Origin of the sequence: Parabacteroides caecihominis (genome assembly GCF_023656785.1) — a bacterium.
Taxonomy (GTDB): domain Bacteria; phylum Bacteroidota; class Bacteroidia; order Bacteroidales; family Tannerellaceae; genus Parabacteroides; species Parabacteroides segnis.
The window spans coordinates 1-230,686 of record NZ_JAMOKS010000009.1; the positions used below are offsets into that span (position 1 = coordinate 1).

At 43.7% G+C, this 230,686-nt stretch carries 193 protein-coding genes, 3 tRNA genes, 3 pseudogenes and 1 riboswitch (1 of these 200 cut by a window edge); of the genes and pseudogenes, 113 read left to right on the forward strand and 86 right to left on the reverse strand.

Going from position 1 to position 230,686, the window contains the following annotated elements:
* Positions 1 to 115 precede the first annotated feature (115 nt).
* From NBH14_RS28915 to NBH14_RS08980, 3 genes and pseudogenes are all read right to left on the reverse strand, one after another.
* Positions 116 to 202, reverse strand: a pseudogene (locus tag NBH14_RS28915) (DUF3876 domain-containing protein); the annotation flags it as partial.
* Positions 189 to 503: a helix-turn-helix domain-containing protein gene (locus NBH14_RS08975; protein ID WP_036610024.1), complete on the reverse strand. Its 315-nt coding sequence runs from the start codon at positions 501 to 503 to the stop codon at positions 189 to 191. The pseudogene NBH14_RS28915 and the gene NBH14_RS08975, both read right to left, overlap by 14 nt.
* Positions 504 to 637: 134 nt before the next feature.
* Positions 638 to 1,576, reverse strand: coding sequence for an AraC family transcriptional regulator (locus NBH14_RS08980; RefSeq protein WP_186961687.1), 939 nt, complete (start codon positions 1,574 to 1,576; stop codon positions 638 to 640).
* A gap of 93 nt (positions 1,577 to 1,669) precedes the next feature.
* Between NBH14_RS08980 and NBH14_RS08985 the strand changes: the two genes are divergently transcribed.
* The 12 genes and pseudogenes from NBH14_RS08985 to NBH14_RS28925 all read left to right on the forward strand — a co-directional run bounded on the left by NBH14_RS08985 (position 1,670) and on the right by NBH14_RS28925 (position 11,285).
* Complete coding sequence (locus NBH14_RS08985; protein WP_186961688.1) at positions 1,670 to 2,701, forward strand: EFR1 family ferrodoxin; 1,032 nt, start codon at positions 1,670 to 1,672, stop codon at positions 2,699 to 2,701.
* Between the two features lie 38 nt (positions 2,702 to 2,739).
* The gene (locus tag NBH14_RS08990) at positions 2,740 to 2,967 is read left to right on the forward strand and encodes a hypothetical protein (protein ID WP_186961689.1); all 228 of its coding nucleotides are present in this window, start codon (positions 2,740 to 2,742) and stop codon (positions 2,965 to 2,967) included.
* A gap of 4 nt (positions 2,968 to 2,971) precedes the next feature.
* Positions 2,972 to 3,355 carry an RteC domain-containing protein gene (locus tag NBH14_RS08995; protein ID WP_186961690.1) on the forward strand — a complete coding sequence of 128 codons (384 nt, stop codon included), beginning with the start codon at positions 2,972 to 2,974 and terminating at the stop codon, positions 3,353 to 3,355.
* 129 nt (positions 3,356 to 3,484) lie between these two features.
* A complete protein-coding gene (locus NBH14_RS09000; RefSeq protein WP_186961691.1) occupies positions 3,485 to 3,835 on the forward strand; it encodes a helix-turn-helix domain-containing protein in 351 nt (116 codons plus the stop codon).
* 255 nt (positions 3,836 to 4,090) lie between these two features.
* Entirely contained in the window at positions 4,091 to 4,675 is a 585-nt protein-coding gene (locus NBH14_RS09005) for a BfmA/BtgA family mobilization protein (protein WP_186961692.1), read from the forward strand.
* 4 nt (positions 4,676 to 4,679) lie between these two features.
* A pseudogene (locus tag NBH14_RS09010) lies at positions 4,680 to 5,644 on the forward strand (DUF5712 family protein).
* 122 nt (positions 5,645 to 5,766) lie between these two features.
* Positions 5,767 to 7,548: a KAP family P-loop NTPase fold protein gene (locus NBH14_RS09015; RefSeq protein ID WP_057326142.1), complete on the forward strand. Its 1,782-nt coding sequence runs from the start codon at positions 5,767 to 5,769 to the stop codon at positions 7,546 to 7,548.
* A complete protein-coding gene (locus NBH14_RS09020; RefSeq protein WP_186961693.1) occupies positions 7,548 to 8,282 on the forward strand; it encodes a Qat anti-phage system associated protein QatB in 735 nt (244 codons plus the stop codon). Before NBH14_RS09015 ends, NBH14_RS09020 begins: the two co-directional genes overlap by 1 nt.
* Positions 8,272 to 9,603 (forward strand): Qat anti-phage system QueC-like protein QatC, encoded by a 1,332-nt coding sequence (gene qatC / locus NBH14_RS09025; protein WP_186961694.1) that lies wholly within the window; start codon positions 8,272 to 8,274, stop codon positions 9,601 to 9,603. Before NBH14_RS09020 ends, qatC begins: the two co-directional genes overlap by 11 nt.
* Complete coding sequence (locus tag NBH14_RS09030; RefSeq protein WP_186961695.1) at positions 9,600 to 10,310, forward strand: TatD family hydrolase; 711 nt, start codon at positions 9,600 to 9,602, stop codon at positions 10,308 to 10,310. The genes qatC and NBH14_RS09030 overlap by 4 nt, the downstream gene beginning before the upstream one ends.
* A gap of 287 nt (positions 10,311 to 10,597) precedes the next feature.
* On the forward strand, positions 10,598 to 10,936 hold the full coding sequence (locus tag NBH14_RS28920) for an ISAon1 family transposase N-terminal region protein (protein WP_369981315.1): 339 nt from the start codon (positions 10,598 to 10,600) through the stop codon (positions 10,934 to 10,936).
* A 190-nt stretch (positions 10,937 to 11,126) separates the two neighbouring features.
* The gene (locus NBH14_RS28925; protein WP_436277995.1) at positions 11,127 to 11,285 is read left to right on the forward strand and encodes a hypothetical protein; all 159 of its coding nucleotides are present in this window, start codon (positions 11,127 to 11,129) and stop codon (positions 11,283 to 11,285) included.
* Positions 11,286 to 11,551: 266 nt separating this feature from the next.
* Here NBH14_RS28925 and NBH14_RS09040 read toward each other — a convergent pair whose 3' ends face one another.
* Entirely contained in the window at positions 11,552 to 12,304 is a 753-nt protein-coding gene (locus NBH14_RS09040; protein WP_186961696.1) for a carbon-nitrogen hydrolase family protein, read from the reverse strand.
* Between the two features lie 9 nt (positions 12,305 to 12,313).
* Positions 12,314 to 13,267 (reverse strand): bifunctional helix-turn-helix transcriptional regulator/GNAT family N-acetyltransferase, encoded by a 954-nt coding sequence (locus NBH14_RS09045; RefSeq protein WP_186961697.1) that lies wholly within the window; start codon positions 13,265 to 13,267, stop codon positions 12,314 to 12,316.
* A 264-nt stretch (positions 13,268 to 13,531) separates the two neighbouring features.
* Between NBH14_RS09045 and NBH14_RS09050 the strand changes: the two genes are divergently transcribed.
* The gene (locus tag NBH14_RS09050; RefSeq protein WP_186961698.1) at positions 13,532 to 13,750 is read left to right on the forward strand and encodes a hypothetical protein; all 219 of its coding nucleotides are present in this window, start codon (positions 13,532 to 13,534) and stop codon (positions 13,748 to 13,750) included.
* Positions 13,751 to 13,765: 15 nt separating this feature from the next.
* Here the strand turns inward: NBH14_RS09050 and NBH14_RS09055 are convergent, their stop codons facing one another.
* Complete coding sequence (locus tag NBH14_RS09055; RefSeq protein WP_186961699.1) at positions 13,766 to 14,386, reverse strand: CatB-related O-acetyltransferase; 621 nt, start codon at positions 14,384 to 14,386, stop codon at positions 13,766 to 13,768.
* Positions 14,383 to 15,540 (reverse strand): 6-bladed beta-propeller, encoded by a 1,158-nt coding sequence (locus NBH14_RS09060; RefSeq protein ID WP_186961700.1) that lies wholly within the window; start codon positions 15,538 to 15,540, stop codon positions 14,383 to 14,385. The genes NBH14_RS09055 and NBH14_RS09060 overlap by 4 nt, the downstream gene beginning before the upstream one ends.
* Before the next feature lie 396 nt (positions 15,541 to 15,936).
* Here NBH14_RS09060 and NBH14_RS09065 point away from each other — a divergent pair, with 396 nt between their 5' ends.
* Positions 15,937 to 16,743, forward strand: a complete 807-nt coding sequence (locus tag NBH14_RS09065; protein ID WP_250817329.1) for a helix-turn-helix domain-containing protein — start codon at positions 15,937 to 15,939, stop codon at positions 16,741 to 16,743.
* Between the two features lie 10 nt (positions 16,744 to 16,753).
* Positions 16,754 to 17,608 (forward strand): AraC family transcriptional regulator, encoded by an 855-nt coding sequence (locus NBH14_RS09070; RefSeq protein WP_186961702.1) that lies wholly within the window; start codon positions 16,754 to 16,756, stop codon positions 17,606 to 17,608.
* A 38-nt stretch (positions 17,609 to 17,646) separates the two neighbouring features.
* On the opposite strand, the gene NBH14_RS09075 is transcribed toward NBH14_RS09070, so the two are convergent.
* The 5 genes from NBH14_RS09075 to NBH14_RS09095 form a co-directional block, all read right to left on the reverse strand.
* Positions 17,647 to 18,702 (reverse strand): Gfo/Idh/MocA family oxidoreductase, encoded by a 1,056-nt coding sequence (locus NBH14_RS09075; RefSeq protein ID WP_186961703.1) that lies wholly within the window; start codon positions 18,700 to 18,702, stop codon positions 17,647 to 17,649.
* A gap of 34 nt (positions 18,703 to 18,736) precedes the next feature.
* Complete coding sequence (locus NBH14_RS09080) at positions 18,737 to 19,933, reverse strand: DUF4272 domain-containing protein (RefSeq protein ID WP_186961704.1); 1,197 nt, start codon at positions 19,931 to 19,933, stop codon at positions 18,737 to 18,739.
* Between the two features lie 65 nt (positions 19,934 to 19,998).
* Positions 19,999 to 21,090: a peptide-methionine (R)-S-oxide reductase MsrB gene (gene msrB / locus NBH14_RS09085; RefSeq protein ID WP_186961705.1), complete on the reverse strand. Its 1,092-nt coding sequence runs from the start codon at positions 21,088 to 21,090 to the stop codon at positions 19,999 to 20,001.
* Between the two features lie 86 nt (positions 21,091 to 21,176).
* Entirely contained in the window at positions 21,177 to 21,611 is a 435-nt protein-coding gene (locus tag NBH14_RS09090; RefSeq protein WP_186961706.1) for a DUF4405 domain-containing protein, read from the reverse strand.
* Between the two features lie 70 nt (positions 21,612 to 21,681).
* Entirely contained in the window at positions 21,682 to 22,524 is an 843-nt protein-coding gene (locus NBH14_RS09095) for a helix-turn-helix domain-containing protein (RefSeq protein ID WP_186961707.1), read from the reverse strand.
* Positions 22,525 to 22,707: 183 nt separating this feature from the next.
* On the opposite strand from NBH14_RS09095, the gene NBH14_RS09100 reads away from it, so the two are divergent.
* The 13 genes and pseudogenes from NBH14_RS09100 (at position 22,708) to NBH14_RS09160 (ending at position 36,441) form a co-directional block, all read left to right on the forward strand.
* Positions 22,708 to 23,766, forward strand: coding sequence for a DUF362 domain-containing protein (locus tag NBH14_RS09100; protein WP_186961708.1), 1,059 nt, complete (start codon positions 22,708 to 22,710; stop codon positions 23,764 to 23,766).
* Positions 23,767 to 23,903: 137 nt separating this feature from the next.
* Complete coding sequence (cysQ, locus tag NBH14_RS09105; protein ID WP_250817331.1) at positions 23,904 to 24,728, forward strand: 3'(2'),5'-bisphosphate nucleotidase CysQ; 825 nt, start codon at positions 23,904 to 23,906, stop codon at positions 24,726 to 24,728.
* Positions 24,729 to 24,834: 106 nt separating this feature from the next.
* The gene (locus NBH14_RS09110; RefSeq protein ID WP_250817333.1) at positions 24,835 to 26,388 is read left to right on the forward strand and encodes an SLC13 family permease; all 1,554 of its coding nucleotides are present in this window, start codon (positions 24,835 to 24,837) and stop codon (positions 26,386 to 26,388) included.
* Positions 26,389 to 26,411: 23 nt separating this feature from the next.
* Entirely contained in the window at positions 26,412 to 27,020 is a 609-nt protein-coding gene (gene cysC / locus NBH14_RS09115; RefSeq protein WP_007656948.1) for an adenylyl-sulfate kinase, read from the forward strand.
* Between the two features lie 361 nt (positions 27,021 to 27,381).
* Positions 27,382 to 28,290 (forward strand): sulfate adenylyltransferase subunit CysD, encoded by a 909-nt coding sequence (gene cysD, locus NBH14_RS09120; protein ID WP_007656947.1) that lies wholly within the window; start codon positions 27,382 to 27,384, stop codon positions 28,288 to 28,290.
* 35 nt (positions 28,291 to 28,325) lie between these two features.
* Positions 28,326 to 29,789 (forward strand): sulfate adenylyltransferase subunit CysN, encoded by a 1,464-nt coding sequence (gene cysN / locus NBH14_RS09125; RefSeq protein ID WP_250817335.1) that lies wholly within the window; start codon positions 28,326 to 28,328, stop codon positions 29,787 to 29,789.
* Positions 29,790 to 29,794: 5 nt separating this feature from the next.
* Positions 29,795 to 30,898 carry a cholesterol-responsive sulfotransferase gene (locus tag NBH14_RS09130; RefSeq protein ID WP_186961709.1) on the forward strand — a complete coding sequence of 368 codons (1,104 nt, stop codon included), beginning with the start codon at positions 29,795 to 29,797 and terminating at the stop codon, positions 30,896 to 30,898.
* Positions 30,899 to 30,925: 27 nt separating this feature from the next.
* Positions 30,926 to 31,885 (forward strand): PCMD domain-containing protein, encoded by a 960-nt coding sequence (locus NBH14_RS09135; protein WP_250817336.1) that lies wholly within the window; start codon positions 30,926 to 30,928, stop codon positions 31,883 to 31,885.
* A gap of 12 nt (positions 31,886 to 31,897) precedes the next feature.
* A complete protein-coding gene (gene ligA / locus NBH14_RS09140) occupies positions 31,898 to 33,895 on the forward strand; it encodes an NAD-dependent DNA ligase LigA (RefSeq protein WP_284705598.1) in 1,998 nt (665 codons plus the stop codon).
* Complete coding sequence (locus NBH14_RS09145) at positions 33,892 to 34,413, forward strand: DUF6913 domain-containing protein (RefSeq protein ID WP_128133589.1); 522 nt, start codon at positions 33,892 to 33,894, stop codon at positions 34,411 to 34,413. The genes ligA and NBH14_RS09145 overlap by 4 nt, the downstream gene beginning before the upstream one ends.
* A gap of 53 nt (positions 34,414 to 34,466) precedes the next feature.
* On the forward strand, positions 34,467 to 35,360 hold the full coding sequence (gene dapA / locus NBH14_RS09150) for a 4-hydroxy-tetrahydrodipicolinate synthase (protein ID WP_007656941.1): 894 nt from the start codon (positions 34,467 to 34,469) through the stop codon (positions 35,358 to 35,360).
* A gap of 314 nt (positions 35,361 to 35,674) precedes the next feature.
* Positions 35,675 to 35,839 (forward strand): annotated as a pseudogene (locus tag NBH14_RS09155) (Arm DNA-binding domain-containing protein); the annotation flags it as partial.
* Positions 35,840 to 35,910: 71 nt separating this feature from the next.
* Positions 35,911 to 36,441 (forward strand): GNAT family N-acetyltransferase, encoded by a 531-nt coding sequence (locus tag NBH14_RS09160; protein ID WP_250817338.1) that lies wholly within the window; start codon positions 35,911 to 35,913, stop codon positions 36,439 to 36,441.
* A 357-nt stretch (positions 36,442 to 36,798) separates the two neighbouring features.
* On the opposite strand, the gene NBH14_RS09165 is transcribed toward NBH14_RS09160, so the two are convergent.
* Complete coding sequence (locus NBH14_RS09165; protein ID WP_250817340.1) at positions 36,799 to 38,463, reverse strand: AMP-binding protein; 1,665 nt, start codon at positions 38,461 to 38,463, stop codon at positions 36,799 to 36,801.
* Between the two features lie 358 nt (positions 38,464 to 38,821).
* Here NBH14_RS09165 and hypD point away from each other — a divergent pair, with 358 nt between their 5' ends.
* Both hypD and NBH14_RS09175 read left to right on the forward strand, forming a co-directional pair.
* A complete protein-coding gene (gene hypD, locus NBH14_RS09170) occupies positions 38,822 to 41,182 on the forward strand; it encodes a trans-4-hydroxy-L-proline dehydratase (RefSeq protein WP_250817383.1) in 2,361 nt (786 codons plus the stop codon).
* 26 nt (positions 41,183 to 41,208) lie between these two features.
* Positions 41,209 to 42,117, forward strand: a complete 909-nt coding sequence (locus tag NBH14_RS09175) for a glycyl-radical enzyme activating protein (RefSeq protein WP_250817342.1) — start codon at positions 41,209 to 41,211, stop codon at positions 42,115 to 42,117.
* 15 nt (positions 42,118 to 42,132) lie between these two features.
* On the opposite strand, the gene NBH14_RS09180 is transcribed toward NBH14_RS09175, so the two are convergent.
* Complete coding sequence (locus tag NBH14_RS09180; RefSeq protein ID WP_250817344.1) at positions 42,133 to 43,011, reverse strand: helix-turn-helix domain-containing protein; 879 nt, start codon at positions 43,009 to 43,011, stop codon at positions 42,133 to 42,135.
* A gap of 153 nt (positions 43,012 to 43,164) precedes the next feature.
* Between NBH14_RS09180 and NBH14_RS09185 the strand changes: the two genes are divergently transcribed.
* From NBH14_RS09185 to NBH14_RS09195, 3 genes are read left to right on the forward strand one after another with little or no spacing between them, the layout of a single operon-like run.
* Complete coding sequence (locus tag NBH14_RS09185; RefSeq protein ID WP_250817347.1) at positions 43,165 to 44,187, forward strand: efflux RND transporter periplasmic adaptor subunit; 1,023 nt, start codon at positions 43,165 to 43,167, stop codon at positions 44,185 to 44,187.
* Complete coding sequence (locus tag NBH14_RS09190; protein WP_250817349.1) at positions 44,184 to 47,276, forward strand: efflux RND transporter permease subunit; 3,093 nt, start codon at positions 44,184 to 44,186, stop codon at positions 47,274 to 47,276. The genes NBH14_RS09185 and NBH14_RS09190 overlap by 4 nt, the downstream gene beginning before the upstream one ends.
* A gap of 20 nt (positions 47,277 to 47,296) precedes the next feature.
* Entirely contained in the window at positions 47,297 to 48,589 is a 1,293-nt protein-coding gene (locus tag NBH14_RS09195; RefSeq protein ID WP_250817351.1) for a TolC family protein, read from the forward strand.
* A 129-nt stretch (positions 48,590 to 48,718) separates the two neighbouring features.
* On the opposite strand, the gene NBH14_RS09200 is transcribed toward NBH14_RS09195, so the two are convergent.
* On the reverse strand, positions 48,719 to 49,171 hold the full coding sequence (locus NBH14_RS09200; RefSeq protein WP_250817353.1) for a NanQ anomerase/TabA/YiaL family protein: 453 nt from the start codon (positions 49,169 to 49,171) through the stop codon (positions 48,719 to 48,721).
* Between the two features lie 205 nt (positions 49,172 to 49,376).
* Here NBH14_RS09200 and NBH14_RS09205 point away from each other — a divergent pair, with 205 nt between their 5' ends.
* Genes NBH14_RS09205 through trhA form a run of 3 tightly spaced genes read left to right on the forward strand, consistent with a single transcriptional unit; the run spans position 49,377 to position 52,479 of the window.
* Positions 49,377 to 51,587: a heavy metal translocating P-type ATPase gene (locus NBH14_RS09205; RefSeq protein WP_250817355.1), complete on the forward strand. Its 2,211-nt coding sequence runs from the start codon at positions 49,377 to 49,379 to the stop codon at positions 51,585 to 51,587.
* 19 nt (positions 51,588 to 51,606) lie between these two features.
* Positions 51,607 to 51,813, forward strand: coding sequence for a heavy-metal-associated domain-containing protein (locus NBH14_RS09210; protein ID WP_250817356.1), 207 nt, complete (start codon positions 51,607 to 51,609; stop codon positions 51,811 to 51,813).
* Between the two features lie 6 nt (positions 51,814 to 51,819).
* Entirely contained in the window at positions 51,820 to 52,479 is a 660-nt protein-coding gene (gene trhA / locus NBH14_RS09215) for a PAQR family membrane homeostasis protein TrhA (RefSeq protein ID WP_250817358.1), read from the forward strand.
* A 75-nt stretch (positions 52,480 to 52,554) separates the two neighbouring features.
* Here the strand turns inward: trhA and NBH14_RS09220 are convergent, their stop codons facing one another.
* From NBH14_RS09220 to NBH14_RS09240, 5 genes are all read right to left on the reverse strand, one after another.
* Positions 52,555 to 53,874, reverse strand: coding sequence for a TldD/PmbA family protein (locus NBH14_RS09220; RefSeq protein WP_250817360.1), 1,320 nt, complete (start codon positions 53,872 to 53,874; stop codon positions 52,555 to 52,557).
* Between the two features lies 1 nt (position 53,875).
* The gene (locus tag NBH14_RS09225; protein WP_007656925.1) at positions 53,876 to 55,408 is read right to left on the reverse strand and encodes a TldD/PmbA family protein; all 1,533 of its coding nucleotides are present in this window, start codon (positions 55,406 to 55,408) and stop codon (positions 53,876 to 53,878) included.
* Between the two features lie 6 nt (positions 55,409 to 55,414).
* The gene (locus NBH14_RS09230) at positions 55,415 to 56,656 is read right to left on the reverse strand and encodes an anaerobic sulfatase-maturation protein (RefSeq protein WP_186959372.1); all 1,242 of its coding nucleotides are present in this window, start codon (positions 56,654 to 56,656) and stop codon (positions 55,415 to 55,417) included.
* 200 nt (positions 56,657 to 56,856) lie between these two features.
* Positions 56,857 to 57,870: an N-acetylmuramoyl-L-alanine amidase family protein gene (locus tag NBH14_RS09235; protein ID WP_186959371.1), complete on the reverse strand. Its 1,014-nt coding sequence runs from the start codon at positions 57,868 to 57,870 to the stop codon at positions 56,857 to 56,859.
* Between the two features lie 54 nt (positions 57,871 to 57,924).
* Positions 57,925 to 58,749 carry an exodeoxyribonuclease X C-terminal domain-containing protein gene (locus NBH14_RS09240; RefSeq protein WP_186959370.1) on the reverse strand — a complete coding sequence of 275 codons (825 nt, stop codon included), beginning with the start codon at positions 58,747 to 58,749 and terminating at the stop codon, positions 57,925 to 57,927.
* Between the two features lie 194 nt (positions 58,750 to 58,943).
* On the opposite strand from NBH14_RS09240, the gene sucC reads away from it, so the two are divergent.
* The 6 genes from sucC to NBH14_RS09270 are packed head-to-tail and all read left to right on the forward strand — an operon-like array spanning position 58,944 to position 66,969.
* Positions 58,944 to 60,083, forward strand: a complete 1,140-nt coding sequence (gene sucC / locus NBH14_RS09245; RefSeq protein ID WP_186959369.1) for an ADP-forming succinate--CoA ligase subunit beta — start codon at positions 58,944 to 58,946, stop codon at positions 60,081 to 60,083.
* Positions 60,084 to 60,096: 13 nt separating this feature from the next.
* Positions 60,097 to 60,960 carry a succinate--CoA ligase subunit alpha gene (gene sucD / locus NBH14_RS09250; RefSeq protein ID WP_186959368.1) on the forward strand — a complete coding sequence of 288 codons (864 nt, stop codon included), beginning with the start codon at positions 60,097 to 60,099 and terminating at the stop codon, positions 60,958 to 60,960.
* Between the two features lie 40 nt (positions 60,961 to 61,000).
* Positions 61,001 to 62,449: an SGNH/GDSL hydrolase family protein gene (locus NBH14_RS09255; RefSeq protein WP_186959367.1), complete on the forward strand. Its 1,449-nt coding sequence runs from the start codon at positions 61,001 to 61,003 to the stop codon at positions 62,447 to 62,449.
* Positions 62,421 to 63,812: a GDSL-type esterase/lipase family protein gene (locus tag NBH14_RS09260; protein WP_186959366.1), complete on the forward strand. Its 1,392-nt coding sequence runs from the start codon at positions 62,421 to 62,423 to the stop codon at positions 63,810 to 63,812. Before NBH14_RS09255 ends, NBH14_RS09260 begins: the two co-directional genes overlap by 29 nt.
* Positions 63,802 to 65,331, forward strand: a complete 1,530-nt coding sequence (locus NBH14_RS09265; protein ID WP_186959365.1) for an MBOAT family O-acyltransferase — start codon at positions 63,802 to 63,804, stop codon at positions 65,329 to 65,331. Before NBH14_RS09260 ends, NBH14_RS09265 begins: the two co-directional genes overlap by 11 nt.
* Positions 65,332 to 65,352: 21 nt before the next feature.
* A complete protein-coding gene (locus tag NBH14_RS09270; RefSeq protein ID WP_186959364.1) occupies positions 65,353 to 66,969 on the forward strand; it encodes an energy transducer TonB in 1,617 nt (538 codons plus the stop codon).
* 2 nt (positions 66,970 to 66,971) lie between these two features.
* Here NBH14_RS09270 and NBH14_RS09275 read toward each other — a convergent pair whose 3' ends face one another.
* The 4 genes from NBH14_RS09275 to NBH14_RS09290 all read right to left on the reverse strand — a co-directional run bounded on the left by NBH14_RS09275 (position 66,972) and on the right by NBH14_RS09290 (position 70,267).
* Entirely contained in the window at positions 66,972 to 67,508 is a 537-nt protein-coding gene (locus NBH14_RS09275; protein ID WP_186959363.1) for a GNAT family N-acetyltransferase, read from the reverse strand.
* Positions 67,501 to 67,665: a hypothetical protein gene (locus NBH14_RS09280; protein WP_186959362.1), complete on the reverse strand. Its 165-nt coding sequence runs from the start codon at positions 67,663 to 67,665 to the stop codon at positions 67,501 to 67,503. The genes NBH14_RS09275 and NBH14_RS09280 overlap by 8 nt, the downstream gene beginning before the upstream one ends.
* Positions 67,666 to 67,753: 88 nt before the next feature.
* On the reverse strand, positions 67,754 to 69,034 hold the full coding sequence (locus NBH14_RS09285) for a mechanosensitive ion channel family protein (RefSeq protein WP_186959361.1): 1,281 nt from the start codon (positions 69,032 to 69,034) through the stop codon (positions 67,754 to 67,756).
* A gap of 63 nt (positions 69,035 to 69,097) precedes the next feature.
* The gene (locus NBH14_RS09290; protein WP_186959360.1) at positions 69,098 to 70,267 is read right to left on the reverse strand and encodes a mechanosensitive ion channel family protein; all 1,170 of its coding nucleotides are present in this window, start codon (positions 70,265 to 70,267) and stop codon (positions 69,098 to 69,100) included.
* A gap of 158 nt (positions 70,268 to 70,425) precedes the next feature.
* On the opposite strand from NBH14_RS09290, the gene NBH14_RS09295 reads away from it, so the two are divergent.
* The 8 genes from NBH14_RS09295 (at position 70,426) to NBH14_RS09330 (ending at position 81,516) form a co-directional block, all read left to right on the forward strand.
* Positions 70,426 to 73,290: a M16 family metallopeptidase gene (locus NBH14_RS09295; protein WP_186959386.1), complete on the forward strand. Its 2,865-nt coding sequence runs from the start codon at positions 70,426 to 70,428 to the stop codon at positions 73,288 to 73,290.
* Positions 73,290 to 73,745 carry a DUF4268 domain-containing protein gene (locus NBH14_RS09300; RefSeq protein ID WP_007656906.1) on the forward strand — a complete coding sequence of 152 codons (456 nt, stop codon included), beginning with the start codon at positions 73,290 to 73,292 and terminating at the stop codon, positions 73,743 to 73,745. The genes NBH14_RS09295 and NBH14_RS09300 overlap by 1 nt, the downstream gene beginning before the upstream one ends.
* A gap of 4 nt (positions 73,746 to 73,749) precedes the next feature.
* Positions 73,750 to 76,305, forward strand: a complete 2,556-nt coding sequence (locus tag NBH14_RS09305) for a M1 family metallopeptidase (RefSeq protein ID WP_186959359.1) — start codon at positions 73,750 to 73,752, stop codon at positions 76,303 to 76,305.
* Positions 76,306 to 76,581: 276 nt separating this feature from the next.
* Complete coding sequence (hisG, locus tag NBH14_RS09310; RefSeq protein ID WP_007656904.1) at positions 76,582 to 77,433, forward strand: ATP phosphoribosyltransferase; 852 nt, start codon at positions 76,582 to 76,584, stop codon at positions 77,431 to 77,433.
* 240 nt (positions 77,434 to 77,673) lie between these two features.
* Positions 77,674 to 78,954, forward strand: coding sequence for a histidinol dehydrogenase (gene hisD / locus NBH14_RS09315; protein WP_186959358.1), 1,281 nt, complete (start codon positions 77,674 to 77,676; stop codon positions 78,952 to 78,954).
* On the forward strand, positions 78,951 to 79,982 hold the full coding sequence (gene hisC, locus NBH14_RS09320) for a histidinol-phosphate transaminase (protein WP_186959357.1): 1,032 nt from the start codon (positions 78,951 to 78,953) through the stop codon (positions 79,980 to 79,982). The genes hisD and hisC overlap by 4 nt, the downstream gene beginning before the upstream one ends.
* A gap of 2 nt (positions 79,983 to 79,984) precedes the next feature.
* A complete protein-coding gene (hisB, locus tag NBH14_RS09325) occupies positions 79,985 to 81,112 on the forward strand; it encodes a bifunctional histidinol-phosphatase/imidazoleglycerol-phosphate dehydratase HisB (RefSeq protein WP_186959356.1) in 1,128 nt (375 codons plus the stop codon).
* Positions 81,109 to 81,516: a lipocalin-like domain-containing protein gene (locus tag NBH14_RS09330; protein WP_250817363.1), complete on the forward strand. Its 408-nt coding sequence runs from the start codon at positions 81,109 to 81,111 to the stop codon at positions 81,514 to 81,516. The genes hisB and NBH14_RS09330 overlap by 4 nt, the downstream gene beginning before the upstream one ends.
* 78 nt (positions 81,517 to 81,594) lie before the next feature.
* Here the strand turns inward: NBH14_RS09330 and ybaK are convergent, their stop codons facing one another.
* Both ybaK and NBH14_RS09340 read right to left on the reverse strand, forming a co-directional pair.
* Positions 81,595 to 82,083 carry a Cys-tRNA(Pro) deacylase gene (gene ybaK / locus NBH14_RS09335; protein ID WP_186959355.1) on the reverse strand — a complete coding sequence of 163 codons (489 nt, stop codon included), beginning with the start codon at positions 82,081 to 82,083 and terminating at the stop codon, positions 81,595 to 81,597.
* Position 82,084: 1 nt separating this feature from the next.
* The gene (locus NBH14_RS09340) at positions 82,085 to 84,211 is read right to left on the reverse strand and encodes a Tex family protein (RefSeq protein WP_186959354.1); all 2,127 of its coding nucleotides are present in this window, start codon (positions 84,209 to 84,211) and stop codon (positions 82,085 to 82,087) included.
* A 137-nt stretch (positions 84,212 to 84,348) separates the two neighbouring features.
* Between NBH14_RS09340 and NBH14_RS09345 the strand changes: the two genes are divergently transcribed.
* Positions 84,349 to 85,857, forward strand: a complete 1,509-nt coding sequence (locus NBH14_RS09345; protein WP_186959353.1) for a PAS domain-containing sensor histidine kinase — start codon at positions 84,349 to 84,351, stop codon at positions 85,855 to 85,857.
* On the opposite strand, the gene NBH14_RS09350 is transcribed toward NBH14_RS09345, so the two are convergent.
* The 6 genes from NBH14_RS09350 to NBH14_RS09370 all read right to left on the reverse strand — a co-directional run bounded on the left by NBH14_RS09350 (position 85,850) and on the right by NBH14_RS09370 (position 91,915).
* Positions 85,850 to 87,229, reverse strand: coding sequence for an ATP-binding cassette domain-containing protein (locus NBH14_RS09350; RefSeq protein WP_186959352.1), 1,380 nt, complete (start codon positions 87,227 to 87,229; stop codon positions 85,850 to 85,852). The two genes, NBH14_RS09345 and NBH14_RS09350, sit on opposite strands and share 8 nt — an antisense overlap.
* Positions 87,226 to 88,143: a substrate-binding domain-containing protein gene (locus tag NBH14_RS09355; RefSeq protein WP_186959351.1), complete on the reverse strand. Its 918-nt coding sequence runs from the start codon at positions 88,141 to 88,143 to the stop codon at positions 87,226 to 87,228. The genes NBH14_RS09350 and NBH14_RS09355 overlap by 4 nt, the downstream gene beginning before the upstream one ends.
* A 259-nt stretch (positions 88,144 to 88,402) precedes the next feature.
* On the reverse strand, positions 88,403 to 89,962 hold the full coding sequence (locus NBH14_RS09360; RefSeq protein ID WP_186959350.1) for a sodium:solute symporter family protein: 1,560 nt from the start codon (positions 89,960 to 89,962) through the stop codon (positions 88,403 to 88,405).
* Positions 89,959 to 90,099, reverse strand: a complete 141-nt coding sequence (locus tag NBH14_RS28785) for a symporter small accessory protein (protein WP_199676250.1) — start codon at positions 90,097 to 90,099, stop codon at positions 89,959 to 89,961. Before NBH14_RS28785 ends, NBH14_RS09360 begins: the two co-directional genes overlap by 4 nt.
* A gap of 57 nt (positions 90,100 to 90,156) precedes the next feature.
* Positions 90,157 to 90,582, reverse strand: a complete 426-nt coding sequence (locus NBH14_RS09365; RefSeq protein ID WP_007656879.1) for an ACT domain-containing protein — start codon at positions 90,580 to 90,582, stop codon at positions 90,157 to 90,159.
* Between the two features lie 31 nt (positions 90,583 to 90,613).
* Positions 90,614 to 91,915 (reverse strand): phenylacetate--CoA ligase family protein, encoded by a 1,302-nt coding sequence (locus NBH14_RS09370; RefSeq protein WP_128133560.1) that lies wholly within the window; start codon positions 91,913 to 91,915, stop codon positions 90,614 to 90,616.
* 197 nt (positions 91,916 to 92,112) lie between these two features.
* On the opposite strand from NBH14_RS09370, the gene NBH14_RS09375 reads away from it, so the two are divergent.
* Together NBH14_RS09375 and NBH14_RS09380 are read left to right on the forward strand one after the other, a co-directional pair.
* Positions 92,113 to 93,753, forward strand: coding sequence for an ATP-binding protein (locus NBH14_RS09375; protein ID WP_186959349.1), 1,641 nt, complete (start codon positions 92,113 to 92,115; stop codon positions 93,751 to 93,753).
* A 6-nt stretch (positions 93,754 to 93,759) separates the two neighbouring features.
* Positions 93,760 to 94,311, forward strand: coding sequence for a DJ-1 family glyoxalase III (locus NBH14_RS09380; protein ID WP_186959348.1), 552 nt, complete (start codon positions 93,760 to 93,762; stop codon positions 94,309 to 94,311).
* Positions 94,312 to 95,067: 756 nt separating this feature from the next.
* Here NBH14_RS09380 and NBH14_RS09385 read toward each other — a convergent pair.
* Entirely contained in the window at positions 95,068 to 96,033 is a 966-nt protein-coding gene (locus NBH14_RS09385; protein WP_186959347.1) for a transcriptional regulator, read from the reverse strand.
* Positions 96,034 to 96,594: 561 nt separating this feature from the next.
* On the opposite strand from NBH14_RS09385, the gene guaD reads away from it, so the two are divergent.
* Positions 96,595 to 97,935, forward strand: coding sequence for a guanine deaminase (gene guaD, locus NBH14_RS09390; RefSeq protein WP_186959346.1), 1,341 nt, complete (start codon positions 96,595 to 96,597; stop codon positions 97,933 to 97,935).
* On the opposite strand, the gene NBH14_RS09395 is transcribed toward guaD, so the two are convergent.
* Both NBH14_RS09395 and NBH14_RS09400 read right to left on the reverse strand, forming a co-directional pair.
* Entirely contained in the window at positions 97,900 to 98,874 is a 975-nt protein-coding gene (locus NBH14_RS09395; RefSeq protein ID WP_250817365.1) for a 4Fe-4S binding protein, read from the reverse strand. The two genes, guaD and NBH14_RS09395, sit on opposite strands and share 36 nt — an antisense overlap.
* Entirely contained in the window at positions 98,867 to 99,094 is a 228-nt protein-coding gene (locus NBH14_RS09400) for a putative signal transducing protein (protein ID WP_128135392.1), read from the reverse strand. Before NBH14_RS09400 ends, NBH14_RS09395 begins: the two co-directional genes overlap by 8 nt.
* 272 nt (positions 99,095 to 99,366) lie before the next feature.
* On the opposite strand from NBH14_RS09400, the gene NBH14_RS09405 reads away from it, so the two are divergent.
* The 3 genes from NBH14_RS09405 (at position 99,367) to NBH14_RS09415 (ending at position 102,983) form a co-directional block, all read left to right on the forward strand.
* Entirely contained in the window at positions 99,367 to 99,726 is a 360-nt protein-coding gene (locus NBH14_RS09405; RefSeq protein WP_186959344.1) for a hypothetical protein, read from the forward strand.
* Positions 99,727 to 99,843: 117 nt separating this feature from the next.
* Positions 99,844 to 102,156: an ABC transporter permease gene (locus NBH14_RS09410; protein ID WP_186959343.1), complete on the forward strand. Its 2,313-nt coding sequence runs from the start codon at positions 99,844 to 99,846 to the stop codon at positions 102,154 to 102,156.
* A gap of 86 nt (positions 102,157 to 102,242) precedes the next feature.
* Entirely contained in the window at positions 102,243 to 102,983 is a 741-nt protein-coding gene (locus tag NBH14_RS09415) for a DUF5131 family protein (RefSeq protein ID WP_186959342.1), read from the forward strand.
* Positions 102,984 to 102,999: 16 nt separating this feature from the next.
* Here NBH14_RS09415 and NBH14_RS09420 read toward each other — a convergent pair whose 3' ends face one another.
* A complete protein-coding gene (locus NBH14_RS09420; RefSeq protein ID WP_186959384.1) occupies positions 103,000 to 104,268 on the reverse strand; it encodes a type IX secretion system plug protein in 1,269 nt (422 codons plus the stop codon).
* Between the two features lie 132 nt (positions 104,269 to 104,400).
* On the opposite strand from NBH14_RS09420, the gene NBH14_RS09425 reads away from it, so the two are divergent.
* The 7 genes from NBH14_RS09425 (at position 104,401) to NBH14_RS09455 (ending at position 110,821) form a co-directional block, all read left to right on the forward strand.
* Positions 104,401 to 105,750 carry a Na(+)-translocating NADH-quinone reductase subunit A gene (locus tag NBH14_RS09425; RefSeq protein ID WP_186959341.1) on the forward strand — a complete coding sequence of 450 codons (1,350 nt, stop codon included), beginning with the start codon at positions 104,401 to 104,403 and terminating at the stop codon, positions 105,748 to 105,750.
* A 22-nt stretch (positions 105,751 to 105,772) separates the two neighbouring features.
* Positions 105,773 to 106,981: an NADH:ubiquinone reductase (Na(+)-transporting) subunit B gene (locus NBH14_RS09430; RefSeq protein ID WP_186959340.1), complete on the forward strand. Its 1,209-nt coding sequence runs from the start codon at positions 105,773 to 105,775 to the stop codon at positions 106,979 to 106,981.
* 8 nt (positions 106,982 to 106,989) lie between these two features.
* Positions 106,990 to 107,787, forward strand: coding sequence for an NADH:ubiquinone reductase (Na(+)-transporting) subunit C (gene nqrC, locus NBH14_RS09435; RefSeq protein ID WP_186959339.1), 798 nt, complete (start codon positions 106,990 to 106,992; stop codon positions 107,785 to 107,787).
* 4 nt (positions 107,788 to 107,791) lie between these two features.
* A complete protein-coding gene (locus NBH14_RS09440) occupies positions 107,792 to 108,421 on the forward strand; it encodes an NADH:ubiquinone reductase (Na(+)-transporting) subunit D (protein ID WP_186959338.1) in 630 nt (209 codons plus the stop codon).
* A gap of 25 nt (positions 108,422 to 108,446) precedes the next feature.
* Complete coding sequence (nqrE, locus tag NBH14_RS09445) at positions 108,447 to 109,064, forward strand: NADH:ubiquinone reductase (Na(+)-transporting) subunit E (protein ID WP_028729401.1); 618 nt, start codon at positions 108,447 to 108,449, stop codon at positions 109,062 to 109,064.
* Positions 109,065 to 109,091: 27 nt separating this feature from the next.
* Positions 109,092 to 110,381, forward strand: a complete 1,290-nt coding sequence (gene nqrF, locus NBH14_RS09450; RefSeq protein WP_369982017.1) for an NADH:ubiquinone reductase (Na(+)-transporting) subunit F — start codon at positions 109,092 to 109,094, stop codon at positions 110,379 to 110,381.
* A 257-nt stretch (positions 110,382 to 110,638) separates the two neighbouring features.
* Positions 110,639 to 110,821 carry a hypothetical protein gene (locus tag NBH14_RS09455; RefSeq protein ID WP_007656839.1) on the forward strand — a complete coding sequence of 61 codons (183 nt, stop codon included), beginning with the start codon at positions 110,639 to 110,641 and terminating at the stop codon, positions 110,819 to 110,821.
* Between the two features lie 491 nt (positions 110,822 to 111,312).
* Here the strand turns inward: NBH14_RS09455 and NBH14_RS09460 are convergent, their stop codons facing one another.
* Positions 111,313 to 111,765, reverse strand: a complete 453-nt coding sequence (locus NBH14_RS09460) for a type I restriction enzyme HsdR N-terminal domain-containing protein (protein WP_048315716.1) — start codon at positions 111,763 to 111,765, stop codon at positions 111,313 to 111,315.
* 58 nt (positions 111,766 to 111,823) lie between these two features.
* Between NBH14_RS09460 and NBH14_RS09465 the strand changes: the two genes are divergently transcribed.
* The 6 genes from NBH14_RS09465 to NBH14_RS09490 all read left to right on the forward strand — a co-directional run bounded on the left by NBH14_RS09465 (position 111,824) and on the right by NBH14_RS09490 (position 119,312).
* Entirely contained in the window at positions 111,824 to 112,600 is a 777-nt protein-coding gene (locus NBH14_RS09465) for an AMP nucleosidase (RefSeq protein WP_186959337.1), read from the forward strand.
* Between the two features lie 16 nt (positions 112,601 to 112,616).
* A complete protein-coding gene (holA, locus tag NBH14_RS09470) occupies positions 112,617 to 113,639 on the forward strand; it encodes a DNA polymerase III subunit delta (RefSeq protein WP_128135385.1) in 1,023 nt (340 codons plus the stop codon).
* Between the two features lie 891 nt (positions 113,640 to 114,530).
* On the forward strand, positions 114,531 to 114,980 hold the full coding sequence (locus NBH14_RS09475) for a helix-turn-helix domain-containing protein (protein ID WP_007656833.1): 450 nt from the start codon (positions 114,531 to 114,533) through the stop codon (positions 114,978 to 114,980).
* Between the two features lie 63 nt (positions 114,981 to 115,043).
* Positions 115,044 to 115,826, forward strand: coding sequence for a dihydroorotate dehydrogenase electron transfer subunit (locus NBH14_RS09480; RefSeq protein WP_186959336.1), 783 nt, complete (start codon positions 115,044 to 115,046; stop codon positions 115,824 to 115,826).
* On the forward strand, positions 115,814 to 116,725 hold the full coding sequence (locus NBH14_RS09485; RefSeq protein WP_128133366.1) for a dihydroorotate dehydrogenase: 912 nt from the start codon (positions 115,814 to 115,816) through the stop codon (positions 116,723 to 116,725). The genes NBH14_RS09480 and NBH14_RS09485 overlap by 13 nt, the downstream gene beginning before the upstream one ends.
* Positions 116,726 to 117,155: 430 nt before the next feature.
* Entirely contained in the window at positions 117,156 to 119,312 is a 2,157-nt protein-coding gene (locus tag NBH14_RS09490) for an alpha-galactosidase (protein ID WP_128133365.1), read from the forward strand.
* Between the two features lie 83 nt (positions 119,313 to 119,395).
* On the opposite strand, the gene NBH14_RS09495 is transcribed toward NBH14_RS09490, so the two are convergent.
* The gene (locus tag NBH14_RS09495) at positions 119,396 to 120,577 is read right to left on the reverse strand and encodes an MFS transporter (RefSeq protein WP_010803088.1); all 1,182 of its coding nucleotides are present in this window, start codon (positions 120,575 to 120,577) and stop codon (positions 119,396 to 119,398) included.
* A 137-nt stretch (positions 120,578 to 120,714) separates the two neighbouring features.
* Between NBH14_RS09495 and NBH14_RS09500 the strand changes: the two genes are divergently transcribed.
* A complete protein-coding gene (locus NBH14_RS09500) occupies positions 120,715 to 121,419 on the forward strand; it encodes an MgtC/SapB family protein (RefSeq protein WP_007656826.1) in 705 nt (234 codons plus the stop codon).
* Between the two features lie 4 nt (positions 121,420 to 121,423).
* Here NBH14_RS09500 and NBH14_RS09505 read toward each other — a convergent pair whose 3' ends face one another.
* From NBH14_RS09505 to serB, 3 genes are read right to left on the reverse strand one after another with little or no spacing between them, the layout of a single operon-like run.
* Positions 121,424 to 121,897 carry a C-GCAxxG-C-C family protein gene (locus NBH14_RS09505; RefSeq protein ID WP_186959335.1) on the reverse strand — a complete coding sequence of 158 codons (474 nt, stop codon included), beginning with the start codon at positions 121,895 to 121,897 and terminating at the stop codon, positions 121,424 to 121,426.
* Between the two features lie 16 nt (positions 121,898 to 121,913).
* On the reverse strand, positions 121,914 to 122,216 hold the full coding sequence (locus NBH14_RS09510; RefSeq protein WP_007656822.1) for a Dabb family protein: 303 nt from the start codon (positions 122,214 to 122,216) through the stop codon (positions 121,914 to 121,916).
* Between the two features lie 15 nt (positions 122,217 to 122,231).
* Positions 122,232 to 123,458 (reverse strand): phosphoserine phosphatase SerB, encoded by a 1,227-nt coding sequence (gene serB, locus NBH14_RS09515; protein WP_044246285.1) that lies wholly within the window; start codon positions 123,456 to 123,458, stop codon positions 122,232 to 122,234.
* A gap of 155 nt (positions 123,459 to 123,613) precedes the next feature.
* On the opposite strand from serB, the gene NBH14_RS09520 reads away from it, so the two are divergent.
* Both NBH14_RS09520 and NBH14_RS09525 read left to right on the forward strand, forming a co-directional pair.
* On the forward strand, positions 123,614 to 124,138 hold the full coding sequence (locus NBH14_RS09520; RefSeq protein ID WP_128133364.1) for a hypothetical protein: 525 nt from the start codon (positions 123,614 to 123,616) through the stop codon (positions 124,136 to 124,138).
* A 417-nt stretch (positions 124,139 to 124,555) separates the two neighbouring features.
* A complete protein-coding gene (locus tag NBH14_RS09525) occupies positions 124,556 to 125,056 on the forward strand; it encodes a thioredoxin domain-containing protein (protein WP_007656814.1) in 501 nt (166 codons plus the stop codon).
* A gap of 61 nt (positions 125,057 to 125,117) precedes the next feature.
* Here the strand turns inward: NBH14_RS09525 and NBH14_RS09530 are convergent, their stop codons facing one another.
* Positions 125,118 to 126,416, reverse strand: a complete 1,299-nt coding sequence (locus tag NBH14_RS09530; protein ID WP_128133363.1) for a DUF4934 domain-containing protein — start codon at positions 126,414 to 126,416, stop codon at positions 125,118 to 125,120.
* A gap of 190 nt (positions 126,417 to 126,606) precedes the next feature.
* On the opposite strand from NBH14_RS09530, the gene NBH14_RS09535 reads away from it, so the two are divergent.
* Positions 126,607 to 128,910: a family 20 glycosylhydrolase gene (locus tag NBH14_RS09535; protein WP_128133362.1), complete on the forward strand. Its 2,304-nt coding sequence runs from the start codon at positions 126,607 to 126,609 to the stop codon at positions 128,908 to 128,910.
* Between the two features lie 86 nt (positions 128,911 to 128,996).
* Here the strand turns inward: NBH14_RS09535 and NBH14_RS09540 are convergent, their stop codons facing one another.
* Positions 128,997 to 130,370 carry an aminopeptidase P family protein gene (locus tag NBH14_RS09540; protein WP_129698764.1) on the reverse strand — a complete coding sequence of 458 codons (1,374 nt, stop codon included), beginning with the start codon at positions 130,368 to 130,370 and terminating at the stop codon, positions 128,997 to 128,999.
* Between the two features lie 196 nt (positions 130,371 to 130,566).
* Here NBH14_RS09540 and NBH14_RS09545 point away from each other — a divergent pair, with 196 nt between their 5' ends.
* The 6 genes from NBH14_RS09545 to NBH14_RS09570 all read left to right on the forward strand — a co-directional run bounded on the left by NBH14_RS09545 (position 130,567) and on the right by NBH14_RS09570 (position 134,474).
* On the forward strand, positions 130,567 to 130,911 hold the full coding sequence (locus NBH14_RS09545; RefSeq protein WP_007656807.1) for a hypothetical protein: 345 nt from the start codon (positions 130,567 to 130,569) through the stop codon (positions 130,909 to 130,911).
* A gap of 14 nt (positions 130,912 to 130,925) precedes the next feature.
* Positions 130,926 to 131,348: an ATP-binding protein gene (locus NBH14_RS09550; protein WP_007656804.1), complete on the forward strand. Its 423-nt coding sequence runs from the start codon at positions 130,926 to 130,928 to the stop codon at positions 131,346 to 131,348.
* A 6-nt stretch (positions 131,349 to 131,354) separates the two neighbouring features.
* A complete protein-coding gene (locus NBH14_RS09555; RefSeq protein ID WP_048315698.1) occupies positions 131,355 to 132,734 on the forward strand; it encodes a [Fe-Fe] hydrogenase large subunit C-terminal domain-containing protein in 1,380 nt (459 codons plus the stop codon).
* The gene (locus tag NBH14_RS09560) at positions 132,721 to 133,059 is read left to right on the forward strand and encodes a DRTGG domain-containing protein (protein WP_007656800.1); all 339 of its coding nucleotides are present in this window, start codon (positions 132,721 to 132,723) and stop codon (positions 133,057 to 133,059) included. The genes NBH14_RS09555 and NBH14_RS09560 overlap by 14 nt, the downstream gene beginning before the upstream one ends.
* Positions 133,056 to 133,799, forward strand: coding sequence for a PHP domain-containing protein (locus NBH14_RS09565; RefSeq protein WP_128133360.1), 744 nt, complete (start codon positions 133,056 to 133,058; stop codon positions 133,797 to 133,799). The genes NBH14_RS09560 and NBH14_RS09565 overlap by 4 nt, the downstream gene beginning before the upstream one ends.
* A 150-nt stretch (positions 133,800 to 133,949) precedes the next feature.
* Entirely contained in the window at positions 133,950 to 134,474 is a 525-nt protein-coding gene (locus NBH14_RS09570) for a sensor histidine kinase (protein ID WP_128133359.1), read from the forward strand.
* A 1-nt stretch (position 134,475) separates the two neighbouring features.
* Here NBH14_RS09570 and NBH14_RS09575 read toward each other — a convergent pair whose 3' ends face one another.
* Positions 134,476 to 135,870, reverse strand: a complete 1,395-nt coding sequence (locus NBH14_RS09575) for an MltF family protein (protein WP_186959334.1) — start codon at positions 135,868 to 135,870, stop codon at positions 134,476 to 134,478.
* An 11-nt stretch (positions 135,871 to 135,881) separates the two neighbouring features.
* Entirely contained in the window at positions 135,882 to 137,297 is a 1,416-nt protein-coding gene (rlmD, locus tag NBH14_RS09580) for a 23S rRNA (uracil(1939)-C(5))-methyltransferase RlmD (RefSeq protein ID WP_128133358.1), read from the reverse strand.
* Positions 137,298 to 137,490: 193 nt separating this feature from the next.
* Between rlmD and ppdK the strand changes: the two genes are divergently transcribed.
* The 16 genes from ppdK to NBH14_RS09660 all read left to right on the forward strand — a co-directional run bounded on the left by ppdK (position 137,491) and on the right by NBH14_RS09660 (position 155,364).
* The gene (gene ppdK, locus NBH14_RS09585; protein ID WP_186959333.1) at positions 137,491 to 140,211 is read left to right on the forward strand and encodes a pyruvate, phosphate dikinase; all 2,721 of its coding nucleotides are present in this window, start codon (positions 137,491 to 137,493) and stop codon (positions 140,209 to 140,211) included.
* A gap of 167 nt (positions 140,212 to 140,378) precedes the next feature.
* Complete coding sequence (locus tag NBH14_RS09590; RefSeq protein ID WP_128133357.1) at positions 140,379 to 140,603, forward strand: hypothetical protein; 225 nt, start codon at positions 140,379 to 140,381, stop codon at positions 140,601 to 140,603.
* A gap of 157 nt (positions 140,604 to 140,760) precedes the next feature.
* Entirely contained in the window at positions 140,761 to 141,717 is a 957-nt protein-coding gene (locus NBH14_RS09595) for a fimbrillin family protein (protein WP_128133356.1), read from the forward strand.
* A 215-nt stretch (positions 141,718 to 141,932) separates the two neighbouring features.
* Positions 141,933 to 142,331: a LytTR family transcriptional regulator DNA-binding domain-containing protein gene (locus NBH14_RS09600; protein ID WP_186959332.1), complete on the forward strand. Its 399-nt coding sequence runs from the start codon at positions 141,933 to 141,935 to the stop codon at positions 142,329 to 142,331.
* Positions 142,321 to 142,974: an FHA domain-containing protein gene (locus tag NBH14_RS09605; RefSeq protein ID WP_007656786.1), complete on the forward strand. Its 654-nt coding sequence runs from the start codon at positions 142,321 to 142,323 to the stop codon at positions 142,972 to 142,974. The genes NBH14_RS09600 and NBH14_RS09605 overlap by 11 nt, the downstream gene beginning before the upstream one ends.
* A 137-nt stretch (positions 142,975 to 143,111) precedes the next feature.
* Positions 143,112 to 143,354: a hypothetical protein gene (locus NBH14_RS09610; protein WP_007656785.1), complete on the forward strand. Its 243-nt coding sequence runs from the start codon at positions 143,112 to 143,114 to the stop codon at positions 143,352 to 143,354.
* A complete protein-coding gene (locus NBH14_RS09615) occupies positions 143,351 to 143,866 on the forward strand; it encodes an FHA domain-containing protein (protein ID WP_010803097.1) in 516 nt (171 codons plus the stop codon). The genes NBH14_RS09610 and NBH14_RS09615 overlap by 4 nt, the downstream gene beginning before the upstream one ends.
* A 14-nt stretch (positions 143,867 to 143,880) precedes the next feature.
* Positions 143,881 to 144,684 carry a PP2C family protein-serine/threonine phosphatase gene (locus tag NBH14_RS09620; protein WP_186959331.1) on the forward strand — a complete coding sequence of 268 codons (804 nt, stop codon included), beginning with the start codon at positions 143,881 to 143,883 and terminating at the stop codon, positions 144,682 to 144,684.
* Positions 144,685 to 144,728: 44 nt separating this feature from the next.
* Complete coding sequence (locus tag NBH14_RS09625; protein WP_186959330.1) at positions 144,729 to 146,636, forward strand: serine/threonine protein kinase; 1,908 nt, start codon at positions 144,729 to 144,731, stop codon at positions 146,634 to 146,636.
* 8 nt (positions 146,637 to 146,644) lie between these two features.
* Complete coding sequence (locus tag NBH14_RS09630; RefSeq protein WP_186959329.1) at positions 146,645 to 147,589, forward strand: hypothetical protein; 945 nt, start codon at positions 146,645 to 146,647, stop codon at positions 147,587 to 147,589.
* 11 nt (positions 147,590 to 147,600) lie between these two features.
* Positions 147,601 to 149,829, forward strand: coding sequence for a Kelch repeat-containing protein (locus NBH14_RS09635; protein WP_186959328.1), 2,229 nt, complete (start codon positions 147,601 to 147,603; stop codon positions 149,827 to 149,829).
* A 7-nt stretch (positions 149,830 to 149,836) separates the two neighbouring features.
* Positions 149,837 to 150,724 (forward strand): serine O-acetyltransferase, encoded by an 888-nt coding sequence (locus tag NBH14_RS09640; RefSeq protein ID WP_010803101.1) that lies wholly within the window; start codon positions 149,837 to 149,839, stop codon positions 150,722 to 150,724.
* Positions 150,725 to 150,825: 101 nt separating this feature from the next.
* Positions 150,826 to 151,224: a (2Fe-2S) ferredoxin domain-containing protein gene (locus NBH14_RS09645; RefSeq protein ID WP_007656771.1), complete on the forward strand. Its 399-nt coding sequence runs from the start codon at positions 150,826 to 150,828 to the stop codon at positions 151,222 to 151,224.
* Positions 151,225 to 151,248: 24 nt separating this feature from the next.
* Positions 151,249 to 153,042 (forward strand): NADH-ubiquinone oxidoreductase-F iron-sulfur binding region domain-containing protein, encoded by a 1,794-nt coding sequence (locus NBH14_RS09650; RefSeq protein WP_186959327.1) that lies wholly within the window; start codon positions 151,249 to 151,251, stop codon positions 153,040 to 153,042.
* A 39-nt stretch (positions 153,043 to 153,081) separates the two neighbouring features.
* Positions 153,082 to 154,872, forward strand: coding sequence for an NADH-dependent [FeFe] hydrogenase, group A6 (locus NBH14_RS09655; RefSeq protein ID WP_186959326.1), 1,791 nt, complete (start codon positions 153,082 to 153,084; stop codon positions 154,870 to 154,872).
* A gap of 3 nt (positions 154,873 to 154,875) precedes the next feature.
* The gene (locus NBH14_RS09660) at positions 154,876 to 155,364 is read left to right on the forward strand and encodes an NADH-quinone oxidoreductase subunit NuoE family protein (RefSeq protein WP_007656762.1); all 489 of its coding nucleotides are present in this window, start codon (positions 154,876 to 154,878) and stop codon (positions 155,362 to 155,364) included.
* A gap of 496 nt (positions 155,365 to 155,860) precedes the next feature.
* Here the strand turns inward: NBH14_RS09660 and NBH14_RS09665 are convergent, their stop codons facing one another.
* The gene (locus NBH14_RS09665; protein WP_186959325.1) at positions 155,861 to 156,856 is read right to left on the reverse strand and encodes a TPM domain-containing protein; all 996 of its coding nucleotides are present in this window, start codon (positions 156,854 to 156,856) and stop codon (positions 155,861 to 155,863) included.
* 21 nt (positions 156,857 to 156,877) lie between these two features.
* Positions 156,878 to 157,477, reverse strand: coding sequence for a LemA family protein (locus NBH14_RS09670; RefSeq protein ID WP_007656758.1), 600 nt, complete (start codon positions 157,475 to 157,477; stop codon positions 156,878 to 156,880).
* Positions 157,478 to 157,728: 251 nt separating this feature from the next.
* Between NBH14_RS09670 and NBH14_RS09675 the strand changes: the two genes are divergently transcribed.
* The 8 genes from NBH14_RS09675 (at position 157,729) to NBH14_RS09710 (ending at position 167,395) form a co-directional block, all read left to right on the forward strand.
* Complete coding sequence (locus tag NBH14_RS09675) at positions 157,729 to 159,102, forward strand: cytochrome c peroxidase (protein WP_186959324.1); 1,374 nt, start codon at positions 157,729 to 157,731, stop codon at positions 159,100 to 159,102.
* A 23-nt stretch (positions 159,103 to 159,125) separates the two neighbouring features.
* The gene (locus tag NBH14_RS09680; RefSeq protein WP_186959382.1) at positions 159,126 to 159,590 is read left to right on the forward strand and encodes a septal ring lytic transglycosylase RlpA family protein; all 465 of its coding nucleotides are present in this window, start codon (positions 159,126 to 159,128) and stop codon (positions 159,588 to 159,590) included.
* 105 nt (positions 159,591 to 159,695) lie between these two features.
* Positions 159,696 to 160,964 carry a TolC family protein gene (locus NBH14_RS09685; RefSeq protein WP_186959323.1) on the forward strand — a complete coding sequence of 423 codons (1,269 nt, stop codon included), beginning with the start codon at positions 159,696 to 159,698 and terminating at the stop codon, positions 160,962 to 160,964.
* A 39-nt stretch (positions 160,965 to 161,003) separates the two neighbouring features.
* A complete protein-coding gene (locus tag NBH14_RS09690; protein ID WP_250817372.1) occupies positions 161,004 to 162,089 on the forward strand; it encodes an efflux RND transporter periplasmic adaptor subunit in 1,086 nt (361 codons plus the stop codon).
* A 10-nt stretch (positions 162,090 to 162,099) separates the two neighbouring features.
* Entirely contained in the window at positions 162,100 to 165,225 is a 3,126-nt protein-coding gene (locus NBH14_RS09695) for an efflux RND transporter permease subunit (protein ID WP_186959321.1), read from the forward strand.
* A gap of 41 nt (positions 165,226 to 165,266) precedes the next feature.
* Complete coding sequence (locus tag NBH14_RS09700; protein ID WP_186959320.1) at positions 165,267 to 165,944, forward strand: response regulator transcription factor; 678 nt, start codon at positions 165,267 to 165,269, stop codon at positions 165,942 to 165,944.
* Positions 165,941 to 167,119, forward strand: a complete 1,179-nt coding sequence (locus NBH14_RS09705) for a sensor histidine kinase (protein ID WP_186959319.1) — start codon at positions 165,941 to 165,943, stop codon at positions 167,117 to 167,119. Before NBH14_RS09700 ends, NBH14_RS09705 begins: the two co-directional genes overlap by 4 nt.
* Positions 167,120 to 167,200: 81 nt before the next feature.
* Positions 167,201 to 167,395, forward strand: coding sequence for a DUF6722 family protein (locus tag NBH14_RS09710; RefSeq protein WP_186959318.1), 195 nt, complete (start codon positions 167,201 to 167,203; stop codon positions 167,393 to 167,395).
* A gap of 126 nt (positions 167,396 to 167,521) precedes the next feature.
* Here NBH14_RS09710 and NBH14_RS09715 read toward each other — a convergent pair whose 3' ends face one another.
* Positions 167,522 to 169,444 (reverse strand): transglycosylase domain-containing protein, encoded by a 1,923-nt coding sequence (locus NBH14_RS09715; protein WP_186959317.1) that lies wholly within the window; start codon positions 169,442 to 169,444, stop codon positions 167,522 to 167,524.
* An 87-nt stretch (positions 169,445 to 169,531) separates the two neighbouring features.
* Between NBH14_RS09715 and NBH14_RS09720 the strand changes: the two genes are divergently transcribed.
* Both NBH14_RS09720 and NBH14_RS09725 read left to right on the forward strand, forming a co-directional pair.
* Positions 169,532 to 170,530, forward strand: a complete 999-nt coding sequence (locus tag NBH14_RS09720; protein ID WP_186959316.1) for a 2-hydroxyacid dehydrogenase — start codon at positions 169,532 to 169,534, stop codon at positions 170,528 to 170,530.
* Positions 170,531 to 170,618: 88 nt separating this feature from the next.
* Positions 170,619 to 171,473 carry a patatin-like phospholipase family protein gene (locus NBH14_RS09725; protein WP_186959315.1) on the forward strand — a complete coding sequence of 285 codons (855 nt, stop codon included), beginning with the start codon at positions 170,619 to 170,621 and terminating at the stop codon, positions 171,471 to 171,473.
* A gap of 5 nt (positions 171,474 to 171,478) precedes the next feature.
* On the opposite strand, the gene thiC is transcribed toward NBH14_RS09725, so the two are convergent.
* Genes thiC through thiD form a run of 4 tightly spaced genes read right to left on the reverse strand, consistent with a single transcriptional unit; the run spans position 171,479 to position 175,339 of the window.
* Positions 171,479 to 173,182 carry a phosphomethylpyrimidine synthase ThiC gene (gene thiC, locus NBH14_RS09730; RefSeq protein WP_186959314.1) on the reverse strand — a complete coding sequence of 568 codons (1,704 nt, stop codon included), beginning with the start codon at positions 173,180 to 173,182 and terminating at the stop codon, positions 171,479 to 171,481.
* A 10-nt stretch (positions 173,183 to 173,192) separates the two neighbouring features.
* Positions 173,193 to 173,897, reverse strand: a complete 705-nt coding sequence (locus tag NBH14_RS09735; RefSeq protein WP_186959313.1) for a thiamine phosphate synthase — start codon at positions 173,895 to 173,897, stop codon at positions 173,193 to 173,195.
* Positions 173,888 to 174,484, reverse strand: a complete 597-nt coding sequence (locus NBH14_RS09740; protein WP_186959312.1) for a thiamine phosphate synthase — start codon at positions 174,482 to 174,484, stop codon at positions 173,888 to 173,890. The genes NBH14_RS09735 and NBH14_RS09740 overlap by 10 nt, the downstream gene beginning before the upstream one ends.
* A gap of 9 nt (positions 174,485 to 174,493) precedes the next feature.
* A complete protein-coding gene (gene thiD, locus NBH14_RS09745) occupies positions 174,494 to 175,339 on the reverse strand; it encodes a bifunctional hydroxymethylpyrimidine kinase/phosphomethylpyrimidine kinase (RefSeq protein WP_186959311.1) in 846 nt (281 codons plus the stop codon).
* Between the two features lie 20 nt (positions 175,340 to 175,359).
* Positions 175,360 to 175,457: riboswitch (TPP riboswitch) on the reverse strand.
* Between the two features lie 169 nt (positions 175,458 to 175,626).
* On the opposite strand from thiD, the gene NBH14_RS09750 reads away from it, so the two are divergent.
* Together NBH14_RS09750 and NBH14_RS09755 are read left to right on the forward strand one after the other, a co-directional pair.
* A complete protein-coding gene (locus NBH14_RS09750) occupies positions 175,627 to 176,175 on the forward strand; it encodes an AAA family ATPase (RefSeq protein ID WP_128133337.1) in 549 nt (182 codons plus the stop codon).
* Between the two features lie 125 nt (positions 176,176 to 176,300).
* Positions 176,301 to 178,853, forward strand: coding sequence for a DUF5686 family protein (locus NBH14_RS09755; RefSeq protein WP_186959310.1), 2,553 nt, complete (start codon positions 176,301 to 176,303; stop codon positions 178,851 to 178,853).
* A gap of 254 nt (positions 178,854 to 179,107) precedes the next feature.
* On the opposite strand, the gene NBH14_RS09760 is transcribed toward NBH14_RS09755, so the two are convergent.
* Both NBH14_RS09760 and NBH14_RS09765 read right to left on the reverse strand, forming a co-directional pair.
* Positions 179,108 to 180,343 carry a BamA/TamA family outer membrane protein gene (locus NBH14_RS09760; RefSeq protein WP_186959309.1) on the reverse strand — a complete coding sequence of 412 codons (1,236 nt, stop codon included), beginning with the start codon at positions 180,341 to 180,343 and terminating at the stop codon, positions 179,108 to 179,110.
* An 82-nt stretch (positions 180,344 to 180,425) separates the two neighbouring features.
* Positions 180,426 to 182,084 carry a PAS domain-containing sensor histidine kinase gene (locus NBH14_RS09765; RefSeq protein ID WP_186959308.1) on the reverse strand — a complete coding sequence of 553 codons (1,659 nt, stop codon included), beginning with the start codon at positions 182,082 to 182,084 and terminating at the stop codon, positions 180,426 to 180,428.
* Positions 182,085 to 182,283: 199 nt separating this feature from the next.
* Here NBH14_RS09765 and NBH14_RS09770 point away from each other — a divergent pair, with 199 nt between their 5' ends.
* The 4 genes from NBH14_RS09770 (at position 182,284) to NBH14_RS09785 (ending at position 184,967) form a co-directional block, all read left to right on the forward strand.
* Positions 182,284 to 184,596 carry a patatin-like phospholipase family protein gene (locus NBH14_RS09770; protein ID WP_007656726.1) on the forward strand — a complete coding sequence of 771 codons (2,313 nt, stop codon included), beginning with the start codon at positions 182,284 to 182,286 and terminating at the stop codon, positions 184,594 to 184,596.
* 76 nt (positions 184,597 to 184,672) lie between these two features.
* Positions 184,673 to 184,749: transfer RNA gene (locus NBH14_RS09775), tRNA-Arg, on the forward strand.
* 33 nt (positions 184,750 to 184,782) lie between these two features.
* A tRNA-Arg gene (locus tag NBH14_RS09780) sits at positions 184,783 to 184,859 on the forward strand.
* 34 nt (positions 184,860 to 184,893) lie between these two features.
* Positions 184,894 to 184,967 (forward strand) — tRNA-Arg (locus NBH14_RS09785).
* A 63-nt stretch (positions 184,968 to 185,030) separates the two neighbouring features.
* Here the strand turns inward: NBH14_RS09785 and NBH14_RS09790 are convergent.
* The 32 genes from NBH14_RS09790 to NBH14_RS09945 form a co-directional block, all read right to left on the reverse strand.
* A complete protein-coding gene (locus tag NBH14_RS09790) occupies positions 185,031 to 186,317 on the reverse strand; it encodes an ATP-binding protein (protein WP_186959307.1) in 1,287 nt (428 codons plus the stop codon).
* A gap of 9 nt (positions 186,318 to 186,326) precedes the next feature.
* On the reverse strand, positions 186,327 to 186,926 hold the full coding sequence (locus NBH14_RS09795; protein ID WP_186959306.1) for an eCIS core domain-containing protein: 600 nt from the start codon (positions 186,924 to 186,926) through the stop codon (positions 186,327 to 186,329).
* A 28-nt stretch (positions 186,927 to 186,954) separates the two neighbouring features.
* Entirely contained in the window at positions 186,955 to 191,115 is a 4,161-nt protein-coding gene (locus tag NBH14_RS09800; protein ID WP_186959305.1) for a contractile injection system tape measure protein, read from the reverse strand.
* Positions 191,102 to 193,345 (reverse strand): hypothetical protein, encoded by a 2,244-nt coding sequence (locus NBH14_RS09805; RefSeq protein ID WP_186959304.1) that lies wholly within the window; start codon positions 193,343 to 193,345, stop codon positions 191,102 to 191,104. Before NBH14_RS09805 ends, NBH14_RS09800 begins: the two co-directional genes overlap by 14 nt.
* Before the next feature lie 30 nt (positions 193,346 to 193,375).
* Complete coding sequence (locus NBH14_RS09810; RefSeq protein ID WP_186959303.1) at positions 193,376 to 194,062, reverse strand: hypothetical protein; 687 nt, start codon at positions 194,060 to 194,062, stop codon at positions 193,376 to 193,378.
* Between the two features lie 5 nt (positions 194,063 to 194,067).
* A complete protein-coding gene (locus NBH14_RS09815; RefSeq protein WP_222622094.1) occupies positions 194,068 to 197,253 on the reverse strand; it encodes a baseplate J/gp47 family protein in 3,186 nt (1,061 codons plus the stop codon).
* A 133-nt stretch (positions 197,254 to 197,386) separates the two neighbouring features.
* The gene (locus NBH14_RS09820) at positions 197,387 to 197,806 is read right to left on the reverse strand and encodes a gp25 family contractile injection system sheath assembly initiator (protein WP_186959302.1); all 420 of its coding nucleotides are present in this window, start codon (positions 197,804 to 197,806) and stop codon (positions 197,387 to 197,389) included.
* A 6-nt stretch (positions 197,807 to 197,812) separates the two neighbouring features.
* A complete protein-coding gene (locus NBH14_RS09825) occupies positions 197,813 to 198,115 on the reverse strand; it encodes a PAAR domain-containing contractile injection system baseplate protein (RefSeq protein ID WP_186959301.1) in 303 nt (100 codons plus the stop codon).
* A gap of 18 nt (positions 198,116 to 198,133) precedes the next feature.
* On the reverse strand, positions 198,134 to 199,909 hold the full coding sequence (vgrG, locus tag NBH14_RS09830) for a type VI secretion system tip protein VgrG (RefSeq protein WP_186959300.1): 1,776 nt from the start codon (positions 199,907 to 199,909) through the stop codon (positions 198,134 to 198,136).
* A 4-nt stretch (positions 199,910 to 199,913) separates the two neighbouring features.
* Positions 199,914 to 200,576: a LysM peptidoglycan-binding domain-containing protein gene (locus tag NBH14_RS09835; RefSeq protein ID WP_186959299.1), complete on the reverse strand. Its 663-nt coding sequence runs from the start codon at positions 200,574 to 200,576 to the stop codon at positions 199,914 to 199,916.
* 34 nt (positions 200,577 to 200,610) lie between these two features.
* Positions 200,611 to 200,790, reverse strand: coding sequence for a hypothetical protein (locus NBH14_RS09840; RefSeq protein WP_186959298.1), 180 nt, complete (start codon positions 200,788 to 200,790; stop codon positions 200,611 to 200,613).
* A gap of 11 nt (positions 200,791 to 200,801) precedes the next feature.
* Positions 200,802 to 201,269, reverse strand: a complete 468-nt coding sequence (locus tag NBH14_RS09845) for a phage tail protein (protein WP_186959297.1) — start codon at positions 201,267 to 201,269, stop codon at positions 200,802 to 200,804.
* A 1-nt stretch (position 201,270) separates the two neighbouring features.
* Positions 201,271 to 201,732, reverse strand: a complete 462-nt coding sequence (locus NBH14_RS09850) for a phage tail protein (protein ID WP_186959296.1) — start codon at positions 201,730 to 201,732, stop codon at positions 201,271 to 201,273.
* 58 nt (positions 201,733 to 201,790) lie between these two features.
* Entirely contained in the window at positions 201,791 to 203,362 is a 1,572-nt protein-coding gene (locus tag NBH14_RS09855; protein WP_186959295.1) for a contractile injection system sheath protein, read from the reverse strand.
* Positions 203,363 to 203,394: 32 nt separating this feature from the next.
* Positions 203,395 to 205,170, reverse strand: a complete 1,776-nt coding sequence (locus NBH14_RS09860; RefSeq protein ID WP_186959294.1) for a contractile injection system sheath protein — start codon at positions 205,168 to 205,170, stop codon at positions 203,395 to 203,397.
* A gap of 41 nt (positions 205,171 to 205,211) precedes the next feature.
* Positions 205,212 to 206,105, reverse strand: a complete 894-nt coding sequence (locus NBH14_RS09865; protein WP_186959293.1) for a hypothetical protein — start codon at positions 206,103 to 206,105, stop codon at positions 205,212 to 205,214.
* Positions 206,106 to 206,117: 12 nt separating this feature from the next.
* The gene (locus tag NBH14_RS09870) at positions 206,118 to 206,648 is read right to left on the reverse strand and encodes a contractile injection system cap protein (RefSeq protein WP_186959292.1); all 531 of its coding nucleotides are present in this window, start codon (positions 206,646 to 206,648) and stop codon (positions 206,118 to 206,120) included.
* 175 nt (positions 206,649 to 206,823) lie between these two features.
* Positions 206,824 to 207,114 (reverse strand): HU family DNA-binding protein, encoded by a 291-nt coding sequence (locus tag NBH14_RS09875; protein ID WP_186959291.1) that lies wholly within the window; start codon positions 207,112 to 207,114, stop codon positions 206,824 to 206,826.
* 85 nt (positions 207,115 to 207,199) lie between these two features.
* On the reverse strand, positions 207,200 to 209,497 hold the full coding sequence (locus NBH14_RS09880) for a hypothetical protein (protein ID WP_186959290.1): 2,298 nt from the start codon (positions 209,495 to 209,497) through the stop codon (positions 207,200 to 207,202).
* Positions 209,498 to 209,510: 13 nt separating this feature from the next.
* Positions 209,511 to 212,372, reverse strand: coding sequence for a hypothetical protein (locus NBH14_RS09885; RefSeq protein WP_186959289.1), 2,862 nt, complete (start codon positions 212,370 to 212,372; stop codon positions 209,511 to 209,513).
* A gap of 128 nt (positions 212,373 to 212,500) precedes the next feature.
* Positions 212,501 to 213,250: a DUF4469 domain-containing protein gene (locus NBH14_RS09890; protein WP_186959288.1), complete on the reverse strand. Its 750-nt coding sequence runs from the start codon at positions 213,248 to 213,250 to the stop codon at positions 212,501 to 212,503.
* Positions 213,251 to 213,487: 237 nt separating this feature from the next.
* Positions 213,488 to 214,309, reverse strand: a complete 822-nt coding sequence (locus NBH14_RS09895) for a RhuM family protein (RefSeq protein ID WP_186959287.1) — start codon at positions 214,307 to 214,309, stop codon at positions 213,488 to 213,490.
* A 175-nt stretch (positions 214,310 to 214,484) separates the two neighbouring features.
* The gene (locus NBH14_RS09900) at positions 214,485 to 217,268 is read right to left on the reverse strand and encodes a fibrobacter succinogenes major paralogous domain-containing protein (protein ID WP_186959286.1); all 2,784 of its coding nucleotides are present in this window, start codon (positions 217,266 to 217,268) and stop codon (positions 214,485 to 214,487) included.
* 48 nt (positions 217,269 to 217,316) lie between these two features.
* Entirely contained in the window at positions 217,317 to 218,246 is a 930-nt protein-coding gene (locus NBH14_RS09905) for a FimB/Mfa2 family fimbrial subunit (RefSeq protein WP_222622095.1), read from the reverse strand.
* An 86-nt stretch (positions 218,247 to 218,332) separates the two neighbouring features.
* Positions 218,333 to 219,940, reverse strand: coding sequence for a DUF3868 domain-containing protein (locus tag NBH14_RS09910; RefSeq protein WP_186959284.1), 1,608 nt, complete (start codon positions 219,938 to 219,940; stop codon positions 218,333 to 218,335).
* An 11-nt stretch (positions 219,941 to 219,951) separates the two neighbouring features.
* The gene (locus tag NBH14_RS09915) at positions 219,952 to 220,488 is read right to left on the reverse strand and encodes a DUF3575 domain-containing protein (protein WP_186959381.1); all 537 of its coding nucleotides are present in this window, start codon (positions 220,486 to 220,488) and stop codon (positions 219,952 to 219,954) included.
* Between the two features lie 620 nt (positions 220,489 to 221,108).
* On the reverse strand, positions 221,109 to 222,350 hold the full coding sequence (locus tag NBH14_RS09920; protein WP_186959283.1) for a tyrosine-type recombinase/integrase: 1,242 nt from the start codon (positions 222,348 to 222,350) through the stop codon (positions 221,109 to 221,111).
* 39 nt (positions 222,351 to 222,389) lie between these two features.
* Positions 222,390 to 224,261 carry a helix-turn-helix domain-containing protein gene (locus tag NBH14_RS09925; protein WP_250817377.1) on the reverse strand — a complete coding sequence of 624 codons (1,872 nt, stop codon included), beginning with the start codon at positions 224,259 to 224,261 and terminating at the stop codon, positions 222,390 to 222,392.
* Between the two features lie 8 nt (positions 224,262 to 224,269).
* Positions 224,270 to 224,494 (reverse strand): 4Fe-4S dicluster domain-containing protein, encoded by a 225-nt coding sequence (locus tag NBH14_RS09930; RefSeq protein WP_186959282.1) that lies wholly within the window; start codon positions 224,492 to 224,494, stop codon positions 224,270 to 224,272.
* A gap of 44 nt (positions 224,495 to 224,538) precedes the next feature.
* Positions 224,539 to 226,080 carry a DUF6850 family outer membrane beta-barrel protein gene (locus tag NBH14_RS09935; protein WP_186959281.1) on the reverse strand — a complete coding sequence of 514 codons (1,542 nt, stop codon included), beginning with the start codon at positions 226,078 to 226,080 and terminating at the stop codon, positions 224,539 to 224,541.
* A gap of 4 nt (positions 226,081 to 226,084) precedes the next feature.
* Positions 226,085 to 227,257, reverse strand: coding sequence for a DUF4876 domain-containing protein (locus tag NBH14_RS09940; RefSeq protein WP_186959280.1), 1,173 nt, complete (start codon positions 227,255 to 227,257; stop codon positions 226,085 to 226,087).
* A 28-nt stretch (positions 227,258 to 227,285) separates the two neighbouring features.
* Positions 227,286 to 229,910: a TonB-dependent receptor plug domain-containing protein gene (locus tag NBH14_RS09945; protein WP_186959279.1), complete on the reverse strand. Its 2,625-nt coding sequence runs from the start codon at positions 229,908 to 229,910 to the stop codon at positions 227,286 to 227,288.
* Between the two features lie 152 nt (positions 229,911 to 230,062).
* Here NBH14_RS09945 and NBH14_RS09950 point away from each other — a divergent pair, with 152 nt between their 5' ends.
* Positions 230,063 to 230,686, forward strand: the 5' portion of a protein-coding gene (locus NBH14_RS09950; RefSeq protein ID WP_186959278.1) for a helix-turn-helix transcriptional regulator. Its footprint extends 495 nt past the window's final position; the window shows 624 of its 1,119 coding nt (coding positions 1-624); its start codon is at positions 230,063 to 230,065; its stop codon lies off the right edge, out of view.

The following is a 230,686-nucleotide window of genomic DNA, read 5'->3' on the forward strand; positions in this document are numbered from 1 at the left end:
TTAAATTATTGTAATTTTACGCTCGTCGGGACGGGTGGTCTCGCCCCTTGGCGATGGCCGTTCCCCGACCGATGAGTTTTATAGAGAAAAATAATGCGTGACACAGTTTATTTTACACTACCTGATTCAGATTAACGCTTTCCCATGTGCCGACAATGGAAAACAGGTTGAAGGACAGGTAATCTTCTTTAGTTCTTCTCATAAGGCATAATTTGTTTGGGTGATTGATTTTGTGTTTCACTGTCTGCAATAATTCTTTCAATATCGGAAGATTTATAATAAATCTTGCTACCGATTTGAGAATAAGCCAGTCGCCCGCTACTCCGGTAATATTGTAGCGTTCGCTTGCTAAAGCCTAACAACAGGCACACTTCCTGACTATCCAGCCAGTTCTCTACTTTCTGAGTATGAGTGCTGCACAAACTTTCTATCCGTTTGGCAAACTCGGTGAACCGTTCGCAGACATACGAAAAGGTTCTTTTTTCAATGGTTACTACTTCCATACTTTCATTTTTAAATGGTTTATAAAACGTGTTGATTTAACTTTCACCAGCAAATGAAAGAAGAATCAAGAGACGTTTTTTAAACTGTCTGGAAGTGGTATATACCGTCTACTTTTGGCTATAACTTTATTAAGTCATTCTATTGGAAGACACATAAAGACTTTATAAGGCTGAGAAAATAAGTTATTATCTTTTGCTTCGTACATTTCATAAATAGAAGCATCCCGTAATTTATAGCATTTTTCTATAACGGTTAGATACATTGTGTTCCATGCTTTATCATATTCAGTATCAAACAAATCAAAAGAACCTACCAAATATTTTCCTTCAGGAATAGTCCGCTTCCCTATTTTTCCTTTTGGTTTAATATTATTAGGTATAGTTATACATACACTTTGACGATTTTTCTCAAACTTTGTTACGGTGGGATCATCATGATAAATGGTAAAGAATCTAGTAGAATGACTGTCAAATAATTGATTCTGATTAGCCCAATCAAATAAAGTTGTATAAGTATTTCCTATTTCGTAGAAATCACCTATATAAGGCAAATAGGCTACTTCAAATTTAGGCATCCTTTTTATGCAGATATATGGATTTTTGATAAAAGTAATATTCCCTAATGCGAAAGAATCAATTTGTTTGTTATTTATCGAAGTATCAGTTCTTTCAACTAATTCCCCTAAAGAATTAAAGAATTGTCTATTACTAGAAAAAACAGCCTTTTTTTGTTTACGGAATTCATGGGCTGTCATGCCAAAGCACTTTCTAAATGCACGACTAAAGGATGTTTGATTGGAAAAACCGCATCTATAGGCTATTTCTACAATTGGAATCTTTTTATCTTCTAGAAGTAACCTTGCAGCCTTTTCTGTCCGCAATCTTAAAATGAAATCAGCAGGAGTTTCTCCTTGTAAAGCCGTGAAGATTCTATGAAAATGAAATGGAGAAAAATTCGCATGACAAGATATAACGTCAAGATTCAACGTCTTATCTAAGTTTTCCTCTATATAGAGAATTACAGAGTTGACTCTTGATAAATAGTCTTCTGTACTTTTTTCCAAATTACTCATACATTTATAATATTGCTATAAAGTTAGCAAGAAATGTAAAATGCAGCAATAGAGAGATGCCTATATTTACATATTAATAAGACTGTAGGCAATATGAAGAAAATTGAGAAAGTAATAATATTCTATTTTTCAGGGACAGGAAATACCCGAATGATAGCTTCATGGTTCTCAAAGTGTGCTTTGGAAAACAATACATATTGCCAGATTTTTGATATTGCTTCAAAAAATGATCTGTATTTGAAAGAAATAGATTCTGAATCTCTGATTATTATCATATCTCCTATACATGGATTCAACTATCCGAAAATTACATTAGATTTTATTCGTAGTTTTCAAAAAGGGAATAATCAAGTAGTACTGATGAACACTAGAGCAGGAATGAAAATAGGCAATATGATTACTCCGGGATTAACGGGTATCGCGTTCTTTCTATCCTCATTCATCCTAAAGAAAAAGGGATATAACATCATCGGACAAATACCTTTTGATATGCCATCCAATTGGCTATCAATACACCCTGCACCCCGTAAAGAAGCTATCAGGTTTATTTATGAAAAGAATTACCATCGCATACAAAGTCATTTCGGAAAATTATATTTGGGAAAAACAGACTTTGCTTCTAACAGAGATATAATTCAGGATTTATTAATATCTCCCATTGCTTTGGCATACTATGTCGTTGGCAGATTCTTTTTGGCAAAATCCTATTATGCATCAAGTAAATGCAATAATTGTAGTCTTTGTATCAGGCAATGCCCCGTCCAAGCAATCAGAATGATTAACGCCCGTCCATTTTGGAGTTTGAAGTGTGAAAGTTGCATGAAGTGTATGAATTACTGTCCTTTACAAGCAATAGAAACAACACATGGTTTATGGCTCGTTATTATCGTTTTGACATCAACCGTATGTACATTTCTATTCCACGACTTGTTACCAAATGTATATTGGATAATCAGATTTTTGGTTTCCAATATAATATTATTCACTCTTTTATTGGTTTTATATCGTATACAGCATTGGGCATTAAGAAATAAGTTCATAGCGAAAGTGATTTCACTAACTTCTCTGACACATTATAAATTCTGGGGAAGATATAAAGCAAATCAAAATCATACTGTACAGTAAAGTTCTATTCAATATTAACAAATAAAACTCAACTGTTTATGAATGATTTATTACAAATGAGGATATTCGGACTTTTGACCGAAACCTCACAGGAAATTACTAACGAAGAAATGCAAAATGCCTATGGTGAATTTATTAAACAGACTAGAGCCGTGAGTAATGGAAATGATTATTCTTCTATTTATCGGATTCTTACAGCTACCCATATTGAGTTAGCTTCACTGGAAACATCTTCTCTTTACGGGCAGGGGGAAAAATGCGCTTAAAAAGATGTTCTTGCAAAAAACGTTAGCAATTATCAATGCTGAATTAAACCTGTTAGACCTAAGAATCAAACATCCTGAACCATTTCAACAACAGAAAGAGAGAACGTCTATTTCTCCGCTTTACCTTACAACTGAAACCTATCTTGTAGAAATAATGGAGATAGTAAGCGGATTATTCCTATCTAAAAGAATAGTTACCCATACTGGAGCAGAATCGCCACTTACAGAAATCGGAAGAGCATTTGAACATCTCTTTAATATCAAACTGGGCGATATTCATAAGAAGCATGAAAGCGTTATTAGCCGTAAACCATCCAAAGTAACCGGATTTTTAGATACGCTTCGTAAAGCTATTACCGAAGAAAGTAAGAATAAAGGTTATCTGTAAATCAGTCATTTACCAACTATTCTTAGGGGTGTAGTATATCTACTCCCCTAACTTATTTGCATCCGTTTGCCGAACTTTGCTTCATCAATCGGTTGAAAACAATAATGTTTAACTAAAAAATGAAGCAAAATGTATGTAGATAATGAAAACTTCGATAAGTGGATGGAGAAGCTATCGAAGAAACTCAACGAAATAGGTCAGAACCTGCAATCATTAATCAATACCGATAAAGTGTTGGATGAAAACGACCGACTGTTAGACAATCAGGATTTAGCTTTCCTGCTGAAAGTATCTTTCCGAACCTTACAACGATATCGGGCGAGTGGCAAACTTCCTTATTTTACGATAAGCCATAAAACCTATTATCGTGCGGCTGACATTCGGGCATTTGTTCAAGAAAATGCCGATAGCAAGACCTACGAACGGTTCAAAAAGGAAAATCAGCTTGATAAGCAAACCTCGGCAAAACATGGTGGGTAATGTTGCCACCTGATGAAGTGCTATCACTCCCCATTTAGCAGAAACCGCCTAGCCCTATGGCTTGACTCGTTTCGCTAAATGGAGCAAGAGGGAACTGGACAAGTCCTGTTCTTCCCTCTTGCCCTGCGGGGCAAAGCCTTCGGCTTTAGCGTGTTACAAAAACACGCTGTAATGACACCTGTAATAAGCATTTCCTTTTCAATGCTTATTATCAAGCATTTATCTATTCATATTTCTATAAAAAAAGTAATTACCATGCCAAATAGCAGTCGAAAAACGATATTCACTACCATTTCCATAGACAAGGAAACGGCAGCTTTGGTAGAGAAGATATGCAAACGCTATTCACTGAAAAAGAGTGAAGTTGTAAAACTGGCGTTCGGGTATATCGATAAGGCACATATCAGCCCATCCGAAGCACCTGAATCCGTAAAATCGGAACTGGCGAAAATAAATAAGAGACAGGATGATATTATCCGCTTCATTCGTCACTATGAGGAAGAACAGCTGAATCCCATGATACGAGCAACAAATTCTATTGCTTTGCGTTTCGATGCTATCGGCAAAACTTTAGAAACTCTAATTCTCTCTCAACTGGAAGCCAGCCAAGAGAGACACACAGCCATATTGAAAAAGTTAAGTGAACAGTTCTGTAATCATGCCGATGTAATAAACAACCAATCCAAACAGATAAATGCACTATACCAGATACACCAACGGGATTATAAAAAGCTACTTCAACTGATACAACTCTATTCGGAACTTTCTGCTTGTGGTGTGATGGATAGCAAAAGAAAAGAGAACCTGAAAGCTGAAATCAGCAATCAGATAAACACATAAAGCTATGCACATTGATTTTGCTCCACCATCGAACGGAACGTATAATAATGCAGGAAGTAGCCGACAGTTAGCCAATTATTTAGAGCATGAGGACTTGGAACGGATGGAGAAAGGTATTTATACCGAAGGCTTTTTCAATCTGACAGATGATAACATCTATAAATCAAAGGTCATAAAAGATATAGATTCTAATATCGGACAACTATTAAAAACGGATGCTAAGTTTTATGCTATTCATGTCAGCCCATTGGAAAAAGAACTCCAAGCAATGGGTAATACAGAGCGGGAACAAGTAGATGCAATGAAACGCTACATCCGTGAGGTGTTTATTCCTGAATATGCCAAGAACTTCAATAAAGAATTGTCCGCTTTGGATATAAAGTTCTATGGTAAGATTCATTTTAACCGTAGTCGTTCTAATAACGAACTGAATATGCATTGTCATTTGATTGTGAGCCGGAAAGACCAAGCAAATAAAAAGAAGCTATCTCCACTTACCAATCACAAGAACACCAAGAACGGAGTAATTAAAGGTGGCTTCAATCGTGTGAATTTATTCCAACAAGTAGAACAGGGTTTTGATAGACTGTTTAGCTACAACCGCAAAAAATAGAATCGTTTGATTACCACAACACTATGAAGAACGGTTCTATCTCCGAACAGCTTAAACTGCAAGAGCAAGAACTTCAATCCAATGAAAGAAAAATAGGAATCAATCAAAAAAACTTGCTTCTTACCACTCTTGAAACTTTGGAAGCTAGAAATCAAACTCTCAATACAGATACTTATATTACTACCAACCAAAAGATAAACAATTCCGACAAACAATCATTCCATCAAGCTAACAGTCAATTGTTTAACTCGTCAATATCCTTTTTTTCTACCCAAAGTAATTTATTATCATCTTCTAGCATATCAGAAGAGGAAAAAGCAAAATATAAAAAGAGAAGAAAATATAAGCGAAGATGATGAAATCAATCAAAATTACTTTTATTCAAAAAAAACACTCCTATAGAGCTTATAAGTTAATCTTATTTTATAAATTTGTAAAAGTGAGAGTAAACTAAGGTAAATATAGAAAATCTACGACTATGTGGCAAGATAATATTTCAAAGAACGATATGCTTGGATTCGATTTACATGCTCGAATCATAATTGCCCTTTTACAAGAGCAAAAAATGTTACCACTAACTTTGGGCGTTTTTGGAGACTGGGGAAGTGGAAAATCCAGCATTCTTGAAAAAATATATGAAGAATTAAAAACAAAGTCTTTCCAAGACAAAGGAATCTTTACAATTCAGTTTAACGGATGGACTTTTGAAGGCTATGATGACGCAAAAGCCGCCTTAATGGAAGCAATAGTAAAAAAGATAGAAGACGAATTTAAAACTATTGAGGAAGTAAAATCTGTTGCTAAAAGACTATACAAGTCAATAAACTGGATGCGTGTAGCAAAGGTAACAGTTCCTATAGCTACTGCCTATTTTACAGGTGGAGCTTCTATCATTCCTCAGATAATATCTAATTTAAAAGAATTTAAAGATACTCCTCAAAAAATAATAGACTTACTTTGTAGTGATAAAGCTGAGGATAAAATAAAGGAATTTATAAAAGAGAACCCAGACACTCCTAGTCAAGAAAGTCAATCTATACGCGAATTCAGAAAAGATATGACGGAATTATTAGCCAAATCAAATATAAAAGAATTAGTCGTTATAATTGATGATTTAGATCGTTGTCTGCCAGAAAGAATTATAGATAATTTAGAAGCTATAAAATTATTCTTAAACGTTGATAATACAGCATTCATAATAGGAGCTGATCCTAGAATAGTAGAAAGTGCAATAACACATCGATACAAAGATAAGTTTCCACTAAACCCCAGTATGTCAGATGGAGAAGATGCTATGGATAAAAAAATTGTTAGAGATTATTTAGAAAAGCTGATACAAGTCCCTTACAATCTTCCTAAATTATCTGATACAGAAGTAAATACTTATATTACTTTACTTTTCTGCGAGAATGCATTTTCGCATGAAGAATTTGAATCAGTTTACCTTGATTTTTTGAATTTTAAAGAAAAAAAGAGATACTCTGCTTATGATATTAAAATAATCAAAAGTCGATTAGGTGAGGAAATTATAAAAAAGTTAGATGATGATTGCTTGCTAATCTGCCAATTATCAGGTCTAATTGCAACTTGTTTAAAAGGAAATCCAAGACAAATAAAGCGTTTTCTAAACATGTATATGTTAAGAAAAAAAATTAAAGATGCTGCACAAATGAAAGATATAAATGAAACTGTGCTAGCTAAACTAATGATATTGGAATATAAATCTCCATCACTATTTGGAGAAATATATCAGGACTTAAATCCTAAAACTGGTAAATCTTCAAAAATCAAGAAATATGAAAAAGCAGAAACTAAAGATTTGCCGCAAAATTGGAAGGACGAGTCTACAATACAATGGTTACAGTCAAGTCCCAAATTAGCAGAATTTAATTTATTGGATTATTTTTGGTTATCAAGAGATAAACTAAGTTCTTTATCTTCCTTGTATATGACCGATCCTGAAATTAGAAGTTTGTTTATTGAACTATCAGCTCCAGATCTTCCAGAACCTGTCATAAAAAAGATAGTGGATGAAAAACTCAGAATTTTAGATAAAGAGAAACAACTTTCCTTTTACACACTTCTATCGAATAAAATAATAGAAGATCCTAGTAAAAGAGGGTTGTATCATTTATTTGAATATACAATAGATCTTGAAACCTGTAAATCATCCTATCAAACAACAATATCAACATGTGGATCAAAAGTTCCACCTGCAGCAAAAAAAGCATATGAACGTCTTTTAAATCCTAAAAAATAATGGGAACATCAACTAGTTACAAAGGCTTGAAAGGAACTCCCGGATGGAGAGAATTAAGTACTACTGTTACATCTTCGTGTGGAAGCAGTAAAGATAATGCAGCTCAAAGAGCTTTCTGTAAACATGCGAGCTTTGTCAGAGAGAATAGAAGGGGAAATCATGGAGGGGGAAGTGGAGTAGGACATGCAGGAACTAAAGCTGCCAAGAAACTACAATCTACATTTTCTTCAATTCGCCAAACAGGGCTAAGTCAATCATTAGCCTCATGGGGGATGCTTCTGAATGAACATTCTCAGCCCAAAGATGTCATTAACTTTCTACTTGAACATGTATGTGGTAGTGCTTCTTCTTTAGATGAAGTTGCTGCAAAACAAGCTGAAAAAATGTTATTAGAAGAAATTTGTCTTGATGCAGAGTCAATCCAAGATCTACAAGACAAGTTTCAAGAAACACTTCAACAGTATTCAGATATTCAGTTGCTTGTAAGATATTTCACATATTATCTCTTCACGCATTTAAGTCAAAGGTTCTATGAAAGTTTGGTGAGAAAAAAGGGGAAAGACAATGCCGGAAGACTATTTCAAGATATAAAAGATTATATTAAAGAATGTGTCATAGATGTTTCTGCTCAACATGATTTACAAAGAATTAATTGGAATAATGCTGAGGGGCTTGATATAGAAGAACGTATATTTAATGAAACTTTAAATGCATTTGCAGATTATGAGAATTAATATAGAAAACATTGAATCATACAATGGTAAAATCCAATTTCGACTTTCAGCAATAAATGAAAATCGTTCTTTTAATGGTCTTTTAACAATTGCATTGAAAGATTTATATGCATACGCAGGTACTGTTGAAGGAGAAGCATTCGATTTACTCTTACTCGCATCAACAGTTTACGGAATTGACATACTAGTAAAAAGAGAATATATTGCTTCTGATAAATGGAGTAGAGATTTAGAGTTTACGCTTCCTGTAGCAGATCCAGACAAATGGGGAAATGTACATGATAAAGTAAATCAACTATTACATTTTCTAACAGCAGACTATTGGAATATTGATTTTGTAAAACGAGAGCAAGAACTTAATATACCGATCTATGAAATAAAAAATATATCCGTAGATTCTTATAAAAAAGTATGCTTATTTTCTGGTGGTATGGATTCTTTGATTGGAGCTATTGATTTGCTACATGATAATAAAGATAAAATTTTATTTATATCTCATTATGACAGTATTTTTAAAGGAGCAAAAGCTGACCAAGACAAAATTATTCCTATTTTAAAAGAAAATTTCCCTAAATCATTTGATCATATACAGACCCGAATAGATATTAAAGGAAGTTCTAGAGAAACTACATTAAGAAGTCGTTCTTTTATGTTTTTAAGTCAGGCTATATATGCAGCTAGTAATCTTGCCCCTAATATAGAAATTATACTACCAGAAAATGGAACAATAGCACTAAACCATCCTTTAACAGCATCTAGATACAGCACTTGTAGTACTCGTACGGCTCATCCTTATGTCATAAAAGAATTGAATGAGATAGCTCAAATATTAGGTTTACCTAATAATATAATGAATCCATATGAGTTTAAAACAAAAGGTGAGATGGTGGAAGAGTGCGTAGATAAAGAATTATTTAAAATAACATTTCCTTTATCTTGTTCATGCGCAAAAAGGGGGACAAGAAAGGATATTCGTGAAAATCCTCATGCTATTAACTGTGGAATATGTATGCCTTGTATATATAGAAGAGCAGCTTTACATAAAATAGGGCTAGATACTGAAGATATAGGTACAAACGCTTTAAATCCAAATGACTTAATAAGGGATTTAATGCATATACCTGATATGCCTGCATTCTTGGACTTTTTAGCACATGATCTTTCAAAAAAAGAAATAGAAGCTAATCTGCTTTGCAATGGTTCACTTCCTTTGGATGAACTTTCAAATTATGCAGATGTTGTAGTTAGAGTAAGAGAAGAGCTAAAACAATGGATTGAAGATAAAGGAAATGAAGAAATAAAACATAGAATTCATATATGATTATTGATACCCATTGCCATTTTGATATGATGAAATCCCCTGAATCATATATTCAAGAAATAGAGAATAAAGGGGACATAGTTATTGGTATGACCAATATGCCAAGTCATTTTAAGATGGGAGTTCCTTTTGTTAAAAAATACAAGCATGTTAGACTTGCTTTAGGATTACACCCTTTATTAGCAAGTGAACAAGATAATGAGTTGGAGCTTTTTAAGCGACTATTACCACAAACATCATATATAGGAGAAGTTGGGCTTGACTTTTCTAGAGATGGTTATTCAATAAAAGAAAAGCAGATTAAAAATTTTGAATTTGTTCTTCAATGTATAGTTAATAAAAATAAGTTACTCAGTATCCATTCCAAAAGAGCAGAAGAGACTGTTTTAGAATTATTGAAAAAATATCATATCTCAAATGCAATATTTCATTGGTACAGTGGAAATCTATCTACGCTAAACAAAATATTAGAATGTAATTATTACTTTTCCTTAAATGAAGCTATGATCGAAAGTAGTAATGGTAAAAAGCTAATATCATATATGCCATTGAATAGAATCTTAACAGAAACAGACGCTCCATTCAATAAAAAATGTAATATTAATAACGTAATTGCTTATTTGGCAAAAGAACACAATCTAAGTATAGTGGAAATTGAAAGTACAATTAAAACAAACTTCTATTCATTAATCAATAATGTACAATAAAATAAAATCATTATCTTTGCCCTCAGTATTCTCCATGAGCAAACTACCGCAAAAGCACGTAGCAAATTAGTGGGATAATTCATGGGATATGCTTGAAGCTAAAAATATAAAGTTTTAAATATCAGCGTGGTAACTCCGTTAGGAGAATCCCAGGCGGATCACGATTGTGAAAAGTAAACCGCTGTAAACGAGATGTTTATGGCGGTTTTTTATTTGCCTACTGGCAGAAATACTGGATCATACCGAAATCCTGAGGGAAAAGATTAAAATATTCTTGTCTTCGCTTTATATTTCCGGATGGAAGGTTTGATTATTTTGAATTATGTGATTTTAAAGAAGAATCTGATAAGGTTGAATTTTATTTTGAAGAGAAGAATATTGTTCCGGTAGAATATTCTACAGAAAAACTGGAAAGTAAAGGTTTCTATGAGCAAGTGAGAATGCATGATTATCCCATGCGTGGTCGTACTTGTTTATTATATATAAGAAAGCGTCGTTGGTTCAATCACAATACGGGTAAATATGTCAGTCGCAATTGGAAGTTAGTGGCAGAAGGCACGCAAATATCGGTTGAGTTTGCGTCTTTTTTAAAAGCATTGGATCGACTCTCGTGCAATAAGCATTAGTTCGTTGGCCGATCATTATGGAATGGAGGCCAAGCAACTTGAATCATAATACAAGAACCATCTGAGTGATTTTAGAAAATGGGGGCAACTTGCTCATGCTCAGGATTGGATTCTATTTGAGAAAAATATAGGACCCTATGTTGGCCTGGATGAAACCTCCCTCTCTACCGGTGAACTCTATACCATCCTAATCAACAAGGAGGCAAAAGGGGAGAAGGGAACAATAATAGCTATGATCAAAGGGACGTCAGCAGAGAAAGTCTCAAAGGTCCTTCTCAAACTCTCGCGCCGTCGTCGTTTTCAAGTTCGGGAAATTACTCTGGATATGGACCCAATATGGCTCAGATAGCGCGTATCTGTTTTCCTGCCCCCAAGCAGGTGATTGATCGTTTCTTCTTATTTAGACTAGCTAATATTTATGCATAATCTTTTCCCTCAGGATTTTGGTATGATCTGAGGAAATAATGGGTAGGTATAAAAAAACGAAATGGTCTGCTTTCACAAGCGGGCCATCTCTTATTAACCAAAACCTTAACTATGAAAAAATTTACGTTTTTCACCAGCAAATGTACAATTTATTTTTTAATAACCTTGAGGAAATATTATTATTTTTCCTCAAGGTTGCATTTTTAACATTTCTCCTCGTTGCATGTCGATAGACTTGGTCTGAGTATCATAAATCAACAGACCTTCTGTTTTGCTGTCGAGCTGGGCAATCAAGTTGCCGTCCGTATCCCATACGGATGATTTGCCGGCACATTCGTAGCCTCCTGATGTCCCGATATAATTCGACATGAAGGTGACCATCTTGTATCCGGAGGCTGTCCGGGAAAGTTTTTCGATGTCGGCATCAACACCATTGACAGAGTTCAGAACGCTTGCAATATAGATGTTGGCGTTCATTTTATGTGCATAATCCACGTGTTCGCTATTGGATAACTCGTAGCAGATGGCGGGAGCAATAATGTCTGTTTTGCCAAAAGGAATCACACATGGGGTAGTACCTGGTGTGAATATCCTTTTTTCAGTAGGATATAAATATTGTTTTGAATAGGTGATTCTTTCCTGGTTGGGTTGGAAAATGATCATACTGATACATATTTCATGATTGCTGATGGTGGGGAGCCCTACGCCAATGATGAGATTGTTCCTGTCGCTTATTTCCTGCAAGGGAGTCAATCGCTCATCGTATGGATGAGTTGCCAGTTCCCTTGCTAACTCCGGTTCGTAGCCGGTCAGAGACAGTTCCGGAAACATAATCAGGTCCGGTCGTTTTGCCAATGCTGCCGTTATGAACTTCAGGTGTTTGTCCAGATTCTTTTGAATATCACCTTTTATAGGTTCAATTTGTGCAATACAGATTCTCATATAATTTCTTTATTTGATTGTTAATTCCATTTGTATATTTCCTCTTTGGTAGGCATGGTGATAATTGCTGAGTTCTTTGAAACCCAGTTTGCGGTATAGATGAATAGCTGGTTTCAGCAGTGTGTTGCTTTCCAGGAAAATCTTTTTACAACTGAGTTCCACAGCCTTATTTATGGCTGTTTCGCATAGGAGGATTCCGAGACCTTTACCCTGAACTTTGGGACTGACGGCGAGTTTGGCTAATTCGTAATCGTAAACAGGATCATCCATTTTGTATAAAGCGCATGTGCCGACCGGTTCGTCTTTGTACAGGGCAATAAAGATATAGCCGCCTTTGTCCAGAATATATTCCTGCGGATGGTCGAGTGCATGATAGTCGGCCTCTTCCATTTCCCAATGGGTGGTTATCCATTCTTCATTGAGTGCACGAAAGGCGGCCTGGTGACAAGGTTCATAAGGTATGATTTTGATATCTTTGCTTTCTCTGGCTTTTTTCTCTTCTTTTACCCGTTGCAGCAGAGATTTCTCTTCTAGCAGATTCTCCCATTCCTCGATTGCTTTCCATAAGTCGTTCTCGGTCTGTCGGGTGATTTGTTCGATGGCTGCTGCCACATCCACACATTGTTCAGCAAATGAATCCGACATCTTTTTCCCTTTGGAGGACAACATGACTACGTTTCGTCTTCCATCAGACTTGTCCTTTGTCTCTTTCACCAATCCCTTGGCTACCATTTCTTTGATGATATTGCTCACAGAAGGGTGGGAGTGACCGATTTCTTTTGCAATGGAGGTGATTGTCCATGCTTCTCCATGGGATAGAACGAAAAATACGGGAAACCATTTCGGCTTGAGGTCTACCCCGAACATTTCATAGATTGAAGCCGCATCCATTGTGATTTTATCGGTCAGCATCCGTAGCCGACTGCCGATAGCCATCTTCCCTGTCTGATTAAAAAATTCCATATCTGTAGAGTTTATGTTATTGAATACGTAATTGATTACGCAAATGTAAGAGCTTTTAGGAATATGACCAAATATTTCCAGGATAGGATGAATGTTTGAAATGCCTGTCCATGGAATAGGACTGTAGCGCCATAAGTTTTTCTCCGGCTTTGTTTGTAGTTTATTTTCCTTGTTTCGTCATCTGAAATGACGTGATTCGTCGAATAAGTCTTTTCCGAGTTGCAATAGAGCCTACTTTTGCATTCCAATTTATTATTAATGTGTATGAAAAAGTATATTTTGATTTTCCGGACATCCGTAAGAAATAAACAAGATATAAAGCGTATCGAAGCGCTTTTCGTCCAATTCCCCCAAATCGACAAATGGCATGTGGACTTGGAGAATTGGGAGAAGGTATTGAGGATAGAATGCCGGGAAATGATTCCGGCTACCATCTTAAACGCATTACAGACTATCCATATTTATGCGAAGGAGCTGGAATAGCATCTGTCGCATAACTTATAGGTCTGACAACGAGCCGCAGTTTTTCCCCATGATATAAGGTAAAGAACGGCGTATCTTTTCGGTGGGCCAGTCCCACCATTGTAATTCCTGTAACCGGGCGATTGTTTCTTCGTCGAAGCGTTTGCGTATTTCCCTGGCCGGCGTTCCGCCTACGATGGTATAAGGAGGGACGTCTTTGGTGACGACTGCCCGTGCTGCTATGACGGCCCCGTCTCCGATATGTACACCTGCCATGATTACAGCCTCATAGCCTATCCATACATCGTTGCCGACGACGATGTCGCCTTTGTTGTCCCAGGCAGAGGCGACGTCTTTTTTATCCAGGTCCCACTCTTCGAAGAATAGGGGAAATGTATAATTAGACAGGGAATCTAATGTATGGTTGGCACTGTTGAAAAGGAATTTCGCTCCACAGGCGATGGAACAAAACTTGCCGATTATCAGTCGGTCTTTATTGATAGGATAATGATATAAAACGTTGTTCTTCTCGAACTGGGTCGGATCGTTGACAAAATCGTTGTATATCGTATAGTCGCCGACAAGGATATTGGGGTTTGTAATGACTGTGTTCAGATAGATAGTCTGAAAGTCGTTTGTACGTGGATATGTTTTCATTTCTTTTGTTTTACAAGCATAATTACCGGATTGTCTTCTTCATCCAACCTCGAGGCTATTTCTTTCAATTTGCCCTCTTTCAGTTGGTCTTTCTTGTAAATCTCAACGAGAGGGGAGGCATTTAGACTGGCGACGTTTTCGATTTCGCGATTAATTGATTTCGCAGTCATAGCCACGGTTCTTTTTTCTGCATAGTCATTATTGTATACGGCAACTTGATACAGGCTTTTTTCTTTCTTGTCGTACACCAGTTCATCCGTATAGAATCCGTTACCCTTTTCAAAGTTAAATACATTTTTAACGGTTTCCATAAAATAATAACGGTCGGTATGAATACCCATATAAAGAAAAACTTCGGGCTGCATGTTATGCGCAGAGGGAGTTCTTACGATAAAGGGGGTTAATGTTCCATCCGGTGCATAGTTATACAATGTGTCGGCTGATGCGTCCATGAGTGTCCATTGACCGTGGCTCAGGCGTATTTGGTAAGAATAACTTGCCACAAAGTTACTCCCATCGGTCACTATCGGTGCGTTAATCGTTTTAAAAGGGATAAAAATCTCCCGGGTGATGCTTCCATCCTGTTTGGATAGAATAACATGGTATGCTTTGCTTCTTTCCTTTCCTTTATTATGATAATCTGACATATCATAGCAAATCAAATTATTTTTGTCGTAATCGAAAACAGATGAAACTTCCCAGCCCAGGTTCAGACACCGTTTGAATTTTCCGTAAAGGTCGTACACCAGGATTTTATTGCCCGGCGACTTTACGAATATTTCGCCATTGCTTTCATCAAGAATAATCTCGTTAATCCTTGTATATTCTTCCGCTCCTGGCCCTTGCCGGTTTATCTTTCTTACTCCTTTGCCTGTTTTTCTGTCAAAAATAAAAATATCCCCGTCGTTATTCCTGTTTGTCACCAGTAAACATTTTTTTCCTACATCTTTTACCAGACCTTGTGTAAGAAACTCGTCGGTGGTTTCCAACGCAATATATTCCACATCCATAAAATCCTGAAGAATCAGTTCCTTTTTAGGATAGCTTTTCGATACGTCGACGGTGATTAAATCATCGGTTGACTGTTTGTTTTCTCCACACCCTGCCAATACCACCAACAGAATGATTGCTAGAATTGTATTCGTTTGTTTCATTGCAACGATCTTTATGTGACAAACATACATAAAATAATCGTCGCATTGTATGCGAACCGAATAAAAATCAAGATAACTCTCTATAACGATTCTTTTTTGTTTAGGATAAAAAGAATGAAAAGAGCTAATGTTTTTTTATTTAGAGGTAGGTGTAAATCGATTTAGACCTACCTCTAAATGAAAATAGACCTACCTCTAAATTTATTTACACCTACCTCTAACAAAAGAATCATTGGATATATGATCAAAAGACTTTTAGGCGATACTGATAAAAGATTTAGTTTGCAGAATATGTCTTATTTTTTTAACTAAAGATAAAATCACCCAACATAATAAACTAAAAGACACCTTTTTATGTTTACCCGGAAATTAAATTACAGACAAAAAGACATGATGATGAAAGCAGAAAGAATCTTACCTGTTGATTTGTATAATTCCGTATCAACGCCGGAACTGAAGCTCGAAAGTTCGCTGAGAATCCTATATGTAAAAGAGGGTGAAGACTATAAATTGCTGCCTCTGGACTCGGGTACCCTGGTCGTAATCTGTACCGGAGGAACTTTTACCTGTAAAGCCTTGCACCATACATACGATGTATCGGCCGGACAACTTTTGCTCGCTGCCAGTGACGACGTGACGGCGGTCGAAGCCTTTCTCAGCACCCGGTTTTCCGGAATAATTGTTTATGTGTCCGAAGAGCTGTTGATTAACCGCCAGCGCCTCGTGTACCGCGATATTCCTTCCGACGAAATCGAGGAGACAAAAATCTATCTGCGCCTTGTCGAATCGCAAATAGAACAGATGAAAGAGATGCGTGCGAAGGTGGTCGAATCTCTCCTGAGAGCTCTGATTATAAATTTACAACAGGGAAAAGCGGTGTCTGACACACCGAAAACAGAAAATTCACTCTTTTTCCAACAATTTGCGACATTAATTAGTAGATATCACCATTCTCCTGCGTACTTTTACGCAGAGAAATTAGGAATCACTTCGCAAGAGTTGAATATCCGGTGTAAGCAAGGAGCCGGTATTTCTGCGGCCGAGTGGATTAGTGAGTTCGTATTGCTGGAAGCAAAAGACCTGTTATCGAAAACCCGTCTGCGTCCTTCGCAGATTGCAACGATGCTGGGATTTGCCAACCACGACACTTTCTCACGTTGGTTCCGCAGGCATACGGGGGAGATTCCGACGGAATGGAGATAACACTAAGCATATGAATACGATAGATTTATTATTTGAGAACACAAAGATTAAAGGAAAAGTCATTTTATCAGACTCCTTACATGAAAACAAGGCTTTGCTGAAGGATAAAACCTTGTATAAGTTTATATGGGTTTTGTCCGGCCAACTGGAACTGGATGTCGACCACCAACCGGTCGTATTGAAAGAAGGCCAGTTGCTCACCTTGTCCCATCTGCACCATGTGGACTTTGTCCGGGTGGACGGTGAGTATCTGTCTTTGTTGTTCAACAGTAATTTTTATTGTATTTACGGCAACGACCATGAGGTTTCGTGCAACGGGTTGCTGTTTCACGGTTCCTCGCATGTCGTTATCTTTGATTTGTCCGGTGAGGAGCGGCGGAAAATCGCGACGCTGACCGGGATTATGCGTGAAGAATTTGAAAGCCGCGACCATTTGCAGGATGAAATGCTCCGCGTGCTGTTGAAACGCTTTATTATATTATGTACGCGTATCGCAGAAAACAGGCAGGGCGTAAGGAAGGAAAACGGGATGCAGTTTGAGACGATTCGCAAGTTCTATGTCCTGGTCGATACCCATTTCAAAGAAAAGAAACAGGTGCAGGAATATGCCGATATGCTGAATAAGTCGCCCAAGACGCTGGCTAACTTGCTGTCTACCTACCAACAACCTTCGGCCATCCGCGTAATCCACAACCGGGTGCAAGCAGAGGCGGAGCGCCTGCTGCTCTATTCATCCAAAAGCTCCAAAGAGATTGCCCTGATGCTGGGTTTTGAAGACCAGGCCACCTTCAGCCGCTTTTTCAAAAATACCACCGGATTGAGTACAACTGAGTACCGGAAGAAGAATAAAATCATCAAAGAATAGCGCAACATTTGTTTCTCCCGTTTGCTTATCGGATTGGGTTATAAGTTCTGAACTGATTTTGTCCGGCTGCTTTCCCAGGCCGCTTCAATCAGGCGGATAACGTCTACCACTTCGCGGGCATCGCTTTCTAAAGCGGCTCCGTTACGGATATGCTGGTAAATGTTTTCGTAGAAAGCTCCGTAATTGCCCGGGAGGCTCGGATATCGTTCGCGTACATTTATAGTATTCTTTTCGGTATGCAGGAGACCCCAGATGGAGGAATCCTCTTCGCCCCAATGAGGGGAGTCGGGCATCAAGCCGTTTGTCAGGTCCTCTTCCTGGCGGTCGAGGCCGTATTTGACGAAAGAGCCTTCCGTGCCATGCAAGGTGAAACGCGGCTCACGCTCGCACATCAGGTAGCTGGCTTTCAGGGTGATTCTTACCTCAGGGGCCTTGGAGGGTTTCAGGAGATGGATGATGAAATAATCGTCTACCACTCCGTTATCGCGCAAGGTGGCGATGTCGGCAAAGATGGCCTGCGGCATGCCGAACAATTGCACGGCCTGGTCTATCACATGTGCTCCCAGATTGTAAGTCATGCCTCCTCCGGCTTCGCCTGTTTCTTTCCAGGTGCCTTGCTTAATGAAATTGCGGAAACGGGGGAAGGTCGATTCGAACTCGACCAGGCGTCCGAGCAGGTTTTTAGCGAGTATTTCCTTAACGGTCAGGAAATCGCTGTCCCAGCGGCGGTTCTGATAAACACTCAATGTCAATCCTTTTCCGGCGGCGAGGGCGACCAGTTCATTGGCTTCTTCTACCGTTTGGGTGAAAGGTTTTTCTACAATGACATGTTTTCCGGCTTCAAGTGCGCGACGGGCATATTCATAATGGGAACTGTCGGGAGTGTTGACTACGACCAGTTCCAGGCCGTCCACTTTCAGTAATTCGTCGAAGCTGCGGACGATGCGGGCTTGCGGATACCGTTCGTGGGCCAGGTTTTTGCTTCGTTCGGTGATAGCCGTCAGTTCGAAATGCGGATTCGTGCTGATAAACGGGGCATGAAATACCTGTCCTGACATTCCGTAGGCGGCTAATCCTGTTTTAATTTTATTCATAACATATAGGAGTTTGATTGATAGAGCAGCCGAATTATGTATTCGGCTGTATGTGATCCCAATCGGCACCGTTATTCGCTCCGATAATCCAGTTAAAAGCATAGTGGCGTTCTATCACGATTCCGCCGTCGATTCCGGTCGGAGCTTTTTGCCCATGAAGGCGTGCATCCACACAGGCCCAGTCGTAACGCAATGTAAGGTCTGCTTCATCCAGTATTTCCTTTTCCGGACGCGAATAGCCTTTGGACAATAAGTCCTGCAATCCTTTATGTTGCCAGAAAATAGCAGCCAGGACGGGCACATCGACAATCTCGGACGGATGGGAGAGGTCGTCGACAACACCTGCCGCCCAAAGCAGCACGGCGCAGCATTCATAACGCCATACGAACTGGATACAGGTTTGCCGTTCGGGTTTGGGGTCATTGATATAGGCTGTTTCTTTTGTCGTAAGGTAAGATTTGACGCCATACAAATCGTTCATCTTGTTGAAATAGAAGAGGGCTTTTTCGCGGTCCGCATCTTCCGAGAGGATGACTTCCGAATAGACGGCAACGGCAAACAAGGCGGCTGCCCGTTCCACCATTTCTTCACGGCTTCTCATCTGCACTTCGCTTTCCAGGACTTCACAGGGCAGTTGCTCCATATAAGGAATGTTTCTTGCTTTGAGCAGGGCGTTTGAGCGCAGGCGTCTTTTCATATCGGCAAGTGATTCTTGGGGGCGGTTTCCGTCCAGCAGGTCGGCATTGGCAACCGGGATAAATTCTGTCAACTGGCTTTCGCCTTTGATAGAGAATAGCAATTTGCCTTCCTGGGTATATATCTGCATGCTGGGATAGAGCAGGAAGCCGTTTACATCGTTCGCAATGGCGAAAAGGCCGTTGATGATATAGCTGGTGCGGTCTTCATTGTCGTCAATGTCGAAAGTGATGCCAGTCACGCAGTTGAATACGCGGATTTGCTGTAAAACGTTCTCCTTCAGTTCGACCAGCGGAGTTTCTGCTGAAGAAAAATAGTTTGCCATCCCGGCTGTATGGGAGGCGATAAAATCAGGCTTGTCCTGCCGGTGATTGATATTGAAGGAGATCGTTGAATCGTCTGCAAGGGTCAGGAGGATATTTCCGTTTTCCGGTGTGAACTCTTTTGTCATTTCTTTAAAATGCTCCCGGATGGCTGTTACGATGCGGCCGGGGTCGCCAATGACTGTGTATAGCGTGATATTCGCTTTTTCCATATTTACTTGATTTTATTCTTTTGCGAATATACTGTATTATTTAATTATTAATGATATAATTCGTTTTATTTCTTTTCGAGCAGTGGTATATAATCGGCATATCCTTCCTCTTTCATCTTTGCCTTTGGGATAAATTTCAGGGAGGCACTGTTGATACAATAACGTAGTCCTCCTTTGGCGATGGGGCCGTCATTGAACACATGTCCCAGGTGTGCGTCTCCTGTTTTGCTGCGTACCTCCGTCCGGTTCATGCCATAAGATTTGTCTGTTTTTTCCATAATCAAACTTTTATCTATCGGCTTTGAAAAGCTGGGCCAGCCACAGCCGGAGTCGAATTTATCCGTTGAGATGAATAATGGCTCGCCGGTTGTAATATCTACGTAGATGCCTTCCCGTTTTTCGTTCCAGTATTCATTCTTGAATGCCCGTTCCGTTGCATTCTGTTGTGTTACTGCATATTGTTCTGTGGTGAGTTTAGAACGCAGTGTTGCATCATCCGACTTTTCGAATTTCTTTTCCGGGGAAACCATATCGTTTGTTTTTCCTATATTAGCCTTCCGTGCAAAGTCAAACAAATCCGGATTTATATGGCAATAGCCATTAGGGTGTTTGTCCAAATAATCCTGGTGATAGTTTTCTGCCTGATAGAAATTAATTAATGGCTTAACTTCAACCACTACCGGTTTTGAATAGTTTTTCGCTAAAGCATTTACTGTTTCATTAATAATCGGGAGATCGGCCTTATCCGTATAATAAATCCCCGTACGGTATTGTGAACCCCGGTCATTGCCTTGCCGGTTAAGACTTGTCGGGTCTATGGTTTTGAAGAAAAGTTCTATTAGCAGTTTCAAATCGGCTTGTTGCGGATTATAACTGACTTTTACTGTTTCGGCAAATCCGGTGTTATCGTTACATATTTGTTCGTAGGTGGGATTTTTAATGGTTGTTTTCCCATTTGCATAGCCTACCTGAGTATTTGTTACGCCATTGATTTGTTTCATGAAATGTTCTGTTCCCCAGAAGCATCCGCCGGCAAAATAGATATCACTTTGAGTATTCATGTTCGTTTTTTTTGAAAGTTGATCATTCCTTGTAGTTTGTGCCATTGCTATCACGCTTGTCAATAACAATGCGGCAGTTAATATAAAACTCTTCATATCTGATATTTGTTTATAGTTAATATATAGATGAATTTATTTCTTTTGTTAGTTTAGTCTGCCATAACACAAAATACTGGCACCAATCAGGAAACTTTTTTCTTGATAATTAGAAAGCGCCATCGTTTCACGATATGCAGAACTCCTAAAACTCCAGCCATAAGACCTGCTTTATAATGTAATAGCCCGGTTGAAGAATTAGCACCTTCTATACATAATAACAATATTCCTGTTATAATAACAAGGATAAAAGTGAAAGATAATAATAAGACGACCTTATTTTTACCTTTGATGCCTTTTGTTTTTAATCCCTTGTACCATCCCCAATGGTGTTTGACATGCATAATCCCGAATACGGTAAATAGCAAGCTGATAATAACGTGGAATACCGCCCAGTTGTGCCAGATGTCATGATTGCTGCCATGACTTGCAATATGCAGCATGATGCCTGTATATGAAGTAAGAAGAAAGAGAGGCACTAATACTAAATCCGTAAGATAAATAATTCTTTTTCTGTTCATCGTTTTTTTTGATACAAAATAACGACTTATAGAAAAGCGGGAGAATAGACAACGCGAGGTAAAGATTGTACTATTCAAGGTATTTTTTTCTGTAGGAAGTAGGATTCATCCCGGTTATTTTCGTGAACAAGCGGGAGAAATAGGCATAATCGTCAAATCCCAGGTCAAGAGCTATCTCCTGTATATTCAAAGTGGTATGGACTAACATTCGTTTTGCCCTCAATATGAGTTCGTTTTGAATGTATTTGCTAGTGCTTTCTCCTGTTATGTTTTTGATAACCTCGTTCAAATAGACAGAAGAAATGTGCAATAAGGACGCATAGTGGGATGGAGATTTATTTATAGGATGCTCTTTTGCCAAAAGCTCTTTGAATGCTAAAGTAATTTCAATATGCCTTCTGTTTTTAGGTTGTTGCCGGATGGTATTTCGTACAGCTTCCGTAATTATTCCTATGGAAGCACATGCTAGATTTTGTATGATGCGCTTTGAATCCTCATTTTCCGGATTACCTATCCTGCGGGCAATGATATTGAAAATTTGCTTTAATTCAGATTGTTGCATGTCGTTTACCTGAAAAGGAACGGGAGATAATGCGTATTCGGCGATGATATGCTTATCCGATGGGTCTACAAATACACTATCTACAAAAAGGAGAAATGCTTCTATGTCGCTTGATTTTACAACATGATGAATTTGTCCCGGCTGGATGCACATCATTTTGCCTCCTGATAACAGATACTCTTTAAAGTCGATATTGATACGGCAGTTTCCGCTATCCACCATACCAAATATATAGTAATCATCCCGATGGGCATGCACAATAGTTTCCTGGGAAAGAGCAGGGGATATTTCTTTCAGGAATATCCCGAAATCGGATTGTTGGGCTGCTTTATGTGTCGGTATAACAGGCATTTTATAAATATTTTTGACAAAGCTAATAAAAAAAGACAAATTCTCTTTGTTTCCAGTTCATCTGCTTTGTTTGATTTGAACTTGATCGAAAAACTGTAATCCGGGTATATTTATCCGTAATGTGTATACAATATAATAGGTTACATCCGAATATATTTGTAACAGAATAAAAATGTATAGATTATGGGTGAAAAAAAGAAGGTATCACAGATTACAAGGCGTGGTTTTATTAAAGCATCGGTAGCAGCCGGAAGTGTTTTATTGGCATCCAATTTGGTTCCGTTAGCTGCATGTTCCACCAATAACGGGCAGGGAGAAGAACCCGGAGAAAATGGAGGAACAACAAATAATCCGTCAGGTGAAGCAGCGGCAGTTTATATGTTAACAGATATTTCTCCGGCTAGTTTGCTGCGGATCTATGAAGCACTCGGGCGTTCAGCCTCAGGTAAAGTTGCCGTGAAACTGAGTACGGGAGAACCCGGCGGGCATAATTTCCTGCAACCGGCACTTATCAGCGATCTGGTGCGGAAAGTAAACGGTACTATCATTGAATGTAATACAGCTTATGCCGGCGGACGTTTCAATACGGAAGCCCATCTGAAAGCAGCGGCAGATCATGGTTTTACAGCTATTGCAGATGTCGATATCATGGATTCGGAAGGGGAGATCAGTCTGCCGGTGAAAGGGGGAAAGCATCTTACAGAGGATATTGTAGGTTCCCATTATACCAATTATGACTTTACGGTTGTTCTATCCCATTTCAAAGGACATGCCATGGGCGGTTTCGGCGGAGCGATAAAGAATATATCTATCGGTATTGCTTCGGCTTCCGGAAAAGCGTGGATACACTCAGCCGGTAAAACCAGGAATGCGGGAGAGATGTGGGGACAATTGCCTGAACAGGATATTTTTCTGGAATCGATGGCTGAAGCGGCTAAAGCGGTAGTAGATCATTGTGGTGATAAAATACTTTATATCAGTGTGATGAATAATTTATCGGTGGATTGCGATTGCGATTCGCATCCGGAAGATCCTCAAATGGCAGATATCGGTATCCTGGCCTCACTGGATCCGGTAGCGTTGGATAAAGCCTGTGTGGACATGGTGTATAGTTCACTTGACGAAGGACGCAGTCACTTGATCGAACGGATGGAGTCGCGCCACGGCATTCATACACTTGAACATGCAGAAGCAATCGGTATCGGTAGTCAGAAGTATAATTTAATCAGACTGGATGCATAAAAAGGAGTTTTGCATCAGGTCAAAAAGACGCCATTTATGTCTTAATAGGTAAGACCGCTTGAAATAAATCACTTCAGCTGCGTTTTGTTCGAAAAAAATAGTATATTTGTATATTCACAACCTAATAGATATGAGTGATGATGAACTATTCGAACTATCTTTACATTGCTATCCGGGCAGCGATAGATGCCGGTAAAGCTATCATGGATATTTATACAGATCCTGCATCTGATTTTGAAATTGAACGCAAAGCTGATAATTCTCCGCTGACGAAAGCAGACAAAGCTGCTCATAAGCTGATAATGAATGTCCTTTCCGTAACCCCATATCCGATATTGAGCGAGGAAGGGAAGGATATTCCGCATGCTGAACGGGCTGCCTGGGAAACTTTCTGGCTGGTTGATCCGCTGGACGGAACCAAGGAGTTTATTAAAAAGAACGGTGAATTTACTGTAAATATCGCTTTGATTCAAAAGGGAGTCCCTGTATTGGGAGTTATTTATGTGCCGGTGCGGAAAGAACTCTATTTCTCGGCCGACTCTGTAGGAGCTTATAAGTTGATTGCAGATTGTGACCTGCAACCTTCTATGGAAGAGATTATGCAAAAGGCTACGCGACTGCCTGTATCTATGGGGCATCAGGGTATTGTCGTTGTCGCTTCCCGTTCGCATCAGAGTCCGGAGACGACCGATTTTATAGAGAATCTGCGGAAACAAGGACAGCCTGTTACCTTGATCAGTAGTGGTAGTAGCCTGAAAATCTGTCTGGTGGCAGAAGGAAGTGCGGATATTTATCCCCGTTTTGCACCGACAATGGAATGGGACACTGCTGCCGGTCATGCTATCGCAAGAGGGTCCGGATGTGACGTATTCCACATAGATGGCCGAACTCCGTTGAAATACAATAAGAAGGATTTGCATAACCCTTGGTTTATCGTCAAACCTCTTTCTTCCATTTGCTGATTATTTTGGTCAAAAGGATTAAAATAGGGTTTTTGCGTACGAATAACGTTAATTTTCTTATTACATTTGCACCTTATCTGAGAAATTTAGACAGATTAGGAACGCGATGAACTTCGAAATATTATTTGTATTGCTAGCCCTGGCCGGAATGGTTGCGGCATTGATATGGGATAGGATGCGACCAGGAATGGTATTACTGACTGTTGTAGTATTATTCCTGGTCGTAGGAATATTGTCTCCAAAAGAAATGTTGGAGGGATTCAGTAACAAAGGTATGATAACCGTCGGCATGCTCTTTCTGGTGAGTGAAGGAATCCGGCAGAGCGGGGCGCTCGGGCAAGTTATCAAGAAACTGCTTCCGGAAGGAAAAACTACCGTTTTAAAGGCCCAGGTCCGGATGTTACCTCCCATTGCATTTATTTCAGCCTTTCTTAATAATACTCCGGTAGTAGTTATTTTTGCCCCGATCATCAAACGGTGGGCTGAGTCGGTTAAACTTCCGGCTACCAAATTTCTTATACCACTTTCTTACGTAACCATCCTGGGCGGTATTTGTACGCTGATCGGAACCTCCACCAACCTGGTTGTTCATGGTATGGTTATTGAAGCCGGCTACGAGGGGTTCACTATGTTTGAACTCGGAAAGGTCGGCATTTTTATTGCCATAGCCGGTATCCTGTATCTGTTTGCATTCTCCAATAAGCTATTGCCCGATTCCCGTCAGGATAATTATGTGGATGAAGGGGAAGAAGAGAGTCCGGGAAACCTGCATCGGGTGGAAGCTGTGTTGGGTTCCCGTTTTCCCGGTATCAATAAGACTTTGGGAGAGTTTAATTTTGCCCGCCATTACGGTGCTATCGTAAAGGAAGTGAAAAGTGGGGGAGAACGTTTCACCCATGATCTGGACAAGGTTACTTTGCATGAAGGTGATACTTTGGTGCTTTGGGCCGATGATTCGTTTATTCCGACTTGGGGAGAATCGAGTGTCTTCCTGATGCTTGCCAATGGTAATGAAAATACTGAACCGGTATCGAAAAAGAAACGTTGGCTGGCACTGGGGTTACTTATCTTTATGATTGTAGGGGCTACAGTCGGCGAATTGCCGGCCGTGAAAGAAGCCATTCCGGGGATGCGTCTGGATATGTTCTTTTTCGTTTGCATCACTACTATTATTATGGCTTGGACGAAGATATTTCCACCGAAGAAATATACCAAATATATATCCTGGGATATTCTGATTACAATCGCTTGTGCGTTTGCTATCAGTAAGGCGATGGAAAATTCAGGCTTTGCAGCCTTGGTAGCCAGCTATATTATCAGTATGGCCGACAATCTCGGACCGTATGCTCTGCTTGCCATCATTTTTATCATAACAAATATTTTTACCGAACTGATAACGAACAATGCGGCGGCGGCCTTGAGTTTTCCGATAGCGTTGTCGGTCGCTACACAGTTGGGAGTAAACCCGACGCCATTCTTTGTGGTGATTTGTATGGCGGCGTCGGCCAGTTTCAGTTCTCCGATCGGTTATCAGACAAATCTGATCGTACAAGGTATCGGTAGTTATAAGTTTACGGATTTTGTCCGTGTGGGATTGCCGTTGAACCTGATTACGTTTTTGATTTCCGTGTTCGTGATACCGATGATCTGGGAATTTTAATATAAAAGGCAATAAGAAATAAAATGAATAATACACAGCCGAATAATATATATCCTATTTTCGACCGTATGTTGGGAAGAGAGGATAAAGAGGCGCTTTTGAAACAACGTAGTGTGATGGTTTGGTTTACCGGGCTGAGTGGTTCCGGTAAAAGTACGATTGCCATTGCTTTGGAGCGTGAGTTGCATAAGCGCGGTTTGTTATGCCGTATTCTGGATGGCGACAATATCCGTAGCGGTATCAATAACAATTTGGGATTTTCTGCGGAAGACCGGGTGGAGAATATCCGTCGTATCGCGGAAGTAAGCAAACTATTTATTGACACCGGTGTTATAACTATAGCGGCTTTTATCAGTCCGAACAATGAGTTAAGGGAGATGGCTTCTACGATTATCGGAAAAGATAATTTCCTGGAAATCTATGTGAATACGCCGATCGAAGAATGTGAGCGACGCGACGTAAAAGGATTGTATGCAAAAGCCCGCAAGGGAGAGATCAAAGATTTTACAGGCGTTTCGGCCCCGTTCGAAGCACCGGAGCATCCGGCTTTGTCGTTGGATACCTCGGTGTTGAGCCTCGAAGAGTCGGTAAATAAATTATTGGAATTGATATTACCTAAAGTGAAAGTATAGAAATAATGAGTCAATGTGGTAATATGCCAATGTGCCAATTTAGAAAGATTTGAGCTATCTACGGTGTATTTTAAACGAGGCTCGCCTCGTGCCGCAGGCTCTCTTTTGCCGTTGGTTTCAACCAACGGTTCTAAATACAGGAGGCAAAGCCTCTTCCTTTGTGGGATTTATCCCCTTTCATAATACCTGGAAAAGGGGGTGAAACCCACAGAGGAATCCGGTAAAACCGGAATGTTTATCTATCCGTCAGTTGAAACTGACGGCAAAAGAGAGCCTGCGGCATGGGGCAAAGCCCCATTAAAGAGACACAAATAGTTCAATATGATAAACATTGAAACAATAAATATAACAAATATAAACTATGTCAGATTACAAATTAAGCCATCTACAGGAGCTGGAAGCGGAATCTATCCATATCATACGGGAGGTTGCTGCTGAATTTGAAAATCCTGTGATGCTTTATTCTATCGGTAAAGACTCATCGGTGATGGTCCGGTTGGCTGAAAAAGCCTTTGCTCCGGGAAAAGTGCCGTTCCCTTTGATGCATATTGATTCCAAATGGAAGTTTAAGGAAATGGTTCAGTTCCGTGATGAATATGCAAAGAAGTTCGGATGGAACCTGATCGTTGAATCAAATATGGAAGCATTCCATGCCGGTGTAGGACCTTTTACGCATGGTAGCAAGGTTCATACCGACCTGATGAAAACACAGGCATTGTTGCATGCCCTCGACAAATACAAGTTTGATGCCGCTTTCGGTGGCGCCCGCCGTGACGAGGAAAAGAGTCGTGCCAAAGAACGTATTTATTCGTTCCGCGACAAGTTCCATCAATGGGACCCGAAGAACCAGCGTCCGGAATTATGGGACATTTACAATGCCCGTGTCCATAAAGGAGAAAGTATCCGTGTCTTTCCGTTATCCAACTGGACTGAACTGGATATCTGGCAGTATATCCGCCTGGAGAATATTCCAATCGTTCCTTTATACTATGCCAAGGAACGCCCTATCGTTGAACTCGACGGTAATCTGATCATGGCTGACGACGACCGTTTGCCGGAACAGTATCGCGACCAGATCAAAATGCGTATGGTCCGTTTCCGTACACTCGGATGCTGGCCTTTGACCGGAGCGGTAGACAGCGATGCCGATACAATCGAAAAGATCGTGGAAGAGATGATGACAACCACCAAGAGCGAACGCACCACTCGTGTGATCGACTTTGACCAGGATGCCAGCATGGAACAGAAGAAACGGGAAGGTTATTTTTAATTTTCAATTCTCCATTTTCAATTTTGAATTAAATTATGGCAACATTAAATATAAAAGAATTCCTGGACAGGGACGAACAGAAAGATTTGCTTCGTTTCCTGACGGCAGGTTCGGTAGATGACGGTAAATCGACCTTAATCGGACGTCTGTTGTTCGACAGTAAAAAGATATATGAAGACCAGCTGGATGCCCTTGAACGTGACAGTAAACGTATGGGAAATGCCGGCGACCATATCGATTATGCCTTATTGCTTGACGGCTTGAAGGCCGAACGTGAACAAGGTATTACGATAGACGTGGCTTATCGTTACTTCAGTACGAACAACCGTAAATTTATCATCGCCGATACTCCGGGACACGAACAATATACCCGTAACATGATAACCGGCGGTTCGACTGCCAACCTGGCTATTATCCTGGTGGATGCCCGTACCGGTGTAATTACACAGACCCGCCGCCACACTTATCTGGTTTCTTTGTTGGGTATCAAACATGTGGTACTGGCTGTGAATAAAATGGACCTGGTCGACTTCGACAAACAAATATTCGATAAGATTGTCGCTGATTATAAGGCGTTCGTGAAATCCTTGAATATTCCGGATATCACTTATATCCCGCTTTCGGCTTTGGATGGTGATAATGTGGTGGATAAGAGCGACCGCACTCCCTGGTATGAGGGGCCGTCTCTGTTAGATTTCCTGGAAACAGTGCCAATCGATCAGGATCGTAATTTCGAAGATTTTCGTTATCCGGTACAATATGTATTGCGTCCGAACCTGGACTTCCGCGGCTTCTGCGGTAAGGTATCCAGCGGTATCATCCGTAAAGGAGATACAGTGATGGCTTTGCCTTCACGCAAAACATCGAAAGTGAAAAGTATCGTTACTTATGATGGCGAATTGGATTATGCTTTCCCTCCCCAATGCGTTACCATTACCCTGGAAGACGAAATCGACGTTTCCCGTGGCGAAATGCTGGTACATCCGGATAATCTGCCGATGGAAGACCGTAACTTCGAATCGATGTTGGTCTGGATGGATGAAGAACCGATGGATATGTCCAAACAGTTCTATATCAAGCATACGACTAACCTGACACGTGCCCGTGTGGACAGTATCCGTTATAAGGTGAATGTCAATACAATGGAGCAGTTGTCGGTAGAGAACGGACAGTTGACAGCCGATAGCCTGCCGATGAAACTGAATGAGATCGCCCGTGTTGTCTTTACGACCGGAAAAGAACTGTTTTTTGACCCTTATCAGAAGAATAAACAGACGGGAGCCTTTATCCTGATCGATCCGATTACCAACAACACGTCGGCTGTCGGAATGATTATCGACCGGGTGGATGCCAAAGATATGGTGACAGAGGATGCTCTGGCTGTATTGAACCTGCCGGAACTCAGAATAGGCGAAGAACATTATGAGGCGATTCGTACGGTATGTGAAGAATTAGGACGCCAGGGCGTTCCTGTGAAATGTATAACTGAAAAACAATAAAATTTATGGGGTTGATGGAATTCGATAAGCTACCAATCAATACATTGGTGGGAGCGGACTGGAAAACGTTTAAGGCTGTGACAGCCGATAAAACGATCGACAAAGGTTTTCGAAACAAGTATTATCTGACAAAATCGGTATGCCGCCTGCTTAGTTTACTGCAACCTTTAGAAGATGCCCGTTATCGTAAAATAGCGGATAAGCCGTTGGAGATGGACCCGGTGTTCATACTGGGCCATTGGCGTAGCGGTACGACATTCGTACACAATGTATTTTCGTGCGACAAGCATTTCGGATACAACACCACGTATCAGACGGTATTCCCGAATTTGATGCTTTGGGGACAACCTTTCTTTAAGAAGAATATGTCATTCCTGATGCCCGACAAACGTCCGACCGACAACATGGAACTGAAGGTCGACCTTCCGCAGGAAGAAGAGTTTGCTTTGGCAAACATGATGCCGTATACTTATTATAATTTTTGGTTTTTCCCGAAACACATGCTGGAATATTGCGATCGGTATCTGTTGTTCGACAATACGACCGAGCACGAATTGAAAGTGTTTAAGGAAACCTTCCTGAAGCTTGTTAAGATATCGCTTTGGAATACACATGGCTCACAATTCCTGAGTAAGAACCCGCCGCATACCGGACGTGTGAAAACGTTGTTGGAAATGTTTCCGAATGCCAAATTCATTTATTTGAAGCGTAATCCTTATACCGTATTTGAGAGTACACGCAGTTTCTTTACAAATACGATACAACCGCTTCGTTTGCAAGATATCACTAATGAACAGATTGAAAGCAATCTTATTGAAGTATATCGCCGCTTGTTCTACAAGTTTGAAGAGCAGAAAGGGCTTATTCCTGAAGGGAACCTGGTAGAAGTGAAATTCGAAGATTTCGAACAGGATGCTTTTGCGATGACCGAAGATATTTATCGCAAATTAAACCTGCCGGGATTTGAATCGTCTAAAGCCGAGATAGAGAAATATCTGGGAAAGAAGAAGGGATATAAAAAGAACCAGTACAAATACGACGACCGTACAGTACAGATCGTTGAAGAGAACTGGGGAATGGCTCTCAAGGAGTGGGGATATTCTTTATGATATTCTTTCAACTTTTAAGCAAAGCTTATGAATTATATAAAGAATATATTGTTATTTTTGTTTGCGGGCAGTCAGTTATCGACTATCGCCGGACAGGAGAAGGTTGTGCCTTTTGCGTTTGGGGATATGGATCAATGGGTTGTCCGTGAAATCCAGGAGTCTGGAATTATAGGTGGAAATAAGAAGCATCTGTATGAGGTGGGACCGACGGATACGATTGTCGGCAATACAGCTTATCACAACCGGGGAGGTTCGCCGTGGGCGAATTCCAATGTGATGGCGAAAGTGGCCGGAGTAGTGAAGACGAATACATCTGTATTTCCGGAAAAGAGAGGAGATGGCTGGTGTGCCCGCCTGGAAACCCGTATGGAAAGTGTAAAGGTTTTTGGCCTGGTCGACATCGAAGTGGTTGCGGCCGGTTCTGTTTTCCTGGGTTCGGTTCATGAACCGATCAAGGGGACAAAGAATCCCCAGGCTATGCTGAACAGCGGTGTTCCTTTTACAAAGAAACCGACGGCAATCCGTTTCGATTATAAGGTAAAGGCAGCACCTGAAAAAGACCGTATCCGCAGTACAGGATTCAGCCGTAAGTCGAAAGTGGCCGGGCAGGATTCTATCGCAGCGATTTTGTTTTTGCAGAAACGCTGGGAAGATAAGGAAGGTAATATATATGCTAAAAGGGTAGGAACGATGGTTCAACGTTATGTCTCATCGACAGATGGTTGGGTGAACGACGCTACTTATCCGATTATGTATGGCAATATATCCGACCATGCGGATTACAAACCATATATGTGCATACAGGTTGAGGAACGTTATGCAACGAACAGCCAGGGCGAGAGCGTCCCGGTAAAGGAGATCGGCTGGGCAGAGGAAGGAGACGAACCTACACACATGGTTTTACAGTTTACTTCCAGCCATGGAGGCGCCTATATCGGTTCTCCCGGCAATACGTTCTGGATTGATAATGTAAAACTGGTATATTAATTTTCAATTATAATGGTGGAGGCAAAGATAAAAGCACTGCGTGATGAGTTGGAACAGCATAATTATAATTATTATGTACTTTCCACACCGACGATATCAGACCGTGAGTTTGATGAGAAGATGAAAGAATTACAGGCATTGGAGGAAGCTCATCCCGAATTTGCCGATCCGCATTCACCGACGCAGCGGGTGGGAAGCGACTTGTCGAAGGAATTTGAACAGGTAGTTCACCAGTATCCGATGCTTTCTTTGGGAAATACCTATTCCGAAGAAGAAATACGTGATTTCTATGAGCGGACGGAACGTGCTTTGAACGAGCCTTTCGAGATTGTTGCCGAGTTGAAATATGACGGGACTTCCATCTCGTTGATTTATGAGAACGGACGCCTGGTCCGTGCCGTGACCCGTGGCGACGGAACCCGTGGCGATGATGTGACGGCTAATGTAAAGACAATCCGTTCTGTCCCGTTGAAGCTACGGGGTGATAACTATCCGGAAAACTTTGAGATACGGGGTGAAATACTATTGCCCTGGGCAGAATTCGACCGTCTGAACAAGGAACGTGAAGAGCAGGAAGAACCGCTTTTTGCCAATCCTCGTAATGCTGCTTCAGGCACGTTGAAACAACAGAATCCGTCTGTTGTGGCTTCACGTAAGCTGGATGCTTATTTTTATTATTTACTGGGTGAAGGCCTTCCTGCCGACGCTCATTACGAAAATCTACAGATTGCTCGTACCTGGGGATTTAAAATACCTGATGTCATCCGTAAATGCGACAGCTTGCAGGATATTTTCGACTATATCGCTTATTGGGATGTGGAACGGAAGAACTTGCCGGTGGCTACTGATGGCATTGTATTGAAAGTAAATTCACTGCGCCAGCAGAAGAATCTGGGATTCACCGCCAAGAGTCCCCGTTGGGCTATTGCTTATAAATTTCAGGCAGAGCGGGCGGTAACACGTCTCAACTCAGTCTCTTTCCAGGTAGGGCGCACAGGGGCAGTTACTCCGGTTGCCAACCTGGAACCGGTATTGCTGGCTGGGACGACCGTCAAGCGTGCCTCTCTGCATAACGCAGATATTATTGAAGGGTTGGATTTGCATCTGGGAGATAATGTATATGTAGAAAAAGGCGGAGAAATCATTCCTAAGATTGTTGGTGTCGATGTCGACTCCCGTTCGATGTTGTTGGGTGCGAAGGTTACTTTTATCAAGACTTGCCCTGAATGCGGTACGCTTTTGTATCGCCCGGAAGGGGAGGCGGCCCATTATTGTCCGAATGAAGCTGGTTGTCCACCGCAGATAAAAGGCCGTATCGAACATTTCGTTACCCGCCGCGCCATGAATATAAATATCGGTCCGGAAACGGTAGAAGACTTGTATGAAGCCGGTCTGGTAAAAAACGTTGCCGATCTGTATACCTTGGAGATGCCAGATTTGTTGCGTCTGGAACGTTGGGCGGAGAAAAGCGCCCGTAACCTGATGGCGAGCCTTGAAGAGTCCAAACAGGTACCGTTTGAACGGGTGTTGTTTGGGTTGGGTATCCGTTATGTCGGCGAGACTGTGGCAAAACGCCTGGCGTCTGCATTCCATTCGATGCAACAATTACAGGAGGCTTCCTTGGAGACATTGACGGAAGTGGATGAGATTGGCGAACGTATTGCCCGTAGTGTTGTAGACTATTTTGCCGACGAAAACAACCGTATCCTCGTAGCCCGCCTGCAAGAATACGGATTGCAAATGACGGTAGCCGAAGAAGTGCTGGCAAACCGTTCCGATAAACTGAAAGGATTGACAATCGTGATTAGCGGTACATTTACCCAACATTCACGTGACGAATATAAAGCCATGATCGAACAGCATGGCGGAAAGAACAGTGGTTCCGTCTCCGGCAAAACAGATTACATCCTTGCCGGAGAAAACATGGGTCCGGCCAAACTTGAAAAAGCAGCAAAGCTGGGAGTGAAGATTATAAATGAAACTGAATTCTTAAACATGTTGGCAGAATGAGACTGACGAACCATTTTATCCATAAGAAAGTAAAGGCATTGGCTAGGCAGTCCGGAAAGCGTCAGAGTAACTTCTGCACCCTGAAAGACGCCCGCCATATCCTGGTGTTGTTTAATGCCGAAGACCGTGATGTCGTTGAGCCTTGCCTCAAAACATTACGTACGTTGAATAAGAATGTCAATGTTTGCGTCTATGTGTCCGGCGAAACGTTGCCAGAGATGAATCCGTCGTATATGGTTGTCCATGCCAAGACCGATCTGGATATGTGGTATATGCCAACGGATGAAATCCAAAAGAAGTTTTGTTCATGTAATGCAGATATACTAATCGACCTTACCCAAGGTAATAATTATGTCATGCAATATTTGTTGTTGAAACATCCCGGAACCTTAAAAGTCGGAGCAAAAAACAGTGAACTGGATTTATATGATCTCACGATTTCAATGACAGAAAACGCTGATATAAAGCATTTATTCGAACATATCTTATTTTATTTGCAGACAATCCGTTCCAAATGATATAATTTCGTTATTTTTGCAGTGCTAAATAACAAAAAAGGAATATTTTCCCCATGGCAGACATAAATTTAAAAGGAATGGGTGTGGCGTTGATCACTCCCTTTAAGGACGACGAAAGTGTGGACTATGATGCGTTGAGCAAACTGGTAGACTACCAGGTGCAGAACGGAACCGATTATTTGGTAGTGTTAGGAACTACTGCGGAAACACCAACCCTCACTGAAGAAGAAAAAAAGAAAATTATCAGCCTCGTTGTAACTAAGGTTAACGGCCGTATTCCTATCGTTTTAGGTGTTGGCGGTAACTGCACCCGCACGATTGTTGAGAAATTAAAGAACGATAATTTTGATGGTATCGACGCTATCCTGTCTGTCGTACCTTATTATAATAAACCTTCCCAGGAAGGAATCTATCAGCATTACAAAGCTATTGCCGGAGCCACCAAACTTCCTATCGTATTATATAATGTACCGGGAAGAACAGGTGTAAATATGACTGCTGCTACAACACTCCGTATTGCACGTGAGTTTAAGAATGTAGTTGCTGTGAAAGAGGCTTCCGGTAATATCACCCAGATGGATGACATCATTAAGAATAAACCGGCGAATTTTAATGTTATTTCCGGTGATGACGGTATCACCTTCCCATTGATTACATTAGGTGCGATCGGTGTTATTTCTGTTATCGGTAATGCTTTCCCCCGTGAATTTAGCCGGATGGTTCGTTTGGCGTTGGCCGGCGATTACGATCATGCCCGCACTATCCATCATCGTTTCACCGAATTATTCGAATTACTGTTTGTAGACGGTAATCCTGCCGGAGCGAAGAGTATGCTGAATGCAATGGGCTTCATTGAAAACAAACTGCGTTTGCCATTAGTGCCGACACGTATCACGACCTTCGAGAAGATACGTGACGTACTCCGTGAATTGAGCATTAAATGTTGATGCACCCCGTGCTTGTCATGTTTGAATTTTGGACGATTATTTCCTAAAATAAACATGTAACGAAGTAGTATAAAGTGGTGAAGCGTAGCGAACAGACTGAGAAAGCGTTCGTTACGCTATATTTTTCTATTGGCAAAAAGCCAAAGAAAGTCGTAATATAGACAAACGGAGCAAAAGTTCAGTTACCACATCATTACTCGTATGATGATGAAAATTTCTTGCTAAACTGTTCTTTTTTCAGCGTTTGGCATCATTTATCTTATCTATCGGTAACTCCAATGAACTAATTTTGTAACCCCAAAAAGGAGTGAGTTATGAGAAGTACATTCAAGGTCTTATCCTATGTGAAGAAAGGCAGCGAGAAGCCCAACGGCAATCTGCCTTTAATGTGTCGCCTTACGGTGGACGGAGAGATTAAACAGTTCAGTAGCAAGATGGATGTTCCTTTGTGCCTGTGGGATGTGAAGAACAACCGTGCGTAACTAACTGATAAAACGGTACTTTTTTGTAACTTTACAAATGAAATAATAGAATAAATGATAATAGTTTTATGAAGCGTATAATTTTAGAAACCAATAGATTGCAATTGCGGGAAATGACCATTTCGGATATGAAGGCATTATCCTCAATATTGCAAGATGAAAATGTGATGTATGCTTATAATGGAGCTTTCAACGATGAAGAAACTATAGTATGGATGCAAAAGCAACTTCAACGATATAAAGATTTTGGCTTTGGTTTGTGGGGCGTATTTCTTAAAGATACCGATGAAATGATAGGACAATGTGGTATTACGATGCAGGAATACAAGACAACACAAGTTCCAGAAATCGGTTACTTGTTTGCATATAAGCATTGGCATAACGGTTATGCAATTGAAGCCGCAACAGCTTGTCGTGAGTATGGATTTAATATGTTGCATTTTAATGCATTATATTCCATTATCCGAGATACGAATATTGCATCCCAAAATGTTGCGCTTCGCAATGGCATGAGTTTAATTGATATTATTGTCACACATTATCGTGGAGTAGATATGCCTCACATGGTTTTTTGCGTAAGAAAAGATGATATAAAATAAAAACAATTGTTTTTTCTTTTATATGATAGATTCGAATTTGTAAAAAAATGTATACAAAAAATCAGTGTAAAACAACTTCCGGCAAAACATATGACTTTTGTCTTCAAAGCATATATGTTTTGTCATCAAAAGATAGGTCTTAACATTTCGAAACACCTATGCTTTGTCAGCGGATAACTACCCGTCGGCAAACGGATAACTACCCGTCAGTAAACAGATAACTATCGGTGGGCAAACGAATGCCTACTTGTCGAAATTTGAATTCAATATAATCACCTTTCAGCCAAGTCCAATCTTTTTCAAGGCGGACATGTGGCTGAAACCTGAAAGGTGAAGTTTGGGAATACCTCCGGAGAATCAGTTTTCTTCTGCCGGCTGGTATAAATACCGTTTGATGCTGCGCTTCGGTGTCTTTTCGAACTCTTCCTGATACAATTTGAAGCAGGTTACTTTGCTGTAGCCCGGCATCTCTGTATTGAGTTGGTCGATGTTTTGTTGCATTAACTTTTCTATTTCGGAATGTTGGATGCCTGCTTTGTCAACCAGTTCCCAATCCGGATAGATCAGGGCTACCAGTTTGCCGCCTTGCGAGATTATCAACGATTCGGAAACATAAAGCATGTTGTTCAGGCGGTCTTCTATTTCTTCCGGATAGATATTCTGTCCGCTTGGTCCCAGAATCATGGATTTGCTGCGTCCGCGGATATAAAGGAAACCGTCGGAATCTATTGTTCCCAGGTCGCCGGTACGCATCCAGCCGTCGGGCATCATGACCGCTTTGGTCGCTTCCGGATTCTTGTAATATCCCAACATGACGTTCATGCCACGGACCAGGATTTCGCCTACTTCGTTAACCGGGTCGGCAGAGTCGATACGTGCTTCCATACGGTCGACAATGCGGCCGACAGAACCTTGTCTGAACGTATCCCATTGTTCGTATGCCACCAACGGACCACATTCCGTCATTCCATAACCGACGGTATACCGGAACTTGATGGAGCGGAGAAATTCTTCCACCTCTTTGTTCAGGGCGGCGCCACCGATTACCACTTCGCCGAATTTACCTCCGAAAGAATCGTTCAACTTCTTTGCGATGGTGTCGAGTACTTTCTGGTCGAGGTAGGGGACTTTCAGCAGTAATTTGATGAGCGGCTTTTCCAGTTCCGGGAATATCTTGTTCTTGACGATTTTTTCGATGATAAGAGGTACGGCGAGTATCAATGCCGGTTTCACACGGGCAAATGCTTCGGCGATAATCTTCGGGCTCGGTGTGCGGGTAAGGAAATGCACATGGCATCCTTTGTTCACACAATTCAGAATCTCGAAAGCCAAGCCATACATATGTGCCATCGGCAACATGCAGACCACATTGTCTCCCGGATGGATAAACGGCAGGTTGTCGTAAGCAAACTGCGTATTGCTCCATAAGCTGCGGAAAGGAATCATAACCCCTTTGGAGAAGCTGGTCGTTCCCGAAGTATAGTTCAATACAGCCAGTTCTTCCGGTTGTTCGACATGATATTTAACATCGGCAGCCGTGAAGGAGCGGGGATATTTCTTTCCGAAATACTCGTTAATCCTGTCACGCACTACCCGTACTTCCTTATTCTTGCTCTTGATGATGGAGAAATTGTCCAGCATCATGAACAGTTTGACATCGGGCATCATCTGCTCGTTCATATTCTCCCAGTTGTTGGCTCCGGCCAGTACAGCCTTTGCCCCCGAATGGTTTACGATATGATGGATATTGTCCGGCTTAAACTCGTGGAGGATGGGGACGGCAACCGCACCATACGCCAGTATGCCGAAAAAGCAGATGGCCCAGTTAGACGAATTTCGTCCGACCAAAGCTACTTTGTCTCCTTTCTTTATTCCTGCATGTTCGAGTATTATATGAAATTTTTCGATACGCCGGGCCACATCTTTATAATGGTACGTGTGTCCATTATAATCTGAGAAAGCAGGCAGGTCCCAATGTTCCTTGATGCTGTTCTCTATAAGTCCTAAAAAACGATTTTCCATGAAGATATATTTATATGAATAACCATGAAAACAAAACGAATGTTGCAAATATAGTAAAAAATACAGACGCTATTATTTTGTTTATTCATGAAAAGTATTTATGTTTGCGGTGTTCGTATAACACTTTGTATATTATATGATTATAAAAGGTTACAGAAAACTCTTCAATTGTTTGATGTTCTATCTTTAAACAATACATTCTTTCCCGGACAGAACCGTCTGTGGCACGGTTTACTATTTTCTTATTCTTAGTTATTTCTTAAAAAATACTGTGTTCAATATGAGTACAACAACAGCTCAGCGTGCACCCCGCAGTGCATCCAATTTTGCTCCGGCGGCGGAAGCAAATGGGTATGGTATGAACGACCGTATCAAACGGTTACGCCGGCTTTCTTTTGAGGCTGAACCTTCCCTGTCTATCGAACGGGCGCTTATCGAAACCCGTTTCTACAAGGAGAATTACGGGAAATATCCTGTTCCGATTCTGAGAGCTTTGAACTTTCTTGAGATATGCAAACAAAAGACTATCTATATAGGTAAAGATGAACTGATTGTGGGGGAGCGTGGTCCGGCACCGAAAGCCGTTCCTACTTTTCCCGAACTGACCTGCCATAGTGTGGAAGACCTGCATGTGCTGAATACCCGTGAATTGCAACGTTATACCATCAGCCAGGAAGATATAGATACTTATGAACGCGAAGTAATCCCATACTGGAAAGGCCGTACACAGCGTGAACGTATTTTCAGCCATGTCCCGAAAGAATGGAAAGAGGCCTATGAAGTCGGTATGTTTACCGAATTTATGGAACAGCGTGCTCCGGGACATACGGCTCTTGACGGAAAAGTCTACCGTTACGGTTTGCTGGACCTGAAAGAACGGATTGCCGGCGAACTGGCAAACCTCGATTTCATGAATGACCCTGAAGCGACGGATAAGCAGGAGGAACTTACCGCCATGTCTATCTCCTGCGATGCCGCCATTCTCTTTGCCGAACGTCATGCCGACCTGGCGGACGAAATGTCGATGGCGGAGAAAGACCCGGTGCGGGCTGCCGAACTTCGTAAGATAGCTGAAGTTTGCCGTTGGGTTCCGGCCCATGCTCCCCGTACGTATTGGGAAGCTATCCAGATGTATTGGTTTGTCCATTTGGGAACTATTACCGAACTGAACGGCTGGGATGCCATGAACCCGGGACATTTCGACCAGCATCTGGCTCCTTTCTATGAAAAGGAAATAGCTGCGGGGACCTTAACCCGTGATGAAGCTAAAGAGTTGATGTCTTGCTTCTTTATCAAAGTAAATAACCATACGGCACCGCCGAAGGTCGGTATTACCGCCAAGGAAAGCGGAACCTACAACGACTTTACCAACCTGAATATCGGAGGAGTGAAAGCCGACGGCAGCGACGGGGTAAGCGAAGTTTCCTATATCATGCTTGAAACGATTGAGGAACTGCATATCCTGCAACCGGGAAGTGCCATTCATATCAGTGCCCGTACGCCGGAACGGTTCCTGCGGGCCGGATGCAAGGTGATTCGCCAGGGGCACGGTTATCCTTCGGTGTTCAATCCGGACGTGTATATCCAGGAACTGATGCGACAGGGGAAATCCCTGCATGATGCCCGGGAAGGAGGTTGCAGCGGTTGTATCGAGGTGGGTGCTTTCGGGAAGGAGGCTTATGTGCTGACTGGTTATCTGAATGTCCCGAAGATACTGGAAGTAACCCTTCACAATGGTGTCGACCCGGTATCCGGCCGTAAAGTAGGACTGGAAACCGGTAATCCGTGTGACTTTGCCGGCTATGATGATTTATACGCCGCCTTTATGAAACAAGTGCATTATTTTGTGGATATGAAGGTACGTGTAAGCAATTATATCGACCGAATGTTTGCCAAATATGCACCGGCCACATTCCTTTCCTTGTTTATCGACGATTGTATTGCCAAAGGACGCGATTATTACAACTGCGGACCGCGTTATAACACCACTTATATACAATGTACGGGGCTGGGTACAATAACCGATAGCCTCTCCTCTTTGAAGAAACATGTCTTTGAAGACAAACGCTTTTCGATGGATGAAATGCTGAAAGCAATGGCTGACAATTTTGCCGGAGCGGAAGTCATGCGCCAGACAATCCTGAACCGCACGCCTTTCTTCGGTAATGATGACGAATATGCCGATGCCATTGCCGTCAAAGTATTCGATGATTTGTATGATGCTATTGAAGGCAAACCGAATACGAAAGGGGAGTGTTTTCACCTGAATATGCTGTCGACTACCTGTCATGTTTATTTCGGTAAGGTGATGGGAGCGACCCCGAACGGCCGTCTGGCAGAAAAGGCTATCTCCGACGGGACTTCTCCTTCACATGGTGCCGATACGCACGGACCGTCTGCCGTTATCAAGTCATTGGGCAAACTGGACCAGGTGAAGAGTGGCGGAACATTGCTGAACCAGCGTTTCCTTCCGAGCCTGTTGAAGCGGGAGGAAGATATTTCGAAACTGGCCTCCCTGATTCGCAGTTACTTTGCTTTGGGCGGACATCATATCCAGTTTAATATTGTGGATACGGAAACGCTGTATGCCGCCCAGAAATGTCCGGAAGATTACCGTGACTTGTTGGTTCGTGTAGCCGGTTACAGTGATTATTTCAATGATATGAATGCAGACTTGCAGGCTGATGTGATTGCCCGTACGGAGCAGGAAAACTTTTAATTAGTTGTCACTTGTCAACTGAAAAAATGGGTTTAATATTCGATATTAAGCGTTATGCAATAAACGACGGGCCGGGCATCCGGACGACTGTCTTTATGAAAGGGTGTCCGTTGTCGTGTGTTTGGTGTCATAATCCGGAGGGGGTATCCAGCCGGAAACAGAAACTCTATACAAAGAAGAAATGTATTGGATGCCGGACGTGTGTGGAGAATTGTCCGCAAAAGGCGCTGGCTTTGACATCCGAAGGGATTGTCACCGACAATGCTCTCTGTCATTTGTGCGGCAAATGTGCGGAGGTCTGTCCGGCTCTGGCAATGGAGATATCCGGAACCGAATATTCTGTAGATTACCTGATGAAGGAGATTGAAAAGGAAACGGTATTCATGGACCGGTCGGAGGGAGGCGTAACCTTTTGCGGAGGGGAGCCGTTGTTGCATCCGGATATGTTGCTGGAATTACTTCGTCGTTGTGGTGACCTGGGTATCCATCGTGCCGTCGATACGACATTGTTTGCCGGAGAGGAGATTGTCAGGGAGGTGATGCAACATTCCGAGCTTTTTCTGGTAGACCTGAAGCATATGGATACAGTTAAACATAAACTTTACTGCGGAGTGCCTAATGAGTTAATATTGTCTAACTTACGCATGGTGGCGGAAGCCGGTCATGCGTTTCATATCCGTATCCCTCTGATAGAAGGTGTGAATGCGGATGAAGAAAATATAACCCGTTCGGCCGCATTTCTTTCTTCCTTACCCTGGAAGCATCGGACAGTGAATCTGCTCCTTTATCATGATATTGGTAAGAACAAACATGAAAAGTTGGGGACGGTATATAACCCGGCCCATTATTCGATGGCGACGCCGTCGGAAGAAACGGTGGAGCGTTGTAAGGCTATTTTCAGTGCGTATGATATAAATGTAATAATCGGGGGATAAAGGTAATGTTATCCCCTATCGTTTTCTGTATTCTTTGGGAGATATTCCTGTGTGATGCTTAAAATACTTTCCGAAGAAAGACTGGTTGGCAAAGTTTAAGCTATCGGCTATTTCCTGTATGCTCATCTGGCTTGACTTCAATAACGTTTTTGCTTCCAGAATCACATATTCGTCAATCCAGTTTCCGGCAGGCTGCCCGCTGACTTCTTTGGATATGAGTGAAAGGTATTTGGCTGTGACACACAGTTTATCGGCATAAAAGGCAACACTCCTTTCCTGCTTGTAGTTTTCCAGAACCGTCTGCATAAACAATCCGAACAACTCTTCTTTGCGGGACCTTTTGCCTTCATCGATTGGCTGGTGTTTGCGGAAGATATTGCAGACATCGTAGAATAATGACAGTAACAGGCTTTGAATAACTTCTTTCCGGTACACGTGCTCTTTCATCTTAACCCTTTTCCATAACATGGGATGATATTCGGAAAGATAATCCAACTCTTCCTCAGTCAGGATAGTGCATGGATGGTCCCTGACGTAGAAGAAAGCTGATAAAAGATTCTTCATTCCCGGGATTGTATCGTCGATGAACTGTTTGGATACTCCCAGAAAAATACCGGCAAAGTCATCACTGCGTTCGTAATGCTGTACTATCTGGTCCGGCAGGAGAACTACCAGGTTATTAGGAACGATTGTATATTCTTTCAGATTGATGCTGATTCGTACGGAACCTTTCTGGCAAATGGCAAAAACGGCGGCATCTGCAATACGGCTGGGATAATCGAACAGTGGAATTTCATTCAAATCGTCGAAAATAACGAAATCGTCATCAAAGAAGTCTATTTTGGATGAATGTTCGACCTTTGAGATATCTATTATGGGAACTGTTTGGTTCATCTTTTCTTTATTTATATGCAAATATAGGAAAAGAATGCATACGAATGCGAAAAATAGAACAATTCTACGGCTCAACTGACCTTTTATAAAATAAGGATTCTCATCACTTTTGCATCGTTTATTTCTCTTTAATATACTAATAAATAGATAGGTATGAAGATTGTAGAATGTGCGGGCATTTCTTTGTTTATAATTCTGTTGATGAGCTGTTCCGGCCAAAAGGATAAGCCGACGGAAGAGAAGGTAATACCTGTGAAAGTGGTTGAAATAATGGGCAGCAGCCTTGTTGATGGTCAAAATTATGTTGGAACGGTGGAGGAAATGTCTGCCTCTTCCCTAAGTTTCCAGGTTATGGGGAATGTGCAGGAAATTCTTGTCCGTGAAGGGCAGAAAGTTCATAAAGGGCAGCTTCTGGCTTTGCTGAATCGTGCGACTCTTCAGGATACGTATGACGCATCCCGTGCTTCCCTGGTGCAGGCACAGGATGCTTATGACCGTATGAAAACATTGTATGAAAACAAAAGTCTCCCGGAAATCAAATGGGTGGAAGTGCAGAGTAAGCTGCAACAGGCACAGTCGATGGAAAGCATCGCCCGGAAGAATCTGGAAGATGCCAGCCTGTATGCTCCTTTTGATGGTGTAATCGGAAAAAGAAATGTGGAGGCAGGCGAGAATGTGCAGCCCGGTAAACCGGTTTTCACCTTATTGGATGTAGGGACAGTGAATATTAAGATTGCCGTACCGGAAAAAGAAATACCGTTCATCGACCACCGGAAAGCGGCTATAACCGTTGCTGCTTTGGGAGGCCGGTTGTTTGAAGGCATGGTTACGGAGAAAGGCATTACCGCTAATCCGGTATCCCATACCTATGAAGCCAGGATAAAGCTGGATAACAGGGATGGAGCGTTATTGCCGGGAATGGTTTGCCGGGTGAGGGTGGAAAATAAGGATAGGGTTACTACTATCTCGTTGCCTAATAATGTGATACAATTATCGCACACCGGTGAACGGTATGTCTGGTGCCTGCGTGACGGAAAGGCCAAAGCGGTAACGGTTCGTATCGGAAAGTTGACCGACAATGGCGTACAGATAACGGACGGACTGAGCGAAGGTGACCTTGTCATAACAGACGGTTATCAGAAGGTAAGTGAGGATATGAAAGTGAAAGCCTTATGAAAAGACAGCAGGGAATTATAGAATGGGCCATGCATTATTACCAGATCACCTTATTGGTGCTGACCGTCTTGGTCGGTCTGGGAATTTATGGCCTGGTAAATATGCCGAAACAGGAGTTTCCGGAATTTACCATCCGCCAGGGTGTTGTCGTGGGCGTTTATCCCGGGGCGACTTCTGCCGAGGTGGAGGAACAACTGGCAAAGCCTTTGGAACGCTATCTTTATACTTTTAAGGAGATAAAGAAGAAGAAAACATATTCCATGTCGCGTGACGGAATGGTGTATATCATGGTGGAGCTGAACGATGAAGTGAATAATAAGGACGAAGTCTGGTCTAAGATTAAGCTGGGTTTGCAGAACTTCAAATCGCAATTGCCTTCGGGTGTCCTGGCTGTCATTGCGAACGACGACTTCGGTGATACCTCCGCTTTGTTGATTACGCTTGAATCGGAAGATAAAACATACCGTGAACTGGAGGATTATCTGGAATCACTGGAAGACCGCCTCCGTCGTATTGAGTCTGTTTCAAATCTGCGCCGTTACGGCATACAAAAGGAGCAAATCAGTGTCTATCTCGACAGGGATAAACTGACGGCTTACAAGTTGGATACCCGAATGTTGATGACAACACTTTTCACACAAGGATTTACCACATCGGGAGGCTCGTTGAAAAGTGAAGACCTCGATATTCCAATCCATTTCTCTAACACCTATGCTTCTGAAAAAGAGATAGCCGACCAGATTATCCTGGCGGATGGTGACGGGAATATAATCCGTCTGAAAGACATAGCACGCATTGTCCGTGAATATCCCGAGCCTGACAGTTATATAATGAATAACGGAAAGAAGGCTATCATCCTTTCCATGGAGATGCGGGAAGGCAATAATATTGTACAGTACGGGAAGGAAGTGGATAAGGTGCTGGCAGCTTTCCAGGAAGAGCTTCCGGAAAGCGTGTCCATTCAGCGGATTGCGGACCAACCCAAGGTGGTGGATGATTCAGTGAGTTCGTTTGTGCGTGACCTCTTTGTCTCCATTGTGGTCGTTATTCTGGTGATGATGCTGCTTTTTCCTTTCAAATCGGCTATTGTTGCGGCTACTTCCATTCCGATCAGTATTTTTATATCTATCGGGATTATGTATGCTGTGGGCATCCCGTTGAATACGGTTACATTGGCTGCTTTAATTGTTGTTCTGGGGATGATTGTGGATAATTCCATCATTGTTATAGATGCTTATCTGGAACGGCTGGATAACGGAATGTCCCGCTGGCATGCCGCAGTATCGAGTGCCAAGAACTATTTCTCTTCCATCTTTCTGGCAACGCTCAGCCTTTGTATTATTTTCTATCCGTTGCTGTTTACGATGACGGGGCAGATGCTGGACTTTCTGAACTGGTTTCCCTGGACGATAACGATTTCATTGATGACCTCGTTGGCTATTGCCATGATATTTATTCCCATGCTGGAACACACCCTTATCAAAAAGGGATTGAAAAACGGGCAGAAGACGGACGGAAAGAAACGTTTCAACTTGTTGGATACGGTACAGGCTGTCTATGAAAAGGTACTTGAATGGACTTTTCGCTATCCCAAAACAACGTTGTTTATCGGGGTTCTATCCGTGTTGCTGGCTGTGGTGATTATGATGCGTATCCCGCAACGAATGATGCCGGAAGCAGACCGTGACCAGTTTGCTATAGAGATTTATTTGCCGCAAGGTTCGTCATTGGATAAAACGGCAGCCGTTTGCGACAGCGTATATGCTTTATTGAAAGATGACGAACGGGTTTTGTCGGCTACCGCATTTGTGGGAATGGCTTCCCCGCGTTTCCAGGCAACTTATGCTCCGAATATGGGTGGAAAGAATTATGCGCAGTTTATTGTAAATACAACATCCGTAGAGGCAACAACCGACCTGTTGGATGAATATGCCAATGCTTATGCCGATTATTATCCGGATGCTTTCATCAAGTTCAAGCAGTTGGATTATCAGACTGTGAGTTTCCCGATAGAAGTTCGCTTTATGGGAGATGATATAACAGCCTTGAAGCAGGTGGCTGATACATTGATGACATCATTGCAGGATATGGATGGCCTGGTTTGGGTTCATACGAATTTTGAGGAGATGCTACCCGAAGTTCGTGTAACGCTTGACCCTGTGGAGTCGTCCCGCCTGGGAATTTCGAAAGCGATGGCGGCGGCCGATATGGTTATCCGTTATAACGGTATGTCGGTCGGCTCTGTCTGGGAAGGCGATTATCCGTTGGCTATCTGCCTGAAATCGGATAAGGGAGAGGATGCATACGATTCGTTTGGTGGGATAGGGGATGCTTATTTGCCGACGGCTGTTCCGGGTGTCAGTGTTCCGCTTCGCCAGGTGTCTGAAATACAGGGAGGATGGAATGAAGGGCAGATTGTTCGCCGTAACGGAGTGCGTACGTTGAGTGTGATTACTCAGGTTAAACGCGGCTTTAATGAAACGAATATGCAGAAGAAGGTAGAAAAGGTGATGAACAACCGGGTGATACCCAATCTTCCGGAGGGCGTATCTTTTGAATACGGAGGTGTAAAAGAGTCTGACGAGGAAATTATTACTCCGATAATAGAGGGGCTTTCGATTGCCGTCATTATTGTCTTCCTGTTCTTGCTGATAAACTATAAGAAAATCGGATTGGCTGTTGCTGCCCTTACTTCTATTTTACTGTGCCTGTTCGGTGCTGCTTTCGGTCTCTGGGTGTCCGGGATGGAGTTCAGTATCACTTGTGTGTTGGGTATAATCAGTTTGATAGGTATTGTGGTACGTAATGCGATTATGATATTCGACCATGCCCAGGATTTACGTATCAATCATCATATCTCTGTCAAAGAGGCTGCTATGGATGCCGGTAAACGTCGTATGTTACCGATTTTCCTGACGTCGGCAACAACTGCGGTGGGGGTTGTCCCGATGATTATCAGTAACAGTGCCTTATGGACTCCGATGGGAGTCGTGATTTGTTCGGGAACAGTATTTGCCATGATATTGGCCGTTATTGTTATTCCGGTATTTTACTGGATGATATTCGGCGGGAATAAAAAGGTCGTATAACTAAATTAAGAGTAAAGAATATGTCTGGAAAAAAGATAATATATGTTTTAGGCAATCTCCTTTGTCTTTTGCTGGTACCGGCTTTATCTGTCGAAGCCCAGCGTAGTTTGACACTGGAGGAATGCAGCCAACTGGCATTGGAGAATAATGCCCGGATGAAGAATGCCCGTTTAGATGTAAAAGGTGCGGAAGAGGTGCGTAAAGAGGCTTTCACGAAATATTTTCCATCTATAAGTGCGACGGGAGGCGCTTTTACCTCAGACAATGGAATGGCAGAGTTGGCGCTGGTCCCCGGTCTGTTAGAAATGACAATGGCAAAGAACGGTATTATGGGAGGAGTGACAGCAGTCCAGCCGGTTTTTGCAGGAGGACAGATACTTAATAATAACAAACTGGCTGCCCTGGCGGTGGAAGTGAGCCGTTATCAGATGAAACAATCGGAGAATGAAGTATTGCTGACTGTCGAACAGTATTACTGGCAGCACGTTTCTTTGCAGGAAAAGAGAAAAACGGTTTCCTTACTGGAAACATTAATCGACAACTTGTATAAGGATGTGGAGGCTTCCGTTCGTGCCGGCGTGGCAAACAGGAATGAATTGTTACAGGTTCAACTAAAAAAGAATAGTATAGCCAGTGACCGGCTGAAAGTGGATAATAATTTGCGTCTGTCAAAAATGTTGTTGTCTCAGTATATCGGAATGCCGGAAGATGATTTTACCGTTCAGGCAACTTTACAGGAGCCTCTGCCTTCGCCGGAGACTTACCGGATAGACCTGATGAGTGCCTTGCCGACGACTGTTGCCTATAAACTGCTTGATAAAAATGTGGAAGCCAGCCGTCTGCAATATAAATTGAAAGTCGGTCAGAACCTGCCGTCGGTAGGAATAGGTGCCGGCTATATGTATCATAATATTTTGGATACCGATCATTCTTTCGGGATGATTTTTGCCACGGTTTCTGTCCCCTTAACCGATTGGTGGGGCGGTTCGCATGCTATCAGGAAGCAGAAGTTGCAATTGAAAGCGGCTGAATATACACGGCAGGATACCAATGAGAAACTTCTTTTACAGATGCAAAAACTCTGGAATGAATTGGAAGAGGCCTATGAACAGGTAAAGATATCGGAAGAATCGGTAAAAACGGCAGAAGAAAATGTACGTCTGAGTACAGATTATTATCAGGCAGGAACAGAGACATTGAGTGATTTGCTGAATGCCCAGTCTTTACTACAACAAAGCAGAGACCAATATACGGACGATTATACCAATTACCTGATTAAACGGACGGAATATTTACAGGCAACCGGACGGTAAGTTAAGAAGTTGTGTTATTTAAAGAATAATGGGGGAAGCTAACTGGATTTTAGCTTCCCCCTCGTTTTATTGTAAATACTTACTGATGACTCCCATTAGTGCCGTTAGGCCAATGGGTTTTATAAGCAGTTATTCTTCGACTTGTACTTTGACAATCACTTTGCGGATATTTCCTTCTCCGATACCGGGTGCATGGCCGTCTTCCGGAAAATAGATGGCGAACTGTCCGGGATAGATTTTTGTATAGGCAGTCGGGCGGTCAACGAAGAAAGCGATATCTTTCTCTTCGTTATAAGGCACGGAAACTTCCTGTAATTCGCATCCCGGTTTCCAACCGATTTTTTCTACACCTAGAAGGGGAAGCTGGATATCGATATATTTCTTATGCGTTTCGATTGCAACATCGTTTTTATCTTTGCCGGATAAACTGGCTACGCTGACAAACAGGCGGGAACCGTCCAATTCGTATTTGCCGTCTTCCATTTTGGAGAAGTCAGTAGCTTTTACATAATCAAAAGCTTTTTTAAACAAAGGGTGCAAGCATTCAACCTTTTCTGTGTTATTCAAGGAGTCAAGTATCATAACTGTATTCGTTTTATAAATTCATTCGTTAATTCGTCTGACAAAGGTCGGGTATTCGATTGTTAAATAATAGGACAAATATACCAAATAAAACTATTAAATTCGTACATATCTTAATGAGCGTAATGAAATTCCGCAACTTTGTTGCAACTGATTTATTCGTATCTTTGTTCTACAATAGAATCGGTATAAAATAAACATAATAATGAAAGATGTAGAAAGTAAGGTACTGCCCGTCCTTGAGATGAGTTGTGCGGTTTGTGCCAATAACGTGGAGAGTACCGTCAAGGCACTACCCGGAGTAGAAGAGGCATCTGTTAATTTTGCAGCGAACACTTTATCAGTTACATACCATCCTTCGGTAATCAGTTTACAGAAAATGCAGGAAGCCGTACAGGCTGCCGGATATGATTTGGTGGTTGAGGCCGAAGACCCGCTGGCCGTACAGGAAGAGATGGCGCGTAAGCATTATAAAAAACTGAAGCGGAATACAATCGGAGCATGGATATTATCAGTGCCTTTGGCTTTATTGGGGATGGTGTTTATGCACATGCCCTACGCCAACTGGATAATGATGGTGCTGGCATTGGCTATTATGGTTCTGTTCGGGCGATCGTTTTATGTGAACGGCGTGCGCCATGCGCTGCAAAAGAGTGCCAATATGGATACTTTGGTGGCCCTCAGTACTTCCATTGCTTTTATATTCAGTTTCTTCAATACGGTTTATCCGCAGTTCTGGATTGAAAAGGGATTGGAGCCGCATGTGTATTATGAAGCCTCAGGGGTGATTATCGCCTTTGTGCTGTTGGGCAAGTTGATGGAGGAGAGGGCGAAGAACAGTACTTCTTCTGCTATTAAAAGCCTGATGGGATTACAGCCTAAAACGGCCCGTCTTGTAACTGACGGAAAAGAGGAGGAAGTTCCTATCTCTTCTTTGAAAAGGGGGAATATTGTAAGTGTTCGGCCCGGTGAGAAAATACCGGTGGACGGAACTTTGCTGCAAGGCTCTTCTTCCGTAGATGAAAGCATGCTGAGCGGGGAACCGATTCCTGTGGAGAAAGTTGCCGGTGACCGGGTATTGGCCGGAACAATCAACCAAAAAGGTGCTTTTACGATGGAGGCGACCGGAGTCGGGAATGAAACGGTTCTGGCGCAAATCGTCAAGATGGTGCAGGCTGCCCAGGGAAGTAAAGCGCCCGTGCAACGTATAGTTGACAAAATAAGCGGTATATTTGTCCCGGTAGTCGTTCTCCTGTCTATCGTAACGTTTATCTGCTGGATGGTGATTGGCGGCGGGGATTATTTTTCTTATGCCCTTCTTTCAGCTGTTTCAGTATTGGTGATTGCCTGTCCGTGTGCCTTAGGGCTGGCAACTCCGACGGCACTGATGGTCGGGATGGGAAAAGGAGCCGAACGGCATATCCTGATAAAAGATGCTTATGCATTGGAGACTCTTTGTAAAGTCGATACGATTGTACTGGATAAGACGGGGACATTGACGGAAGGGATTCCGGTTGTCGTGGATTCCTGCTGGCTGACAGAATCGAATGTCTGTTATCTGGATATTCTCTATACTGCGGAATTGAAATCGGAGCATCCGCTGGCGTCTGCCATTATTCGTTGGCTGGAAGATTCGGGAGCCTCTACGTGTGAAGCCGGTAATTTTGAAAGCCTTACCGGCCGGGGAATCCAGATGGAAGTCAATGGTGTTACTTACTGGGTTGGAAGCCACGGATTGTTGGAGGTATTCGGTTCGGAGATACCGGATGACACTATGAAGCAGATACGTAAATGGCAGGACAACGGAATAAGCGTCGTTTATTATGGCGAAGGTAACCGTTTGCTAGCTGTACTGGCTATTTCAGACCGCATCAAACCGACATCGGCAGCGGCTGTAAAGACCCTGACGGATATGGGAATAGAAGTGCATTTGTTGACAGGCGACGGTGTGAAGACGGCGGAAAGAGTGGCTGATACTTTAGGTATAAAGTATTTTAAGGCTGAAGTGATGCCTGATGATAAGGAAGAATATATCATGGCTCTTCAAAAGTTAGGAAAGAAAGTAGCTATGGTAGGCGACGGCATAAACGACTCGCAGGCACTGGCTCGTGCCGATGTGAGCATTGCGATGGGAAAAGGGACGGATATTGCGATGGATGTTGCGATGGTGACGTTGATAACATCTGATTTGTTGTTGTTACCGGAAGCAATCAAATTGTCGAAACGAACGGTGCGGCTGATTCATCAGAATCTGTTTTGGGCCTTTATTTACAACCTGATAGGAATACCTTTGGCGGCCGGCGTTTTGTTCCCGGTAAATGGGTTGTTATTGAATCCGATGCTGGCAAGTGCGGCGATGGCCTTCAGTTCCGTTTCTGTGGTGCTTAACAGCTTGAGACTGAAATTTATGAAATAATAGTATAAACAAAAAGATTATGGCAACAATGAAATTTAAAACAAACGCAAAATGCGGCGGCTGCGTGGCTGCTATCGGTGCTAAACTGAATAAGTTGGTGAAGGATGATGAATGGTCTGTCGACCTGAAATCGCCGGATAAGGTTTTGGAAGTAACAGCGGATGTTCCTGTTGATAAAATAATTGCAGCAGTAACAGATGCCGGTTTTAAGGCTGAACAATTGTAACCTGCGATGGTCAGGACCAAACAAAGACAAACTTATGGTGAAGAAGTAGCCAATGTGCTGACACACGGTGCAGGAATGATTTTCGGGATAGTTGCTATCGTTTTATTACTGATAGCTTCTATCCGTAATGGAAATCCCTGGGCAGTGGGTAGTTCGGTGGTTTATGCGCTTAGCATGACGCTCTCGTATATCACCTCTACATTTTATCATGCTTCGTCCCATGCGCGGCGAAAGAGATTACTGCGTCGTTTTGACCATAGTGCTATTTATATACATATTGCAGGTACTTATACGCCTTTTACTTTGGTAGCGCTCCGGCAGGAAGGCTACTGGGGATGGATATTATTTGCAATTGTATGGACTGCTGCCGTTATCGGTGTTTTTCTCAGTTTCAAGAAGATGAAAAAGATCGATCATCTGAAAACTACTTGTTATCTGGCAATGGGCTGGGTGGTTATTATCGCTTTCAAGCCTTTGGTTGATGTCTTTCAACGAACGGATTCAATGGATGTGTTGTACTGGCTGATTGGCGGAGGATTGTTCTATACGGTAGGATGCGTTTTTTATTTTTTCGATACATATAAATATATGCATCCGATGTGGCATTTCTTCGTTCTAGGCGGTAGCGTCTGCCATTTTATTTCGATTTATTTATTGATAAGATAAAGAAAAGGATATTGCATAAGTATTTGACAGTTACGGTGTCAGCTGCTTTTGCAATATCCTTTTTCTGAATAAGTATTATAACCCGCTGAAATCAACGCCATCGAAAAGTAATGACGGAATACGCCAGCTGGAGAACAGGCGAGGGTCGTTTCCTGCTTCTGTCAGATTATTCCATAAAGCAATCATGTTTCCGGTTGCATTCATTTCTGAAATCGGCTGGGTCAATTTACCTTTTTCGATAAGGAAGCCTTCCACGCCATACGAGAAATCGCCGGTTGTGCTGTTGCAGTTACCTCCGTTGAAACCTGTAACGAGAATACCTTTATCTACTGAAGCGATAAGGCTATCCGTATCTTTGTCGCCCATCTGCATAGTCAGGATGGAGGGGGAGGCAATAGTCGGCTTCACTTCCATCTTGTTGGCTGAATAGGTATCGATATAATAGGTCTTCAATACTCCGTTTTCGAATACGGGCATCCGTTTGGTGGCAACACCTTCACCGTCGAAATAACGGGCGCCGGATGCTTTGATAAGATGCGGCTCGTCTATGAGGGTAAGTTTGTCTCCCAATACTTTCTGGTCGAGCTTATCCAATAAGAAAGAGTTTTTCTGCTGGATGGAAGAACCGTATAAAGCATCGATAACAGGAGATAACAAACGACCGGAATTCATGTTGTCGACAATCATGCGATATTTGCCGGAAGCCACTTTCTTTTGTCCCAGCTTGCGGAAAACACGTTCCAATGCCTTTGTACCCAATCCTTCCTTAATCATCGTATCGAAATACAGGGAAGAATCGTACCAGTAAGATTCGGGACGGGCATCGCCTTCGCCACGGATACTGACGCTGGCAACCAAGCTGAAAGAAGAACCGCAGGCTTCACCTTCGAAACCATTGCTGGCAACCATATATTTAAAGTCTTTCTCATCGCTGTAAGAAGAGTTGGCAGAAATGATACGGTCGTCTTTTCCCATCATTTCTTCACAGGTCTTCATGGCCAACGATACTTTTTCGTCCGGCTGTATGGAGTCGAATTTCGGGTCAATCAGTTGCAGGTCGGTACCGCCACCTTTGTAGTACAGGGAAGCGTCAGGCAATGTACGGGCCTTGTCTTCTGCCAGGTAACGGGTTGAATCGATTCCGTTACGGATAAATTTTTCTAGTTCCTTTTTATCCAAGCGGTTGGTGGAGAAAGAACCGTAACGGCCATCGACAAACAGATGGATAACCAGACTGTTTTCAGAAGCCTGCTGTAAGCGGTCAATCTTCATGTCCCGGATTTCGAATGAACTGCTGGAACCATTATACAGCGTTACCCGTGAGGACTGGCAACCGTTCTTTAATGCGAACTCCATGGCCCATTGGGCCAGTTTCTTATTATCGTTAGTTATCATATCAATTTTCTCCTCCTACAGTAAGTTTACTAACCAGGGCGGATGGCATACCGCAAGTTACCGGACAGGATTGTCCGTCTTTGCCGCATGTCCATGTGCCGTTATCCATCTTATAATTGTTGCCCACCATGGTGATGTCGGCTAAGGCTTTCGGGCCGTTACCGATGATGTTGATATCTTTGATCGGCTGTGTCAGTTTTCCGTCTTCAATCAGATAGCCGTCTTTTACAAAGAATGTAAAGTCGCCTGCACCGATCTGTACCTGCCCATTGGTAAAGCTGGAGGCATAGATACCTTTCTTTACAGTTGAAATCATCTCTTCTTCCGTCACGTTTCCGGCCTCCATATAAGTGGCACGCATACGGGGGATAGGCATCTGGCGGAACGACTCTCGACGTCCGTTGCCTGTAGAAGGGATACCATAATGTTTCGCACTGATGCGGTCGTGCAGATAACTCGTCAGGATACCTTCTTTCACGATATATGTCTTTTGTCCTTCCACACCTTCGTCGTCGATATTCACGGAACCGCGGTTGAACGGGATTGTACCGTCGTCAACCACATTGATATGTTCGTTGCAGACTTTCTTATTCAGCTGGTCGGAGAAAATGGACGTGTTCTTGCGGTTGAAGTCGGCTTCAAACGCATGTCCGATGGCTTCGTGCAACAGGATACCTGAACCACCGGCACCCATCACGACAGGCATTTCGCCGCCTTTAGGTTTCACGGCCTGGAAGAGGATAGACGTTTTTTCTACCGCCTCTTTTGCTACTTCGGCTATGATTTCGTCGGTCAGGAACTCGGCGCCCATACGGAATGCGCGGGAAGCGTAAGAATTTTCAATCTTACCGTTGTCTTCCATGATGCAGACGGCGCCCAGGGTTACCATCGGACGATAGTCGTAATATGTCTGTCCTTCTGAATTACAGAAAAAGATGTGCGACGTTGTATCTCCGAGAGAAGCCATTACCTTATGGACGCGTTTGTCGAGTGCAAAAATCTGGTCGTTCAGTTTTTGCAGGTAAGGCGTTTTCTGGTTGACGGCAATCTCGTCCCAAGGAGTTTGCACACCGTAGTAATTATTGATAATCGGTTCTTCAGTCAGTTTGGCCGGTCCTTTTCCGGCAGCGCCGTTAGCGATACGGGCAGCCGTACGGGCGGCTGTCAGCATCTCGTCGAGCGAGATATTTTCAACGTAGGCATAGCCTGTCTGGTCTCCGGACAAGACGCGTACGCCCATTCCGAAATCTATGTTTGAAGAGGCGCGGTTTACCGCACCGTCTTGTAAACCGATGTTGTTTCGATAAGAATGTTCGAAGAAGAGGTCTGCATAATCTCCTCCTTTTTCCAGTGCTGCGTTCAGCACTTTTTTCATATCGCTTTCGCTTAAACCGAAATGGTTTAACGCAAACGAGATACCGGCAGCTTTATCAGCAGTACTACCGGCACAACCTTCTAAAAAAGAAGGAACTGCCAGTGAACCAAGCATAACCATACCTCCTGTTTTAATAAAATCACGTCTGTTGTATTTCATATTGTTTTATAAAATCTCTCTGTTCTCTTTTGCCCATTGCATCACGTTTGCGGGCGGACGCTGAGCCAATAATTCTTTTTTCATAAAATCCATATAGGGCGCTACGTGCCTGAAATATTTTTTGTAGCCTTTGCACAGATAGTTTAATCCCGGTTCGCCGCTGGCTGTATGCAGGAAGCGGTTTTTGGGACATTCTCCGTTGCAGGCAAAGAGGTATTCACATTCTTTGCATTGCACCGGCAACTTATCGTATTTATCAGCTCCGAACTTTAACTGGTTCTGGCTGTACATCATTTCCGTTAATGTCTGCGTGTAGATGTTACCCAGTTTATATTCGGGGAATACAAAGTGGTCGCACGCATAAAGGTCGCCATTGAATTCCATCACGCCGGCATGTCCGCATGTCCGGGCCAGGGTGCATACGCCCGGCTGTTCTCCGACCCAGTTTGCCAGTGTGGCATCGAATAACTGGATATAGTAATTTCCCACATCTTCTTTCAGCCATTCATCGAAGATGGCACAAAGGAAATCACCCCATTTTTCGGAATCGACGGAGAAGGGAGCCAGTTTTATATGGGCATCCTGTTGTTCCGGCGAAGTCAGCGTTGTCCCGTCCGTGTGTTTTCCCAGCCGTTCCACGATAGGGGCGAACTGGATATAATGACAATCTATTTCTTTGAAAAAGTTATAAAAATCAAGCGGATAATCGACATTGTAATCGTTTACGACTGCCATTGCATTGTATTCTACCTGATGTTTTTTCAGCAACTCGATTCCCTTCATCACTTTGTAGAAGGAGGGAAGGCCCTGGCGGTTCCGGCGGTATTCGTCGTGAAATTCCTGCGGACCGTCGATTGATATTCCAACCAGAAAGTTGTTATCTTTGAAGAAACGGCACCAGTCGTCTGTCAGCAACGTCCCGTTTGTTTGGATACAGTTGTCTATCTGCCTTCCACGGCCGTATTTCTGTTGAAGTTCGAGTGCTTTTTTGTAGAAACTTATCGGACGCATCAGTGTTTCGCCGCCGTGCCAGGTGAAGAGTACCTGAGGCATTGTCTGGCATTCCAGATAATCTTTGATGAATTTTTCCAGCAGTTGCTCGCTCATGATGTGATTCTTTACCTCCGGATACAATTTCCCTTTTTCCAGGTAATAACAATACTCGCAGGCCAGGTTACAGACCGAGCCTACCGGTTTCAACATCACATAAACGGGTTTTGCAAAAGGAGATATGTAAGAATTATTCATGGTGTTTTAAAACGATTCAACAATAATCTCACAAAGGTATGTATTTTTTATGGAATAACGGTTGTTCTTAAGGGGTAATAATTAGAAAAAATTGAGCTGTCCGATTATCGACCGGCTCATTTTCGAAAGAATGTTTGTATATATGTTTTGTCATTAAAACGCCTATGTTTCAACAACGGTTATCATATACCGTCTCCCGTTTATTTCAGTTTTTTCCTGTAACGTTGGTAATCGGTCATGAAACCTTCGCAGAGCCAGTTTGCTAAAGCCTGGCGGTTGTCGCTGAGAATGAAACGTTTCTGGTCGAAGCTATTTTGTATGTTGCCGAGTTCGACAAAAACGGAGGGAGGCGTTGTTTTTCTTAAAACATACAGTCCGCGCTGGCCAACTGTCCCGGTGAATCCGCGGCTGGGCTGATGTCTGTTGTATTTGTGCTCGAAAGTCGATTTCATTGTCTTTGACAGGTGTTTGCTTTCCGAATTTTTGTCCTGATAATAGAAGAAAACATCTGTCTGGTGACTTTTACTGCGGCTGTCGATATGCATGAAGATGGCGCGTTTGTATATTTCTTTGTCTTTCTTGAATAAAGAGTTGATTTTGTCGCACCGTTGTTCAAGACGGCGGAACTGGTTAAACGGTATCGGGTCGCCCATGCAGGTTTCGCGTTTACTGTTTTTCAGGAATTTGTCGTTGCGGATACCGTCTTTGGCATCCTGGATGATGATGTGCACTTTGGCGCCCCGCATCAGCAGGTTACGGGCCAGGCGGAGCATGACGTCGTAAGCATATTCGTCTTCGTGAAGTTCTACATTGCCCATTTTACCGATGGCTCCGGGGTCGGGACCGCCATGTCCGCTCACCAGATAAAAGCAGCAGCCTTTCAACTCGGAGGACGTGACTTTGTATTCGGCCATTTCCTTGCCGAATAAGGGCTCGTAATTAGGTTTCCTTGCCGTGGTAGCCGCTGCCCCCTTTAAGGGCGGCAATTGGTATTTAACGCCCATTTTCAGGCTATTCCCATTGCCGAGTTTAGTCTTGTTCAGTTTTACGAACTCATCATGATACTCTTTTCCGACACGATTATGGCGTTTCAGAAAAAGGGTGATGCCTTCTCCCTTTTTGGGAAATGCTTTCTCTTGGGCAAAGAGAGTGCCGTTGAAAATAAAGAGTGCAACGAATACAAATAGTACGAGCGTTATTTTTTTTGTAAACATGTTTTCCGGTTATAATGCGGTAAAGATAGGAAAAGCTGCTAAATAACAGAAATATTATTTCATTTTTATATATCCCAGCTTCGTATACCGGATATTCCGGGAAGTGTAATGTTTGATTACTTTGGCCGAACGGATATGCATGACTTCTCCCGCCTGATAAGCATGGTCGGCATTACTTAACTTACCGCTTTCCAGGCTACGGTCGGATGCCCGGATGGTGAAGAAAAACAGATTGCCAGATTCATCAGAAGCAACAATTTTCTGGTCGACGTAAAAATGGGTGGTTCCCCGGATTGAACGGGTTTTGTACGGATTGTCTTCCACTTTCACCCGCCGGACGGAAAGATGCAAATCGTTTAATTTCTCATCTATCGTTCCGATAAAACGGCTGACAGGCACTTTGTGCATGCGGGAAGTGTTCAGGTCCTGATATACCCATGAATAGGTCGCTGCCAGTTCCTTGAAACGTCTTTCGCTTTGTACGCGTGCTTCATATTTGTTGGCAATCCAGGTAATATATTTAGGGTCGATGGCAGCCACTTCAAACAGATGATAACCGCGGTATTTACCAAAAGAGATAATGTCGTCGGCATTGTGTGAGATGGATTCCAGTTTCATTTTAACCGTCAGCCTGGCGAAAGAGTTGGCTGTTGTTTTCATCGCTTTTTCCACTGAATTTATAGCGTTCACATCCAGTGTGGAGAGAAAAACATTCGGATGAAATTCCGCTGCCGGATTGTAGAACCAAAGTGTGTAATAAGCCGTTTTTTCATTCGGCAAAAGTATGAAATACACACCTTTATCTGTGTTTCTGCCTTCGTTAAACGTATTCAGTTTATCCAGGACAAATTGCTCAATATAACCTGAAATATTATCCATAACTCATCCTCCTCATATTCTTCCCTAACAAATATAGGAAAAAGAAACGAGTTTTCCTAATAAAAGTCCGGTTAATACAGGTTATTTCTCCTTTTATGCTGGAAAACAGCCGGATATATATGGAAACTTCAACAACTTCTTCATTTATTTATCTGTTATAAAAGAAGAGTGAATACCACTAAATTATTTACCAGATGAAGATACACGAATATCAGGCGAAAAAATTCTTTTCAGACTATGCGATTCCAGTGGAACGGCACATTCCGTGTAACACGGTACAAGAGGTTACGGCTGCTTTCAGTCAGCTGGGGAATGAAAAGGTTGCAATCAAGGCACAAGTATTGACCGGAGGAAGGGGAAAGGCAGGAGGTGTTAAACTGGCAGGCAATGCGGAAGAAGCATTGCAGCACGCCGAAGCGATTCTGGGCATGACGATTAAAGATTTCCCTGTCACCCGTGTGATTGTGAGCGAGGCGGTGAATATCCATCTTGAATATTATGTCAGTTTTGTTATCGACCGCAATTCCCGTTCAGTTGTCCTGATGATGAGTGCGGAAGGAGGGATGGATATTGAGGATGTGGCTCGCCGGAGTCCCGAAAAGATATTTCATTTCCGGATCGACCCGCTTATCGGGATTCCGGATTATCTGGCACGCCGTTATGCCTTTACCTTGTTCGATAAGATAGCTCAGGTGAACCAGATGGCTGCGATTATCCGGAATATGTACCGGCTCTTTATCGAGAAAGATGCTTCTCTGGTTGAAATCAATCCGTTGGTTATGACGAAGGACGGGGTCTTGATGGCTATTGATGCCAAGATGACGTTCGATGATAACGCATTATACCGCCAGCCTCGTGTCTTGGCCCTGTTTGAACCGACAGAGGAAGAAAAGACGGAGGCGCAGGCGAAGGAAAAAGGTTTTAGTTATGTGCATCTGGACGGCGGGATTGGTTGCATGGTGAACGGTGCCGGACTGGCGATGGCTACGATGGATATGATTAAATTGTATGGCGGAAACCCGGCTAATTTTCTGGATATAGGCGGAAGTTCGAATCCTGAAAAAGTGATTGAGGCAATGAAGCTACTTTTAAAAGACCGGCAGGTAAAGGTTGTGCTGATAAATATTTTCGGAGGCATTACGCGTTGCGATGATGTAGCCTACGGGCTGCTGAAGGCTTTTGAGCAAATTGATACCGATATTCCTGTCGTTGTCCGCCTGACAGGCACGAATGAGAAGGAGGGGCGCGATTTGTTGCGTGACACTCGTTTCAAAGTTGCCGAAACAATGGGAGAAGCCACTCTGACGGCTGTTGAAGCATCACATAAACAATAAAAGAAAAGTTACCATGAGCATATTGATAAATAAATCGACCCGGCTGGTCGTGCAGGGAATAACCGGACGCGACGGCCTCTTTCACGCACTGAAAATGAAAGAATACGGAACCAATGTCGTAGGTGGCACCTCACCGGGCAAAGGCGGTACGGAAATCGAGCATATCCCGGTTTTCAATACGATGTACGATGCCGTACAGCAAACACAGGCTAACACTTCGATAATATTCGTCCCTGCCCGTTTTGCGGCAGACGCTATTATGGAGGCGGCCGATGCCGGGATTGAGCTGATTATCTGTATCACTGAAGGAATCCCGACCGTCGATGTCATAAAAGCCTATCGTTTTGTCCAATTGAAAGGGGCAAAGTTAATTGGGCCGAACTGTCCCGGATTGATTTCACCGGGTGAAAGTCTGGTCGGAATCCTGCCGGGAAAGGTTTTCACGAAAGGTCATACGGGGGTGCTCAGCCGTAGCGGGACACTGACCTATGAGATCGTTTATCATTTGACGGCCAACGGTATGGGGCAGTCTACCGCAGTAGGAATGGGAGGCGACCCTGTTGTCGGCCTCTATTTTCGCGAACTGCTGGAGATGTTCGAGAAGGATTCGGAAACGTATTCAATCGTGATAATCGGAGAGATTGGAGGAAATGCCGAGGAACTGGCTGCCGATTATATCCGTAAGCATGTCACCAAGCCGGTGGTCGGCTTTATTGCCGGCCAGTCCGCACCGCCGGGTAAGCAGATGGGACATGCCGGCGCTATTATTTCCGGAGGGGCCGGTACGGCAGTCGAAAAGATACGTGCTCTGGAAGAAGCTGGAATAAGGGTTGCCAGCGAACCAGCTGAAATACCGGAACTTTTACGTTACAAATGAAACTTTATCCTTATCTTTGTACCTTCGTAAGAATGAGTAAATGAATAAGGAAGATAATTTCGGCAGGTTGCTGGTGCTGTTACTTATAACGCTTTGCATCTGCCTGGGACTATATTATCTGCCGGACAACATGTTCGGCCAGAAAATAAAAAAGGTTGACTTACTTTCGGATTTACGGGTGAAAACGCAATCGTTGTCGATGGACTCGCTGCGTAAACAGCTCGAACAACCGGATACGTTGGAAATAGATTCAGTAGCATTGCGCGATTCGATTATCCGTTCGACGGGGATTGATTCGGCGGCATTGGCGTTACGCGATTCCCTGTATAATATAATGTACTCTGTTCAGGGGGCGGATTCGCTCGGTACGCATATCGAAGATTATTCGGTAGGCCATATCGGGTTGAAGCGTTTCTTTACTGCCCTGAAGAACCGGGAGACAATGAACCGGCCGGTGCGTGTCGCTTTTCTGGGTGACTCGTTTATTGAGGGGGATATTGTCGTTGCTGACCTGCGTTCAGCCTTGCAGAAAGAGTTTGGCGGGCGCGGAGTAGGGTTTGTTCCTATTACTTCCGTGGCTGCACAGTTCCGTCCGACTATCGAACAGCGCTCGGAAGGATGGCATACCTGGTCGATGCTGACCGACCATGAACATGGGTATACGCTTTCCGGAATGATGTTTGAACCGAAAGGTGAAAAGGTGTCCGTATCTGTCAAGACAACAAACCGTTATCCGGAGTTGCAATCGGCTTCTTCGCTGAAATTCCTGTATGAACAGAATGCCCGAACCCGGATGAAACTGCATTATAACAATCTGCCGGATACAATCAATGAGTTATTGCCTGTCGTTTCGAAAATAACACAATATGAGCGGAAAGGGACATTTACAGAAGCGACTTTCTCTTTTACGGAGACGGAAGGTTTCCGTGCGTTGGGTGTCGCCTTGGAGGATAATTCCGGTGTTGTCGTTGATAATTACTCCCTGCGTGGTAATTCCGGTATGATATTGAACCGCTTGGATAGTTCGCTTTGCCGGAATCTGACCGAAGTCCGGTCATACGACCTGATTATTCTTCAGTATGGCTTGAATGTGGTAAGCGACAGCGTTTTACATTACGGCTGGTATAGCAAACGCATGGAAGAAGCGGTTCGCCATGTACAGGTCTGTTTCCCGGAAGCGGATATCTTGCTGTTAGGTGTTTCAGACCGTAGCCATCAGGAAGAGGGTGAGTTTGAAACGATGCCTGCCGTGCTTGCCCTGCTTCATACACAAAGGCAGATTGCCCGTAAAACAGGTATTCCGTTCTGGAATACGTTCGGTGCGATGGGAGGCGAGAACAGCATGGTCCGTTATGTTGAGAATAATTGGGCAAGCAAAGATTATACACACCTGAGTTTCAGAGGCGGGCGCGAAATAGCGACGGCTCTTTTTAATGCATTATTATTGGAAAAGGAGTTTTATGATGAAGCAGACAAAGTGGTTAATTAATTTGTCGGTTTTGTTGGCATTGCTCGCGATTACCGTAGGGGCGAAGAATCTTTCGCCTTCCCGCTCATCGTTTCAGGATGCGGGGGATGCGTCGCCTGATACGTTGACTGCGGCGGATACGATTGCCTTGCCTTTCGCTTCTTATCTTATGGGAGCTGTTGTCGACTCGATTCAGTTGCCAGCCTCCGACAGTTGCGTAAATGAATACGCTCCGTTGCATCATTTCTTTGCTGCTCTCGATTCTTTGCGTGCGGGAAAAGATACGGTTATCACGATTGTGCAGCTGGGCGATTCGCATATACAGGCAGGACATTATAGCGGGCGCATGATGCGTCTCCTTCAACAGCAGTTCGGCAATGCCGGGCGTGGCTGGATTGCTCCCTTCAAACTGAGTAAGACGAACGAACCGGACGATTATTTCATTTCATCCGTAGCGAAGGAATGGATTGCCGGACGTTGTATCCAGAACAACCGGAAATGTCCGATTGGACCGGGTGGTATCGGTATCCAGTCCGCGTCGCCATCCATCAATTTCGATATCAGCATAGCACCTAATAACGGTGCCGGATATTCTTTTAACCAGGCAGTCATTTACCGTGGGGAGAAGTCCATGCCGATGCTACCGGCCGGAAAAATGAAAGATTCTGTCAAGGCGGTGCTAAGTTCGGCTCCGTGTGCGCCGGGAGTGATTGCCGATACGTTCCGCATCTCTTGTCTCATTGACACGTTGCAGCTGCACAGTACGCGAAGGAAACAGGGGACGGATAACCTGCTTCCGGCTTCTTCTTTTAAGAACCTTTATTATGGTTTCAATCTGACCAATGGGCAACCGGGTATTTTGTATCATTCGATAGGTGTGAACGGTGCCATGTATGTAAATTATACAGACGAGAACTATGTCCGCCAGTTGGCTTTGCTGAATCCGTCGCTGTTGATTATCTCTTTAGGAACGAACGAGACTTTCGGCCGGCGCTTTACCCGTAATGAATTTGCCGGGCAGATTGAAGATTTTATATCCTTAGTGAAAAAACAAATGCCGCATACGGCAATCTTGCTGACAACTCCTCCAGAATGTTATAAACGGGTGTATGTGAACAAGAAACGTACGTATGTGCGCAATGAAAATACAGAACGTGCAGCAAAGGCGATTGTCGAAGTGGCACGTCGCGAAGGTCTGGCATGCTGGGATTTGTTTGCTTCGACAGGAGGGAAGAACTCTTCTGCCAGATGGCGCAAGACCGGTTTAATGGGAAGAGACCGTGTTCATTTTACGAAAGAAGGCTATCAGGAGCAAGGCATTTTATTGTATCGTGCCCTGATGCAAACCTATAACCGATATATAGCAGATAACGATGTTCGATAATATAGATTTATCCAAGCTGGGAGAGGTGCTCACCTATCAACACCTGTCGCCGATACTGTTCAGTAGCGGGCTGTTCTTTTTCCTGTTTATAGGATTCCTGATTATTTATATGTCACTCAGGAAACATTTGCTGCCCCGTATTATATATGTAACGCTGTTTTCTATCTATTTTTATTATAAGAGTAGCGGATTTTGGTTTTTCCTGCTGTTATTTACTGCCACGTCAGACTTTTGTATTGCGCAGGGAATATTCCATACTACAACCCAATGGAAACGTAAACTGTGGGTCGTTCTTAGTTTATGTATAAACCTCGGGATGCTGGGATATTTTAAGTATTTCAATTTCCTGTTGGAGATTATCGCTTCGGTAACAAGGGAGTTTGGTTATCAGTTTGGAAATACGGCCATGCAAAGCGTTACGTATCAGCCGATGGATATATTTCTGCCGGTCGGTATTTCTTTTTTCACTTTCCAGACAATCAGTTATGTCATTGATGTGTACCGGGGGAAGATTACGCCGCTGACACGTTGGATAGATTATGTGTTTTATGTATCGTTTTTTCCGCAGTTGGTGGCAGGGCCTATCGTCCGTGCCCGAGACTTTATTCCGCAAATCTATAAAGAACCGACCGTCACCCGTTCTGAATTTGGCGAAGGATTGTTCCTGGTACTCTGTGGTTTGTTTAAGAAAACGGTGATTTCCGATTATATCAGCCTGAACTTTGTAGACCGTATTTTTGATGCGCCTTTGCTTTATACCGGTGTGGAAAACCTGCTGGGCGTTTATGGTTATGCTTTGCAGATTTATTGCGACTTTTCCGGTTATTCGGATATGGCGATTGGTATTGCTTTGCTTTTAGGTTTCCGGTTTAATGTAAACTTCGATTCGCCTTACCAGTCGGCAACCATTACCGAATTCTGGCGGCGCTGGCATATATCTCTGTCTTCATGGTTGAAAGATTATCTGTATATTTCGCTGGGTGGGAACCGGAAAGGGAAAATCCGTACGTATATAAACCTGCTGATTACAATGTTGCTGGGGGGGCTCTGGCATGGCGCTTCGATGAGTTTTATCATTTGGGGAGCCATTCATGGAGTGGCGTTGGCGATTCATAAGTTTATAATGGGCCGGTTCAGCAGTTTCAAGCAACTGGGGTCTGAAATGAAGCCCTGGCGCAGGGTTTTGGGCATATTGATTACGTTTCACTTGGTTTGTTTCGGATGGATATTCTTCCGTGCCGATTCGATACAAACGGTGAAGGAGATGCTTTCGCAAATCTTTACAAACTTCCATCCGGAAGTATTCACACAATTTGTAATGGGATATAAAGGTGTTTTTATCCTGATGGTGATTGGTTATGTGCTTCACTTCATGCCTAAGTCGGCTGAGAATGCGGTGCAGGGAGTCGTAACCCGTTCTCCTTTGTTGGTGCAGGCTGTTATTCTGGCGGTTATGATTTTTGTTGTAGTGCAGTTCAAGAGTGCCGGTGTGCAGCCGTTTATCTATTTCCAATTCTGATGTAAAGCAAATGTATATAGTATGAAAGTTAGCCTGTTGCAATTTTTGCTTTTGTCTGTTTTCCTGCTGGGGAGCATGGATGCGAAAGCACAACTGAATAATAATCTGACAGCAGATGAACTGCGTATAAAGCAGGAAGTGAAACCTTTTCTGGATAGCTTGATTATTGAGGAACCGAAGATTACCGATAAAGATATTTCCCTGTTCCGCCTGGAAGCTGTTTTTCCGGTAAAATCATTTACCCGTTTCGGTACGAATGAGGGTGAATTTACAGCCTTTACGCCTGATAATCCCAAAAGTCAGGGTCTTGTAAGCGAGCCGATTCCTTTGCTGGGTGGTGCCCGAATCAGCCTTATCTATTCTTTTATAGATGATTACAAGAGCAATGTCCCTATTGCGTGGAAGTATCGTTTCGAGAGTATCAGGGAGAAAGATGCTTCAGGAGAAGAAATGGTTCGCCAGTCTTTGTATCTCCATGTTTTGAACGATTTGCGGTTTTCCAGGATAAAAGTCGGATTGATGGAGGTTGTGATGTTGCCTCCTGATAATGAGGGGAAAAATATCAATAACTTGCCATCGTTGGGATATCGTTCCATGAGTTTCAGCCGGATGGAGGACAATCAGTATATGTTGACGTATTTGTTGCGCAGCAGTGAAGGGGTTTATAGTCCTATCCTTCGTTCTGAAGGTTCTGACCGTACTTTCCCGGAATACACAGGTGGTTCGGCAGCACAGTTCTGGTTTATCCGGCAGAATATGCAATATCCCGAGAAGGCCGCCGAAGAGGAGGTGAGTGGGACAGTCCTTGTTTCCTGCACGGTAGAGCCGGATGGCTCGGTTACCGAACCGCATATCTTTTTAGGTTCGGAGCCGTTGCTGAATGATGAAGCGATTCGCCTGGTTGCCCTGACAAGCGGAAAATGGATACCCGCTACCCGTAACGGAGAGAATATCGCAGATGAAAAGGTAATCCCTGTCACATTCAGGCTTGATGATGACATGCTGAAAACAATCCAAGTGGCGAAGAAACCGGGTAAGAAATTGCCGGTTAAGACTTATCTGTTCTTTTTCGCATTAGCAGTCATATTGATTTTCTACCTGCGAAACAAATTCCTTAAAAAAGACAGACGTCCTGACCCGGCTTTGCGCCCGAATGTCTCCGTCAGTAATGACAAAATGGTGATTGTTGCAGGAGTTGATGAAACACAAATGGCTTTAATGTTGCGTACGTTTACGGAAATATATAATACCCGCAGTTACGATGCTATTATCCGGATGCATACGATGAGTAACCAGGTATTTGCCCTGACTTTTCCATATGACATAAGCTGGGATATTTTTCTGGAATTGCTTGACCATCTGATATATTTTGACGAAAGTGAGCATAAAGCACAAACCAGGGCATGGCTTACTTTGCCGGAACAATGCAAACCGGTCGCAGGCGAACATGCCATGTTCTTCATCAAAGAGGATGATAAGGACTTTGACCCTGTCCGGCTCACTACTCAGCATAACCATGGCTGGAAAGTCGATTATGAAACCGAACAGTTAGTAGCAACGGAGGTCCTGGAAGAATATGTTAACCCCCCGTTTGCTTATTATGAGGTGATACAAAAGAATTTTGTCGAATTTGATTGAGTTTATTTCTCTTTAAGGTCGTAAAAAAGCAGGCGTGTATGTTCATCTTTATCCTCTTCTTCCAAAGGAATAAAGCCGTTCCTTATGTAAAAGGGGATAGCTTCACGATAAGCATCTACGGTAAGAAAGCGACAGCCTGTTTTATTCGTTATGAGGAATAGATTTTTGATAAAGTTCAATAATCCTGTTCCAATCCCGAAACCTTTACAGTCTTCCGAAACTCCCAAACGACATATTTTTACGGCCGGGTAGCTTTTGAGTCTTTTATCATTAACAAATCGACGTTTTCGAAAACGATTAAACTCGGCTGTTTTTTCGAAATCAGTCAGGGATATGCGGTCATTAGCTAGGCTAAAATAGGCTAAGACATTATTTTTGTCTTCATAAATATAAGTTACTGCAAGTAATGCATTACTATACAGAGGTGCTTCATTAAACAGAAAGTCATTCAAATCTGCATCTCCGCAGTTGAATGACTTTATTGTTTCTTTCTCCTTTAGTTTTCTTAAAACTTTACCGGAGTTAATTTCGCTATTCATTACAATCGAATTTAGAAATACTTTTAAAGTACTCATAATCCTTCTTTCTGCGTTCCAGTTCCTTTGAGGATACTTTCCGCGGATGCTTCATCAATTCTTCGAAACGACGGGCATCTTTACCGTATAAAATCGGTGTTTCTTTAATAGGTCTGGCCATATTTTTTCTATTTATAAGGTTTATGGGCCAAAGATAATTATAATTTCGTTATTGATGAATCTTTAGCGATTGTTTTTCAATATTACTTTTATATCAGATTCGTTGTTGATTCTATCCTCAAATGACGTAAGTCTGAGCCTGATACGCCCTGGAACACCTGTAAACCGAATTCCGGAATGACAGCCAGGATATGGTCGAACACATCGGCCTGGATGTCTTCATATGGAATCCAGTCTGTGGTGGATGCGAAGAAGTATAGCTCCATGGGAATACCCTGTTCTGTCGGTTGCAGCTGGCGAACCATGCAGGTCATGTTCTGGCTTACATTGGGATTGCTCTTCAGATAATTTACCAGATAAGCGCGGAAGACACCTATATTTGTCTGGCGTCGTCCGTTTACCCAGATAGAAGCGTCGATGCTGTGTTCTTTATTATAAGTCTCCAGTTCTTCCTGTTTCGTATCGATATAATCGGTGAGTAATGATATTTTTCGGAATTTCGCCAACATCTCCGGTGTACAGAAATGTACGCTGTTCATGTCGATATTGATGGAACGCTTCACACGGCGCCCTCCCGATTCTTTCATCCCCCGCCAGTTCTGGAAAGAATCGCTGACCAGTGCATAAGGCGGTATGGTGGTAATTGTGTTGTCGAAATTGCGAACTTTAATAGCATTCAGCGTCACTTCGATCACTGTTCCGTCAGCCCCGTATTTTGACATCGTTATCCAGTCGCCCGGACGTAGCATATCATTGGCTGATAGCTGAATACCGGCCACAAAGCCAAGTATCGTATCCTTGAACACCAGCATTAGGATGGCGGCCGAAGCACCCAGTCCGGCAAATAACGTAGCGGGCGATTTACCGATCAGGATACTGATAATGATTATTCCACCGACAAAGAACACAATCACCTGAATGATTTGTACAAATCCTTTCAACGGTTTGTTCTTCATCGATTCTTTCCGGTTGTATATCTCTAATAATAAGTTCAGTGAAGCGTTGATGAATCGCAGTACAACGGCCACAATGTAAACACTGCATACCATCTGAAGAACACCGAGCAAAGTAGGCATTTCCTCTTTGGGTAGTGCCAGCGGAAGCATGATATAAACCAGGATCGCGGGGATCAGGTGCATCAGCTTATTGATGATCTTCCGTTCTACGATCAGGTCGTCCCACTGGTTTTTGGTTTTTTGGGCAAAACGCTTAAATAATTCGAGGAAGATATAGCGGCAAGTGTAATCGATACCGACGGTTATTGCTATTAGAAGCAGTAAGACGACCAGGTTGTCCCAAATATTTGCCGAATCGTGTACTAATCCCCATTTAATCAGGTAACTGTTGATCCATTGTTGTAATTCACTCATATATTTGTATTTAAAGTTGTGAACACAAATGTAGGGAAAAAATCATTGCTGCCCAAGCTTACATTAATCAGAGTATTGATACACTTTCAGTTCAAACAGAGGAATCATCGCAAAGAAATGATCGAATATATCCGACTGGATGCGTTCGTATTCTTTCCATACTTTATTGCGGGAAAAGAAATAGATCTGGATAGGCACACCGTATTCTGTCGATTGCAACTGGCTGATGATCAGGTCGAGGTCGGTGTTTACAACCGGCAGACTGGTCAGGTAACGCTCTACATAGACACGAAACATCTGCGAGTTAGTCGGTGTCACACCTTTGTCCGGCTGATAGTCGGCCAGCAGGGGAATCTCTTTCCGCATATTATCCAACATTTCAGGTGTACAGAATTTGATTGTATTCAGGTCGAGAAAGATGGATTTCATGACACGCCGTCCGCCCGATTCAACCATTCCCCGCCAGTTCTGGAAAGAGTTGTTGACCAGTGTATAGGGTGGAATAGTGGAGATTGTATTGTCGAAGTTCTGTATTTTAACGGTGTTCAAAGTAATTTCCTGTACAATCCCGTTTGCGTTGGACCCCGGAACTGTAATCCAGTCACCTGGGCGTAACATATCATTGGCTGATAACTGTATGCCCGCTACGAATCCGAGTATCGTATCTTTGAATACTAACATCAGGATGGCGGCCGAAGCACCCAGTCCGGCAAACAATGTGGCTGGTGATTTGTTGACAAGAATGGCAATAATCACAATCCCTCCAATGAAGAAAGCCAGCACCTGAAGTACCTGTACGAATCCTTTTATCGAACGGTTCTTACTGACCTCCCTATGATTATATATATCCATTGCCACCAGGATAAATCCGTTGATGGCCAGCAACAGAACAAATACAATATAAACGGCGCAAACTTTTTGCGAAATCAACAACAATTCTTTTCCCCGGATAAAAGCCATCGGCAATAAAGTATAGACCAAAATTCCGGGAATGGCATGCACCAGATTATGTATAACTCTCCTCTTAATCAACAAAGTATCCCAGAAATAATGACTTTTCTCCGATAACTTCCGTACACTGCCGACAAAAATGTACTGACATAAGTAATCGACTCCTACAGCTACCGCGATCAGTAGTACGGCAATAATCATTTCATCGAATGTATTTGCGATTTTCGCATCCACGCCCCAGCCGACGAGGATTTTGTTCATCCAGCTACCTAAATTTACCATGTTGTTATCTCTCTTTTATAATGATAACATTTACAACTGCATTTGGTTTAAATAATAAAAAAGTCTAATCAACCCCTGATAACAAAAAGGAATCCGGTATCTTTGTAGACCATAATATAAAGATGTATGGTAATATATCCATGAAAACATTAGTTCTGATGATGTTATTTGCAAGTTGTTCGAATCTGTTTGCGGCTCAGAATACAAAAGCGCTGAAAGTAAAAGAATATAAACTAAAAAACGGATTGACAGTCTGGCTGAATGAAGACCATAGCCAGCCGAAAGTATTCGGTGCCGTTGTCGTAAAGGCAGGAGCGAAGGATTGTCCGGATACCGGAATTGCCCATTATTTTGAACATATGATGTTCAAAGGAACCGACAAAATCGGAACTGTCGATTACGATGCGGAGAAAACGTTGCTGGATTCTATCGCGCTGAAATATGACGAACTGGCGGCCACAGAAGATGAAGCGGTTCGCTCCCAGATACAGAAAGAGATAAACGAATTAAGTATCCGTTCTTCCGACTATGTAATTCCCAATGAGTTCAACCGTTTGATTTCCAAATATGGCGGTTCGGGTTTGAATGCCGCAACGTCTTATGATGCAACAATCTATTTCAATACCTTTTCCCCGCAATATATGTCCCAGTGGGCGGAAATCAACAGCGAACGCCTGCTGAATCCGGTCTTCCGCCTGTTCCAGAGCGAACTGGAAACTGTTTATGAAGAGAAAAATATGTATGGTGATTTCATCGGTGGGCCTGTTATGGATCGGTTGCTTGCCCGTTATTTTGCCCCGCATCCGTATGCTTATCCGATAATCGGCAGTACGAAGAACTTGAAGAACCCACGCCTGACAGAGATGCGGAAGTTCTTTGAAGAATATTATGTGGCCTCCAACATGGGGCTGATATTAAGTGGGGATTTTGATACGGAGGCTGTATTGCCGGTTCTGGAAAAAACTTTTTCCCGTATCCGTCCGGGAGAAGCTCCCAAACACGATATTGTGGCTCTTCCGCCGTTTAAAGGAAAGGAGAAAATGAAAATAAAATTCCCTGTACCTCTTGTGAAAGCGATGGGAATGGGGTTCCGTGGCGTTCCGGCCAATCATGAAGACCAGGTGGCGTTGGCTGTGGCGGTTAATATGCTGAACAATGCGAACGGAACCGGTTTTCTGGATAAACTGATGGTAGACCGGAAGATTATGGCGTCTATGGCTATGAATGAAAGTATGAATGAAGCCGGGATACTGGCCGTTGCTGTTATCCCCAAGCTGATGTTCCAGACTTATGGCGGGGCCGAAAAACTGGTTTGGAAAGAAATCAACCGGGTGAAAGAAGGAGATTTCAGTGACGAGATATTCAATAGCCTGAAGCAGGAGCAACGCCGCCAATATGCCTCTAATCTGGAGAATATAGATTCGCGTGCCCGGATTATGATGTCTTTGTATTCGCAAGGTAAAAGCTGGGAGGATTATTTGCAGGAGGTTTCCGGTATTGATGCTTTGACAAAGGAAGACGTAGTCCGTGTGGCCCGTAAATATTTCAGTGAAAACTATTTATGTGTAACAAAGACGACAGGCAAATATCCGAAGGATAATTTGGCGAAACCGGATTTCAGTCCGATTGTACCCAAAAACTCGGAAGCCTCTTCCGAATATGCTAAACAGTTGGAACAACTGCCGGTACAAGAAGTGAAGCCGCGTTTCATTGATTTTCAGAAAGATGTAGAAACGGTGAGCCTGACTCCGTTAGCCACTTTATATGCAACGGCAAATCCTGTTACGGATATATTTACCCTTAACCTGGTTTATCAGGTTGGAACGTTGGAGCAACCCAAACTGATGCATCTGGCTAATTACCTCCAGTTTTTGGGAACGGACTCTCTGTCGTTCCATGAATTCCGTACGCGGTTGCAGGTCCTGGGCAGTACGATTTCTTTCGATGCCACTGACAAGCAGTTTTTCATGCGGATTACCGGTTTCGACAAACATTTTAAGGAAACGGTTCAGCTGGCCGGCGATTTTATCAGGCACGTGAAAGCAGATGATAAACAAATCCGTCAGGTAATAAATGATGCGAAAGTCACCGAGAAGGCTTTCTTCGAATCGAGTGATAACATCGCAAATGCGTTGCTCGAGAAAGTGAAATATGGCGAACAATCCCGGTTTCTTACTAAGTTATCCCTCTCTGAAGTCAAGAAACTGAAAGGTAAGGAACTTTTGGATGCTTTTGTCCAGGTTCGTCAAACGGAATGCGATTTGCTTTATTGCGGAACATTACCTGTCGCCCAGGTCAGGGAAGAGATAGAAGCCTCCCTTCCGTTGAAAGAGATAACCGTATCGGTTAATGCTCCCTATCATCGGGATGCAAAGAAATATGACAAGCCGACCGTTTACTTTATGGATATGCCGACAGCCTCGCAGAGTATTGTTTACGGCTATGCAAAAGGAGAGGTGACAGACGATGCATGGTCGCGCCATGCCGCCCGGTTATTCTCCGTTTATTTCGGAGGCGATATGTCATCGCTGATGTTTCAGGAAATAAGGGAATTTCGTTCGCTGGCTTACCGGGTGAGCGGCCGGTATATATTGCCGCCTCATAAATTGGAAGGAAAAGCCGGTGAGTTTGTCACCATGCTTTCCACACAAAGCGACAAGACGCTGGATGCTTTGGGGATAATGAATTCCCTGATTCACGAAATGCCGGAGAAAGAGGAAAGGATTTCTACCGTAAAGCAATCTATCGTTAACCAGGTCAATAATGATTTTCCTTCCTTCCGGGAAGTACCGGAAAAGGTTGCCGGTTTTCGAAGGAATGGCTTTGACTGCGACCCGAGCGAAGCTTTATTGTCGGGTATCTCGGATATGGATATGAAAGATATTATCCGTTTTTACCGGCATAATGTCCGCTTGAAACCGGTTGTTTATGTCATTGTAGGCAATTCCCGGCGTATCGATATGAAGCAACTGGAAACCTATGGCAATGTGATAAGATTGAGAAAGAAAGATATATATAAATAATGTATAGTAAAGACGAATTAAAGAACCTGAAACTGGAGTTTTGGGAGAGTTTCGCCGCTTATTGTGAAGTGCAGCCTTATTTGCGGGGGCGTAAAAAGATGTGGACTTTGTATGATACCAAAGTGAAAGGAGTAGAATTGAAGTTCGATATCAGCCGCAACGGTGCTTATGTGATTCTTGAAGTGAATCACCGGAGTGAAGAGCTTCGGCTTGAAATGTACGAACGCCTGACCTGGTATAAGGAAATGCTGGAACAGGACTTTCCCGGAGGTCTGACCTGGGATATTTGTTTTGTAAGGGATACGGGGAAAGAAGTAGCTCGTATTTATACCGCCAGGGAAGGACTAGACTTTCACCGCCGGCAAGATTGGGGAGAGTTCTTTACTTTTATGGCATCGCAGATGTATCTGTTGGAACGTAACTTTATGTCGATAGCTGAATATTTGAGAGAGTAAAAAGATGGCACATTCAAATCATATGATTTATCAAGTGGCTGGCATTGCGGCGGTAAGTCTGCTGACAGCCTGTTCGACGCAACAGCAAGATGTTAACTTGCAGGAAGTTGGAGTCAGCCATGAATTGGCCCGTTTCAGAAAAGAACATTTCGGGCAGGTCAGATATAACCTGTTTTTCTCCATTCCTGAATCCAGGCAGGAGCCGGTCAGGGGTAAGGCTGTTATACAACTGTCGCTGAAAGAAAAACTGCCGCTTATTATTGATTTCAGGGGAGATGCTTCACAGGTCGCTTCTGTCTTGCTGAATGGTGGGGAAGTGCCTTATGAGGTAAAAAATGAACATATCATCATCCCGGCAGAACGGAGCGTCGTCGGAGAGAATAAAGTATCCATAGAATTTACTCCTGCCGACCAGTCTTTGAACAGGAGGGACGAGTTCCTTTATACTTTGCTGGTTCCTGACCGGGCGCGGACTGCATTTCCCTGTTTCGACCAGCCGGATATGAAGTCGTTATTTACGCTGACGCTGGAAGTTCCCGAAGCATGGCAAGCCGTTACAAACGGTGCCATAGAGAAAACGGATATCCTATCCGTTCCCGGACGCAAGTTGATTTCATTCAGGGAAACAGAACCGCTGAGTACTTATTTGTTCGCCTTTACTGCCGGAAAATTTATCCGCGAAACATACACCCGGGATGGAAGGGAAATCTCCTTGTACCACAGGGAAACAGACCCGAAGAAAGTCGCCCAATGTCCCGAAATCGCATCGGAAGTCTTTGACGCTTTAACATGGCTGGAAGATTATACCGCCATTCCGTATCCTTTTGCCAAGTATGATTTGATCATCCTTCCCGGTTTCCAGTTCGGGGGAATGGAGCACACCGGGGCAACGTTCTATACCGACCGTCGTATGTTCCTGAATGAGAACCCGACATTGAACGAGCAGTTGAGCCGCAGTGCCCTGATTGCTCACGAAACAGCCCATATGTGGTTTGGCGACTATGTGACCATGCAATGGTTTGACGATGTCTGGACGAAGGAGGTGTTTGCCAATTATTTTGCTTCGCAGATTGTCGAACCGCTATATCCGGGTGTAAACCATGCTTTGAATTTCATGCAGGATTATATTCCTCCCGCTTATGCGGAAGACCGTACTGCCGGAGCAAATCCAATCAAACAGGAACTGGATAATCTTCGTAATGCCGGCCTGGTCTACGGTAACATCATCTATGATAAATCTCCCGTCGTCCTGGAAATGCTGATTAAAAAGATGGGTAAGGAATCTTTCCGGAAAGGCATTCAGGAATATCTGAAAACATATGCCTACGGAAATGCTTCTTGGGAGGGCCTGATTGGTATTCTGGATACATATACGGATGACGATTTGTCCGGCTGGAGCCATATCTGGGTAAATGAAAAAGGCATGCCTGAAATTGCCGCTTCCATTGTCGGCGATAGCTTGGTCGTTTCGCAGAAAGACCCTTTCGGCAGAGGGTTGAACTGGCCGCAGGACCTCACTTATCTGATTGTTCCCAAAACAGGGGAACCGGAAGAAGTTTCAGTTTCTTTCGGGAGAAATTCAAATTCCATCCGGGAGAAATTGAAAACGGTCCCGGAAGAGGGGAGTTTCATTATTCCGAATACGGATGGAAAAGGGTATGGCTTTTTCCGGTTGAACGAAGCGGATGCCAAGGCTTGTGCCGCCTATCTTCCGGTTTGTGAAAATGAATTGCTGAGAGGTTCTCTGTTAATCACATTGTATGAAAATCTGTTGAACCGGACGATTTCGCCCGAATCATATATGGAGGCTATGTTGAACTATCTGCCGGAAGAAGATAATTCGTTGTTATTCTCGGCCGCTTTAGGGTATATCGGTAATTGTCAGCGTTTATTTCCGGTGGATGCTGCCCCTCTGGAAAAAACATTAGGACAGATTGTGGCGACCTCTTCCGTTCCTCAACATTGTTTGCAGGCGTTCCGCTCGTATCGTTCCATCGCAGAATCGCCGGAAGCAATCGCCGCATTATATGACTTATGGAAGAAGCAGCAAGCTCCCGCCGGCTGTTCGTTAAGTGAAAACGATTATATCAGCTTATCTTATACGTTGGCTCTTCATTTGCCGGAGCAGGCGGATGAGATTATAAACAGCCAGCAATCGCGTATAACTAATCCTGACCGGAAACGGGAGTATGCCTTTATTTCTCCTTCCGTCTCACCGCATAAAGAAGTGCGCGACAGTGTTTTTGCCTCTTTACTGGTGGCTGAAAACCGCCGGGTAGAACCCTGGGCATCTGCTGCTTTGGCGAATCTGAATCATCCGTCACGGCAGAAAGAAGCGGTAGCCTATATCCGTCCGGCACTGGAAGCGATGCAGGAAGTGCAGCGGACAGGAGATATATTTTTCCCGACAGCCTGGGTTCGTGCCTTGCTGTCAGGCCATATGTCGCCGGAAGCAAGGGCAGAGGTTGATGCTTTTTTTGCCTCTCACCCGGATTATCCGCAGATGCTGGCAAACAAAATACGGCAACAGGCGAATCATTTATATATAATTGAACACTAAGCATAAAACAGTCGTGTAGAAAAAAAGTGTGCGTACCTGCTAATCTTTTGATAGTTTTATTTGCATTTTCAATTATTATTGTAACTTTGTGGCATCAATAAAATAACAAATGAGAAGAAAAGTATCACATCATCATCATCATCATTACAACGGGCAGTAGTTCGGTGGGCTGATTGGTGTGTAGATACGCATAATATAATTAGATAAGGCTTGCCGTTATACGGTAAGCCTTATTTTGTTTTCGGAAAGCATATAATTATTAAAACAAAAATAAACATGTTACGAATTGCAGTACAATCAAAAGGTCGTTTATACGATGAAACAATGTTATTATTGGAAGAAGCAGGTATCAAACTGAACAGAGGAAAGCGCATTTTGCTGTTATCGGCAAAAGGGTTTCCGGTAGAAGTTCTGTTCCTGCGTGATGATGATATTCCTCAGTCTGTCGCCAATGGCGTTGCCGATATAGGTATTGTCGGTGAGAATGAATACGTTGAAAAAGGGGGAGAAGCACGTTTGGTTAAACGACTGGGATTCAGTAAGTGCCGTTTGTCACTGGCTATTCCTAAAGATGAAGACTACAAGGGCGTGGAATGGTTTGAAGGCAAAACAATCGCTACATCTTATCCCGGTATCCTGAATACTTATCTGAAAGAAAAAGGTGTAAAAGCCGATATGCATGTCATCAGCGGTTCTGTTGAAATAGCTCCGGGTATTGGTTTGGCAGATGCAATTTTCGATATTGTCAGTTCCGGCAGCACGCTGGTCAGCAACCGCCTGAAAGAGGTGGAAGTGGTTATGCAAAGCGAAGCGCTTCTGATTGCGAACAACAATTTGTCGGAAGAAAAGCTGGCGATACTTGATGAACTGTTATTCCGTTTCGAAGCTATCCAGGTCGCTGAAGGCAAGAAATATGTATTGCTGAACGCACCGAAAGATAAGTTGGATGAAATCATAGAAGTATTACCCGGTATGAAGAGTCCGACGGTGACGCCTTTGGCTAACGGCGATTGGGTATCCGTCCAGTCTGTCATAGCCGAGAAACATTTCTGGGAAATTATAGGTAAACTGAAATCACTCGGGGCCGAAGGTATCCTCGTTATCCCGATTGAGAAAATGATACTTTAATGTCGAGTCAGTTTCCTACTGAGGAAACTCCGGTTTCCCAGGCAGGAAACTACAGTTCCCTCAGCAGGAAATTCGCGTTCCCTCGGTAGGAAACTACAGTTTCCTGAGCATGGAATTACGAGGAAACTGTAATTGGCTGGCAATTAATAAATAAGGTCTTTTTCGTTCGTTCCTGATAATTTGTATTTCACATGGCTATCGATGTCTCATTTTTGACAATAATATAAACAAAACAACAATATGGAAGTAATTAAATATCCCTCAAAAGCAGACTGGCCTTCTTTGGTGAAACGTCCGGCTTTGGATGTTACGACTTTGTTCGATACGGTCCGGACTGTATTGAATGAAGTGCGTAGCGAAGGGGATGCCGCCGTTAAGCGTTACGAAGAGAAGTTTGACAAGGTCACGCTATCCGGTCTTCAGGTGTCGGAAGAAGAAATAAAAGAAGCTCGCGAACTTGTTTCCGAAGATTTAAAACAAGCTATTCGCATAGCAAAGGCAAATATTGAGAAGTTTCATGCCTCCCAGCGTTTTATCGGACAAAAGGTGGAGACGACCTCCGGAGTAACCTGCTGGCAGAAAGCAGTTGCCATAGAAAAGGTCGGCCTGTATATCCCGGGAGGAACGGCCCCTTTGTTCTCAACCGTATTAATGTTGGCGGTTCCTGCACATATCGCCGGATGTAAGGAGATTGTACTATGTACTCCTCCGAACCGGGAAGGAAAAGTGCATCCGGCCATCCTGTTTGCCGCAGAAACGGCAGGTGTCAGCAAGATATTCAAAGCCGGAGGAATACAGGCCATCGCAGCCATGGCATACGGCACGGAATCTGTCCCCAAAGTCTATAAGATATTCGGCCCCGGAAATCAGTACGTGACAGCAGCCAAACAGCTTGTCAGCCTGAAAGACGTTGCCATCGACATGCCCGCAGGCCCTTCCGAAGTGGAAGTCATTGCCGACGGAACAACAAATCCGGACTTTATTGCCGCCGATTTCCTTTCACAGGCAGAGCATGGAGCAGATAGCCAGGCTATGCTGGTTACATCGGCAGAAAGTATCGTATCTCCTGTAGTCGATGCCATCCAACAGCAATTATCTGAACTGTCCCGTAAGGATATTACTGCAAAAGCATTGGAACATAGTCGTATAATCGTCCTGAAAGACGAACCCGAAGTAATTGCTTTCACGAATATGTATGCCCCGGAACATCTGATTATACAAACGGAGAACTACGCTCATATCGCTGAACAGATAGAGAATGCGGGAAGTGTCTTTATGGGACCCTACACTCCTGAAAGTGCCGGCGATTATGCTTCGGGCACGAATCATACGCTTCCGACCAATGGCTATGCCAAGGCTTACAGCGGTGTAAACCTGGACAGCTTTATCAAAAAGATAACCTTCCAGGAAATCACTGCTGAAGGTATTAAGAATTTAGGCGGCACAATCCAGACGATGGCCGGTAACGAGCAACTGGATGCACACCGCAATGCAGTAACAATAAGATTGAAAACAATATGATGGATTTAAAAGACCTGGTAAGACCTAATATTTGGGCGTTGAAACCCTATTCCTCTGCAAGAGACGAGTTTCACGGAAGTGCATCTGTTTTCCTGGATGCAAATGAGAATCCTTATAACGAGCCTTATAACCGTTATCCCGACCCCTTACAGTGGGAGTTGAAAGAACGGATTGCCGAACTGAAAGATGTAGACCGTAATTCCATCTTTCTGGGCAATGGCAGCGATGAGCCGATAGACCTTGTTATCCGTGCTTTCTGCGACCCGGGAATTGATACGATTGTCAGTATCGCCCCTTCTTACGGTATGTATGAAGTAGCTTCCAACGTTAACAACGTGGATTTCAGGAAAGTGACTTTAACTCCTGATTTCGAACTGGATGCGGAAGCATTACTGGAAGAAGTGGACGAATGGGTAAAAGTAATCTTTCTTTGCTCGCCGAACAACCCGACGGGAAACAGCCTGAACCGGGATGAAATATATAAGATACTGAAGAACTTTGAAGGAATAGTCGTACTCGACGAAGCCTATATCGACTTCTCGGCAGAACCTTCTTTCCTTCCCGAACTGAAGAAATTCCCGAATCTGATAGTTCTGCAAACATTATCCAAAGCATGGGGAGCCGCAGGCCTCCGGTTGGGCATGGCTTTTGCTTCTCCGGAAATTATTGCGATACTGAACAAGATTAAGTATCCTTACAACGTCAATGTGCTTACACAGAAACAGGCGTTGGACTTGTTGAATAATGAAGGCCAGATGTTGGAACAGTTGCGCCGTATCATGTCCGAACGTATCCGGTTGCAGGCTGCTTTGCCGGAACTGCCGATTGTCCATAAAATGTATCCGACCGATGCAAACTTTATCCTGGTAAATGTGGGTAAAGCTGATTCCGTATATAATAAACTGGTGAAGAAAGGCGTTATTGTACGTAACCGGAATAATGTGACATTGTGTAACGGCTGTCTGCGTATCACTGTCGGCACACCGGAAGAAAACGATGCCTTATTGAAGGCTTTAAAAAGTTTGTAAGCATGAAAAGAGCTCTCTTTATCGATAGAGACGGAACATTGGTGATAGAACCTCCTGTTGATTACCAGCTGGATAGCCTGGAGAAACTGGAGTTCTATCCTAAAGTATTCCGCAATTTATACTTCATACGTAAACAGCTTGATTTTGAGTTTGTCATGGTGACGAACCAGGACGGATTGGGTACCTCTTCTTTTCCGGAAGATACATTCTGGCCGGCCCATAACAAGATGCTGAAGACATTGGAAGGCGAGGAGATTGTCTTTGATGACATGCTGATCGACCGCTCTTTCCCGGAGGATAATTCTCCCAACCGCAAACCGCGTACCGGAATGCTGGGTAAATATCTGGCCGGTGAGTACGATCTGGCAAACAGTTACGTGATAGGAGACCGCCTGACAGATATGGAACTGGCTGCAAACCTGGGTGCAAAAGGCATATGGCTGCGTCCTTCGAATGAAGAGGCAGACAGGTTGCTGGTCGGGAATCCTTCTCTTTCCCCTGTACTTATTACGGATGATTGGGATAAAATTACCGAATATCTTTTTGCCGGCGAACGCCGTGCCGTTGTGCAGCGCACCACCAAGGAGACGGATATTTACGTAGAAGTAAATCTGGATGGAAACGGAAAGACAGCGGTTTCGACCGGATTAGGCTTTTTTGACCATATGCTGGACCAGATAGGAAAACATTCCGGTATGGATTTGGTTATACGTGTAAAGGGTGACCTCGACGTTGACGAGCATCATACAATTGAAGATACGGCGATTGCCCTGGGTGAAGCCTTGCTGAAAGCCTTAGGCGACAAGCGCGGCATCGAACGGTATGGCTATTCTTTGCCGATGGACGATTGCCTGTGCAGTGTGGCTCTCGACTTCGGCGGACGTCCCTGGCTGGTCTGGGATGCCGAGTTCCATCGTGAAATGGTTGGCGACATGCCGACGGAGATGTTTCTTCATTTCTTTAAAAGCCTGAGTGATGCCGCCCGCATGAACCTGAATATTAGGGCGGAAGGGACGAATGAGCATCACAAGATAGAAGGTATTTTCAAGGCTTTGGCACGTTCTGTAAAAATGGCTATACGCCGTGATATTTATAAATATGAATTACCGAGTACAAAAGGTTTGTTATGATAAATAAAATGAAATACTGGATGATAGCCGCTGTCACAATTTTGATGGCTGCATGTAGTAATGATACGGAGCATAAGTTGGAAGGCAAATGGCAATTACAGCAAGTGGAAGCTAATGGCGATGTGATACAGGCTGATACGGTATTTTATAATTTCCAGAATATTTTATTTATGTATCAGGTGTACATCCCGGCTGAAGACGATTATGCTTTGCAATATGGCTTCAATACGATAAAGGATGAAGACCAGTTGGAATTGGAATTGACTGAAGACGCAGGCTTGGTAGATTTCTTGTCTTATACCGACTGGAAGTCTAAAACACGTACATTCTCTATAGAGAAACTGAGCGGAAAGCAACTGATTTTAAATAGCGAAGGGAAAAGGTATATATTCCGGAAATTCTAAATTATAGAAATACAGTTTACCTAAATAAAAAGAGAATGCTGGCTTTTCCTGCATTCTCTTTTTTATTTAGCTTTATCATCACAGCTCTTTCTCCGCAATCAAATCTGCAATTTCGGCCCTCACTTCACGAATTAAATCATCCGGAGCTATCTGAACCTGCAATCCTCGTTGTCCGGCACTGATATATATAGTATCATATTGTCCGGCAGACTGATGGATATAGGTCGGGAAATGTTTCTTCATTCCGATAGGGGAACATCCTCCCCGGATATACCCGGTTAAAGGCAATAATTCTTTCACCGGGATCATCTCACATTTTTTGTTGCCCGACACTTTGGCTGCCTTTTTCAAATCCACTTCATCGGCTCCGGGGATAACACAGACAAAATATCCGCTTTTATCTCCGTGAAGGATTAACGTTTTGAATACCTGTTCTACGTTTTCTCCTAATTGCTCTGCCACATGGGTGGCACTTAAATCATTTTCATCGACTTCATAGGGAACCAGCTGATAGGCTATTTTAGCTTTATCCAACAGCCTGGCCACATTTGTTTTGTTTATTTTCATATCACAATCCTTTCATAGATAACTGAACCCGTTTACGGACCAGGTCTACACTCAAAACTTTCACTTTAACATGCTGATGGATAGAAACCACCTGTGTCGGGTCGCTGATAAAACGGTCGGCAAGTTCCGAGATATGAACCAATCCGTTCTCTTTTATACCAACATCTACAAAGCAACCGAAGTTCGTAATATTGGTCACAATTCCCGGTAAGACTAGCCCTTCTTTCAGATCTTCTATCGTTTTAACGGTAGGGTCGAAAGAAAAGACCTGGATAGCCTGGCGCGGGTCACGACCGGGTTTATCCAATTCTTCCATGATGTCAAGCAGAGTCGGCATACCGACTTTCTCTGTAATATATTTTTTAAGGTCGAGCTTCTTCTTTAATTCTTTATTGGTAATCAGCTCTTCAATGGTACATTTTAAGTCCTTGGCCATTTGTTCCACAATCGGATAACTTTCCGGGTGAACGGCGGAATTGTCCAAAGGTGTATTGCCACCTTGTATGCGAAGGAATCCGGCACTTTGTTCAAACGCTTTTTCACCCATACGCGGCACCTTTAACAGTTCACGTCTGGATTGGAAAGGCCCATGTTCGGCTCGGTAGTCAACAATATTCTGTGCCAGTGTCGGTCCTAAACCGGAGATATAAGTCAGCAGGTGCTTACTGGCCGTATTCACATTGACTCCCACCATATTTACGCAACTCTCCACAGTCTGGTCCAGGCTTTTCTTTAAAGCACTCTGGTCGACATCATGTTGATACTGGCCGACTCCGATGCTTTTGGGATCGATTTTAACCAGTTCTGCCAGTGGGTCCATCAACCGGCGTCCGATACTGACGGCTCCCCGTACGGTCACATCATATTCAGGAAACTCATCCCGGGCAATCTTTGAGGCAGAATAGATGGAAGCTCCGTTCTCACTGACAACGAACACCTGTACTTTCCGGTCATAACGGATATTGGTAATGAACTGTTCCGTTTCGCGGCTTGCAGTTCCGTTGCCGATAGCGATAGCATCGATGGCATAAGTCGACACCAATTGAGAGACTTTAGCTGCGGCTTTGCTCTTTTCATTCTGCGGCGGATGCGGATAGACGGCTTCGTTATGAAGCAGATTACCCTGGGCATCCAGGCAGACTAATTTACATCCGGTACGATATCCGGGGTCGACACCTAACACTCGCTTTTGTCCTAACGGCGGTGCCAGTAAAAGCTGCCGCAAGTTCTCTGCAAAAACACGGATGGCCTCTTCGTCGGCTTTCGTTTTGCTCAGGTTGGCATATTCCGTTTCTATGGAAGGCTTCAGCAGACGTTTGAAAGAGTCGTCTACCGCATTGGCTACCTGATCGGAAACTTCGCTGTTCCCTTTTACGAACCGTCTTTTCAAACGGTCGAGTGTAGTATCGACATCGGGTGATATGCTGACTCTGAGGATACCTTCCGCTTCTCCGCGGCGGAGGGCCAGCAAACGATGGGAACTGCATCGGTTCAGCGGTTCACTGAAATCGAAATAGTCCCGGTATTTGGCTCCTTCTTCCTCTTTTCCTTTAATAACTTTAGAAGAAATAATCCCTGTATGGGCAAAAGAATTACGCACGGCGTTACGTGCCCCTTCATTTTCGTTCACCCATTCAGCGATAATATCTCGTGCCCCTTGCAAGGCTTCTGTTGCATTCTTTACTTCTCCTTTGATAAAACTCTTCACCCGGGCCAGCAAATCCGGTTCGTTTTGTATCATGATAATTTTGGCAAGCGGTTCCAGCCCTTTTTTACGTGCAATCTCAGCCTTGGTTACCCGTTTGGGTTTGTAGGGCAGATAAAGGTCTTCTATCTCGGTGCTATCCCAGGAATCTTCGATTCGTTTCTTGAGTTCAGAGGTTAGTTTCCCTTGTTCTTCGATAGAACTTAATATGGTATCTTTTCGTTTTTTGAGTTCAGTCAGCTTATCCAGTTGGTCTTTGATATTCCCGATCTGGACTTCATCCAGTCCTCCGGTAACTTCTTTCCGGTAACGGCTGATAAAAGGAATGGTCGCCCCTTCATTAAGCAACCCGATCGTTCTTTCGACTTGTCCGGCCGGAATGTTTAAAGAGTGGGAGATAAGTGAATGGAATAATGTTGTCATAATTCTTTCATTTCTATTTATAGCCTACAAAGATAATCTTTTGCCGTTTATTTTACTTTTGTGGGAAGTTCTTTCTTTTAATATTTGTTACTCTCGTTTATTTTCAACACTTTTGTGAAATAATAAATTTTGAAGTTATGGAACTTGCGCATTCAGAAGAAAATGCATTGGAGCAAAAATATAAAGATTTATCCGGGTTACTTTCGAACATAGTAGACTCAGTACCAATGTTCTTCTTTGTTAAGGATACTGGAGATGACTTCCGTTATGTTTATTCCAGCCCGATGATGAATCAGATATATGGTCGTTTTCACAATGATGTTGTTGGGAAAACGGACTTTGATTTGTTTGTTGACCCTGTTGCAGCGCAGTCTTTCAGGGATATGGATGAGAAGGTGCTTCAAACGGGAGAGATGCAACGGTTTGTTGAACAGATGCTCGACCCCAAAGGTATAGTGCGTTCTATGGATACCATGAAATTGCTGGTACCCCGCGAAGGAAAAGCACCTTTTCTATTGGGTATGTCCTGGGATATCACCAAACAACGGCAAATTGAAGAAGAACTGCATGAAAATAATAAAAGACTGGCCTTATCCTGTATGGCAGGCCGTATCTATCCGTGGATATGGGATGTTGTGAATGAAACGGCGGAACTTTCTCATGTAGAGAACGGTGAAATGATTCATGCTTATATTTCCCACGAAAGTTTTACTGAAAAAATCCATCCGGACGACCAGCAAATGTACCGGGATGTTGTGACTGCCTTTGCCCAAGGTGAGATAGAATCATTGCGCCTGAGTTTCCGTTGCCGTTATTTTTCGGAAGAATATGTCTGGCTGGAGAAAATCGGTGAAGTATATGAATATAGTAAAGACGGTAAACCCCTGAAAGCTATTGGTATCCTGCGGGATATCACGGTGGATAAACGCCACGAAGCAGATGTACAGGCGAAGCGTCTTGCGGAGGAAAGTAACCGGATGAAATCAGCCTTTATCGCCAATATGAGCCATGAAATACGTACGCCTTTAAATGCGATTGTCGGTTTCTCTACTTTGATGGCGCAGGCGGAAACGGATGAAGAAAAACAGGAATATCTGAAGATTATTGAATCGAGTAATGAATTTCTGTTGCAATTGATTGATGATATTCTCGATATTTCAAAGATAGAATCGGGTAAGTTGGAGTTCATTTATTCAGACTTCAGTTTAAATAGTATCTTCAAACCGCAGGAGCCGGCTTTCTTACGGCGGGTAAATGCCGGGGTAAAGGTTGTTTTTGAAAATGACGGAAGCGACTACAGTATCATTTCTGAAAAGACAAGACTTACACAGGTGTTGACTAACTTTTTGTCTAATGCGGTCAAATTTACATCGGCAGGAACGATACGGTATGGTTATCGCTTGACTGATAATGGCATTTATGCTTATGTCAGCGATACCGGTACCGGCATAAAGAAAGAGGACCAGGTTACCATTTTTGACCGGTTTGTCAAACTGGATAGGTTTAAACAAGGGACAGGACTTGGATTGTCTATCTGTAAGACAATTATAACGATGTTGAACGGAGAGATAGGTATTGATTCTGAGGAAGGCGTAGGTTCTACGTTCTGGTTCTCAATTCCTTGTAATCCCGTAAAAGTTAATTGATTATCGGTAGCCGGATAATAACGGAAGCAAAGCGCTCTATCTCTTCCTGATTGTGTGATGTGAAGATGACAGTGCGTTTATATTCTGTTTGTCGTTCAATTATGCGGTCGATGATGCGGATTGCGAGTGGCTTGTCCAATCCTTTGAAAGGTTCGTCAAGAAGCATAACAGTAGATGGATATGCCAATGCCCGGGCAAGGGCTACGCGCTGTTGCTGGCCGTAACTCAGTTCGTTAGGATAGCGTTCCGTGAAAGTTTCCATCTCGACCATTCTCAATGCTGTTAATGCTTCCTGTTCCGCATAAGATTGTTTATAGAGCGATGCTAACGGTAGGCAACTGTTTTGCAGGACAGTTAAATGGGACAGTAGTTCCGGTTCCTGGAATACAACAGCAAACTTTTCTTCCCGATGAGATATGATCTTTCCCTCGATTGGTTTCAATGTTCCGTCCAGCAGATTCAGTAAAGTTGTTTTTCCGCTTCCTGACGGAGCTTTTATACCATAAATGGTGCCAGGTTCAAAAGTATATGAGAAATGCGATAGTACTTTGGTATCGTCATATTGAAATGTAACGTCTGCTGCTTCTATAGGACAAGGATGGGGAAGTTCTTCCTTTTCCGGTTTTCCATGGCTGTACTGTATGCTCCATGTAACCAGTGCCAACCGGCTGATTCCTTTGTCAAACAGGAAACTTATCAAAACGGCAATAACAGTCCATGCTATCAATTCGGGAACCGATATGAATAACTGTGCACGTTTCATTTCCCCGCCGATACCGAAGGCGCATTGTGAAAGTACCTCGCCCATAATAATGGCACGCCAGCCGAATCCGGTAGCAGACGCCAGTCCACTGAATAAAAAAGGTTTCAGTTGGGGATAATATATATGTATCAGTTTGTTTTTGCGACTGATTTTGAACTGGGCTGCCATTAGGGAAAGTCCGGGCCGCAGACTAATGATTCCTTTCGTCAGGTTTTCCGTTAATAAAGGGAACATGGTCAGAAAAGCAATTATTAACGGTATTCCTTCCGGGTCAAGAAAGATTAAAGCCAATAAGATAAAAGAGATGACCGGAACAGAGCGCATGATTGTCAGCAGGGGACGGAATAACTCATAAAGTAATTCGTAACGGGCAAATAAGAAAGCTGTCATCACCGCGGCTCCCAATGATAGAATGATGCCGGAAATACCGCGCAGGATGGTAGCTGATATGCTTTTATAAAAAGTATCGGTACCGAATAACTGAAATAAGGCTTTTATCAGCTCCGGAACGGACGGAATCAATTCCGGCTGGTCCGTTGAAGAGGCTACTAACTGCCAGACAAGCAGCAGCAAGCAGACTGACACACATGAGATAAATCCTTTTTTCATCGTTCTCCTGAAATAAAGCCATTGTCCGGAAGTTTTCCTCCTATGGCTTTCGGTTCATATTGTTCTATCAGACGAAGGAAATCGAGAATGCTTTCTTTGGCTTCTCCGGTTGATAAATAGTTAATACGGCATCTCTCTATGCTTTCCGGAGTGAGTACTCCCGGGGCAAATATATTGCGGCTATCCAGAATCTCTATTACTTTTTGAGGTTGACTGACGGCAAACTGACAGGACTCATTTAATAAGCTATCCAGCAATGTTCTTTTATCGTTTAACGAAGGTGCATAGACAATCGCGGTCTGGGCAAATCCCGGAGAGGTACTGTCCGGATTGTTAAGACTCGTTTTTATCGATAAAGTACTGTCTTTCCGAAGTATCACGCTTAGAAACGGTTCTGCCAGGACAGCCGTCTGAATCTGTCCGGCTAGCAATCCCTGGCTTATTTCACCGGGAGTAGTAAACGAATAATTCAAAGAATAAGATAATCCTTTTTGATGTAAATAGTAGCGGGTCAGGATATCGGGAGTTGTACCTGCACCGAAGACATATAAAGTTTCTGTTTCCGGTGATTGATTCCGTATCCCTTGCTTTTCGACAAGATACAGATTTCCCCAGACAGGGCATCCGAGTAAGGAATATTTCAATCCTTTATTATAAAGATTGGCTGCATTAATCATAGGAAGGGCAGCCAGGTCCGCTTTCCCTTTTATTAATAATGCCTGCATCAGTTCCGGGGAGTCGACTATATCTACAGATAACCGTTTACCTCCTATCTCCGGCGAATCCTCCATCATCTTTGCAAAAGCAATAACGGAAGGTCCGCGAAGGACAGCCACATGAAGCACATCATTCTCCTTTTTCCCATTATTGCAGCTGCATAGAATCAGCAGAAGTAAACAAAAGTATTTGATCATCTTTTTTGTTGCAAAGGTAGGAAATTAGGATTAATAGTCATGTAAAATAAGAGGTCGATTAAAAAAAGTATGGAATAGGAGAGGTCTATAAAAAATTAAAGCCTGTCTCACGACAAGCCCTAACCAACTTTGTTAACCTTAAATCTAATACTATTATGAAAAAACCACAGTACAAAAGTACGGATCTTTTCATAAGTAGCAATAGTTAAAATGCTAATATATGTTTTCTAACATGCAATAAATACTAATGTATTCCATATTATATCTTATTAGTCTTTTCCTGCGTCATCAGGCTGACAACGACAATAGCAATAACAGACAACGGGAGAGCAAATAGAATAGGATCTATCGCAAACCAGGGGTATGTATCGATCAGCACATCTTTTCCCGTCAATGTTTTACACAGACCAACCGCGCTGGCTTCTGCCTTATGGAGAAACAGCATGGCAAACATACTAGCCAATGCTCCCGTCCAGAGACTGGCTAAAGCTCCTTGTTTTGTCGCCTTTTTCCAATACAATGCACAGAAATAGGCGGGAAGGAATGTGACTGCACAAACACCCATAAATAAGGCTGTCCCTCTGGCTATAATACCGGCACTCAACGTATAGCAGATAATATAACTCAACAGGATAGAACATAAAACTCCGATGCGGACTCCCATCGTTGAGTTTGTATTTTTACGGCGTCCCAGGTTCGGAAATGCATCCGCCCCGAATGCAGCTCCCATCGTATGGAACTGTGCACTCAGTGTGGACATGCTGGCCGACAGGATACAAAGCATGAAGACGGCACCAAACCATTCCGGCATTGCACGGTCAATAAACAACGGGATAATTTTGTCCATATCTTTGATGGCTTCCGAAGCGACAACTCCTTCCGTCTTCATAAAAAACAGATTCGACAATGCTCCGACATGGTAAATGGCTCCTACGGTTACAATCAGGAACACGCAGCCGATAAGCACTCCGCGATTCAGCTGTTTGGTACTTTCCACCATCATGAAACGTACAACTAACTGAGGCTGTGCCAGGCAACCTAGTCCGACACCTAAGATAAGCGATGTGACCAAGGTATACCATTGGGGAGAACCGGTGACCGGCATCGCCGTCCATCCCTGGTGTCCCAACTCTTTGAAACGGTCGGGGACAAGCGGGGCAATCTCCGTCAATTTCTGATTCGCTTCAATGAAGCCCATGTCCATGACTTTGTAAAACCAGAATAAAAGGAATAACATACAGCCGAACATAATCACAGCCTGTAAGGCATCTGTATATAAAACGCCTTTTATACCACCGGTAATTACATAAGCAGCCACAATCAAAGTAAATATCAATAAAGCCAGATGCAGGTCGATATGGAACATCTGTTCGATGAAAACAGCGCCTCCTTTCATGACAACGGCCGCATACAATGGCATTCCTATGAAAATGATAGTTGCTATAAATATCTGTATACTCCGCGATTTATAGTGCATTCCCAATAATTGTGGAAATGTGCGCGCATTATGCTGTTCTCCTAACTTACGGGTTCCTCTACCGAAGAAGATAAAGGCTACGACCACTCCCATAAACATATTCAGCAGACATAGCCACTGGATACCCATACCGAAAGTAGCTGCGACACCGCCAAAACCCACGATAGCCGATGCAGAAATAAATGTAGCTCCATAGGAGAGGGCCATGATGATAGGATTGACTTTTCTTCCTCCTAGCAGATAATCACTGGCATTTTTTGTCTGTTTATATCCGATATACCCTAACCAGGCAATGACAAACATATAAAGGATAACAACAATTCCAAGGGTAAGGGTACTCATTTATCAGGTTGTTTAGGGTTATCACTCTCTTTATCTCCTTTATTCCAATTGGTAATTCCGAACCATAAAGAAAAAATTAAACACACGAAGGCTAACAGGTAGGCTAACCAGATACCGGGATCTTCTATTCCGAACATTTGTTATTTGTTTTTAGGGTGGAGAGGCTGTTGTAAACCTCCCCACGATAAATAATATTATAATTTCATCAAGTCGCTTTCGCAAATGCATTCCAGATTCTGACGACGGATTACTTCACGGGCTGCTTCCCGGTTATTGGTACGAAGAATAAGGATCGATTTGTCATTCAGTGAAAAACAATACATATATTCTATGCTCAGACCGGCTTTTGTAAAATGTGTCAATGCCTGTGCAAAACTTCCGGCACAAGAGTTAGTCACGATAGCCAGCACGTCTGTCAGATTTGCACTTACATTGTTGCTTTTCAATATCTTGTATGCTTTCTGCGGATCGCTTACAATAATACGCAGAATACCATATTCAGACGTATCCGCAACAGTAGCAGCAATGATCCGTATATTTTCTTCAGCAAGCAGAGCCAGGATTTCACTTAGCTTTCCATATTTATTCTCCAGGAAAATAGAAATTTGATTTACTGTCATAGCTGTATCTTTTATTTGTTGAACAATTGTTTTAACAGAACTTACGCAAGTCTTTTACTCTTACGGCTTTACCATCCTGAACGGGCAATGAGCCTTTGGCTACCAGTTTCAGACGCGGGGTCAACAGCAATTCATCTTTCAGCTGTCGGGTAATGTCTTTTGCAAGACGTTGCAAGACGCTGTAATCGTCGGTAAACAGGTCGCTCAGTTCTACTTCGATCAGCATTTCGTCACTGTTGTTAACCGTTTCGAGAGTGATCAGATAGTTGCTTCCCAGTTCTTTGAACTGCATTAAAATCTTTTCGATCTGGATCGGGAAGAGATTCACGCCTTTCAGGATGATCATATCGTCACTGCGTCCTTTGAAGCGGGCCAGACGTTTATGCGTTCTTCCGCAAGGACATTCACCTGGGATAATGCAGGTCAGGTCACGGGTACGGTAACGTAACAGCGGCATGGCTTCACGATTGATTGTCGTTAATACCAGTTCGCCTACTTCCCCTTCCGGAACAGGCTGTAATGTCTGGGGATCTACAATCTCCACAATCGTATAATCTTCCCAGATATGTAATCCGTTTTGTTCCGTACATTCGAATGCAACACCGGGGCCATTCATTTCAGACATACCGAAACAGTTATATGCTTTTACACCCAACAGTTGTTCGATGCGTTTGCGTTGTTCTTCCGAGTGAGGTTCGGCACCGATACAAACCGTGTGCAGTTTGGTGTCTTTGCGCGGATCCAGTCCCATTTCATACATTACTTCAGCCAGGCGAGTGGCATAGCTGGGAATAATATGCAGGCAGGTCGTTCCAAAATCAGTAATAAATTTGATCTGGCGTTTGGAATTACCGGCGGCGGCAGGAACAGTTAATGCTCCAAGTCTTTCTGCGCCATATTGAAATCCCAAACCACCGGTGAACATACCATATCCGGAGGTGTTCTGGAAAACGTCTGTATCACGTAAACCGACCATATACATGCAGCGTGCCACCTGATTGGCCCATTGGTCCAAGTCCTTTGCCGAATGTAATACGACGGTAGGATTTCCGGTTGTACCGCTGGAAGAATGTACTCTTACGCAATCCTTGATAGGAATAGCCGCCATTCCGAACGGATAATTATTACGCAGGTCGTCTTTCGTTGTGAACGGAATTTTTTGCAGATCATCCAATGACTGGATGCTGTCTGCCGTTATGCCGTTGTCTTTAAGAACTTTGCTGTAGAAAGGAGAGTGTCCGGCTAATTCTATTGTTTGTTTCAGTCGTTCCAACTGTAGTTTATTCAGTTCTTCACGACTCATCGTCTCAATATCTTTCTGCCAATACATCATAGCTTTTTCGTATTATATTGTGTTTAATTCATGAAATTAGACTGCAAATGTATCTTTTATTTTGATTAGATGCAGCATTTTTGCTCAAAATTATAAAAACAGGTAAATTAAATGTTGATTTTCTAAGGTTCCTGAAAAAATATCTTTACATTTGCCTCCAACAGTAAGTTACAATTATAAACCTTGATTTCTAATATATGAACATGTACGAAAACCTTTCAAAAGAAGAACTGATCCAGCGCATTAAAGTGTTGGAGACAGATTTGGCAGCATCAGTCATGAAGAATGCCGAGATAGAGAAAATGAGCGAAAATCTTCTTAACCAGCGTAAAATTAATTTCCTGAATATCTTAATGAATACTATTCTGTCAAATATCTTTGTCGTTATAGCCGTAAAAGATGTTTTCGACAGTTTTAAATATATTTACTTCAATCAGGCGGCCGAAGACTTTATGGGGGTTAAATCTTCCGAGGTGTTAGGTAAGACAGACTTTGATTTGTTTTCTGATCCGAGAAGGGCACATGAAATCCGTACGGAAGATTATTCAACGATCAACCACGGACGAATCCATAAATCGGTGGTTGAATATGAGAAACCGAACGGGGAAATCCGTATTGTGAACATCATCCGTTTATTGATAACCAACCCGGACCCGGGAGCTTCTCCTTTGTTATTGGCTATGCTTTGGGATATTACGGAACAGCGGCAAAATGAACTGGATCTGATCAAGGCACAGGAGGCGGATAAAATGAAGAATGCCTTTATCGCTAATATGAGCCATGAGATCCGTACGCCATTGAACGCGATAGTAGGCTTCTCCCGGTTGATTACCGAAACGGATAATGCCAGTGAGCAACAGGAGTATCTTACAATTATTAATAATAACAGTGACCTGTTGCTCCAATTGATCAACGATATTCTGGATTTTGCCAAGATAGAATCCGGGACGTTGAATTATAATATGTCGTGGGTGGATCTGAAAGATGTCTGCCAGGAGGTTTATATTTCACAATCGTTGAAAATGACTTCGGATGTGGCATTGCTGTATAATGGGGATATGTTGCCTTCTGTCAGGTTACGGACAGATACGCAGCGTATTGAACAGGTATTGCTGAATCTTTTATCCAATGCTATAAAATGTACGAACCAGGGATTTGTCTCTTTGTCGTATGAGATAGAAGGAGATTTTGTCCGGGTATCTGTCACTGATACCGGGATTGGCATCGATAAGGAGAAGCAGGCATCTGTATTCGAGCGGTTTGTGAAATTGGATGATTTCAGGCAAGGGACCGGCTTGGGACTGTCTATCTGTAAGATGATCATAGAAAAGTTAGGCGGAGAAATAGGTCTTCGGTCGGAATTGGGCAAAGGGTCTACATTCTGGTTTACGCTGCCATTAGCTGTTCCGGAAGAGTCTGAAAAGAAAGAAGCTGGTAGTGAAATTCCTATGGAGATCATTCCGGATGCTCTTCCGGGGCAGTATACGGTATTGATCGCAGAAGATGTGTTGGAAAATTATCTTTTGCTGCAAGCAGTCTTAAAGCAACATTATCGTCTGATTTATGCAGAAAACGGACAGATTGCCGTACAGAAGTTTAAGGATTACAAGCCGGATATTATTTTGATGGATATAAAAATGCCGGTGATGGACGGTTACGCCGCCACTTGTAAAATACGTGAATTATCTTCGGATATTCCTGTTTTGGCTCTTTCTGCATTTGCATTTGATGAAGAAAAAGAGAAAGCGAAATGTTGCCGGTTTAATGATTATCTGGTGAAACCCGTAGATATTCCATTGTTGAAATATAAGATCAAGTATTATCTCAATAAAAAATAATATAATATGAAGCAAGCGTTTATATTCCTGGCTACAGGATTTGAAGAAATAGAGGCGTTAGGCACAGCCGATATTTTACGTAGGGGAGGTGTCAGAGTCTCTACCATCTCGATTAACGGTGAAACCCGGGTAATGGGGGCGCATAATATCCCGGTGATAGCAGATTACCTGTTTGAAGAGGCCGATTTTAGTGCGGCAGATGCTTTAATTCTTCCGGGAGGCATTCCGGGAAGCAATCATCTGAATACTTGTACCCGCCTGAAAGAACTTATACTGGAAAAGCATAAAGAAAATATAATTCTGGGAGCAATCTGTGCAGGACCTATGGTTTTAGGCGGCTTAGGATTATTGAAAGGACGTAAGGCAACTTGTTTCCCGAACTTCGAACCGACTATGATAGGAGCCATCCCTACCGATAATGGTGTTGAGCAAGATGGAAATATCATAACTTGCCAGGGCCCCGGTTTTGTATTCGAATTTGGATTATCCTTATTGAAAGTTTTACGGGATGATGAAATAGCGGGAGAAGTGGCGGATGCCTTGCTGGTAAGAAACTGAAAATAAAAGAAACGGGAGTTATTAATAATAATAGCTCCTGTTATGCAACCACCATAGTCAGAGTTACTTGACTATTACAGGTTCATTTGCCGTCAGCTGAAGCAGACGGCAAATGAACCTGTAATAAGGCTTGTTTTATTGACTAGCTTTAACAATCCCCCTCCCGGCTTCCTCTCCAGATTGGAACTTCATAATAATGTTTCATCAAATGTACTGTCATACTATCATATTTTTATATAATGCACATATAATCAATATATTATTTTATGATAGTTGCCATTTTTAACTATCATAATACTGTCATAAAACCATCATTTGAACTATATTTTAACTAAACAGACCTTGTTTAGGACCTAAAAAAGGCTTTGCAAATAGGATATAATTGCACTTATATATCGCTTTCCCTTCTATATGTTTTGCGAGAATATATAGACTAATTTCACAGGAATACATACTTTTTGTTCTCAAGATGCCCTTTTCAGCCTGTTTTACACCCGGATGTTGACTGTGCCCAGACCCGGGTCTCAACATTGTCGACACCCGGGTCTCGAACAACATAAGTAACTACTCCCCTGAAAATAAGTCATATACTTCAGTAAAATAAGAAGCATATATTGGGTTTCAGGATAATACTATGATAGTTGTATGATAGGTAAATGATAGTTGAAAACAGGAACTATCATAGGATAACATATTGATTATAGGTGTATTATATAAAGATATGATAGTATGATAGTTCTTTTATATTTATGATAGTTATGAAAAATGCTTTTCATCTTTTTGATAGCTGTGTTCATAAGCATCCGAGTCGAACCGATCCATATCCGGATCGCTTACGAGATATTGGTAGAGGTCTGAATAGCCGTTCTTATCCAGTATCCGGTGTTTCTCCAACTGGAATTTGAGCTGTTCCAGGCCGAGTATTCCAAATCCATGAATGTCCAAGAGGGAATCGAGGCCGGTTGTTTCCATATAGCGCAACAGATCTTCCATTGTTTCTATATGTAGTTCTTCGAGCACTTTACGGATATAGGGAGAGAGGGTCAGGTCTGTAAGTGGTTTATTAAGGCGCCGGGCTGCATCCAAAGGGACATGAATCAATGATTGGGAGATAGTAAACTGCAAACCCGCTTTAAGTCCTTTTTTATACAACCGGTTCAGTTCATACTCCAAATTTCTGTTTTCAAGTTCCAGGCGTTCTATCTCCAGTTCCTGGTTGGTTATTGTCTTCTGATATTCAAGCATAAAACGGGTATCTGATACCAGGTGGGATACGATGGTTTTATACCGCTGACACATACCGTCGTACGTCATTCCGCAACGCTCGGCAACGTCCTGTATCTTTGCGCCTCCCGTTATTTCGTTGAATATATAGCGTGCCTTTTTGTCTTCTATAAAGGAGGATAGTTCGGCAATTATTACTTTAAGCAGGGGAGAGATCGTGGTGGCAGTGCGCAGGCTGAAAAGATAGTCGTCGTAGCGGGCGATGATTTCGTTGGCCTCTTCCTCTTTGTCCTGAATGATCAGTTGCAGATAGAGTTTTTGTATTCCCAGATGTTCGATACAGGAAATGAAGCGATTCAAGTTTCCGACATCGACTAAGGGTTCACCGCCTTTAAACGAATAAGAGTTTATCTTTCTGGAATCGGCCCATTTTCGAATCTCTTCTGCCGGGAAACCGGTCAGTTGGGCGGCTTGTTCAATAGTAATACGTGTTGGCATACTAGTAGGGTTATAAATAAAACATATTTGTCCTTAAAATATGCGGGTGTTAGATGATGTTATAAGAGTAGAGTGGTCCTTTCATAAAAAAGAAAGGGCGGCGGACTGAACTTTTACGTAAGTGAAGGTTCGGCTAAAAACCCAGTCCCCAATAAAAGTCAGCCGCACGCCCCCCTTTATCTGTATACAACAGTATATCCATACTACAACAGCAGCATAGATAACACGTATATCCGGTAAAGGGTTGCGGGGCCTTCTTTGTGCATTGAAGACTTGAGAAAATTTAGCCGATTTTCACTTAATCGCACAAATATCACACGCAACGCAAGGCTTCAAATCAAAAGCCTTTTCAGTTGCAAATATACATATTAATAATATTTCAACCAATGATAATCCATCTCTTATTTTAGTTTATCCTTATTAATTTTCATCAAGGGCAAAGAGTCGATTTATTATTTCTAATGTAGTTATTTCTACTTTTAGTCGGATTCTAACAATTTTCTTACCTTTGATGTTACATTGTTATATTATCTGTTGATTTGATAAAAGTAAGGAATGAAGATGGATGAAACGGTATATTTGTATAAAGGTGAAGTCTTTTATTTTAAGGATTCTCCCCTGAAGTTTGATGAATCTTATAGTTATTATCCCGACGGGGCATTGGTGGTCTATCGAGGAAAAATCATAGAAGCCGGAGCTTATGAAAATATAAAAGAGCGTTATCCGGAGGCATTAGTTACTGATTATTCCGGGAAATTACTGATGCCCGGCCTGATCGATTCACATATCCATTATCCTCAGTCGGAAATGATAGGTATGTATGGCAAACAGCTACTCGATTGGCTGAACGAATATACGTATCCCACGGAAGAGGCTTTTGGAGATTCTGAATATGCCGGACGGGTAGCCCGTTTCTTTGTAAATGAACTTTTTCGCAACGGCACTACGACCTGTATGGCTTATGCTACGGTTCATAAAGAATCTGTTAATGCTCTCTTTTCGGTTGCTTCCGAATATAACATGCAAATGCTGACCGGTAAGGTCCTGATGAACCGTAACGCACCGCAGTCTTTGATGGATACTGAAGAAAGCGGGGAGGCTGATAGCCGGGAGCTGATCGAAGCCTGGCATAAAAAAGGACGTAATCTTTATGTGATTACTCCCCGTTTTTCTATTACTTCCACTCATGGTCAATTGATTAGTGCCGCTCGTTTGCATGAAGAATATCCCGATACTTACATTCAAACGCATTTGTCGGAAAACCGGAATGAAATAGATTCAGCCCTTGAATTGTCTCCGGAATGTTCTGACTATCTGGAAGTTTATGAACGGGCAGGATTAGTTACCGAACGTTCTGTATTCGGCCATTGCATTCATCTATCCGATTCTGAATGTCGCCGAATGGCCGAGGCTGGAGCGATAATAGCCCATTGCCCCACGTCAAATTTATTTCTGGGAAGCGGCCTGTTCGATATGCAACAGGCCAACCGGATCAATATCCAAACGACACTGGCTACAGACGTTGGTGCCGGCACATCTTTCTCCTTATTCCGGACCATGGGAGAGTCCTATAAAGTACAACAACTGAACGGGTATCCTATGTCTGTATTCGAATCATTATATAAATGCACGCGCGGTACGGCTAAAGCCTTGAAACTGGATGATAAGATAGGCAGTTTCGACCAGGGCAGGGATGCTGATTTTATTGTAGTTGATTCTACGGCTACTCCTTCCCAGCAAATGCGGAAAGATTATCTTGAACGTAAGGGGAAATGGAATCTTGAAAATAAATTGTTCGGCATCCAGACGTTGGGGGATGACCGTAATATAGTTGCCACTTATGTGGCGGGGAATCCTGTTTACCAGTCAGATACGTGCAATCATCAGAAAACAGGTATGTAAAACGACTGTAATAATAATCCAAAGGCGTTCGGCAGTAGCCGGACGCAATCTGAAGAAACGATATTCCAGTCCTCCATGTTTACAGGCGGAGAGGCAGTCGCCGCAATAAGTACAGGTGTAACCGATTTTTCCTTTTTCTATATTTTCTTTGTGCAACGCATCATATTTGCATGATTTCAGACAAGCCATGCAGTGTGTACAGTCTGTATTGAGTTTTACCCGAAAAGGAGAGAGGTACTTCATAAAAGACACCAGTGTTCCTATCGGACAATAACTACTGCAATGGATCATCTTTTTCTTCCGGCGTGATAGTATCAACATGATACCCAGTCCGATAATCCCGACAATCAGTCCGGCAACCGTTGCTGTCCATCCGTTTGCCCCGGATAACCGTAATGCAATAGCCCCTGCTATTACCAGAAAAAATACACTGTAACGCAATTGCTTATGATAGCGAAAAACATTCTTTTCTGTCTTCCCTTTTGCGCTCCATGCATCAAATGCCCCGAAATAACAAAGCTGGCTGCACCAGGCTGGTCCCGAAAGTAGCAATGTACTCAGGAAAAGTATCGGCATAAACAATCCCTCCAACCGGTAAATCGGGCCGGCCAGTATGATTGCCGGAACGGGTAAATGCAGCTTTCCGGTCATCAGAAAGACAGAATCGACAGTTACGCCTAAAAATAACTGCCCGAAGAAAAGAATAGAAAAAAGCAACCAGGCCCGGACTCGCCATTTGGGACGTTCTTTCCGATCCTGCATTTTATAACTGAGCAGTGCCCCGTAAATAATGGCGATACCAACCTGTATCCATCCTGCGGATGGCATAAGCCGTTCCGATAGCAGCAATGGTTTTTCAGGAACGACCTGCACGATCGTCAATAAAATAGCAATCAGTATCGCCGTTATAGCTGAAGTATAAAGAAACTGTTTATTCATCTCCCACAAGTTCCGGAAATCCATTCTTCAAGACTTCTTTCGCTTTTTCATAATCACTCTCAAAAACATAAATCTCGATCTGGAATCCCGGAATATTCCCGAATACCGTAGAAAGATGTTCGTTCCTGAGAAAAGATTCTATACCTTCATTTCTTAACGCGCTTTGTAACAGGCTAGCCTGAACATTATTATCCGCTGTTGATAAAAGAATCGTTTCCATACTATTGAGTTTTATGTATTACTACTTCTACAAAGATACTTTTTTTATCCCTAAAACATATTGTATAGACGAAATAATAAAGAACCGGATGATGTTATTTTTCTGTGATTCTCCGCGTGTTCCGCGTCGTCCGTGTTCCATTAAAATGGCTATTCTGCAAAAAATATACATTGTTGTATTATACATTGATGTATATTTTGTATATTTGTCTTATCTGTTAATTGAATTACAGATTGTGAGTTCACCTTTTCAATATTGAATACAATAACAATATGAAACTCCTGAAAGTGTTGTTACTATGCCTTTTCTCTTTTGTAACGCTGCAAATCATTGCAGAGAAGAAGGCATCGTGTGTTCAAAACCCTCAGGAGGTTAATCTTTCAGATTTTCGGGAACAAGCAATTCAGCCTGCCGTTTTTCTGATTCGTGATATCCAACCGGTCCCCGTATTATTTAATAATCTTGACTGGTTCATTCTGTTGTTGATCCCGGCTGTATTATTAATTGTCAGTCTTTCAAGCAGACTGTGCCTGCACAAACTTTTTGATCAGGAAAAAGTCTTCTTACGATATAAAATATTCCTTTGGCAGAAGCGGTATTCCTGCTTCACCCTTTGCTGCATGCTTAATTAAATCTGTTTCAGGAAAAATTTGAATCCCTGCTGTTGTCTGGCAGGGGAAACGTTTGGTGTATCCGGTGGATACATCTAGTTGCTTTATTACCTGAAATACAAACTAAAACAATTTATTATGCATGCCATATACAGGAATTTTATTTCCGCACTACGATTCAATAAAACAGCAGCCATACTGAATATTATGGGATTGGCGATTGCCTATATCGTTTTTGCAACGATTTATGCACAGGTTGATTTTGCCAATAAATTTGACCGGTTCCATCCCCAAGTGGATCATATTTACAGGGTAGACTGTAAAACCCCTGCATCTGTATGGTCCGTACATTCCAGATTGCTGATCGATGCTTTTGTGTCTACTTCTCCTTATATACAGAAAAGTACGTTGATCAACCCCTTTATCGGAGAATGTTATTTTACAACCGATGTCAACGGAAACCAGACAGGTTTCAAAGAAACGGTACAAACTTGCTCTCCGGATATCACCGGGATATTTGATTTTGTTTTCCGCGAGGGGACTCCCGATTGTTTGAAGCAACCGGAGATGTGCCTGATACCTGAAAGTCTGGCCCGCAGGATATTCGGGAGTATTTCGGTTGTCGGAAAACAATTGACGGCAGAAGGAAATATCTGGACGAAAGACAGGAAATCATTGACCGTAGGAGGTGTCTATAAAGATTTTCCGGAAAATAGTCAGTTGGCAAATGCTGTTTATACGACAGTTAGTCCCTCTTACCAGTATGAATCATGGGATGATTATACCTATGTCTGTTATATCCTTGTCACTCAGGGAGCGGATAAGAAGGAGATATGTTCCGCTTTTGCCCGTTGTTTCAATGTGGAAGATGCACCGGACTATAAAGAAGCGGAAGTCAAGCTGACGAACCTGGCGGATATCTATTATGAGCCGGTCACTTCCCAGATGAAGTTTATCAAATCAGGAAAGAAAGAAAACATGAACCGGATGCTGATGGTGGCTTTTCTGGTGGCGTTGATTGCGATGATCAATTATATCAACTATTCGGTGGCCCTTATACCTTACCGGATTAAAAGCATCAATATCCGGAAGATTGCCGGGGCATCGGTTGCCAGGCTGCGCTGCGCCCAACTGTTTGAATCCGTTGTGATTTCGCTGGTGGCTTGTCTGCCGGCTGTATTGTTGAACTTGTCTCTTGATATACCGGTTCTCTTGCGGCTGGTTTCTTTGTCTTTGGCGGTAGGATTGATTGCGGGTATCTATCCGGCTGTTAGCGCCACTTCCATTTCCATGCAGATGGCATTGAAAGGCTCTTATGGATTGTCTCCCAAAGGTTTGGCATTAAGGAAAATGCTTATAGGTATCCAATATGTAATTTCTTTTACTTTGGTTATTCTGGCATTTGTGATCTATCAGCAGAACAGATATATGGAATCCCGTTCATTCGGATATGGTAAAAACCGTATTGCAGTAGTTGTGCTGAATGGGAAAACGGTCGGGAAGATCGACCTGTTTACGAATGAATTGAAGAAATATTCCGGTATTGAAGATGTCGCATTCTCTTCCGCAAAGGTCGGTGCTGAAGAGTTATACCGGGGCGGCGGTGCAGAAAAGAATAACGAAATGATGTATTTTCATTATTTGAATGTTTCGCCCAACTTCCTGTCGGTGATGGATATCCCGGTAATGGAAGGAAGGTGTCCCCGCCGGGAAGACCGGCAGTCACAGGGTTTATTATTCGTCTTTAACCGGAAAGCGAAAGAAGAATACGGACTGGAGGTCGGGGACAGGCTTATTACCTACTGGAAGGATAAAGGGATTGTTATCGGTATTACAGATGAATTGAAGATAAATTCTTTGCGGACCGGTGCTTACCCGTTGGCTTTCGTCATTAATGAAAAGAATGCCGGCATGCCGGTTGCCTGTATAAAGATAAGGCAAGGGGCGGATATGGAAAAGGCGACAGAGCATATACGGCAAACATTTAAAGAGATCGATCCTGCTTATCCTGTTGAAATAGAGTATTATGAAACGATTATCAGGCAACTTTACCGGGATGAAATACATACCGGACGGATTGTTTCCGCCTCATGTCTTGCCTCTGTCCTGATCTCTTTGTCGGGTATTTTGGGATTGGTATTATTTGAAACACAATATCGGCGTAGGGAGATTGCGATACGGAAAGTACTCGGTGCGACCGTAAAAGATGTTTTATACCGGTTTAACAGGACGTATCTGATGGTGCTGATCGTGAGTTTTGTTATCTCTGTACCTGTATCCGTCTATTTGGCAGGCGAATGGTTGAAGAATTTTGCATATAAAGTTCCGCTTGACTGGATGGTTTATGTGGTATCGTTCTTCTCCATCCTGTTACTAACGGTTTTTGTTGTTACCCTGCAAACCTGGCGGACGGCAAACGAAAATCCAGTGAAGTCCTTGTCTGTCAATTAAGTGTGGTATTTATTTGTTTCTTGTTGGCAGAGGACGTAAAATATAGTACTTTCGTGCTGATTTTATTAAGGTATAAAAAGGATAGGATGAGCCAAAAAGCATCTATATGGAATCCCTGGCACGGCTGTCACAAATTGAGTGAAGGATGCCGGCATTGCTATGTTTATCGTACCGACGGTAAATATGGTAAAGACAGTTCTGTCGTCGCAAAAACGGAAAAGTTTGATTTGCCTTTGCAGCAGAAAAAGAATAAGACCTATAAGATTCCTTCGGGAAACCTTGTTTATACCTGCTTCACTTCCGATTTTCTGGTTGAAGATGCGGATGAATGGCGTGCCGAGGTCTGGGAAATGATACGGACGCGGCGGGATCTTGATTTTCTGTTTATTACCAAACGGATCGACCGGTTGCATGAATGTCTTCCGGATGACTGGGGAGATGGCTATGACCATGTAACTATTTGTTGTACTATGGAAAATCAGGACCGGATAGATTATCGCCTGCCTATCTATAAAGCAGCTCCGATAAAACATAAAATCATTATTTGCGAACCGCTTCTCGGTCCCATTGATTTCAGGGGTGAACTGGGAGATTGGGTGGAACAGGTGGTGGCCGGCGGGGAATCCGGTAAAGAGGCCCGTATATGCAATTATGACTGGGTGCTGGATATCCGCCGGCAATGTATGGAGGCGGATGTCGGTTTCTGGTTTAAGCAAACCGGTTCGTATTTGCTGAAAGAAGGTTGCGAATATAAAATTGCCCGTCAGTTTCAACACTCACAGGCAAGGAAAGCTGGGATAAATTATGAACGGAAGAAGGAAAAATAAGAATGCAATGCAGGTTTTAAAATACCTGCATTGCGTTTTTAACACTTGTGACTCCGATTAAACGGTCATATTGCGTTCCCATAGGACGGTAATAGACGTAAATGGTGTATTCGTTTTCCGCCTGGTAATAATTACCTTCTATCGGGCCGGTTTCTCCGACTGTGCTGCCGTTGGGCACGAATAGGTATTGATAATTATAACTTCCTTGTTTCAGGAGTACTACTTTTTCGTACTGGTGGGTTTCAAAGTTATATCCCATTTTACTCTTTTCGTCGAGGACATTGTGGAACAGTTCGCCGTTCAGATAGACATTTCCGTCAAGGAACGGATCGCAGGCCAAAGCGAAATGCACGATACAGTAATCCGCTTCCGTATCCGGGTCGTCACAACTGCTGCAACGGATAAAGAAACGGCCGTCCTGATCCTGATCATACTGATAGGTCTGGTCGCTGCGCTTATGGTCGGTCATTAGTTCTACATTATAATAAGGATTGTGGTACGAAATGCTTTCTATGTGCATCCCGTTATATTTCGTACTCAAAAATTCCATGCGACGGTATTCGTTTCCGGCAGAGAAGATCAGACTGCGGTTGTTTGTGTAACCAATCTGATTTTCAAGAATAGTCGTCGGTTGAAGCCCTGATACGGCATTATCGCGCCGGTTGTCCTGATAGACATGTATTTTCAGGTCTGTTTGCGGATAAGGTATCGGGAAGTTTTTGTTATTGACCGTGAAACTTACCTGTTGGTGAGTCTGGTTCGTATCGATATCCGTATTTCCGCTAACGGAGGCCGAAATGCCGACCATCGGTTCCACAACCGAAAAACAAGCGGTAAGGACTATCTGGTCGGGGATGTCTTCGTTGTAGATCTGCACGGCATAATTTCCCGAAACTTTGAACTGGATGTCCTCATTCGGAAGCAGCAGATTGTAGTTTGTGTACTGCGTTGTGGTGTTAATGGAATTGGCGAAGTCATCTATCGTTAATCCTTGAAAACCACTCATATACTGAATGGGAGAGAGGATGGACCTCTGCCAGTTGGCATCACAATGAATGATAGAATAGGAATAGCGCACGCCTCCCTGTTCCAACGCATCGAAGTTGATCTGGATCTGTTGATCTCCGTTCAGTTCGATATAAGGCTCGGAAATAAACTCTCCGGCCACCTTCACCTGAAGGGTTTTTATCAGCTTGCTGTTAACGTCGGTAAAGTACGTTTGCTGAGCATTGGCCTGCATTGTAGCGGCACAAAACAACAAAAATAGTAAACAATACACTCTCATTTTCATATATCTTTCTTTGACGGTACAAAATTATGGAATTATTTCTCTAATTATTTCTTTAATCCTGCTTTAAAGCATAAAAATTTATGTACTTTTGCGGGAAAATTACATATAAACAATTTTAGTTGTATCATGGCAAATGTGATTAAGATTAAAAAGGGTTTAGACATTAATCTGAAGGGTAAAGCTTCGGAAGTACTGCTAAACGCCGGGAAAAGTGATAGCTATGCTATCGTTCCCGACTATTATAACGGTATTACCCCCAAAGTTGTTGCCAAAGTAGGAGAAAAAGTCAAAGCCGGTTCTGTATTGATGATCGATAAGAACCGCCCGGAGATCAAGTTTGTTTCGCCCGTGAGTGGCGAAGTAACTGCCGTAAACCGAGGAGAGAAGCGTAAAGTGCTTAGCATCGTTGTTAAGCCGGATACGCAGATCGAATATGAAGATTTCGGCAAGAAAAATGTGTCTTCACTGAAGAGTGAAGAGGTAAAAGAAGCCCTGCTCAATGGTGGTATGTGGCCTTTTATCAAACAGCGTCCGTACGATATCGTAGCTACGCCGTCAGATGAACCGCGCGACATTTTCGTGTCGGCTTTCTATTCTGCACCGTTGGCTCCGAATTTCGATTTCATTCTGAAAGGACAGGAAGCTGATTTCCAGACCGGGTTGGATGCATTGGCAAAACTTACCAAAGGTAAAGTGTATGTCGGTGTCAGAAATGGTTCTTCCGTGAACGTGAAAGGAGTTGAAACAGTTGAGTTTGAAGGTCCGCATCCTGCCGGAAACGTAGGTGTGCAGATCAATCATATCAAGCCTGTCAACAAGTCGGAAGTTGTTTGGGTGGTAAACCCGGCAGATGTGATCGTTATTGGTCGCCTGTTCAATAAAGGCGTGGCTGATTTCAGCCGTTTAGTCGTATTAACCGGTTCTGAAACAACAGAAAGAGGTTATATCAAGACTATTTCCGGTTGTACGATCAACAGTCTTGTTTCAGGAAAGATCCTGGAAGGCAAGGAAGATCTCCGTATTATCAGCGGTAATGTGCTGACCGGTACTAAAGTTCGTAAGGATGATTATCTGGGTGCTTATGATAACCAGATCACTGTGATTCCGGAAGGAGACAAAACTTACGACTTCTTTGGTTGGGCAACTCCCGGGTTTGGAAAATACAGTGTAAGTCACTCTTTCTTTACATGGCTGGCTCCTAAAAGCAAAGAGTATGTAATTGATGCCCGTATCAAGGGTGGCAAACGTGCCATGATCATGTCGAATGAATATGAAAAAGTGTTCCCGATGAGCATTTATCCTGAATACCTGTTGAAAGCTATTATCGCTTTCGATATTGATAAAATGGAAAATCTGGGTATTTATGAAGTTGCTCCGGAAGATTTTGCACTTTGCGAGTTTGTTGACACTTCCAAGATCGAGATCCAGAAGATCGTACGTCAGGGATTGGATCTGTTATACAAGGAAATGAATTAATAACATAAAAAATTAGAATACATTGAAAGCGTTAAGGAATTACCTCGACAAGATTAAGCCTACCTTTGAGGAAGGCGGAAAGCTGGCGATGTTCCGTTCTGTATTCGAAGGTGTTGAAACATTCTTATTTGTTCCGAGCACCACTTCGAAATCAGGCGTGCATATTCACGACTATATCGATTCTAAGCGTACCATGACTGTGGTTATTATCGCTTTGTTGCCTGCTTTGCTTTTTGGTATGTACAACGTCGGCTATCAGCACAATCTGGCTGTTGGCACTGATCCGGGATGGTTGATGACCTTCATCTTCGGTTTCCTGGCCGTACTGCCTAAGATTATTGTTTCGTATGTAGTTGGTCTGGGTATCGAGTTTGCTGTTGCCCAGGTGAAAAAAGAAGAAATTCAGGAAGGTTTCCTGGTTTCCGGTATATTGATTCCGATGATTGTTCCCATCGATACTCCGCTGTGGATGATTGCTGTGGCTACGGCTTTTGCAGTTGTTTTCGCCAAGGAAGTATTTGGTGGTACAGGTTACAACGTGTTTAACGTTGCATTGGTTACCCGTGCATTTCTGTTCTTTGCATATCCGGCTGCCATGTCTGGCGACCAGGTATTCGTTCGCACTGCCGATACATTCGGTATGGGTGCCGGACAGGTAGTTGACGGTTTCTCTGGTGCAACACCGCTGGGACAGGTTGCTATCGCCGGTAAAGAAATGATCGGTTCGTTCCAGGCAGTTGACGTATTAGGTCAGCCGATTTCAACTTGGGATATGTTCCTGGGATTGATTCCGGGTTCTATCGGTGAAACTTCCGTACTGGCTATCCTGATCGGTGCTGTGATATTGCTGTACACCGGCATTGCCAGCTGGAAGACAATGGTTTCCGTATTTGTGGGTGGTGCGTTTATGGCTGCCATCTTCAATATGATCGGAACAACGGTTGCTATGTGTGTATCTCCTCTGGATCATTTGTTCTTAGGTGGTTTTGCCTTCGGTGCCGTGTTTATGGCTACAGACCCTGTAACATCTGCCCGTACTGAAACAGGTAAATATATCTATGGTTTCCTTGTAGGTGCTATGGCTATCATTATCCGTGCGTTGAACCCGGGTTATCCTGAAGGTATGATGCTTGCTATCCTGTTGATGAATGTATTTGCTCCGCTGATTGACTATTATGTAGTTGAAGCAAACATTAACAGAAGAATCAATCGTGTAAAACTGAATAAATAAGAAGGAGTATGGCAACTAAAAAATATAAATGTAAAGTTTGCGGTTATATCCACGAAGGAGACAAAGCTCCGGATGTATGCCCTTTATGTGCAGCCCCTTCTTCAGATTTTGAAGAGATCAAACCAGAAAAGAAAGGTGGTATGAACAGAGATAGTAATGCATATACTATAATATATGCATCTGTAATGGTTCTTCTGGTAGCGGTTGTGTTGGCTTTCACTTCACAGTCACTGAGAAGTTTCCAGAAAAAGAACGAAGATAACGACAAACGTCAGCAGATTTTGCGTTCAATCAATGTATCGGTTCCGGCCAGCGAAGCTGAAACTAAATATAATGAATTGATCAAGGATGCTTTCCTTGTTAATGAGAACGGTGAGAAAGTTGAAGGTGACGCATTTACTGCCACACCCGAACAGCATCCTGTATTTGTTGCCAACGTAGACGGCAAGACTAAATACATCATGGCTCTTTCTGGTGCTGGTTTGTGGGGCCCTCTGTGGGGATATTTGTCTGTAGATGACAACAAGGATACGATTTTTGGTACTGACTTCAGCCATGCCGGTGAAACTCCGGGTCTGGGTGCTGAAATTTCCAAACCTCAGTTCAGCAATGAATTCAAAGGTAAAAAGCTGTTTGCAAACGGTCAGTTTAAATCTGTAGCCATTGTTAAGCCGGGTAAGAGTGTTGCCGGTCAGGACTACGTGGACGGTATTTCAGGTGGTACGATTACCAGCCAGGGAGTTGACAAGATGTTGTTCAACAGCCTGAACGGTTATGTTAAGTTTTTAACCTCACAAAATCAGTAAGAAGATGGGATTATTATCAAGTAAGAATAAAGAAGTGTTGTTAGGCCCGTTGAGCAAGAACAACCCCGTTATCGTACAGATGCTGGGTATTTGTTCTGCACTGGCTGTAACATCCAAACTTGAGCCGTCTATTGTAATGGGACTTTCCGTGACGGCTGTTGTGGCTTTTGCCAATGTGATTATTTCGTTACTGCGTAATACAATTCCTAACCGTATCCGTATTATCGTACAGTTGGTTGTTGTTGCTGCGCTGGTAACTATCGTAAGTGAAGTATTGAAAGCATTTGCCTATGACGTAAATAAGCAGCTTTCCGTGTTCGTTGGTCTGATCATTACCAACTGTATCCTGATGGGACGTCTGGAAGCATTCGCCCTGGGTAACGGTCCGTGGGAATCTTTCCTGGACGGTATCGGTAATGGTCTTGGATATGGTTTGATTCTGGTGATCGTTGGTTTCTTCCGCGAATTGCTGGGTTCAGGTACGCTACTTGGATTCCAGGTGATTCCGCAGGCTTTCTACGACTTCGGCTATGTAAACAATGGTTTGATGATCCTGCCTCCTATGGCTTTGATCGTAATCGCCGTGATTATATGGGTTCACCGTTCAAAGAACAAAGAACTTCAAGAAAATTAATGCAAACTATTAAACGAATAATAGAATGGAAGAATATTTAAGCACGTTTGTCCGCTCGATCTTCGTAGACAACATGATTTTCGCATACTATCTGGGTATGTGTTCTTTCCTGGCTGTTTCCAAGAACGTAAAGACTGCTTTAGGATTGGGTATGGCTGTAACGTTCATCCTGGTATGTACGTTACCGATCAACTATATGCTCGAAAATTATATTTTGAAAGAAGGCGCCATGAGTTGGTTGGGCGCTGAATATGCAGGTGTGAACCTGAGTTTCCTTTCGCTGATCATTTTCATTGCCATCATCGCTTCATTTACGCAGTTGGTTGAAATGGTTGTAGAAAAGTTTGCTCCGGCCCTGTATGCTTCTCTGGGTATCTTCTTGCCGCTGATCGCTGTGAACTGTGCGATTCTGGGTGGATCTCTGTTTATGCAGCAGAAAGCATTCTCTAATGTAGGAGTTGCTACTGTATACGGTTTGGGTTCTGGTATCGGTTGGATGCTGGCTATCGTTGGTATGGCTGCAATCCGCGAAAAATTAGCTTATTCAGATATTCCAAAGCCTTTGAAAGGTCTGGGTATCACCTTTATCATTACCGGTCTGATGGGTATGGCATTTATGTGCTTCTCCGGACTTAAGATCTAAGTATTAACGCATTAAACAAAAATAAAGATGATTATATTAATGTCGGGCGGACTTACCATTGCAGTGGGAGCGGTTGTATTCCTGGTGATTACACTGATCCTTGTAGGTGCGCTTTTATTTGCGAAAGCAAAATTAATACCATCGGGCAATGTGAGGATGGTTGTTAACGGAGAGAAGGAATACGACGTTCCTATCGGGGGAACCGTATTGAATACACTTCAGAGCGAAGGTATTTTCCTGTCATCTGCTTGTGGTGGTAGCGGTAGCTGCGGACAGTGTCGTTGCCAGGTGCCGGAAGGTGGCGGAAACATTCTTCCTACGGAAGTTGGTTTCTTTTCCCGTAAGCAGATCAAGGATCATTGGAGACTGGGATGTCAGACGAAGATAAAAGAAGATATCAAAATCAAAGTTCCTGATGAAGTATTCGGTGTAAAAGAATGGGAATGCGAAGTGATCAGCAACAAGAACGTGGCTACTTTTATCAAGGAGTTTATCGTGGCATTGCCTAAGGGTGAACACATGGATTTCGTTCCGGGTTCTTATGCCCAGATCAAGATTCCTGCATATACAATGGATTATGACAAGGATATCGATAAAGACTTGATCGGTGAAGGTTACCTGCCGGCATGGAAGAACTTCGGTTTGTTCGGCTTGAAGTGCCAGAACACCGAACCGACTATCCGTGCTTACTCAATGGCGAACTATCCTGCTGAAGGCGACCGTATCATGTTGACTGTACGTATCGCTACTCCTCCTTTCAAACCGAGAGAACAGGGTCCTGGATTCCAGGATGTAATGCCGGGTATCGCTTCTTCTTATATCTTTACCCTGAAACCGGGTGACAAGGTAACAATGAGCGGTCCTTACGGTGATTTCCATCCGATCTTCGACTCAGGAAGAGAAATGATGTGGGTCGGCGGTGGTGCCGGTATGGCTCCGTTGCGTGCTCAGATTATGCACATGACTAAGACACTGAAGACTACAGATCGCAAGATGTCTTATTTCTATGGTGCACGTGCTTTGAACGAAGTGTTCTATCTGGAGGACTTCCTGGAAATAGAAAAAGAATTCCCGAATTTCACATTCCACCTGGCGCTTGACCGTCCTGATCCAGCTGCTGATGCAGCCGGAGTAAAATATACAGCCGGTTTCGTTCATCAGGTAATTTACGATACTTATCTGAAGGATCACGAAGCTCCGGAAGATATCGAATACTACATGTGTGGTCCGGGCCCGATGTCGAAAGCTGTAGAAAATATGCTTGACAATCTGGGTGTACCTCGTGAAATGTTACATTTCGATGACTTCGGTGCATAATTGAAAGGTCGATTATAGATCTACATAACGGAAAGGGAGGAAAATTAAAGTTTTCTTCCCTTTTTTCTTTTCTGTTCTATTTATTAAAAAGCTATATAAAATACATATACCCAATTTATTATATAGTTCTGAAACCTGAATTTCAACAAATTTTCTATAGAAAAACGAATAAAATGTACTTTCCTATGTAATATCATGCAGCATTTTTCGTTCTTATTACATCTTAGCTAATAGAGACATAAAAATTGAGCAAGATTATGAAGCCGTTGATTTTATCTTTTTTTGCAGTCATACTGGGTTACTCTCTTCTTTTCAATGAAAAAGAAGAAATCAGCCAGCCGATCCATGGGATTGATAATTCAGTGTATATCCATAAAGCGGATACGCCGAGAATCGATTCTATCGCTATCTATCATAACAGAACCGCTTCTGTTTTATAAAAAATACTCCTAATAGCAATATTTATTCTGTAAATGTTTGTTTATTAAATAAATATTGCTATGTTTGTTCCGTATAATTGTTAACATACGGAAATGCTATACCAGTTTATTACTATATATACTTCTGAATTTTGGATGACAATGCTCCTGGGAGTGTTGGTTTTTTTGTGTTTGCCTGTTGTCACAGGTGAAATAAGCAAGTTTTTTCAAACTGATAATGCGACCCGATTAATTCCGGTTGCTTCCGATTCTGTTTTTGCGGGGGAACAGGAAGGAACAACTGAATATAAGGTCTGCATGATGCCTCATATATTTCAAACTAAATTTTTGATAAGGAATTACAGTCACTGGTTGGGTTGACGAACCCTTATCCGGCAACCATACGTTGAAGGATAAGGGGAGATGCTTTGTGTAAAAAATGTAATACTTGTTTATCTGTCTGTTTTCAGGTAAATAAGAATAAAGCTATTGTCTCTTCTTATCTATTTTTCTCATTCCAGCTCTTTATATTCAGGGATACCTTCCAGAAAAGAATAAGTGAGATTTTCGTAGTCTATTTTACAGCAGAAATGGCTGATGCCGTTGCTGACTGCGAGGTAACGTACATGCAGCACCATGTTGTAACGTACTATCTGGTCGAATACAGCACTCGTTATCTCAATGGAGGGGGCTTTGTACTCTACGATCATTAAAGGGGCTAAAAAACGGTTGTATGCGACTGAATCGCATCGTTTGGATGTTCCGTTTAATTTTAATGGAACTTCATTTGCCAATAGTTCTTTGGGATATCCTTTATGCGTAATCAGGTAATTTACAAAGTGTTGGCGGACCCATTCTTCAGGAGTCAGTGCAACATATTTGCGGCGTACGGGATCGAATATAGTGTGTTTCCCGTCTTTTTCCTTTACTTTCGCAGCGAATGTTGGTAAGTTTAATGACAGCATTTATTATATTTGTCGTTTATATTATACACAATAATTATACCCTCAAAGGTAATGATTTATGAAAACAAAACAAGAAATCGTTGAAAATTGGCTACCTCGTTATACGGAACGTAAGCTGGAAGATTTTGATAAGTATATACTACTCACGAACTTTACCAAATACGTAGAACTATTTGCCGAGAATTTTAATGTTCCTATACTCGGACTGAAAAGCTCGATGCCGAATGCCTCGGCCGAAGGTATTACTATCATTAATTTCGGCATGGGAAGTGCAAATGCTGCAACGATCATGGATCTTTTATCGGCTGTAACCCCCAAGGCCGTGCTGTTTCTGGGAAAATGCGGAGGATTGAAAACTGCTAATAATCTGGGAGACTATGTTCTTCCGATTGCAGCGATCCGTGGAGAAGGAACTTCCAATGAATATTTGCCGCCGGAGGTGCCGTCGCTTCCCGCTTTTTCCATGTTGCGTGCCATCTCTTCTGCCGTCCGCGACCAGGGAAAAGATTACTGGACCGGGACGATTTATACAACCAACCGGCGTGTCTGGGAATATGATACGGCATTCAAAGATTATCTGAAGCGGACACATGCGACCGGCATAGATATGGAGACCGCCACATTACTCACTGCCGGCTTTGCAAACAAGATTCCGACCGGTGCTTTACTGATGATCTCGGATAAGCCGATGGAGGAAGACGGTGTAAAAACAGAAGCCAGCGACCGTATCGTTACCCGTAGCTTTGCTCCGGAACATGTGAGATTGGGTATTGAAGCACTCCATCAGATCATAGATGAGAAGAAAACGGTACGCCACATCCGTTTTAGTTGGTAATAATTAAGTCTTTATTATGGCAAAAAAAGAAAATACGTTTGAAGAAATATGCCGGGATATCGTGGCCAAGAAGTTCCAGCCCGTTTATATATTAATGGGTGAAGAGCCTTTCTTTATGGACCGGATAACAGATCTGCTTATTGAAAATGTGCTTGCCGAATCCGAGCGCGACTTTAATCAGATGATTATGTATGGGGCGGACACGGATGCGGCTATGATTATAAATGCAGCCCGCCGGTTTCCGATGATGTCGGAATATCAGTTGGTGGTTGTGCGGGAAGCCCAGTTGGTCCGTGATATAGAATTGCTGACCAACTATGTGAAAAATCCGCTTAAGTCGACTGTGCTGGTTGTTAACTATAAGTATAAAAATCTGGACAGGCGGAAAACATTGGCCGCTGCAACCGAAAAGAACGGGATTCTATTCGAATCGAAAAAGATTCCGGATTATAAAATGCCGGGGTTTATCGTCTCATTTATGCAGCAACGTTCCATAGGAATCGATCAGAAGGCCGCCCAAATGCTCTCAGACTTCCTTGGAAACGATTTAAGCCGTCTAAGTAAGGAATTGGACAAGCTGGCGTTGATCTTGCCTGAAAAGGCTCCAAAACGCGTCACTCCGGAACTGATAGAACAGAATATAGGAATCAGTAAAGAATACAATAACTTTGAGTTAATAAAAGCACTTGCTGTAAAGGATGTTTTAAAAGCAAACCGGATTGCCCAGTACTTTGAAAAGAACCCCAAGAGTAATCCTATACAGATGACCCTTCCTGTAATTTTTAATTATTTTTCCAACCTGTTGATTTGTTATTATACGAAAGACAGATCGGAAACCGGATTGATGACAGCCTTAGGATTAAGAGGAACTTTTCAGGTAAAAGATTATATGACCGGATTGAGAAATTATCCGGCTATGAAAGTTTTTAATCTGATAAGTGATATCCGAACTACCGATGCCAGATCGAAAGGGGTAGATAATTCTTCCGCATCTGATGCTGATCTACTCAAGGAATTATTATATAAAATTCTTCATTAGCATAAAATGTACTTAACAATAGAAAAACTGCATGTGTCGCTGAAAATTTGAATTAGTGCACATGCAGTTTTTGTTTTTTATCGTTATTTCTCTGGAATGCTCGGATTTACGAACCTTCAAAATGACCTTCTTTATTTTGTTTTTCAATAACTTAGTTTACATTTTACCCCTCTGAGAATTCAATATTTCTTTCTTCCCGTATAATTGTTCACAAATATCACGAAAAAATCAAGTTTTAGAGTGAAGGATACAAAAGTATCCGCTTTCTTCCTGAATTATTCACATAGGATAGGACAAATTGTCAGAAACATTTTTCAATAGTGTATTGCCTGTTTACAGCAATAACAGATATATGTACTGTAACATTTGTGTCGGATCAGATGTGTTTACGTAAATAAAACAAGCGCGTTACTTATGTATCTATAGTGGCATAAATACAAATGTAACCAATATACATTACTAATATAAATCAATAAAAATAGGTTTAAATACTGTCATTGCAAATATGTATGATAAAATATCAAAACCCAGCCTGTTATCTAATTAAATTAATCGTTTACATTAATTTATGGCAATATTCTCGTATATAAATGTGAAATAGAAGTCATTTTAGCTAAAATAATAAGCCTTAATCACCTATATAACAGGTTTTTATTTAATAAAATCATCAATGTTACTTTAATCTCTTTTAGAAGCTTGTTATAGGGGTTTACAAAAGTATGCGCCACATTATTATACTACACGTTACAAATGTATCTGTATATGATTATAAAAATAAATTGCACAATTGGAAATAATGATTTATATTTGTATCAGTATATAATTCTATACTATATTCATGTAAACAGACAGATTGGCAGTGATTTTTGGTAAATAAATCGTATTTTGGTAATGAAAGAACGTATTTTAGCAGTAATGGAACACGAAGGATTGACTCCTTCTAAATTTGCCGAAGCAATCGGTATCCAACGTTCGGCTATGTCGCATATTATATCCGGCAGAAATAATCCGAGCCTGGATGTACTAATTAAAATATTGGAACGGTTTACATACGTAGACTCCGATTGGCTTTTATTTGGTAAAGGCACTATGATGCGTGAACATGTGTTAACTGAGCCCAATTTGTTTACAAATACGACGATAATTCCGTCCAACGTACAAGATTCTCCCGAATATCGCAAGGAAATTAGGGTTGAAACACCTGTAAACACTACTAAACAGCCTGTTATTGAACAGATTGTATGTCAGGATAAGCCATCCAGAAATGTGAGCAAAATAATGATATTCTATTCAGATAATACGTTTGAGACTTTTACCCCCGAAAAAAACAAGAAAGACTAACCCAACATTGCTATATACATCTTATTCATGTATCTTTGTATAGAAATTGAGTAATCATATTATATGAAGAAGTACATGTTAGATATGAAGGTAACTGAAAACAACCGCCTTCATAAAAATTATTGCCTGCTAAAGTTAACCTGCGACGACACTTTGCCGGAAATGCTTCCCGGCCAGTTCGTTCAGGTGCTCGTGGATAACTCTCCTACAACATTTCTTCGCCGGCCTATTTCAATCAACTTTGTAGATAAAACAACCAACGAATTGTGGTTGCTTATCCAATTAGTTGGAGATGGAACGCGTCGTATGGCAGAATACCGCCCCGGAGATATTGTAAATATCATGTTGCCATTGGGTAACAGCTTTACAATTCCTGCCAGTGAAGATAAAAATCAGAAATTACTGCTTATTGGCGGTGGTGTCGGTACTGCTCCGATGCTATGCCTGGGATCAGCTTTGAAGAACGCCGGTTTTGAACCGGTATTTCTGTTGGGAGCCCGTTCAAAGGATGATGTGTTGCAGTTGGATGAGTTTGCGAAGATAGGAACTGTTCACATAACTACCGAAGACGGCACTTTGGGTGAAAAAGGTTATGTAACAAATCATTCCGTATTGAAAAATGTTCATTTTGACCGGATTTATACATGTGGACCGAAACCGATGATGGTAGCTGTTGCCAAATATGCCGCCGCCGAATCGATCACATGCGAAGTCTCACTGGAAAATACAATGGCTTGTGGTATAGGTGCTTGCCTATGCTGTGTGGAGAATACCCAAGAAGGTCATGTATGTGTTTGTACTGAAGGTCCCGTATTTAATATAGAGAAATTGAGATGGCTGAATTAAATGTAAACATAGGAAATTTGCAGTTAAAAAACCCGGTAATGACTGCTTCGGGTACATTTGGATACGGAGTCGAATATTCCGACTTTATGGATATTTCAAGACTGGGTGGTATTTTTGTAAAAGGAACAACCATCCAACCACGTGAAGGAAATCTGTATCCCCGCATGGCGGAAACTCCTTCTGGAATGTTAAATGCGGTAGGCCTGCAAAATAAAGGAGCACAATATTTCGTCGATCATATCTATCCTGCTATTAAGGATATTAATACACATATGATCGTAAATGTGAGCGGTTCGTCGGTGGAAACATACGTGGAATGTGCAGAAAAAATAGCTGAACTGGATAAAATTCCGGCTATCGAACTTAACATTTCCTGCCCGAATGTGAAGCAAGGTGGTATGGCTTTCGGGGTTACAACCTGTGGTGCTGCCGAGGTTGTGAAAGCTGTCCGCAAGGTTTATCCCAAGACCCTTATTGTAAAACTTTCTCCTAATGTGACCGACATTACCGAGATTGCAAAAGCAGTCGAAGCCGAAGGTGCCGACTCTGTTTCACTTATCAATACCATGCTTGGCATGGCCATTGACGCAGAGAAACGTAAACCTATATTATCTACAATAACCGGTGGCCTTTCCGGTCCTTGTGTAAAGCCGGTTGCCCTGCGTATGGTATGGCAAACTTACAAGGCAGTTAAGATTCCTATCATCGGTTTGGGAGGTATTTCCAACTGGAAAGATGCCGTCGAGTTTATGCTGGCCGGAGCTACTGCCATACAGATTGGAACCTATAATTTTATAGATCCGACTGTTTCTGTAAAAGTGATTGATGGCATGAATGAATACCTGGACAGACATGGATTCAAATCCGCCAAAGAACTTATAGGGGCTTTGGATGTATAAAACTATTGATTAAATAGAAAGATATCCTTGTTTTATTTGACAAAAAAAGGGACTTATTATTTATCCAATCCGGGTGTTACCGACAGATACACCCGGGTGTAACCATAGTCGACATCCGGGTCTCAAAGTACCTGACACCCGGGTGTCAATTTGTTTTAATACCTACCTTTGTCAAAAAAGACAATAGGTTTCATGAAAAATACAAGTATCATCGGATAACTGACTACACTAATGATTCCACTGGTTATATCCTGAAAAGCATGACAGTTGTATGATAGTATAATGATAGTTTTATGATAGTTGAAGGATGTTTTCTTGCTGTGTAAACCTTTAGTAAACAGTAAGATGTAGGAAAAGTATGATAGTATGATAGTTGTTTTCAATTTTCAAGTAGAGTAAATACGTATTGTAAACCAAGTAAAATAATGAAATGAAAAACAAATTATTTCTTTTAATCTGCCTGATTGTTATATCTATATCGTTGAGAGCCAACGATAAAACAGTTATTCCTATTACAACGGACAATATCAGTCTGATTTATAAAGTAGGTAATAACGGGCGTTTGTACCAATCATATGTAGGGCAAAAGCTCCGTTTTAATAGTGATATCGACCAGTTGCCTATGCTTGGCGAGGCTTATATCACACATGGTATGGAAGATTATTTCGAACCGGCTATCCGGATATTGCACAATGACGGCAATCCTTCCCTGTTGCTGAAGTATGTATCTTACAAAACCAGCGATTTGCAACCGGGTGTTACGGAAACCGTTATTAAACTGAAAGATGACGTTTATCCCGTAACGGTTGATCTTCATTTTATTGCTTATGCCAAAGAAAATATAATCAAAACGTATACCGAGATATCTCATCAGGAGAAGAAGCCGGTTATGCTTTATAATTATGCATCTTCGCTGCTTCATCTGAACGGTGGTAAATATTTTCTGACAGAATTTGCCGGAGACTGGGCACATGAAGTCAACATGACGGAACAACAGCTTTCATTTGGTAAAAAAGTATTGGATACTAAGTTGGGAAGCCGTGCCAATATGTTCAATTCGCCTTTCTTTTTACTGGCACTGAATGAGGAATCAAAGGAAAATGAAGGGGAAGTCCTTTTCGGAACCATTGGTTGGACGGGGAATTTCCGTTTTACTTTTGAGGTGGATAATTTGAATAATTTGCGTATCCTTTCCGGTATAAACAACTATGCTTCAGAATATTCATTGAAGCCGCAGGATATATTCCGGACTCCTGAGTTTATCTTTACTTTCAGTGCGGAAGGGAAAGGAAAAGCAAGCCGCGACTTCCATAAATGGGCCCGTAAATATCAGGTAAAAGACGGCGATAAACCGCGTATGACTTTGCTGAATAACTGGGAAGCTACTTATTTCGATTTTAATGAAGACAAGCTGGTCGATATTATGGACGAAGCCAAATCGCTGGGAGTTGATATGTTCCTGTTGGACGACGGATGGTTTGCCAATAAATATCCTCGTAGCAGTGACCGTCAGGGCTTGGGTGACTGGGATGAAACAGTGACGAAGTTGCCGAACGGTATCGGTAAACTGGTGAAAGAAGCAACCGGTAAAGGTATAAAATTCGGATTATGGATTGAGCCGGAGATGGTGAATCCAAAAAGCGAACTCTATGAAAAACATAAGGATTGGATAATCCATCTGCCGAACAGAGATGAATATTATTTCAGAAATCAAATGGTATTGGACCTTAGTAATCCGAAAGTTCAGGATTATGTATTTGGAATTGTAGACAATCTGATGACGAAATATCCGGGTATCGCTTATTTTAAATGGGATTGCAACAGTCCGATTACCAATATTTATTCTCCTTATCTGAAAGATCAGCAGTCTCATTTATATATTGAACATGTAAAAGGATTGTATAATGTTTTGGAACGTGTAAAAGCCAAATATCCGAACCTGCCGATGATGCTTTGCTCCGGTGGTGGCGGACGTTCTGATTATGAAGCGTTGAAATACTTCACTGAGTTCTGGCCGAGCGATAATACGGATCCGATAGAACGTATCTTCATCCAGTGGGGGTATTCTCATTTCTTCCCTTCCAAAACAATGGCTGCCCATGTGACAAGCTGGAATAAGAATGCCAGCGTGAAATTCCGTACGGATGTTGCGATGATGGGTAAATTGGGTTTTGATATCCGTATTCATGATATGACTCCGGCAGAACAGGAATATTGCAAAGGGGCGGTGAAGAATTTCAATCGTTTGGGTAACGCTATTCTGGATGGTGACCTGTATCGTCTGGTATCTCCTTACGAAGGAAATCATTCTGCTGTGATGTATGTGAATGAAGCGACGGATAAGGCTGTTCTTTTTGCTTTCGATATCCATCCCCGATATGCAGAGACGTTGCAACCTGTACGTTTGCAGGGATTGTCTCCGGAAGCTCAGTATGAGATAAAAGAGATCAATTTGCTCCCGGATACCAAATCTATATTAAAATGTAACGGAAAGACATATTCCGGTGAATATCTGATGAAAGTCGGTATTCCGGTATTTTCCGGTAGACAATTGGCTAGCCGGGTGATTGAAATATCGAAAAAATAAAAGGATATATCCATAATAGAAAACGGAGAGGCTTGATAAATAAGTCTCTCCGTTTTTTTCTACGGATATGGATAAGCGTATTTTTATATCTTCTTTGCGGATAATAAAGTAACCAATAGAGAAGCACAGCAAAGAAATACTCCTACACCGGCAGTCCCGGCCCATCCAAACAGCTGCCAGGCCGTTCCGGAAAGAAAAGTTCCCAACGAACCTCCGACAAAATAGGTTGTCATAAATATAGTATTAACCCGGTTGGAGGCAGCCGGGCATAATTCGAAAATGCTTGATTGGTTACTTAACTGGATGCATTGCATGCCAATATCTATAATAATTATGCCGGCTATGATAGAGGTATAAAAGTTTCCTCCGAAATAAAGTAATAACCAGGCTAGCAGTATCAAACCGCATCCCCAGAAATTAAAAGCTCTGACTCCCACTTTCCTGACATATTTTCCAACCAACGAGGCCGACATGGCCCCGGCTACGCCGCAAAGTCCCAACATACCAACCACATCGCTGTTTGCAAAGAAAGGTGCTTGTCCCATTTTGAATGCCAGACACGACCACATAGCCAGAAAAGAACCGAAAGCCAATCCTGACCGGACAGCATAAATCCGTAAAGCCGGATAATCCTTTACTAAGGATAGAAGAGATTTCATGAGGTCGGCGTATTTTCCTTTAAAAGTAGGGCGTATATCCGGCAAAACGGTAACTACTACGATGCTGCACACAACCATCAGTACGGCAGCAATATAATACATTTCACGCCAGCCGAACAATTCTCCGACCACTCCGCTAATGACCCGTGAAACCAATATTCCGGATAATAATCCTGAAACGACCAGCCCTACGTTACGTCCTTTGTTTTCCGGTTTTGAATAAATGGCGGCGATGGGTATGAATATTTGTGGTATTACCGAACAAATGCCTGTAAATAATGAAGCAGTCAGGATTATATGAATGTTGGGCGCTGTGGCGATGCATAAAAGTGAAAGTACCAAAAGAGCAAAATTGGTGACGATTATCTTTTTACGTTTATACATATCTGCCAGTGGCACAACGAATAACAATCCTAAAGCATAACCAATCTGTGTAACCATAGCAATCAGATTGGTCGTAAATTCAGATACGTCGAGATCATGCCGTATCATATTTAAAAGAGGCTGGTTATAATATAGATTGGCGACCGAAATACCGGCAACAATGGATAATGTCCAGAGGATCAAAGGTGGAAGTCCACCGTTTTCTTTCAATGTTTGTTTCATAAGCTGTCTTTTAAGCCGGCAAATTTACCCTAAATAATTGAAAACATAAAGCCTTTTTTTAAAGGGATACAGCTTGTGAAGTATATAGGGATATTCAAATAAATAGTTATATTTGCCAATAAATAAAGAAGAAAAATATGATTGACCAAATTAATGATATATTACAGAACACAACTATAACTCCGACTACTGCGGCTGTGAAATTATTAGTCAGTTTCTTTTTAGGTGCGATTATTGGTGTGGAGCGCCAGTTTCGCCGCCGGGAAGCCGGAATGCGAACCTTTACATTGATCTGTATGGGGTCGGCAGCAGCCATGCTGATATCTATCTGGATACCGCAATGTTATCCTAACTTCCTGAATGGTGATCCCGGACGTATTGCTGCCCAGGTACTTACTGGTATCGGTTTTTTGGGTGCCGGGGCTATTATGCAAAGCCATGGGAGTATTCATGGGTTGACAACAGCGGCTTGTATCTGGGTTGTTGCCGTGATCGGTCTGGCCGTGGGAGCGGGGATGTATGTTCCGGCATTGATTGGGACAGGCCTTACATTAGTTATATTGGTTAGCCTTGAAAGACTTGAAAAAAGGATGTTCCTGAATGGGGTAAATAAGATCCTGACGATTATTTGTACGACCGCAACTCCTGATTTGAAAGCTGTCCGCAAAATTCTTGAATCAAAGAACATTTATATTGTAAGTGTTTCCTTTGAATCTATTTATGAACAGAACAAGTCTATCATAACCTATAAAGTGAATGTGAAAGCCCAGTCGTCTTATATGAATTTATTCAGTGAGATCAGGACATTGGGATATGTTTCTCAAATAAGATTGATGGCCTGAGCCATCAATCCAATTCGTTTTTCAGCATTCGTCCTGCTATACGGGCTGCATCTTCCACATATTTACTACAAGGACGTTTTGCATAATATTCAGCCGTTCTTGCAGAAGGTTCCGGAGCAGTCTGGCTGGCTTCTGCGGCAGGCAAAAGGCTGCGGCAAATGATCGTACCATGCTTTTCCTTGAACAGGTCGGACATCTTTTGAACCATTGCATAGTTCTTTGCCCGGGCTTCCTGATCCTGTTGGTCCAATACCGGATATTTGAATCCAGCCAGCATAGCCATGGCACTGACCGTTCCGCATACCTCTCGCATCCGGCCAACGCCACCGCCAAAAGATACGGACATCTTCTTTGCCATATCCAGGTTCAGTTCAAAAACATCCGAATAAGCCAGGAATACCGACTGCGCACAGTTGTATCCCGACTCAAAATTTTGAACGGCAATTTTTACACGTTCTTCAATATCAAACTCCTTCATAAAAGAGAAGTGTTATTTAGAATTCATAATCAACACACGCTCTGTCGGCTTTTACCGGGCCGATAATCCCTTTTGAAACAGCTACGTGTTCAGGGTGGTTGGCATATGTCTTTACATCTTCGAGCGAATCGAGTTCTGTAGTCAGGATAACATCCCAGGTTTCTTCGGGGTTAATATTGAAATCGACACGGATCAAACGTAAAACATCGATCTTGTCGATCAACGCTTCCAGACCTGTTTTGATTTCCTGCATTTTTGCCAGTTTATCGGCAGGAGTTGCAAACTCCGTCAGCTTAAACATTACAATGTGTCTTACCATAAACGCTTTAATTAATTACATTTGTTCGTCCAAATAGGAATCTTTGTATCCCAGGAAATATAAAATACCATCCAGACCGATCGTGGAGATGGACTGCTTGGCTGTTTCTTTTACTTTTGGTTTGGCATGGAAAGCGATACCTAACCCGGCAATGCTGATCATCGGCAGGTCGTTTGCCCCGTCACCAACAGCTACGGTCTGACGGATATCGACATTCTCAACCTGAGCGATCAGGCGGAGTAGTTCTGCTTTCCGCTTGCCATCTACGATATCTCCGACATAACGTCCTGTCAGCTTTCCGTCTTCAACTTCAAGCTCATTGGCATATACATAATCAATATTGTATTTCTGTTTCAAGTAGTTGCCGAAATAAGTGAATCCACCGGAGAGGATAGCGATCTTGAAACCTACCTTTTTAAGGATACGCATCAAACGGTCGACACCTTCCGTAATGGGCAAGTTTTCGGCAATCTCCTGCATAACAGAGACATCCAATCCTTTTAATAAGGCACAACGTTGGCGGAAACTTTCGCTGAAATCTATTTCTCCCCGCATAGCAGATTCGGTAATCGCTTTGACCTGATCGCCGACACCGGCACGAACAGCCAACTCATCGATTACTTCAGTCTCAATAAGAGTTGAGTCCATATCGAAACAGATAAGACGACGCATACGGCGATACATGCTGTCTTCCTGAAAAGAAATATCCATTACCTGTTCGGCCGAGAGCTTCATGAACTCTGCCTTCATCAACTCTTTGTCGCGAGGAGTTCCACGCACAGAGAATTCGACGCTGGCTTTGGGGGTACGGGCATCTTCATCCAAAGGAATACGGCCGGTCAGACGTTTGATGTCATCTATATTCATTCCCTGTTCGGCAACGACACGGGTTACGCCCGCTATCTGTCTGGCAGTTAACTTTCTTCCCAGAATAGTGATGATATAACGGTTCTTTCCCTGCATATCAACCCATTTCCTGTATTTTTGCTCCGTGATCGGATTAAAACGGATATTTACATCCAGTTCATAGCTTTTAAAAAGTAACTCTTTCAGGATATCTCCGGAATTGCCTTCGCAACTCTGGAAAAGAATTCCCAGTGATAAGTTGTCATGGATATCAGCCTGGCCGATATCGAGAATCACCGCATTATTCTTTGCCAGTATCTCTGTCAGGGCGGCAGTAACCCCCGGACGGTCGGCTCCGTTTATATTTATCAGTATAATTTCGTCTTTTTGTCCCATGTTTTTTGTTTTATAAGGCAAAGGTAAATAAGTTATATGCAAATAATGGCATTTAGATAAACAAAAATTCAAATGAAATTGTTATTTTTACAGAGACGTTATATTTAATTTAGAACCTGGCAACCTTAATAAGTCCTGACTGGCAGGCAAATGAGATGAAGATTCAGTTTGAAATTAAGGAAAAGCTGCCTGAGATTATTGCCGAAGTACGGCATTCAGACAAATGGCAAACAACAGTAGTGGAAAAAACGCATGGCCTGGAGAGGGTTACTATCAAAGACCCTAATTATGATTCAGAAGCTTGTATCGAGATCTGGGAACATGAGATTCACGTCCGTACGGCATGGTCAAATTACACCTACCGTGTTTTTAAACGGGGTGATTCTTGCTGGTGCGAGTATATCGGAGCCTACAGAGGACTGCTGGAGCAGACCTTACTCCCTACATTGACTCCTAAAATGAACATTCTTGATTCGGTAGTTATTGAAAGTTCGTTGACAGGTAATAAAAAAGAAACATTGCGAACCTACAGTTCGGAAAACCTCAAACTGAAGAACTTCCGTCGCGATAATTTCAAAGAAGAGTATAACAGAACATCATTACAGGACCATCCAACAATTGTTTATGATGAATATATCAAGGAAGGGATGCCGATGCCTTCGCCGTATGATGATAAGTAAAATAAAAAAGCCCGGTTTCAAGCCGGGTTTTTTATTTTCGGATTCTCTTTACCGGAAAGCAGTTGAATTAGGTTTAATTTGAAGAAAGGTGAAAGATTATTCGTATTTATCCCTGTTCCTAATCCTAAATTTATGTTATAAAGCAACCGTTTTAGTGGATTTTCATGCGATAAAACATATAAAAAATCTTGCTTTTTAGTCGATTTATGTTATATCGTTTGGAGGTAAAGGTATTTTGCGCTTATCTTTGCCAGCGTTAAGAACAAGAAAGTAGCTCCTTAGCGAAGGAAAAACGCTTGTTTACTTCCTGAAAATCAGGAGTCGGACATAAAGGATGGCAGACGAAAACCGCCCGCAGACCGGTAAGTAAGCTGTTGGAGAGTCTCGTCCGATTAAGTTTAACGTAAATAATAAATTATGAAGGTAAGAGCTTATGTTCTCATTGTAACGGTTGCGTTGGCAACAATGTCATCCGGTACAAAAGAAGCAAGACCTACCGTGGGTACTAATCCAGGTGATCTGGCTCCGAGAATAGAGTCTTTGGGAGGCGAAAGTGATTTCAGTTTCCAAAATCATTCCGGACGTTACACGTTGCTGAATTTCTGGGCAGCTTACGATGCTGAATCGCGGGTCCGTAACGTTCAATTATGGAATGAAGTAAACAAACTAAGTTCAGACAAAATTGCCATGTATTCTGTTTCTCTCGACGAGAAAGAATCAATCTTTACCGAGACGGTAAAGGCAGATAGGCTTAGCGGCACAAAGCAATTTCATGAAGGACTTGGAAAAAAGTCAGCGTTGTATGGAAAGTTTAACCTACAGAAAGGTTTGAAGAACTTCCTGATTGACGACAAAGGAGTTATTATTGCAGCAAATGTTACTCCGGATAAACTGACTGACATTTTGAATAGAATTTAATCAGTAGATTATTATTTTAAAAAAGAGTTGTTCCGCCCAACGAGGAACAGCTCTTTTTTTGTTATTTCAAGTGGGCTATCATAAAGATCGGGTTATCTTCATCATCCACTTTTCCGGATAAATCGAGTAATGCTTGGTCTACTTTATTACCAGCCGCCTGTTTTTCCTCTATGTACTCATGTAATTCGTATGGCCAGAAATAGGCAAACAATTGATTATCGTAAACTCCGAAACGAGGGAAGAATGTTTCTTTATGATGAATATCATCAATAAAACCTCGACCTTTTACTGCAACGGTTTCTCCTGTCCGTTTATCGTAATAAGCGATTTGTGGGTAAGCCTGATTTTCCATATCCCGGAGAACTGGACTGACAATATTCTCATTCCAGATAATGAATATATAATGATCTGTGTCATAAACAGCATCGATCCATTTTTTCCCTTCTGTCAGGCGGGTAAGTTCGCAATTATCGAGATAGCTTTTAAGAGCAGCTTTTCGGTCTACGCTATTTCTGGTTTTGTGGACAGACATCATCAACTCGTCGAAAAGTTCGTTTTGCCGCGTCAGTGAAATTTCATTCGGTATTTTATATTCTCCTAAATCAATGATCCATCGGGGAGACAGACCGTTTTCTTTTACCCTGTAAATGGTATCATTATAATAGTTGTAAAAAAGAACACTGTCCGAGTTGCAGGTGTAAGCTCGCTTAATACCTGAATAACTGACATTATTAAGTCTTATTTTAGGTATGGAAGAAGGGATGACACGTTCTGCATATATGATTTTGAAGTTATGATCTACAGTGTAGACTGTGTCCGGAAGATTGTATATTGAAAGAGAGTTTCCTGCTGGAGCCCAATCGTCGATCCATCCAATTCTTCCTAATTGTCCAGGTGCTTCAAATTCTGATTTTGTATTCGATAATAACTGTATTTCATTACCGGTAAATTTACCGTTTTCATCATACTCGATCAGTTTATGACCGTAAGAATAGAAATGGCCTTTTGTAAAAAGCGATCCCATATAGAGAGCGGGATCTTCTCCGGGACCTTGCCCGATACGACCTATGGTCCGGATGAACTTACCATTCAAATCAAAAACAGTGCGGCTACATATAATATACGGAGGAGAATAATTGAACCAACTTGTATTTCTAAGCAAACATTCTTTTCGGGTTTCAAGTGGGAGGTAAGTAATACTATCTACTAATTCCGATAAATTAACTTCGCGTATCTGATTAATAGCATCTCCCAAACGGATGATATTGTCGATTGTTTTCTCCTCTGCCGCGGTTTGTTTCGTTTCTCCGGAACAGGAAAATAAAATACCGGCTAACAGGATATAGGTTAATTTTTTCATGGCTTATCTATTATGGAGTGACTAATAACAAAGTATGAACAAAGATACAATATTCTACGAACGATTCGTAATGTTGGCGTTAAACTGTCTTAATAAAACAAGTCTGCATTCTCTTAAAAATGGACTGTAAACCGGATTTTTATTGTATTTTTGTTTTCTAATTTATTACCAAACAAATAAACACATTAAAATGTACAGACAGTTTATCGCAGCATGTTCCCTGACCGGAGCTTTAATGCTGAGTTCATGTTCACCCACGACCCCTGTGGCACATGATGTTTCTATTATTCCTATTCCCAAAGAGATTAAGAATGCCAATGGGCAGTTTACTTTGAAAGATGGCATGACAATTGGTGTAGCTGATAAGCAGTTATTGCCGGCTGCAAACTATCTTTCCGGCCTTTTATCCCGTTCAACCGGCTATATATATAATGTACGCGAGGGAGACGGTGATATATCTTTGGCTGTAAGTGATATTGCCGGTCAAAATGAAGGTGCCTATTCTTTGGACGTTACTTCCGCTAAAGTTCAGATCAAGGGAAATACCTACGGCGGTGTTATTTCCGGTATTGAATCTCTTCGCCAACTTTTGCCGGCAGAGATAGAGTCGCCGGCGGTGGTAAAGGATATTAATTGGAGTGTTCCGGCTGTTCAGATCACTGATGTACCCCGTTTCGGTTGGAGAGGGTTGATGCTGGATGTTTCCCGTCATTTCTCTACTAAAGAAGAAGTGAAGGAACTGTTGGATATGATGGCTCTTTACAAACTGAACAAATTCCACTGGCATCTGACCGACGACCAGGGATGGCGTATCGAAATAAAGAAATACCCGTTGCTGACAGAGAAAGGGGCTTGGCGTACCTTTAACAATCATGACCGGGAGTGTATGAGATTAGCAAAAGAGCAGGATAATCCCGATTATGAAATTCCGGCTGAAAAGTTACGTATCACTCAGGGCGACACTTTATACGGAGGTTTCTATACCCAGCAAGATATTAAAGAAATCGTTGAATATGCCGGTGTACGTGGTATTGATGTAGTTCCGGAAATAGACATGCCGGGACATATGCTGGCGGCGGTAAGTAATTATTCAGGTGTTTCTTGTTTTAATCAGACAGGGTGGGGAACGACTTTTTCTTCTCCGGTTTGTCCGGGTAAAGACTCGGCTCTTGAATTTTGTAAGAATGTTTATAGCGAAATCATTCCGCTTTTCCCTTATAAATATATCCATCTGGGAGCTGATGAAGTAGAAAAAACGAACTGGAAGAAATGTCCGGATTGCCAGAAACGGATGAAAGATAACGGGCTGAAGACAGAAGAAGAGTTACAGTCCTGGTTTGTTCATAACATGGAGAAGTTCTTTAACGATAACGGAAAAGAAATGATCGGCTGGGATGAAATCCTGGAAGGCGGCTTGTCTCCGACGGCAACAATCATGTGGTGGCGTACCTGGAGTCCGAACGCAGTTCCTGACGCAACGGCACAAGGCAACCATGCAATCATGACTCCGAATGCTAATTTCTATTTTGACTATCAGCAGGATAAAAATTCGTTGTCCGGTGTATATAATTACAATCCGATGCTTGAGTCGTTGAATGATGCACAGAAAGCATTGATTTTGGGTATGCAGGCAAATCTCTGGTGCGAATATATCCCATCCCGCGAACGGATACAATATATGATTATGCCCCGTATGATGGCATTGGCTGAACTGGCCTGGAGCGATCCTTCCGTAAAAAGTTGGGATGGATTTAAAGAAAGACTGGTTAAGCAATTCCCACGCTTGAATATCATGAACGTAAATTACCGTATGCCGGATTTGGAAGGATTCAATAACACAAATGCATTTATCGGTGAAGGTACAGTGGCAATTACTTGTCTTGATCCGAGTGTTGAAATCCATTATACAACGGATGGCAGTATCCCGACTTTGGAATCGCCTCAGTATAACGGTCCGATCAAGGTAACGGAAACGACAGACTTCACTTTCCGCTCTTTCCGTCCGAACGGTAAGAAAGGTGATATCGTGAAGACGCGTTACGTTAAGAGCGAATATGCTCCGGCTGCGGATGCTACACCTTCCAAGAAAGGTTTGCAGGCTGTATGGCATGAGTTTAAAGGTAACAAATGTGCCGATATTGATAATGCTCCGGTAAACGGTACGTATGAAATATCTGAAGTGACTATCCCGAAAGAAGTGAAAGGTAATATCGGTTTGGTCGTTACAGGATATTTCAATGCTCCGGAAGATGGTATTTATACTTTCAATCTGTTGTCTGACGATGGCAGTACATTAAAGATTGGCGGAGAATTGGTTGTTGACAATGACGGTCCTCATTCACCCCGTGAAGTAACCGGACAGAAAGCATTGGCAAAGGGACTTCATCCGATTGAAGTTAAGTATTTCGACCATAATGGCGGTATGCTTCAGCTAAAGGTTTTGACAGCCGACGGCAAAGAACTGCCGGTTAATGCAGATATGTTTGCTTATTGATCAGGTAACGACTAGAAATATAAACGCCCCGTAAAGATTAGAGATGCTTTACGGGGCGTTTTGTTTTATATTCAACTATTTCTTATTTACCGCAGTGCTTCCACTTCTTCCGTGTGCAAAGGAATCTTCTTTCCTAACAGACGGGCACCGTCTTCTGTAATCAGATAATCTTCTTCGTTGCGGATGCCGCTGAAGTCTTTGTAAGTTACCAGCTTTTCATAATTGATAAATTCGGTAAACTTATTCTGGCTTCTCCAAAGATCCATCAATTCAGGGATAAAGTAGACACCCGGTTCGATAGTAAGAACGAATCCCGGTTCCAGTTTACGTCCCAGGCGGAGAGACTTACGGCCGAACTCTGTGCTCTTCGGTTGTCCGTCGTATCCTACATATACTTCACCCAGGTTTTCCATATCATGTACATCCAATCCCATCATGTGTCCCAGGCCACAAGGCATGAACATTGCATGAGCTCCGGCCTTTACAGCTTCCATCGGATCGCCTTTGACAAAACCAAGATCCTTCAAACCTTCCATAATGACTTTGCAGGATAGTTCGTACACATCGACGAAAGGAATACCCGGACGCAACGCTGCAACAGCCGCTTCGTGAGCCGCTACCTGAATATCATAAATATCTTTCTGACGAGTCGTGAATTTGGAATCAGCCGGAATGGTAGAAGACATATCACCCGCATAACCCATTTCCGTTTCCGCACCGGCATCGAGCAGCAGCATATCGCCACTCTTAATCATATTGCTATGGTCATGGTTATGCAGCGTCTGCCCGTTGATCGTTGCGATAATGGGGAAGGAGAGTTGATAGTCATTCGCATAAGCCACTTCAGCCACGGCAGCAGCCACTTCGCTCTCACGGATTCCCGGACGGACGGTGCGCATGGCAGTCAGATGCATGTCGGCAGTAACCACACAAGCCTTTTCGATTTCGACAATCTCTTCCGCAGTCTTATAATTACGCTGATTTACCACACCGAAGATGAAAGGCACCGAAGGTTGTTCCGTTCCCGGCACGATATCCAGCCATTGAAACAGTTTGATCTGATGTTCCGCACGGTAAGTCGGCAGGTAATGGATACGCTGGCTTTTCTGTTGTGCTGCTTTCAGATATGATTCAATTTCTTTGAAAGGGCGAACTTCGGTGATACCGGCTGCTTCGCTCTTCTCCTTCAGAGTCGGCTGAGTTCCCATCCATACGATTGCATCGATCGTCAGTTCGTCACCGAAAATGATTTCTTTATCATTGTCAATATCAATAATGGCGGAGAGACCGGCATAAGGAAGCCCGAAGAAATACAGGAACGTGGAATCCTGGCGGAAGTGATAGGTGTTGTCTGCATAATTCATTCCCGACTCATCGTTTCCGAGGAAAAGCAACAGGCCTGAACCTATTGTCTGTTTTAGTTTGGCCCGGCGGCCCATATAGGTTTCTTTACTAAACATAAGAATAGAATTTTATTTATTGCTACCAAAGATAATGCAAGCCGAGAACAGAATAAAATGAACGAGTTCATTTTTTATGTCGAGGCGCAGCTTATCTTCGTTTTGGAACAAAGATAGTAATTAATATAGACTAACAGACATCTATTAAAAAATATTTCTTACATTGGCATCACGAAATTAAACCTTGCATGCGATTATGAAGATTCAGCAAATACAAGAACTTACCGATGCGACCGTGGCGTGTGGAAACGATAAGCTGGGCCATGAAGTACAATGTGCTTTTGCCAGCGACCTGATGAGCGACGTTCTGACATTGTGCTGTGATGAAATGATTCTCATTACCGGACTTTGCAATCTGCAAACGATCCGTACAGCTGAAATGGCCGATGTCGATTGTATCCTTTTCGTCCGTGGCAAGAAAGCTACGCCGGAGATGTTGCAACTTGCGTCCGAGAACAATATGATCTTGCTTGAAACCTGTCATTCCATGTATCATGTGGCTGGCGAGTTGTATTGCAGCGGTCTTGTGCCGGTCTATTAAAGAAAGGAGAGGATATGCAGCTAACGTTTGAATTGGAAGGAGGAAACTTCTCGAAGGCCGGATATGCTTCCAGCCAGATAAAGAAGATACTGAAACAGTTATCGATCGATTCCCGTGTCATCAAGAGAGTGGTCGTGGCGCTCTATGAAGCGGAAGTGAACGTTGTTGCCCATGCCTGGCGCGGGAAAGTGGCGGCAGAACTGGATGCGGATAAGATTACGCTGACATTGAAAGATGAAGGTCCCGGTATTCCGGATATTCCGCAAGCCATGCAGGAAGGCTTTTCCACGGCTTCGCCGGCTGTGCGTGAAATGGGGTTTGGGGCAGGAATGGGATTGCCCAATATGAAAAAGAATGTAGACGAATTAACTATAGAGAGCGAGGTAGGCGTAGGAACAATCGTACGCATGGTTACCTGGTTCAGAAAGAAGGAGTAGAAGACCATGGAAGATACTAAATTTTATCATGCCCTGAAAATCGACAAGGAGCGCTGCATCGGTTGTACACATTGTATGACGAAATGCCCGACTCGTGCTGTCCGTATCCGGGATGGGAAAGCCGTGATTCGCAAAGACTGGTGCGTCGATTGCGGGGAATGTCTGAAAGCATGTCCGACAGAAGCCATTTATGTGGAGCAGGACGACTTCCAGAAGATATTCGACTACGAATGCCGCGTGGCGCTTGTTCCCACCGTTTTCATCGGACAGTTTTCCAAATATACGACGGAAGAAGAAATATTCAGCGCCTTGTATGAGTTGGGATTCACCCATGTCTACCAGGTTGAGTTTACGGCCGATATGATTCATCGCGAGATGCTCCGGCAGATGGAACAGGCCGAAGAAAAGCCGGTGATCAGTTCTTTTTGTCCGGCTATTGTGCGACTGATACAAATTCGCTTCCCTGCTTTGGTCGATAATATCCTGCTGGTGAAAAGTCCGGTGAATGCAACTGCTACCTATTACCATCAGGTATTGACGGAGGAAGGTCATTCCCCGGATCAGATCGGCCTCTTTTATGTCACTCCCTGTGCCGCCAAGATTGCGGCCTTGAAGAGTGCTGACGGATATTCGTCCACCATTAACGGCGTGATCAATATGGATACCCTATATAATAAGGTATACCATATCCTGCAAAACCGACCGAAAGGGTATAAGCCGGATTGCGTGCTTCCGCCCGCCTTGACAAAGAAAGAAATGCGATGGAGCCAGACGGGAGGGGAGGCCAAACACTTCTCCGGCCGTTGCCTGGCCATCGACGAAATACATAATGTGATCGATTTCCTGGAACGTATGGAAACGACAACGGAGGTCCGTAATGTGGACTTCCTGGAACTCCGTGCCTGTGACCGCAGTTGTGCCGGAGGCGTATTGGCCGTTGCGAACCGCTTCCTTACGGCCGAACGGATCATGAAGCGTTCGATGAAACGTGACAAGGCGCCGCTCATTTATGCCTCCGAACGATTGGGAGCATTGGCTTATTTGAAGCAGCACATCACGATCCGTCCGCTCCAGCCTAACCCGAAGCTGCTCTATGACGGTTCTATCGAAGAAGTCCTGAAAAAGATGGAACAGGTGCGCCGTCTGATGTGTTATCTGCCGGGAATCGACTGTGGCGCTTGCGGAAACCCTAATTGCCAAAGTCTGGCAGAAGATATCGTCCGTCACGAAGCACAGTTCAGCGACTGCATTTTCATGCAGCGTAATATGGAGAAGCATGGCAAACTGGATCAGGAACATGCCTTCCGCCTCGTCGAAAAGACCTGGGGAAAAGATCGTTTAAATAAAGACTGTTATAAGAAAGGAGCTAAATATGAAGGTCAGTGATCTTGTAAAAGAATTGAATCTTACCGTTTTTTGCGGAGAAGAGAATCTGGATACGGTAATCAAAGGTGGCTATACCAGCGACTTGTTGAGTGATGTAATGGGACATATGGAAGAGGGTATGTTGTGGATCACCATGCAAACCCATCAGAACATTGTTGCCGTTTCAACCCTGAAGGATGCTGCCGCCGTCTTGATTGTCAATGGTGCTTCGCCGGATGAAGAAACATTGCAAAAGGGGAAGGACGAGGATATTCCTTTGTTGGGAACATCTCTTTCTGCTTTTGTTATCAGTGGAAAAGTGTATCAACTGTTACAGAACGGATGAACCTCTACCGGGCCGATCTGCATATTCATACCTGTCTTTCGCCTTGTGGAAGTCTGGATATGAGTCCCACGGTCATTGTCGAAACGGCACTTGCCCGCGGATTGGATATCATTGCCATAACCGATCATAACACGACCCTGCAATGTCCTGAAATACAATCGTTGGGAGCCGAAGCCGGATTGACTGTCCTTGCCGGAGCCGAAGTCTGTACCCGTGAGGAAGCACATTGCATTGCCCTTTTCGGAAGTGATGAAGCCCGTGCCGCTTTCCAGCAATATCTGGAGAAACATCTACCGCCTGTTCCCAATGATCCCGACCGTTTCGGCGACCAGGTCTGGGTAAACCGTAAAGATGAGATAATGGGAGAGGCCCCGTACTTGTTGCTTTCCGCACTCGATCAGAACGTCAATCAGGTGGCTGCATTTGTAAAGGAACTGGGCGGCCTTTTTGTTGCTGCACATGTGGAACGGCCTTCTTTCAGCCTGATCAGCCAGTTGGGATTTATTGATCCGTCATTATCGCTGGATGCAATAGAATATACGGATGCTTCCCGTTTCGCCCGGCTTTTGGCGGAGCAGAAGTATTTATCGAACTACACATCCTATCCGGCTTCCGATGCCCATTATCCGGAACAAATCGGGACTAAGCCCTGTTTGATACGGGCTGCTGCACCTTTATTCGAAAACATCAGGATGGCTTACGCCAAAAGTCAGGAACATTTAGTCTTTTCCTCCGCATAATTAAAATAGGAAGATATACTATACATAAATGTAAGGTATATTCTACATATAAGTAAGGCTATACTTGCCAATATGTAAGGCATACCTTCCTTTTATAAAATAAAGGAGAAAAAAGTTTAATATTCAGCATATCAGGAAATAAATATCAGGATGAATACACTTACATTTCATATTACGGATATAGCATCAAACAGTGTTCGTGCCGGTGCGACTCGTATCTTATTGGATATTGCTATAAATGAGGAGAATACAATCATCCGTATTGCAGACAACGGTTGTGGAATGGATGCAGAGACGATTGCCCGGGTAACGGATCCGTTCTATACGACCCGTACGACCCGAAAGGTAGGCCTGGGAATCCCTTTCCTGATACAAAATGCGGAACAGACCGGAGGTTTTGTCAAGATAAGTTCCCAACCGGGAGCGGGGACGGAGGTTACAGCTTGTTTTATAACCGCTAATATTGATTGTCCTCCCTGGGGAGACCTTCCCGGAACAGTCGCCATGTTGATAAGCGGCAATCCGGAAATCAATGTCTGTTTTTCATATAAAAAGGGAGAACAGCTTTTTGAAGTGAGTACGGAAGAGTTGCTGGCTGTCTTTGAAGACATACCGCTAAGTCATCCGAAGGTAATACTTGCCATAAAGGAGATGATTGCAGAGAATCTGGCGTGATTCAACTATGCTTAGTCTTGCTCTTGTAGTAATTGTAACGCTCCATCACTTCACGCACATAATTGAATGTCTCCGAACCGCGGAGATATCCATGTTTGCAGACAGGGTCGTTATAATATTCGGGATCGCTTTTCAGGCGGATATACTCGGCAACGTTATCTTCCCAGACGTTCGGGTTCTTTCCATACTTCTCGGCCAGGCGTTGAGCGTCATAGACATGTCCGATGCCGGCATTGTAAGAGGCTAATGTAAACTTTATCTTTTCCAGCGGGTCGGTAATCTCGGAAAAGCCCTGGCGGAATTTACGCAGGCAATCTACACCTGTACGGATCCCGATATCCGGGTCTTTCAGTTCGTGGGGAGTAACACCAAGCGCTTTTGCCGTGTTCGGCATAATGCCCATCAGACCTTCGGCTCCTGCCCAGGATACGACAGAAGGGTTGAAATGGGATTCCTGATAGGAAATGGAGGCTAGCAGTTGCCAATCCCATCCGATGTTTTTGGCATGCCGACGGAACAAATCGTCATAAGGAGAGATATGTCCGTTCTTTACCGGGGGAAGATCTGCTGTTAACGGTTGCTTGCCTAGTTCGAAATAACGTTTCACTACTGCTCGATAGACGTGCGAGCCTGATTTATCCGATGCCCATGCATTAATAGCTTCGGCCAGCTTCGGACTGCTCTTACGCACCAACCAGGAAGAACGCTGCATGAAGCTGATTTTCAGTGAGACATTGATATTCCAGAAATAGGTCTTGTTCAGACGGGCAATATTATCGTCACTGATGGTATAGGGGATTTCACCTTGCGAGACCATCGCTATCAGGTCTTCGGTTGTTACCGTATCTTTCTTTATATCTTTTATATGGATGCCGCCGCCTAATTCTTTATCCAGGTTTTTAAGGCGTTCGTAATACTTAGTATCGGGTTTCACATATACGTCTTTCCCGATTAGTTGGGTGACATCTTTAAGAATCGTATCGCCTTTGTTGGCACGCTGAACCAATACCTGGCTGGTAAGCTCTTCCCGCCCGCAGTAGAGATAATTTTCTTTCAGGTTATTGCTTACCTGGATGGGATAGGCAATAACGTCGGCTTCTCCGGCTTCGAGCATTTCAATCAGGCGGGTGGCATTTTCGGCCACTTTGATATTCAGCTTCAGTCCTTCGGAACGGGCAAAGTCTTTTATCAGGTCGTATTCGTAACCCATCGGCTCCATCTTATACTGGAAATAAGACGTGGAACTGTAGAGTGTGACAGCTGTGATTTCGCCCTGTGCCTTCAACTGGGGGAGGTCCATAGACACAAAATCGTCTTCCTTCTGCTCTTGCTTCTTGCCGGAACAGCTACTCAAAAGCAAAGTGATACACAAAAGGGAGACGATTTTCCTATACATTATTATATATATTACTTTTTCTTCTCTAATAAAACGACATTCTCCACATGATGTGTATGTGGGAACATATCGACCGGACGAACCTTCTTCACGTCGTACTTCACGCTAAGCAGGCTCAAATCGCGGGCCTGTGTTGCCGGATTACAACTTACATAAACGATACGCTCCGGTTCGGCGAAAAGGATGGTGTTGATTACATCATCGTGCATGCCGGCACGTGGAGGATCAGTAATAATAACATCCGGACGGCCATGTTGGTTTATGAAATCTGCTGTCAGGATATCTTTCATGTCTCCGGCGTAGAACAACGTATTGTCAATCTTATTCAAAGCCGAATTAACTTTAGCATCTTCGATTGCTTCCGGTACATATTCGATGCCGATTACTTTCTTAGCCTGGCGGGAAACGAAGTTGGCAATCGTTCCGGTACCGGTATAAAGGTCGTAAACCATTTCATTACCGGTCAGTCCGGCAAACTCGCGGGCAATCTTATATAAGTTATAAGCCTGTTCGCTGTTCGTCTGATAGAACGATTTCGGACCAACCTTGAACTGAAGGCCTTCCATCTCTTCAATGATATGATCTTTACCACGGAACACCAGGACTTCCTGGTCGGTGATCGTGTCGTTGCACTTTTCGTTTATGACATATAATAAGGAAGTGATTTCCGGGAATTGTTCTGCCACATGAGACAGCAGGGCTTCGCGGCGTTCCTTATCTTCATGGTAGAATACGACAACCACCATCAGGTCGCCCGTCGATGCCGTACGTATCATTAATGTACGGATAAAACCTTCCTGATTCCGCAGGTCGAAGAAAGGATATCCTTCGTGTGACAGGCAATATTCCTTGATGCAAAGGCGGATGCGGTTGGAAAGATTATTCTGCAACCAACATTTGTGTATATCCAGCACTTTGTCGAACATACCGGGAATATGGAAACCGACCCCGTTCATGCAATCGAAAGTAGCTCCGGATTTTACTTCTTCTTCCGTCAGCCATTTCTTGTTGGAGAATGTGAATTCGAGTTTATTCCGGTAGAAGGAGGTGCGTTCGGAACCCAATATAGGCAAAATCTCTTCCATTTCTATCTTTCCGATACGGGTGAGATTGTCTATGACCTGCTTGTGCTTGTATTTCAACTGCGCTTCGTAGGGCAGATGTTGCCATTTACAACCGCCGCAAACACCGAAATGTTCGCAAAAAGGAACGGCACGTTCCGGAGAATATTCGTGGAAGTACACTGCTTTACCTTCGGCATAACTGTTCTTTTTACGGGTGAGCTGGATGTCTACTACGTCGCCGGGAGCAACAAAAGGAACAAACACTACTTTCTCATTTACTCGTGCAATCGCTTTACCTTCAGCGGCTACGTCTGTAATTGTTACCTTTTCCAACAAGGGTAACTGCTTCTTATTTCTTGCCAATTTTATCTGAGTTTTAAATTTTTCCCACGCAAATGTACATATTTAGGTAATACGAATAATAAGGAATAGCTATAAAACACATAAAATTATTTAACTTTCCATATCCTTCATACTCTGAAATAGCATATATTTGCAGCATTGCAAAGTAGAGATAGCAAAACTGAAATCTAATAAACATAATACTGTCTGACATATGGAAAGAAAAAGAGTCTACACATTCGGAAATGGAAAAGCCGAAGGAAAAGCAGATATGAGAAATCTGCTGGGTGGTAAAGGTGCAAACCTTGCCGAAATGAATTTGATTGGAGTTCCGGTTCCTCCGGGATTCACTATCACAACAGAAGTTTGCTCGGAATATTATGAACTGGGCCAGGACAAAGTCGTAGAACTACTGAAGTCGGACGTTGAAAAAGCTATTGCTAATGTAGAAACGTTGATGAACTCCAAGTTCGGAGATGTAGAAAACCCGTTGTTGGTTTCTGTCCGTTCCGGAGCACGCGCTTCTATGCCGGGTATGATGGATACTATCCTGAACCTGGGATTGAACGACGAAGTAGTAGAAGGGTTGACACGTAAAACCGGTAACGCTCGTTTTGCATGGGACTCTTATCGCCGTTTTGTACAAATGTACGGTGATGTGGTTTTGGGTATGAAACCGACCAGCAAGGAAGACATCGACCCGTTCGAAGCAATCATCGAAGAGGTGAAAGAAGCCAAAGGGGTGAAGCTGGACAACGAACTGACTGTCGACGACTTGAAGACATTGGTTACAAAGTTCAAAGCCGCAGTAAAGAAACAAACAGGAAGCGACTTTCCGACTTGTGCTTACGAACAGTTGTGGGGTGCTGTCTGTGCCGTATTTAACTCATGGATGAACGAACGTGCTATCCTGTACCGCCAGATGGAAGGTATTCCGGCAGAGTGGGGAACAGCCGTAACTGTTCAGGCTATGGTATTCGGTAATATGGGTGAAACTTCCGCTACCGGTGTATGTTTCTCTCGTGACGCCGGTAACGGTGAAGACTTGTTCAACGGTGAATACCTGATTAATGCACAGGGTGAAGACGTTGTGGCCGGTATCCGTACTCCGCAGCAGATTACTAAAATCGGTTCACAACGCTGGGCTGAACGCGCCGGTATTCCTGAAGAAGAAAGAGCTGCCAACTATCCTTCAATGGAAGAGGCTATGCCTGAGATCTATAAGGAACTGGATGCTTTGCAGACGAAACTGGAAAATCATTACCGCGACATGCAGGATATGGAATTTACCGTACAGGAAGGTAAACTGTGGTTCCTTCAGACTCGTAACGGTAAACGTACTGGTGCTGCTATGGTAAAGATTGCCATGGATCTGTTGCATCAGGGAATGATTGACGAAAAGACTGCTCTGGCACGTATCGAACCGAATAAACTGGATGAACTGCTTCACCCGGTATTCGATAAAGCTGCGTTGAAGAAAGCAAAAGTATTGGTAAAAGGTCTGCCTGCATCTCCGGGTGCTGCTACCGGCCAGATCGTATTCTTTGCTGACGATGCTGCCGAATGGCACGCTGCCGGTAAGCGGATCGTTTTGGTTCGTATCGAAACATCTCCGGAAGACTTGGCCGGTATGGCTGTTGCTGAAGGTATCCTGACAGCTCGTGGAGGTATGACTTCTCATGCTGCCGTTGTTGCCCGTGGTATGGGTAAATGCTGTGTATCGGGAGCCGGTGGTTTGAATATCGATTACAAGAAAAAAACAATCGAAGTAGGAGGTATCACGCTGAAAGAAGGTGACTTCCTGTCTATCAATGGTTCTACCGGAGAAATCTTTGAAGGACAAATCGAAACGCAGGCTGCTGAATTGTCAGATGATTTCGCTGAATTAATGAAGCTGGCCGATAAATATACCAAACTTCAGGTTCGCACAAATGCAGATACTCCTCATGATGCGGAGATTGCCCGTGCATTCGGAGCAAGCGGTATCGGATTATGCCGTACGGAACACATGTTCTTCGAAGGCGAAAAGATCAAAGCAATGCGTGAAATGATTCTGGCGGAAGATGCCGAAGGACGCAAGAATGCATTGAAGAAGATTCTGCCTTATCAGCAAGCAGACTTCAAGGGTATCTTCAAGGCTATGCATGATCTGCCTGTTACCGTTCGTCTGCTCGATCCTCCTTTGCACGAATTTGTTCCTCACGATCAGAAAGGTCAGGAAGAAATGGCTGAAGCAATGGGTATCTCCGTAAAAGAAATTCAGCAGCGTGTTGAATCGCTTTGCGAACATAACCCGATGTTGGGCCACCGTGGTTGCCGTTTGGGTAATACATATCCTGAAATCACTGAAATGCAGACACGCGCTATTTTAGGTGCTGCGTTGGAATTGAAGAAAGAAGGTATTGTGGCTAAACCGGAAATTATGGTTCCGCTGACCGGTATTCTGTATGAATTTAAAGAACAGGAAAAGGTAATCCGTGCTGCTGCTGAAAAGTTATTTGCCGAAGTAGGAGACCGTATCGACTTTAAAGTAGGTACAATGATCGAAATTCCTCGTGCAGCCTTAACAGCCGACCGTATCGCTTCTTCTGCCGAGTTCTTCTCATTCGGAACAAACGACTTGACTCAGATGACATTCGGTTATTCCCGTGACGACATCGCTTCCTTCCTGCCGATTTATCTGGAAAAGAAGATCCTGAAGGTAGACCCGTTCCAGGTATTAGACCAGAATGGAGTAGGTCAGCTGGTAAGAATGGCTACGGAAAAAGGACGTGCTATCCGTCCGGATCTGAAATGTGGTATCTGTGGTGAACATGGCGGCGAACCGTCTTCAGTTAAGTTCTGCCACAAAGTAGGTTTGAATTATGTATCATGTTCTCCGTTCCGTGTGCCTATTGCTCGTGTTGCCGCGGCACAGGCTGCTATTGAGGATTGATCTGAAAAAATAATAAATAATGCGATTAAGAAGGGTATTTTCTTTGAATATCCTTCTTAATTCGTTTTAAAATGTACGTATTATTGGTTATTTATTTCTTTATTTTCAAATAATAATTACTTTTGTACTAATGATTTTATATTATCCATTAATGTATAAAGAATTATATGGCACGTACAGTAAATTATTCAAAGAAGATTGGGAAAATTAAAGCTCAGTTGGATGAGCTAGTTAAGGACATTGAAAATGGTTCTAAGAAAGGAGAAGAAGTTGTAGAACAGAAAACAAAGACTAAGATTTCTGATATCGATTTCGAAACTGAGGACCTGGCTGCCTTAATGAAGATTCAGACGCGTTTAGTGCGCGCAATTAATGCAAAAATGAAGAATTAAATCGAATGTAGGTTTTATACCTTCGATAAAAGAGGGATATTCCATCCAATGGAGTATCTCTCTTTTTTTATTAAATAAGATCATATCCGCCACTCATTTGAACCAAAACAGGTTTTAAAATGTATTATATAGACGAATAATTATAAAATGGCTGGTTATGAAAACTAAATTACTCAAAACAACACAATTGCTGGTATTAATCTATGTGATCTTCTTCTTTGCCGGATGCTCCAAAAACACAATAATCCTGGAGGTCGGTGATGAGAATAAACCTTCGGGAGGGAATAATACGGAAGGAACTAATCTGGTGACTTTCAATGCTTCAATTGAAGGTCGTAATTTGATGACACGTGCAATGTCACCCATGAATCAGGGAATAAAAAGCAAAGTATTAGTATTTGAACCCTCTACCCAAAACGGGACAAAAGGAACTCCTTCGGCACAGGGATTATACATCACTTCTGCTCCCGGAGTATTAACCGGAGTGGATGGATATAAAATGTATCTGGGAAACGGTATTTTTGATTTTTATGCAGTATCGGATAATTTTTCTACTATACCGTCTAAATTTTCAGCAGGAAAATCAGAACCTTTATTCAATGGGATCGATTACCTTTGGTGGCATAATCCGAATCTGGATGTGGCAAGTTCACAGATCAATATACCGATTGTTTATTTGCATGCAGCGACACAAGTGGTTATTGAAATATCGGAAGGAGAAAGCATTCAGTTAAACAAATTAATTTCAGCAACGATCACTCCGCCAGAACCGGGAGCAAGCATGGATTTGGCAACGGGAACCATACCTCCGGCAACTACATTCGACAGACCGGACAAAATGGGTATAAATGGTTTTCTGGCTCAGTATATCATGCTCCCGCTGGAAACATCCGAACCGATGTCTTTGACATTGGAGATAATGGCAAACGGAGAAAGTGCATCACGAATTTACACCGTTGATGTTCCTGTTCCCGACGGTGCATTAAAAGCCGGTAATTCATATTTATTTAGTGCAATAATCGATGGAAACACCGTTACATTTTCAAGTGTGAATGTAAAAAACTGGACTGAAGTTGATGAAACAGGCAATCCTCTTTATCCTACTTTGGAGTGAGATTAGTTTCCTGTTTAAAACTATATCTGCAAAGCAGTTGAAATTTAACAGATAACTTATTTTCATCAAAATGCTTAGTATTCAGGAATGAAAGAGGAATATTTTCCGCAAATATTCCTCTTCCCATTTATATTTCTTTATAAAATATAGCCGGGGTAAAGATAAAATGCCGTATATTTGTTACTTGATGAAAATTAAAAAAACAATATCAACGTATGGAGCGGTATTTAATAATTAAGACGAGGGATGAGTTGTTACGGATAAAGATAGGGCAGATACTCTACTTTGAAGCTGATAGAAATTATACTAAATTACTATTATCCAATGGAATCCAGTTTACGTTTGCGATTAATATCGGTAAGATAGAAGAGATACTGGAGAAGCAGGTAGAGGGATGCAACAAGATATTAATGAGAGTTGGAAAAAGTCACATCATCAATAAAAATCATATCCTGCAAATCAATTTACCCAAGCAAAAACTGTTATTATTGACAGAAGAAGGCAAGCCCAGGGAACTTATAATATCCAAAGATCCTTTAAAAGTACTAAAAGAATCGCTGGAAAAGGAAATGGGTAAACCGGAAGAACCAAAGGAAGTGAAATATGAAGATTAAAATCGGTAAAGCTGAAGATAATGATTTTATAGTGAATGATCCTCATGTTAGCAGACATCATGCTTGTCTGGTTCGTGAGGATCATGGCTGTTGGTTGTTGGAAGATCTCGGCTCTACAAACGGAACTTTCGTCAATGGTTCACAGATCGTCAAGAAACGTATTACACCAACGGACAAGATTATTCTTGGGACCGGGTATGTGCTGAACTTGACTGAAGCGCTTAAATATAATAATGATTATAGTGAAGAGTTTGCAGCACTGAAGAAAGTGTATGACGATTATGTTCAAGAAAAAGTTAAGATACAGTCGGCTAACCAGTTTAAAACCAGACTATTTCAGTCTCTTCCTTTTGCGCTGCCCGGTGTGATAGGCGTTGTGATCGGATTTCTGGGCAAAGGAAGTCCGGAGTTCTTGGCTATAAGTTTGTTTATAACTATCTGTGCCCCGACGATAGGCATTTACTTGGGGGCAAAGCAGGCTTCCAAGACTCCTCAACAGCTTCAGGACATTGCAAACCGGTTTAAAATAGACTACGTATGTCCTAAATGCGGTACTTTTCTGGGTGAAATTCCCTGGGAATCTCTGAGGAACAGGAAACAATGTCCTGTTTCTTCCTGTAAAGCAAAGTGGGTCAGTGAATAAGTTGTTTCGTATCTCAAAAGCGGACAGTTTGTACATAAAACCCAAACCTTTGATTATAAGAGAATATTAGATGTTAATTTAATCCGTTACTTTTCCTACTTTTGTTTCCAGAAAGAATAATTTTAATTCAAACCAGTATGCAAGAGGAGGAATACACATTTGTTACACTAGACAGTGACGACTCCGTATTTAGTGATGCGGTAGTTGTAGATGTGGATGGGGAAAACGATTTATCTGGTATCGTAATGATTGATGACGATAATATGGATGTTTCAGATTTTATTACATTATCTGACGACACAATATTCTTGTCGGATGCAGACGTGCATGATACTTTCTCAACTGATATCGACGGAGCAGATTTATCATTTATGCTATGATTTCAGTTAAATGTCCACATTGTCACGTAGGATTAAAGGTAGACGAGGGGAAACTTCCCCTCGATCTGACCTCCTTTAAATGTCCGAAGTGTAAACAACCGATTCCTGTCTCTTTGCTTCAACTGGGAAAACAAGGACTTGATGCGGATCAGGATACAATTCTTGTCAATCCGGTTTCGAATGGTACGGGACAGCTTACAGTTGTTGGAGATTCGGCTACACCGGAACAAATTTTCCCTCTCAATGAAGGTATTGCAATCATTGGTCGTAAATCTAACGCTTCGAACGCTACAATAGGAATTGCAACGGCTGATAAGTCGATGAGCAGGGAACATATACGAATAGAAGTTAAAAAAGACCCGAAAGGAGGGTATAAACATTTTCTTTCTGACAATAATAGTAAAAACCATACGTTATATAATAGCAATTACCTTGAAAATGGAGAGGTCGTAGTGCTTAAGAACAATGACGAGATCATTATCGGCCATACGGTTCTCCGCTTTAATGAATAAAATCTGTTCGTGCTATGGATATAACGATTGGCAAGCCTTGGGCCGTTTGTGAAAAAGGCGGTAGACAAAACAACGAGGATTCTATTTACCCCTTACCGGAAAGGGTAAACTCCAATCAGAAATTATTTCTGGTCTGCGACGGTGTTGGCGGCTCAGAAAAAGGGGAGATTGCAAGCTCATTAGCTTGTGAATCTTTTCAGACATTCTTTTCCACCTTCTTAGAGGATGAACCTACCGAAGAGTTTGTTAATAAAGCTGTCGGTTATACGGAGGCACGCTTTGACGATTATGTGAAAAACCATCCGGAAGCAAAGGGTATGGCTACCACATTAACGATGGTTTCAGTCGGAGCTTCGGGAATAACACTGGCACATATTGGAGATAGCCGTATTTACCAGTTCCGCCAGGGGGAAATTATTTATCAGACAGAAGACCATTCGCTGGTTAATTCGCTTGTCAAACTGGGGAAAATAAGCAAAGAAGAAGCATTGACCCATCCGCAAAAAAACGTAATAATTCGTGCCATACAGGGATCGGAACATCCGACAGAAGCCGATGTAGTCCTTTTAAAGGATATACAAGCGGGCGATTATTTCTTTATGTGTACCGATGGTGTGTTGGAAAGACTTAAAAACGAAGATCTTTCTTCTATTTTCTCCACTTATAACAATCCGGAAGACATCAAAGACGGTATTATGGCTGCCTGTTGCGGAAAAACCAGAGATAACTTTTCTTTTTACATTTTACCAGTTCAAAATGTAGGTGAATCTATCGGAATAAAACAAAATATTCTCTCTTTCCTTTATTCTTTTATATAAATAACGTAATTTTGGCAGATTAAAAAGAATAGCGCGAGAAAGTTATGAATTTGCCAAACGGATATCCTCTTCAAAACGGAAAGTATCGACTTACTCATGTAGTTGGTCAGGGCGGCTTTGGTATAACTTACAAAGGCGTTTGGTATACAGAAGTTAAGGGACCGCTAGGAACGATCAAAACGGAAGTTCCTATATGTGTAAAAGAATATTTTTTTAAAGATTACTGTTACAGAGATCCTGACTCTTTCGCTGTCAAGGTCCATTCTGAAACGGGCAGGGCTCTTTTTGAGAAGTTTAAAGAGAAACTGATCAAAGAAGCTAAAATCCTGTCCGATGTTCATCATCCCCATATTGTGAATGTATTGGAAGTGTTTGAAGAAAATGACACGGCCTATATTGCTATGGAGTATATTTCAGGTAATAGTCTGAAATATAAGATGGATAAGGAGGGTATAATGCCTGAAGCGAGAGTTCTCAGATATATGCGTCAGATAGGAGAGGCCCTTCAGTTTGTCCATGAGAAGAATATTCTTCATTTGGATATCAAACCCAGCAATATATTGATTGATCAGAGCGGGAAAGCGCGTCTGATTGACTTTGGTGTGAGTAAACGGTATGATATCGAGCAGCAGGAAACGAGTACCACGATGTTAACTTTATCGAAAGGGTTTGCATCTATTGAACAATATGATAATGAAGGCACGCAAAGTTTTTCCCCTTGCCCGGATATTTATTCGTTGGGAGCGACCATGTATAATCTGCTGACGGGGAAGATTCCCACAGAATCCATTCTTCGTGCAGCACGTCCGTTGCCTTCTCCCCGGGATTTGAATCCATCCATTTCTGCAAAAACGGAAGCGGCTATTATCAAAGCGATGGAGATTGTTCCGGCTGACCGTTTCCAGTCAATGTCGGAAATGCTGGCTGCATTGGATTTTCCCGAAGTTGAAGAAGAGGAGATAAAGAAAGATATTTCTTCCCCCGAATATTTCGAAGAAGATGAGACAACGATTCTGTTTACGACCCGTTTGCCTCAATCCGGAAAGGATGAGGGGGATGAGACTGTACTGAATAACGTCGATATACCGGCAGTACCTAAAAAGAAAAAAAGAAAAGTAACGTTAATCTCTTTACTAATTATTATATTTGCAAGTATAGGTTCAGCGGTGGCTCTTTTGGTGCAGCGCAGTAAAGCTGTTCCTCCTGTTGCTGAAGTTTTGAATTCTGTTCCGGAAGGGAATAATAATCCTGTATCAGAATCGACTGTTCCTGTTGTTATTGACGAAAGCAATACTTCGGGAGTTGTTGAAGCAGAATCTGAAACTGAATCTGAATCAAAGAAAGAGAATGCCAGCGTTCGACCGGACTCACAGGAAAAGACGATTGTTAAACCGGAAACGACTCCGAAACAGACCGATCCTGTAAAGCAGAAAGTCGAACCCGTCGGTAACGATATAAAGCAGCCGGTAACAGCACCATCAGTTCCTACTGAAGCAGAGATGAATGCAGAGTTTGAAGCATTGATCGCTTCCGGCAAAAATAAAATGGCAGCATCGGATGCATCCAGTGATGCGGCTGATTTTATAAAAGCAACAGAAGAGATTGCCGATGCCGGTACTGATTTCAGTAAGGCTGCCAGGATCAAAATGACAGATGAACTGATTAGTCTGATTGAAAAACGTAAAGTCAAAGAAGAAGAGATACTTTTGGCTGGCAGAAAAGCACTGTATGATGAAGTGAAGCCTTTTGGGGAACTCATGATCGTTCAGAAAAAGGAGACACAAAAGTTTGGGGCGATAGATGCCAATGCGAGAGAACGTATCAAATGTAAGTATTTGGCTGCCTATCAAACCCAACAAGGGTATAGGGCGTTTCTTAGAGAGGATGATCTGTTCGATATTTATAATGCAGAAGGTATAATGATTAGTGAACGTTTACCGGATTATTATTAATTGTATTTATGAAAAGACTTTGGATATTTATCTTATTTGTTGCAGTGCTGCCGGGATATATGATGGCACAGCAACAAACTGAATATAACAGAAAAGGCGACGAGGCAATGAAGCGTCAGGATTACAGGATGGCGACAATGTGGTATGAAGAGGGTGTCATACAATGTGATTCGTATAGCATTGATCAATTGACAACTATATGGAAAAACAATAAGAAAATGCGTCCTTCCATGCGTAGCCTGATGAGTCGATGTTTTGATTGCCTGAGAGACAAAGCGACAATAGAGAGCGATACTACAGCTATATCGCAATTGATCCATTATTATACGGAAGGCATCGGGACGCAGGCTAATGAGGAGCGTGCCAGAAGTTGGAGTAATCGTCTGGAAGAACTTCGCCGGCCGATGGAGCTGATCTCTTATATACCCCAAAAAGAAAAAAAGCCGAGAGAACCCATGAAGTTCTTTGTCGGTTATGCTTTTTCAATAGAGGCTCCTTATGGGTTAACCGTTGGAGGTGTCGGGGAAAGGTTCGGTTGGTACGCTCGTTTTAAAACCAATATGTCATTTGATAACTATACCTATGAATGCCGGGGAACGGGTGAATTTGTAAATTATCCGGACAACACATCTTTGAGATTTACAAACGAAAAGAAAGTGAACAGTTTAGCTGCCTCTGCCGGCCTTGTCGTTAAATGTACTCCCTGGCTATATACTTCTGTCGGTTTGGGATATGGCAAGCGGGAATTGTTATGTGAATATCAAACGACCAGTTGGGATGATGTTAGTATACAGAAAAACGACTGGGCTAAAAATACAGATTACTCTCATGAAGGAGTTGTTGTAGACTTAGACTTTATGGTAAAATTCGGTTCTGTGTTTGTTAGTGCCGGATGTAATACTTTGAACTTTAAATATGTAGATTTGAATGCAGGTGTTGGTGTATTCTTTTAATTGATAGGCTTATGAAACAATTATACTTTTTAATAACTATATTATCTTTACTATTATTTGGTTGTTTGGAAGATCCGGAGATGAATACCGGATTGCAAAATGCATTGAAACCAGAGTTTGAAAAGTTTAGTGGAGATGACATTACAAAGACGGCGACAACGATTCTTGCTAAAGCTACCATAAAGAAGGAAAACGGCTCTCCGGTTACTGAACGCGGATTTCAGTATTGGGAAGAAAAAAGTTCCAGCACCCGAAAAGTTACTGATGAAGAAAAAGAGGGTAAAGGAACATATAGCTTAACGATAAGTCAACTGACGGATGGTGAAACTTACATGATATGTCCTTATGCGATTAATGGAGTTGGCATCAGCTATGGAGATACGATTAAAGTCAATACAAATCCCGGTACCGGTAGGGTCAAGACATCGGTTATTGATGATGAAGCTGTTGATGCTACTTCGGTAGATGTAAAAGGTATCATAGCGGAGAAAGGGGAAGGTGATTATGAAGACTATGGTTTCCGTTTATTTAATGCGGAAAAAGATACGACATTCAATAGAGAGAGAGGTGTAGAACTTTGGGATGACAGTGTTTTAGTATATACTATTAAAGGATTGGAACCCAATACGGAGTATTTTGTAGAAGCCTATGTGAAGAATAAATTTGGAACATTCAGTTCTGATGGTAAAGTAAAATTTACAACAAAAGACGGTCTCCCTAAATTAGGCAGTATCAGTATCAAGGGAGAAGCTGCATATGATTATGTAGATTTAAGAGCAGAACTGATTAGTGAAGGAGATTCTGCTGTTAAAGAGTTCGGTTTCTGCTGGGGGACAGATATTAAAACGCCAGGAAGACCGAATATTGAGGAAGACAGTACAGTTCAAGCCCTTTCCTTAGGGAATGATAATTTCTTTGAAGCTCGGATAGAGAACTTGAAAGCGGCAACAAATTACTATGTTATTGCTTATGCAACAAATGCTTTCGGAACACGATACAGTAATGATACGATCAGAGTTGTAACGAAGAGAGATCTCCCGACTATATTTCTCAATGATCCTTCAACTTATGTCATGGATGCAGGAGTTGTTACTATTGGTGGAGAATTACAAAGTGAAGGGAAAACTCCTGTGACTAAATTAGCTATTTATTATTCTTCTACCTCTGCCCCTGGTCCGAAAAATTATGAAGGGAAAAAAGAGTTTACCACTGCTGATCTTGATGAAGATAAGAAATTTAATATTTCTATTGAGGGAATGAAGGGAGGTAAGACTTATTCTGTCAGGGCTTATGCAACCAATGAATCAGGTGATACTCCAAGTAATGAGGTCAAGTCTTTTACGACTCCTTCAATATTCGGAAATGACCTGGCTACTTTCCCTGGAACCGGACGTGTTGAGTTTGCTACATTCTGTGCGAATAATCAGATATATGTTTTGGGAGGATCTTCTGGTACCGGGTATGTTAAAGATCTTTACGGTTATAGTCCGAGTGAAAATAAATGGGCCGCTTTAGCTTCTTATAAAGAGAATGCGTATGGTATTTCCGTCTGTACACAGGATGATAATGTTTACTCTGTTGCCGGAATTACAAGTGCTAGATGGTATACTGAATTGTATACTTATAGTAGTAATACTTGGACTCAGTTTGCTTCATTGGAAACTGATAAGAAGATGGAATGTATCTTTCCGACAAGTTTTGTTTATAAAGATTCAATCATCTTAATCGGAGGAGAAAGTCTTGGTGAAGGCAATCTGGCTGTGCGGGATACCATATATCGGTATGATATGGTCAATCAGGAATGGACCGGTTGTGGAAATTTTCCGGTTCCTATAAAGGCTGGCGTTTCTATTACTTCTGGTGATAGTGTATTTGTCGGACTGGGCAATAAACCGGAAGATGGTCCGGATGAACGGGGATTGTGGATTAATACTTCGGGCGATTGGAGTGATTGGGGATCGGAGCCGTTAGCTGTTGTTCCGCCTGAGATGAAAAATGTTTGTTCGGGTGTTTTGTTCAAAGATTGCTTATACTATATAGACAATGGTGGTGTTATTTGGCGTTTTAATTTGACAACGAAAGACTGGTCCAAAATGTCCAGTTTCCCTAAAAAGTTGACTAATACGCCTGTCGATTATAGGATATTCTTGTTGAATGATACCATATACATTTTCTTGATCAATTATTATTCTTCTTATTTGAAGACGTACGATCCTTTATGGGATGTGCCGCAAAAATAGAATCGATATGAACAGGACTGATATCTTAAACCAGATACAAAAAAACGTAGAACGTTTGTCGGCTTCCGATCTGCCGGAGTATAAATATATTCCGCTGCATCAGAAGCCATCGCCTTCTGTTCTTTCGCTTCGGGAAGTTATGTTGTTGCTTCGGAAAGTTATCTTTCCGGGGTTCTTCGGTTCCGAGCAGGAGGCACAGGTTGATTCTATTCAATATTATACAGGGGTATATCTGGAACAAATCTATGATTTGCTCCACGAACAGATATATAATGGTTTGTGCTTTGAAGTAGACCGTTGCTGCGATTCAAAGGACCGGGCATCCCGGATTGCGATAGACTTTATAAATAAGATACCTCATATTAAATATCTGCTTTCAACAGATGTCAAAGCTATTCTGGATGGTGACCCGGCAGCAAAGAGCCTTAGCGAAATAATCTTCTGTTACCCGGCTGTACATGCTATTCTTCATCAACGGGTTGCCCATGAATTATTAAAGCTGGGTGTCCCTGTGTTACCCCGTATTATCACGGAGATGGCCCATTCCGAGACTGGTATCGATATTCATCCGGGGGCGCAGATTGGAGAATATTTCAGTATAGACCACGGTACCGGTATCGTGGTGGGACAAACAGCCATTATCGGTAATCATGTCCGTTTGTACCAGGGAGTTACTTTGGGAGCCAAAAATTTTACGCTGGATGAAGAAGGATTGCCTATCGACGTTCCCCGCCATCCGATCATTGAAGATTATGTAACTATTTACTCCAATGCATCTATCCTGGGACGTATTACGATTGGAAAAGGTTCAGTGATAGGCGGTAACATTTGGCTAACTCACAGTGTGCCGCCAAACTCCAAAGTCCTTCAAACCCGAGCGGTGGAAGACAAGTAAATCTTTTTTATTTTTAGGATAAAACACAGCCGTAATTTAAACAGAAATACGTATGTTTGCGTCATACCCATGTGGTAATAATGCCTTAAATGTGTACGATGATGAACAAAGTAAAAACGTTAGATGACCTTCGGAAGATGCGCGAATCTTTACGCGCTTCCCTCGACTTACGCGAGAAAAGTAACAATCCCGAGCAAATGGTTCAGATAAAAGTTGCCATGGCAACCTGCGGCATTGCAGCCGGAGCCAAAGAAGTTATGAGTTATTTTATTGAAGCTCTTGACCGGGAACGTGTAGATGCCCTGGTCACTCAAACCGGATGTATGGGCTATTGCTATGCAGAACCGACAGTAGAGATTACTGTTCCCGGCAAAGAACCGATCGTATTTGGTCGTGTCAACAAAGCCAAAGTTGACGAGATTATAACCTGTTACATCAAACAGGGAATTTTGCTGGATGACATCATACCGGTCAACTACAACGCGGTCGGACCTGAATAACAAACCAATACAAATACTTACATAATGGCACAATATAGCAACTATATTCTGGTGTGCGGCGGTACAGGCTGCCGTGCATCACAAAGCGAACTCATACTTCAAAATCTGAAAGAGGCTGTCAGGGAGAACGGATTACAGGAGAGTGTGCAGGTAATCCGTACCGGTTGTTTCGGCTTTTGCGAGAAAGGTCCGGTAGTGAAACTGATTCCGGATAATACATTTTATGTGGAGGTTACTCCCGAAGATGCGAACGATATTGTAAACGAACATTTGATAAAAGGACGTAAAGTAGAGCGGCTGCTTTATGTAAACCCTGAAACGAACGAACAGATACTCGACTCCAAACACATCAACTTTTATAAAAAACAATTGCGTATAGCCTTGCGTAACTGTGGTTTTATCAATCCCGAAAACATTGACGAATATATTGCCCGCGACGGTTATATAGCTTTAGGAAAAGCCCTGACCGAGATGACGCCCGATGAAGTGATTAAAGAGATTCTGGATAGCGGATTGCGGGGCCGAGGTGGCGGTGGTTTCCCTACCGGACTCAAATGGCAGATTACCCGCAAGGTGCAGGCTCTGCAGAAATATGTAGTCTGCAATGCCGATGAAGGCGATCCGGGAGCGTTCATGGACCGTTCTATCCTGGAAGGCGACCCGCATTCCATTGTGGAAGCGATGGCTATCAACGGATACTGTACCGGTGCCAGTAAAGGACTTGTCTATATCCGGGCCGAATATCCGCTGGCCGTAGAACGTTTAAAGATAGCGATACAACAAGCAAAGGAATATGGCTTTTTAGGAGAAAAGATATTTGGTACAGACTTCTCTTTCGATATTCAGATACGTTATGGTGCCGGTGCTTTTGTTTGCGGAGAGGAAACAGCCCTGATACATAGTATGGAAGGGTTACGCGGTGAAGCCACAGTTAAACCGCCATTCCCCAGTGAACATGGATATAAAGGTTGTCCGACCAATGTAAATAATGTGGAGACCTACGCCAATATCCCCGTTATCCTGCTGAAAGGAGCCGGATGGTTCAGCAGTATAGGAACGGAGAAGAGCAAAGGAACCAAGGTCTTTGCCCTGGCTGGAAAAGTAAACAATGTCGGTCTGATTGAAGTCCCGATGGGAACGACGCTTCGTGAGGTGATATTCGGTATCGGCGGGGGAATAAAAGACGGAAAGAAATTTAAAGCCGTACAGACCGGAGGCCCTTCCGGCGGATGTCTTACAGAAAAGCATCTGGACTTGCCGATCGACTACGATAACCTGATAGCGGCCGGTTCCATGATGGGGTCGGGTGGTATGATTGTGATGGATGAAGACGATTGTATGGTAGCGATGGCTAAGTTCTATCTGGATTTCACCGTGGAAGAATCCTGTGGCAAATGCGCCCCTTGCCGAATTGGAAATAAACGGCTGCATGAGATACTGCAAAAGATTACATCGGGCAGAGGAACTCTCGAAGACCTCGATAAACTGCGTAACCTGGCCATGGTTATAAAGGATACCGCTCTCTGCGGACTGGGACAGACCTCTCCGAACCCTGTCCTTTCCACCATGGATAACTTCTATGACGAATACCTGGCACATGTCGATGAACAACGTTGTCCTTCCCACCAGTGCCGCGAACTTACCCAGTATTTTATCAATCCGGAGAAATGCAAAGGCTGTACGATGTGTGCCCGAATCTGTCCGGTACATGCCATTACCGGCAGCCGGAAGGTTCCCCATACTATCGACTCGGATGTTTGTATCCGTTGCGGGTCATGTATAGAGAAATGTAAGTTCGACGCTATTTACGTACATTAAATGGTTGACAGTGAATAATTGACAGTTGACAGAAAAGATATGGAAAACATAAAACTAACAATAGATAACAGAGAAGTGGAAGTCCCGAAAGGTACTACCATCCTCGACGCAGCAAAGAGCATGGGAATCCGTATCCCGACACTTTGCCACATGAAACTCGAAGATTTGCATTACGAGAACAATCCCGGCGCCTGCCGTATCTGTGTAGTGGAAATTGAAGGCCGCCGTAACCTGGCCCCGTCTTGTAAGATGGAATGTACGGAAGGAATGGTTGTAAGGACCCATACTCCCCGGGTAATGAATGCCCGGAAGACAGTGATGGAACTGATTCTGTCCAACCATCCGGCCGGTTGCCTTACCTGTAGCAGCAACGGATATTGCGAACTGCAAACAATAGCCCACGACCTGGGTATCCGTGAAATACGGTATCAAGGAGAACAATCCACCTTTGAGATAGACCGTTCTCCTTCCATCGTCCGTAACATGAATAAATGTATCATGTGCCGCCGTTGCGAAACGATGTGTAACAATATTCAGACAGTAGGAGCATTGACGGCCGTCAACCGCGGTTTCAACGCAGCCGTCTCTACAGCCTTTGAGCGTGATATCGCCGGAAGTACCTGTTCTTATTGCGGACAATGTGTTTCCGTCTGCCCGGTAAATGCCTTGAGCGGCCGCAATACCCAGCAGCCCGTATTGGATGCATTGGCTAATCCGGCTAAGATTGTGATAGCCCAGACTGCTCCGGCTGTACGCACCGCCCTCGGACGTGACTTCGGCTGTGAGCCGGGCACATTGGTTACCGGAAAGATGGTATCGGCTCTTCGCCAGTTAGGTTTTGACTATGTCTTTGATACTGATTTTGCGGCCGACTTGACCATTATGGAAGAGGGAACGGAGCTTCTTCAGCGTCTCAGCAAATATCTTTCAGGGGATGAAGATGTGAAAATACCGATGATGACCAGTTGCTGTCCCGGTTGGGTCAGCTTTGTCGAGCAGCACTTCCCGGAGTTGCGTGATAATCTGTCTACAGCCAAAAGCCCGCAACAGATGTTCGGATCCATAGCCAAAAGTTATTTTGCAGAAAAGCTGGGAGTAGACCGTAAAGATATAGTTGTTGTCTCCATCATGCCTTGCCTGGCAAAGAAATATGAAGCCAGCCGTCCGGAGTTTGCCGTAGAAGGAAATCCGGATGTAGATATTTCCATCTATACCCGTGAACTGGCCCGTCTGATTCGTTATGCCAATATAAACTTCAACGAACTTCCCGACAGCGACTTCGACCATCCTCTCGGTGAATCGACCGGTGCCGGAGTTATCTTCGGAACTACCGGGGGAGTTATAGAAGCTGCCTGCCGTACAGCCTATGAACTATATACGAAGAAGCCGCTCGAACGAATCGAGTTTAAGGAATTGCGCGGACTGGAAGGTATCCGTAGCGGAACGATTAACTTTGACGGCGTTCCTGTGAAGATAGGTATCGCCCACGGTCTCGGTAATGCCCGTAAACTGGTTGAAGAAGTAAAAAGCGGAAAGTCTCCTTATCATGTTATCGAGGTAATGGCCTGCCCCGGTGGCTGCATCGGAGGTGGCGGGCAACCCTTCCATCAGGGAAGGATGGATGTTTTGCGTAAACGTGCCGCCGCCCTTTACAGCGAAGACGAAAGCAAACCGCTCCGCAAAAGCCATGAGAATCCGTATATTCAGCAGTTATATAAAGAATACCTGGGCGAACCCTGCGGACCAAAGGCGCATGAATTACTGCATACTCATTACTTCGACCGCAAAGAAGTAGTCAATATGTTTTTGGAAACCGATAAAGACGAATAAACCATGGAAAAGATACATTTGCCCCAACCGAAAGTAAACGAACTGCATGCCATTTGCAAAGAGCATGACAACGACCCCGGCGAGCTAATCAATATCCTGCACGCAGCACAGGAAATCTTCGGTTACCTTCCCCGCGAAGTGCAGGAAATGGTAGCAGCCGAACTGCATATTCCCGTATCCCGTGTGTATGGTGTAGTCACCTTTTATTCGTTCTTTACCATGACTCCGAAAGGGAAATACCCTATTTCCGTCTGTCTGGGAACCGCCTGTTATGTGCGGGGAGCCGAGAAAGTACTGGACGAATTTCAGCGTCAACTGGAAATCAAGATAGGAGAGACCACCCCCGACGGTTTGTTTTCTCTGGACTGCCTGCGTTGTGTCGGGGCTTGCGGACTGGCTCCCGTAGTGACGATAGGAGGTAAAGTCTACGGAAGAATTACACCGGAAAAGGTACGGGATATCCTGTCGGAATACTATATCCGTGAAGAATAAGAGTTTTTTCGTTCAAAAGCCTTTGCGGGTTCACTTGTATGCATGAGCGCTTTATTATCAACAGATGGCAAGGCAGAAGTAGTTGTAGGAATAAGCCTTCACCGGATGACAGATGACAGACGATATTGCAAATAGAACTTTTATTTGCAATGCTGTAAGTAATTTGTAGACAGTTATATACGAGTGAATATGACAGATGGCAGATAAAATCCGGAAACTTTTGTGTAGAGAGAAATATTTACTTATATAAAAGGGAAATGAATAGTTAACAACTAGCTCGTTTCCCTTTATCTTTTATCTCAAAGAAGCATAGAAACTAATTCAAGAGTAGTAATAACGTAAAACTACCCTGTACACCTTACTCCGGTAGGCTGTACAGGGTAGTTAGCCAAGGTGTACACCATAATCGATTATCCTGTACACCCTGGTATTAGTGAGTCCTGACCTTTGTGTTAGTTTGTCTGGACCTGTACTTTAGAAGTCAGGGACCTGGCGTTTAGAAACGGCTGATGGAACCGCCACCTCCCGAGCGTCCTCCGCCCCAGGAACCGCCACCACCACCGCCAAAGCCACCGAAACCACCTCCGAAGCCTCCGCCTCGTCTGCCACCACCAATGATGATAGGGCCTGTGCTACGTCTTAGCCGGCTGATGTTCCGGTTTTTCTTTTCGGTATAACCGCAATTCTTGCAACGGTACGTATCTTCTGCCAGTCCTTCCGACTGGTAAGTAGCCCTCTGTATAACTTGCTGGCCGACATATACCAGCGTCTTCTGTCCGCAACGGGGACAGATACGGGGACGATATTTGAGGAAGGATACAAGAATAAAGATTCCGGCAGGAAATACAATCATCATAATCATGAATAACCACAGGAAAAGATTATCGCCTTCCGACTGCCTGTTTGTGTTTCCTCCCGTCATGGCGGCACGCTCATAATCGCTTGCCATCAGGTATTGCTTTACGGCGGCTACGCCTTTCAGCATACCGGCACTATAATCACCCGCTTTCAGGTCCGGAATCATATATCTCTGTTGCAGACGATAGCAGATTGCATCCGGGAGGACTCCTTCTATGCCGTAACCCGTCTCGAAAACGACGGAGCGTTGCGCAGGTTCGGTAACAAGCTGTATCAGGAGTCCGTTGTCTTTGTCCTTTTTCCCCAAACCCCAGTGCTGGAACAGGTCGGTGGCAAACATGCGGGCATCGTTATCGCCGATACTTTCAACGGCAACGACGGCAACTTCTATTCCCAGGCTGTCTTCTACAATCTGCAACAGGCGGTTGATGCGGTCGACATCCTGAGGCTGTATGATTCCGTCGGGGTTGCTCACGTGATTATTCCGGTCGGAAAGGCGTACGTTAGGTATCGTTTCGACTGTGTAATCCTTTGCCGCAGAGAGATGTAACGGGAAAAGGGATACGAGCAGCAAGACTGCCAACCATAGAGCCGGCAGACGTTTACCCGTTAGTATTCTATTCAGATTTCTCATCCTTTACCTGAACTTATCGGATTAGAATTCAACTTTCGGAGCTTTCTCCGCACCGCTCTCCGCACTGAAATAGGCTTTCGGCTGGAAACCGAACATACCGGCCAGGATATTGGTTGGGAAACTGCGGATATAGGTATTATAAGACTGCGCCGTTTCGTTGAAACGCTTGCGTTCTACCGAGATACGGTTTTCTGTGCCTTCCAGCTGTGCCTGCAATTCGGAGAAGTTCTGATTGGCTTTCAGGTCCGGATAACGTTCCAGTACGACCATCAGGCGGGAGAGGGCACTGCTCAGTTCCCCTTGCGCAGCCTGGAATTTCTTCATCGACTCTTCGTTCAGGTTGGATGGGTCGATGGTTGTTTTGGTCGCCTCGGCGCGGGCGCTTACCACACCTTCCAGAGTCTCCTTTTCATGCGTTGCATATCCCTTGACTGTATTTACCAGGTTAGGAATAAGATCCATACGGCGCTGGTATTGGTTCTCCACCTGGCTCCAGGCAGTTTTTACTCCTTCATCTTGTGTAACCATTGTGTTGTAAGTGCCTTTTACCCAAGAGTAACCGGCAAATAAAAGGACCACGATAATGGCAATTGTAATCCACAAAGCTTTGTTCTTAAACATTTTCTTTTTGCTTTAATTGTTATACATAGTGTTGCAAAGCTATATAAAAAACAGGACAGGAGAAGAAACTGTTTTGCACAATTATCGTTTGGGACGAAATTTATCAGTATTGTACCAATGGGAGAATCATTGCGGACGAAGTAATATAGACACAGCCTATCTTGCCATAAATAAAACTTATCAATCTTGTGAAGATATCTTAATAAATATATCTACTTTTGCAGGAAACAAATCTCAAACAACCAATAATTATGCGTAACACTAGTTTTAGTAAGATGGCGGTACTTCCTGCCGGACTGCTTACGTTGGCTTTGACAATGCCTTCGTGCTCATCCAATGAGTACAAGAAACATGAGGGCGACAAGGCAAAACAGGTAGCTTCGATTATCCGCAACAACGGATGTATGGAATGTCACTCGGCTACCGCAAATGTTCCTTTTTATGGAAAGTTGCCGGTTATCGGTCCGGTTGTACAGGCTGATATGAAAGAAGGTACACATTATCTGGACCTTACAGCGATGTTAACAGCACTGGATAACGGACAGCCTGTGTCGGAAGTCGATTTGGCGAAAGTGGAGAACACTGCCCTGAGCGGTTCGATGCCCCCAGCCAAATATTACACAGTGCACTGGGGAACCAGCCTGAATGACGACGAAAAAGCGGTCATTATCGCCTGGGCGAAAGATGTCCGTAAGAACAATTATGTATCGCCTACCGTAGCAGAAGAGTTTGCCAACGAACCGGTTCAACCGTTGATGGCTGCTATCCCGACCGATTCGGCTAAGGTTGCTTTAGGATTTGATTTGTATCACGACACACGCCTGTCGGGTGATAACACGGTTTCGTGTGCCACCTGTCACGGATTGAATACGGCCGGAGTAGACCGCAAGCAGTTCTCGGAAGGTATCCACGGTCAGTTCGGCGGAGTGAATGCACCGACTGTTTATAATGCGGCACTCAACTTCGTGCAGTTCTGGGACGGACGCGCTGCCGACCTGAAAGAGCAGGCTGCCGGACCTCCTTTGAACCCGGTGGAAATGGGTAGCGCTTCATTCGACGAAATCTGTGCCAAGTTGGCTGAAGACAAGGAGTTGAGCAAACGCTTCCTTGAAGTATTCCCCGAAGGATTTACGCAGTCGACGGTAACGGAGGCTATCGCTGAGTTTGAAAAGACGTTGCTTACACCGAGCCGTTTCGACAAATACCTGCAAGGAGACAAGAATGCCCTTACAGCCGAGGAACTGGAAGGTTACCAGTTGTTTAAAGACAATAAGTGCGCGACTTGCCACGTCGGTATGAACCTGGGCGGACAGTCGTATGAATATATGGGTATCAAGGATAATTATTTCGATTACCGCGGCACTGGCTTGACGGATGGTGACAACGGACGCTGGGCAGTGACCAAGAACGAGGCTGACCGCCATAAATTCAAGACACCTACACTGCGTAATGTAATGCTAACAACGCCTTATATGCACGACGGTTCGATAACCACAATAGAGGATGCTATCCAGGTGATGCATGAGTTCCAGATTGGAAAACGTATCTCGGATGCCGAAACGGCGAAGATTGTGGCGTTCCTCGGTGCGTTGACCGGAGAGTATAACGGAGAGTTGCTTCAATAATACAAATTAGTTATATAATGCACATGCCCTTCCGCTTGTTCCATATCATCCTGTTGCTGATTGCTTTGCAAAGCACAGGAGGCGTATGGGGACAGGAGGAGGGGTTTGCTTCTTATTACCATGAACGTTTTCACGGTCGGAAATCATCGAGCGGCCGTATCCATGATAAGGACGAGATGGTTGCCGCCCACCGCACTTATCCTTTCGGTACTTATCTGCGTGTCACCAACCTTGAGAATATGAAAAGCGTGATAGTCTGCGTCACCGACCGCGGTCCACACCGCAAGGGACGGATTATTGACGTATCCTCCGGCGCTGCGAAGCTGCTCGGGTTCAAGAAGAAGGGGATTGCCCGTGTACGGGTGGAAGAGGTCCCTGGCCCTATAGATTTGCGCTGGCTGGAACTTATCTATCCTAAATTTCCTCCGACACTTACCACGGAAGATATGATGCCTAAACCTCCGTACCGCATGATAATGAATGATTGAAGCGGTTCTAATCAAATTCTAATTTCAACTAAGAGGATTCTAATCGGATACGTAGGGACGTAAAACGCTCCGCCTTATACCTTTGCGCTCAAAAAAGAGATGCACATGGGTAAACGATTCATTCTTTTATTACTTGTCTTACCGGCATTCTGCAACATTACCAAGGCAGAGGGCCAATCCGTCAAACTTACTTTACAGGAAGCCGGGCAGCGTTTCGCTGCCTGCAATCTCGAACTGATTGCGGAGCGTTATAATATCGACATAGCTGAGGCTGGAGTTATCCAAGCCAGACTGTTTGAAAACCCGGTCATTTCGCTGGAACAGAATGTCTACAACCGTCTGAACGGGAAGTATTTTGACGTCGGGAAGGAAGGCGAAGCCGTGGTAGAGATTGAACAGCTAATCTATATTGCAGGACAACGCAACAAGCGGGTGCGGGTGGAGAAGCTAAACAAGGAGATGGCGGTCTACCAGTTTGAAGAGGTGTTGCGCACGTTGCGCAGCGAGTTGAACAGCAAATTCATTGAGATTTATTATACCCGAAAATCACTCTCGGTCTATGACAAGGAGATAGATTACCTGGAACGACTCCTGGAAGTGATGAAGGAGCAGAATGAGAAAGGAAATATCTCCCTACTTGAAAAGTCGAGGATACAGGCACTTTTGCTTTCTCTGCAACAGGAGAGGAATGAGGCTTTGAACCGGCTTATCGCCTTGCAAGGGGATATGCGATTGCTGCTGGGGTTGGAGACAGACAAGGCGTTTGAGCCGGTCTTCGATGCGTCGGTACTGAAACAGATGGATACCGGGGCAGTTTCTTTTGCGGAACTGGCGGAACGGCTTGCCGGACGACCGGATATGAAGATGGCGCGAACGAATATACAGGTGTCACGTGCCAATGTAAGCTTGCAAAAGTCGCTGGCCTTTCCCGAAGTAAGCCTGAAAGGGTCTTACGACAGGGCAGGTAACTTCTGTGATAATTACTTTGCCGTAGGACTGAGCATCTCGGTTCCTGTCTTCAACCGCAATCAGGGGAATATCAAATCTGCCCGCCTTACTGTACTGCAAAACACGAATCGGGAAGAACTTGCCCGCCGGCAGGCGGAAACGGAACTTTTTACCAGCTATGCACGACTGGAGAAGGCGGTCAAACTGTATCGTTCTTCCAACTTTGAACTGGAACGCGACTTCGGGACTATCATCGAGGGGGTAAACAGCAACTACCAAAAACGTAATATCAGCCTGCTGGAGTTTATCGACTATTACCAGGCGTATAAAGAAACCTGCCTGCAACTTTACCAGACGGAGAAAGATGTGTTCCTCGCCATGGAGGAAGTCAATACCGTGACGGGCAGCGACGTGTTCAGCTATTAATGACTAATGAATATTGAATATAAGGATATGAGAAATAGAATGAAAAAGAATTGTATTGTATGGACGCTGTTGCTGCCGTTACTGGTAGGGTGCGGCAGCAAAACAGGCGGGCAGGAGGAAGCACCGGCACCTTTGATGTTGACCGACAGTTTGCAGAAAGTGGTTTCGGTCGAGACCGTGCACGAGATGCCCTTGAGTAATGAGTTGCTGTTGAATGGGCGTGTCGGTTTCAATCCGGAACAACTGGCACGTGTCTATCCCATCTTCGGAGGAAATATCACAGAGGTGAATGTCGAGATGGGCGACTATGTAAAGAAAGGAGATATACTTGCCATTATCCATAGCAGCGAAGTGGCTGATTACGAGAAGCAGCGTAAGGAGGCGAGGCAGCAGATTATACTTGCCGACCGCAATCTGGAAGCTACACGGGATATGTTCAACAGCGGAATGGCTTCCGAACGTGATGTCCTTCAGGCAGAGCAGGAAGCGGTAAATGTCCGGGCCGAACAGAAGCGGATTGACGAAGTGTATGCCATCTACCATATTACGGGTAATTCTACTTACGAGATACAATCGCCTGTCTCCGGTTTCGTTATCGGAAAGAATGTAAGCCGCAATATGCAGATACGTTCAGACCAGACGGAGGAGTTGTTCACGATTTCGGGATTGGATAACGTCTGGGTAATGGCCGATGTTTACGAGAGCGATATCAGCAGGGTTGGCGAAGGGGCGGCAGTCCGCATAACAACACTGGCTTACCGGGACAGGGAGTTTACCGGAACGGTTGACAAGGTCTATAATATGCTCGATAGCGAGAGCAAGACAATGAGCATACGGGTCAAGTTGAAGAATGAAGATTATCTGCTGAAACCGGGCATGTTCACCAATGTCTATGTGCAGACTGATGCAGATGGGAAGGTGATGCCCCGTGTGGAGGCCCGTGCCGTCATATTCGAGAACGGTCGTCATTTTGTTGTGGGGATAGGCAGCGACAATGTGTTGCAGCCCCGTGAAGTGACGGTATTCAAACAGACCGATAAGTACTGTTTCCTGGAAACCGGGCTGAAAGAGGGCGACCGGATTATCGACCGGAATGCTCTTTTGGTTTATAACGCTTTAAAGTAAACGAGGAACGATGCATACATTTATAGATAACATAATAGCTTTCTCGCTGAAGAATAAGTTCTTTATCTTCTTCTGTACCGCCATAGCCGTGATAGCGGGAGCGGTGAGCTTTATCCATACGCCTGTCGACGCCTTTCCTGATGTGACAAACACGAAGGTGACAATCATTACCCAATGGCCGGGACGCAGTGCGGAAGAGATAGAGAAGTTTATCACTATTCCCATCGAAATAGCGATGAATCCGGTGCAGAAGAAGACAGATATCCGCAGCACGACGCTGTTCGGCCTTTCGGTCATCAATGTGATGTTCGACGATGACGTGGATGACTTCTATGCCCGCCAGCAAGTATATAACCTGTTGAATGATGCCGACCTGCCGGAGGGTGTCACGCCGGAGGTACAGCCTCAGTACGGACCGACAGGGGAGATTTTCCGTTATACGCTGCGGAGTGATAAACGGACAGTGCGCGAACTGAAGACGTTTCAGGACTGGGTAATCGAGCGTAAGCTGCGGGCGGTACCGGGAGTGGCGGATATCGTCAGCTTCGGTGGCGAGGTGAAAACGTTTGAAGTGAGTGTTAACCCGAACCAGCTAATCAACTATAACGTGACGTCTCTGGAACTGTTCGACGCGATTGCAAAGAGTAATATTAATGTAGGGGGCGACGTGATTACCAAAAGTTCGCAGGCTTATGTGGTACGCGGCATCGGACTGATTAACGATACGAAGGAGATTGAGAATATCGTAGTCAAGAACATTAACGGCACACCTATCCTGGTGAAACATCTGGCAAACGTTCACGAATCGAGCCTGCCCCGGTTGGGACAGGTGGGACGCATGGAAGAAGACGATGTCGTGCAGGGGATTGTCGTCATGCGGAAAGGAGAGAATCCGGGCGAAGTGATTGCCGCCCTGAAAGAAAAGATAGCGGACATACAGGAAAATGCGTTGCCGGAAGATGTGCGGATTGTGTCATTCTACGATCGCGAGGACCTGGTGGACCTGGCGGTGCGGACGGTGACACATAACCTGGCCGAAGGTATTTTACTGGTAACTTTCATTGTGTTGATTTTTATGGCAGACTGGCGTACAACGGTGATTGTATCCATTATTATCCCGTTGGCGCTGCTCTTCGCTTTTATCTGTCTCCGGGCGATGGGAATGAGTGCAAACCTGCTTTCGATGGGAGCAATCGACTTCGGTATCATTATCGACGGGGCGGTCGTAATGGTGGAAGGGTTGTTTGTGGCTCTCGACCGGAAAGCGCGTGAGGTGGGAATGCCTGCCTTCAATGTGATGAGTAAGATGGGACTGATTCGCCAAACAGCCAAAGACAGGGCGAAGGCGGTGTTCTTCTCCAAGCTAATCATTATTACGGCACTGGTTCCGATATTCGCTTTTCAGAAGGTGGAAGGGAAGATGTTCAGTCCGCTGGCATATACGCTCGGTTTTGCCTTGCTGGGGGCTTTGATATTTACGTTGACATTAGTCCCGGTGCTTTCTTCGATGCTGTTGAAAAGGAACGTGCGTGAAAGGCATAATCCGTTTCTGGTGTGGATAAACCGGGTATCCGTTTCTATATTTGACCGTTGCCATGCACATAAGAAGACAACTATCGGTATCGCTTCGCTGGTGGCTGCCGTTGGTTTGTGGTGTTTTACTTTGCTGGGGACTGAGTTTCTTCCGCAGCTGAACGAAGGTTCTATTTATATCCGTGCCACGTTGCCGCAGAGTATTTCCCTGGATGAGTCCGTTAAGCTGGCAAACCGGATGCGTCGCGAACTGGCGTCGTATCCGGAAGTGCGGCAGGTGCTTTCACAAACGGGCCGTCCCAACGACGGAACGGATGCGACAGGCTTCTACAATATCGAGTTTCATGTAGACATTTATCCTGAAAAGGAGTGGACCAGCAAATTGACTAAGGCGGGATTGATTGAGAAGATGGAAGACGACCTCGCTATCTATCCGGGCGTAGACTTCAACTTCTCCCAACCTATCACCGATAATGTGGAAGAAGCTGCCAGTGGCGTGAAAGGTTCGATTGCTGTAAAAGTGTTCGGTAAAGACTTGTACGAGTCGGAAAAGAAAGCCGTCGAAGTCTTTAAAGTCCTGGAAACCGTCGAAGGCATCGAAGACCTGGGAGTCATACGTAATATCGGACAACCGGAACTGCGTATCGAACTCGACGAATCGCGCCTGGCCCGTTACGGAGTGGCAAAAGAAGATGTGCAGTCCATTATCGAGATGGCGATAGGGGGTAAGAGCGCCTCGTTGCTTTACGAAGACGAACGGAAGTTCAATATCATGGTGCGCTACGAATCAGCCTTCCGCCGCAGTGAGGACGAGATAGGAAAGATATTGGTTCCGGCCCGCGACGGGACGATGGTGCCTATTAAGGAGTTGGCTGATATCCATACGATAACCGGCCCGCTGATTATCTATCGCGATAACCATACCCGTTTCTGTGCCGTTAAATTCTCCGTCCGTGGCCGCGATATGGGTACGGCAGTAGCCGAAGCGCAGCAAAAAGTCGACCGGCAGGTGAAGCTACCGGAAGGCTATACCCTGAAATGGACGGGGGATTTTGAGAACCAGCAGCGTGCTACGAAACGACTGGCACAGGTGGTTCCGGTGAGTATTGCCATCATCTTCGTCATCCTGTTCGTGCTGTTCGGCAATGCCCGCGATGCCGGATTAGTGCTGTTGAATGTACCTTATGCGGCGGTGGGAGGGATTGTCGCCCTTCTGCTTACCCGTTTCAACTTTTCGATTTCGGCAGGTATCGGTTTTATCGCGCTATTTGGTATCTGTATCCAGAACGGGGTTATCATGATTTCCGATATAAAAGGTAATTTGAAAAACCGTACACCTTTGCCGCTGGCTGTAAAACAAAGTGTGAAAGACCGTGTCCGCTCCGTGCTCATGACGGCCTCGATGGCAGCTATCGGACTGATGCCTGCCGCCCTCAGCCACGGTATCGGCTCGGAAAGCCAACGTCCGTTAGCCATCGTCATCATCGGCGGACTGATAGGGGCTACTTTCTTCACGCTCTTTGTCTTCCCGCTTATGGTGGAAGCCTTTTACAGCCAGATGCTGTATGATAAAGATGGAAAGCTATTACAGCGTAGATTGTAAATCGTATATTTGTAATCTGAACGATATAAATGGCAAATCAGATGGCTAAGATATTATTGGTAGAAGATGAAGTGAATATCGCCTCTTTCATAGAGAGGGGGTTGCAGGAGTTTGGTCATGAAGTAAGCGTGGCTTATGACGGTATGGCGGGTTGGGAGTTGTTGCAGAAAGAGAACTTCCAGCTTTTGATACTGGATATAATTATGCCCCGAATGAACGGGTTGCAATTGTGCCGTCAATACCGCCAGTTGTACGGATACCAGTCGCCTGTGGTTATGTTGACGGCGTTGGGTACGACAGACGATATCGTTAACGGCCTCGATGCCGGTGCAGACGATTACCTGGTCAAACCTTTTAGTTTTCAGGAACTGGAAGCACGTATCAAAGCTCTTTTGCGGCGGATTGGAGCGGAGATTGCCACGGCTTCCTTGCGCTGTGGCGACCTGAGTCTCGACCCGACCAGCCACCGGGCGTTTCGTAATGGTACGCCGATAGACCTTACGGTCAAAGAATACCGCTTGCTGGAATATTTCATACTGAACCAGGGTACGGCCTTGAATCGCCTCACCCTTTTGAAGCATGTATGGGATAAGGATTTCGATACTAATACAAATGTAGTCGATGTCTATGTGAATTACCTTCGCAGTAAGATAGACAAGGACTTCGACCATAAACTGATTCGTACCGTTGTCGGTATCGGTTATATGATGGAAGCATGAAAACAGGGAATAAGATAGCCTTCTTCTATACGGCGATGACGGTGGGTATCATTACCCTTGTCACGATTGCCTTTTACTTTATTGCGACAAACTATATCAGCCGCCTCTATTATTCTTATTTGACGGAAAAGGCCTATGCAACAGCCGAAAAGCATTGGGAGAAGGATGAAGTGGACGAAGAAAGTTATGCCCGGATACAAAAACGGTATGAAGAGACTTTGCCCGTAGCCACCGAGATATTACTGAATGCGGACAGTGTGGCGGAGACGCATGTAACGTTGGTCCGTTATATGACGGAAAAAGAGATTGAACGGTTATATAGGGGCGAGGTAATCACTTTCCATGAAAAGGAAAAGGTCGGAGCAGCACTTTATTATCCGGATAACGAGGGTAATTTTATTGTCCTTGTTATCTCCAACAACCAGTATGGCGGGGATATCCAGCAGCGTATCGGTTGGTTGCTGCTGGCTTTGATTGTTATAAGTGCGGTACTGATTTATTTTGTCGGAAAGCTCTATGCAATCCGTATGGTCGACCGTATTGACGCTGCTTATCAAAGTGAGAAGGCGTTTATCAGTAATGCCTCACATGAACTGAACAATCCGCTTACAGCCATACAGGGAGAGTGTGAGATTAGTTTGCTGAAAGAACGTACTCCGGCAGAATACCAGTCCGCATTAAAACGCATTGCTTCGGAAAACAAGCGCATCATACAGCTGATGAAGCATTTACTTTTCCTGTCGCACGGGGATAAAGAGATACTTAAAAATGCGACCGAGACTATTATGCTGGCCGATTTCCTGATGCAGTTTGTCGGTAACCGTATCAAGTTCACGACAGATACTTTTGCCTTCTGCCTGACGGCAAACCCTCATTTATTAAAGATAGCCATCAGCAATATACTGAATAATGCCTGTAAATATTCAGGGGAAGAACCGGTCGAGATGCGTTTGATGGGGTCGGTCCTCGAAATAAAAGATACAGGAATTGGCATTCCGATGGAAGAATTGGAGCGTGTCTACCAGCCTTTCTACCGTGCCTCCAATACCCGAGAGTTTTCCGGACATGGTATCGGACTTAGTTTGTCATTGCGCATACTGACGACCTATGGGGCTAAAGTTACGATTGATTCGGAACTAAATAAAGGGACAAATGTTGTCATAGACTTTGGATAATAATAGTTCTCCTCTCATTTGTTTATTGGAAAAGAATCTTTATCTTTGACGCAATGTTTAACAACTAAAAACTTTGTAACTATGAATGTAAAAGAAAAAGCAGGAGAGTTTCTCCTTGATATGGCTAAATTGATTTTTGGAGGAATTATTCTCAGTGGTATCGTGAATGAACCCATTAATAGATGGGTTATTTATAGTTTGGGAGTATTTTTCTCATTCTTTTTAATAATGATGGGATTTGTATTGATTGATAATTCAAAAAAGAAGGAGGTCTAGTTATGAATATCTATGTATATATGATCGCTTTAGTTATGGTTATAACTGTGCTATCTTTTGTCAAGTGGGTAGATATAAGAGATCGCAAGCAGGAAGAAAAGAAACGGGAAAAAGAAAAACAAAGTTCTAACGAATAATATCATCCGGGCCGGCTAAGTAATATTTAGCCGGCCCGGTTATTTTCAGGTCTTCGGGACGTACTCCTTCCGCTTCTTCGGGAGTTATTAGCCCGCGGTCGATGAGACGATTTATAATTACGTTATAAAATTCAGTATAATATGGTTTTAACTGTAATCCGTCAAAGCAATACCGGACATGTTTCGGTTTGGGGATTATGCTGGCAAGGAAGATACATTCTCCCAAAGTCAAAGCCGAAGGTTCTTTGGCAAAGTAGAAATGCGAGGCTTCGGCGGCACCATAGATAAGCGGTCCCCATTCAACGATATTCAAATAGACTTCAAACATACGTTCTTTTGTGGTAAGACGGTTACTTTCTATCAACCAGACAATCAGCATCTCTTCCAGCTTACGGGCAATCGTCTTATTGCGGCTCAGAAAAACGTTTTTCACCAGTTGCATACTTAGCGTACTTCCGCCACGGGCAAAACGCCGTTCTTTCAGGTCGAGAATCAGGGATTCACGTATCGCGCTCGGAATAAATCCGTTGTGATGAAAGAAACCGGCATCTTCGCTCTGCATAATAGCTAAAGGCAGATAACGGGATACAGCCTGGAAAGGACGGAAAGAGGGATTGCTTTCGCCAATCTCAAATGTACGGACTAGCTCTCCGTTTTCATAAGCCGTATATTCAAACGGCTCATTCATCTTCCTCAGGTCGATGTTTCCGTATTGGACAATCCGGAAGTTACGGGCAGTAAGCGATGACTCCAGTTGCAGGCTGTCCAACAGGGCTAAATCCATGTCTAATAGGAAATGATACGACAAAGTACCGTCAGCTCTCAATCCTTCCAGGTTGTAGAACAGACCTCGGGGTAAGGAAGCGAACAAATCATTGGCAGGAAAATCCTGTTTATTTACGGAAGCTATAATATGCCAGTCATGATTTTTCTCAGTCTTCAGATAGGGATGGAAATCCAGCCGGTTGAAGTTGATTAGAGAAGCGCTGTCCAGCTCCAGATAATTCTTTCCGATATTCACCAGGCAGTCGAGCGTGGCCTGGTCCAGTAGAACCGTATCGGGAGAGATACGTTGTTGATGAAGTGTCAGGCCGCTGATATGTGCCTGTCCCCGGACGGTATGCAGGTCACTCTTTTTCTGTATCTGCTCCAGTTTGAAAGACAGCGTGTCAAACTGTATCTGTGCTCCCCAGCGGTAATTCAGGAAGGGGAGGGTAATCTTTGTATTCTCCCGGGCATGCAGCCGTGCCTCTATTTTCTTCTCTTTGTCCTGTAATGAACCTTCGCAAATCCATTCGCTTTGGATACCGTTTTCCGTACTTCGTATTCCGGTGGTGAAATTATTGTCTTTTATTATCAGGGAAGGAATCTCAATAAGAAGTTCGTCTCCTTTATTCTGATAAGAGACGCTCAGGTTTCGTAAAGTAGCGTTATCGGGAAGCAGTTTGAAGAGCAGGCCAAATATTTTGCCTGTTCTCTGTGCAAAATTCCGTTCAGCCCCGGATTGAACAGGAGCTTCCGGAGCTGTTGCTCCATGATACAGAAATTCAAAATTTGAAGTATTGTTATTCTTTATGAAAGAGACATTCAAACCCTCCGCCTCAATGCTTTTTACCGATATCTTAAAAAGGAAAAGTTCGGAAAGTTCCAGTTTAATCCGGAAAGAACGGCTTTGCAGGAAAGTATCTGCCTCCAGCGGGATTACAGATACTCCATCGATTTGTATACCGCTCAGGCCGAGCATATGTATATCGTCATAATGGATGGATAACCGGCGTGCTTCCTCTATCTTATCCAGTTTACGGTCTATATATTTCCGTACGAACAGATTCCGTGCGGAAAACAAAAGTAGTACCAGAACAGTTAAAAGAATGACACCTGTTGCAATTCTTTTCCTAACAGGTTGATGCATAATTTCTTTTCGTTTAAAACGGGGTAAAAGTAATGCTTTTTCTCAACATTCGATATGTTTAATCTGTTTTAATAAAAAACAAATAATATGTCATACAAGATTGCATTTTTTGGAGCTAAACCATACGATATAGCTTCTTTCGATAAAGTAAATGAAAAGTATAATTACGATATCAAGTATTTTAAGGGTCACCTTAATCCGAACAACGTTGTCCTGACGCAGGATGCCGATGCTGTCTGCATCTTTGTGAATGATACGGCCGATGCGGCTGTTATAGATGCGATGGCCGATAACGGGGTCAAACTGTTGGCTTTACGGTGTGCCGGTTTTAATAATGTAGACCTGGAAGCGGCTAAAGGTAAACTTCCGGTTGTCCGTGTGCCGGCTTATTCTCCTTACGCCGTAGCCGAATATTCCCTGGCTCTGATGCTTTCGTTAAACAGGAAAATCCATCGTGCTTATTGGCGGACACGTGACGGCAATTTCTCGCTGAATGGCTTGATGGGATTCGACATGCACGGAAAGACCGTCGGTATTATCGGTACCGGAAAGATTGCCAAGATATTGATACGGATATTAAAGGGACTGGGTATGCATATTCTTGCTTACGATGTTTATCCGGATTATAAATTCGCGGAAGAGGAAGGAATTACTTATACGACGCTGGATGAATTATACAAAAATTCAAACATTATCTCGCTTCACTGCCCGCTGACGGAGCAGACCCGTTATATCATTAACGATGATTCAATCGCTAAAATGAAAGACGGCGTAATGATTATCAATACCGGCCGTGGGCAGTTGATTCATACGAATGCCCTGATTGAAGGACTGAAAGAAAAGAAGATTTCGGCAGCCGGATTGGATGTGTACGAAGAGGAAGGGGGTTACTTCTATGAGGATAAATCTGACAAAATTATTGACGACGATGTGCTGGCGCGTCTATTGTCTTTCAATAATGTAATTGTCACCTCTCATCAGGCCTTCTTTACCAAGGAGGCAATGCATAATATTGCGGAAACGACCTTGCAGAACATCGAAGATTTCCGTCAAAACCGTCCTCTAGTGAACGAAGTTATTCTGTAAACAGACTATTTTTTTATCGCTGATTTATTATATTTTTGTGGCCATTGTCCGGTGTGAGCCAGGCAATGGCTTTTTAAATTTAATAATTATGATAATAGATAATCAGACAGGACTTGTATTGGAAGGCGGAGGGATGCGTGCCACTTTTACGGTCGGAGTATTGGACTGTTTTATGGACCACAATCTCTGGTTCCCTTATACGATAGGGGTATCGGCAGGAGCCAGTAACGGCATATCCTATGCGTCCCGGCAGAGAGGACGTTCGCGTTTCGGCAATATAGATTTATTGAAAAAGTATAATTATATCGGTCTCCGCCATTTTCTGCGCGGCAAGGGATATATCGATATGGAATATTTATTCTATGTCTATCCTGATAAATACTATCCGTTGGATTACGATACTTATTTTAAATCGAAAGAACGTTTCGTGATGGTTACCAGCAACTGCCTGACCGGGAAGGCGGAATATTTCGAAGAGAAGAAAGATAAAAACAGGCTGGTAGACATTTGTTGTGCCTCTTGCACATTGCCGGTTCTTTGTCCGGTTGCCTATGTGGACGGCGTCCCGATGGTCGATGGCGGAGTTTGTGATGCTATTCCTATCCGAAGAGCTATTGATGACGGTTTCCGGAAAAATGTGATAATCCTCACAAGAAATAAAGGATACCGTAAAAAGGATAAGAACTTTTATCTGCCGGGATTCATTTATAAAAAATATCCGGCCATACGGGAACAGCTCAAACTGAGGTATAAACGTTATAATGAAGTACTCGATTATATCGACCAACTGGAAGCCGAAGGTAAAGCATTCGTGATTCGTCCTGAAAACAAAATAGAGGTGACGCGGACAGAAAATAATCTGGAAAAGCTGGAAGCGTTATATAATGAAGGATATGCTTTGGCTGAAAGGTTAATAGGGACGGCCCTGACAGCCGCCCTATAACAGTTTTATTCTTTACATTCTTTATGCAGGTCTTTGCTTAAACGCATGGCGCAGAAGTTCGGACCGCACATCGTACAATATTCCCCGTCGGTAACAGCGCTTTCCTTATAATATTGCAAAGCCCGTTCCGGGTCGAGTGACAGGTTGAACTGGTCTTTCCAACGGAAATCAAAACGAGCCTTACTTAATGCGTTGTCACGGACCTGTGCTCCGGGATGGCCTTTTGCCAGGTCGGCGGCATGGGCAGCTATCTTATAAGCAACCACTCCGTTGCGTACATCTTCTTTGTTTGGCAATCCCAGGTGTTCTTTCGGTGTTACATAGCAAATCATAGCTGTGCCATACCAGGCAATTTGCGCGGCACCGATAGCCGATGTGATATGGTCGTATCCCGGGGCGATATCCGTTGTCAACGGGCCTAATGTATAAAACGGAGCACCGTGGCAGGCATATTGCTGTTCTTTCATATTCTCATGAATCTTGTTCATCGGGACATGGCCCGGACCTTCGATAATAACCTGAACGAATTTCTCCCAGGCAATCTTTGTCAATACGCCCATCGCATGCAATTCGGCAAACTGCGCTGCATCGTTGGCATCATAGATGGAACCGGGACGAAGACCGTCGCCGATAGACACAGCAACGTCATATCTGCTCAGGATATCGCATATTTCTGCAAAATGGGTATACAGGAAGTTCTCTTCATTATGCAGCTGCATCCATTTAGCCATAATGGAACCACCACGCGAAACAATACCTGATAAGCGGGTCGCTGTCAAATCGATATGTTTTTTCAATAGTCCGGCATGAATGGTGAAATAGTCCACACCCTGTTCAGCCTGTTCAATCAATGTATCGCGATATACTTCCCAGTTCAGATCTTCTACATTTCCGTTCACTTTCTCCAAAGCCTGGTAAATAGGAACTGTTCCCATCGGAACCGGACAGTTGCGGATAATCCATTCACGTGTCTCGTGAATATTGTCACCCGTCGAAAGGTCCATCAGGGTATCGCCACCCCATTTACAACTCCACACCGCTTTTTCAATCTCTTCACTGATACCGGAAGACAATGCCGAATTACCGATATTGGTATTTATTTTCACCAAAAACTTCTTACCGATAATCATCGGTTCCGCTTCCGGATGGTTGATGTTGGACGGTATGATGGCACGTCCGGCAGCAATTTCTTTACGGACAAAGTCGGGAGTGATATAAGATTTCAGTCCCAATGCTTCGATTTGCTGGTTTTCACGTATGGCCACATATTCCATTTCCGGAGTGATGATACGCCGTTTGGCATAATACATCTGGGTGATATTCTTACCTTCTTTGGCCCGGTAGGGAAGGTGACGTTTCGGAAAACGTATCTCATCCAGACTTTTATCTTCCAGACGGGCACGGCCATACTCGGAAGACAACTCGCTCAGTTGTTCGATATCCTTACGTTTCGAACACCATTCTTCGCGGATACGGGGAATACCGGCATTTATATCTATATTTATTTTAGGGTCTGAAAAAGGACCGCTTGTGTCATAAACAATCACCGGATTGTTTTTCTTAAAAACTTGCTCTCCGTTTTCGTCGATAGTGACGGTATCCAGAAGTTTGATTTTACGCATACCCACTTTTATCTTGTTGATTTCGCCCGGGATATATATCTTTTCCGATGCGGGATAGGTAATACGCATGTTTTTCTTGCTTGCCATTACAGTATGTTTAATATTTATTTATCTCATTAATAAAACGACGGGTCTCTTCTACGGGGTCTTCTGCATGGATGATGGCTCCCGATACGGCTATTCCGGTAATTCCGGTCTCCATTAACGGGGCGACGTCTTCCAGGCAGATTCCTCCGATTGCAAATATCGGAATTTTATAGCCAGCCTCCTTACATTGCTGCACTATTTTTCTGTATCCTTCCAGACCGAGAACGGGACTGAGTTTCTTTTTCGTTTCCGTATAACGGAATGGCCCAAGGCCGATATAGGAAGCTCCTTGTCCGACAGCACGCTCGATATCCTCAAAGGTATTGGCAGTGGCACCGATATAGAAGGCTTCGTCCGGAAATAACTGCTCTTTTGCCATTTCCCATGCGGCGGAGACTGATATATCTTCTTTCCCCAGGTGAACAGCATTCGCCCCGCATCTCAAAGCAATCCGTGCATTATCGTTTATACAATAGATACATTTGTTTGTATGCTCATTGATTAGTTGCCCGATTTCCCTGGCTGCAAAGATATTCATGTTTCCTTTCATCCGTAGCTGTACCCATGAACAACCGCCGTCAAGAACCATTTTGACTTCTTCCCGTTCCGTGTATTTAGAAGTGCCGTGGGTTATAAACATCAGGCGTTCACCACTGCCTAGTGGAATAAATTGTCCTTTATCTTCGTGCTTGCGCAAATGATATTCTATTGCCATATATTCAGTTGTTTGTATCGTTTTATTATAGATGTTTCGTTTGTTACAGAAGGGTCCTTGCCCCATAAAGCTCCCAGAATGGCAGCTCCACCGAAATGTAAGGAAGCAATCAGCGGAATGTTCTTTTCTTCTATTCCGCCCAGGGCAATTACCTTTTCGTTGATTATGCCCGAAGCTGCCGCCTCCCGTAATGTCTCCATCGGAAAGCCGTTTCCGTATCCTTCTTTGGATATACTTTGAAAGATGGGGCTCAGAAATACATAATCCAACTGTTTGTTATCCTGCACTTCCTGCAAGGAATGGCACGAACGGCTTATGCTTCCGGCAAAACCTTCCGGCAGGGTATTATTCCGGCTGTTCAAATGGATGCCGGCCAACCGGTATCCGGCTGTGAGTTCAAAATGTTCGTGCAATACAATCCGTGAATGATATTCGACAGGGATAGCGTCCAGTAAGAGACGAAACCTGTCGATGTCACTCTGGGGTTTGCGCAGATGCAAGCGCTGCATTCCCTCCCTGAACAAATGGGTTATTATCCGGCTTTCCCCTTCAAAAAAGAAAGGAGTTGTGATTACGAACAGTTTCATACGATCCTTTTATCTCTTTATCTCTGTTTTTACTAAAGGAACCGGAGCGAAGAAATGGTTCAGGGGACCATGCCCGTGTCCTGTCCGTACATCTTTCCCTTCTGTAATTGCTTTTGTTATATATTCTTTAGCCAGTCTGACGGCATCAGGCAGGCTTTTACCTAAAGCCTGGTAAGCGGCAATAGCGGAAGACAACGTACAGCCGGTGCCGTGGCCGTTGAGCGTAATTACTGTTTCTGCCGAAAGTCGGAGAGGGGACGCCTCCGATACATATAATATATCAGTCATCTCTTTTCCTTTTAAATGTCCTCCCTTCATTAATACGGCATGGCAGCCTAAAGACAGCAACTTCTCTGCCGCCAGGCACATCTCTTTTTCGGAAGTTATCTTCATTCCGGACAGAAATTCAGCTTCGTCGATGTTGGGTGTGACCAACGATGTCCGTTTGAACAGTTCGCGGACAATGATGTCTATGGCATCATCCTGCAATAATTTGTTACCGCTGGTCGAAATCATCACCGGGTCCAGGATAATACGCGACGGTGAATAAGTATCGATTGCATTTACGACGATTTCTGCCGCTGTTTTATTATGCAGCATTCCGATTTTGACTGCATCGATGGTAATATCTTGAAAGACCGCATCCAACTGGCCTTTCAAGACTTCCGGAGAGACGGCTTGTATGCCTCTGACACCTTGTGTGTTTTGGGCGGTAATGGAGGTGATTACAGAAGCTCCGTAAACTCCCAATGCCGAGAATGTTTTAATATCTGCCTGTATCCCGGCTCCTCCGCCGCTGTCGGAACCGGCAATGGTTAACGCAGTCGGATAACGATAAAATGTATCTGTTTTCATATTCACATACCAAAGGAGGGAAAAGCCTTGTCTGTCTTTCCTACGGCGGCATTACCCGCATCAGGTTCACAGGGTATAATCTCAGCCCGTTTACAGTATGGCACCCCTTTTCGTGCACAAAGGTAGAAATATTGACAAGAGAAAACAAAAGTGAATTGTTAAATTTAAGAGTGAATTGATAGGTTTAAAGAAATAATCCAGTATATTTGCATGTACAATTCCGGTTATAACAGCTTTTCATCCGGGTTGTATTTCCTTTTGCCATAATAGTCATAAATAAACAAATCATGTTGACAAAAACAGGCTTGTATGTTATTACTGGTGGACCTGGAACGGGTAAAACATCATTAATTGAAGAACTTAAAACTGTTGGATATCAAACAGTAAAAGAAGTAGCACGGGATATTATCAAAGAACAACAGCTACAGGGCGGGAACGCATTACCCTGGAAAGATACCGGTTTATATACCAGTATGATGCTGGAACGTTCCGTTGAATCATATCTGGCTCATAAAGAAAATGAAGGCATATTATTTTTTGACAGAGGAATCCCTGATACACTGGCATATGCCAGGTTGATTGGGTTAACCGACCGGAAGGAAATAGAACTGGCCGTCGATAAATACAGGTATAGCAGGCAGGTATTCATACTTCCTCCCTGGGAAAATATATACCATACAGATAAAGAACGTAAACAATCATTTAATGAAGCGATAGATACATATAATGTAATGAAAGATGTCTATAAAGATGCAGGATATACGTTGATTGAAGTCCCGAAACTTCCCGTTACGGAAAGAAGGAATTTTGTTATTAGTAGTATAAATTCATTTTAAAACATCTATTTTGGGTCTTTTAAATGTGATTTGTTGTCAATTGGAATATAATCGGTTCAATTTGGAACATTCATAAAAAAGAATCTGTTATAATTTTGCGGAGTTTAACGAGGGAGTTAATAATAATGGGGAAAAAGATTGTTTTTATTCTGGCATTTGTTTTGGTTGCATTTGCATCAAAAGCCCAGAACACTATAATAAGCGGAATAGTAACGGACTCTATCACGGGAGAAACGTTACCATATGTTTCAGTCATACTGAAGGGTACAACTATCGGAACGACAACCGATGATGACGGTAATTTTTCATTGACCACGTCATCTAATGCACGGACTCTGTCTGTCTCATATCTGGGATATGCCGAAAAAGAATTGAAAGTGGCTATAGGTAAGAAGAATTATTTTAAAATTCCTCTGGCCCCTTCCAGTATTGATTTGGGTGAAGTCATTGTAAAGCCGAAGAAAGAGAAGTACAGCAAGAAGGAAAATCCGGCCGTGACTTTTGTTAAAAATGTGATTGACTCCCGGGAGAGTAATGATCCTCGCAATCATGACTATTTCAGTTATAGTCAATATGAAAAGATGATTTTTGCGATGAATGATTACCAGCCGAAGCCTAAGAAAGAGAATGGAAAAGGCGGGAAATTCGACTTCCTGATCGATTATATCGATACGCTGGATATCGGAAAGACTATTCTACCCGTTTCTGAAAAGGAAAAGGTGGAAGGCATCTTTTACCGTAAAGATCCTAAAGTTGAGAAAAGGGTTGTGCTGGGAGCAAAGGCTGCCGGTGTAGATGAGATATTTTCTCGTGATGGTATGCAACAATTCCTGGGGGAAGTATTCCGGGAAGTCGATATCTTTAAGAATGATATTCCACTGTTCCTGCAACGTTTTGTGAGTCCGCTGTCCACAATAGGACCTAATTTCTATAAATATTATTTGCTCGACACATTGGAGGTGAACGGACAGCAGTGTGTAGACTTGGGGTTTGTGCCCTTCGTATCGGAAGGATTTGGTTTTACCGGACATCTGTTCGTTACACTCGATTCTACCTTCTTCGTACAGAAAGCTATTTTAAATGTACCGAAGAATATCAACCTGAACTTTGTCAGCGGAATGACGATCGAACAGACATTCAAAAGGACAGAAGATGGTACACGTATTATTACTAAAGATGATATATCCGTAGACTTTAAACTAACGGAAAAATCCAAGGGTATGTATGCCCGAAGATTGAACATATACAGCGATCATTCCTTCCTTCCTCCTGAAAATCAGGAGATATTCAAAGAGAGTGCCCCTGTGATAACTTTACAGAACGCTTATAAGCAACCTGAAGATTTCTGGGATTTGAACCGTCCGGAAGAAGCCGGAACACGAAAACAGAACACGGTTGAAAAGCTGATGGCCAAACTACGTGCCGTCCCCGTTTTCTATGTTACGGAGAAAATTATTACGATCCTTACTTCCGGCTATATAGGGACTAGCACGGACCCGGTAAAGAATAAGTTTGAGTTCGGACCGGCTAATACCTTTATCAGTGGTAATGCAATAGAAGGTGCCCGTTTCCGTGTTGGGGGAACAACTACTACAGCTTTCAGTAAACATCTTTTCCTGGAAGGTTATGCTGCCTACGGAACCACTGACAGAAAGCTGAAATATGACGGGTTAATTGAATACTCTTTTAATGACAAGAAAGAATACCGTAAAGAATTTCCGGTTAATTCTATCCGGTTGCAATACACTTACGATATCAATCAGTTGGGACAGCAGTATATGTACACCAATAAGGATAACCTTTTCCTTGTCTGGAAGCGACAGAGAGATACCCGTGCTACTTATCTGAGGAATGCCGAACTGGCTTATTACCGGGAACATTATAACGGAATCGCTTATGGTGCGACTCTTCGTAACAAAAAAGAGATTGCAACGGATTATGCGGTTTTTGACAGGATCGAAGCAGATGGGCATATTACACCGGTCAAGTCTTATTCGATGACGGAAATGGAATTCAAATTCCGTTATGCTCCGAACGAGAAATTCTATCAGACCCGTAATTATCGTTATCCGATCTCCTTTGATGCTCCGATAATTACATTGAACCATATCACAGCCCGGAAAGGTGTGTTAGGGGCCGATTATACATATAACCGTACCGATTTGGGTATTCAGAAACGTTTCTGGTTCTCAGCCTTCGGATATGTCGATATTATCGGTAAAGCAGGTAAGGTGTGGGACAAAGTTCCTTATCCGTTATTGATATTGCCGAACGCGAACTTATCCTATACAATCCAGCCTGAATCATACACCAATATGAATGCGATGGAGTTCATCAGCGACGAGTATGCATCCTGGGACATTACTTATTTTATGAACGGGCTTCTTTTGAACCGTCTTCCCCTGATAAAGAAACTGAAATGGAGAGAGGTTCTTTCATTCCGTGGAATGTATGGTCATCTGACCGATAAGAATAATCCTTATTATGGCGGCAAAGATTTGTATTTGTTCCCAGAAGGTTCTTATACATTGGGTAATACGCCTTATATGGAAGCCGGAGTAGGTATTGAGAATATCTTTAAGTTCCTTCGTCTCGATTATGTCTGGCGTTTGACTTACCGCGATAATCCGGGTATTCAGACAAAAGGTGTACGCTTCTCGATGAAGCTGTCGTTCTAACGAACACACTTGCGAACCGAAATAAAAAACATCCGTCGTCATTTACTCTAACTAATGACGGCGGATGTTTTTTTATGCAGTTCCCTCAGAATTTCCTAAGCAGGAAACGCAGGTTTCCTAGTAAAGGAACTACAGTTTCCCAGGCAGGAAATTACAGTTCCCTAGGGAGGAAACTGGAGTTCCCAAATGAGGGAATTACGAGGAAACTGTAATCGATTGACAAATAGCTTACTAAGGTCAAAATGAAGATTCGGTTAAAATGCCTCTGTCATGTTCATATAAACCTGAACTCCATCCAGTCCCGGCTCTTTACCGATGTCGAGTCTGAAGTTCTTGCCCGGCTGCATTTGCACACGTAATCCGGCACCGAAATTCAACTTCCATTTATCCCAGTCGAACGGAGTGTTACCGATTGTTCCGGTCCCCATCCAGGCAACAAAACCGCATTTAGCCCAGAAGTTTCCGCTTTTGTATTTTGCCGGCGAACCGAACATATGGCGGTATTCCAGTATGCCATAGGCCATGGATTTATCCCGGTATTTACCCCAGTAATATCCGCGCAGGTCGAAGGGCGAACCGAAAGAGGGTAATTCGGAGTAGGGGACATCTCCCATGCCTATCTGGCTTTTAGCGATCCATGCCAGGGTACTTCTCGGGCGGAATACATTCACAAAATGCCGGTATTCAAGTTCCAGTATTTCGTAGTTATAGGCACCTCCGAGATATTTTCCGAATGCTTTCATATTCCCGCTTAACAAGACTCCTTTTGTGGGGGTGGCGACATCGTCTCTTGTGTCGTATTGAATCAAACCTCCGATTCCCACGTTCAGATATTTCCGTTTGAACTGATTGAAATAGTAGTCTTGCTCTATCACCGGATTTATATCCGATGCATTTGTAAAGTTTATATCGAACAGTCCTCCCAGGTAAAAATGCGGACGGATTTCCCAGACAAAACGGGGATATATCTGGAAATAACTTCTATGGTAACGGGTTGTCGAGTCGCTTCTGTCTACATGTTCTATGGTTTCATAGCCTTTGCCGTAATAATGGGCCGGTTCGTTCCTGTATCCGTAGCTGGCATAAATACGGAACTTATTCTGGTTAAAGAAGAAAGTTCCGGCTCCCGCCACCACGATCGTACCGTTTATTGAGAGGTTGATTCCTGCCGGAAGGAAAGAACGTTGCGAAATCGTGTCGTTTTTGTTCATCCTGAAACTGGCCAGTACGGCACCTCCGACACCTAGCGAGGCTTCCGGAGTATAGGACGGACCACCCAGGACAGACCACCAGATTTTTTTATGGGCCCTGATGGAATCTTTACGTAACTGACGGTAATAACGTTGCAATTGCTTTTCGTTAAGCTGTTGCCCATCAACAATAACAACCTCTTTTGAGACAGTGTCGTTCGGCGTTAAGTTCTGTGCCTTTCCCGGCAAAACAGAGACAAACAGGAATACTCCTGTGAAAGCGATTAAATGTTTAAACATTGACTGTTCTTTATTTTAGGTTGCAAAAGTATGAAAAAGAAAACATACCAACACCTTTTTTGTTCACAGCCTTTGGAATACTTTAGGTTTCTTCAGATTCTTTCATTGGAATGCTTAACCAGAACAGAGAACCTTTGCCTTCTTCTGATTCCACTCCGACGCTTCCTCCGAACTTTTCGGCAATCATGGCGCAGATAGGAAGCCCTAGACCTGTTCCCTGGGCGAATGTATTCAGTTTGACAAAGCGGTCGAAAATCTTATCTTTCTTATCCTGAGGTATACCTATTCCAGTATCTTTTACATAGAAACGAATGGCTTTACCTAATTCTTCGATCGTATACCCAAAAGAAACAGATCCTTCAGGAGTAAACTTCAGGGCATTTGTCAGGAAGTTGTTCATGACTTGCATCAGCCGGTTACGATCTGTGTAAATCAGGCATTGAGGCAATTTTTCGTCAAATGAAATGCTGACAGCTTCGGATTTGTTCTTTAAAATCATCTGGCTGCAAATTTCTTCCATTAATTCATTAATATCAATCCGAGAATAGGTAAAATCCAGGGAGCCGGATTCGATCTTCGCCATATCGATGATATCGTTGATCAATTGAAGCAAGAGTTCGTTGTTTGTCGATATGATATGAATAAACTCTTGTTTCTCTACAGGATCATCCGTCTCTGCCAGTAAGTTGGAAAAGCCGACGATTGCATTGAGGGGAGTCCGGATTTCATGGCTCATATTTGCCAGGAAAGCCGATTTCAAACGGTTGGCTTCATCTGCTCTTTTCACCTCATACATCAAATGTTCTATCCTTTTTTTATCGGATATATCTTCGACCTTCATTAGTCCGCCAACAATGTTGGTATCTGTATGGTCAAAAAGAGGGATGGCACTGATCTCTACCGTTGTGTCTCCTTCGGTAAATTCGTGGCGGACCGATTCTCCTTTTGTTATAGCTTCACTGAGAGCGCAACGGGGACAAGGTTCCGTTCTTCCCCGGACTGTTTCGTAGCAGACCTTTCCCGGAGTATAATGCCGGCCTTTGGCTATTTTATGCAAGTTTGTGGTAGATTCCCATTGAACCCGGTATTCTTTATCTATATAGATGAGTCCGAAATTAATGCTGCTGAGCACCATGTTCTGGGTTTTGGCTGCATTTTCCAGTTTTTCTTTTGCCTCGATAAGTTCCCTTTCATATTCTTTCATCTGGGTAATATCCCAACGGGATACCAGGAGCAGGTGATTCTGACCGTGAGTCAGGATAGACTTATTTACAATCGTATTGTGAAAAATACCGTCCGGGGTTACATAATCTTCTTCAGCCCTGTAGTTCTTTCCTTCTTTGACCAGTTGTTCATCTATTTTCCGGTATCGCATTCCCCGTTCAGGACCAAAAATATCAAAATCAGAAAGTCCTACTATCTCTTCCCGGGGAGTACCGGATTGTAACTCTGCTTCTTTATTCCAGAATATATATTTATAGTCATCGTCGATATTTTTTACGAAAAGGGGAAAAGGCAGATTCTCTAAGATATCGAGGCTGAACAGCGCTTCTTTTTCTTTGTTGTTCTCCTGCATATCGTCCAATAGATCTTTATACTGTTTCTTTTCACAAACAAGTTTCCTGTTTTTGATTGCCAGTAAAACAACCAGGAGAGAGAGAACCAATATGAGTATCAGGTATCCTGCTGTTCCCGTGGGCAGCATTAATACTACTGAATTCATCAATACAAGTATGTTCATAGAGTGATATTTATTTGTCTTACCCTTTCTTTTTCGGCAAATTTATCATTTATATTTTAATTAATCTCTGAATACTACTGAATTTCATAATATTTTCGCTATTGCAGCGCTAAATCTTAACACAATAAGCCTGCAACACACCTTGTAGTCTGAGAAAATAATTTTACATTTGAAGTTGTAAACTGAGAGAAAGTAAAGTATGAAGAAAGTAGCTGTTCTGGTAACCTTTTTGCTGATCGTCCTGCAAGCGGCCGATGCACAAAAGGTGGGACTGGTATTAAGTGGTGGAGGAGCTAAAGGTGCTGCGCATATCGGAGTCATTAAAGCCTTAGAGGAGAATGATATACCTATTGACTATATAACCGGTACATCTATAGGCTCCATTATAGGTAGTTTATATGCCATGGGGTATTCTCCTGATGAAATGCTGGAATTAATGTTATCAGAAGAATTTAGTTACTGGCAGACCGGTACCGTAGAAAATGAATATAAATATTATTTTAAAAGACCGGACCCGACTCCTGAGTTCGGTCATTTCTCTATTGATATGACTGATTCATTACAGATCAAGGCCAACTTTTTACCGCAAAGCCTTATCAATCCGATCCAGATGAATCAGGCGTTTATGGCATTGTTCTCGCAGGCTACTGCTAAAGCCGGATGGAATTTTGACAATTTATTTGTCCCGTTCCGTTGTGTCGGTTCTGACATCTATAATAAAAAGGCTATCATATTCAAGAACGGAGATCTGGGAGATGCTGTCCGTGCTTCCATGACATTCCCTTTCTTTTTCCAGCCGATCTGGAAAGACAGCATTCCTCTGTTTGATGGCGGTATTTACGATAATTTTCCTGTCGGACCGATGAAAGAGGCTTTTCATCCTGATTTTATTTTCGGATCGACTGTTGCCGGAGGAAATAACAAACCTTCCAATAATGCTTATAATCAATTGGAAACGATGATTATGCAGAAAACGGATTATGATGTTCCGGAAGAAGATGGCATGATGGTAAAATTCAGTTTCCCGACTGTTTCATTACTGGACTTTCAAAAAGCAAAGGAATTGATGGATATCGGTTATAAACGTACGATGAGTATGATCGACTCGATCAAGCAAAGAGTGCCCCGCAGGGTTCCACTTACGGAAGTTAATATGCGTAGGGTTGCTTATAAGGAAAGTTTGCCGCCGCTGATCTTTCAGAATATATATGTAACCGGCGTTTCCGAATCGCAGCGTAAGTATATCGAGGCACAACTGCATCGTGATATGAATCATGAATTTTCGATGGAAGAATTTAAGCGGGCTTATTTCAAGATGCTCACTTCTTCGAAGATACGGGAAATTATGCCCCATGCCGTTTACAATCGCAGGGAGAAAAAGTTTGACCTCTATCTGGACGTAAAGATGAAAGAAGAAATAACGGTCGGTTTTGGCGGTAATATTTCATCGCATCAGGCGAATCAATTGTTTTTGGGATTGGGTTATCAGTATTTAGGCCGTTTTGCTGCCGATGTTAATTCAAACTTTCAGGTAGGTAATTCTTTCAGTGGAGTTATGCTAAACGGACGAATCTATTTGCAGACCAGGATTCCGACCTATCTTAACTGGCAGGGGGTATATTCCGATAAAAGATATCAGGAAAGTCAGTCGCTGTTTTACGAAGATGTGTTACCGGCCTTCATCAAACAAAAAGAATTGTATATGAAGCTAAAGCTGGGATTCCCGTTCCTGAACAGGGCAAAATCAGAAATCGGTTTTGCATACGGGCAATTGAATGATTACTATTTTCAGAGTAATAATATGTTGTTTCCTAATTCTAAATTCGATCATAGCTGGTACAATCTGTTCAGTGGTTCGCTGAGTATAGAACGGAATTCACTGGATGCTAAACAATACCCTATAGCCGGGCGGAAACAGTTCCTGATTGCTCAATATGTCACAGGTACTGAGAATTATGATCCGTCTCCAACATCTCAAAGTCAATCAATCAGAAAAAAGGTTTACAGCTGGTTACAGTTGAAAGGGGAGTGGCAGCACTATGAAACATTAAGTAACCGTTTCAATCTGGGATTCCAGGGAGAATTGGTCATATCCAGCAAAAACCTGATGAATAACTATACGGCATCGGTATTGCAAGCTCCGGCTTTTACGCCCACGCCGCATAGCCAGATTGTTTTCAATGAGGCTTTCCGGGCCAATCAGTATTTTGCAGCAGGTATTTCGCCAATCTATAAGTTTAGCAAATTACTTCATTTCCGTCTGGACTTGTATGGCTTTGCCCCTTTATATGAAATAAAGAAAGAAACTAATGCGGACAATCCTTATATGGCAGTTCCTTATTATGGCAAGTTTCTTCATTCATTTAAGTACATGGGGGAGGCTGCCCTGGTGTTACAGTTACCTTTTGCCTCTATCAGCCTGTATGCCAACGGGTATAGTTATCCGGCAAAGAATTTCAACTTCGGACTGAATATCGGTTACTTGATCTTCAATCCAAAAATGTTAGATTAAATTGAAAAAAAGATGTACTAAAGTCTTGCAAGTTTAAAAGAAAACACTACCTTTGCACTCGCAATCACGAAACAATGGCCGCGTAGCTCAACTGAATAGAGTAGCTGACTACGGATCAGCCGGTTACAGGTTTGAATCCTGTCGCGGTCACCATTCGAGATTACAGTTTAAACAGAAATAAAGATTGGCCGCGTAGCTCAACTGAATAGAGTAGCTGACTACGGATCAGCCGGTTACAGGTTTGAATCCTGTCGCGGTCACCATCCGAATTAAAGTTTAAACAGAAATATAAAGATTGGCCGCGTAGCTCAACTGAATAGAGTAGCTGACTACGGATCAGCCGGTTACAGGTTTGAATCCTGTCGCGGTCACGTAAAAATAAAAAGCGTTGAGATACTATCATCTCGACGCTTTTTATTTTACCTATCTTCTTATCATTTCAGTTTTTCCTTTTGCAGTGCATTTTTTAATATAAGTTTATCCAGAGATTGATTTTTCTGATTTACTGTTGCTAATGCACACCGTCTGACTACGTTGGCTATAGAACCTCCCGAAAGTTCTGTTCTGGCAGCCATGGTAATCAAGTCTTCGTCTACATTCTCCGGCCAACCTTTCAGCATCTTTCGCCATATTTCAGCTCGTAGTTCTTCAGTCGGCATTGGAAAGTAAATCACTGATTGGAAACGGCGGGAAAATGCTTCGTCGATGTTCGAACGTAAGTTTGTTGCCAGAATGACCATGCCAGGGAAGTCTTCTATACGCTGTAAAAGATAAGCCACTTCCTGATTGGCATGACGGTCATTGGAGGTGTTGGTGGAAGTACGTTTGCCAAACAGGGCGTCTGCTTCATCAAAGAAGAGAATCCAGTTCCTGTTTTCAGCGAGATCGAACACTTTAGCCAGGTTCTTTTCCGTTTCCCCGATATATTTGGAAACGATCATGGATAGGTCTATCCGGTATACATCCATATTATTCTTCTTACCCAGCAATGTCGCTGCAAGTGTTTTCCCTGTACCCGGAGGACCGTAAAACAGCGAACGATATCCGGCTTTCAGGATACGCGACAACCCCCAGTCTTCCATGATGGTCTTGCCGGAAGAAATCCATGTATTGATCTCTTCCAGTTCAGTCGTCACCTGGTAGTCCAGCACCATGTCTTCCCAGTTCAGTTCCGTGGTGATACGTTTGGCAGGGAAGCCGGTGGTATAATCGGGTTTATATTCCACATCGAGTTGTACGCGGCTCAGAAATTCCTCAGATACACGGAGTTGGCTGCTGAGCAGCGGCTCTCCTTCGCCTGCACCTTCCAACCGCAGGATATTTTTTCCGTAGAACCAGTGGCTTTTTGAGAACATATGGATGACCTCCTTGCGTTTCTCCACGTCCTCCCCGGCAAGGATGAACGAAGCGGTTTCACCCGTAGGAAGGAATCCTCCGTGTGACAAACCTTTCCAACCGCCGAACTCGGTGTACTGGCGGTCAAAGTTCTTGTTCTGCACAAAGAAGATGTCCAGTATTTGCGGACAGATATGGGGCATCAAGGCAAGCATGATAACGATTCGTTCTTCAAAATTGGTGTCCGTTTGTCCCGTCACCGCCTCCATCCAGCCGTTTCGGGGCGGATACACATCCTTTAGCTGCTTGTACTCGGACTCCTGATGGAAGTAAAGCTGGATGGCGACAGTTAATACTTGGTTGAACCATTCGATATACTCACGCATAATTCTTCATTAAAGACTGTTTGCTTTTGCGCCCATCACGTCGGCTTCGTGTTCCAGTGCGATATTGTCATTCACCGGCATTCCGCCTACTTCGGTGGTAGGTTCCACACGACCGGCCATCTGCTGGGCCACGTGCCATGCCTCATGGGGCAAGTGTTGTTCTTGTCCCGGAGCTACATGGATGTCTGTACCTTGTGTATAGGCGAGCGCCTGTACTGTAGCCGGCTTGTCCGAATTATAATGTACCTTTACATCATCCATCGTGAGGCCGGAAAGTTCTTCCACGCCAACTTTCAAGTGGTCGGGCATGCCGGTTTCATTCTTTTTCTGAACGGGAGCTTCAAACCGGCCTTGCAGGGCGGTTTCGTCTTCATCTACTTCGCGCTGGACTGGCTGTTCAAATTTACCTTGAAGCATGTCTTCTTCATCCTCTTCCCGCTGGAGAGCTTGATTGAACTTGCCTTGCAGGGTATCTTCTTCGTCTTCTCCCATCTGTTGCAAGACCGGGTTCATCGGACGGTTATCCACGAATTGCAATGTGCCGCCACCATCCAGCTTCTGCTGGATGGTGCGGGCCGTCTTTTCTTGATATACTTTTTCAGTTGCCATTTTATATATTTTATGGTCCGTCAATTTATTAGAATTTTTGTTTCTCGTGCCATATGACCTGCACATACTTTTTCAGCCACGGAAGACGTATCTGCCTGAAACTCCATGGAACGGATTCAAGCAGAATGTCATGCGTCTTTTCTACCATCGTTAGCAGCCACCGTTCCTCCTGCTGTTCCAATGTACCGCTGCGAGCGATGAAGCTCTGGCGGAAGCCCCTTACCGATGTGCCGTCCATACTTGGCCAGTTAGCCTTTATGCCTGCCACCATGGAGTCGACGGTCTGCTTTTCTTCACTGGTAAGAGGCAGCTGTTTCGGGATCGGTATATGTTGGAGCAATCCGACAAGAAGCCGGTTGAAGGCCAGTTCTGTTTCTCGGTATTCCCGTTCTTCCCCGTAGACGATATATTGCAGTAGGAATACGGCGCGGATTTTCAAAGCCGTATTCTTGAGTGATTTCCGTTCATCATCCAGATAGCCGAGCATGGCGAACAGTCGGCTGAGCCAGGGGGCGAGCAGGCAAAGGCCGGCATTTTCCACCAGAAGGAACTCCGGAGCTTCTGTCGCTTCGTCCGTTCCGACTCTCCCGTCCATTGACAGTTGCAACGTCTCACATAGTTGCAGCAATAATTTCTCCTTCACGACTTCCTTCTTTTCCGGCAGTAACTGCACCCATGAACGGACCGTTTCTTCGGGACTTCCATATATCCATTCATCCGTACGGCTCTTTATGATATAGGTAGCCAATGTCTGCCGCAATTCGCTCTTCTGAAATGTATTCCTTTTTGACAAATGTTCCAGAATCTGCCGGAAAAGCTCTGCGCCGGAAAGAGAAAGGCTTGCCACCAGACGCAGCCAGTCTTCGATATCCAGCCATGCTATCCATTTGTCCGGCGGCAACATATTTTGCGATACCGTTTTTTGTATATATTTCAGCAATACTTCCGGTTGGAAACGCATGTAATTGCGCAGCCATCTTTTTCGGGTATCTTCCGGCAGGTCGTTGTCCGCGATCTTCTCCAAAGGTAACGAGATATTGGATTTACCGAACAGACGGGAAAAGAAAAACGCTTCTATTTCATCTGGTGTCTGCCTTTTCCAGTCCGTTTCTTTAACCCATGACAGCAACGCCCGGATAAATCCGGTGACAGATATCCTGTCGGAAGGACCATCAAGAAACCAGGAAGTCAATCGTCGGAACACAGCGGCTTGTTCGAATCCGGCTGTAGCGGACAAACAGACTGTCCATCTCTTTGCCATTATCCGGTCCGAAACGAGAACAATCCGCTCTATTTCAGACAGGTTGGCATCCTTCTCTAACCAAGTCAGCAACTTTTCCGGTTGTTGGTCTATCAAGAAGTTGACAGATTGCTGGAATGTCGCATCACTGTTGCTTGCATTCGACAATATTTTGTTTATATCGTCTGAAGCCATGTTGTTTTCACTACTACTCATATATGAAATAATTTTATTGGTAAATGATATCCATAATATATTATTGTGATAGTCTGTTTTGCCGGTTTGTATGAAATAAAAGAAGGAAAGGAATTTCCCTGCAATCTCATTAGCTGTCAGTGTCCTGCCTGATGTATCGCGGTCCTGCAAGTAAAGCAGCAGAGTTTTCGAGAGTGCAAGCGGCAGGGAAAGACTGCTTCCGACAATCCGTGACAATTTCTCCTCCTGATGTTGCAGCTGCTCCATCAACTGCGATAATACGGAGGTCTGGTAGAAATCCGTCTTCGCCATGCCCTGTAGCATAAGCGGGGCAGGTACATATCCGGCGATTGCCGTTATGTATTGACTCTCATGCGGCAAATCGCGGAGCAGGTATATCCACTTCGCCGGTTGTTCCGTTATGGTGTGTCGTAACAAACCGGATTTATTCTCATAGGGTATGGAAGTGTCATCCAGCCATTCAATAAAGCCATCCGCTGTATTCCAACGACTTTTAAACAGCATTTGAACGGCATTTGAATCGTTTTCCGCTTGTCGTAGCCATTCCTTGTAATCGGTTTTCATAAGCCGGATTTGCCGGGATTCATTATCCACCAGCAGATGCAGGATTTCTTCTGTGGCAGGAGAGTCCGTATGTCCCATCTCTCGCCAAAGAGCAAGAATGACCTCCGATATTTCTTTCCTGCCAACAAGGTCTGCGAATAAAGAACGGATATATTCCACTACCGGTTTTTTATGTGTATCTTGTAACCGTATCGTTTCGACCAACCATACAAGCAGGCGAGCTTTCAAAGGTTTTGTACCTCCTTTCCAATAAGAAGACAAAGCACGTTCGTGTGCCACCAATCCATCGAAGAGGGACAATAACAGGGCGGTATTTTCGATTCCTACCAGCCGGACGGTGGACTGTCGAAGTACTTCTTCCCATATCGGTTGGCTTATCAGGCGGCAGAGGGAGTTCGATAATCCACATGTATGGAGCTGTCGTACCGCTTCAGCGTAATCCTTTGACGATTGTTCCAGAAAACAGACAAGTAATTTGCGTTTTATATCATCTGTAACGACAGACACTGATAATATTTCTTGTAGTCTCTGAATACTCCATCTTCCGCTCTGTTCGAGACCTAATCCTTCTTTTATTACCTTCAAAGGCTGGGAGGCGGATAATCGGGTAACGATTGCTTCATCCTCCTTGCCTGTCAATTCCTGATAAAACAGATTCAACAATTGGTCGAATCTGTTTGGTAGCCGGTAGTATCCTTTCCGAATCCACATCAGTACCGATTGTCGGAGCAGAAGCTCCAACTGAGTTTCGGTTATGCCTTTTAACCAATCACTTTCTTCTGAAAATTGTTGCCGCAGGTAATTCCTCATCACTTCTACCGCTTGCAGGGTGTTAAAAGAAAGAGCGGCAAGCATACAGTTCATTGTATCAACCTCAATCAGAGCAGCTACAATAGCTATTCCTGTCATATTTGGGGTTATTCCCAATCGGAGCCATTGGATGAGTATCTCCGGTTGTTCTTTGACGATTGTGCGGATGAACATTCGTTTATCCGCATCGCTACATTTAGCATCTTGTAGCACATCCATAATGTCTGTCGGATCTTTCAAACCGGATGATGCTTTATCTTCAACGGACAAAGTGTTTTCCTTTGTTACGGCTGGTTGGTGTAGCAGGGACAACTGCAAGAAGATGCGGTACAGTTCCTGACTGAAATACCCGTCATGCGTAGGCGAACCATCCGCACGGTAGGGTTGGAGATAGTAGATGGTATTCAGTACATCGATATAATAAGTCGGACCAAACACTTCCAGAAGGAAGCTAACGGTCAACTCCGCCTTCGAAAGGTAGAAAGAGTAGTTACGTTTCCGTATAAATGTCAGCAGCCGATGGTGCAGGTGGTTAGTAAACTCCGCCTTGCCACCGAACATAGCAATGCCGTTATAGGGATAATAGCGTATCAGCCACTCATACAGATAGTGCCAATAGGGAGGCAGGTCCACCTCGGCGTGCTCCTCTGCTTCCGTCACCATGATTTGTTTGACGGATACGCTGTCGAGCAGTTCCGCCATTCCCCCCAGGGAGGCATCATCTGTCGCTTCATGGATGAAACGTACGGGAATACCTGGTTTTGCCTCCAGCAACCGGGTTAGGAAGCGATGTTTTCCATGCAGACCGGCGGAGGGTTCGGATAGTGACGCGGCATAGATGCGGAGAAGCACGTCCGCATTGTCCGCCTGCCAGAGCAGTCGGTGAAAGACGTGTTCCTTCTCTAAGCAGAGACTAGCTATCCGGATGATATACTGCTCCGGTGCGGAGTGGGACAGTAGCCAGCCTAATTCTTCCGACAAGCTGAAATCTTCATCCGCCCATTCTGCTTTCGGGTAGCCGTATTCCAGGTAGAAGAGCAGATTATCCAGCCGGGATCCTCCGTTTTCCTCCGTTTCGCTCTTCCTTTGGAGCCCCCCTGTCGGTAACGCCTTCAGCAATACCTCTTTCAGTCGCCTAGGAAATTCCCGGTAGAAATATTCTTCGGGGATGCTTCCCAGATCCAACTCCAGTTGTTCTATTTCGTACAATACCTTTTCCTTGTCGTAGGTTGAAAGGCATTCCTCCACCACCTGCTCGAAGCAACGACGGCAAAAACCATCCCAGTCCGCATACAGTTCGTGTGCGAATTTTTCGTCCGGGGCGGTGAACTCAAATGATATGTTGTCAATTCGTATCATCTAATAATTGTTTATATTCAGCTTTTTCCAATATTTCGTCTATATGGCTTTGGAGGATTTCCGCATCATCCTTGTATTGTCTCGCCAATGCTTTCTTCCATAATAAATAGCAGTCTTCAAACTCCTGCATAGAGGCAGTATCCAGCCAATAAACCGTGCCTGTCAGATGAGCCGGTAACAGGATGCGTAATAGTTCACGGCACGATTCACGGAACCGGGGAGCGTGAAAACGTGCTGTCCATCCCGGTAATACCAGTTGTAATGTGAACGGATGTTTGATGTCCGACAATACAGGTTCTATAATGTAGAGCGTTTCCGAGGCACGGTTCAACTCTAGCAGGTAACGGCGCAGGATATTGGCGAGCAGGTTCAATTGTTCTTTGTCATCTGTACGTCCCAGGTTCATCCAACTATCTTCTTCCCGGTCGTGGAATACTAGCATGTATTCGTTCTCGGCTGCCTGGACAATGCGGTAATTGTCCAAACAGATACCACCACGGAATAAACCGCTGCTGATGAAGTTATGGTTGAACACAGGCAATTCCTTTCGCAGCATGCTGTATTGTTCCAGTTTTTCTTTTTTATCTTCCGGTAAAGGCTCGGGATAGACTATCTGTACATTTTCCGTATAGGACATTTTCTCATAGATAAGTCTGGACGTCAGTTTGTCACGGAACCGTTTGTCTTTTTCGTCGGTTTTCATCAGAATGAGATTGTGTCCGGGTAAAACGTTGCCTACCGGCCGGTTTTCATTCCGGTTGATGCCCATCATACGGCAAAACCATTCCTTTACCACGATGATATTCTCTTCTCCGTCTGAATCGGTTATATTCCTTGCGCCGGCACGGTTCTTTGTGAGGCGTGCTATATTTTGCAGGAAATCCATGCGACGGTGCAGGATTTCTTCTTTGGTATCACCGTATCCACCGGATTCTTTCATCCAGTCCGGATAACTTTCCACTCCATACAGCTGGTCAAGAAAATCCAGGTAGCAGCTTTTCTGTTCGTAAATAGTCTTTGCCGGAGGTTCCGTTTCGTTCATTATCGATAACAACGAGGGAAGTGTCTTTACTTCTTCCAGTCCGTCTTTAATCACTTTGTCGTACAATTTCAAATAGGTTTCAAAAGAGGACGAACTGTCCTGATTACACGAAAACCGATAGCAGGCGGGAAAGTCTTTCGTCAGGGGATAATGGGTGAATATATCCCGGTACGTGCTTTGGGGAATTCCCCAGTCATACTTCTTTTGCTCATTTTTCATCTCCCGGATACGTCCTTTCGTATGGTAGAAGCCTTCCAATAATGTCAGGAATTTGTCCACATCCACCCGCATAACGGATCGGCCACAACGGATACATGCCGTGAGTTCTTCTTCTTTCTTCGGAATTTTGAGGCTGAACCCTTGTGTGAAATAGCTCTGCGGTTCACCATCCTTCATCAGGTAGCAGGTACTGAAGGACCGAATACCATCCACCGCACGTAGTTGTTTATAAAGCTCGTATTCAGTATTTTGTAGTTCTGGTATTTCAACACGTATGGCATCCTCCGAACCTTCCAGCCAGTTCTCGGGGGATACACCGGCCGCTTTCTGATCATCCGGCGTTAAGATACGTACTGCACCGGACAGGTAACGAAGGATGGTCCAATATACTGTAGCCAATATGAGTGTAGCGTCTTTGCCCGGTTCTATCTCAAAATCGGCATGAAATTCTAATTCTTCCGGTTGCGAGATTTCAACCCGGTCGAGATGTTCACACAGGTTCCGATGACTTTGATAGATGGTTTCTATCTGCTGCCTGATTGTTTCGGGATTACCCTCGAACGGGGAAAGGACGGCTCTGATGGTATAGCCTCCGGTTGCCGGATCAGCATCCAGCCAGATGTTTTCCAGATCAGGGATATGGGAAAAGAACAGTTTCCGGTAATCCTCCGTGGTGACAGGAGCGGTGGTATAAACCTCCACAGGCCGATAAAACCCGAACCGTTCCGGTTTAAACTCCCCGTTCTCTCCAGTCAGATAGTCTTGGTGGGGGAAACCAAGTTTATAATCGGTTTCTACTAATGCATTGGTGGCTATGTCCATCAACGTCACGCCGGGATCATGGACGTTATAATCGGTCCACACCATCCCCGACATCCGCTGTACCTCATCCAGCGTTTGCTTCCATAGTCTGGAGTAGAGACTTTCGCCTTCTCCCTGCTGCTTGATATAGGGTCCTTTTTCATCCATAAACTTCGTGTTCCTGATGTTTCGTTCGTTTTATCCTTTGTACATCTCCACAATCCGACAGTGCAGTTCCCCGGATGGAAGTCGCTTGTTGGTACGTATTTGAAGGTGGAGCTTCTTTTCTTGTAATAACCAACGCAAGCGGATATTGCCGGACCATCCCCACCAATGCTTCTCAGGTGATTCGATGCGCTGTTCCATGTAATTCAGCCAAATGGCAGTAGCACGCGTCAGCCTGCACAATCCGGCTCCTCGCTCTCGGAAAGAAGCATGGATGCTGTACACACGGCAACCGAAGCCTTCGCGCGAAATGTCCACCGGCAGGTCGTACCACTGTTTGTCGGCAGGAAAGACCAAATAATCTTCTCTTGAGGGTGTCGGTGTTTCCCCGCCTTCTATATGCAAACTACCGTACAGGGTAACGTTTTTGTTCTGTGTCAGACAGAGTACCGTTTCCTCTTTTCCGTTTTTAAAAAGCAAGTCCTTTTCTGGTGTGACACTAAACTTCCATACTACAGGTTCCCCTACAGCCGTATGAAGGTCGATGTCGAGCTTCCCGTCCTGCGGTGGATAGAAAGCCCAGCTATTTTTGGTACGGATCACCTGCCCGTCGTCCACTATATTCGGTACGGAGTCTATCAGCTCGGCAAATTGTTCCTCAGTGGGAACGTCGCCTTTCTCAAAATAGCTTTTCAGTGTCTTTCTGTTTTTCTGTTCCATATTCATTATCCTATTATGAAGTTTCCTCCGATTTCTGCTTCCTCGATACCGTCGTGAGGAGAGAGTGTTTCAATCTTTATATCCGGCAGCAGTATGCTCCAAGGCATGTTTCCTTTAAGGAGAAGGTCTTCTGTGTCATAGTCTACACGAGGCAGGCTCTTTCCGTCCACTTCCAAAAGCGACAACCGCATCACATCTTCATGGTTTGCCAGTCTGGCATGCATCTCCTTATAAGAGTAACTTTGCCGGAACGTGGGGAGATCGCCTTTCCTTTGCCATGGTGCAAGGTAGTTCCATACGATTTGGGTCAGTTGGCGGAGTGTCCTGGCTTCATCCCTCACTTTATCCCATAAGACTACTTTACAACGGACCTCCATTCGTTGGTAAGAGGGATTGACTACCTTCAGCCGTACAAAGGGCGATATGTACCTCTGGATCAGACGTTGTATCTCAGCCAGTTTCCAGGGAGAAGAAAGGAAATAGCGGTTATCTTCTATCCGGCTGAATACCACCAGGTTTACCGCTGCCGGATGTTGTCCCGGTGGATAGCTGACACATTGGGCCTTGTCTATCTCCGGGAAATGTTCCAGCACAAGTTGTTCGTAATCTTTCATTGTGACGGCACGGTGGCGGTTATGAAGGCGTGCGTTTTGATGCGCGGCAAACTGTGTTTCTGTTTCTTCCGGTGTACCACCAAAACCGGATAGAGGCTGGACAACGGAAGCTATCCGTTCATCCTCCTCTGCCATTTCCTGAATTGTTCCGGCAGGGAGTGGTGTGCCATCACCGTTTTGTGCTTTTATCAGGATGTAGTTCGTTCGGATGCTGCGTATGGCAAGACAGGCGGAAATATCGCCCGTTACAGCAGCACGGAGCCAGGTTCTACCTTGCTTGTCCACCTGGTGATCGGTTACTTTTTCCGGCAGATATATTTCAATAAAACCGCTTTGTGTCAGTCCGGCGGTTTCTTCCGCTACCACCGATTCTACGGAGAGGACTTCCCATCCCGAACCGTTCCACTGTTCCCATGCCAGTCGTGCCGACTGATCGGGTTGCGGAATATCATACGGTATCCTTTCTTCGGGCAGTACCATATCTACATACATTCTGATGGTCTGTTCTCCCTTTGCATTCAGAAAGGCAAAGTACAACAAATGGTCTGCGGGACATGCGGGCAAGAACGGCTGCGGCATGTTTCCATCCAAAGGGAATGCTTCCCGGTCCGACAATGCTGTAATATGCTCCAACCGTGTGGAAGATGTTCCGGCATCAGTCAGTGTGATTACTTCCGAAGCAATGTAGGACAACTCTACATCTGCTAGCATCGGGACGGCAGGTTCTTTAGGCAGAGGTTTGCGGTTTTTCTCTTTGCAGCGGCTGTTATCTATCATGACGGAAGTGAACCTATTGCGGTAAGCATCCGTACCAAAGCCTATAGAGGGTGCTTGCAGGGTAACCCGGAAGAAGCCGTCACGCTCACGGCTATATTCATAAGCGGCTTGTGCATCCTGTGAAAAGTCAAACAGGATATTCGCCTGGGCAAGTGAATGTTTTTCCTCGCTATCGGAGACGAACAGATGCTGTTTGTTTCCTGTGCAGGAATGCCACGAGGCGCCTTTCTGGTATTCGGTTGCCACAACAAACGAACTTGCATTCACACCATATTCCTGATATAATTCGTTGAATTCCGTCTCCGTTTCGGCTATCTTTTTCCAGCGACCTTTCAAGCGGACTTCCTGCAAAGGTTTCAGTCCCAGTTCTTCATGGCCGAATAAGAACCATGCACCACAATCTCCTTGTATGCCGAAGGGTGAAAACGGCTGTTCGGTATCCACTTCGCCCAGTTCGTTACAGAAAGTGAAGTTGCGGATGCAGGTTACCTTCGTCCGTATCTCCACAGCTTCAACATAGATTTCTTTCAGCCACCGGTATGGGCAGTTGGTATTACTCGTCAGGATACGGAGAGCGGGATATTCCGTGATCGTTCCGTGTATTTCTTCAGTACAGGAAGCGGATGCTATGCCCTTACTACCTATCGTGAAGGTGAAGCAAAGGGAGTGGCCGTCGATACTGCAAGTGCCAGACTGCTGTGTCCATCCCTCTGCTGTGGATAGTTGCAGAAAGAAGCTGTTTTCGACAAGCATATTCGGTACAGGACTGTCAGCTGTCAGGCGGAAACGGATGTTGACCTTTCGTTTGCCTTCACTCAGCACCAACATAGGGGAGGTTATCTGCCAGCCAATACGTAGTTCTTCACCATGAGCGAACAGCGACTGAGGAGTCGTTATATCCTGGAGCGGAACGGATTGTTTGTACAATCCGAAAGCCTCTTTTCCGGAAGCATATACGGCATTTACCTCCGCACATTGCATCGGACTGATGTAGGCTTCTTTCTCCGTACGGTAAATCAAGTCTTCTCCGGCGGTGTTTTGTCCGGCAGGGAACGACATGCCTTGGGGGAGGGTGAAGGCTTCGGCTGTCGGAGTGATGACAACGTAGGTACGGTCTTGCTTGATGGTTTTCGGCACGGCATGTAGGATGTCGCGGCGATAGATGCCGGGCAGGTCGGCAAGTCGGCCGTTGAAGGTATTGGCAACGTTACCGTAGTTTTTGAGATAGGCTATCAACAAGGACAATGCTGGTTCCGTGTCCCCGCTTTCTTCCGTCTGGTTCAGGTAACGGTCGGCATTCGACTGGAGGTCGGTCAGGGTACGGAGCATCCGGTAGTAGCTGCGCTTGTCTGCTTCGCTTCCGTTGGGCAACGACTGTTCCAGGCGATCTTTCAACTGTCGGGCTATCTCGACGGCGGGGTTGTTGCTGCTGTCAGTCTGCCAGGTGGTGCTCAGGTAGTTTTCCAACCGTGCCACCCATCCTTTGTTGTCTTTTTGCAGCTTTTCGACATAGTAGCTCTGCTTTGCAGTGCCCTGTACATCAGCAAAGGTGTCCCCATAGCCTGACAGTTTCTTGCGTCGGATGTCAGCCATCACGGTCAGTACGTTGTTCTCCAGCAAGGGCAGGAGGGTTCTTTCCCGTCCGTCCGCGTCGCGATAGTGGATGCCTTGGCTCGCCCGTATCAGTCGATACAGGAGCATGCGCCAATCGACAGTCAATGCCGGGAAGTCATCCAACCTCGCCAGATCGGCTTCGTAGCCGGTGCGGAGCGTGCCGCTATGTTCATTGTCCGTTGTCATATATATCGATCCTATTGAAAGATAGCCGTCCCGCTATCGGGGCAGCTATCTTTAGCATGTAGATTCACTCAATTTCCGGTTGCTTTTTGTTAAACATCTTTTTCCAGAATGGCATAACTCTGCATTTTTATGGTTACACATTTGTTCCTTCGTTAATGTAGAACGGATAAACCATGTTGTTGCGGTTGTTGGTACGGATAACGGTGTAAGTCAACTGTATCAGTAGCAATCCCTCGGCAGCATGTTCCTCAAACGACACATCTTCCAGCGTGATGCGTGGCTCGAAGAGGATGATGGCACGGGTGATGTCGTTGCGCATCTTTGTAATGGTTTCCGTGGTCATCGGCTCGAAGGCATACCGGCGAAGCGGACAGCCGTAGTCGTAACGGTTTACACGTTCACCGGGCGATGTGCTGAACAATACGCACAGACTTTCCTCGATGTCCTGTTCGTAAGCGGACATCTTTACGCCACTGTCCGTCAGTTCGGGTGGAAAACTCCAGCCGCGACCAAGGAAAGCGTCGGCATTCAACAGGTTTTTCAGTTCGTCCATATTCTTTTATCCTCCTATTATTACCGTGGGGCATCCTATCACTATCGAGCCTCCGTGTGCCGTGGTGTCTCCCATACGTGCGGCGGGTTTGCCACCTATCATTACCGTGGACGAGCCTTTCACAATCGTGTCCGGCGGACCGACGCAGACACACATATCACCTACTGTTGCGGCGGGCATCTTCCCTATCAATACATTGGGCACACACGGACCTGTAACAGGGCCGCCCACATGTGGTATCGGCGAGGGAAACGCCGGGGTCTGCATGGGGCAGGTGTGCATATCAGTTATTCTTGCTGCCGGTGGCATATCATTCTCCTTTCTTCTTTAGTTTATCATTACCATGGCACCTTTCACTATGGTCTGACCGCTGGCGGAGAGTTCCGCCGTAGCATTACCTTTCACCGAGGCACCGACTTTTGCCTGCACTTTTACGTTCAACCCTTCCAGACTGACGTCCTGCTTGGCGGTTCCGTTGAGCTTCATCGTGGCATCCATATTGATGTTGCCTTTGGCTTTCATCGTTATGTCTTTAGAGGACGTGAGGGTGATGCCCCCGCTATCCATCTTGACTTCATTCTTATGCTGGTCAGTCAGACGGATATATTTTCCGTCGTCATTGATTTCCACCATGTTTTTTCCGGGGGTAGAGACTGTTATCACTTTCTTTTCCTCGTCAAACTCGATCCGCATCTTCTCGCGGGTGACGATGGCTTTTGTGTTGTTTTTTGCCTCGTATTCGTAAGGCGGTTTATGCTTATCTCCGTAGATCGAGCCGAGGATGACGGGATGGCCGGGGTCCTGATTCATGAAACCCACCAGTACCTCGTCGCCCGGTTCGGGCAGAAAGAAGGTGCCCATGCCTGCAGTGGCGTACATCGTGGAGAGGCGTGCCCAAAGCAGCTTGCTCTTGCCATCCATCCACGGGAGTTCTATCTGGATACGGTATTCTTTCAGCGGGTCGCCGTCCAACTTCCGGACTACCGCAGCATGCAGTCCCTGCAATCCGGGAAGAAAACCTGCTGCGGAGGGAGATACCACGTCCGGCTCGTCAGTAATGTTCACAGGCGATATGCCTGCACCTGCTTCGGTTGTCCATTCGTTGTCCTCGATGGTATGCGTCACCGAACCGACGAACAAATTACCGTTGAACCGTTTGCCAAAGCCTTTCAACTCAATGAGGCAACCCGGTTTCGCCTTCGCAGAGCCGTAAAAGCTAACAGAACCCCGGTAGCGGGCCAGCCCGGCTTTCAATGCCATGCCGTCTGCCCATTGCTTGAGTGCCCTCTCGTCCGTCGGCGCGTCGGTCTGAAGCAGCAGGCTATCACCCGAAGCAATGTTCTTAGGCTGTAAATCTCCCTGCTTGTTGAGTAAGGGCGTGGAAGCGGACACTTTGACTGCATGCTGCGTTTTGGGGCACCACGATACTGCCTCGTACTGTGTGAACTGATCGTCCGAGGAGAGTTCGAGGTCGAAAGCGGTGATATCCGTGCCGTAAGTAACTGTTAGAACGGGAGATGCATTTACTTCCGGTTTTTTCACTTTAATCTTACTGCCTTCGGTGTAAACGAACAGTCCGTTGGCGTCGGCACGGGAGAGGGCAAAGTCCCAGTCCGAGCAGTAATACTGCACCAGTGTAGGGTGCTGGTAACTTGTAGCATCCACATCTACACTGCCGTAGGCGGCGAGCACTTCCTTGATGATGTCATTGTCGTTCTTCTTCTCGAAGATGCGGTTCTTGCGTCCCTGCGTTGCGGAATAGGTGTTGTCGCGGCACTCCACTACCATACAGGAGCGGAAGTCTTTGTCTGTGAGGATACGCAGTCCGATGATTATGCCTTCAAACAACGTTTCCTCTTTATCTACGCCACCTGCATCCAGTCGTATAGTGTTACCTGGTTTGAACAATGAGTCGTCACTTTCATCGAAAGTCTGCTTGTCCATGTTGCCTGCGTTAAACTTGAGTGTCGCTTTACCGATTCGGTTCAGTTCCAGCCGCACGGTAGCAGACACTAACGAATAGGTGTCTTTCAGTTTCGTTCCGTTGCAATAAACGGAACAAGATAGTACACGGTCTTTATTTACAGAGGGTGATTCTGCCATATTCTTATGCTTTTTTTAACATCGGCAACAGAATTTCCGTACCTGCCGGTATGTTTCTGTAGCCGTTCAAATTATTAAATCTTGCAACTTGCCCCACCAGGAGCGGGTCGCCGTAAACTTCGTAACAAAGGGCAGACAATGTCTGTCCTTCTTTCAATGTAACCAGCCGTGACACATCGGGCGAATGTTTGGAGAAGTGCTTCTTCTCCTCTTTTTGGCTGCAATAACCCGTCAGCGTCACTTTCAGTTCGGCACGGAGCGGGATGCTGTCCGGATCAAACAGGGAATATTCCGTTTCCAGCGTCTTGAGCTGACCGAAAAAGGTGATGTCACCGTACTGCACTTTAACGAACGAGGGGCGGTGTCCTTCGGTGTTGTAATCGTAAAGCCGCTGTTCGAGTTCGTCTACCGCATCATGTACGGGTTTCTTCTCGTCATCGTCCTCCATGGCGTTGGTCATGTCGAACAGGCAGTCGAAACTGAAGGTTTCGGGCTGATAGCGCACATAAACGTTCGACCCGTTCAGGCTCCCCAACTGCTTGTCCTCTGCATAGCGGATTCCTTTGGATAGCTTTACCTTGGCCGGATTGACAGGCAGTTCCAGCGCGGATTTACATTCACTGTTGAAATCGCCGTCCGTATAGGCTGTAATGATCATCTTCCCCATGTTACTCCTTTTTTATTATTTCCGCCTCCTGTTGTTAGCGCTCATTTCTTTTCCGTCGCTGTCCGACAGGCCAGCCAATTCTTTCTTCTTTGGACATCCTATCCAATATACGGTCCTCTACTTTCCGGAGAATTTGTTCCGGAAGTTCTGCTTCCGGAACAACGCGTTTCTCTACCACGGTACGGATACGCATTTCCTTGATGATAACAGCCATAATATTAACTATTAAATTTTTATGCGGTCCATCCGGTTACAGCTTATAATGACCGATTCGGTGGCCAGACCACTTTTTTCGGCATTCAGAGCATCCAGATTCCACTGTGTGGGATAGCTATGCGAACATTTCCATCCCATCAGGGGTTTTCCGTCTTTCCCCAACAACTTTACAATCATATCGTATGGAATCATTCTCTTGTCCTTGTCAGCCTGTAAACATTTATCTACCCATTGGGTGAAAGTATCATCGCTTGTTAGTGGGACAGGGCGTTTGAGTGTTATGTTTCCATATTTGACTCCGCCAGGCATTTTAATCCACATTCCTGAATCACTGGGTTTCTCTACGGTACTCAGCTGCATATTCAGACCGGACACTTCCGTGAATGAGGTCTGGAAGCGGTCCAACTTGCTCTGAAATTCCACCAGAAAGTAGAAACTCACTGGAAGTGGCCAGTCTGATGCAGCGTTGTCTGTCATACTACTTGATGGTAATTCCTTCGTGTGCTAAAATTAAAGTTTCCATTGCCACCGTATTCCCGTCGGCCTTAAAACCTTCTACTGTTATTTTTTTAGGCCATGCATTTGCTAATTCCCAGGTTTGAGCGACTTTACCATCTTCGTCCAACAGGCTTATAGTAACGACTTCGCGCGGAATGATATTCATTTTTACACTGTTTATCCATGTCCATAGAGCTTTGTCCGATTTGAAAACCCCTTTCTTCAGGGTTACATCACTGGCCTTTTTCAGTCCGGGCATTTTTACTTTTGTAAAAGCAGGGCTATCGCCGGCGCGATAAGTTATTTCTTCATATTCCGTTTCAAGACCGGAAACCTCACTGAAAGAAATATCTCCTTTACTACCTAATGTCACTTTAAAATAAAAACTGGGCAACGGCCATGCTTTTAAGTCCTGGCTCTGTGCTGATCCATCTTCTGCCATAATATTCTGATTTTTAATTGTTAACTTTTAAATCTTGATTCTCTTTTATTCATTTATATCAACTCTTCTGCATTTGTTGCTGGAAAGTTATTTCGATGAACTCTGCCGGATGCGAGATAGCAACCAGCACCGTGATGCGCATGATGCCTTCCAGAATATCTTCAGGAGTCATAGTATCTCCAAGTCCGACATGTACTTCATAAGCATCTTCGGGTGTGGCACCGGCCAGTCCTCCGCGTTTCCACACGCTGCGCAGAAAATTTTCAATCATGCACTTCATGTTGATCCATGTATTGGCATCATTAGACTCGAACACGTAAGCACGGGAGGCATTTTTTACTGATTCTTCCAGGAAAGTCATTGTGCGGCGCACATTAATATAACGCCAGTCCAAAGAATTGCCATCCAATGTACGTGCACCCCATACTTTGATCCCTTCACCAATAAAAGACCGGATAGCATTGACCGCTTTCCCGTCCATCGGTACATTCATCTCTTCCTGGGTTTTATTATCGATCATTTCTGAAGGCTTATTCACATAGTTGACAGATACGTTGGCCGGTGCTTTCCATACTCCGCGTGTATTGTCCACCATTGTATAAATGCCTGCCATAGCAGCAGAAGGAGGTAACAGGTTCAAATAGTCTTTCACCTTCTTCGCCAGTAGCTGGTATTCTGGCCAGTTCTGCATCAGGGCATTGTGGAGGTCGTTTTTCATTTGAGACAGTTCATTCTTTGTGAGAGGAACTTCTTGCGGAGTTGTCCCATCTTTATCCAATACTGTTTTTGTCCCTTTTTTGATAGCAGATAAAGCATCTTTCATAAATTTATAGATATCTGATGTCTTATCATAAAAAGGTGCCAGATCGAATGTCTCCGGATTAAATTTCTCAATCTCTCCCCATGTCAATATTTTCCCTGTAATATCATTGTCTGAGAGCACAGATGTTTCCAACCACGGATAATAGGCTGCCGCATATGAAATATTATTGGTACCAATTGCGCCACGAAATGTATCTATCGGTTTATCTATAACTTTTTTTTCTTTTTTCAAAGGAATATCCAGAATAACAAAATATTTTTTGCTATCACACAGATTCAACAGGTCTGTATAGATATTCATACATGTATCTGTGTTCACCGCTTCAGGAACAACCAGCATGGTTATGTCTTGTACTTTCTTGATATTGGAAAATACAGTTTCTTTATTTTCATCCGTATAAACTTCTGCCAATGTCTGGTTATAGTTGCCTATAGATACCACATAACAAGTGCTTCCGCCATTAGCAAAAAACATTACCATATGGTAATACAAGGTGTACAATTTAGTTGTCAGTGTCGCTTTCAGACTAGCTTTTTTTGTCACATCATAAACTGATAAAGTTTTATCGGCATCCTCCCCGTTTATGACCGACAGCGTAAACTGCGGAGTCGGGGCACCACCAAAATACTTTATATATTCCGTTATCGATGAAATTTTCATCGGTTTGAAATCCAAAGAATCCGTTCCGTTCAATGCCTTTTCCGTAAGGCCTATGAACACAGGGATGGCTGTTTCGGCTTCAACTACAGAATTAGGGAAAGCGCTCTTCTCTTTGATATAAACGCCGGGGGTTTTGTATTCTCCCATGATCTTTTATATTTTAGTTTAACAATCGGTTATTAACTCTTTTGTGCCTGTTGCTGGAAAGTAATCTCGATGAATTCCGCCGGATGTGTAATGGCAACCAATACTGTGATTCGCATGATCCCTTCCAGAATATCTTCGGCCGTCATAGTGTCACCAAGTCCGACATGTACTTCATAAGCATCTTCAGGTGTAGCTCCTGCTAATCCACCACGTTTCCATATACCACGCAGGAAATTTTCTATCATACATTTCATATTGATCCAGGTACCGGCATCATTCGGTTCAAATACGTAAGCACGTGCGGCATTCTTCACGGATTCTTCGAGGAAAAGCAATGTGCGGCGTACATTTATATAACGCCAATCCAAAGAGTTGCCGTCCAGCGTACGTGCTCCCCATACCTTGATACCTTCACCCTGGAAGGCACGGATCACATTAATGGCCTTGCCGTTCATCGGGGCATTTAAGCCTTCCTGTCCCTTGTCGTCTATGTTTTCAGCCGTACTTTCCACGTAGCTTACAGATACATTTGCCGGTGCTTTCCATACACCACGGGTATTGTCTACCCTAGTGTAGATGCCAGCCATAGCAGCGGAAGGAGGAAGGAGGTTCAGATATTTTTTCAATCCCTTCATAGCATATTGGTAAAGAACAGATCCATTGAACAGTGCCTGATGGAAACTGTTTTTGTCTACCACATAAGGAGGAGAGTATGTAATAACTTTCTTTTCCGGATTAGGATCTGCTGCAAGGATAGTTTTTACTGTTACTGTTGCACCCTCCCCTAAATCCTCTTTTAAGGATTCCTCTGTTATTTCTGCATATATATATTCTTTTCCTAGGATTGTCACGTTCTCTCCCTTTACTACTTCAACGGAAGACGGAAGCATGAATTTTTCTATTATTGCCTGGAGATTTGGATCTACATTGGAGAATTTGTCTCTATAGGAATAGAAAGTATCCGACCACGTAAACATTTCACCGTCAATATCCCTGTCGCCCAGCACCGAAGTATTCAGCCACGGATAGTAAGCTGCCCCATAAGACATATACTCACTGCCGATACTTTCCTGGAAAGTTTTCATCCGGGTATCTAATTGATCGTTATTGGGATATTTAGGCTGTATATCCAGAATGGTAAAACGGTTAGCCATTTCCCCGCAATGTTTCAGCATATTCTGCTGTATGTTGGAACAAGTACCCGTATTTTCTACTGCTTCCGGAACTATAATCATCGTAACTTCCTGTTCTTTTTCTAAATTTTTCAAGGCAGTTGTTACTTTTTTATCATCTAGTACATCTTTGCCACTGTACGTTCCGACAGACACAATGTAACATGTGCTACCGCCATTGGCAAAGAACAATGACATATTATAGTACAAAGTATATTTGTTTTCACCATTCAAGTAGAAAGCATAGTTGACGGCATATTCTTTTTCTACTTCTTGATTATTCTCTTTGATTTTAAATTTATCTTTCTCATCCGATTTCACATCATACTGAAACACTTTGGATTTCGGATTCAGTTCTGCTTTTTCCGGAACGGTCTTGCCATCTTTTGTTGTTGCATCCGGATTATACCTTTTTATATCCACCGTAAAACTCAGCTCCGGCGCCCCACCGAAATACTTTATAAACTCCGTCATTGACGAAATTTTCCATGGCTTGTTCTTCAAGTCATCACTTCCATTCATCGCTTTTTCGGTAATACCGATAAATGCGGGAATGGCGGTCGGTGCTTCCACCACCGAGTTTGGAAAAGCGTTTTTCTCTACGATATAAACGCCGGGTGTTTTCATGTTTCCCATATCATTTTTTTTAAAGATTAATACTGATTAAGTACGTTTTTTTAGATATAACAGATTTCCCGGATGTAATCCTGTTGGTCCGTCAGGAATATCCCTGGTCCCGGACAGGAAATGAAGCGGCTTATAATCCGTTTTTTTAGCGATTTATCAGCGAGAATTTTGGGAAGTACTTCGGATAGGACTTCCGGTGGTAACTTGGAAAATTCTTCCGGCTGTATATCCCTGGATAGTGCTTCGGAAAGTAATCCGGAGAGTTCTGTGGTCTGCACCTCTGACAGTTGCAGGTTGTAATCTCTATACTTTCGGCACACAATGGGGGAGGTAGAAAAAATCCGCCACATTGTTCCACCAAGTGAAGGATCTGTGTATTTCTCGGGAAGGGTAAAGAAATACTTCCCTTGTGTATCTTCCAGACAAAGCGTCTTTGATTCGTCCATGCTTTTATAACGGGGCACAAACAGGTATTCCCATCGGTAAGCCACCTCACGGAACCGGAGCAGGTATTCCTGCGGCTTTCCTGCTTTTGCATCTTCCAGCATCTTATCTGTCAGCTGGATAGTGATGTGGCAAAAATGAGCTTCCCCCCTTTGCTCTTCCGTAGCCACAATGGCGGAAGCTATATCTATCTCCTGACTATCATCGGACAAAGCCAACCGGTAAAACGTTTGCGGACGATAACCGTTCAATTGCGTTAAACGCATGAAATTGTCATCTTGGGACTGCAAAGTCAATTCCAATTTGTCACCCCTTAGAAATCCGGCACAATCGTTTTCTAACATAAACTGGCAACGATTTGCTGTATGCACGAACAATACTTTCCGGCTACGTATCAGCCTTTCAGTTTCATCCGTAAGCCGAAAGCGGAAACTCCCCGGCGTGTCATTATAGTAGCCATGCACAACCTTTATATCAATGAATATAATGAATTGTCCCATATCTTTTTCATTTTATAGTTTTATATCGGGCTGTTTCATCGTTACTCCGCCCTCTTGCATTTCTTGCGCATCGATGATCAGACGGCGCAACTTACACATTACCGACGGATAATACTGTCCGCCCAGTGTAGTCCAAAAGTTATTGATGTCCTGTGCGGACAGCGTCACGACTTCTATCGTATATTTCTGACCGTCCAAATCAAAAAAGGGATGCGACTGGATGAAAAGTAACGTTTCAGATAAGACGGATAATGACTCGGCATAGCGTTTTTCATCATATACAGCAGCGAGCATCAAATCCAGATTCAGCAACAACGGCGGGTAATTCCGCATATACTCCGAAGCGTTACGACTGAGGCCAGCCGAGATGCCTCCGGCCACTTCCCGTTCTATGTTAACTAATGAGATAATTAACTTGCAAGGTTTTTCTTCCGTACCGTTGCCTATAAAACCAGTTTCTGCTACCCCTTCAGGCTGGGGAAACTTCCGGCGCAGATATTCGTCTAACCGAGCTGCAAAAGAGGTCAAAATTGTTTTTATCATGGCTTTTTTAGTTTTTTGAGACGGAAAGATATTAAAAAGATAAAAGCCAGAGAAGAAAAATCCGCAGACGACAAAAAAGCGGAGATGAAATGCATAAAAAAGGGCATGAGCGGAAATCTGCTTAGTAAACGGAATCCCTTCATGCCCGTATAAAGCCGGAAATTAAAGCTATCGGTCAAAGACCTTCTTTTTTCGTATTCAGTTTCTGCAACAACATTTTGCCGGGTCTGAACTTTACACTTCGGCGTGGTAATATGGGAATCGTTTCTCCGGTGCGTGGATTCCGGCCTTCCCGTTCGGTTTGTTTCCAAAGGTTGAAGCTACCGAACCCCTGGAGTATGATGCCGTTACCCTCATTCAACTCTTCGGCTATTACTGCTTGCAACGCTTCCAGATGCTCGCGGCACTCCTTCTGCGGAACAGAAAGACGGGTGGCTATTTTATTTATCAGATCTGCTTTATTCATATATCCAATTCTCCTTGGTTTAAAGGAAAGCCCGGTAAAACAAGTCCACCAGGCTTTCATAAGTTCATAAAAACGGACGGTTCATTTACGGTACGACAACTTCGGCCGGTTTGGTCGTTACAACCTCCACTACGTATTTATCAGTAGCGTCGATCTTGTTTGTCACGGTGATCTTACCGCCTGTCTGAACATCACCGATAGCCGTTTTGACTTTACCTGTGATGATTGTCTGCTTCCAGCCGTTGGCTTGTGTCGAACCGTTTCCGGCTTTGGTTTCAAACCAACTGCCATCTGTTGCGATATCGACTCCTTCCGGAGAAGAGACAGTCAGGGTGAAAGAGTTACCTTCCACATCTGCCAGACTTACCAACGGAATACTGCCTCCTGTACCTCCGGTCATGTTGACCGTGTTATCGCTGCGAGTACCCATTTTGAAATCGTCCTGCGACAAATCTTTCAAGGCCGGGTCTTTCAATACGACTTTCACTACAGTCTCGCCCTTGGAGGCAGTCGAAGCGAAAGTAACGGTTGTAGTAACCGGGAGCGGTGTTTTGGCTGTCGGAAGAGTCAGGGTATAATCGCCTTCGGCAGTAGTAAGAGGACCGTCTGCCTTTAACCAGGTATCTCCGGACTTTACGGTAGCCGTACTGCCCGTTGTCTCTGCCTTGCTGTCCGGATCAATGCGAGTTTCGGCTACGGCATGCAGTTTGATCGTCTGGGCTGCTACATTATATATAGTAGCGGTCAGTGTCAACGGGTCGAACTTATTATAGTTACCTTCGACGGTTGTCAGGCTCATGACAGGGCCCGGTGTGGCGATAACCTTGATCTCTTTGTTCATGCCACTGGCCGGATTGGTCAGGCGGATAATGATATCTTCCTGTTTGCCGTTTCCCAGCACTGCCTCATCCACCTTATAAACATATTTGGTTTCCTGTGAGGCGGCTTTTGTTACAGGGCCGCTGTTCTCTTCGTCTTTGACCAGCCATTTAACGGCAGTCGCTGAGTGGTAAACCAATTCGTCTTCCAATTCCGTATTCGACCCCATTGTGAATGCGAATTTACTACCGTTTGCTGCCAGGACGGAGACACGTCCGTCACCCATGACATAAGCATCCTGGCTTTCGGCTGCCAGAAGCGTTACCGGTGTTTTCTTATCGAACTCATTATCCGGTTCATACGGATCGAGGTCGCCCGGCTCATCCCATTCGGCAACCTTGAGGTTGAAGTCCAGATGGTATTTGTCCGCTTTCGTTATAGCGATCGTGTAGCGGTGGTTGTATGCTACTTCGATATAAGTACCCACGCCGTTAACCATCTGCTGGAAAGGAATCTTATAGGAAACGTCCGTGCTTTCGGTCTTGTTGACGGCATATTTACCTTTCAGCATCAGATAGCCGTTATCCTCTTTCGGGCTGGGGTAGGTATAGAAAGCACCCTGTGTGAGACTGGTGGTTCCGGCCGCTTCGTCGTCAGCCTGCTGGTTTTCGGCATCAATTTCCCTTTCCGGGTAAGTGATCAGCTTATCGGCATCCGTTACCAGCGTCTTGATGGGGAAGAACTGGGCTGCGCTCTGGCCTCGTCCCATCGAAATCTTCTCGACCGTGAATTTTGATTTTTCCGCATCGTTGATGACATCGAAACGTGCCACCATACGCGACAGTTTCAATCCGATCTGGGTACGGGCGGAAGTCCCGAAATCAGTCAGGTCGAGCGGTGTCGTGTAAGCGCCCGACATCGGCAGGGGAGATTCCAGCACGTCGTCGGCAGTCGGAGGATCGGTTGTTACATCGATCAGCTTCGTGTGCAATGTTTTAAACTCATCCTCGGTAGGGATTCCTGCCGTCACGACATTGTCCGGCATGCCGGGTTTACTCTGTTCGAGCGATTTGAAATTATCGAACAGGGTCACGGCATCGCCATCTGTTTTATATAACTTACTGCGGTTTGCCACGCAATAGAGTTTTATGAATAACCCTTTATTGAGTTTCAAAAGTCCGGAGGTCGTACCTGCGTTCACGTCACCTGTCAGATTGAAGCTGTATGCCTTTCCGTTGGGCAAGGTCACAATGTCAGCTTCATCGCGGAAGTAATGAAGTTCCTGGAACGTATAGGTGCCATTCTCTTCTTTCGATCCGAAGACATATACATCCAGCGAATAGATATAATTCTCTACGGCTGTCGCGATCTGTTCGCCGGCTTTTGTATCGGGAGCTTTCAGGACCAGGTTATTTTTCAGTGTCAGAAGCACTTCCCTGCGTGTAGGATCATCCGTCCCTCCCTGGTCGGGAGGGGTCGGATTTACTACCTCATTTTCCTCGGAACAACCGGTAAGGATGAACAGGCCGGCAGCGAGGATAGAAAATAGATGTTTTATATTCATATCCTGTCAATTATTATTGTTTTTTCAATGTGATCGTTCTGCTTCCGCCATTCGGAATTGCACTGGTGATCGTGATCGTTATGTCTGCTGTTTCATCGCTATTTCCACAACCAGTTTGTGTGAATTCAATTGCAGCAGTTCCACCTTCAGCGATTTCAGCAGGCGATTCCGTATGATTCAGCCAGGTCGATGTATTTCCTGTGTAGGCAATCGTACTGCCCTTGTATCCTGTAACAGTGATTACAATAGGAACATACTTGTGAATATTGTCAGATGCGCTCGCATAAGCCACATTTATCTGATCTGCTTCACTTTCGTCTACTACAGCAGCATCATTATCTTCGGACAGTGTAAATGCCGGTTTCGGATCCAACCAAGTAATCGTCAGTGTAGCATTACGGCTTTCGGCACCTGCTGTTGTATTTTGGGCGATGACTTCCGTTGTTGCGGCTGTAAGTGCAGTGGCATTGTTTACTTCGATTTCATAAAGACCTTCACCTTTATTGGAAATCGTTAATCCGGAGGTTGTCTTTTCGAGGAAAGTCATTGCTTCCGGGCAAGTTGCTTTGATCGATATCTTGCTGCCGTTTGCTTTGTACATGCTGGCTGTCGAAGTATAATCGGCGATAACCGGTGCTTCATTGAAATCACTTTTCGCTCCACCGGTGGCTTCTGCAAACTTCGGTTTGCTTGCTGCCTTGTGCATAGTAACAGTCAAGACTTCGCTTGTATTCAGCTTATTGGTGAATGTGATGTCGAAGTCCGTAAAGTCGGTGACTCCGCTGGTTGCTTTGACTGTATAGGTTATAACGCCACCGGCAACCGTTTCACCATCCACTGTCAGCCATTTGCCGCTGGGGATATTGGCTGTTGCGCCTTCCGGAGCAGCGATCTTCAGGTTGTATGTGTTGGCTGCCAGCAGGTCGATATCTGTTTCTACCTTATAGGTCGAAGCATCCGAAGGACTGATTGTTGCATATGTGGAGTTATTTTCCAGTGTGGCGGATAATCCTGCTGCTACCGCTGTAACTGTCAGGGTTGTTTCGGCAGACGCTTCCTCGCTGTTCTGGAATTTGATTGCGTATTCATTACCGTCAGTCAATGCCTTTGCCACCTTGATCGTAAAGGTCGAGTAATAACCTTCTTTTACAGCTTCGCCTTCCTGTACAAATAAACCACCTTCCGGCAATACCAGCTTGGTGCCTTCGATACACATCGCTTTTACTTTAATATAGCTGCCTACAACATTATACATATTAGCTGTAAACAGGTTATAATCGACCGTGTTTCCGGTGCTGCTGTCTCCGCCTGTTGCCAGGGTCGGTTTGGCTTTCGGTCCGTAGAAAGTAAGTGTTGTCCAAAGAGCCGGATCGTAAGAGGCTGCTTCGTTGATGAAGACCACATTGACGGGCAGTTCGCCTGTCGCTTTATCTACAGTCATTTCGAAAGTAGTGTACCATACACCGTTCTCTTCTTTATATTCAGGCTTAGCAATTTCCAGCCAGTCGGCAGCCGATTTTTCCGCACGCACTTTACCGGTAGCGGCAATCGTTGTTTTAAATACGCTGCTTTCTTCTACGGTAAATGCTGTTTTTGAATCATTGATCGCAACAGGGATATTACCGGTTGTTGCCTCAAATCCGGTAGCTGCCGCAAACACCGGTGCATCGTTATCCGGTTTCACAACAATACCACCGCCCGATGTCCAGTCCACAACTTCAAAAGTACCGAATATATTGCTCTGGGTCACATCTGTAATACGGAGTTTATAGCGGTTGTTGGCGGCTATCGCGATATATTCGCCCTTGTCGGCTCCTTCGGGGGTGCGGACGATAGGCACATGGTAAGTGACGTCTACCTGCTTGGAAGTTGCCGGACTTTTATACGTACCGTCAATGATCAGGTAGGTCTGGTCTGTACTCAGGTTAGGGTAGGCGTAGAGCGCACTCTCGGTCAGCCCTTCGTTGGCTCCGGCCAGCTTGTCGAACTCGACGGCGGCATAGGGGGTGAGGGTTGTTTTCAGATCGGCTTCTTCCACCTTTTCAGGTGCCGTTCCCCAAAAAGCACCGATTTTACGGCCCTGTGCCAGCGTCAGTTTCTGGATCGTGAGGTTTGACTTGGAGGCCGTGTTGTCGATGTCGAAACGGGCTACGATACGTTTCAGGTCGATATCGACTTTAGAGACACTGCCGCTGATCTTGGTCTGTCCCTCGCCGGTCATCAGAAGCGGTGTGGCGATGATACCGCCGGTAGCGGCATCTGCACCCAGCGCTTTGGTGAATGAGGCGCGGAAATCTGCTTCGGTAGTGGCAGCATTGTTAATTTCAAAAACACCATCTCCGTTATCGGCCGTAGTGGCAGCAACCAGGGCGCCGTTCCAAGCGGTTTTTGCCGTACCGTCTTTCTGGTAAAATTCCCCGTCGGTCGTGGCATGGCCTTGTGCGTCGGTAGCTCCATTGTTTGCGATGCAAAGGAGTTTGATGTAAGGCAATCCTTTTAACTCGTTCGGATAGATAGAGGCTTTCCATCCCGTTCCGGCATCTTGCTTTTTGAAGTTGGTCTTCGGGTTACCGGAGGCGTCTTTGTCTTCTGAATCGAAAGCGGTGCCTTCGTCCCAGGTTTCCATGTAGTAGTAGCTGCCGGCTTGTCCGGTAGCAGAAGCGAAGAGATAGACCTGGAGTTTGTCTATCGTGTTTTCACCTTCGGAAGCAGTCGCCTTGGTATACTCCTGGCTCTCTCCGGTTCCGCTGAAGACGATCTGCAACTCGGAGCGTCCGGCAATACCGCTGGTGTCGCCTCCGTTTGCTTCATCGTCTGAACAGCTTGCTCCCAATCCCGCGAAGGCAAGGAGCAGCATTAAACTTTTTACGTTCATGTTCGTTTGTTTTTTGTTAAACAATATATGATTAATAAAATTTCGGGTTTTGTACAGGGGGATTGTACAGTACTGTACAAGGAGGTTGTATAGCGTTGTACAATCACTCTGTACAGGGTTGTACTATTCTATTCGATCTCCGGACGGTCGCCGCCACCTTCGCCACCGCTTTCGCCAACATGGACCTCCACCGACGCCGAACGGGGTTCTTTCAGCAGCGTGCGGCCGCTGTACTGGGTGGTGACGGTCAGTTCGTATTTCCCGTTTTTGAGGTCGGAGGGGAGCAGCAGGATCAGTTCCGACGGGTTGTTGGTGGTTATCTGGTCGGCATCGAGTTTGATCACGGCTTTGTCTTCGCCGGTCAGGGTAACGCCTATCGCTTCGTTGGTACCGACAACTTTGAGGTTGGCGCCACGCACGAAGAAGTTGCGTCCCGATGTCATGGTACCGTCTTTCAAGCCCGTCTTCCGGTCTTCCGTTCCGATGATGTACATCACGTCGGCCTTTTCGCCCAGGATAGCGATCGACGTTTTGGCACTTTCCTCACGGATCACTTTGTTCTGGGTAAAGGCCACGTAGATACTGTTCTTTTCGGGATTCCACCGGCCATCCTCTGCCAGTCCCAGCAGGCGGGGCACGGCGTAGAACAGTCCGGTATTGAGTTGCCAGCCGTTCATCAGCAAACGGGCACAGACACGCTCAAAGAGTGTGACAACGTGTACGATCGTTTCAGGTCGCAGGCCGGTGTCTTCGGCACGCATTTCTTCGTAGATCTTGTTGATGTCGGCTTTACCGGTGGTTTCAAGGATAAAGATCTTGTCTTTGGGGTCGGGGGTCACCGTATTAGGGGCCATCCATACTTTCAGTGTATTTGCCATATCGTTTAATATTGTGGTCCGGCGCTTTTATCTGTGCCAGACCGGTTAATACCAGTGTTTTATTGTTTCAATTTCACATATGAATGCACACGAAATGCTGCACAACCCTTTGCCGGGAGCTGTGTAACGATCGGTGCATCTGTTATAGGTTACAGATGCGATTGCTTAAAAAAACAATCCCATCATGTCAAAGAGCATTTGTCGTTTGACATGATGGGATAAAAAAATAATGATCAATTATAAATGCTTCAGTATCTCTTTTATATCTAATTGCATTTTGGAGAAAGCAAACCATTTCTTACCTAAGTCTTTTAACGAAGCACCAATGTGGTAAAGTTCTTTTTCGTCTATGATCAGGAAACGGTCATGCGACTGCCGGAACAACAGAATGTCGATCGGGGCATATTGAGCGTTGTGACGTTGCAAATCCAATGATAACTGTTTGGATATCTGGGGCGTGTAAATGGTCACCTTTACTCCGGGAATACGCTTGGTAAATAATGTCAGTACCGTGTCATCTATATAGTTATCAATCAGAATCAGAGAGCTTTTAGCAGAACGAATCAGATCGGCTACGAATTTGTAGGCATCGAATAACTGTCCGTCGAAGAAAATACCTTCAACAGGTGGCAATGATGTTTTAATAAAGAAATCAAACTTCTCATCATATTCAATCAGTTTCGATTCGATACGTTCAAAACGCTGATTAATAGAATAACCTTTCAGTAAATGATCTTTTAATATCTGGTTCGCCCATTGACGAAATAGAGTACCCCTTTGAGATTTTACACGGTAACCTACAGATATAATAACATCGAGACTATACAACATCACTGGCTTATCAGAATTTGCAATGTGCAAAAAATGCACATTGCTTTCTTTATCAACTTCTCTCTCCCGGAATACATTATTTATATGTTTGGTTATAACGGTTCTGTCTCTTTGAAAGAGTTCAACCATTTGTGCCTGAGTTAGCCAAACGGTTTCGTTTTCCAGACAAACTTCTAATTCGAGGGAACTTTCGGGGTGGTAAATAATTATTTCTCCTTTGGTATTCATAGCTATAACGATTTTGTTTGCTACAAAGGTAAAATTATTATTAATGCCAACTCCCTTTTGGGTTATATAAAATAATCCTCTTTTTTATCCCATCATGTCAAAGAACGCTTTTGTCAGAAATATAGCCGAAGCCTATTTCTGTTTACTTTCAATTTGTTGCCAGGTGTTTGTATTATTATTTGATGCAACGAACTTGACGCCAATATGTTTTTTCCTGGTATCCAACATAGCTACCAGAATCATTAATAAACATGTAAAACGCAGGATCACCTCTATCATTTGAAGCCCAATAAGTCTGACCTATAGTAAATACATTATTATTTTTTAACTCCTGCCATCTACTTCCTGTATTCGCGGTAGGAAACGTATCATCTACCCCTGCAATTGTAAACCATTCCGTATGAGTCGGTACACGCCATCCTGAGGGGCATTTAGATGATAAGTTGCTATTCCATTGGCAACGTTCATCAGCATTTACGGGCGCAATATAATATCCTGAATATTTCCAAACATACTGACCATAATAATCGCGTGATACACTTATGGAATAAGTTGCTGTTTTACTTTCATCCGACTTATTTTTCACACGAATGGTTGTAGAACCGGTATATTTAGCTGTAAATGTGAGTCTATTACCATTTTGAGATATACTGGCAATATTATTATTATCAATCGTATAAACGAATCCGCCGGCAGGAGGTGTAACTGTAACATTCACTGATGTTGAATTTTCATTCTTTATATTAGCCAACGTTCCACTGGTGGAACTTAGCTTGGGTGCTGTAAATCCGGTGGGGATTACTTTTATTTCTTTATTTTCTCCGTTCGGTATCTTATTCGTTAGCAGGATAGTAGCTGGTTTCATTATATTACTTGTATTTGTACTTATTTGAGTAATCAAAATTTCGCTATTACCTTTTATTTCAGGGGTTACAATATTGAACCATGGGTCGCCGCCTCCCCAATCTTTTACTGAAGCCTGAACTCCTATAGCCGAAGAATTCACACTAATCGCTGTATTTCCACTGGTAGCTGCCTGTAGGGATATTTCATTATTTGCCGTTATCTCGCTACTCAGTAAATTGATTATAATTGCCGTTGTCAGATCGCTTATTCTGTTGTTTTGAAAAACAACACTACCTTCGCTATCATTAATACCTGTATTTAATGATTCTTCTTTTATAGTAAATTCGTAGATGCTTTTTAATAGGGTTGTTTCAGTATTTTTTATCTCTAACCAGTCCGGTTTGCTTTTGATACTTATTCCATCCGGGCAGGTTATGCTTACATTAATTTTACTATCGACTACTTTATACATCGTTGCTTTTTGTTGTTCCACATTAAATGTATTGCAATTACCGGGAGTCTGCTGAATATCGTTTAATAGCGGTGAAGTGATTGCTTCAACAAACAAGACTGTTTCCGCCCCGTTCATCGTATTGGTAAATCTTACTACGACGCGAGGAAAACGGGGTTTGTCATAATTCTCCTTTATAGTAAATTTATAAGTGCAAACGGGTATGGCGGCTTTTGTTGTGTTTGTAATTGAAGGTTCAGAAATTTCCAGCCAATCGTATTGCTGCGACTCCGGACCGCCAGCATATGTTTTTTGTATGCTCAATGCTGAATTGGTCTTGATGTTGATATCGAAACTGCTCCCATCTTTGACCGACATATTGATGGTACGAGTATCCGGATCGTATGCGGTTTCATCGGTGAATGTGGGAGGGATGGCCACGTCAAGTTCTCCGCTTCCGTCTTCCGGTTTGTATTCGTCGATGCTTCCGTCATCTGCCCAATCGGCAACTGTCAGTGTGAAATCCAGATGATAATCGTCTGCTTCGGTGATGCCGATCGTGTACCGGTGGTTGTTATTTATTTCGAGAAAAGAGGAACTGCCATCGGCCGCCTGCTGTGTAAAAGGTATCTGGTAAGAAACCTCTTTACTTTCTGTTTTATTTACTTTGTACAATCCTTTCAATGTGAGGAAACCGTGATCGTTTTTAGGCGAGGGATAAGAATAGAAAGCACCGGTCTGCATACCTTTATTCGCTTTTTCTCCGTTGAAAGTACGTGAAGGACAGGTGATGAGTTCGCCTGTGGCAGCTTCGGGAACCGTGCCGTAAATGCGTATAGGGAAGAAGGTCGCGCCGCGGCGGCCGTTACCCATCGAGACCGATTGGATGGTAAAGCGGGAAGTTTCCGCATTATTGACGATATCGAAACGTGCGGTGAGGCGGGTGAGTTTGAATCCGGCCTGTACCCGGGTGGAAGAGCCGAGATCGGTCAGGTCGAGCGGTGTTGTCTGCGCGCCGCTCATAGCCAACGGAGTGCACAGCGTATCGCCGGGTACCGTAGCCGACAGCAGTGCGGTATGAAAGGTTTTGAAAATGCTTTCCGAAGGTTGTCCGGGTGCCACTATTTTCGCGGGATTATTGCCATCCGCTTCTGATAGGACCAGCGGTGTGAAGGCGGCATCGGTCAACGGTGTACCGTCGCCGCTGGCCGGGTCGACCAGTATCGTGTTGTTGGCGATGCAGTACAGTTTTACAAACAACCCCTTCTTCACTTTGAGCAGTCCTGTTGTCGTTTCGCCGTTATCGCCGTCTACCGCCAGTTGCAGTTCTTCAGCTCCTGCGGGCAGTGTGGCTTCTGCTTCTGCACGATAGGCAAAGCGTTGGAGGAGGGTGTAGTTGTCGCCGGCTTCGCTCTCGGAGGCAAACACATAGACATCGAGTGTTTCGATCGCATTCTCATCCGCCGTGGCGATGGTTTCCGCCTTGGTGGCGACCTGCTTCAGGGCCAACTTGTTTTTTAATGTGAGCAACACTTCACGGCGTCCGGCATCATCGGTTCCGCCCGGCTCCGGCTGATTGCCGCCGGCATGTTGCGTCTCTTCCGAACAACCTGCTAAAAAGGCTGCCAGCATGAGCGTGGTACATTTTGTCAATAGTTTCATATTCACCTTGTTTTAAGTATGTTTTATTGTTTCTGTTTTAATATTCAATTATCCGATCGTTCCACCTTCATCCCAGTCCGAAGCCGTAGCCTGCGTCACAATAATTTTGTCATCATATACACTTACCAAAAGATCAAATTCCTGCTCCATATTGGTGTCCATGCTGACGGACTGTTTATTGAAAAAGAGGTTCAGATCCAAATCCTTAATAATCTGTTCGCCATCCCTCCAAAGGCTCCATAGCTGATGGGTGGAAGCGGTATAACGGAAGGTGACGAACTCTCCGATCACTTCCCCGTCGTAACTCAAAGCCGCCCTTGTCTCATGGTAGGTGATGCCGCCAGTGATACGGGGAATGATATATTGCCCGTCCCCCGAAGGGATCGTAGCCTCATTGCCTCCGGTAAATCCGTAAACTGCCGGAATCCCTTTGAGCCGCATCCTGAAAATGCCGTCTGCGGGTGGTTCGCCTCTCATCCAACGTACCGTCACAGAGAGGACGGCATGGGCGTGGGACAGGTAAACGCGTCGACTCCGGGTCGCCCCGTTTTTCAGGGTGAATGCGGTTGTCCCGTAATACAGACAGCTCGTATTGCCCCGGTATCCGGGAGGGACGTCCGCCTGTTGGGCACTGAGTATCATTTCATTCATATTCATATCGCTTTCATTTTGGGTTTGTATCGTTTCGTTGGCATTGCTTTCGTCCGAGAGGTTCCCCCAGAGAACCAATGTATAATCGCCGTCGGGCAGGTTACCGTTCCAACCTGCCACGCTGTCGCCTTTGAGGTTGGTAGTGGCCAGCAGGTTCCCTTTTGCGTCGAAAAGGTATTGCCGGAGGTTGTCGACATAAGTCGGCAACGTATTTTCGGTGCTGCTGCCTGCATACCAGTATTCCATCCTGACATTGTAAGGACAGACGGAAGGTTCGTCGCCAAATGAACAGCCTGAGAGCATGACTACCAGTATGCTGCATATCATCCAAAACCTTCCTGTCTGTATCCTTCCCACTACTTCGTATTATTAATATTAATCCAGTATGAATTTCAAATTCTTTTATTCGTCTTCTATTCTGTTAATCCTTCGGCAAATTGCAGGTTTCTGCGTGCCTTGCGGGGTTCAACCCCTACGGCTTTCCTGAACCAGACTGCCGCCCCTTCCGGGTTTCCTTCCATCAGCATAAGCACGCCCAGATTATTCCAGGCACGCGGGTCGGCCTCTACTTTGCGGAGATATCCCCATGCCGATTTCAAATCGCCTGTCAGCATTACGGCGGAGGCCGCGTTGACGTTCGTTATCACATCGTCCGGGAAATGGAATGCCGCCACTTCGTAGACTTCGCGGTATTGTTCCGTTCCGGGACGGTAATAACGGGCGACACTGTACATTTCTTCCAGACTCAGCAGGTCGGGATGGGTAAAGATCATCTCCGATGCTTCTCCGGCATTAAGGGCACGAATGCGGTATTCCACCACGAACTCGATGCGCCTGAGCAAGGGAAAGAGTCTTTTCAGCATGTCTTTATAAGGAATGCCTCCCTGCAAGTTCATCAACTGTTTTTCGCGGCCACTGAAAATACCAAACCGGCGTATGATGTCGAGGGCTGCCGTATAATAAGAAGGTTTCGTACTTAGCAGCAAATCTTCCAGGCCGTTCCAGTCTTCCGCCACGGATGAGACGTCGAACAGGCGGGCGGGGATGCCGTACGCTTTTTGCACATACCTGGCAAACAGCCTGGAACGGTTGGCTGCCAACTTTTCATTATCCCCGTAGTTTCCGTCGGGCGAAGCATATCCTTTCACTTCTATACGTTCCAGTTCGGAGTAACCTTCGGCCAGGACCGGAAGCAGGCTGGCGTCGATCTTACCGATCTCTTCCCGGTTGTTTTTAAAGTCGGGATATACTTCATCTTTGCCGAGCGGATAATCTATATAGAGGATTGTGCTTTTGCTGCGGTGTTTGTTCTCCTGCTTCGGATCGGGCGTGAGGAACGAGACCATCGACGCATAAGTATTGACATCTGCCGTGTTCAGGGAAATTTGCTCCCGCGCTTGATGCAAGACCGCAGAGGCACTCGCCACATGGTTGTCTCTTTGAACGGGTTTGTCCTTATGCGATCCCGCATCGAGTGCGGGAACAGGGTTGTTTTTTGCGAGTTGTACAGTGGAAACCGACAGGTTGCGTTTCAGCGTATCTACTCCCAGCAGTTGCAGGTCGCAACAGTCTTTTATTTCCTGGCGGAGTAGCAGGGAGGCCTGTTGCATCCAGGAGGTATAAGGAATGGATATCCGGTAACGGACATTTTTGGAACCGGTCCGGTTGTTGTCGAGTAATACAAGATAAGGAATTTCGCGGTTCTCCGCGGAGGTTGCCAATGCACGTTCGCGGCGTTCAAAACGGAAACGTTTACTACCGGTGATCACAACGGAGGGTAATGTTATCTTTTGGGAAGAACCTTTCTTTCCTGCCAGTTCGGGGGTAAAGATAACGGCTGCCAATGAGTTAACATGTACGCTGTTCAAATCCATCTCCAACCAGAGATGCAGGCTGTCGTTCTTCACGGTGACCGATTGGGGAACGATACGTATGCCTTCGGCTGCTATTTTTCCGGTAAGTCCGGAAAGACAGGCAACGGCAAAAGTATACATTATTATATGTAGCGAATAATTCTTCATAAGGATAATCTTTAGCGCAGGAAGTAAATGATGGAGAATCCGAGACGAGTGGGACCTATGTAGCTGCGGGTGTAACTTCCTTCCCGTTCACCGCAATCGGCGCAACGGAATTTGTCGTATCTCATATAAGCATATCCGGCACCGATCATCGCTTCCAGTCCCCAACGCTCGCCCAATGCCCAATGGTAACCATATGTAACGCCACCACCATAGAGATCTCCCCGCAATATATGGTCTTTCAATCCGGATATAAAAGGAATTTGCCCGATGTTGAAATGTCCCCAATGGCCGTGTACACCGACAAAATGTCCTTCGAACTTACGACAAAACCAATAACGGATTTCGGGTTGAAAGAGATACATATTCAATTTCATGTCATTGCTAAATTTCCAGGCATTGTATGCTCCCCATAAATCGAGTGTGATCTGACGAGTGATTCCGAACTCAACGCCGGCGTTCGGAGTTGTGGTTGCCCAGAATAATGTGTTTGTTTTCAGTGCGGTTTGCTGAGCATGTATACCGGTAGGTAAACAATAAATAACAAACATTAGTATGTGTAGTTTTCTTAGCATATACCCTATTTATATTTTGATGGAAATGCGTTCCGTCTATTCGTAAGAGTTGGAACAGTCTTTCGTGCCAAATTCGAAAGGCTTTGATATTAATGACAATCCAATAGGATACGGAAGGGGAGGAATCTCCTGCTGTGAAACAATTCATGAAACAAATGGTCTTATTTCAAGATGGAATGGCTGATTATTAAGATGATTTGTGTGAAAAGTGTGAGATATATCTGGGGCTTGTATTTAAAAGTTCAGAGATATGAATAAAATAACCGATTACAGAAAGGATACAGATGAAAATCAAAGCATACTTGATGATCGGTATTGTGAAACAATCTGTAAACAGTTGATATGCAGTAATTAAGAGATCTATTTTAGTTGTAAAAAGAAGCAATTAGCTTCCTGGGAGAGTACAGATGAACACTCTGTATTTCCTTAATAATTGTAATAATATTCAGGTTAATATTGAATATTATAGGTTCTTATGTTCAAAATAATACGGAAAACATTTGCTATTAAAGAAAACGTTACTACTTTTGTGACGTGTTAACATCACAAAGGAATATCCATTCCAACTATTACGAATAGACGGAATGGTAATTTACCTACAACACCCTCTTTTCGAAATAAGATTCAACATGTCCGTTTCCTACAACTACTTTTCTATTAGCTCTATCCAATTTTGAATTATCAAGTGATGCTATATAGATGCGTGTCGTATTGACGGAAGTATGCCCCATGCAGTCGGAAATGACTTCCTCGGTTACTCCTTTAAGTTTAGCGATGCTTGCCCAACTATGGCGTGCCACATAGGTAGACAGGTGAGTGCCTATTTGATTTCCTAATATGTTAAGCCTTTTATTTTGTAGACGGAGGGCACTGTCGTATTCCTTCCAGGAGGCATCGGCATTTTTCAGCACCGGGAAAAGATAAGGTTGTCCGGGTTGGTGATATTTGCGTATGATCTTCAACATGACGGGAAGAAGTTCCACTTTAAGCACCTGGCCAGTTTTTCTTCGTACATAGATTAACTTATTGCCATGGATATTAGCCGAAGTGAGGTGAGCCAAATCCACAAAAGCCATCCCCCTGACAAAAAAAGAGAAAAGAAAGAGGTCGCGTGCCAGCCGGAGCCCCGGAGCATTCTCCAGGTTCAGGGCTTCCAGCTTGTGGAGATACTTTTCCGTTATAGCCCGTTTCTCTGTCTTATCGATCTTTGTATTGATATTCCTGAAAGGAGAGGGGCGCTGCTCAATGACCTGTTCCCTGACGGCAAAGTTCCATACGGCTTTCAGGTTCCTGCAATGGAAAGCGATCGTGTTTTTAGAGAGCTTCCTGTCTGTGAGGTATTTTTCAAAGCTGATGATAAGATCTTCGTCCACGTCCTTAATGGGAATATCTTCTCCCTGGAGGAAGTTGCGGAATGTTTTGTGGGTGTTCTGATAGTTACGAATAGTTGTCCCTGACCGCTGGCCTCTTTTCTTCTCAATGACCAGTTGAATGTATTCCAGCCACAAGGTGTAACGCTTATGGTTCCGGAAATCGTGAACAATCCTTTCGGCAGAACACTCTTTTGTGTCTTTCAGATGCTGAACGATTTCCTCCATCTCTGCCAGGTTCCGTTCAAGTGTTTCTTTGATAAGCATCAGTGCCCCGATGCGTTCATTCCCTGCGTCCGGAGGGATGAGAATGGTTTGCGTTGTTTCTATCCATTCCTGTTCTGTTAGTTTGAGATCCAGCACGATCCTTTTCACAACGCGGTTATAAATGATTTGCAGGAACAAGGGCATTCTTTTGCCGGGAATGGCAGAAGTTTTTCTTTTTACTTTTACTGATACATTTGTCATAAATTCTATTGTTGGTGGAATAATATAACAAATGTAGTCCTAATCTTTCCGTGGATGCTTCTTCAGGTACTCGTTAGGGGTAAAGCCGGTCTTTCGTTTGAAGTTACGATAAAAGGCATCGGTAGAGGCGAAGCCTGCTTCTTCGGCTAAATCGGATAATTTCTTTCCGGAATGGATCCGCCCAAGTAAATAATCAATACGGAAATCATTGATCCATTGGTTGTAGTTGTTTCCATAGCAGGTATTAATACATGATGACAGATATGTGTGATTGGTTTTCAGCATTTCCGCCAGTGATTTAAGTCTTATGTCTTTATTAAGGTATAGTTTTTGGAGACGGACTTTCTCGTAGGCGGCATGGTAGAGTTTTTCTTCGGGGGTAAGAGATTGCTCTTTCTCCGGCGTAGCTGACGACTCGAGTTGTTCTGCTTCTTTTTCCTGTTTCATGATAACATCCAACCGCTTCTTCCGCTGATAACAAATGTAACCGACAGCACATATAAGGAAAAAGAATAAGATTGCACAAGTTGTTGAAACGACAACCATACGATGCGAGTTGGCCAATGAGGTTTCCTGTAGCTTGTTTTGATGCTCTAAATCGCTAATTTGCAGTCGACTTATAAAGTTTTTACTCTCACGTTCTTTGTCGGCTTTATTAATGATTTGCTGGAGGGAGTCCCGAAACATCAATAAATCAACAGCTTTTTCATATTGCTTTGTAGCCCGACAAAAAGAACTGTAGCGAGCAAGAGCATCCACTTGTTTTTCCATGCGACTGGGATCCTTAGCTGCCTTTTTCATCAAAGGCTCTACTAATAAAAAAGATTTACTTGCTTTTTGATAGTCACCACTTTGTTGATATAATGTAGCTAAAGAAGAACAGGTAGGTAAAAAATAAAAGGGGAGGGATGCTTTAATGTTATTCTTTTGAAGACGTTTAGCTTGATTCTGAAATTCTCCCATTGCTTTATCTAAAAAAACAAGGGCTGAATCTATATTGTGTTCAGCAATATATGTATCCGCAATATTGCAATTAAGAATCATTCCACTCCCGGTTTTTTGCGTTTGATCGATTTTCGTTAAATAGAGACGAGCACTATCAGGCTTTTGGAGTTCCAAATAACATGTTGATAACAAAGGATAAACAGAAGGTATGAATAAGGCCATCGAGTCTATGCCTATTTTATTTGTATAGTTCACTATCTCTGCATACTGTTTAGAGTCTGCTAGTAGTTTTATTAACCGACTTAAACATTGGTTACTCAAATCTGTCAAATGGTTGTCTGTTGCTAACTGATAAGCTTCTTTACATAAAGAAATTCCTTTTTCTTGATCACCTAATATTCTTAAATGATTAGCTATAGTGGAAAGATCCTCTATTACAAGTTCAAGCCTGCCTGCCATACGGTGTTCTGCGAGTAGTTCAAACCAAATTGGTAAATATTGTTTGTGCAACCCTCTTTTCCCTAATAAAAATGCTTTTATTCTCTTTATTTCCCACTTTTCTTCTTGTGAAAACGAATAAGTAGTCTCCAGTTTTTCACTTAGTTGAATGCCCTTTGTATCAGCATCCTGTTCTCTCTGCTCACTTAATCTTTTATATAAACCGAGTAATTGTAATAGTATTTTCTTTTTCTCTTTCTTTGAAATGGAAGGAAGACCTTCTAGTATAATGCGTTCTTGTTTTTGTATTCCACCTGTTTCTTTTTCATTCCGAGAGGATACTTTTAACAAAAGTACCGCTTGCTGTCGTGATGGTAGTTCTTGTACATTATGCCATAAAGAATCAAATGATGAAGATAAAATAGGCATTACTGCCAACTCTTTATTTAGCAAATCAGTTTTATTCTGAATCTGATTTGTACAGCTAATGCACATAAAAATGAAAAGAAACAGATGGAATGCTTTCATAGATCTGATTAAGTCAGTACAATAGCGTCAGAAGCACAGGCATCAGCACAATCGCCACACCAACTACAATCACCTTGACTGGTAATTATTATTCTTTTATCTTTTATTTTAAGTAGTCTGGCTTTACATGCATCTACACACTCACCACAGACATTACATTTTTTGTAGTCAATAGTCCACATTGTTATTGGACCATCACCTTCACTAATTGTTTTCCCTTCGTTGTTTTTCATTGTTTTGTTATTTTAAAATTGTTTGCCAAAACTACACATTCTATTTAAAATAACAAACCAATATTAGCTGTTATTTTTTTTGAATCGGTATAAATCATATTATCAGGCGTCTTTTCAAAATCAAAAGCCAACTGAATGAACCAACGAAAAGATGTTGATCGTGTATATGTAATAGAAGAATGTAACCCCCAACGTGACATTGTTTCATAATCGAACATCTGTTGTAATCTGCTATGATTCTGCCATAACGTAATTTCCGGAGCATTTTCACCAGGAGATAACTGTTTCTCATCCATGATCGTTCCTCCACCTTTTCCATACTGACCACCCAGAGATAAGTCGAGGGAAGCATCTGGCAATAAAATATTTTGAACAAACGTAGTATGGACTGTAAACCGATGAACCGGTTGCGTGTACTCCGCCGGATAAAACAGCAGAGCCGTTTTTGCCTGACGGTACATAATTCCTGAAAGAATAGAGAAACGGGAATGCCAGACATCACGCAACTGATAATATCCGTAGGTCAGAGCATACCGGCTTGTGCGTCGGGTAGAACGAAGTAACCTACCGTCCGATTGCCAGGTATTGTATTCCACCTGATGTTGTAACGGGTCAAAGTTATCAGCATGATTAAATGTAGCCAACCATTCCCATTCATGCCTGTGGTCAGGGCATACTTTTTGCAATTTGCCTTTATACTCCACTTGCCAGCTATCTGTTTCGCCTTCTTTTTTATTTTTTATACGGTCACTCTCTACGGTCTGCGAAGCAGCACTTCCGCTAATATCTTGATATAATTGGAAAGAGCCTCTGTTGAAATGAAGTTGTAAGGCTCCACCAAGCTCCTGTCCTGAATAATACCAGTTTACATTTTCACCCCATGATAAGGTTTTAAAGAATCCAAGGGGATAAGCGACCAGGACAGGATAAGTGGTATGACTTCCCATATTCTGGTAATTAACGGTTTCCTTTCGGCGGACATAAAGCAGAGAGGCGCCCAGGTGCAGGTTTCCGTACAGGTATCCTACTCCCGGAGTAAGTCGCCATTCCATCCACTGGTTTTTATTTCGCGGATCAGTGTCTTTTGCAGTCAGTTGTACTTGATAATCGGCTTTTGCCCCCAACAACCAGCGCGGATGGACCGGCAGGGAAAAGCCACCAGCTAACTGATACTCTTCCGAACGCTGTTTTCCACTTATGGAATCACATAAGTTCACGGCTTGCCAGTAATCGCCTGTCATCCCATTCCAGTTCTGTTGCCGATTCTGAAACTGTGTATAGCCTATCTTACCATAAATTGAAACCTTGTCCACCGTTTGAAATGATTCGCTATACACAGAGTATATATCCGCTGAAGCCGGAATACTGACGTTGCCAAAATTCCCTTTATGATGGCTATAACTCGCTTCCGCCACTGAGAAAGAGCGGAAACGGTTGAACGACAATCCCACAGGATTAGTTCCGGTCAACCAGTAGTTTTGCCTGTACACTTCTTCTGTAGAAGGTATAGACAACGTATCGGTTTGAGCGGAAACCGTCATTGATAACGAAAGGAATAATCCGAACAGTATTTCCCGGCTTCTCATGCCTTTATTTTGTTTTTAGAGTAGCTAAAGTTACTTCCATATCTTCGGCTGAATTATTCGTGTCCTGATAAACAGCACGTCCGTCTGTCGTTCCTGTTTTCTTCCGGATAATCGACCGGCCTGAATACCGGTCGCCTGGAATATAGCATTTCCCATTGTCGAGCCCATTAGGTACTCGTTTAGGAGAATTGACATCCTTCACGCATTCTATACAGTCTATTACCCATTCCTGAGGAACCATCAGATAACGTTTTTCCTGATTCGACGCTTTGGGCCGTGGTTCACGGTTATCCGGGTCCTGCACATATTCTTCCGGAGAATCCTGCAAACTGAACACCATAAACGTAGGACCAAAAACAGGGAGGGAATACATCACCAATGACGGATTCAGATTGGCAAGCAACGTCATCGGTTTTACACCGGCTGCAATTGTTTGCCGACCAAGAGAAACATCCCAGAATCCCCAATCGACTCCGGACAGGTCTACGGAATTGGCATGCTGATATTCGCCACTCGTGTGATCCACCGCATTCGTGGCGATGGTTATTTCTTCTCCCGGTGCCAAAGGATATTCCTTGCCGCTTCCCGGGAATTGCCAGGTCAGATCATTTACCGGAATCCGTTTCATATCCGTATAGTTCATCCAGGGAGATTCAAGATTATTACCCGGATCTACAATGCCGAGACACAAACCATCCAGATAGATTGTCTGGTCTGAATTATTATATAAGGTCACATACTGGTCATCCTTATATTCTTCGTTATTCAATCCCTTGCAACCTCCAAAGTAAATCTCTTTAATAACGAGGGCACTGGTTTTAGCCAACGACAGAGGAAGTTCTATGACCCCTTGCGCTTCATCCTGGTCAGAAAGCAGCGATAAAGATTCTATTCTTCCGCTAAAAACAAGCCCGGAAGCAGCTTGATAATGTACCGAAGCAGCGTAGTAACCAGGTTCAACACTAAATAACGCTTGTCCTGTCGATGAACAATGCAAAGAATACACCGTTCCCTGATCTTTATTGGTCAGTGTTACTTCCATCTCTTCATAAGGCAATGTGGAATAACCTTCGGGAAGTAACAGCTGGATATGAACACTGGAAGAACGATTCCCATCTTCCGAACAGGAAGCAAGGAAGAATACTAAAACAAGTAATAAGTAAAAACCTTTTTTCATTTGATATTTGTTTTCTATTAAAACTCTTTTAAAACCGGATCGTCATCTCGGCTCCATAATATAAACCTGGATTTTGAATCGTATACTGTTGTGTGCTGCGGGTATACTTCTTTGGATTCGATTGTGTGAAATTATTGGCACAAAAAGCCACCGATACATAGCGGCCTATATTTTTCGTCACCCGGAGATTCAGCAGGAAATAAGGGCCGAACGAATCCTCCTGATACCGGGTCTCTGTCCCTGCATCCAGCACCAGGTCTGCAAAACGTTTATCGTTTGCCATTTCCGGAGTGAACGGATGCTGTACGCCTTCGTTATCCATATAATATACCGGGTTAAGATGTTTATGGTGCTCGGTGTCGGTCATCGGATCTCCATCTATCCGGTTTCCGTTATCATCAACCAGATAAACGGGGTTATTGTAATTACTCTCCATGCCCCGGCGTTGTTTATCCATCCATACAGCTTGTAAAGTCAACGTGGTGATCAGACCGATGCGGGGTAATTGGGTAATGAACTGGAAGCGGGTATTGCATTGTTTCCATATCCGCAGGTTGGAAGCAAAGTGGTCCGATTCGTAAATGCCAACATACGGATATGATTTGCCATTAAAATCTGCCTGTGGATATATAGCCGAAAGGGCGGTATTCTTTTCATGCAGATTCAGATAGCTGCCGCTGATAAGCAGCGATGTGTGCAAAGGGTTCCAATGTCCTGCGTCGAGCGTATATTCGATACCTTGTTTCAATTGCTCGATACCATTCTCAGGGGAGGTGTAAGTGGCAAAAGTTGCATGAGTAGTGTAGGAGAGAGGCTTCCCGTTGTTCACTATGCCATCGGAGGTCAGTTCGGGATGCTCTCCCTTGCCGATCAACTGATCGTAACGGCGGTATGTAAACGGTTCAGCTTGCTCTGTCGTGCTGAACCCGTTGCGAAGATGCTCCCTGAACCATACGACATCGGCTGTCATTTGTCCGAGCCGTAAGTTAAGTCCTAATTCAAATTTCCGGTTTACAGGCAGGCGCAGATCAGGATTAAAAGTCCGGTCGGTCACGAAAGTATGCATTACGGTCAGCCGTTCGCCGTTCTCTATGTCATTATAAGTGAAGCAGTTTTGATCGGTATAGGATTTGTCCGGATATAAATACGCCAATACGGGCATCTTATGCATCAATCCCCAACCGGCACGTATACTGAGATGTTTCAGCATAGCATCGTCTTTCCGTTCCACCAGGATTTGCCTCACATTGATACGCGGGTCTGCTGCCGGAGCATAGTGTAACGCCTTTGTTTGCAGTTTGGTAAGACGTACACCCAGCTGTAACTCAGTCCGCATCTTTCCTGTATGGAAAGTGACTTTATCTTCAGCGAAGGCTGTATATTGATGCACGAAAGGAATGCTGCGAAAAGAGCGGGTACGCATCCGGAGCATTTCCAATGTCGGGCGGAGCGGATCAAACCGAATGCCTTCTCCACGGTTACCTTCCGTACCTATTTCCACACCTGCCATGAAATGATTATATACATTATTATATAGCGTGTTCCTGAGATTTGCCGTAAGTGAAGCATCCGCAGATAAAGGCTTCCCTTCTACCGAAAGATCACTGAAATAGTTGGGTGCCAAAAAGACGCCCAACTGTTCACCCGGCAAACGGGTATAAGTAGTAACTTGCTGCGTTCCTGAATAGTATGTGCTCGATTTGTTCTTTTGATAACTGTAAGTCAGCCCGGCATGATACTCGAGATTCGAAATCCAGGATTTGTTCAAATCCCACCGGCCGTTTGCCGAAAAGGAGAAACCTCGGTTGAAGACTTTCTGATATTCTCCGTCAATCGTATTACGGCCTCCGCCTCCTTTATCCTGCATCCAGTATCCCCGCAGATTGGTACAGAGCGTTGCAGTTTCAAAATCCTTCGCATGGGCAATTTGAACACCTACCCGTTGAAATGTCTGTTCCAGTAACCGGGGATCTTGTGATGAAAGTGCATAATCTGCTCCCAGATGGAGAATGCCTCCATGAGTTCCAATTTCCATTCCTTTACTTATGGAAGCCAGTTTTTCAGTAGCCGTGAAGCGGAGTCCCACTGTATAGGGTTGCACCCCAGCCTTTGAGTTTACCAGTACTATGCCGCTGGTAGCATCCCCATAGCGGGCAGAAGGAACACCGCGTATTACCTCTACAGACTCGATGGAAGCCGGAGAAATCGAACGCACATCAAATCCGGAAAGGACCGAACTGTTGAAGAGACTGCCCTGGCCTTCAAGTCCGAGCTGCTGCATATTCATATTATTGTTCATTCGCATTCCATCCACCAGTATGGCTGTTCCCAATGCATTTGTCGTATTCTCGTATGTTGCACTGCGGATCGTAAAAACTGCCGGAGAATTCAAATCGGGATTACGGGTAAGTACGCCAGGCAATAATTGGGACAGATCAGACAGGTCGGTAGCCTGTATATGGCGAATCGCATCCTGGCCAATCAATGAACTGGTACCGGGGGCATCAGGCTGGGTTGCTGTGACAACCACCTCCCGGAGCCGGACGTTACGGATGGTGTCGGATGGTGCTAATTGTTCTTGTCCGTTAATTATGAACGAACAAAAGATGAAAAACAATACCCCTAAAGCTTTCGTACAACAAATCTTACTCATCTTCTCACCTTATAGATAACCTCGCATTAAAGCCTTACGGCAGCACAAAATAAGCTATTTTATTTTGTACAACTACTGTCTGAGGATAAAAAAATCAAAGAAAGCTGCATTTCTCAACTTTAGTCAGTACATTTGTAACCAACAAATTTATCATGTCATTACTACTATTTAAGATATTAGTTATTTGTACCTCCTTACTCGCCTGGGCTGTTTTAAGCATTGCCGGGATTTGTTTGCTACAATATAGCAGATATAACAAAAAGGTCATACTTTTAACTTCCATAGCATGGGTTCTTTGTTTAGTCTCTTTTTATAATAGCTGGTATGAAGGACTCTTTCTTTTCAAAAAGATCGCTCTTATTCCCAGCGTGAACAGTTGGGCTTTCACATTGCTTACTCCTTTGTTTTACCTGTATTTTCGTTTCAGGATAACTAACCGGTTACCGGATGGACGGCAATGGAGACGGCATCTGCTTCTCCCCGGAGTATTGATCGGCATTTATATCGGGATGAGATTGTTCAATCCGGTTCCCGATAAGTTGATTTATAGCTGGTCTGAATTCAGACTTAATAGTTCTGCCTGGTGGCCCTATTTCCGTATTGGTTGCTATTTATCTTTAGTTGTACAATTATTAGTTTATCTGCCACGTATTTTGAATGGAGTAAATGCTGATAATACTCCACAAATGCAACTTATTAGAAAGGACTTATTCTATCTTTTATGTTTCTATCTTATTTCTATAATAAGTATGTTTACTTCCTGTTATGTATGTAAT

Coding starts and splice junctions, on each gene's coding strand:
- NBH14_RS08975 (WP_036610024.1), bottom strand. CDS start 503: ATGGAAGTAGTAACCATTGAAAAAAGAACCTTTTCGTATGTCTGCGAA.
- NBH14_RS08980 (WP_186961687.1), bottom strand. CDS start 1,576: ATGAGTAATTTGGAAAAAAGTACAGAAGACTATTTATCAAGAGTCAAC.
- NBH14_RS08985 (WP_186961688.1), top strand. CDS start 1,670: ATGAAGAAAATTGAGAAAGTAATAATATTCTATTTTTCAGGGACAGGA.
- NBH14_RS08990 (WP_186961689.1), top strand. CDS start 2,740: ATGAATGATTTATTACAAATGAGGATATTCGGACTTTTGACCGAAACC.
- NBH14_RS08995 (WP_186961690.1), top strand. CDS start 2,972: ATGTTCTTGCAAAAAACGTTAGCAATTATCAATGCTGAATTAAACCTG.
- NBH14_RS09000 (WP_186961691.1), top strand. CDS start 3,485: ATGTATGTAGATAATGAAAACTTCGATAAGTGGATGGAGAAGCTATCG.
- NBH14_RS09005 (WP_186961692.1), top strand. CDS start 4,091: ATGCCAAATAGCAGTCGAAAAACGATATTCACTACCATTTCCATAGAC.
- NBH14_RS09015 (WP_057326142.1), top strand. CDS start 5,767: ATGTGGCAAGATAATATTTCAAAGAACGATATGCTTGGATTCGATTTA.
- NBH14_RS09020 (WP_186961693.1), top strand. CDS start 7,548: ATGGGAACATCAACTAGTTACAAAGGCTTGAAAGGAACTCCCGGATGG.
- qatC (WP_186961694.1), top strand. CDS start 8,272: ATGAGAATTAATATAGAAAACATTGAATCATACAATGGTAAAATCCAA.
- NBH14_RS09030 (WP_186961695.1), top strand. CDS start 9,600: ATGATTATTGATACCCATTGCCATTTTGATATGATGAAATCCCCTGAA.
- NBH14_RS09040 (WP_186961696.1), bottom strand. CDS start 12,304: ATGAGAATCTGTATTGCACAAATTGAACCTATAAAAGGTGATATTCAA.
- NBH14_RS09045 (WP_186961697.1), bottom strand. CDS start 13,267: ATGGAATTTTTTAATCAGACAGGGAAGATGGCTATCGGCAGTCGGCTA.
- NBH14_RS09050 (WP_186961698.1), top strand. CDS start 13,532: ATGAAAAAGTATATTTTGATTTTCCGGACATCCGTAAGAAATAAACAA.
- NBH14_RS09055 (WP_186961699.1), bottom strand. CDS start 14,386: ATGAAAACATATCCACGTACAAACGACTTTCAGACTATCTATCTGAAC.
- NBH14_RS09060 (WP_186961700.1), bottom strand. CDS start 15,540: ATGAAACAAACGAATACAATTCTAGCAATCATTCTGTTGGTGGTATTG.
- NBH14_RS09065 (WP_250817329.1), top strand. CDS start 15,937: ATGAAAGCAGAAAGAATCTTACCTGTTGATTTGTATAATTCCGTATCA.
- NBH14_RS09070 (WP_186961702.1), top strand. CDS start 16,754: ATGAATACGATAGATTTATTATTTGAGAACACAAAGATTAAAGGAAAA.
- NBH14_RS09075 (WP_186961703.1), bottom strand. CDS start 18,702: ATGAATAAAATTAAAACAGGATTAGCCGCCTACGGAATGTCAGGACAG.
- NBH14_RS09080 (WP_186961704.1), bottom strand. CDS start 19,933: ATGGAAAAAGCGAATATCACGCTATACACAGTCATTGGCGACCCCGGC.
- msrB (WP_186961705.1), bottom strand. CDS start 21,090: ATGAAGAGTTTTATATTAACTGCCGCATTGTTATTGACAAGCGTGATA.
- NBH14_RS09090 (WP_186961706.1), bottom strand. CDS start 21,611: ATGAACAGAAAAAGAATTATTTATCTTACGGATTTAGTATTAGTGCCT.
- NBH14_RS09095 (WP_186961707.1), bottom strand. CDS start 22,524: ATGCCTGTTATACCGACACATAAAGCAGCCCAACAATCCGATTTCGGG.
- NBH14_RS09100 (WP_186961708.1), top strand. CDS start 22,708: ATGGGTGAAAAAAAGAAGGTATCACAGATTACAAGGCGTGGTTTTATT.
- cysQ (WP_250817331.1), top strand. CDS start 23,904: ATGATGAACTATTCGAACTATCTTTACATTGCTATCCGGGCAGCGATA.
- NBH14_RS09110 (WP_250817333.1), top strand. CDS start 24,835: ATGAACTTCGAAATATTATTTGTATTGCTAGCCCTGGCCGGAATGGTT.
- cysC (WP_007656948.1), top strand. CDS start 26,412: ATGAATAATACACAGCCGAATAATATATATCCTATTTTCGACCGTATG.
- cysD (WP_007656947.1), top strand. CDS start 27,382: ATGTCAGATTACAAATTAAGCCATCTACAGGAGCTGGAAGCGGAATCT.
- cysN (WP_250817335.1), top strand. CDS start 28,326: ATGGCAACATTAAATATAAAAGAATTCCTGGACAGGGACGAACAGAAA.
- NBH14_RS09130 (WP_186961709.1), top strand. CDS start 29,795: ATGGGGTTGATGGAATTCGATAAGCTACCAATCAATACATTGGTGGGA.
- NBH14_RS09135 (WP_250817336.1), top strand. CDS start 30,926: ATGAATTATATAAAGAATATATTGTTATTTTTGTTTGCGGGCAGTCAG.
- ligA (WP_284705598.1), top strand. CDS start 31,898: ATGGTGGAGGCAAAGATAAAAGCACTGCGTGATGAGTTGGAACAGCAT.
- NBH14_RS09145 (WP_128133589.1), top strand. CDS start 33,892: ATGAGACTGACGAACCATTTTATCCATAAGAAAGTAAAGGCATTGGCT.
- dapA (WP_007656941.1), top strand. CDS start 34,467: ATGGCAGACATAAATTTAAAAGGAATGGGTGTGGCGTTGATCACTCCC.
- NBH14_RS09160 (WP_250817338.1), top strand. CDS start 35,911: ATGAAGCGTATAATTTTAGAAACCAATAGATTGCAATTGCGGGAAATG.
- NBH14_RS09165 (WP_250817340.1), bottom strand. CDS start 38,463: ATGGAAAATCGTTTTTTAGGACTTATAGAGAACAGCATCAAGGAACAT.
- hypD (WP_250817383.1), top strand. CDS start 38,822: ATGAACGACCGTATCAAACGGTTACGCCGGCTTTCTTTTGAGGCTGAA.
- NBH14_RS09175 (WP_250817342.1), top strand. CDS start 41,209: ATGGGTTTAATATTCGATATTAAGCGTTATGCAATAAACGACGGGCCG.
- NBH14_RS09180 (WP_250817344.1), bottom strand. CDS start 43,011: ATGAACCAAACAGTTCCCATAATAGATATCTCAAAGGTCGAACATTCA.
- NBH14_RS09185 (WP_250817347.1), top strand. CDS start 43,165: ATGAAGATTGTAGAATGTGCGGGCATTTCTTTGTTTATAATTCTGTTG.
- NBH14_RS09190 (WP_250817349.1), top strand. CDS start 44,184: ATGAAAAGACAGCAGGGAATTATAGAATGGGCCATGCATTATTACCAG.
- NBH14_RS09195 (WP_250817351.1), top strand. CDS start 47,297: ATGTCTGGAAAAAAGATAATATATGTTTTAGGCAATCTCCTTTGTCTT.
- NBH14_RS09200 (WP_250817353.1), bottom strand. CDS start 49,171: ATGATACTTGACTCCTTGAATAACACAGAAAAGGTTGAATGCTTGCAC.
- NBH14_RS09205 (WP_250817355.1), top strand. CDS start 49,377: ATGAAAGATGTAGAAAGTAAGGTACTGCCCGTCCTTGAGATGAGTTGT.
- NBH14_RS09210 (WP_250817356.1), top strand. CDS start 51,607: ATGGCAACAATGAAATTTAAAACAAACGCAAAATGCGGCGGCTGCGTG.
- trhA (WP_250817358.1), top strand. CDS start 51,820: ATGGTCAGGACCAAACAAAGACAAACTTATGGTGAAGAAGTAGCCAAT.
- NBH14_RS09220 (WP_250817360.1), bottom strand. CDS start 53,874: ATGATAACTAACGATAATAAGAAACTGGCCCAATGGGCCATGGAGTTC.
- NBH14_RS09225 (WP_007656925.1), bottom strand. CDS start 55,408: ATGAAATACAACAGACGTGATTTTATTAAAACAGGAGGTATGGTTATG.
- NBH14_RS09230 (WP_186959372.1), bottom strand. CDS start 56,656: ATGAATAATTCTTACATATCTCCTTTTGCAAAACCCGTTTATGTGATG.
- NBH14_RS09235 (WP_186959371.1), bottom strand. CDS start 57,870: ATGTTTACAAAAAAAATAACGCTCGTACTATTTGTATTCGTTGCACTC.
- NBH14_RS09240 (WP_186959370.1), bottom strand. CDS start 58,749: ATGGATAATATTTCAGGTTATATTGAGCAATTTGTCCTGGATAAACTG.
- sucC (WP_186959369.1), top strand. CDS start 58,944: ATGAAGATACACGAATATCAGGCGAAAAAATTCTTTTCAGACTATGCG.
- sucD (WP_186959368.1), top strand. CDS start 60,097: ATGAGCATATTGATAAATAAATCGACCCGGCTGGTCGTGCAGGGAATA.
- NBH14_RS09255 (WP_186959367.1), top strand. CDS start 61,001: ATGAATAAGGAAGATAATTTCGGCAGGTTGCTGGTGCTGTTACTTATA.
- NBH14_RS09260 (WP_186959366.1), top strand. CDS start 62,421: ATGATGAAGCAGACAAAGTGGTTAATTAATTTGTCGGTTTTGTTGGCA.
- NBH14_RS09265 (WP_186959365.1), top strand. CDS start 63,802: ATGTTCGATAATATAGATTTATCCAAGCTGGGAGAGGTGCTCACCTAT.
- NBH14_RS09270 (WP_186959364.1), top strand. CDS start 65,353: ATGAAAGTTAGCCTGTTGCAATTTTTGCTTTTGTCTGTTTTCCTGCTG.
- NBH14_RS09275 (WP_186959363.1), bottom strand. CDS start 67,508: ATGAATAGCGAAATTAACTCCGGTAAAGTTTTAAGAAAACTAAAGGAG.
- NBH14_RS09280 (WP_186959362.1), bottom strand. CDS start 67,665: ATGGCCAGACCTATTAAAGAAACACCGATTTTATACGGTAAAGATGCC.
- NBH14_RS09285 (WP_186959361.1), bottom strand. CDS start 69,034: ATGAGTGAATTACAACAATGGATCAACAGTTACCTGATTAAATGGGGA.
- NBH14_RS09290 (WP_186959360.1), bottom strand. CDS start 70,267: ATGGTAAATTTAGGTAGCTGGATGAACAAAATCCTCGTCGGCTGGGGC.
- NBH14_RS09295 (WP_186959386.1), top strand. CDS start 70,426: ATGATGTTATTTGCAAGTTGTTCGAATCTGTTTGCGGCTCAGAATACA.
- NBH14_RS09300 (WP_007656906.1), top strand. CDS start 73,290: ATGTATAGTAAAGACGAATTAAAGAACCTGAAACTGGAGTTTTGGGAG.
- NBH14_RS09305 (WP_186959359.1), top strand. CDS start 73,750: ATGGCACATTCAAATCATATGATTTATCAAGTGGCTGGCATTGCGGCG.
- hisG (WP_007656904.1), top strand. CDS start 76,582: ATGTTACGAATTGCAGTACAATCAAAAGGTCGTTTATACGATGAAACA.
- hisD (WP_186959358.1), top strand. CDS start 77,674: ATGGAAGTAATTAAATATCCCTCAAAAGCAGACTGGCCTTCTTTGGTG.
- hisC (WP_186959357.1), top strand. CDS start 78,951: ATGATGGATTTAAAAGACCTGGTAAGACCTAATATTTGGGCGTTGAAA.
- hisB (WP_186959356.1), top strand. CDS start 79,985: ATGAAAAGAGCTCTCTTTATCGATAGAGACGGAACATTGGTGATAGAA.
- NBH14_RS09330 (WP_250817363.1), top strand. CDS start 81,109: ATGATAAATAAAATGAAATACTGGATGATAGCCGCTGTCACAATTTTG.
- ybaK (WP_186959355.1), bottom strand. CDS start 82,083: ATGAAAATAAACAAAACAAATGTGGCCAGGCTGTTGGATAAAGCTAAA.
- NBH14_RS09340 (WP_186959354.1), bottom strand. CDS start 84,211: ATGACAACATTATTCCATTCACTTATCTCCCACTCTTTAAACATTCCG.
- NBH14_RS09345 (WP_186959353.1), top strand. CDS start 84,349: ATGGAACTTGCGCATTCAGAAGAAAATGCATTGGAGCAAAAATATAAA.
- NBH14_RS09350 (WP_186959352.1), bottom strand. CDS start 87,229: ATGAAAAAAGGATTTATCTCATGTGTGTCAGTCTGCTTGCTGCTGCTT.
- NBH14_RS09355 (WP_186959351.1), bottom strand. CDS start 88,143: ATGATCAAATACTTTTGTTTACTTCTGCTGATTCTATGCAGCTGCAAT.
- NBH14_RS09360 (WP_186959350.1), bottom strand. CDS start 89,962: ATGAGTACCCTTACCCTTGGAATTGTTGTTATCCTTTATATGTTTGTC.
- NBH14_RS28785 (WP_199676250.1), bottom strand. CDS start 90,099: ATGTTCGGAATAGAAGATCCCGGTATCTGGTTAGCCTACCTGTTAGCC.
- NBH14_RS09365 (WP_007656879.1), bottom strand. CDS start 90,582: ATGACAGTAAATCAAATTTCTATTTTCCTGGAGAATAAATATGGAAAG.
- NBH14_RS09370 (WP_128133560.1), bottom strand. CDS start 91,915: ATGATGTATTGGCAGAAAGATATTGAGACGATGAGTCGTGAAGAACTG.
- NBH14_RS09375 (WP_186959349.1), top strand. CDS start 92,113: ATGAACATGTACGAAAACCTTTCAAAAGAAGAACTGATCCAGCGCATT.
- NBH14_RS09380 (WP_186959348.1), top strand. CDS start 93,760: ATGAAGCAAGCGTTTATATTCCTGGCTACAGGATTTGAAGAAATAGAG.
- NBH14_RS09385 (WP_186959347.1), bottom strand. CDS start 96,033: ATGCCAACACGTATTACTATTGAACAAGCCGCCCAACTGACCGGTTTC.
- guaD (WP_186959346.1), top strand. CDS start 96,595: ATGGATGAAACGGTATATTTGTATAAAGGTGAAGTCTTTTATTTTAAG.
- NBH14_RS09395 (WP_250817365.1), bottom strand. CDS start 98,874: ATGAATAAACAGTTTCTTTATACTTCAGCTATAACGGCGATACTGATT.
- NBH14_RS09400 (WP_128135392.1), bottom strand. CDS start 99,094: ATGGAAACGATTCTTTTATCAACAGCGGATAATAATGTTCAGGCTAGC.
- NBH14_RS09405 (WP_186959344.1), top strand. CDS start 99,367: ATGAAACTCCTGAAAGTGTTGTTACTATGCCTTTTCTCTTTTGTAACG.
- NBH14_RS09410 (WP_186959343.1), top strand. CDS start 99,844: ATGCATGCCATATACAGGAATTTTATTTCCGCACTACGATTCAATAAA.
- NBH14_RS09415 (WP_186959342.1), top strand. CDS start 102,243: ATGAGCCAAAAAGCATCTATATGGAATCCCTGGCACGGCTGTCACAAA.
- NBH14_RS09420 (WP_186959384.1), bottom strand. CDS start 104,268: ATGAGAGTGTATTGTTTACTATTTTTGTTGTTTTGTGCCGCTACAATG.
- NBH14_RS09425 (WP_186959341.1), top strand. CDS start 104,401: ATGGCAAATGTGATTAAGATTAAAAAGGGTTTAGACATTAATCTGAAG.
- nqrC (WP_186959339.1), top strand. CDS start 106,990: ATGGCAACTAAAAAATATAAATGTAAAGTTTGCGGTTATATCCACGAA.
- NBH14_RS09440 (WP_186959338.1), top strand. CDS start 107,792: ATGGGATTATTATCAAGTAAGAATAAAGAAGTGTTGTTAGGCCCGTTG.
- nqrE (WP_028729401.1), top strand. CDS start 108,447: ATGGAAGAATATTTAAGCACGTTTGTCCGCTCGATCTTCGTAGACAAC.
- nqrF (WP_369982017.1), top strand. CDS start 109,092: ATGATTATATTAATGTCGGGCGGACTTACCATTGCAGTGGGAGCGGTT.
- NBH14_RS09455 (WP_007656839.1), top strand. CDS start 110,639: ATGAAGCCGTTGATTTTATCTTTTTTTGCAGTCATACTGGGTTACTCT.
- NBH14_RS09460 (WP_048315716.1), bottom strand. CDS start 111,765: ATGCTGTCATTAAACTTACCAACATTCGCTGCGAAAGTAAAGGAAAAA.
- NBH14_RS09465 (WP_186959337.1), top strand. CDS start 111,824: ATGAAAACAAAACAAGAAATCGTTGAAAATTGGCTACCTCGTTATACG.
- holA (WP_128135385.1), top strand. CDS start 112,617: ATGGCAAAAAAAGAAAATACGTTTGAAGAAATATGCCGGGATATCGTG.
- NBH14_RS09475 (WP_007656833.1), top strand. CDS start 114,531: ATGAAAGAACGTATTTTAGCAGTAATGGAACACGAAGGATTGACTCCT.
- NBH14_RS09480 (WP_186959336.1), top strand. CDS start 115,044: ATGAAGAAGTACATGTTAGATATGAAGGTAACTGAAAACAACCGCCTT.
- NBH14_RS09485 (WP_128133366.1), top strand. CDS start 115,814: ATGGCTGAATTAAATGTAAACATAGGAAATTTGCAGTTAAAAAACCCG.
- NBH14_RS09490 (WP_128133365.1), top strand. CDS start 117,156: ATGAAAAACAAATTATTTCTTTTAATCTGCCTGATTGTTATATCTATA.
- NBH14_RS09495 (WP_010803088.1), bottom strand. CDS start 120,577: ATGAAACAAACATTGAAAGAAAACGGTGGACTTCCACCTTTGATCCTC.
- NBH14_RS09500 (WP_007656826.1), top strand. CDS start 120,715: ATGATTGACCAAATTAATGATATATTACAGAACACAACTATAACTCCG.
- NBH14_RS09505 (WP_186959335.1), bottom strand. CDS start 121,897: ATGAAGGAGTTTGATATTGAAGAACGTGTAAAAATTGCCGTTCAAAAT.
- NBH14_RS09510 (WP_007656822.1), bottom strand. CDS start 122,216: ATGGTAAGACACATTGTAATGTTTAAGCTGACGGAGTTTGCAACTCCT.
- serB (WP_044246285.1), bottom strand. CDS start 123,458: ATGGGACAAAAAGACGAAATTATACTGATAAATATAAACGGAGCCGAC.
- NBH14_RS09520 (WP_128133364.1), top strand. CDS start 123,614: ATGAAGATTCAGTTTGAAATTAAGGAAAAGCTGCCTGAGATTATTGCC.
- NBH14_RS09525 (WP_007656814.1), top strand. CDS start 124,556: ATGAAGGTAAGAGCTTATGTTCTCATTGTAACGGTTGCGTTGGCAACA.
- NBH14_RS09530 (WP_128133363.1), bottom strand. CDS start 126,416: ATGAAAAAATTAACCTATATCCTGTTAGCCGGTATTTTATTTTCCTGT.
- NBH14_RS09535 (WP_128133362.1), top strand. CDS start 126,607: ATGTACAGACAGTTTATCGCAGCATGTTCCCTGACCGGAGCTTTAATG.
- NBH14_RS09540 (WP_129698764.1), bottom strand. CDS start 130,370: ATGTTTAGTAAAGAAACCTATATGGGCCGCCGGGCCAAACTAAAACAG.
- NBH14_RS09545 (WP_007656807.1), top strand. CDS start 130,567: ATGAAGATTCAGCAAATACAAGAACTTACCGATGCGACCGTGGCGTGT.
- NBH14_RS09550 (WP_007656804.1), top strand. CDS start 130,926: ATGCAGCTAACGTTTGAATTGGAAGGAGGAAACTTCTCGAAGGCCGGA.
- NBH14_RS09555 (WP_048315698.1), top strand. CDS start 131,355: ATGGAAGATACTAAATTTTATCATGCCCTGAAAATCGACAAGGAGCGC.
- NBH14_RS09560 (WP_007656800.1), top strand. CDS start 132,721: ATGAAGGTCAGTGATCTTGTAAAAGAATTGAATCTTACCGTTTTTTGC.
- NBH14_RS09565 (WP_128133360.1), top strand. CDS start 133,056: ATGAACCTCTACCGGGCCGATCTGCATATTCATACCTGTCTTTCGCCT.
- NBH14_RS09570 (WP_128133359.1), top strand. CDS start 133,950: ATGAATACACTTACATTTCATATTACGGATATAGCATCAAACAGTGTT.
- NBH14_RS09575 (WP_186959334.1), bottom strand. CDS start 135,870: ATGTATAGGAAAATCGTCTCCCTTTTGTGTATCACTTTGCTTTTGAGT.
- ppdK (WP_186959333.1), top strand. CDS start 137,491: ATGGAAAGAAAAAGAGTCTACACATTCGGAAATGGAAAAGCCGAAGGA.
- NBH14_RS09590 (WP_128133357.1), top strand. CDS start 140,379: ATGGCACGTACAGTAAATTATTCAAAGAAGATTGGGAAAATTAAAGCT.
- NBH14_RS09595 (WP_128133356.1), top strand. CDS start 140,761: ATGAAAACTAAATTACTCAAAACAACACAATTGCTGGTATTAATCTAT.
- NBH14_RS09600 (WP_186959332.1), top strand. CDS start 141,933: ATGGAGCGGTATTTAATAATTAAGACGAGGGATGAGTTGTTACGGATA.
- NBH14_RS09605 (WP_007656786.1), top strand. CDS start 142,321: ATGAAGATTAAAATCGGTAAAGCTGAAGATAATGATTTTATAGTGAAT.
- NBH14_RS09610 (WP_007656785.1), top strand. CDS start 143,112: ATGCAAGAGGAGGAATACACATTTGTTACACTAGACAGTGACGACTCC.
- NBH14_RS09615 (WP_010803097.1), top strand. CDS start 143,351: ATGATTTCAGTTAAATGTCCACATTGTCACGTAGGATTAAAGGTAGAC.
- NBH14_RS09620 (WP_186959331.1), top strand. CDS start 143,881: ATGGATATAACGATTGGCAAGCCTTGGGCCGTTTGTGAAAAAGGCGGT.
- NBH14_RS09625 (WP_186959330.1), top strand. CDS start 144,729: ATGAATTTGCCAAACGGATATCCTCTTCAAAACGGAAAGTATCGACTT.
- NBH14_RS09630 (WP_186959329.1), top strand. CDS start 146,645: ATGAAAAGACTTTGGATATTTATCTTATTTGTTGCAGTGCTGCCGGGA.
- NBH14_RS09635 (WP_186959328.1), top strand. CDS start 147,601: ATGAAACAATTATACTTTTTAATAACTATATTATCTTTACTATTATTT.
- NBH14_RS09640 (WP_010803101.1), top strand. CDS start 149,837: ATGAACAGGACTGATATCTTAAACCAGATACAAAAAAACGTAGAACGT.
- NBH14_RS09645 (WP_007656771.1), top strand. CDS start 150,826: ATGAACAAAGTAAAAACGTTAGATGACCTTCGGAAGATGCGCGAATCT.
- NBH14_RS09650 (WP_186959327.1), top strand. CDS start 151,249: ATGGCACAATATAGCAACTATATTCTGGTGTGCGGCGGTACAGGCTGC.
- NBH14_RS09655 (WP_186959326.1), top strand. CDS start 153,082: ATGGAAAACATAAAACTAACAATAGATAACAGAGAAGTGGAAGTCCCG.
- NBH14_RS09660 (WP_007656762.1), top strand. CDS start 154,876: ATGGAAAAGATACATTTGCCCCAACCGAAAGTAAACGAACTGCATGCC.
- NBH14_RS09665 (WP_186959325.1), bottom strand. CDS start 156,856: ATGAGAAATCTGAATAGAATACTAACGGGTAAACGTCTGCCGGCTCTA.
- NBH14_RS09670 (WP_007656758.1), bottom strand. CDS start 157,477: ATGTTTAAGAACAAAGCTTTGTGGATTACAATTGCCATTATCGTGGTC.
- NBH14_RS09675 (WP_186959324.1), top strand. CDS start 157,729: ATGCGTAACACTAGTTTTAGTAAGATGGCGGTACTTCCTGCCGGACTG.
- NBH14_RS09680 (WP_186959382.1), top strand. CDS start 159,126: ATGCCCTTCCGCTTGTTCCATATCATCCTGTTGCTGATTGCTTTGCAA.
- NBH14_RS09685 (WP_186959323.1), top strand. CDS start 159,696: ATGGGTAAACGATTCATTCTTTTATTACTTGTCTTACCGGCATTCTGC.
- NBH14_RS09690 (WP_250817372.1), top strand. CDS start 161,004: ATGAAAAAGAATTGTATTGTATGGACGCTGTTGCTGCCGTTACTGGTA.
- NBH14_RS09695 (WP_186959321.1), top strand. CDS start 162,100: ATGCATACATTTATAGATAACATAATAGCTTTCTCGCTGAAGAATAAG.
- NBH14_RS09700 (WP_186959320.1), top strand. CDS start 165,267: ATGGCTAAGATATTATTGGTAGAAGATGAAGTGAATATCGCCTCTTTC.
- NBH14_RS09705 (WP_186959319.1), top strand. CDS start 165,941: ATGAAAACAGGGAATAAGATAGCCTTCTTCTATACGGCGATGACGGTG.
- NBH14_RS09710 (WP_186959318.1), top strand. CDS start 167,201: ATGAATGTAAAAGAAAAAGCAGGAGAGTTTCTCCTTGATATGGCTAAA.
- NBH14_RS09715 (WP_186959317.1), bottom strand. CDS start 169,444: ATGCATCAACCTGTTAGGAAAAGAATTGCAACAGGTGTCATTCTTTTA.
- NBH14_RS09720 (WP_186959316.1), top strand. CDS start 169,532: ATGTCATACAAGATTGCATTTTTTGGAGCTAAACCATACGATATAGCT.
- NBH14_RS09725 (WP_186959315.1), top strand. CDS start 170,619: ATGATAATAGATAATCAGACAGGACTTGTATTGGAAGGCGGAGGGATG.
- thiC (WP_186959314.1), bottom strand. CDS start 173,182: ATGGCAAGCAAGAAAAACATGCGTATTACCTATCCCGCATCGGAAAAG.
- NBH14_RS09735 (WP_186959313.1), bottom strand. CDS start 173,897: ATGGCAATAGAATATCATTTGCGCAAGCACGAAGATAAAGGACAATTT.
- NBH14_RS09740 (WP_186959312.1), bottom strand. CDS start 174,484: ATGAAACTGTTCGTAATCACAACTCCTTTCTTTTTTGAAGGGGAAAGC.
- thiD (WP_186959311.1), bottom strand. CDS start 175,339: ATGAAAACAGATACATTTTATCGTTATCCGACTGCGTTAACCATTGCC.
- NBH14_RS09750 (WP_128133337.1), top strand. CDS start 175,627: ATGTTGACAAAAACAGGCTTGTATGTTATTACTGGTGGACCTGGAACG.
- NBH14_RS09755 (WP_186959310.1), top strand. CDS start 176,301: ATGGGGAAAAAGATTGTTTTTATTCTGGCATTTGTTTTGGTTGCATTT.
- NBH14_RS09760 (WP_186959309.1), bottom strand. CDS start 180,343: ATGTTTAAACATTTAATCGCTTTCACAGGAGTATTCCTGTTTGTCTCT.
- NBH14_RS09765 (WP_186959308.1), bottom strand. CDS start 182,084: ATGAACATACTTGTATTGATGAATTCAGTAGTATTAATGCTGCCCACG.
- NBH14_RS09770 (WP_007656726.1), top strand. CDS start 182,284: ATGAAGAAAGTAGCTGTTCTGGTAACCTTTTTGCTGATCGTCCTGCAA.
- NBH14_RS09790 (WP_186959307.1), bottom strand. CDS start 186,317: ATGCGTGAGTATATCGAATGGTTCAACCAAGTATTAACTGTCGCCATC.
- NBH14_RS09795 (WP_186959306.1), bottom strand. CDS start 186,926: ATGGCAACTGAAAAAGTATATCAAGAAAAGACGGCCCGCACCATCCAG.
- NBH14_RS09800 (WP_186959305.1), bottom strand. CDS start 191,115: ATGATACGAATTGACAACATATCATTTGAGTTCACCGCCCCGGACGAA.
- NBH14_RS09805 (WP_186959304.1), bottom strand. CDS start 193,345: ATGGATGAAAAAGGACCCTATATCAAGCAGCAGGGAGAAGGCGAAAGT.
- NBH14_RS09810 (WP_186959303.1), bottom strand. CDS start 194,062: ATGGAACAGAAAAACAGAAAGACACTGAAAAGCTATTTTGAGAAAGGC.
- NBH14_RS09815 (WP_222622094.1), bottom strand. CDS start 197,253: ATGACAACGGACAATGAACATAGCGGCACGCTCCGCACCGGCTACGAA.
- NBH14_RS09820 (WP_186959302.1), bottom strand. CDS start 197,806: ATGGACGAACTGAAAAACCTGTTGAATGCCGACGCTTTCCTTGGTCGC.
- NBH14_RS09825 (WP_186959301.1), bottom strand. CDS start 198,115: ATGCCACCGGCAGCAAGAATAACTGATATGCACACCTGCCCCATGCAG.
- vgrG (WP_186959300.1), bottom strand. CDS start 199,909: ATGGCAGAATCACCCTCTGTAAATAAAGACCGTGTACTATCTTGTTCC.
- NBH14_RS09835 (WP_186959299.1), bottom strand. CDS start 200,576: ATGGGGAAGATGATCATTACAGCCTATACGGACGGCGATTTCAACAGT.
- NBH14_RS09840 (WP_186959298.1), bottom strand. CDS start 200,790: ATGGCTGTTATCATCAAGGAAATGCGTATCCGTACCGTGGTAGAGAAA.
- NBH14_RS09845 (WP_186959297.1), bottom strand. CDS start 201,269: ATGACAGACAACGCTGCATCAGACTGGCCACTTCCAGTGAGTTTCTAC.
- NBH14_RS09850 (WP_186959296.1), bottom strand. CDS start 201,732: ATGGCAGAAGATGGATCAGCACAGAGCCAGGACTTAAAAGCATGGCCG.
- NBH14_RS09855 (WP_186959295.1), bottom strand. CDS start 203,362: ATGGGAGAATACAAAACCCCCGGCGTTTATATCAAAGAGAAGAGCGCT.
- NBH14_RS09860 (WP_186959294.1), bottom strand. CDS start 205,170: ATGGGAAACATGAAAACACCCGGCGTTTATATCGTAGAGAAAAACGCT.
- NBH14_RS09865 (WP_186959293.1), bottom strand. CDS start 206,105: ATGGGACAATTCATTATATTCATTGATATAAAGGTTGTGCATGGCTAC.
- NBH14_RS09870 (WP_186959292.1), bottom strand. CDS start 206,648: ATGATAAAAACAATTTTGACCTCTTTTGCAGCTCGGTTAGACGAATAT.
- NBH14_RS09875 (WP_186959291.1), bottom strand. CDS start 207,114: ATGAATAAAGCAGATCTGATAAATAAAATAGCCACCCGTCTTTCTGTT.
- NBH14_RS09880 (WP_186959290.1), bottom strand. CDS start 209,497: ATGAATATAAAACATCTATTTTCTATCCTCGCTGCCGGCCTGTTCATC.
- NBH14_RS09885 (WP_186959289.1), bottom strand. CDS start 212,372: ATGAACGTAAAAAGTTTAATGCTGCTCCTTGCCTTCGCGGGATTGGGA.
- NBH14_RS09890 (WP_186959288.1), bottom strand. CDS start 213,250: ATGGCAAATACACTGAAAGTATGGATGGCCCCTAATACGGTGACCCCC.
- NBH14_RS09895 (WP_186959287.1), bottom strand. CDS start 214,309: ATGAATACCAAAGGAGAAATAATTATTTACCACCCCGAAAGTTCCCTC.
- NBH14_RS09900 (WP_186959286.1), bottom strand. CDS start 217,268: ATGAAACTATTGACAAAATGTACCACGCTCATGCTGGCAGCCTTTTTA.
- NBH14_RS09905 (WP_222622095.1), bottom strand. CDS start 218,246: ATGATATGCAGCATACTGGTAGTCATGCTCTCAGGCTGTTCATTTGGC.
- NBH14_RS09910 (WP_186959284.1), bottom strand. CDS start 219,940: ATGAAGAATTATTCGCTACATATAATAATGTATACTTTTGCCGTTGCC.
- NBH14_RS09915 (WP_186959381.1), bottom strand. CDS start 220,488: ATGTTTGTTATTTATTGTTTACCTACCGGTATACATGCTCAGCAAACC.
- NBH14_RS09920 (WP_186959283.1), bottom strand. CDS start 222,350: ATGACAAATGTATCAGTAAAAGTAAAAAGAAAAACTTCTGCCATTCCC.
- NBH14_RS09925 (WP_250817377.1), bottom strand. CDS start 224,261: ATGAAAGCATTCCATCTGTTTCTTTTCATTTTTATGTGCATTAGCTGT.
- NBH14_RS09930 (WP_186959282.1), bottom strand. CDS start 224,494: ATGAAAAACAACGAAGGGAAAACAATTAGTGAAGGTGATGGTCCAATA.
- NBH14_RS09935 (WP_186959281.1), bottom strand. CDS start 226,080: ATGAGAAGCCGGGAAATACTGTTCGGATTATTCCTTTCGTTATCAATG.
- NBH14_RS09940 (WP_186959280.1), bottom strand. CDS start 227,257: ATGAAAAAAGGTTTTTACTTATTACTTGTTTTAGTATTCTTCCTTGCT.
- NBH14_RS09945 (WP_186959279.1), bottom strand. CDS start 229,910: ATGAGTAAGATTTGTTGTACGAAAGCTTTAGGGGTATTGTTTTTCATC.